Source organism: Pseudomonas sp. BE134 (assembly GCF_031456105.1).
Classification (GTDB): Bacteria; Pseudomonadota; Gammaproteobacteria; order Pseudomonadales; family Pseudomonadaceae; genus Aquipseudomonas.
In genome coordinates this window covers 1-167,382 of sequence record NZ_JAVDUA010000013.1, presented here as the reverse complement: position 1 = coordinate 167,382, position 167,382 = coordinate 1, and the positions used below count along the sequence as shown (strand labels likewise).

128 protein-coding genes, 2 rRNA genes and 5 pseudogenes are annotated in these 167,382 nt (G+C 60.5%); 65 read left to right on the top strand and 70 right to left on the bottom strand.

Annotated elements, in window-relative coordinates:
- Positions 1-118: 118 nt before the first annotated feature.
- From J2Y56_RS13375 to J2Y56_RS13365, 3 genes are all read right to left on the bottom strand, one after another.
- Complete coding sequence (locus J2Y56_RS13375) at positions 119-1,075, bottom strand: zinc-binding alcohol dehydrogenase family protein (protein WP_007945300.1); 957 nt, start codon at positions 1,073-1,075, stop codon at positions 119-121.
- A gap of 28 nt (positions 1,076-1,103) precedes the next feature.
- On the bottom strand, positions 1,104-1,277 hold the full coding sequence (locus J2Y56_RS13370; RefSeq protein ID WP_007945301.1) for a DUF1427 family protein: 174 nt from the start codon (positions 1,275-1,277) through the stop codon (positions 1,104-1,106).
- A gap of 96 nt (positions 1,278-1,373) precedes the next feature.
- Positions 1,374-2,153 (bottom strand): helix-turn-helix domain-containing protein, encoded by a 780-nt coding sequence (locus J2Y56_RS13365; RefSeq protein ID WP_007945303.1) that lies wholly within the window; start codon positions 2,151-2,153, stop codon positions 1,374-1,376.
- A gap of 146 nt (positions 2,154-2,299) precedes the next feature.
- On the opposite strand from J2Y56_RS13365, the gene J2Y56_RS13360 reads away from it, so the two are divergent.
- Positions 2,300-2,527: a DUF6555 family protein gene (locus J2Y56_RS13360; RefSeq protein ID WP_007945304.1), complete on the top strand. Its 228-nt coding sequence runs from the start codon at positions 2,300-2,302 to the stop codon at positions 2,525-2,527.
- A gap of 185 nt (positions 2,528-2,712) precedes the next feature.
- On the opposite strand, the gene J2Y56_RS13355 is transcribed toward J2Y56_RS13360, so the two are convergent.
- The 3 genes from J2Y56_RS13355 to J2Y56_RS13345 all read right to left on the bottom strand — a co-directional run bounded on the left by J2Y56_RS13355 (position 2,713) and on the right by J2Y56_RS13345 (position 3,893).
- Complete coding sequence (locus tag J2Y56_RS13355) at positions 2,713-2,880, bottom strand: metallothionein (RefSeq protein ID WP_007945305.1); 168 nt, start codon at positions 2,878-2,880, stop codon at positions 2,713-2,715.
- Positions 2,881-2,952: 72 nt separating this feature from the next.
- Positions 2,953-3,405 carry a DMT family transporter gene (locus J2Y56_RS13350; RefSeq protein ID WP_007945306.1) on the bottom strand — a complete coding sequence of 151 codons (453 nt, stop codon included), beginning with the start codon at positions 3,403-3,405 and terminating at the stop codon, positions 2,953-2,955.
- 2 nt (positions 3,406-3,407) lie between these two features.
- Positions 3,408-3,893, bottom strand: coding sequence for a DMT family transporter (locus J2Y56_RS13345; RefSeq protein WP_007945307.1), 486 nt, complete (start codon positions 3,891-3,893; stop codon positions 3,408-3,410).
- A 112-nt stretch (positions 3,894-4,005) separates the two neighbouring features.
- Between J2Y56_RS13345 and J2Y56_RS13340 the strand changes: the two genes are divergently transcribed.
- Complete coding sequence (locus J2Y56_RS13340; protein WP_007945308.1) at positions 4,006-4,941, top strand: LysR family transcriptional regulator; 936 nt, start codon at positions 4,006-4,008, stop codon at positions 4,939-4,941.
- 72 nt (positions 4,942-5,013) lie between these two features.
- On the opposite strand, the gene J2Y56_RS13335 is transcribed toward J2Y56_RS13340, so the two are convergent.
- Positions 5,014-6,330, bottom strand: coding sequence for a Na+/H+ antiporter family protein (locus tag J2Y56_RS13335; RefSeq protein ID WP_162131642.1), 1,317 nt, complete (start codon positions 6,328-6,330; stop codon positions 5,014-5,016).
- A gap of 273 nt (positions 6,331-6,603) precedes the next feature.
- Here J2Y56_RS13335 and J2Y56_RS28465 point away from each other — a divergent pair.
- Both J2Y56_RS28465 and J2Y56_RS28460 read left to right on the top strand, forming a co-directional pair.
- Positions 6,604-7,893, top strand: a pseudogene (locus J2Y56_RS28465) (HAMP domain-containing protein); the annotation flags it as partial.
- A 102-nt stretch (positions 7,894-7,995) separates the two neighbouring features.
- Positions 7,996-8,751 carry a methyl-accepting chemotaxis protein gene (locus J2Y56_RS28460; protein ID WP_405046856.1) on the top strand — a complete coding sequence of 252 codons (756 nt, stop codon included), beginning with the start codon at positions 7,996-7,998 and terminating at the stop codon, positions 8,749-8,751.
- Positions 8,752-8,791: 40 nt separating this feature from the next.
- On the opposite strand, the gene J2Y56_RS13325 is transcribed toward J2Y56_RS28460, so the two are convergent.
- Genes J2Y56_RS13325 through J2Y56_RS13315 form a run of 3 tightly spaced genes read right to left on the bottom strand, consistent with a single transcriptional unit; the run spans position 8,792 to position 11,079 of the window.
- Positions 8,792-10,105: a sensor histidine kinase gene (locus J2Y56_RS13325; protein WP_007945312.1), complete on the bottom strand. Its 1,314-nt coding sequence runs from the start codon at positions 10,103-10,105 to the stop codon at positions 8,792-8,794.
- Complete coding sequence (locus tag J2Y56_RS13320; protein WP_007945315.1) at positions 10,102-10,770, bottom strand: response regulator transcription factor; 669 nt, start codon at positions 10,768-10,770, stop codon at positions 10,102-10,104. The genes J2Y56_RS13325 and J2Y56_RS13320 overlap by 4 nt, the downstream gene beginning before the upstream one ends.
- Before the next feature lie 3 nt (positions 10,771-10,773).
- The gene (locus J2Y56_RS13315; RefSeq protein ID WP_007945316.1) at positions 10,774-11,079 is read right to left on the bottom strand and encodes a PepSY domain-containing protein; all 306 of its coding nucleotides are present in this window, start codon (positions 11,077-11,079) and stop codon (positions 10,774-10,776) included.
- A gap of 302 nt (positions 11,080-11,381) precedes the next feature.
- Here J2Y56_RS13315 and J2Y56_RS13310 point away from each other — a divergent pair, with 302 nt between their 5' ends.
- From J2Y56_RS13310 to codA, 4 genes are all read left to right on the top strand, one after another.
- The gene (locus J2Y56_RS13310; RefSeq protein ID WP_033049183.1) at positions 11,382-12,461 is read left to right on the top strand and encodes a patatin-like phospholipase family protein; all 1,080 of its coding nucleotides are present in this window, start codon (positions 11,382-11,384) and stop codon (positions 12,459-12,461) included.
- 85 nt (positions 12,462-12,546) lie between these two features.
- On the top strand, positions 12,547-12,903 hold the full coding sequence (gene queD / locus J2Y56_RS13305; protein WP_007945318.1) for a 6-carboxytetrahydropterin synthase QueD: 357 nt from the start codon (positions 12,547-12,549) through the stop codon (positions 12,901-12,903).
- A 230-nt stretch (positions 12,904-13,133) separates the two neighbouring features.
- The gene (codB, locus tag J2Y56_RS13300) at positions 13,134-14,405 is read left to right on the top strand and encodes a cytosine permease (RefSeq protein WP_007945319.1); all 1,272 of its coding nucleotides are present in this window, start codon (positions 13,134-13,136) and stop codon (positions 14,403-14,405) included.
- Positions 14,406-14,418: 13 nt separating this feature from the next.
- Positions 14,419-15,663, top strand: a complete 1,245-nt coding sequence (codA, locus tag J2Y56_RS13295; RefSeq protein ID WP_007945320.1) for a cytosine deaminase — start codon at positions 14,419-14,421, stop codon at positions 15,661-15,663.
- Positions 15,664-15,775: 112 nt separating this feature from the next.
- Here codA and J2Y56_RS13290 read toward each other — a convergent pair whose 3' ends face one another.
- Entirely contained in the window at positions 15,776-16,768 is a 993-nt protein-coding gene (locus tag J2Y56_RS13290; RefSeq protein WP_007945321.1) for a diaminopimelate epimerase, read from the bottom strand.
- Positions 16,769-16,932: 164 nt separating this feature from the next.
- Between J2Y56_RS13290 and J2Y56_RS13285 the strand changes: the two genes are divergently transcribed.
- On the top strand, positions 16,933-18,084 hold the full coding sequence (locus tag J2Y56_RS13285; protein ID WP_007945323.1) for an MFS transporter: 1,152 nt from the start codon (positions 16,933-16,935) through the stop codon (positions 18,082-18,084).
- A gap of 97 nt (positions 18,085-18,181) precedes the next feature.
- Here J2Y56_RS13285 and J2Y56_RS13280 read toward each other — a convergent pair whose 3' ends face one another.
- The 5 genes from J2Y56_RS13280 to J2Y56_RS13260 form a co-directional block, all read right to left on the bottom strand.
- Positions 18,182-20,605, bottom strand: a complete 2,424-nt coding sequence (locus tag J2Y56_RS13280; RefSeq protein WP_007945324.1) for a TonB-dependent receptor — start codon at positions 20,603-20,605, stop codon at positions 18,182-18,184.
- A 97-nt stretch (positions 20,606-20,702) separates the two neighbouring features.
- On the bottom strand, positions 20,703-21,677 hold the full coding sequence (locus J2Y56_RS13275; protein ID WP_007945326.1) for a FecR family protein: 975 nt from the start codon (positions 21,675-21,677) through the stop codon (positions 20,703-20,705).
- A gap of 40 nt (positions 21,678-21,717) precedes the next feature.
- Positions 21,718-22,218, bottom strand: coding sequence for a sigma-70 family RNA polymerase sigma factor (locus tag J2Y56_RS13270; RefSeq protein ID WP_007945327.1), 501 nt, complete (start codon positions 22,216-22,218; stop codon positions 21,718-21,720).
- Between the two features lie 137 nt (positions 22,219-22,355).
- Positions 22,356-23,846 (bottom strand): aldehyde dehydrogenase family protein, encoded by a 1,491-nt coding sequence (locus tag J2Y56_RS13265; RefSeq protein WP_007945328.1) that lies wholly within the window; start codon positions 23,844-23,846, stop codon positions 22,356-22,358.
- Between the two features lie 48 nt (positions 23,847-23,894).
- Positions 23,895-24,284, bottom strand: a complete 390-nt coding sequence (locus J2Y56_RS13260; RefSeq protein ID WP_007945329.1) for a cytochrome c family protein — start codon at positions 24,282-24,284, stop codon at positions 23,895-23,897.
- A gap of 242 nt (positions 24,285-24,526) precedes the next feature.
- Between J2Y56_RS13260 and J2Y56_RS13255 the strand changes: the two genes are divergently transcribed.
- The 3 genes and pseudogenes from J2Y56_RS13255 to J2Y56_RS28450 all read left to right on the top strand — a co-directional run bounded on the left by J2Y56_RS13255 (position 24,527) and on the right by J2Y56_RS28450 (position 28,179).
- A complete protein-coding gene (locus tag J2Y56_RS13255) occupies positions 24,527-25,849 on the top strand; it encodes a hypothetical protein (protein WP_007945330.1) in 1,323 nt (440 codons plus the stop codon).
- A 203-nt stretch (positions 25,850-26,052) separates the two neighbouring features.
- Positions 26,053-27,321: pseudogene (locus J2Y56_RS28455) on the top strand (HAMP domain-containing protein); the annotation flags it as partial.
- A gap of 93 nt (positions 27,322-27,414) precedes the next feature.
- Positions 27,415-28,179, top strand: a complete 765-nt coding sequence (locus tag J2Y56_RS28450) for a methyl-accepting chemotaxis protein (RefSeq protein WP_405046855.1) — start codon at positions 27,415-27,417, stop codon at positions 28,177-28,179.
- 131 nt (positions 28,180-28,310) lie between these two features.
- Here the strand turns inward: J2Y56_RS28450 and J2Y56_RS13245 are convergent.
- Positions 28,311-28,672 (bottom strand): annotated as a pseudogene (locus tag J2Y56_RS13245) (DUF6124 family protein).
- A gap of 372 nt (positions 28,673-29,044) precedes the next feature.
- Complete coding sequence (gene hpaC / locus J2Y56_RS13240; protein ID WP_007945335.1) at positions 29,045-29,557, bottom strand: 4-hydroxyphenylacetate 3-monooxygenase, reductase component; 513 nt, start codon at positions 29,555-29,557, stop codon at positions 29,045-29,047.
- Between the two features lie 258 nt (positions 29,558-29,815).
- Here hpaC and J2Y56_RS13235 point away from each other — a divergent pair, with 258 nt between their 5' ends.
- The gene (locus J2Y56_RS13235; protein ID WP_007945336.1) at positions 29,816-30,445 is read left to right on the top strand and encodes a response regulator transcription factor; all 630 of its coding nucleotides are present in this window, start codon (positions 29,816-29,818) and stop codon (positions 30,443-30,445) included.
- A gap of 116 nt (positions 30,446-30,561) precedes the next feature.
- Here the strand turns inward: J2Y56_RS13235 and feaR (J2Y56_RS13230) are convergent, their stop codons facing one another.
- From feaR (J2Y56_RS13230) to J2Y56_RS13190, 9 genes are all read right to left on the bottom strand, one after another.
- Entirely contained in the window at positions 30,562-31,479 is a 918-nt protein-coding gene (feaR, locus tag J2Y56_RS13230; protein WP_007945337.1) for a transcriptional regulator FeaR, read from the bottom strand.
- A gap of 152 nt (positions 31,480-31,631) precedes the next feature.
- Entirely contained in the window at positions 31,632-32,582 is a 951-nt protein-coding gene (locus J2Y56_RS13225) for a PDR/VanB family oxidoreductase (RefSeq protein WP_007945339.1), read from the bottom strand.
- Between the two features lie 214 nt (positions 32,583-32,796).
- On the bottom strand, positions 32,797-33,537 hold the full coding sequence (locus J2Y56_RS13220; RefSeq protein ID WP_310335076.1) for an SDR family oxidoreductase: 741 nt from the start codon (positions 33,535-33,537) through the stop codon (positions 32,797-32,799).
- Between the two features lie 11 nt (positions 33,538-33,548).
- A complete protein-coding gene (locus tag J2Y56_RS13215; protein ID WP_007945341.1) occupies positions 33,549-34,049 on the bottom strand; it encodes an aromatic-ring-hydroxylating dioxygenase subunit beta in 501 nt (166 codons plus the stop codon).
- Positions 34,046-35,329 carry a Rieske 2Fe-2S domain-containing protein gene (locus J2Y56_RS13210; protein WP_007945343.1) on the bottom strand — a complete coding sequence of 428 codons (1,284 nt, stop codon included), beginning with the start codon at positions 35,327-35,329 and terminating at the stop codon, positions 34,046-34,048. Before J2Y56_RS13210 ends, J2Y56_RS13215 begins: the two co-directional genes overlap by 4 nt.
- Before the next feature lie 20 nt (positions 35,330-35,349).
- Positions 35,350-36,498, bottom strand: coding sequence for an amidase (locus tag J2Y56_RS13205; RefSeq protein ID WP_007945346.1), 1,149 nt, complete (start codon positions 36,496-36,498; stop codon positions 35,350-35,352).
- Positions 36,495-36,965, bottom strand: a complete 471-nt coding sequence (locus J2Y56_RS13200; RefSeq protein WP_007945347.1) for a nuclear transport factor 2 family protein — start codon at positions 36,963-36,965, stop codon at positions 36,495-36,497. Before J2Y56_RS13200 ends, J2Y56_RS13205 begins: the two co-directional genes overlap by 4 nt.
- 3 nt (positions 36,966-36,968) lie before the next feature.
- Complete coding sequence (locus J2Y56_RS13195) at positions 36,969-37,340, bottom strand: hypothetical protein (protein WP_007945348.1); 372 nt, start codon at positions 37,338-37,340, stop codon at positions 36,969-36,971.
- A 26-nt stretch (positions 37,341-37,366) separates the two neighbouring features.
- Positions 37,367-38,530, bottom strand: coding sequence for an acyl-CoA dehydrogenase family protein (locus J2Y56_RS13190; protein ID WP_007945349.1), 1,164 nt, complete (start codon positions 38,528-38,530; stop codon positions 37,367-37,369).
- Positions 38,531-38,771: 241 nt separating this feature from the next.
- Between J2Y56_RS13190 and J2Y56_RS13185 the strand changes: the two genes are divergently transcribed.
- A complete protein-coding gene (locus tag J2Y56_RS13185; protein WP_007945351.1) occupies positions 38,772-40,253 on the top strand; it encodes an ATP-binding protein in 1,482 nt (493 codons plus the stop codon).
- Positions 40,254-40,615: 362 nt separating this feature from the next.
- Here J2Y56_RS13185 and J2Y56_RS13180 read toward each other — a convergent pair whose 3' ends face one another.
- Positions 40,616-41,380, bottom strand: a complete 765-nt coding sequence (locus J2Y56_RS13180) for a hypothetical protein (RefSeq protein ID WP_238543947.1) — start codon at positions 41,378-41,380, stop codon at positions 40,616-40,618.
- Positions 41,381-41,430: 50 nt separating this feature from the next.
- The gene (locus tag J2Y56_RS13175; RefSeq protein WP_007945353.1) at positions 41,431-41,853 is read right to left on the bottom strand and encodes a hypothetical protein; all 423 of its coding nucleotides are present in this window, start codon (positions 41,851-41,853) and stop codon (positions 41,431-41,433) included.
- Positions 41,854-42,510: 657 nt separating this feature from the next.
- Here J2Y56_RS13175 and J2Y56_RS13170 point away from each other — a divergent pair.
- From J2Y56_RS13170 to J2Y56_RS13130, 9 genes and pseudogenes are all read left to right on the top strand, one after another.
- Positions 42,511-42,873: a DUF6124 family protein gene (locus tag J2Y56_RS13170; RefSeq protein ID WP_007945354.1), complete on the top strand. Its 363-nt coding sequence runs from the start codon at positions 42,511-42,513 to the stop codon at positions 42,871-42,873.
- Positions 42,874-42,923: 50 nt separating this feature from the next.
- A pseudogene (locus J2Y56_RS13165) lies at positions 42,924-43,079 on the top strand (two-component sensor histidine kinase); the annotation flags it as partial.
- Between the two features lie 365 nt (positions 43,080-43,444).
- A complete protein-coding gene (locus J2Y56_RS13160; RefSeq protein ID WP_007945356.1) occupies positions 43,445-44,593 on the top strand; it encodes an amine dehydrogenase large subunit in 1,149 nt (382 codons plus the stop codon).
- 13 nt (positions 44,594-44,606) lie between these two features.
- Positions 44,607-45,146: a MauE/DoxX family redox-associated membrane protein gene (locus tag J2Y56_RS13155; RefSeq protein ID WP_007945357.1), complete on the top strand. Its 540-nt coding sequence runs from the start codon at positions 44,607-44,609 to the stop codon at positions 45,144-45,146.
- 3 nt (positions 45,147-45,149) lie between these two features.
- Positions 45,150-45,770: a methylamine dehydrogenase accessory protein MauD gene (gene mauD / locus J2Y56_RS13150; protein ID WP_007945358.1), complete on the top strand. Its 621-nt coding sequence runs from the start codon at positions 45,150-45,152 to the stop codon at positions 45,768-45,770.
- Between the two features lie 19 nt (positions 45,771-45,789).
- On the top strand, positions 45,790-46,311 hold the full coding sequence (locus J2Y56_RS13145; RefSeq protein ID WP_007945359.1) for a methylamine dehydrogenase light chain: 522 nt from the start codon (positions 45,790-45,792) through the stop codon (positions 46,309-46,311).
- 226 nt (positions 46,312-46,537) lie between these two features.
- Positions 46,538-47,059, top strand: a complete 522-nt coding sequence (locus J2Y56_RS13140; RefSeq protein WP_007945360.1) for a hypothetical protein — start codon at positions 46,538-46,540, stop codon at positions 47,057-47,059.
- 176 nt (positions 47,060-47,235) lie between these two features.
- Positions 47,236-47,817 carry a hypothetical protein gene (locus J2Y56_RS13135; protein WP_007945361.1) on the top strand — a complete coding sequence of 194 codons (582 nt, stop codon included), beginning with the start codon at positions 47,236-47,238 and terminating at the stop codon, positions 47,815-47,817.
- 279 nt (positions 47,818-48,096) lie between these two features.
- Positions 48,097-49,767, top strand: a complete 1,671-nt coding sequence (locus J2Y56_RS13130; RefSeq protein ID WP_007945362.1) for an MFS transporter — start codon at positions 48,097-48,099, stop codon at positions 49,765-49,767.
- Between the two features lie 194 nt (positions 49,768-49,961).
- On the opposite strand, the gene J2Y56_RS13125 is transcribed toward J2Y56_RS13130, so the two are convergent.
- Positions 49,962-50,975: a GlxA family transcriptional regulator gene (locus tag J2Y56_RS13125; protein ID WP_007945363.1), complete on the bottom strand. Its 1,014-nt coding sequence runs from the start codon at positions 50,973-50,975 to the stop codon at positions 49,962-49,964.
- A 233-nt stretch (positions 50,976-51,208) separates the two neighbouring features.
- Between J2Y56_RS13125 and tynA the strand changes: the two genes are divergently transcribed.
- Positions 51,209-53,497, top strand: a complete 2,289-nt coding sequence (gene tynA, locus J2Y56_RS13120) for a primary-amine oxidase (RefSeq protein WP_007945364.1) — start codon at positions 51,209-51,211, stop codon at positions 53,495-53,497.
- A gap of 143 nt (positions 53,498-53,640) precedes the next feature.
- On the opposite strand, the gene feaR (J2Y56_RS13115) is transcribed toward tynA, so the two are convergent.
- The 3 genes from feaR (J2Y56_RS13115) to paaY all read right to left on the bottom strand — a co-directional run bounded on the left by feaR (J2Y56_RS13115) (position 53,641) and on the right by paaY (position 56,368).
- Entirely contained in the window at positions 53,641-54,555 is a 915-nt protein-coding gene (feaR, locus tag J2Y56_RS13115; protein ID WP_007945365.1) for a transcriptional regulator FeaR, read from the bottom strand.
- Positions 54,556-54,640: 85 nt separating this feature from the next.
- Complete coding sequence (paaX, locus tag J2Y56_RS13110; protein WP_007945366.1) at positions 54,641-55,564, bottom strand: phenylacetic acid degradation operon negative regulatory protein PaaX; 924 nt, start codon at positions 55,562-55,564, stop codon at positions 54,641-54,643.
- A gap of 207 nt (positions 55,565-55,771) precedes the next feature.
- Positions 55,772-56,368, bottom strand: coding sequence for a phenylacetic acid degradation protein PaaY (paaY, locus tag J2Y56_RS13105; RefSeq protein ID WP_007945367.1), 597 nt, complete (start codon positions 56,366-56,368; stop codon positions 55,772-55,774).
- Between the two features lie 372 nt (positions 56,369-56,740).
- Here paaY and paaF point away from each other — a divergent pair, with 372 nt between their 5' ends.
- From paaF to paaK, 6 genes are all read left to right on the top strand, one after another.
- A complete protein-coding gene (gene paaF / locus J2Y56_RS13100) occupies positions 56,741-57,514 on the top strand; it encodes a 2,3-dehydroadipyl-CoA hydratase PaaF (RefSeq protein ID WP_007945368.1) in 774 nt (257 codons plus the stop codon).
- 52 nt (positions 57,515-57,566) lie between these two features.
- The gene (gene paaG / locus J2Y56_RS13095) at positions 57,567-58,358 is read left to right on the top strand and encodes a 2-(1,2-epoxy-1,2-dihydrophenyl)acetyl-CoA isomerase PaaG (RefSeq protein ID WP_033049192.1); all 792 of its coding nucleotides are present in this window, start codon (positions 57,567-57,569) and stop codon (positions 58,356-58,358) included.
- Positions 58,359-58,361: 3 nt separating this feature from the next.
- Complete coding sequence (gene paaH / locus J2Y56_RS13090; RefSeq protein WP_007945371.1) at positions 58,362-59,879, top strand: 3-hydroxyacyl-CoA dehydrogenase PaaH; 1,518 nt, start codon at positions 58,362-58,364, stop codon at positions 59,877-59,879.
- The gene (paaI, locus tag J2Y56_RS13085; RefSeq protein WP_310350569.1) at positions 59,872-60,321 is read left to right on the top strand and encodes a hydroxyphenylacetyl-CoA thioesterase PaaI; all 450 of its coding nucleotides are present in this window, start codon (positions 59,872-59,874) and stop codon (positions 60,319-60,321) included. The genes paaH and paaI overlap by 8 nt, the downstream gene beginning before the upstream one ends.
- The gene (gene pcaF, locus J2Y56_RS13080; protein WP_007945378.1) at positions 60,314-61,525 is read left to right on the top strand and encodes a 3-oxoadipyl-CoA thiolase; all 1,212 of its coding nucleotides are present in this window, start codon (positions 60,314-60,316) and stop codon (positions 61,523-61,525) included. Before paaI ends, pcaF begins: the two co-directional genes overlap by 8 nt.
- A 98-nt stretch (positions 61,526-61,623) precedes the next feature.
- Positions 61,624-62,949, top strand: a complete 1,326-nt coding sequence (gene paaK / locus J2Y56_RS13075; protein WP_033049189.1) for a phenylacetate--CoA ligase PaaK — start codon at positions 61,624-61,626, stop codon at positions 62,947-62,949.
- Between the two features lie 177 nt (positions 62,950-63,126).
- Here the strand turns inward: paaK and J2Y56_RS13070 are convergent, their stop codons facing one another.
- Entirely contained in the window at positions 63,127-63,570 is a 444-nt protein-coding gene (locus J2Y56_RS13070; protein WP_310350565.1) for a hypothetical protein, read from the bottom strand.
- Between the two features lie 511 nt (positions 63,571-64,081).
- Here J2Y56_RS13070 and paaA point away from each other — a divergent pair.
- The 9 genes from paaA (at position 64,082) to paaZ (ending at position 73,378) form a co-directional block, all read left to right on the top strand.
- Entirely contained in the window at positions 64,082-65,071 is a 990-nt protein-coding gene (gene paaA, locus J2Y56_RS13065) for a 1,2-phenylacetyl-CoA epoxidase subunit PaaA (protein ID WP_007943392.1), read from the top strand.
- 27 nt (positions 65,072-65,098) lie between these two features.
- Entirely contained in the window at positions 65,099-65,380 is a 282-nt protein-coding gene (gene paaB / locus J2Y56_RS13060; protein ID WP_007943393.1) for a 1,2-phenylacetyl-CoA epoxidase subunit PaaB, read from the top strand.
- Between the two features lie 8 nt (positions 65,381-65,388).
- Positions 65,389-66,150, top strand: a complete 762-nt coding sequence (gene paaC, locus J2Y56_RS13055) for a 1,2-phenylacetyl-CoA epoxidase subunit PaaC (RefSeq protein WP_007943394.1) — start codon at positions 65,389-65,391, stop codon at positions 66,148-66,150.
- Positions 66,137-66,670, top strand: coding sequence for a 1,2-phenylacetyl-CoA epoxidase subunit PaaD (gene paaD / locus J2Y56_RS13050; protein ID WP_007943395.1), 534 nt, complete (start codon positions 66,137-66,139; stop codon positions 66,668-66,670). The genes paaC and paaD overlap by 14 nt, the downstream gene beginning before the upstream one ends.
- Positions 66,671-66,703: 33 nt before the next feature.
- Positions 66,704-67,780 carry a 1,2-phenylacetyl-CoA epoxidase subunit PaaE gene (gene paaE / locus J2Y56_RS13045; protein WP_007943396.1) on the top strand — a complete coding sequence of 359 codons (1,077 nt, stop codon included), beginning with the start codon at positions 66,704-66,706 and terminating at the stop codon, positions 67,778-67,780.
- Positions 67,781-68,010: 230 nt separating this feature from the next.
- Positions 68,011-68,319, top strand: coding sequence for a DUF485 domain-containing protein (locus J2Y56_RS13040; protein WP_007943397.1), 309 nt, complete (start codon positions 68,011-68,013; stop codon positions 68,317-68,319).
- Positions 68,316-69,962: a cation acetate symporter gene (locus J2Y56_RS13035; RefSeq protein WP_007943398.1), complete on the top strand. Its 1,647-nt coding sequence runs from the start codon at positions 68,316-68,318 to the stop codon at positions 69,960-69,962. The genes J2Y56_RS13040 and J2Y56_RS13035 overlap by 4 nt, the downstream gene beginning before the upstream one ends.
- A gap of 34 nt (positions 69,963-69,996) precedes the next feature.
- Complete coding sequence (locus J2Y56_RS13030) at positions 69,997-71,250, top strand: OprD family porin (protein ID WP_007943399.1); 1,254 nt, start codon at positions 69,997-69,999, stop codon at positions 71,248-71,250.
- A gap of 73 nt (positions 71,251-71,323) precedes the next feature.
- Positions 71,324-73,378, top strand: a complete 2,055-nt coding sequence (gene paaZ / locus J2Y56_RS13025) for a phenylacetic acid degradation bifunctional protein PaaZ (protein ID WP_007943400.1) — start codon at positions 71,324-71,326, stop codon at positions 73,376-73,378.
- A gap of 125 nt (positions 73,379-73,503) precedes the next feature.
- On the opposite strand, the gene J2Y56_RS13020 is transcribed toward paaZ, so the two are convergent.
- The 3 genes from J2Y56_RS13020 to J2Y56_RS13010 are packed head-to-tail and all read right to left on the bottom strand — an operon-like array spanning position 73,504 to position 76,944.
- Complete coding sequence (locus J2Y56_RS13020; RefSeq protein WP_007943401.1) at positions 73,504-74,391, bottom strand: LuxR C-terminal-related transcriptional regulator; 888 nt, start codon at positions 74,389-74,391, stop codon at positions 73,504-73,506.
- Entirely contained in the window at positions 74,388-75,806 is a 1,419-nt protein-coding gene (locus J2Y56_RS13015) for an aminotransferase (protein ID WP_007943402.1), read from the bottom strand. The genes J2Y56_RS13020 and J2Y56_RS13015 overlap by 4 nt, the downstream gene beginning before the upstream one ends.
- 31 nt (positions 75,807-75,837) lie before the next feature.
- Positions 75,838-76,944 carry a polyamine ABC transporter substrate-binding protein gene (locus tag J2Y56_RS13010; RefSeq protein ID WP_007943403.1) on the bottom strand — a complete coding sequence of 369 codons (1,107 nt, stop codon included), beginning with the start codon at positions 76,942-76,944 and terminating at the stop codon, positions 75,838-75,840.
- A 228-nt stretch (positions 76,945-77,172) separates the two neighbouring features.
- On the opposite strand from J2Y56_RS13010, the gene J2Y56_RS13005 reads away from it, so the two are divergent.
- The 5 genes from J2Y56_RS13005 to J2Y56_RS12985 all read left to right on the top strand — a co-directional run bounded on the left by J2Y56_RS13005 (position 77,173) and on the right by J2Y56_RS12985 (position 83,377).
- Positions 77,173-77,952, top strand: coding sequence for an enoyl-CoA hydratase-related protein (locus J2Y56_RS13005; protein ID WP_007943404.1), 780 nt, complete (start codon positions 77,173-77,175; stop codon positions 77,950-77,952).
- A complete protein-coding gene (locus tag J2Y56_RS13000; RefSeq protein ID WP_007943405.1) occupies positions 77,952-79,133 on the top strand; it encodes an acetyl-CoA C-acyltransferase family protein in 1,182 nt (393 codons plus the stop codon). Before J2Y56_RS13005 ends, J2Y56_RS13000 begins: the two co-directional genes overlap by 1 nt.
- Positions 79,134-79,295: 162 nt before the next feature.
- A complete protein-coding gene (locus tag J2Y56_RS12995; RefSeq protein WP_007943406.1) occupies positions 79,296-80,465 on the top strand; it encodes an aromatic ring-hydroxylating dioxygenase subunit alpha in 1,170 nt (389 codons plus the stop codon).
- Between the two features lie 154 nt (positions 80,466-80,619).
- Positions 80,620-82,281 carry a choline dehydrogenase gene (locus J2Y56_RS12990; protein ID WP_310350555.1) on the top strand — a complete coding sequence of 554 codons (1,662 nt, stop codon included), beginning with the start codon at positions 80,620-80,622 and terminating at the stop codon, positions 82,279-82,281.
- 22 nt (positions 82,282-82,303) lie between these two features.
- Positions 82,304-83,377, top strand: coding sequence for a GlxA family transcriptional regulator (locus J2Y56_RS12985; protein WP_007943408.1), 1,074 nt, complete (start codon positions 82,304-82,306; stop codon positions 83,375-83,377).
- Between the two features lie 2 nt (positions 83,378-83,379).
- On the opposite strand, the gene J2Y56_RS12980 is transcribed toward J2Y56_RS12985, so the two are convergent.
- The gene (locus J2Y56_RS12980) at positions 83,380-84,108 is read right to left on the bottom strand and encodes a class II aldolase and adducin N-terminal domain-containing protein (protein WP_007943409.1); all 729 of its coding nucleotides are present in this window, start codon (positions 84,106-84,108) and stop codon (positions 83,380-83,382) included.
- A 203-nt stretch (positions 84,109-84,311) separates the two neighbouring features.
- On the opposite strand from J2Y56_RS12980, the gene J2Y56_RS12975 reads away from it, so the two are divergent.
- From J2Y56_RS12975 to J2Y56_RS12960, 4 genes are all read left to right on the top strand, one after another.
- The gene (locus J2Y56_RS12975; RefSeq protein WP_007943410.1) at positions 84,312-85,778 is read left to right on the top strand and encodes an aldehyde dehydrogenase family protein; all 1,467 of its coding nucleotides are present in this window, start codon (positions 84,312-84,314) and stop codon (positions 85,776-85,778) included.
- Between the two features lie 25 nt (positions 85,779-85,803).
- Positions 85,804-86,736 carry a choline ABC transporter substrate-binding protein gene (locus tag J2Y56_RS12970; RefSeq protein ID WP_007943411.1) on the top strand — a complete coding sequence of 311 codons (933 nt, stop codon included), beginning with the start codon at positions 85,804-85,806 and terminating at the stop codon, positions 86,734-86,736.
- A 227-nt stretch (positions 86,737-86,963) separates the two neighbouring features.
- Positions 86,964-88,085 (top strand): HlyD family secretion protein, encoded by a 1,122-nt coding sequence (locus tag J2Y56_RS12965; protein ID WP_007943412.1) that lies wholly within the window; start codon positions 86,964-86,966, stop codon positions 88,083-88,085.
- On the top strand, positions 88,082-89,674 hold the full coding sequence (locus J2Y56_RS12960; protein WP_007943413.1) for a DHA2 family efflux MFS transporter permease subunit: 1,593 nt from the start codon (positions 88,082-88,084) through the stop codon (positions 89,672-89,674). The genes J2Y56_RS12965 and J2Y56_RS12960 overlap by 4 nt, the downstream gene beginning before the upstream one ends.
- Here the strand turns inward: J2Y56_RS12960 and J2Y56_RS12955 are convergent, their stop codons facing one another.
- From J2Y56_RS12955 to J2Y56_RS12935, 5 genes are all read right to left on the bottom strand, one after another.
- Positions 89,675-90,115 carry a carboxymuconolactone decarboxylase family protein gene (locus J2Y56_RS12955; RefSeq protein WP_007943414.1) on the bottom strand — a complete coding sequence of 147 codons (441 nt, stop codon included), beginning with the start codon at positions 90,113-90,115 and terminating at the stop codon, positions 89,675-89,677. It lies immediately after the preceding gene.
- 99 nt (positions 90,116-90,214) lie between these two features.
- Positions 90,215-91,657 (bottom strand): mechanosensitive ion channel family protein, encoded by a 1,443-nt coding sequence (locus J2Y56_RS12950; protein ID WP_007943415.1) that lies wholly within the window; start codon positions 91,655-91,657, stop codon positions 90,215-90,217.
- Positions 91,658-91,846: 189 nt separating this feature from the next.
- Complete coding sequence (gene ycaC, locus J2Y56_RS12945) at positions 91,847-92,473, bottom strand: isochorismate family cysteine hydrolase YcaC (protein WP_007943416.1); 627 nt, start codon at positions 92,471-92,473, stop codon at positions 91,847-91,849.
- Positions 92,474-92,529: 56 nt separating this feature from the next.
- Positions 92,530-93,213 carry an isochorismatase family protein gene (locus J2Y56_RS12940; RefSeq protein WP_007943417.1) on the bottom strand — a complete coding sequence of 228 codons (684 nt, stop codon included), beginning with the start codon at positions 93,211-93,213 and terminating at the stop codon, positions 92,530-92,532.
- 93 nt (positions 93,214-93,306) lie between these two features.
- Positions 93,307-94,173, bottom strand: a complete 867-nt coding sequence (locus tag J2Y56_RS12935) for a pirin family protein (RefSeq protein WP_007943418.1) — start codon at positions 94,171-94,173, stop codon at positions 93,307-93,309.
- 107 nt (positions 94,174-94,280) lie between these two features.
- Between J2Y56_RS12935 and J2Y56_RS12930 the strand changes: the two genes are divergently transcribed.
- Positions 94,281-95,186 carry a LysR substrate-binding domain-containing protein gene (locus J2Y56_RS12930; RefSeq protein ID WP_007943419.1) on the top strand — a complete coding sequence of 302 codons (906 nt, stop codon included), beginning with the start codon at positions 94,281-94,283 and terminating at the stop codon, positions 95,184-95,186.
- Positions 95,187-95,282: 96 nt separating this feature from the next.
- Positions 95,283-95,822: a PaaI family thioesterase gene (locus tag J2Y56_RS12925; RefSeq protein ID WP_007943420.1), complete on the top strand. Its 540-nt coding sequence runs from the start codon at positions 95,283-95,285 to the stop codon at positions 95,820-95,822.
- A gap of 13 nt (positions 95,823-95,835) precedes the next feature.
- On the opposite strand, the gene J2Y56_RS12920 is transcribed toward J2Y56_RS12925, so the two are convergent.
- From J2Y56_RS12920 to J2Y56_RS12900, 5 genes are all read right to left on the bottom strand, one after another.
- A complete protein-coding gene (locus J2Y56_RS12920; protein ID WP_310350552.1) occupies positions 95,836-99,054 on the bottom strand; it encodes a transporter substrate-binding domain-containing protein in 3,219 nt (1,072 codons plus the stop codon).
- 12 nt (positions 99,055-99,066) lie between these two features.
- The gene (locus tag J2Y56_RS12915) at positions 99,067-99,687 is read right to left on the bottom strand and encodes a response regulator transcription factor (RefSeq protein ID WP_007943425.1); all 621 of its coding nucleotides are present in this window, start codon (positions 99,685-99,687) and stop codon (positions 99,067-99,069) included.
- 154 nt (positions 99,688-99,841) lie between these two features.
- Positions 99,842-100,258 (bottom strand): hypothetical protein, encoded by a 417-nt coding sequence (locus J2Y56_RS12910; protein ID WP_033048835.1) that lies wholly within the window; start codon positions 100,256-100,258, stop codon positions 99,842-99,844.
- Positions 100,259-100,597: 339 nt separating this feature from the next.
- A complete protein-coding gene (locus J2Y56_RS12905) occupies positions 100,598-101,935 on the bottom strand; it encodes a lysine N(6)-hydroxylase/L-ornithine N(5)-oxygenase family protein (RefSeq protein ID WP_007943428.1) in 1,338 nt (445 codons plus the stop codon).
- A 132-nt stretch (positions 101,936-102,067) separates the two neighbouring features.
- Positions 102,068-102,550: a sigma-70 family RNA polymerase sigma factor gene (locus tag J2Y56_RS12900; RefSeq protein WP_033048830.1), complete on the bottom strand. Its 483-nt coding sequence runs from the start codon at positions 102,548-102,550 to the stop codon at positions 102,068-102,070.
- Positions 102,551-102,864: 314 nt separating this feature from the next.
- On the opposite strand from J2Y56_RS12900, the gene J2Y56_RS12895 reads away from it, so the two are divergent.
- From J2Y56_RS12895 to J2Y56_RS12885, 3 genes are read left to right on the top strand one after another with little or no spacing between them, the layout of a single operon-like run.
- A complete protein-coding gene (locus J2Y56_RS12895; RefSeq protein WP_007943430.1) occupies positions 102,865-104,037 on the top strand; it encodes an efflux RND transporter periplasmic adaptor subunit in 1,173 nt (390 codons plus the stop codon).
- Positions 104,038-106,011, top strand: coding sequence for a MacB family efflux pump subunit (locus J2Y56_RS12890; RefSeq protein WP_007943431.1), 1,974 nt, complete (start codon positions 104,038-104,040; stop codon positions 106,009-106,011).
- 7 nt (positions 106,012-106,018) lie between these two features.
- Positions 106,019-107,413, top strand: a complete 1,395-nt coding sequence (locus J2Y56_RS12885) for an efflux transporter outer membrane subunit (protein WP_007943432.1) — start codon at positions 106,019-106,021, stop codon at positions 107,411-107,413.
- A 143-nt stretch (positions 107,414-107,556) separates the two neighbouring features.
- On the opposite strand, the gene J2Y56_RS12880 is transcribed toward J2Y56_RS12885, so the two are convergent.
- On the bottom strand, positions 107,557-109,185 hold the full coding sequence (locus J2Y56_RS12880; RefSeq protein WP_033048831.1) for a hypothetical protein: 1,629 nt from the start codon (positions 109,183-109,185) through the stop codon (positions 107,557-107,559).
- Between the two features lie 363 nt (positions 109,186-109,548).
- Between J2Y56_RS12880 and pvdM the strand changes: the two genes are divergently transcribed.
- From pvdM to J2Y56_RS12855, 5 genes are all read left to right on the top strand, one after another.
- Positions 109,549-110,898, top strand: a complete 1,350-nt coding sequence (pvdM, locus tag J2Y56_RS12875) for a pyoverdine-tailoring dipeptidase-like protein PvdM (RefSeq protein WP_007943434.1) — start codon at positions 109,549-109,551, stop codon at positions 110,896-110,898.
- 28 nt (positions 110,899-110,926) lie between these two features.
- Complete coding sequence (locus tag J2Y56_RS12870) at positions 110,927-112,207, top strand: aminotransferase class V-fold PLP-dependent enzyme (protein ID WP_007943435.1); 1,281 nt, start codon at positions 110,927-110,929, stop codon at positions 112,205-112,207.
- Between the two features lie 22 nt (positions 112,208-112,229).
- Complete coding sequence (locus J2Y56_RS12865; RefSeq protein WP_310350541.1) at positions 112,230-113,108, top strand: formylglycine-generating enzyme family protein; 879 nt, start codon at positions 112,230-112,232, stop codon at positions 113,106-113,108.
- 226 nt (positions 113,109-113,334) lie between these two features.
- A complete protein-coding gene (locus J2Y56_RS12860; protein WP_007943437.1) occupies positions 113,335-114,984 on the top strand; it encodes a cyclic peptide export ABC transporter in 1,650 nt (549 codons plus the stop codon).
- 321 nt (positions 114,985-115,305) lie between these two features.
- Positions 115,306-117,768 (top strand): TonB-dependent siderophore receptor, encoded by a 2,463-nt coding sequence (locus J2Y56_RS12855; protein WP_007943438.1) that lies wholly within the window; start codon positions 115,306-115,308, stop codon positions 117,766-117,768.
- A gap of 252 nt (positions 117,769-118,020) precedes the next feature.
- On the opposite strand, the gene J2Y56_RS12850 is transcribed toward J2Y56_RS12855, so the two are convergent.
- The 5 genes from J2Y56_RS12850 to J2Y56_RS12830 all read right to left on the bottom strand — a co-directional run bounded on the left by J2Y56_RS12850 (position 118,021) and on the right by J2Y56_RS12830 (position 144,106).
- Positions 118,021-118,977 (bottom strand): alpha/beta hydrolase, encoded by a 957-nt coding sequence (locus J2Y56_RS12850; protein WP_310350539.1) that lies wholly within the window; start codon positions 118,975-118,977, stop codon positions 118,021-118,023.
- Between the two features lie 166 nt (positions 118,978-119,143).
- Complete coding sequence (locus tag J2Y56_RS12845; protein WP_310350537.1) at positions 119,144-130,906, bottom strand: non-ribosomal peptide synthetase; 11,763 nt, start codon at positions 130,904-130,906, stop codon at positions 119,144-119,146.
- Complete coding sequence (locus J2Y56_RS12840) at positions 130,906-141,873, bottom strand: non-ribosomal peptide synthetase (RefSeq protein WP_310350536.1); 10,968 nt, start codon at positions 141,871-141,873, stop codon at positions 130,906-130,908. The genes J2Y56_RS12845 and J2Y56_RS12840 overlap by 1 nt, the downstream gene beginning before the upstream one ends.
- 239 nt (positions 141,874-142,112) lie before the next feature.
- Entirely contained in the window at positions 142,113-142,847 is a 735-nt protein-coding gene (locus J2Y56_RS12835) for an alpha/beta fold hydrolase (protein ID WP_310350534.1), read from the bottom strand.
- A gap of 86 nt (positions 142,848-142,933) precedes the next feature.
- Positions 142,934-144,106, bottom strand: coding sequence for an MFS transporter (locus J2Y56_RS12830; protein ID WP_007943443.1), 1,173 nt, complete (start codon positions 144,104-144,106; stop codon positions 142,934-142,936).
- A gap of 247 nt (positions 144,107-144,353) precedes the next feature.
- Here J2Y56_RS12830 and J2Y56_RS12825 point away from each other — a divergent pair, with 247 nt between their 5' ends.
- Positions 144,354-146,192, top strand: a complete 1,839-nt coding sequence (locus J2Y56_RS12825; protein ID WP_310350532.1) for a glycoside hydrolase family 15 protein — start codon at positions 144,354-144,356, stop codon at positions 146,190-146,192.
- Between the two features lie 431 nt (positions 146,193-146,623).
- Positions 146,624-147,013 carry a hypothetical protein gene (locus J2Y56_RS12820; protein ID WP_310350530.1) on the top strand — a complete coding sequence of 130 codons (390 nt, stop codon included), beginning with the start codon at positions 146,624-146,626 and terminating at the stop codon, positions 147,011-147,013.
- Positions 147,014-147,023: 10 nt separating this feature from the next.
- Here the strand turns inward: J2Y56_RS12820 and J2Y56_RS12815 are convergent, their stop codons facing one another.
- Entirely contained in the window at positions 147,024-148,064 is a 1,041-nt protein-coding gene (locus J2Y56_RS12815; protein ID WP_310350528.1) for an alpha/beta hydrolase, read from the bottom strand.
- A 111-nt stretch (positions 148,065-148,175) separates the two neighbouring features.
- Between J2Y56_RS12815 and J2Y56_RS12810 the strand changes: the two genes are divergently transcribed.
- A complete protein-coding gene (locus J2Y56_RS12810; protein ID WP_310350526.1) occupies positions 148,176-149,147 on the top strand; it encodes a helix-turn-helix domain-containing protein in 972 nt (323 codons plus the stop codon).
- Between the two features lie 145 nt (positions 149,148-149,292).
- Here the strand turns inward: J2Y56_RS12810 and J2Y56_RS12805 are convergent, their stop codons facing one another.
- Positions 149,293-149,754, bottom strand: coding sequence for a cupin domain-containing protein (locus tag J2Y56_RS12805; protein ID WP_007943448.1), 462 nt, complete (start codon positions 149,752-149,754; stop codon positions 149,293-149,295).
- Positions 149,755-150,186: 432 nt separating this feature from the next.
- Positions 150,187-151,170, bottom strand: a complete 984-nt coding sequence (locus tag J2Y56_RS12795; RefSeq protein WP_310350524.1) for a GlxA family transcriptional regulator — start codon at positions 151,168-151,170, stop codon at positions 150,187-150,189.
- Positions 151,171-151,260: 90 nt separating this feature from the next.
- On the opposite strand from J2Y56_RS12795, the gene inhA reads away from it, so the two are divergent.
- On the top strand, positions 151,261-151,938 hold the full coding sequence (gene inhA / locus J2Y56_RS12790; protein WP_007943450.1) for an isonitrile hydratase: 678 nt from the start codon (positions 151,261-151,263) through the stop codon (positions 151,936-151,938).
- 289 nt (positions 151,939-152,227) lie between these two features.
- Here the strand turns inward: inhA and J2Y56_RS12785 are convergent, their stop codons facing one another.
- The gene (locus tag J2Y56_RS12785; RefSeq protein ID WP_007943451.1) at positions 152,228-152,716 is read right to left on the bottom strand and encodes an SRPBCC family protein; all 489 of its coding nucleotides are present in this window, start codon (positions 152,714-152,716) and stop codon (positions 152,228-152,230) included.
- 234 nt (positions 152,717-152,950) lie between these two features.
- Between J2Y56_RS12785 and J2Y56_RS12780 the strand changes: the two genes are divergently transcribed.
- Complete coding sequence (locus tag J2Y56_RS12780) at positions 152,951-153,352, top strand: lysozyme inhibitor LprI family protein (protein ID WP_310338034.1); 402 nt, start codon at positions 152,951-152,953, stop codon at positions 153,350-153,352.
- A gap of 137 nt (positions 153,353-153,489) precedes the next feature.
- Here the strand turns inward: J2Y56_RS12780 and peaD are convergent, their stop codons facing one another.
- The 4 genes from peaD to peaA form a co-directional block, all read right to left on the bottom strand.
- Positions 153,490-154,608 (bottom strand): quinohemoprotein amine dehydrogenase subunit beta, encoded by a 1,119-nt coding sequence (peaD, locus tag J2Y56_RS12775; RefSeq protein ID WP_007943454.1) that lies wholly within the window; start codon positions 154,606-154,608, stop codon positions 153,490-153,492.
- Positions 154,609-154,632: 24 nt separating this feature from the next.
- Positions 154,633-154,956 carry a quinohemoprotein amine dehydrogenase subunit gamma gene (gene qhpC / locus J2Y56_RS12770; protein ID WP_007943455.1) on the bottom strand — a complete coding sequence of 108 codons (324 nt, stop codon included), beginning with the start codon at positions 154,954-154,956 and terminating at the stop codon, positions 154,633-154,635.
- Position 154,957: 1 nt separating this feature from the next.
- Entirely contained in the window at positions 154,958-156,388 is a 1,431-nt protein-coding gene (peaB, locus tag J2Y56_RS12765; protein WP_007943457.1) for a quinohemoprotein amine dehydrogenase maturation protein, read from the bottom strand.
- An 81-nt stretch (positions 156,389-156,469) separates the two neighbouring features.
- Positions 156,470-158,050 (bottom strand): quinohemoprotein amine dehydrogenase subunit alpha, encoded by a 1,581-nt coding sequence (peaA, locus tag J2Y56_RS12760; protein WP_007943459.1) that lies wholly within the window; start codon positions 158,048-158,050, stop codon positions 156,470-156,472.
- A gap of 342 nt (positions 158,051-158,392) precedes the next feature.
- Between peaA and J2Y56_RS12755 the strand changes: the two genes are divergently transcribed.
- A complete protein-coding gene (locus J2Y56_RS12755) occupies positions 158,393-158,749 on the top strand; it encodes a hypothetical protein (protein ID WP_310350597.1) in 357 nt (118 codons plus the stop codon).
- Between the two features lie 49 nt (positions 158,750-158,798).
- Here the strand turns inward: J2Y56_RS12755 and J2Y56_RS12750 are convergent, their stop codons facing one another.
- Complete coding sequence (locus tag J2Y56_RS12750; RefSeq protein ID WP_310338039.1) at positions 158,799-159,053, bottom strand: DUF1652 domain-containing protein; 255 nt, start codon at positions 159,051-159,053, stop codon at positions 158,799-158,801.
- A gap of 274 nt (positions 159,054-159,327) precedes the next feature.
- On the opposite strand from J2Y56_RS12750, the gene J2Y56_RS12745 reads away from it, so the two are divergent.
- Complete coding sequence (locus J2Y56_RS12745) at positions 159,328-160,818, top strand: aldehyde dehydrogenase family protein (protein ID WP_310350521.1); 1,491 nt, start codon at positions 159,328-159,330, stop codon at positions 160,816-160,818.
- A gap of 118 nt (positions 160,819-160,936) precedes the next feature.
- On the opposite strand, the gene J2Y56_RS12740 is transcribed toward J2Y56_RS12745, so the two are convergent.
- From J2Y56_RS12740 to J2Y56_RS12710, 7 genes and pseudogenes are all read right to left on the bottom strand, one after another.
- The gene (locus J2Y56_RS12740) at positions 160,937-162,226 is read right to left on the bottom strand and encodes an FAD-dependent monooxygenase (protein ID WP_007943463.1); all 1,290 of its coding nucleotides are present in this window, start codon (positions 162,224-162,226) and stop codon (positions 160,937-160,939) included.
- Entirely contained in the window at positions 162,223-162,900 is a 678-nt protein-coding gene (locus J2Y56_RS12735; RefSeq protein WP_007943464.1) for a S8 family serine peptidase, read from the bottom strand. Before J2Y56_RS12735 ends, J2Y56_RS12740 begins: the two co-directional genes overlap by 4 nt.
- The gene (locus J2Y56_RS12730) at positions 162,890-164,608 is read right to left on the bottom strand and encodes an ABC transporter ATP-binding protein (protein ID WP_007943465.1); all 1,719 of its coding nucleotides are present in this window, start codon (positions 164,606-164,608) and stop codon (positions 162,890-162,892) included. The genes J2Y56_RS12735 and J2Y56_RS12730 overlap by 11 nt, the downstream gene beginning before the upstream one ends.
- Positions 164,608-166,512: a sigma-54-dependent Fis family transcriptional regulator gene (locus tag J2Y56_RS12725; protein ID WP_310350519.1), complete on the bottom strand. Its 1,905-nt coding sequence runs from the start codon at positions 166,510-166,512 to the stop codon at positions 164,608-164,610. Before J2Y56_RS12725 ends, J2Y56_RS12730 begins: the two co-directional genes overlap by 1 nt.
- Positions 166,513-166,630: 118 nt before the next feature.
- Positions 166,631-166,918: pseudogene (locus J2Y56_RS12720) on the bottom strand (penicillin-binding transpeptidase domain-containing protein); the annotation flags it as partial.
- 116 nt (positions 166,919-167,034) lie between these two features.
- Positions 167,035-167,150, bottom strand: a 5S ribosomal RNA gene (gene rrf, locus J2Y56_RS12715).
- A gap of 153 nt (positions 167,151-167,303) precedes the next feature.
- A 23S ribosomal RNA gene (locus J2Y56_RS12710) occupies positions 167,304-167,382 on the bottom strand; the annotation flags it as partial.

Genomic DNA, 167,382 nt, shown 5'->3' with positions numbered 1-167,382 from the left:
GATAGATGAAAGCAAGCCAAACACGGCATCAAAAACAGTATTGCAGAAAAGGGGGTAACCATAGATGTGGGAGCCAGCCTGCTGGCGATGGGGCCGACACAAGCAACATCAGTGTCAGCTATGGCAACAGAATCACCTTGTCACCGGCCCCCTGGTTCACTTCCGCATACCGCTCCAGCCCTTCCGCCAACGGCGACTCAACCAAGCCCTCGGGCAATGGCAGCAACCCCTGATCAAAGAACTGGCCAAACTGATCGAGCATCGCCGCGCACGCTTGAACGCCATATAGCAGCGAGTTGATCCCCACCACCGAGCCACCCTTGCGATACAACGCCAGTGCCGGCAGTTGCACCATGCCGTCCACCGGCGCGGCGATGATGGCGATGCGGCCGAAGATCGCCAGTGCCGGGACCGAGGCCGGCAGCCAGAACCCGGTGGTGTCGAAGATCACGTCGGCGCCGCCGGCATACACCGCGTTTACCTGGACGCCCAATTCCTCGGGCTTATCCAGCTGCAACGTCTGATAACCCTGAGCTCGCAATTGTTGGACCTGCTCAGGTCGCCGTGCCGCCGCCAACACTTGGGCTCCGCGTACCTTGGCCAGCGCCAGCGCCGCACTGCCCACCGCCCCGCCGCCAATCACCAACAGACGCGTTTGCGCCGTCACCAGGCTGCGCTCCAACGCATCCCACGCCGTGGTATAGGGCACGCCGAGACTGGCGGCCTGGGCAAAACTCAAATGGGTCGGTTTAATCGCTACACCGTTGGCCGGCAGCTTGACGAATTGCGCGTGGGAGCCATCGGCAAAGAACCCCAACTCACGCCCGGTGCCCCAGACTTCCTGTCCGATCAACGCCTGCGGGCCTTCAACCACAAGACCGGCAAAATCCCGACCGGGGATGCGTGGCAACGTGGTGTAGGGAAAACGTCCCAGCACGTTCTTCACATCGCTGGGGTTGAGCCCGGCGGCCTTGATCTGCACCAGCACTTCATCGACGCCGGCAACCGGGGTGGGCACGTCAACGTAGCGCAAGGCCGAAAGGTCGCCGGTTTTGTCGAACTGCAATGCTTTCATGAGCGTTTCCATTGAGTAAATAAACGGTTCAGGAGGTCCAGCCAGCCACCAGTTGCCGGCCCATCGGCCACAACTGTTCGCCGGCCAGCATGCCGAGCAGCCCGACCAGCGCGATGGCCGGTGGTGCGGGGGAACGGAAATCCAGTGCGCCGTAGAGCAAACCGACGCCCAGACCGATGACCAGCGAAATGAGGTAGCTCATGGCGGACTCTGTGGGCAATTGAGGTAAGCCCAGAGTCTAGTGGGAGGTCGCGCCGGGTATCGGCCAAGTGCTTCGGCTTTTCGGCCAAGCCGTCTTTCAGCTTTGGGAAGGGCTCGCGGTGAACTGCGAAGGTGCGACGCCCAGTTCCCGGCGAAACATGTCACTGAAGCTGCTCGGCGTATAACCCAACTCGCGGGCGATCGCGCTGACCGGCACACCTTGAATCAACTCGGCCACCGCCGTCGCCAATTGCACCTGTCGCCGCCATTCGGCGAAGCCCATCCCCAGACCGTCCTTGAACAACCGCGCCAGGGTGCGCACGCTGGCACCGGCGTTTTCGGCGTGTTGTTCGAAGGGAATGTCCAGTGAAGGCGCGGCCATGACCGCCTGACAGAGGTTCATCAGGCGTCGGTCGGAATCATCCGGTAGCGGAATTTTCAGCTCGGAGCGCTTGGCACGTCGCAGTTCCAGCAATGCCAGGCCGACCAGCGCTTCGTAATACTCGGGCGCGCCGTCGTCGCCCTGCGCCACCAACCCGACAATCAACTCGCGCAGCAAACCGCCGACTTCGATGACCTGGACCCTGTCGTCCAGTGTCGCTGCCAGGGAGGGCCTCAGGTAGATATTGCGCATCTGCAAGTCCGAGACCACACGAATCCCATGCGGCACGCCCGGTGGCAGCCACACCGCCCGTTGCGGCGGCACCACCAGCGCCTCATGGGGCGTTTCGACCCACATCACCCCGCTCATCGCATACAGCAACTGGCCCCAGACATGCTCGTGCGGCTCGATAAACAGGCCGCGCGGATAGGTGCGCGCCAGCGGCTGCACGGGCACATCGGTGTCACTCAGGTCTGGAGGCGCGGCAAGGGCCATGGGGCAGCAATCATTGAGGTTTTCAGGCCTTGCATGGTAACCAGCCGGAGGCCTTGTCGCTACTGGTCGCCACCGCCTGACAATCCGAGTGAATTTTCCGTGACCCCGACGATCCCTCTATTACCACAGGGAGGAATACGGGCTTTATGAACAGCGCAAAACTTTTCGTCATTGATTACACCCTCCATGGTGTCCCCAAGTCGTTCATCATTCGCTTGGAGAAGATGGACAACGCGGAAGCCTGGCATTGGGCGAGCTGCGATGCCGGCGTGGGGAGGATTCCCCGATTCGGCCGAGAGAAGGTGCAAAAGACCAGCAAACCGATGGCGGAAAAGTTCGGCGTCGAAAATGTCACGTGGCGGCCGGCGAGTTAAGAAACAATACGATCGGTAGCAGCTGGCGCAGCCTGCGTCCGGCTGCGCAGCAGTCGTAAGTCCAGTACACACGGTTTTCCTGAATCACCGCATAGTCTGATTTTACGACTGCTGCGCAGCCGGACGCAGGCTGCGCCAGCTGCTACAAAGTGCGTGCCCATCAGGCTGCACTTGGTCGCGCTGCACTACTTGGCATCAGCACACTTGCAACCTTTGCTCGAGCATTCTTCGCCGTGTTCATGGTGCTTGGCGCAGGCTTCGCAGCAATAGTGTTTGCCGTGGCGCGCGATGGGATGCTCGCCCAGTTTGCACGAGCATTTTGGACAATCGCAGATACTGTCACTGCTGATCATGAGTCGGACTCCATGGGTGTGGTCGTCGGGGTGCCGCAAACGCGGCCCGTCTTACCAGTGTAGGAGTTTGTGTCAGGCCTGCCGCGTACTGCTGCGATACATAAACACCAGCGCCAACCCAAGGCACACCATCGCCACCATCCGGTTGTTCGACAAGTCGATGGCCGGGTTGCCCAGCCAGCCGAAATTGTCGATCAGCATGCCCATGCCCAGTTGCCCGACGATCACGGCCACGGTCGCCACCGCCGTCCCCACCCTTGGCACCGCGCCGACCATGACCATCATGTAGACCACGCCGAACAGCGCGCCACTGAGCTGCCATTTCGGCACGTCCAGCAAGCTCATGGCCTGCGCCGGCTCGAAAAACAGGATCAGCAGCCCGGTGACCACCGCCCCCACCACAAAGGTCAGCAAACTGCTGCGTAAAACACCGACCGTTTCGCCCAGACGGCCATTGATCGCTGCCTGCACACTCAACACTGCACCGGCCGCGACAATCACGGCCAACAAAATAATCAGATTCATCTTCAACCCCGAGCGATCAGAACAAGTGCCACGACAATCAGCAGCAGGGCCAGCCAACGTTCACCGTTGACCTTTTTACGGCTGGCGCCGAACCAGCCGAAGTGGTCGATCAGCACACTTTTGCCGACCTGCCCGCAGAGGATCGCAATCATGGTCATCGCAATACCGATGTGCGGCGTGGCCAGGGTCAGCACCACCACGTAGATCGGCCCGAGAAAGCCGCCGATCAACTGCCAGCGCGGCAACGTGTTCAACGCCGGGCCTTGTTGCGGGCCGCTGAACAACAGCAGCAAAAACAGGATCGCCGAGCCGACCCCGAATATGCTCAACGTCGCCCACAGATGCCCGACCTGAACCCCGAGCGGCCCGAGCAGACCGGCCTCCACGGAAAGGCCCATGCCAGCCAGGATGACCAGCGGTAGCAGCAATAGCCGCAGGCCTGGTTTGGTCGCGGGTGTGACCGCTGTGTCGATTGAAGACGCTTGCATTAAAGAAACCTGCCTGTAGGAACAATGGCCGACATTATCCGCTGGCGATGCTTTGCGATAAATGGGAGCATCCTGACAACACTTTTGCGCAACTCGCACAGCAGGACAGCCCATGCACGGCTTCAACGAACTCGGATTCAAGGCACTTCGACTGTTTGTCGCCGTACTCGACCACGGCAGTTTTTCCGAAGTGGCACGGCGCGAAGGTCTGGCGCCCTCTTCGATTTCCCGGCAGATCCAGTTGATGGAACAGGCCCTGAGCCAGCAATTGCTCTACCGCCACACCCGCGCAGTTACCCCAACCGAAGCCGGGCGCATGCTCGGTCATCATGCGCGACTGGTGCTGGTGCAATTGGAAGAAGCCGAGCAAGCCTTGCAGGAACAGCAAAGCGAGCCCAGCGGACTGGTGCGGATCAACGCCCCGGTGGTGTTCGGCCAACGGCATCTGACGCCGTGGCTGGGGCTATTGTGCGAGCGTTACCCCAAGTTGCAGCTGGATATCCAGCAAACCGACCACTACATCGACCCACTGCAAGAAGGCGCCGACCTGCTGTTTCGCATCGGGCCGCTGCACGACTCCAGCATGCAAGCGCGGATCCTCGCGCCGCACCGGTTTCAAGTCGCCGCCAGCCCGGCCTACCTCAAACGCTACGGCACGCCGCTACGTCCTCAAGACCTGGCGACGCATCAATGTCTGGCCTACAAAGGCGCGACCGGCCTGCAACGCTGGTTTTTCCGCAAGGATCAGCAAGACTGGACGCCCTGTTCGGTCAAAGGACCGATCACCGGCAACCACGCCGACACCCTGGTTCAAGCCGCCGAACAAGGTTTGGGGCTGGTGATGTTTCCGTCGTGGCTGATTGGTGAGGCGGTGCGCGAAGGCACGCTGGTGCCGGTGCTTGGCGACTTTCAGGTATCCAACAGCCTTGAACCGCAGCAGATCGCCGTGCTGTGGCCGGGCAGCCGACGCTTGTCGGTGAAAGTGCGTACGGTGATTGATTTCTTTGTCGAATGCTTTGGCGCAGTGCCGTATTGGGACAGGCCGTAGCGGCAGGTGATCCCTGTGGGAGCGAGCCTGCTCGCTCCCACAAAGGGTCCTGTGTGACCAGAAAGATTGTTTTTACAGCACCATTGCCGCCACCCAACCAAACGCCAGCAGCGGCAGGTTGTAGTGCAGGAAAGTCGGGACCACGGTGTCCCAGATGTGGTGATGCTGGCCGTCGATGTTCAAACCCGAGGTCGGGCCCAGGGTAGAGTCGGAGGCTGGCGAACCGGCGTCACCCAAGGCGCCGGCGGTGCCGACGATGCACACGATGGCCAGCGGGCTGAACCCCAACTGCACGCACAGCGGCACGAAAATCGCCGCCAGGATCGGCACGGTGGAGAAGGACGATCCAATACCCATGGTCACCAGCAACCCCACCAGCAACATCAACAATGCGCCGATGCCTTTGCTGTGGTTGATCCACGAGGCCGAGGACTCCACCAGGGTCTGCACCTGACCGGTGGCTTTCATCACTTCGGCAAAACCGGATGCGGCGATCATGATGAAACCGATCATCGCCATCATCTTCATGCCTTCGGTGAACAGGTCGTCGGTATCACGCCATTTCACGATGCCCGACACCGAAAAAATCAGGAATCCGACCAAGGCGCCGATGATCATCGAGTCCAGCAGCAACTGAATCATGAAGGCCGCCACGATGGCCACGCCAGCCACCATCAGGCTCAGCGGGTTGTACTGCACCGCGACCTGTTCGACTTGCTCGATTTTTTCCAGGTCGTAGACGCGTTTCTTGCGATAGCTGAAAAACGCCACTGCCAGACCGAACACCATGCCCAGCGCCGGGATGCCCATGGCGTGGGTGACGTTGATGCCGCTGATGTCCACGCCGCTGCGGGCAACGTTGGCCAGCAGAATCTCGTTGAGGAAGATGTTGCCGAACCCCACCGGCAGGAACATGTACGGGGTGATCAGACCGAACGTCATGACGCAGGCGATTAACCGGCGATCCAGTTGCAGCTTGGTCAGCACGTATAAAAGCGGCGGCACCAGCAACGGGATGAACGCGATATGTATCGGCAGAATGTTCTGCGAGGCGATGGCCACCGTGCCAAGCAAACCGATCAACAGCCACTTGACCTGACCGCCACCGCTGGCATGTTGCCGATCAACCATCGCCAACGCCTTGTCCGCCAGGGCATGGGCCATGCCGGACTTGGCAATCGCCACCGCGAACGCTCCGAGCAAGGCATAGGACAACGCCACCGTCGCCCCGCCGCCGAGCCCGCTGTTGAAGGCTTTAAGCGTGGCGTCGATGCCCAGGCCACCGGTCAGGCCGCCCACCAGCGCACCGATAATCAGCGCGATCACTACGTGCACGCGGGACAGACTGAGGATCAGCATGATGCCGACCGCAGCAATTACAGCATTAATCATCGTTACCTCTAGGCACGCGAAATGAGCTCAGCCGGCAGTCTGCGAAACACCGCCAGCGGATTGGAGAATAGGTTTTATTAGAGGGCGCGCACTGTGCCGCAGCATCATGGCCTTGTCAAAGCCAACGCGGACTCCGTAGCAGCTGCCGAAGGCTGCGCCAGCTGCTACACGTTGTGTTTCGTTTCTTATTTGAGCGCGCGGATAAAGAAAGCCGAATCACGGCCGCTACAGTGCAAAGTCTCAGATATTTATCGAATAAAGGACGTCTCCATGTCACTCAGACAACTTTCCATTCAATGGAAAATCACCCTGCTGGCCGGGCTTTGCCTGGCTGGCATCGTGACCCTGCTGGTAGGTCTTTCGCTGTATCGCATGGAGCACAGCTCCGCGATGGTGAAAGCCTCAAGCATGGAGATGCTCACCGAAGCCGCCCAGGCGCGGATCGAATCCCAGGGCGAAAACCAGGCGCTGCTGATTCGTCAGCAATTCATGGACGCCTATCAGTACGGACATGGCTTTTCGCGCCAGGTGTTGTTCCTGCGCGAGCAGGCGGAAAAGCGCTTTCTGGATGCCTTCGACCTGCGTGAAGACCTGACCCGTCAGGTCAAGTCTGCGCTGCAAGCCAACCCGGAACTGCTCGGCCTGTCGCTGGTATTCGAAGCCAATGCGCTGGACGGCAAGGACGAACTGTTCACCGGCCAGGCGGAGCTGGGCAGCAACGACAAGGGCCGTTTCGCGCTGTACTGGTCGCAGGCGACACCGGGCAAGGTCACGTCCATGGCGTTGCCGGAAAGTGACATGGCCGACACCCGCACCGGCCCGAGCGGTGAACCGGCCAACGCCTGGTTCACCTGCCCGCGCACCTCGCTCAAGCCGTGCGTGATCGAACCGTACTTCTATGTGATCGATGGCCAGAACGTGCTGATGACCAGCATCGTGTTCCCGCTGATGGTCAACGGCAAGGTCATCGCCTCGTTGTCGGTGGACCTCAACCTCAACAGCCTGCAAGCGATGAGCCAAAGCGCGAGCAAAAAGCTGTATGACGGCCAGACCCATGTCAGCATCCTCAGCCCGGCCGGGCTGCTTGCTGGCTACAGCGTCGACGCCAGTAAACTCAGCCAGCGCCTGGATGTTGTGGACACGGCCAACGGTGCCGAGCTGATCCGCATGCTCGCCAGCAGCAGCAACACCGAAAGCCTGCACAACGAACAACAAATGAAAGTGTTGGCACCGTTCCAGCCGATTCCCGGGGGAAAATCCTGGGGTGTGCTGCTCGACGTGCCGCAGAACGTCCTGGTCAGCCGGGCCGAGATGCTGAAAAAACAACTCGATGACAGCAACCGCAGCGGCACCCTGGTCGAACTCGGCCTCGGCGTGCTGGCCGCGTTGATCGGTCTGATGCTGGTGTGGCTGATGGCCCGCAGCGTGACCAGGCCGATCCTCGGCGTGGCGCAGATGCTCGAAGACATCGCCAGCGGCGAAGGTGACCTGACCCGGCGCCTGGCCTATGACAAAAAGGACGAGCTGGGCCAGTTGGCGGGCTGGTTCAACCGCTTCCTCGACAAGCTGCAACCGATCATCGCCGAGGTCAAACGCTCGGTGCAGGACGCGCGCAACACGGCGGATCAGTCATCCGCCATCGCCACCCAGACCAGCGCCGGCATGGAGCAGCAGTACCGTCAGGTCGATCAGGTGGCCACCGCGTCCCACGAAATGAGCGCCACCGCCCAGGATGTCGCTCGCAGTGCCGCGCAAGCGGCTCACGCGGCCAAGGATGCCGATCAGGCGACGCGTCGCGGGCTAACCGTGATCGACCAGACCACCACCAGCATCGACAACCTCGCCGCCGACATGAGCGCGGCCATGGTGCAAGTTGAAGGGCTGGCGGTGAACAGCGAGAAAATCGGTTCGGTACTGGAAGTGATCCGCGCCATTGCCGAACAGACCAACCTGCTCGCACTCAACGCCGCCATCGAAGCGGCCCGTGCCGGTGAAGCCGGACGCGGTTTTGCCGTGGTCGCCGATGAAGTGCGCAACCTGGCGCGCCGCACACAGGAGTCGGTCGAGGAAACCCGTCTGGTGATCGAGCAGTTGCAAAGTGGCACCCAGGACGTGGTCGGTTCGATGAACAACAGCCATCGGCAGGCTCAGGGCAGTGTCGAGCAGGTCAGCCAGGCCGTGACCGCGCTGCGCCAGATCGGCGATGCGGTGACGGTGATCAGTGACATGAACCTGCAGATTGCTTCAGCAGCGGAAGAACAGAGCGCGGTGGCCGAGGAGATCAACAACAACGTCGCGACGATTCGGGATGTGACGGAGTCGTTGTCGGGACAGGCGAACGAATCGGCGCGGGTCAGCCAGTCGCTGAACAGCCTGGCGAATCAGCAGCAGAGTCTGATGGATCAGTTCCGGGTCTGACCCCACACACTGATCGTTCCCACGCTCCGCGTGGGAACGATCATCGACGAGGTAACTCGATCACAACCTTCAACCCGCCCCACTCGCTCTCTTCCAACCGCAATACCCCACCCCACGTGTCGACGATGTCGCGCACAATCCCCAGCCCCAACCCATGCCCATCCGTCTGTTCATCCAGGCGCGTACCGCGGCTGAACACCTGGGCCCGCTGGTCTCGGGGGATCCCCGGGCCATCGTCTTCGACGCTCAACTCAAACCCGCCCGACGTCTCGACCACGCTCAAGCGAACCTCGGCATCCGCCCATTTACAGGCGTTGTCCAGCAGGTTGCCAAGCAGTTCAAGCAAGTCCTCGCGGTCCCACGGCAACTGCAAACCGGGCCGTGCGCGGTAGCTGAGCGCCAGGTGCTCGCCATGAATCATGTTCAGCGTCGCCAACAACCCCGGCAGTTCTTCATCACAATCAAACAACGCGCCCGGCAGCGCGTCGCCGGACAATCGGGCGCGGTTGAGTTCGCGATTGAGCCGTTGCTGGACCTGCTCCAGTTGCGCTTGAAGCACCTTGCGCAACTCGGGGTGAGCGTCGAGTTTTTCGCTGGACGCCAGGCTCAACAACACCGCCAGCGGGGTTTTCAACGCGTGGCCGAGGTCGCCCAAGGCATTGCGCGAACGCTTGAGGCTGTCTTCGGTGTGCGCGAGCAAATGGTTGATCTGCGCCACCAGCGGCTCAAGCTCGATCGGCACCTGATCATCCAGTTGCGAGCGCTGGCCTTGCTGTAACTGAGCGATCTGTTCGCGAGCCTTCTCCAGTGGACGCAAGGCACGCCGCACAGTGATCCGTTGCAGCAGCAATATCAGCAGCAGCCCGGCCAGTCCCAACCCCAGCCCCACTTGCTGCATGCGTTTGAAGCTTTCACGCACCGGGGTGTAGTCCTGCGCGACGCTGATGGAAATCGACTGGCCGAGGCGTCGATAGTCTGAACGCAACACCAGCAATTGCTGCCCTTCCGGCCCCAGTTGCAGGTTGCTGTGCAGGCCTGGATGTTCAAGCTTGGGCAGTTCCTGATCCCATAGCGAACGGGAGCGCCAATGGTGATCGTCGAAGTCGATGCGAAAGTAGTGCCCGGAAAACGGTCGCTGGTAAGCCGGCGACAGGTGCCGTTCCTCCAGCTGCAACCCTTGCGGCCCGCGCACCATGGCGACCAGCAGGTTTTCGCTGTCGTCGCGCAAACCGGCTTCGAGGTAGCGCTGCAAGCCCATTTCGAACAACCACAAGCTGGTTTGCGCCAGCACCAGGCCGACGACAACCATGACGCTGATCAGGCCCAGGCTCAAGCGACGCTGGATCGACTTCACTGACCGGCCCCGCCGAACAGGTAACCCTGACCGCGACGGGTTTCGATCACGCTGCGCCCCAGTTTGCGTCGCAGGTGGTTGACGTGAACTTCCAGCACGTTGGAATCGCGCTCGGTTTCTCCGTCGTAGAGGTGTTCGGCAAGGTGGCTTTTGGAGAGGATCTGTTCGGGGTGCAGCATGAAATAGCGCAGCAGGCGAAATTCGGCGGCGGTCAGCTGAATGTCGGCGCCGTCGCGGGTCACGCACTGACGACCTTCGTCCAGGTGCAGCCCGGCAGCCTTGAGTGTCGGTTGATTTGCCTGGCCGTGGGAGCGACGCAGCAGCGCCTGAACCCGCAGGTGCAACTCCTCCGGATGGAAAGGCTTGGTCAGGTAATCGTCGGCCCCGGCCTTGAGGCCTTCAATGCGCTCGGCCCAGGAACCGCGCGCGGTGAGGATCAGCACGGGCGTCATCAGGCCATCGGCGCGCCATTGCGCCAACACTTCAAGCCCCGGCAAACCGGGCAGGCCGAGGTCGAGGATGATCAGGTCATAGGGTTCGCTGCTGCCCTGGTACACCGCGTCGCGACCGTCGGCCAGCCAGTCCACGGCGTAACCCTGCCGGTTGAGGCCGGCCATCAGTTCGTCGGCCAGCGGCACGTGGTCTTCCACCAGCAACAATCGCATCGGTCAATCTTCCTTGTCTTTCAGTAAACGGCCCGTGGTGGCCTCGATGTCCAGCTCACGGACCACGCCTTCGGGGGTCAGCAGTTCGACTTCATAAATGTAGACGTCGTGCTTTTCTTCAAGCTCGGCTTCCAGCAGTTTGGCGCCGGGGTAGCGATCCAGCGCCTGTTGGAGCAGTTGCTCCAGCGGCAGGATTACTCCCTGTTGGCGCAGGCGCAGGGCTTCGTCCTGGTCCAGGTCGCGGGCCAGGACCGCCGAGCAAAACCCCAGAAGCACCCACGCCATGCGGAAAAATGAACGCACCTTCATTACGTATCCTGATGATCCTTGAGAACCTGGCCGCTGACAGCGTCTAATTTGTTCATGGGTGTCTCCGTCTTTCGTGTTGCTTACGGGTAGCACCTTAGCGATCTGATCTTAATTGAAACTGAATTGCCATCATTGGAACACCACAAAAACCCTGTGGGAGCGAGCCTGCTCGCGATGAGGCCATTACATTCAACATTGATGTCGGATGTTACGCCGCCATCGCGAGCAGGCTCGCCCACAGTGGATTGGTGGTGTTGCCTGAACTGCTTATAATTCCCCGCTTGCCAAACATCGAGACCGGTATGACCGCCATCCACATCAAGTTCCCTTCCCTGACCCTCAAGGCCGGCCCGCGTGCCTTCGCGCGCATCCGTAAAGATGGCCTGAGCGCCGCCGACGTCGGCACGCTGCCGGGTGCCGCCGGCGGTCCGAAGGCCCTGGGGATTCAAGGTCTGGACCTGGCATTGTTTGGCGAATGGCTGTCGGCCGCACCGCGCGAGCGTTCACTGATTGGCGCCTCGGTCGGTTCCTGGCGCTTCGCCAGTGCCTGTCTGCCGGACGCCGCCGAAGGCATCCGGCGCCTCGGTCATTTGTACACCGAGCAGAACTTCGCCAAGGGCGTGACCATGGCGCAGATCAGCCAGAGTTCGCAGCGCATGCTCGATGAACTGCTGGACGGTCGCGATGCCTCGATCTTGAGCAACGCGCATTACCGACTGAACATCATGGTGGTCAAAAGTCACGGCCCGTTGGCCCACGACCATCGCGGCCGCCTCGGGCTGGCGCTGGGATCCGTGATCGCCGACAACCTGCGCGGGCGCGCACGGTTGTCGCGACATTTCGAGCGGCTGATCATCCACGACCCGCGTCTGGCACCGCCGGTCAATGCACTGAACGACTTCCCCTCGCGCTTCGTCGCGCTCAACACCGGTAACCTGCGCCAGGCGCTGCTGGCATCGGGCTCGATCCCGATGGTGATGGAAGGCGTGCGCGACCTGCCCGGCGCCGGTGCGGGAACGTTCCGCGATGGCGGTTTACTCGACTATCACCTCGACCTGCCCTACAGCGGCGACGACATCGTGCTGTATCCGCATTTCACCGACCGGGTGATTCCCGGCTGGTTCGACAAGACCCTGCCGTGGCGCCGAGCCTGCCCTGCGCGTTTGCAGGATGTTCTGCTGCTGGCGCCGTCGAAGGAGTATCTGGCGCGCTTGCCCTACGGCAAACTGCCGGACCGTAACGATTTCAAGCGCTTCATGGGGGACGCGCCGGCCCGGCAGAAATACTGGCGCGCCACCATGGATGAAAGCCGTCGCCTCGGTGACGAGTTCCTCGAACTGGCCGCCAATGGTCGCCTCGGCGAGCGCTTGCTGACCCTTTAGTCAGTGTTTCGCCCGCAGCTCTGGTAAACTCGCCACCTGCCCGCATCGCCGTGGCGATCGCCACCTGACAGAGCTGAAATCACCTGTGGAAATTTTCAAAGAGTTTACGTTCGAATCCGCCCACCGCCTGCCCCACGTACCGGAAGGCCACAAGTGCGGCCGCCTGCACGGGCACTCGTTCAAAGTGGCGATCCACTTGAGTGGTGAGCTCGACCCGCACACCGGCTGGATCCGCGACTTCTCGGAAATCAAGGCAATCTTCAAGCCGCTCTACGAGCGTCTGGACCACAACTACCTGAACGACATTCCCGGTCTGGAAAACCCGACCAGTGAAGTGCTGGCCAAATTCATCTGGAATGAATTGAAGCCCCTGCTGCCGGAACTCAGCGCGATCCGTATCCACGAGACGTGCACCAGCGGCTGCATCTATCACGGCGAGTAACCCGCCCGAATAGACAATGTCATCCCTGTGGGAGCGAGCCGGCTCCCACATTGGGAATGTGTTTCGTCAGTGAGCACTCGAACAGCCTTCAGGGGCTGTTTTTTATGCCTATGCTTTTTGTTTCCCGCCCCGCGCGCCCCTCAGGCTCGACTATAAATAACTACACCCCTCACCCTTGGCACGACCACTGCTCTCCCTAACGCGTCCTCCCCATTCGTAAGGAACGCCACATGACGCAGAACAACCCGGGCAACGACTACCCCCTCAGCGAAGTCCCGATGAATGCCCGCAAGGGGCTCGGCTCCACCGCGATGGTGCTGCTGGGTTTCACTTTCTTCACCGCCACCATGTTTGCCGGCGGCAAACTCGGTGTGGCGTTCGACTTTGCCGAGATGATGGCGGTGATCATCGTCGGCAATCTGCTGCTGGGGATCTACGCCGCCGCATTGGGTTTTATTGCGTTCAAGAGCGGACTCAACTCGGTGCTGATGGGCCGTTTCTGTTTTGGTGAAGTCGGCAGCAAGCTCAGCGACCTGATCCTCGGTTTTACCCAAATCGGCTGGTACGCCTGGGGCACGGCTACTGCCGCCGTGGTGTTGGGCAAGTATTTCGAGTTGAGCGAGGGCACGGTCCTCGGGCTGATGGTGCTGTTCGGGATGATATTTTGTGCGACCGCCTATGTCGGTTATCGCGGGCTGGAGATTCTCTCCTACATCGCTGTTCCGGCCATGATGGTGCTGCTGACGCTGTCGATGTGGGTGGCGACGGTCAAGGTCGGCGGGCTCGATGGTTTGCTCGCCGTCGTGCCGACGGGAACGATGGATTGGTCGACCGCCGTGACCCTGGTGTTCGGTACGTTTGTCAGCGGTGCGACCCAGGCCACCAACTGGACGCGCTTCTCACGCTCGGCAAAAGTTGCCGTGTTGGCGAGCCTGATCGGGTTCTTCTTCGGCAACGGCCTTATGGTGGTGATCGGCGCCTACGGGGCCATCGTCTATCAGCAACCGGACGTGGTCGAAGTGCTGCTGTTGCAAGGTTTCGCCATGGCCGCGATGGCGATGTTGCTGATCAACATCTGGAGCACCCAGGACAACACCATCTATAACTTCGCCGTCGCCGGCTGCAACCTGCTGCGCACCGGCCGACGCAAAACCGTGACCCTGGGCGGCGCACTCATCGGCACACTGCTGGCACTGCTGGGCATGTACGACATGCTGGTGCCGTACCTGATTCTGCTGGGCACGGTGATTCCGCCGATTGGTGGTGTGATCATGGCCGACTTTTTCTATCGCTATCGCGGTCACTACCCCAAGTTGGCCGACGCACGGTTGCCCGCCTTTAACTGGTCGGGTTTGACGGCCTATGCCGTCGGCACCGTGGCCGCTTTCAGTTCGCCGTGGGTCGCGCCGCTGGTAGGGATTGCCGCTGCCGCGCTAACGTATATGTTATTGACCGCCGTGCTCGGTGCCCGAACCGTCGCTGCACCCCAGCAAGATTTATAAAAGGATTCGCCTGATGCACATCATCAACGCCCGCCTGCGCAACCAAGAAGGCCTGCATGAGTTGCACCTGGAAAACGGCCTGATCCGTACCATCGCCCGACAGACCGAAGCCCCGACCCTGGGCCCTGAAGATCTGGATGCCGGCGGCAACCTGGTGGTGCCACCCTTTGTCGAGCCGCACATTCATCTCGACGCCACCCTGACCGCCGGTGAGCCGCGCTGGAACATGAGTGGCACGCTGTTCGAAGGCATCGAGTGCTGGGGCGAGCGCAAGGTGACGATTACCGAGGAAGACACCAAGACCCGCGCCAAGAAGACCATCCAGACCCTCGCCGCCCACGGCATCCAGCATGTGCGCACCCACGTCGACGTCACCGACCCGCAGCTCACCGCGCTCAAGGCGATGCTGGAGGTGCGCGAGGAAAGCCGTCACCTGATCGACCTGCAAATCGTCGCGTTCCCCCAGGAAGGCATCGAGTCGTACCGCAATGGCCGCGAGCTGATGGAAGAAGCGATCCGCATGGGCGCCGATGTGGTCGGTGGCATTCCGCACTTCGAGTACACCCGCGATCAGGGGGTGAGTTCAGTGAAGTTCCTGATGGACCTGGCCGAGCGCACCGGTTGCCTGGTGGACGTGCACTGCGACGAAACCGACGACCCGCATTCACGCTTCCTTGAAGTGCTGGCCGAAGAGGCCCGCAGCCGCGACATGGGTTCGCGGGTCACCGCCAGCCACACCACCGCGATGGGTTCTTACGACAACGCTTACTGCGCCAAACTCTTTCGCTTGCTCGGGCATTCGGGGATCAGTTTTGTCTCCTGCCCCACTGAAAGCATTCACCTGCAAGGGCGCTTCGACAACTTCCCGAAACGCCGTGGCGTGACTCGGGTCAACGAGTTGCTCGAAGCGGGGATGAACGTGTGTTTCGGCCAGGACTCGATCGTTGACCCGTGGTATCCGCTGGGCAACGGCAACATCCTGCGTGTGCTTGAAGCGGGTTTGCACATCTGCCACATGCTCGGTTACCGCAACCTGCAAAGCGCGCTGGACCTGGTGACGGACAACAGCGCCAAGGCGATGAACCTCGGCGAGCGTTATGGCCTGGAAGCGGGACGGCCAGCGAACTTGCTAGTGCTGTCGGCGGACAGTGACTATGAGGTGATTCGCAGCCAGGGCTTGCCGCTGTATTCGGTTCGCGAGGGCAAGTTACTGATGAAGCGGACGATGCCAGTGGTGGAATGGCCAAATCAGTTCTGAATTTTCGCTGACTTTCAGGGCCCCATCGCCAGCAGGCTGGCTCCCACATTGGATCGGTGTCGTTCACACATCCCCTGTGGGAGCCAGCCTGCTGGCGATAGCTTTCCTGAATTCAACCCATCAACCGAGCCGTGCCAAACAACTTGACCCGACTCAATTCCCCGTCCACTTCCTCCAGCAAAATCGGCGCCGTTCCGCCCGGCATCACCACTTTCACCTCACCCGCCGTGACCCAACCCACCCGCCACGCCGCACACGCCACCGCACTGGCGCTGGTGCCCGACGACGCGGTCGGCCCTTCCCCGCGTTCAAACACCCGCGCGATGACTTGCTGTGCAGATTCAAGCATCGCCCACTGCACATTCACCCCCGCCGGACACGGTTCGCCGGCGCCGGTCGGCATGGCATACGCAATGCGCATCAATCCTTCAGCCAACGGTGGTTCACGCATTTGCTCATTGCTCGGTAATGCAGCGACGCTCGCCACCAAGGTCACGCAATGCGGATTGCCGATCCGCACAAACTGGCTGCGGTCCCAGGCAGGCTCAAGCGCGGACAATGGTTGCACATGGCTGACGTCTCGCCCATTCAACTGCACGCTTTCAACCCCGTGCGCACCCACGGCTTGCGGTCCTAACGAAGGCTTGCCCAAATCCAGCCAGAATCCTTGCACGCCATCGACCTCCGCCGGTTTGACTGTCGTCTCCCCCGGCGAAACCGCATCCGTCTTGTCGTGATGAACCCGCAACAGGCACCCGGTTTCCTTCGGCATCAATCCTTGCTCGCTGAGCGACTGAGAAAAGATCGTCAGGCCATTGCCACTGCGTTCGGCGAATGTGCCGTCGGTGTTGACGATCAGCAGGTCATACGGCGGCGCCGATTGAAACGGCCCGACCAGCAAACCGTCGCTACGATGGTCCTTGCTGCCCGGTGGCTGAGTGCCGGGGACCCAACCACAAAACGCCTCGATGGCGGCTAGCGTCCAGTTTTCTCGGGTTTGTGCGGCAAGTTCGGCCTGTTCAGGCAAATTGATGCCGCTATCGCGCACGGCATCAGGCGCCACGACGATATAAATATTGCCCCGTGCATCGTAGATCTGCGTCATGTCGCCTCCTGTCTGAACAATCAATCTATCGACGATATCGCGAAACCGCGACGGGCTGTGCAAGGATGTGGACCTGTCTGACCGCGAACGGCTGCGGACACTGATGAACCCGCGGGATCAGTCAGTGTCCCTTGGGTACGCGACGTTTTTTGCCAAGGATTGATATGACCCATTTCCACACCCAAACCCCATTGATCCCCGGCCGCCTGGAGCAGATGTCCACCCGCGTCGCGTTTTTCATTGCCGGTCTGGGCATCGCCGCCTGGGCGCCGCTGGTGCCTTACGCCAAGGCGCGGGCCGGGCTGGGTGAAGGGACGCTTGGTTTGCTGTTGTTATGCCTGGGGGTGGGGTCGATTCTGGCGATGCCGTTGGCCGGGTTGCTGGCCGCGCGCTTCGGTTGCCGGCGCGTGACGGCGGGCGGGACGTTGCTGATCTGTGCGGCCTTGCCGTTGCTGGCGACGGTGTCGACCGTGCCGGCGCTGATCGCCACGCTGTTCATGTTTGGCGCCGGGCTGGGCACGGTGGACTCGACGGTCAACCTGCAAGCGGTAATCGTCGAACGGGCCAGCGGCAAGCACATGATGTCGGGGTTTCACGGGATGTTCAGCCTGGGCGGGATCGTCGGTGCGGCGGGTGTCAGCGGTTTGCTTGGGCTTGGAATGTCTCCGCTGGGCGCCATGTGGGGAGTGGTTGCGGTGCTGGTGCTGGCACTGCTGAAAGCGGCGCCGCACCTGTTGCCCTATGGCAGCGAAAGCGCCGGGCCAGCGTTTGCCTTGCCCCATGGCATCGTGCTGTTTATTGGAGGGATGTGCTTCATCGTGTTCCTGGCCGAAGGTGCCGCGCTGGACTGGAGCGCGGTGTTCCTGGCGCAGGAGCGCGGCATCGATACGGCGTATGCGGGGCTGGGGTATGCGGCCTTTGCGCTGACCATGACAGCCGGCCGCTTGACCGGTGACCGGATTGTCCGGCGTCTGGGTTCGACGCGGGTGATTGTGTTCGGCGGGCTGATAGCCTCCGCAGGCCTGGCATTAGCGACGTTCGCACCAGCCTGGGAGGCGGCGCTGGTGGGTTATGCGTTACTGGGCGCGGGCTGTTCGAACATCGTGCCGGTTCTGTATACCGCCGTCGGCAAACAGACGGTCATGCCCGAGCACATTGCCGTGCCGGCCATCACCACGCTGGGTTATGCGGGCATCCTCGCGGGACCTGCGTTGATCGGGTTTATCGCCCACGGCAGCAGTTTGAGTTTTGCCTTTGGCTTGATGGCGTTGCTGCTGGTGGCGGTGGCCATTGGCGGGAAGGTGTTGAGAGTCTGATATAGCTATCGCCAGCAGGCTGGCTCCCACATTGGTTTTGTGTCGTTCACAAATCCTGTGGGAGCCAGCCTGCTGGCGATGGGGTCACCTCGGTCTATCAGAACCCCACACTGGCCTGCACAAAGAACGTACGCGGCGCTCCCACATACATCCCCGAGTTGTTGTCGCTTGATCGGGTGAAGTACTGCTTGTCGAAGATGTTTTTCACCCCGGCGCCGAGCTTCAGGTTCGACAGCTGCGAACCGAAGTCATACCCGCCGCGCACGTTCCAGGTCATGTAGCCCGGAATGTCACCAAACTGGCCGTCCGCTGTACCTTCAGTGATGTAGTTGCCGTTGAAGCTGCCATCGGCGTTCACTCCCGTGCCCGGCGAACGCTGCTTGGACTGGGCATAGGCATCGAGGTTGTAGGTCCAGCGATTGATGTCGTAACGCAGCCCGGCGGTGGCCACCTGACGCGAATAGAACGGCAGGTCACGGCCCTTGAAGCCCGGAATATCGCCTTCATAGGTGGCACGGGTGTAGGTGAAACCGCTGTAGGCGGTCAGGCCGTCGAGCATCGGGTTAAGCGCCGACAGGTCGTAATGCACCGACGCCTCCAGCCCCTGGTGCTTGGTCGCGCCGAGGTTGGTCCAGCCCACGTCGTTGCTGATGTATTGCAGCTCGTCATCGAAGTCGATGTAGAACAGCGTCACTTCCCCGCCCCACGCCTCATTGTTATAGCGGGTGCCGACCTCGTAGGTCTTGGCTTTTTCCGGCTCCAGGCCATTGGCGGTGTTGTCACCGATGCCGCCCTGACCGAGCTGGAAATATTGCAGGCTGCCGAACGAGGTTTCGTAGTTGGCGAACAGCTTCCACTCTTCGGACAGGTGATACATCACGCTCAGGGCCGGCAGCGGTTCGTTGCTTTCGATGCTGCGCTTCTTCTCCGGCACGCGCTTGCCGGCGGTGTCGAGCACCGGGCGGTCATGCCAGTCGGTACTGATGTGTTCGAAGCGAATGCCCGGGGTCACAGTCCAGTTGCCGACATCGACTTTGTTGTCGAGGTACACCGCGTTGGCTTCGGTGCCGCCGGTACGGTCCTGGAATACGTGGCCGTCAGAGCTCGGGGTCAGCACCGGTTGATTGTTCACCAGCGCGACACGGCTCGACTCTTCGTGCATGGCTTCTTTGAGGTAGCGATAGCCGACGCTGACTTCTTGAGTGGTCGGGCCCGCTTCAAACACATGGGACACCCGTGGCTCGATGCCGAAGGTGTAATACGTGCGCGGGTAAGCACTGAGGGTTTTCTGGTCGCGAGCGGCGATGTTGCTGCCACGAAAACTGTCGGTGTAGTACGTCAGCACTTCGGCCTGTGTCCGGTCATCGATCTGCCTTGCCCAGCGGAACGACACGTCCTTGCGGCGGCCGGTGAAGTTGTCGTAGTCGCGCACGGACTGGAACGGATCAGCGTCGTACTGCTGTTGCGTCAGGCCGCCGGGCATGTCGGCGTTGGCGTCGTAGTAGTGAAAGTTGAGGCTGAAATAGTCGACATCGGTCGGTGCCCACTGGGTCTTGAGGAGCACATCGGAGATGTCGTTGCCGTTATTGCTTTCGCGGTACCCGTTGCCGTTCACCCCGGAATACAACAGCGCTACACCGATGCCGTTGTCTGCGGTGCCGCCGAGGAACGCGCTGTCGAGGTGTTTCCAGCCACCGTACTGCGAAGTTTCCAGGGTGGTGCCGATTTCCCCGGTGGCTTCTTGCGGGATTGCGCGCGTCACGAAGTTGATCACGCCACCAACGTTTTGTGGCCCGTAACGCACGGAACCGCCACCGCGTACCACGTCAATGCTGTCGAGGTTGCCCGAGGAAATCGGCGCCATCGACAGCTGCGGTTGACCATACGGCGCCACCGCGGCCGGCACGCCGTCGATCAATACCGTGGAGCGTGGCGACAGGCGCGAGGTCAGCCCGCGCACGCCGACGTTCAGGGAAATATCGCTGCCACCGGTGCCGTTGGCGTCCTGCACTTGCACGCCGGGGACGCGCTTGAGCACTTCGCCAACGTTCATCGCCGCTTGCTCGACCATCGCTTCGCGGCGAACCACCGTCCGCGCGCCGGGATGGTTCTGCACCAAGGCCACGTCGGCATCGCCGAGCCAGTCGCCGACCACTTTGATATCGGTCGCGTCCAGCTCCAACGGCCCGTTCGTAGCCGCCGTCGGCACGGGCGTCAACGTGACCGAGCCTTGATCGATCTGGTACTGCAGACCGCTGCCTTGCAGCAACTGGCGCAAGGCCTGTTCCGGCGAGATGTCGCCGTCGACAGCCGGGGCTTGCTTGCCGGCGACCAGTTCAGGATTGAAAAAAACCTGCAACGACGTTTGCTGGCCCAACTGGCTCAGGGCCTGGCCCAACGGCTGCGCCGGAATATGGATGCCAGCGGCGGCGAACGCCTGGGGCAGCGCAGCATTGATCGCCAAGGCGAGCGTCAGTGGTAACCAATGGGATTTTTTGTTGTTGGCAGAGGTGTTTTTCACGTCGAACAGTATCCTGTAAATCGCAAGCGCATGCGTTTGTTAATGCAAACCAGTTGCAGATGGACAGGAAGACGATGAACTCGAAAAAAACCTGAATTTATTTTGAAATTATTTCCTGACTGCCGTCATCGAGGGTGCGCACGGCCACCGGCAGGATGCTCGGCAAGGCCTTGAGCAATGCGTCGGTGTTATCGGAATTGAACACACTGGTCAGCCGCAGATTGCCGACGGTGTCGTTGTCGACGGTGAGGGGTTTCTCGCGATAACGCGACACTTCGGCAGCCACCTCGCTGAGGCTGGCGTTGTTGAACACCAGTTTGCCGCTGCGCCACGCGGTCAGCTCGGCCGGGTTGACCGCATAAGCCGCCGCGACAACCCCTTGGGCATCGATTTGAGTACCGAGGCCGGCAGTCAGGCTGATGACATCGGCGCCCTGTCCCTGAACCTTGACCGTGCCCTGCTCCACCGCCACCCGGGTTTGCAAAGGGTCGCGGCGCACATCGAAGCGCGTGCCGGTGACCGTCACCTGGCCGTTGCCCGCTTCGACCACGAACGGTCGGCTGGTGTCGTGCTCGACGCTGAACATCGCTTCGCCCTCAGTCAGCTCGATGCCACGCCGGTCTTTATCAAAACGCACCTGAATACGGCTACGGCTGTTCATGTCCATCAACGAACCGTCCGGCAAGACCACATGGCGACGTTCACCCAACGCCGTGGAATATTCAGCGGTAAAAGGTTCCGGGTGATGCAAACCACTGAACAACCCCACGCCCAGCGCCACGGCCACCACACTGGCCGCCACCGCATACCGCAGCCACGGTTGACGCGTGCGGCGAGCCGGCGCGGTTTCACACATGGCTTGCAGACGCTCGACCGGCACCAGGTCAGCCGCCATCCACAAGCCCTGAAGCATTTCGAATTCGTCTTGATGTTGCGGATGTTCGTGCAGCCAGGCCTCGAAGCGCCGATACTCCACAACGTCCACGGCCGGCTCCTGCAAACGCACGAACCATCGCGCCGCATCATCGCGAACCGTTGTTTGCCCGCACGCACAATCACGAGTATCCATCATGGAAGTTCCTGCTTGGCTGGGGGTGAGAAGGCGCGGCCGATCATGCTTGCGATCCGTCGAGGCGGTCACGCAGATGCCGCAAGGTGCGGATCATATACTTTTCCACCATGTTCTTGGACAAACCCAGGCGTTCGGCGATTTCAGCCTGGGTCAGGCCTTCGATTTTTTGCCACACAAATACTTTGCGGCAATTGACCGGCAACTCGGTGAGCGCCCGTTCGATGCAATCAGCCAACTGGATCGCCTGCATGTACTGCTCCGGGTCGCCGGACGACGACACACTCAGATCAATCGCCTCCGACTCCATGGCGCCCCGCCGATCCTCACGCCGATAACCGTCCACCGCGATGTTGCGCGCGGTCTGGTGCAGATACGCCCGAGGTTGTTCCACCGCCGCCGAATTCGACTCAAGCACCCGCACAAAGGTGTCGTGGGCCAGGTCCTCGGCCTGCTGACGATTTCTCAGGCGACGGGTCCAGGTGCCAACCAACTCTTCGTAATAGTCGAAAAAGCCATGTCTGCGGGGCAGCTTGGGGGTCATTGCGGTGTGCTGTGGAGACGGGGCGTGAATAGTAATGCTTCCTATTAACCGGAAGCAATGGATTCAACGTCGCCAGGGCCGCCGTTAGTCAGCCAAGCCAACGGCCCCCGTTGCAGGGGCCGTTTTGATTCATCCAATCAGTGCGCGATGCACACCGATTTCAGCTCGGTGTACGCCTCGATCACTGCGCGACCGAACTCACGGCCCATGCCCGATTGCTTGACGCCACCAAACGGCATCGCCGGGTCGAGCAGCACGTGAGCGTTGACCCACACCGTACCGGCCTCGATGCGCGGCACCAGGTTCATGGCTTTGCCCAGGTCATTGGTCCACAGGCTGGCGGCCAGGCCGTAGCGGTTGTCGTTGGCCAGCGCGATCACAGCGTCTTCGTCATCGAACGGCATCACGCCCAGCACCGGGCCGAACACTTCTTCACGGGCCACGGCCATGCTGTGGTCGATGTCGGCCAGAATGGTCGGCTGCACGTAGAAGCCCTCGCCTTCCACCAACTCACCGCCCGACACCACACGCGCGCCTTCGCGGCGAGCCAGTTCGATGTGCTTGAGCACGCTTTGCTGTTGCTTGCGTGACACCAGCGGGTTGATCGCGGCATTGCAGTTCATCCCGGCACCGATTGGCATGGCGGAGACCGCAGCGGCGAGTGCTTCGACGAATTGATCGTGGATCGAGCGATGCACATAGAAGCGCGAAGCCGCCGCGCAGACCTGGCCGTTGTTCAGCAGGCCGCCGAGGATCGCACCTTGAACGGCTTTTTCGATGTCAGCATCGGCGAGCACGATCATCGGGTTTTTGCCGCCCAGTTCCAGCGAGAAGCGCGTCATGTTTTCCATGCACGCCACGCCGACACTTTTGCCCACGGCAGTGGAGCCGGTGAACGACACTTTGCTTACCAACGGGTGCGCTGTCAGCACGCCACCGACCGAGGCGCCGCCACCGGTGACGACGTTAAACACGCCAGCCGGAATGCCCGCTTCCAGCGCCAGCTCAGCCAGACGCATGGCGGTCAGCGGGGTTTCCATCGCCGGTTTGATGATCACGGTGCAGCCGGTGGCCAGTGCCGGCATCAGTTTCCAGGCAGCGATCAGCAGCGGGAAATTCCACGGCACAATCCCGACCACCACGCCCACCGGCTCACGCTTGGTGAAGGCGGTGAACTTGGCGCCCGGCGGCAGCGGGATCGACACGTCGAAGGTCTGGCCTTCGATCTTGGTCGCCCAGCCGGACATGTAGCGCATGAATTCCACGGTGGCGTTCAAGTCCAGAGCGCGGGCCATGTTGATCGACTTGCCCTGGCTCAGGGTTTCCAGCTGCGCCAGTTCTTCGGCGTGCGCCTCAACCAGTGCAGTGAAGTTCAGCAGAATGCGTTCGCGGTCGGCCGGACGCAAACCGGACCACACACCGGATTTGAACGCGGCATGGGACGACTGCACGGCGCGCTCGACCACGTCCAGCGGCGCGTCCAGGGTTTCGCAAAGGGTTTGCCCGGTGGCCGGGTTGACCACGGAAATGGTCGGACCATCCGCCAACACCCATTGACCATCGATAAAGCAGCCATGGCGGCGCTCAAGGAAGGCAGCAACCTGCGGCAGAATTTCAACGTTGCTCATAATTCACCTGTCATTCAAACGTGGGGTTCAACCTGGAAGTCCGGCTGATTAGCGTTGTTCTTTGAGATAGCAAACGACCGCTTGGCGGTCATCGGCGGAGGCCAGCCCCATGTAGGGCATGTAGGTCCCGGGCACATAGGCCTGGGGTTGGGTGATCAGTTGGCTGATGGTTTCAGCTTGCCAGGTCACGTCTTTGCTGCGCATCGCCTGGGAGTAGCTGAAGCCTTCGAGCGAGCCGGACTTGCGCCCGACCACGCCCGCAAGGCTCGGCCCCATCATGCCGGCCATGTCTTTGCTCACCGAGTGACACACCCCGCATTCATTGGCGAACACCTGGGCGCCGTGGCCCTGGTCCGGTGTGCATTCGGCGGCGACTACGGTTTGTGCCAGCGCCAAGGTCAGCAAACCAAAGAGGGAGAACTTCTGTGAAGTGAACATAAGCAGGCGACCTTGAGAATCCGTGAAGGGAAGCAACAGCAGGGTTGAGACGGATTGTCAGCGGTCAGTGATGCGCAGGTTTTGCCCTGCGTGCCAGTCGTGTTGGCTGGGCTGCCAAACCGGACATTTTGGCAAGCACAGGCAACTCTTTGGCAACCACACAAAAGGGCGAAAAAGTTCCGGGCCTTAGTATCGAGAAAGACCTCAACCCTGTGGTCATGAACAAGAATGGATGCCACACCATGCTCAAGTCCCCCTTGCTTCGTCTCTCGACGCTCGCGCTGCTGATCAGTGCCGCCCAGGCCAATGCCTACGAACTCTATGCCAATGACGACACTCACCTGAACGCCACGCTGGAAGCGGTCTTCGGCATGTTCCACAGCCAGGAAAACTACGCGTTGTCCGGCCGTCTCGACGAAGGTTCCTCGTCGTGGCGCGAGGGTTACATCAAATACGGCCTGAGCTTCGACACAGGCCTGGCCGGCTTCGGCACCGCTTACGGCGCCGGCAATATGCTCAGCTCCGGCACTTGGGGCGACGGCGATGCCGCCGGTTTCACCGACGGTACGGAACGCACCACCAAGTTCGAAGACGCTTACCTGGGCTGGCGCTCGGGCAAGCTGTTTGAAGCGATGGGTGAGGACGGTGTCGACCTGTCCTTCGGTCGCCAGAACATCGTGGTCGGCGACGGTTTCCTGATCGATGGCGATGCGCTGAACCTGGGCAAAGGCCTGGCCGACGGCGAGTTCAATCGTGGCGGCGCCTACTACCTCGCCGCCCGTAAAGCCTTCGACGAAACCGCCGTGTTGCGCCTCGGTGGCAAGCAAGGCTGGCGCAGCGACCTGATGTGGCTGAAGTCGGATAACCGCGCCCAGGCCAAAACCGAAATGTACGTCGGCACCCTGGAACACGTCGCCGACGCCGGCACAGTCGGTCTGACCTACATCGACACCAACGAGGTCGACGAGCAGTACGCCTCACCGTTGCAGCTTGAACGCGATGGCATGAAGACCTACAGCTTGCGCGCCACGGGCAACGCCGGGGTGAAAGACCTGTTCCTGTCCGGTGAATACGCCAAAGAAGATAAACCGAACACCAGCAGCGAAGACGCCTGGTACCTGGAAGCCGGCTGGACCTTCTCCGAGTCGATCTGGACACCTTATGTCGGCTACCGCTACAGCCGTTTCTCGGAAAATTACGACACGTTGTTCTACGGCTTCAGTCGCGGTTATGGCACCTGGTTCCAGGGTGAAGTCGCCGGTAACTACGCCGGCCCGTTCAACACCAACTCACGTATCCAGAACGTCTCGCTGAAAGTCTCGCCACTGGAAAACCTCAATGTCGGCGTGTTGTATTTCAACTTCGACACCATCGACCGCAACCTGGGCAACACCGATGGCCAAGAGGTTGACTTGTACGCCGAATGGCACGTCAACGATCACCTGACCATCATGCCGCTGCTCGGTCTGTACAGCCCGGACAAGAGCGCCGCCCAGGGTGGCACCCAGTTAGGCAACAACGACAACAACCTCTACAGCCAAGTGGTGTTTGCCACCACGTTCTAAGTCCGTAAGCCGACGCAGCCCCTGTAGCAGCTGGCGAAGCCTGCGTCCGGCTGCGAAGCAGTCGTAAAACCTGAATACGCGGTCTTCCTGATTTACCGCGTGTACTGATTTCACGACTGCTTCGCAGCCGGACGCAGGCTTCGCCAGCTGCTACAGGGACCCGGTTGAGGCGTCTTCTGCCTTCAACGGAAACGGAGTTTCCAATGCATTCAAAATCTCTGTCGATTCAGAGCAAGATCGCCCTGCTCGCCGGTCTCTGCCTGCTGTTGGTGGTGAGCTTGCTGATGGGGTTGTCGCTGTATCAAACCCATCAAAGCAGCCAACAAGTCGCCCAAGCCAGCAGCGACATGCTCGCCAACGCCGCCAAGGAACACATGCAAGCGCTGGGCACCGTGCAGGCGATGCAGGTGCAACGCACCTTCATGCAGACTCACGAATACGGCCAAGGGTTGTCGCGGTATTTGCTTTACCTGCGCCAGCTGCAACAGCAGGGTCATCTGACCCGCCCGCAATTGCGCCAAGAGCTGAGCACCCAGCTTCACCAGGCCCTGATCGACAAGCCCGACCTGCTCGGGCTTTATGTCATTTTCGAACCCGACGCCCTCGATGGTGCCGACAGCGGTTTCGCTAACCAGGCAGCCATGGGCAGCAACGAGACCGGCCGCTTTTCCCTGTACTGGGTGCAAAGCAAACCCGGCGAACTGCAAGCAGTGATCGGCGACGAAGCACTGCTCGCCAACACCTCCCCCGGCCCCAGCGGCGCGCCGTACAACGCCTTCTACACCTGCGCTCGCGATACCCGGCAAGCTTGCGTGCTGGAGCCCTATTTCGATGAGGCCTCGGGCAGTCGAAAACTGGTGACCAGCATCGCGTTCCCGTTGATGGACAACGGCAAAGTCATCGCCGTGGTCGGCCTCGACATCAACCTCGCCGCCCTGCAACACAACAGCGAAACCAGCGCCCATCAGCTGTTCGATGGCCATGGGCAGATCAGCATCGTCAGCCCGCGCGGGGTGATCTCCGCTAACAGCCAGGACGTTAGCCGCCTCGGGCAGGCACTGGAAAATGCTGCGGTCATGGACGCCTTGCGCCAGGGCCAAGCGAAGGTGTTTGTCGATCAGCAGCAGATCAACGTCCTCGAACCACTGGCACCGATTGCCGGTTCTGCACCGTGGGGCGTACTGGTCGGCGTGCCGCAAGACGTGCTGCTGGCACCGGTGACCACGCTGCAAAACGAACTCAATGCACAAGGGGTTAAAAGCACCGCGCTAGAGTTGCTATTGGGTGGTGGCTCGGCCCTGCTCGGGTTGATGCTGATCTGGTACGCGGCATTTCGCATTACCCGGCCGCTGCAAATGCTCACGCGGGTGATGGAGGATATTTCACTAGGCGAAGGCGATTTGACCCGACGCCTGGCGGTGCAGTCGCGGGATGAAATCGGCCAATTGGCGACCGCGTTCAACCGTTTTGTCGAGCGCATTCATCATTCGATCCGCGAAGTGTCTTCAGCGGCGCTCGGCGTCAACGAAGGTGCCAAGCGCGTGTTGCTCGCCTCCAATTCGTCGATGAGCAACTTCGGCGAACAATCGACCCGCACCCACAGCGTCGCCGCCGCGATCAACCAACTGGGCGCCGCCGCCCAGGAAATCGCGCATAACGCTTGCGATGCTTCACAACAGGCTACGGCCGCGCGGCAACAAGCGGAGGATGGTCGCCAAGTGGTGGAGCGCACGATCCAGGTGATGAACGAACTGTCCGGCAAAATCAGCACCTCGTGCGCCAACATCGAAGTGCTCAACGGCAAAACCGTCAACATCGGGCACATCCTCGAAGTGATCAAGGGCATCTCGCAGCAGACCAACCTGCTGGCGCTCAACGCCGCCATCGAAGCCGCCCGCGCCGGTGAAGCAGGCCGTGGGTTTGCAGTGGTCGCCGATGAAGTACGCAGCCTCGCCGGACGCACGCAAACGTCGGCGGCGGAGATTCAGCAGATGATCGAAGAACTGCAAATCGGCGCGCGCGAATCGGTGACCACCATGACCGAAAGCCAGCAACACAGCGAAGAAAGCGTGAGCATAGCCAATCTGGCCGGTAAACGCCTAAGCAGCGTGACCCAGCGGATTGGCGAGATCGACAACGTGAATCAGTCGGTGGCTGCGGCAACTGAAGAGCAGACGTCGGTGGTTGAGGCGTTGAATGTCGACATCACCGAGATCAACACCCTGAATCAGCAGGGGGTGGAGAATCTGCAATCGACGTTGCGGGCTTGTACTGAGCTGGAGCGGCAGGCGGATCGGTTGAATCGGCTTGTCGGTAGTTTTCGGATCTGAAACTAGTGTTGCTTGAAATTCCGCTTTCGCGAGCAGGCTCGCTCCCACAGTTTGACCGGGTTGTCTGGACGAACGCGGTCCAATGTGGGAGTGAGCCTGCTCGCGATGAACGATGACGCGGTGCTTCGGTATTACTTCGGCACCTCAACGTTATCCAGCATCCGGTTCGCCGCCAGTTCCGCGAGCATGATGATCTGCTGGATCGCCATGGCCGTATGCCGATGCGGCCCTTCCAGATACCCCGCAAAATCACTGGCCATGACAGTGGCCTGGGCCAGGACTCACAGGTGTGGGCCAAGAGGTCTTCGTCCCGGATATCCGGTGCGAGCATGAACATCGTGCTGGGCTTGCGGGTAGCCGGGGATTTGATGACGCCGGGGTTTAGGTAATGATCGAGGGCGCGCTCGGCGGCGTCGTGGAGTTTTTTTGAATCGAGTGATTCGTAGGGGGATGCCGGATCTGTGTCTGGCGGATTTGGCGTTACTTTGAACATATTCATTCGTTCCTGAATGGGCAGCCACGCCTCGCTACTAATACGAGGGGTGGCGGCTGTACGCAGGTTAGTAGACCGGGGAACGAAGGCAAAGCCGGCGCGTCCGAGGACGCCCTGCGCACAGCCACCATCAGATACAGGCATTGGAATACCTGTTTGACAGACACTTGTGCAGCCTTCAAACCCTCGGGCTACTAAACCCGATCACTGGGAATCAGTGACGGGAATCAAGTTACCGAGGGCATCCAAAGCGCACAAGCCGGCGGATTCTGGCGTAGTCGTAGGTAATGGCGCAAGGCGTTGTAGCTTTCAGGAAGCATCCTTAAACACCTTTAAACATGTGCTCGAATTTGAGACCGCCATCGCGGTGCTTCAGCAATGCGCACCCGCATGCTCAAGCCGATGAAACAACCGGTTGAAATACACCAGGCTATCCCTCTCCGCGCGCACACCGACATTCGACAACTCAACGAACATCACCGAATGCGACCCGACTTCCTTGCACTCGGTGATCCGCCCTTCCAGCTGCACCAGTGCATCGCGCAGCAACGGCACGCCGGTGTCGCCTTCGTCCCACAGGTCCCAGGCAAAACGTTCGGCCATCGACACTTTGGTCATGCCGGCGAAGTGGCGGGCCAGGTCTTCTTGTTCGCCGCACAGAACGTTCACGCACAGATGGCCGTTGGTGCGGAACACATCGTGGGTGGCGCTGTTGCGGTTTACACAGACCAGCACGGTGGGTGGCGAGTCGGTGACCGAGCACACGGCGCTGGCGGTGATGCCGCATTGTCCGCCGGGGCCGTTGGTGGTGATGATGTTCACCGCGGCAGGCAGCTGCGCCATGGCGTTGCGAAAGTCGATTTGCTGCTGGCTCAGGTCGGCCATTTCGATGCCCCTTCCTTCAGGAGGACCGTCGTTGCGCGGCCCTTGGTGATGGAACAAGACTAAGGCCCGGCGCGGCGCGCAGCCATTCTGACGATCCCCATGCCGAGGTGGGCTTTCCGCTAGTCGACTAGGTGGTTTCTTTATCGTCAGGGCCCTTCGCAGTGGGTATCCTGCATTGAGGCGCCACCAAAGGCGCAAGTCCGCCGCAGCGTGCACGCGTGCGATAACAATAAATAGAATTTCTCGTGGCAGTCCCTGATGGAAACGCGCAAACCGATTGTTTATATCGTTGATGACGACAAAGACCTGCGCACCTCGCTCGCCTGGTTGCTGGAGTCGGTCAGTGTGCAGGCGCAATGCTTTGCCGGTGCTGAAGAGTTCCTGAGCCAGTACGACCCCAAGCAGCCGGCGTGTCTGGTGCTGGACGTGCGCATGCCGGAAACCAGCGGCTTTCAGTTGCAGGAAATCCTCAACCAGCGCGGCAGCACCCTGCCGACGATTTTCGTCTCGGCCCATGGCGACATTCCGATGTCGGTGACGGCGATGAAGAACGGTGCGCTGGATTTCGTCGAGAAGCCCTACAACCCACAGCAGATGATCGACCGCATTCAGGCCGCGCTGAAGACCGCCGTGCATGCCCAGGCCGATCAGCAGCAACGCCAGAACCTGCAAGGCAAGCTCGCGCTGCTGACCAGCCGGGAACGGGAAGTGTTGATGCTGGTGATCGATGGCAAGGCCAGCAAGGTCATTGCTCGCGAGCTGAACATCAGCGTGAAAACCGTTGATGTGCACCGGACCAAGATCAAGGAAAAGATGGGCGTGAGCAGCATTGCCATGCTGGTGCGCGAGGTGTTGCATTTGCCGGTGGATGAGCCGGCGCGGCACTGAACCTTAATCTTCGGCGGTCATCAGGCCGCCTTCGCGAGCAGGCTCGCTCCCACACTGGAACTGTGTACGCAGGACTAATGTGGGAGCGAGCCTGCTCGCGAAGAACGATGACTCGGTCAGTGGCTATAGCGCTTGCGGTACTCACCCGGCGACACGCCGAAGCGTGATTTGAACGCCGAGGAAAAGTAGCTGGAATCCGAGAACCCCCAGGCGTAGCACAGGGCCGAGAGCTTCTGCTCGACGTCGCAGCGGCGCAGGTTTTCGGCGCAGAAGTCCAGGCGACGATGCTTGATGTATTGCGCCACCACCAGGCCACGCTTGGAAAACATCCGGTACAGACCGCGCACCGACATGCCCACCTCTCGGGCAATCAGCTCGGGGCACAGCTCTTCGTCACTGATGTGCTCGTCGATGTAGGCGATGGTTTTGCGAAATTGCCGCTCGTGGGCATCCACCCCGGCATCGCGCGCGCTGATCCCCGGCAACAACAGACTGACCAAGGCGTCGAGCACGGCTTCGCTTTCCTGCATCTCCAGCCCTTCCTGACGCTGGGTCTCCAGCACCATGTGGTTGGCGAGGGTGGCCAACGGTGTGCTGGCCGCAATGCGCGTGGCGCAGTTGACGGCGTTGAAGTGCGAACCGCGCTGTACCACCTGACGCGGCAGGATCAGCGACAACTGGCGGGAATCTTCGTTATAGGTCATGTCACTGGGACGGCAGGCGTCGATCAGCGCGATGTCACCACAGCCCAGCTGGGCGCGGTTGTCGCCCTGTTCGAGTTGCGAACTGCCGCGCAGTTGAAACACCGCGTAGTAGTGGCCGTCGCTGCTGGTGCTGACGTCTTTGCTGGTGCGATACAGATGCACATGGGCCATGTCGACCACACTGAGGTTGATCGCGCCGTTGCGAAATTCTGCCAGTTCACCGTAAAAATTCGCGTCCAATGCGCGGGCATCGAAGCGCCCACAGGCCTGATTGACCTGGCTTAACCAACTTTCGAATGCAGTGTTGCGCACCGTCGAAGTAGTACTCATGACCGCAGGGCCTCACGTCAGTTTTATTGTTATTTTTCGACCGCTTCGCCGAGCGGTTCGATGAATAGCGGGTAGTGACCGTCGCCTCCTTAGACGGTCGTGGGGCGCCGATTTAATCGACTCCCACGCAATGTTTCCAGGGGTTTTACCAGTTAAAGGTCCAATACCAGACGAGCGGAAAGCGCTCGCGAAACGCAGGCGCAAATTTGCTTGTTGCCCGCCTTCTCTTTGTTCGACAAACAGTTGTCGCGGTGTTCCGGAACCCCGTCCAGTACGTCGACGATGCAGGTGCCGCAGATGCCTTCACGGCATTCAGTGTCGATGTCGCAGCCGTGGGCCTGTAGCACGTCGACCAGACTGGTATTGGCCGGGACCTGAAGCACCACGCCGGAGCTGGACAGTTCCACTTCAAAACCACCACTCGGGCCAGCATTGGCGGCGGGATCGGCCTGGAAATGCTCCAGGTGAATCGCGTCTTCACTGCGGCTGCGGGCGGCCACTTCGACCACTTTGTTCATGAACGGCGCGGGACCGCAGGTGTAGACGTGGGCGGCGCTGCCGGCCTGATCCAGGCTTTGGGTCAATGCCGCGTCCATGTCAGCCGGCTCGACACCGTAATGGAACTGCACATGATCGGCAAAGGTCGTCGCCAACAGTTCGGAAAAAGCCGCGTACTCCGGCGAACGAGCGAAGTAATGCAAGCGATACGGCTGGCCACTTTCCGCCAGTCGATAGGCCATGCTCAGCAGCGGCGTGACGCCGATGCCGGCGGCGAACAGCACATGTTCGCTGGCGCTCGGGTCGAGGCGAAACAGGTTGCGCGGGGCACCCATCTCCAGCTCCATGCCCTCTTCCACCTGCTCATGCAGTGCCAGCGAACCACCGCGCGACTGCGCTTCTTTCTTCACCGCCACCAGATAGGCGCGGCGATCCTGCGGCGGACTGCACAGCGAATACTGGCGGGTCACGCCGGTCGGCCCGGTCAGGTCGACATGCGCTCCCGGTTCATAACTGTCGAGCGGCTGACCGTCACTGCGCACGAGGCGAAAGGAACGGATATCCAGCGCTTCGTCGACGATCCTTTCGATCCTCACTTTCATCATTGCATCACCTGAAATACGGTTGATTTTGTTAAATGAGCAGCCTGTAGCAGCTGTCGAGCAGCGCGAGGCTGCGTTCGGCTGCGTAGCAGCCGTCAATCCTGAATACGCGGTCCTCCTGGAGGACCGCAGTGTCTGATTTCACGACTGCTTTGCATTCGAACGCAGCCTCGCGCTGCTCGACAGCTGCTACATGAGCTGCGTTGAACGCTTTTTTTCAGCGCATGAACAACCCGCCGTTGATGTCCCAGCACGCGCCCGTCACCGAGGCGGCGTGTTCGGCGATCAGCAGCAACACGCTGTCGGCGATGTACTCCGGGGCGCCGAGGGTGCCGGCCGGGATCATCTTCAGAATCTGCTCCAGACGCTCCGGGGCCACGGTTTCGCGCACGATCGGCAAGTCCAGCGGACCCGGCGAGATGCTGTTGACCGTCACGCCTTGCGGCGCCAGTTCACGGGCGAAGACCTTGGTCAGCGTCGCCACGCCGCCCTTGGCCGCCGCGTAGTGCGCGCCGGTGGCCGTGCCGCCGTTCTGGCCGGCGAGCGAGGCGATGTTGACGATGCGACCAAAGCCGCGCTCGGCAAAGTGCGCGCCGAACACCTGGCAGGCGACGAACGTGCCGCGCAGGTTGATCGCCATCGACTCGTCGAACTCCTCGGGCGTGATGTCCATCAGCGCCGCCACTTTCGATTGGCCGGCATTGTTCACCAGAATGTCGGTACCGCCCCAACGCTCGGCGAGCAGGTCGCGGGCCCGGACAAAATCGGCCTTGTTACGCACATCCAGCTCGATGGCGACGGCAGTCGCGCCGCTGCCATCGAGTTCCGCCGCCAACTGTTGCACGCCATCGAGGCGCACATCAGCGAGAGCGACGCGATAGCCCGCCGCGTGCAAGCGACGGGCGATGCATTCGCCGAGACCACGCGAAGCGCCGGTTACAAGAGCTACTCGGTTCATGGTGGTGGCCCTCACAGCAGGAAGCCGAGCGCGTTCAGGCAGTCGGTGGAGTTGATCAGGCGCACAACCTTGCGTTCCAGCTTCGCCACACCGTCGACAAAGCGAATGCGGTGGTTGAGGTCGGCCACGAATGGCGTGTGCACGCCGCGCTTGTAGGCATATAGCACTTGCGCGGAATTGACTTCAACGAGGTCGCCGGCAGCTTCCACCAGACTGAAACGCGAGACCGTGCGGACGGTTTTTGCCGCGTCCACCGCCGACGGCGCGAAGCCGGCGGACAGGCGTTCAATGCGCAAGTCACGCATGCGCGCATCGTCGTAGGCGTAGTTGAGCGTGGCTTCAAAGTCTTCGGTGTCCGGGTCGATCGGCACGATGTACTTGCCGTTCTCGCTCCACAAGGTCGCCCATTCGGCATAGTTCTTGTGGTCGAGCAGTTCGGCTTCGCGCCAGATGAATTCGATGGCCTGAGCCAACGGACCGGAAAAACCGTTCAGGGTGTCTTGATTGCTCATTGGCTCATCATCCTCTTCCACATGTCATAGGCACCGCGCATGCCGCCCTCGTCGGTGGCGTGGGACACCTTGTCGCCGTTCTCGGCGGTGATTTCGCGATTAAGGCCGCGATTGACCAGGATTGGCGCGTCGACGCCGGCGTACGAGCCGCGCTGCACACGGTCCCACGCCTCGGCATCATCCGGGGTGCCGAAACCGAACGGGCCCTGGAAGTGTTCGTGAACGCGCATGCGTTCGCGGTTGGCGATTTCCGGGCCGCCGTCCATGCCGAGGGCGACATGGCGGATCTCGGTTTCGGTGACCGAGACCGGGCGCAGCACGCGGAAGAACGACATCGACATCGCCACGTTCGGGAACAGGTTCAGGTTGAACCCGGCGCCGTGCAGCGAACGTACGATGCGGCGCACTTGATCCGCCGGCATGGTTTTCGACAGTTCTTCGGTGACGTGGGCGAAGCGCTCTTGCAGCTGTTCAGTGCCGTCGTCGTGATCGAGATCGACGTGCTCCGGCACCATCACCATCACGCTGTGGCCATTGCCCAGGGAGTGGGTGACCGCTTGTTCGTCGGTCATGAACGAGAGCATTTCCGAGGTTTCTTCATCCACCGACGACATGAACGACTTGTGCACGATCGGGAAGTGATAACCGTCGGTGGTGTTTTCCAGCTGGATCTTCCAGTTGCCCTTGAAGCTGAACTTGTGCTCGCCCTGGGTCTTGATCGGGTAACCGGCGCCCTGCTTCATGAACAGGTCCATCCAGTGCTTGGCACCGCCGAGGAAGTCTTCCAGCGGTTCAATCTCGTCGTTGTAGCTGGCGAAGACCATGCCGGCGTAGCTTTCCACGCGCAGGCTGGTCAGCGGCAATTCAGACTTTTCCAGAATGCCTTCGTAGCCGTCCGGGTATGGCAGCGCACGCAGTTTGCCGTCCAGGCCATACGACCAGCTGTGGTACGGGCAGGTGAAACCGGTGGCGTTGCCTTTGTGCTTCTCGCACACGGTGGCGCCACGGTGGCGGCAGCGGTTTTCCAGGACGTTGATGTTGTTCTTCTTGTCGCGAACAACGATCACCGGACGACGGCCGATGGTGGCGGTCTTGAAGTCGCCGCTATTGCGCACTTCGCTTTCGTGGGCCACCCACACCCAGGTGCGGTAGAAAATCTTGTCCAGCTCGGCTTCGAACAGGGCTGGATCGTTGTACAGCGAGACGTCGACGCGGTCGTGACTGACCAGTTCGTCGGGGCTTTTCGATGATGCGATCAGCCGGTATTCATGAGTGCTCATGCGGTTCTCCTCATGGCTTTTTATGACTTGTTTTTAGGGGTAGGCCGTTCACCGGCCATGCTCTGTTGCAGCTGCGCACCAAAGGCGCAAACCAATTCGTCCTGATCTTTACGGCCGACAATCTGCAGGCCGACCTTCAGCCCGCCGCAATCCAGTTCCACCGGCACCGTCAGCGCCGGATGGCCGCTGAGGTTGAAAGGGCGTACCAGCGGGGTCATGCCGGCCACGGCTTTGCTCGCGCTGCGGGCTTCGATCAGCGTTGGCGGCAGGCTCGGCATCGTCGGCAACAGCAGCACGGCGAACTGCTCCAGCGCCGCGTCCACTTGCTGACTGAAGCGCTCGCGGACTTTCTCCGCTTGCGCCAGGTCGGCGGCGCTGGTGCGGCTGGCGGCCAGCAGGCGTTGCTCGACATCCGCACCGATCAAGCCTTTGCCGGTGAGGTGGCCGAACGCCGCCCAGTTTTCAAAATTGATCACGGTCAAACCGGCAGCGAACGCCGCTTCAAATTCGCTCAGGCGTAGAGTGCTGCGACGCCAGCCGGCGCGGTCGGCGGCAGCGCCGAGGCTCGCTTGCAAATGCGGATCGCAGTCGACTTCGAGGAAGCCGACAGAGGCATTGCTTGACGGCAAACCTTGAACCTGAAAACCAGGGCAGATCACTTGCATCGCGGCGATCAGGTCCGCCATGTCGGCGGCGAACGGTCCGACGCAATCGAGGCTGGACTCCGCCGGATGCGCACCGACCCGGCTGACGCGGCCGTAAGTCGGTTTCAACCCGGCAATGCCGCAGCACGCCGCCGGCACCCGCACCGAGCCACCGGTGTCAGTGCCAATGGCGATGTCCGCCAAACCGCCCGCAACTGCAGCGGCCGAACCGCTGGAGGAACCGCCCGGAACGCGATCCGGCGCTTGCGGGTTGATCGGTGTGCCGGTCCAGTCGTTGATGCCGGTAACGCCAAACGCCAACTCGTGCATGTTGGTCTTGCCAACTATCTGCCAGCCAGCGTCGAGGATTGCGTCAACGACATCGGCGTTGCGGGTAGCCGGCGCCGCATCGGCAAACGCGCGGCTGCCGGAACGGGTCGCATGCCCGGCAATGTCGATGGAGTCTTTGATCGCGACCCGTTTGCCGCTGCCACCGATCAAGAATTCGCTGATAAACGTGCTCATGCGCCCAACCCCGTGTTGAACAAGCGTTGCGTGCGGAAATGCTCGATCAGCCAGACGCCGTCGACACAGCGGAAATCGATGTTCAGGCGAGTGCCAAACAGTTCGCTGTGGCCATCGGCGTAGGTGGAAATCTGCTGCATGATCCACTGCCCCTGGGCCTTGCTGCCGTCGACCGTGATCGACTCGCTGGTGAGGAAATGCAGGTTCAGGCGAAAGTGCTCCGAGGGCGGCAAGTAGCCGCCAACAAACGCCGCCACCGCATCACGTCCGTGATGCTGGCCGAAGGTCTGTGCAGTCTGAGTGCCGATACCTTCCCAGATGGCATCGACGCAGAACAGCTCAGCCAATTCGCGGACATAAGTCGGCGCCCTCGGCACATCACACAGGTCCATGTAGCGCGCCATCAAGCGGCGCACCTGGCTCTCCCCTTCCAGCGTTTCAAGCCGCTGCAGCAAGGCCTCGTTCATGGCTTAAACCTTGGCTGCATCAGGAATGGTCAGTGGGCGACCGATACGCGCTTCGACCTTGGCGTAGCGCCACAGGCTGTATTCGTTCACCGGCGTGGTGCGGAACAGGTTGCAGGCGTCGATCACCGATTGGTGGCAGTCGACGTCGGCCATGATGTAAACGGTCCACGGCGAAGTGGTGGACGGGCCGACCATCAGGCGGTCATCGTCCATCGCGCCGAGCACGGTGATGCCGGGCATGGCACCGAGCGAGCCCATCATCTGGCTGAAGCCTTTCCACACGCTCAGGCCTTCGCCGGTCGGCAGGTCGAAAAAGTTCTGGGTGATGCCGATGCAGAAGACGACGCGCAATGGCTCTTGAGTGGTCTGGGTCATGGGGTTTGATCCTTGAAAGAGTGGGTTCAGATGTAGCCAGGGAATGGCGGTACGCCGAGGAACACCGAACCGGCGCCGTCGTACAGGCCTTCGCTGAGGAATGCGTGCTGGGTGACCACCAGCGAATCGCGCAGGTAGCGTTGCAGCGGGTGGCGCAGGTAGATCGCGGTGGTGCCGGCGAGGCTGTAAGCGCTCTGCACCACGGCCGCACCGGCCTGGGACACGTGAATCGCAGACAGACGCAACAGGCTGGTTTGCTCAGGCGTGACCGGGTTGCCGGCCAGGATCGAGTTCCACACCTGCTCGGTCGCGTTGTAGAAGAAGCCACGGGCGGCGGCCAGTTGCGCTTCGGCCTTGGCGATTTCGATGCGCACGTAAGCGCGGTCGGCCATTTTCGGTGCGCCGGTAATGCCGCTGCCGGCGGCCATGCGGCTCACTTCATCAAGCGCAGCGCGAGCCAGACCGAGGTTGACCACGGCCAGCACTTGCGCGGCGTAGGCAATCGACGGGTAGCGGAACAGCGGCTCATCGATGGTCGCGGCACCGCCACGGATGAACGTCCAGCGCTCTTCGACGTGTTTGTCGGTGACGCGCAGGTCGTGGCTGCCAGTGCCTTTGAGGCCGACCACGTCCCAGTTTTCAATAATGTCGACCTGATCCGCGCGGAACACGGCGGTACGAGGCTTGCCACCGGCCGCGCCGATGCCGACACCGAGCAGGTCCGCACCTTTGCAGCCGCTGGCGAATTTCCAGGTGCCGTTGACCTGCCAGCCACCATCGACCGCTTCAGCAGGCTGCAACGGGAACAGGCCACCGGCGAATACCAGATCAGGGCTGTCGGCGTAAATTTCAGCCAGGGTTTCTGGCGGCAAAGCGGCGAGGTAAACGCCGGCACTGCCGAAGCTGGCAACCCAACCGGCGGAACCGTCGGCTTCGGAGATACGTTCGATCATCTGCAGGAATAGCGCTGGCGCCAGTGCATCACCACCGAAGCATTTCGGCGTGGCGGCGCGGTAGATGCCCACCTGCTTGAAGCGTTCGATCATGTCCCGTGGCACGTGGGACCCGGCGTCGAATTCTTCGCGACGTTGGCGCACTTCATCCAGCACCCGCTGAAATTCCTGGCTATGGACGCTGGTGTCGTCGACGCTTGGCAGAGGGTCTTTCTGCGCGGTAGCTGAACGCAGCATGGGCGTGTTCTCCGTTGAATTGTTATTAGACGGAGCCTGCCTCGGGGCGGGACGACCGTTGATGGGTTCAGTGTAAAAACCGTATCCGCTCGCCACTATTGGGGCGTGTAGCCCCCCGACTAAAGAAAACCCCTAGCCCGCCCCCGGTTACCTCTGAGCGCATCGCCAGGCGCAAGCCGGTATAAAACGCCATACTTCGACTTCATCTGTAGTCGACCCCTCTGCCGCCAAGGGCTGCGCGATGTATCTGCCAAAACCGAACGACTTCTACGCCCTGATCGAAGCCATGCCGTTGTGCATCATTCTTCACGACGCCCACAGCAAAGAAATCCTGTGGGCCAACGCCGCCGCCCTGACGGCGCTGGGCTTTACCCTGGAAGAACTGACGCCGCTCAAGGCCCCGGACATGACCCGCAATGCGCCGCAGTACCGACGCTCGGTCGGCCTGCGTTGGCTGGAAGGCGCGGCGCGCACCGGCCAGCGCGCCATCGAGTGGTGTTATCGCTCCAAGCAAGGCGTGGAAATCCTCTCGGAAGCGGTGGCGACACTGGTGCACCTGGACGGTCGCGATGTATTGATGGTGCAGTTCCGCGACATCTCCAAAGAAGACAAGGTCAAGCGCGACCTCAAGCGCTTCGAAAGCCGCCTCAAAGCCTTTATGCAGGACCTGGCCGAAGGCGTTGCGGTGCTCGGGCCCCAGGGCGATATCCGCTTTATCAGCTCATCCGCCGCGCAACTGCTCAACAGCGAAGATCAGCCGCTGATTGGCGAAAACTTCCTCGACTGGTGCGACGAAACTTCACGCCTGCGCCTGCTGCAACAGATGTCCTGCGAGCAGCCAGAACACGCACCGTTCAGCGTGCACTACCACCTGCAACGGCGTGACGGTGAATGGCGCTGGCACCATGCGACGTGCCGCTACATCGAGATTGAAGACGACCTGGTCGGCTACTTACTGCTGTTCCGCGATGTCACCGAACAGGTGCGCGCCGAAAAAGCCCGACGGGTCAGCGAGCAAAAACTGGAATACCTGGCCCGCTACAACGCCATGGGCGAAATGGCCGTGGCCATTGCCCATGAGCTGAGTCAGCCGCTGGCGGCCACGCGTAATTTCATTGAAGGCGCGGTGATTCGTTTGGGCAAGGATCAGGGCACTGATCAAGGCGTGGCCTGGGGTTTACAGAACGCTGTGCGGCAAATCGAGCACGCGTCGGTGATTATCAAAAGCGTGCGTGAATACGTGGTCAAGCTGGAGCAATCCGAAGAGCTGATCGACCTCAACGAGCTGCTGCGTGAAACCCGATACTTCATCAGCCTGCGGGCCGACCCGAGCCGGATCGAGGTCGAGATCATCACCAGCCCCGAACCGTTGCTGATCAGTTGCGAGAAAGTACTGATTGGCCAGGTCATCCTCAACCTGGCGTTTAATGCCATCGAAGAGATGGCCGATTTACCGCCAGATCGACGTGTGCTGCGTATACACGCGAGCCGTGATGATCAGGTTGCCTTGGTGCGGGTTGAAGATCGCGGACGCGGTATTCAGGCGCTGGAGCAGGACAAACTGTTCGACGGGTTTTTCTCGTCCAAGGTCAGCGGCAACGGCATCGGCCTGGCGCTGTGCAAAAACATCATCGGCCGCCATCGCGGGGATATCTGGGCGCAGAACCTGGAGCCTTGTGGGGCTGTTTTTACCTTCTCTCTTCCTCTCGCAAATCCCGTCTGACGCTCGAAGTCCTCCGATTCTTTAGACGACACAAAACCTATGTTGAGGATCAGTTGGCCAGGTACAACAAACAATCTTGGGATTGCTTAAGTCTTAAAGGAAGCGGAGCAAGGGCTAATGTGTACGGGATTTGCTCGTAACCATGCGCAATGATAGAATCGCCCCGTCATCTACGCTCCAGGCCGTCCGGTTCGCTGAATCCAACACGTTGGACACCGATCTGGCAAGTGTGGTCCCAGTAGCTAGGAAAGCTCCGAAACAAGTGTTTCAGTGCAGTGATCCTTTCTATTGACGCAGCGGGTGGAAGATTGCGATAGGTGCATAAAAGCGGAAATCAATTAATTGGTTTCCGCTTTTTTTTGCTAGTAATAATCGTTCATGAACATGTTCAAATGTGTCGTTTTCGTCACATCCTTCCACTCGCAATGGCAATTGGGGAACGAGCCTTTGATTGATGGGTGTTTTCCCGGACCTCGCGTGACGTTGAAGTGCCGCTGAATATCAGCAACTCTTCGACCAAATCGAAATGTGAAATTCAGTTCGCAAGAGAGCGCGTGCGGAGCTCCGGTGGCAGGAAGACTGTGATGCTCTGTACCATATTCGAAGTGTTTGTCATCATCGTCGATGAAGTAGCGCGTCGAGTAGCTAGACTTGCGCCTAGGTTTTCGCCGTTGCTTAAGCAGTACAAACAACGCCTTGGTCTCTTCAACGAAGGTCGGAGCTTGGGTGCGTAAACGCACGAGCTCAACCAAATCACGCCACTCCGTGGCATCGAAATTTCGTTCCGGCAACAATGACGCCTGCTGATTTTGACCGTTCAATACTTCAATGCAAAACGCTGAGAATGTGCTGAGCAGGCTATTAACCTTCTGGACCAGATAGCTCTCGGCATTTTCTACTCGAGACGGTATTCCCACACGATGTATAAAGAGCGCTGTGCGGGTAAATTCCAGGCATGCGCCGCAACGGTCATCTCCTATCACAAGCAGCGCATCACTCGTGCTGGATTTACTGTGAAAATAGCGTTCTAGGTTTGGCTCCCGGTTGAGATCAGGCGCTCCCAAGTCCAAGGTCAAAATCCCTCCTGGAAAATTCGAAGGCGCAGTGATCTTATTACGAAGCTTCACGAACTCACGTCGCAGAAATTCATTCGCTGTGGCTAGTCCGATAAACACTCTCATCGTTGTTTGAAAAGCTTCGCAAGCACAGACACAGGAATGGTGATCTTCTCCAGATCCTCTGCATCCAGCTTGCTCAGGATATTCAACAAAGCGATTGCGTCATTTGGCACAGGGGCGATGTCTGAAAGTGCGGTTTCCTGTGCTGGCTCAGAATCAGCTTCAAATTCGTAGTTGACGTCTGGTGGCACCAAGCCAATTTTTGCTCGATGAACCGGATGCGTAATCACTTTATAGCTAGCGGCATCGGACGTTCGCTCCACAAAAGATTTCAGGGTCTCCTTACCCAGCACTGCCCGGTAATCCACCTGTTGATTAGCAAGGATTGCAGGTAGGTTGCTTAACAATAGCGGCCGTTGATTGGCAACCCAGTATTCTCGGGTAACGCCCAGCAGAGTTGTTACAAACGGTGTGAGTTCCATGTCTTCTTCCTTAAAAAATCAGTCGTCCAAGATACAGCCGATTACCCGGGAGTTGCACCCCATTCAGGTCGCCTGTACTCCAAAACCAAGAAACCGCAACGCCTTAGCATGGGACCATGGATAGGCTGCACGTGTCGGATCAGCCCGATGCGCGCTGCCGCTGGTAACCGATCCGGCATCCTTCTGCAAAACTTCTATTAAAAAACACCACGTCACCTCGCTCACCCAGAAGTGTTTCAAGCGGACAAGGGTGCAGCCGCGCCCGCAAAACACACTGAATAATGTCGGACGTTTCATCTATTTTTTTGAAATCTTTCACGAGTTTAACTGTGCATGTTTAAAGACACTCGGTGTTACGCCCCGAAGGCTACAAGACCTTGCGCCGTTACCTACGGTTCAGACAGAATCCGCCGGCTTGTACGCCTGTGGTCCGGGCCTTATCGTTGCCCTGTCACTGAATATCAGTGATCGGGTTTGGTAGCCCGGTTTCGTATCACGGCGTATTGCGTCACCTTTTATGGTGGTCATGCGTGGGGTCCTTTCGAGGGCGCCGGGAACTGATACGACCGGTCTACCAACCCGCGTATGGCCGCCACCTTTCGTTTGGTAGCGAGTGTGATGGCTCCTTTCAAATAAACTCGTATCAGGAGTTTGATTATGTTCAAAGTGACACCCAACCCACCGGACACCGATCCGGCCTCCCCATCCGAATCCATCGATTCAAAAAAACTCCACGACGACGCCGAGCGCGCGCTCAATTTCTATCTCAACCCGGCGGCGCTCATGAACAACACCCCTCGTAAACCCAGCACCATTTTTATGATTGCCCCAGACGTCGACCATGAAACCTTGCTGGTTCAAACCTGTGAAAACCTGGCATCAGCCAGTGTCATGGCCAGCAACGTGGCGGCGTTGGTAGAGGGCACCCATCGAAGTACCGTGCTGGCGCTGCAGCAGGTCATCATGCTGGGGGAGCTGGCGGTGAATCGAATGCTGGATAACTTCGTTCCACCAAGGTAATCAGCGCAAGACGTTGGCGGTGGAGCTTGCTCCTTCGCCAACGGTTGAACGGTAAATTTTTCTCCTCCACGGTCAGCGGCAACGGTATCAGCCTGGCACTGTGCAAAAACTTCATCGGCCGCCATCGCGGGGATATCCGGGCGCAAAACCTGGAACCTTGTGGTGCTGTGTTCAGCTTCTCCCTTCCCCCCGAAAATCCCACCTGACAGTCCCCCACTGACCTGTAGCAGCTGCCGAAGGCTCGGGCCGCGTTCGGACGTCCGGCTGCGCAGCAGTCGTAAACCCTGCTGACACGGTCCTTCTGACACACCGCGCGTACTGGTTTTACGTCTGCTTCGCAGCGGACGCAGCCTTCGGCAGCTGCTACCTGAGCGCGTTCTCCGAGGTTGATCGATCGGGTTTTGAATTGCGCTTTGCAGTGTTTCAGCCCATCTCCCACGACTGGCACAGACACACAAACACTTGGCAGCCACAGCAATTCTCTGCGTTTCCCGGCGAGGCAGAATCGAACTGTAAAAATCTGCCCAAGCACCCGCGATCTGCGTGAATAACAATTCAGGGAGTTCCCCTAATGCGAACCAACAGGATCAACGTACAGTCAGCGCTAGGTCTGAGCCTGCTTGTACTCGGCTTGAACAGCGCCCGTGCGGACCTGCCGGCTGACACCATCGGCCAGACCGTTTTGGCCTTTCCACCGGAAGCCCATCGGGCGTATATCGTCGACGTCGAATTCGATAGTTTCGTGGTGGGCCGTGTCACCGTGGTCGACCCCGACAACAAACGCATCCTTGGCATGATGCCGACCGGTTTTGCCGCGCCGTCAACGCTGAGCCGCGATAAAAAGACCCTCTACAGCGCCGACATTTACTACTCGCGTGGCACTCGCGGCACGGTTACCGATGTGCTGACCGCGTGGGACACCTCTACTCTGGCGCCGGCCTGGGAAGTCGTGATTCCACCCAAGCGTGCCGAGTCGCTGACCCAACGCTATGGCTTGAATACCAGTGGCGATGACCGCTTCGTCTACGTTTACAACTTCACGCCGTCGACCTCGGTGACCGTGGTCGACACGCAAGCCAAGTCCGTCGCCGCCGAACTGGCGATTCCGGGTTGCGTGCTCAACTACCCGATCGGCAACCGCCGCTTCGCCTCGCTGTGTGGCGATGGCAGCTTGCAGGTGATCACCCTGAACGACCAGGGCCAGGAAACTGCGCGCAGCCGCACGCCGTTCTTCGACCCGAACGCCGAGAAGCTCGTAGAGCGCGCGGTGAACGTCGGCGATACCTACTACTTCACCACCACGACCGGCACCGTTCGTGCGGTGGATTTCTCTGGCGATGCGCCGAAGATCCTGCCGTCGTGGTCGTTGACCACCGACGAGGAAAAGAAAGCCGGCTGGGCACCGGGTGGCTGGCAGTTGATGGCCGTGGCGCCGAAGCTCGACCGCTTGTACGTGCTGATGCACGACGGGCATGAAGCGATGAAGTGGGAAGACCCGAGCCCGCTGATCTGGGCGTACGACCTCAAGACCCACAAGAAAGTGGCGACACTGGAAGCGCCGGCGCCGGTGTGGAGCCTGCAAGCGACGAGCGACGACAAACCGCTGTTGCTGGGCGCCGATGTCGAGGGCGGCTTGCAGATTTTCGATCTGAAAACCAACAAGCACACGGGCAGCATGCCGAAAGTCGCCAAAACCGCGACTCAGGTCATGAGCCACTAAACGAGGTTCGGCCATGCACTTAGATCCGATCTTCATCATCGCCAGCGCCCTCACCATTGCGGTGTTGCTGGCCAGTGCCGCGACGCACAAGGTGCGCGCGCCGGCACGGTTTGCCAAGCAATTGGCGGACTACCAACTGTTGCCTGACGTATTGGTGCGCCCGGTCGCTCGTGTGATTCCAGTGGTAGAGCTGGTGATCGCGTTTGCGCTGCTGGTGCCGGTCAGCCGGTATTGGGCAGCCTTGACGGCGGCCAGCCTGATCGCGCTCTACGCCGCAGCCATTGGCATCAACCTGTGGCGCGGTCGTCGCGACATCGACTGCGGCTGTGCCGGCCCGGACCAGGCGCAACCGCTGCGTCCGGTCCTGCTGTTGCGTAACAGCGTGCTGGTGGGCGTGGCGCTGTTGGCCAGCGTGCTGCCGATGGCCCGCGACCTGGTTTTTTTTGATGGCTTCGTCACCGTTGCCGCCAGCGCCGTTGCGCTGCTTTTGTACGCCGCAGCCGATGGCTTGCTGGCGAACTCCCCTCTTCTGCTCAAACTGATTGGTAGGTGATCAATGGAAGGCTTAATCGTTTCCAACGTGTTGCTCTGGATTCTGCTCGCGGCCGTGGCGTTTGCCGTCATGGGCCTGGTACGTCAGATTGGTGTTTTGCATGGTCGCCTGGCTCCGGCCGGGGCGCTGATGATGGACAAAGGCGTGGCGGTCAACGAAGCCGCACCGCAAGTCACCGCATCCGACCGTAACGGTCGCCCGGTGAACTTCGGTTATGCCGGCGAAAAGAACCAGCTGCTGTTCTTCCTCTCGCCGACCTGCCCGATCTGCAAATCGCTGTTGCCGGCGATCAAGTCCATCGCCAAGGAACAGGCTGATCGCCTGGACGTGGTGTTCATCAGCGACGGCGACATGGACGCCCAACAAAAGCTGATCCGCGAACACAAACTCGAAGACGCCACCTACGTGGTCGGGCCGGAAGTCGGCATGACCTACCAGATCGGCAAGCTGCCCTACGCCGCGCTGATCGACAAAACCGGCACCTTGCGCGCCAAAGGCCTGGTCAATTCCCGCGAGCACCTGGACAGCCTGTTCGAAGTCGAGCACCTGAAAAAGGCCACGTTGCAGGAATACCTCAACAGCCAGCCGCATGCACATGACCACAGCCACGGCCATAGCCACTGATTAAGGCAGGGAGACTTTTATGAAACTGCTGGATCTGTTGTTCGAGCGCTCGACCCGTCGAGTGGCCGACACCACCTCACGCCGCAAACTGCTGTCGCGCATGGGTTCCTTGATGGTCGCCGGTGCCGCTTTGCCGCTGCTGTTGCCACTGGACCGCACCAGCAAAGCCCTGGCCGCGGACAACCCGAAGGCCGGTGACCCGGGTGATCCGAACACCTGCGACTACTGGCGCTACTGCTCCATCGACGGCTTTCTGTGCAGCTGCTGCGGCGGGTCGGTGACGTCGTGCCCACCGGGCACCGAAAGTTCGCAAGTCACCTGGATCGGCACTTGCCGCAACCCGGCCGACGGCAAGGACTACATCATTTCCTATAACGACTGCTGCGGTAAGCAAAGCTGTGCCCAGTGCGCCTGCACCCGTAACGACAGTGAAGAACCGGCTTATCGCCCGTTCAACAACAACGATGTGAATTGGTGCCTGGCCGCCAAATCGCACATCTATCACTGCACCGTTTCGGTTATCCGAGGCGTCGCCATTTAACGCGCATTGCCGCCGGTTGCTCATGCAATCGGCGGATTTTTTTTGCCCCAAACGCGATCCCCGTAGCAGCTGGCGAAGCCTGCGTCCGGCTGCAAAGCAGTCGTAAAACCAGTACACGCGGTGTATCAGAAAGACCGTGTAAGCCGGGTTTACGACTGCTGCGCAGCCGGACGCAGGCTTCGCCAGCTGCTACACACAGCGTGTTTTTACCGTGGAGGTGCTTGTCATGCGTAGGTTGCTATTGCTCGGCCTGGTTTGCGTCTTTGCCGCCCCGCTCGCCTATGCCCGGGCCATTCCCGACCCGGCGCAGCGGCATGCGCCGGGCAATGAAGAACTGCAAAAACCCATCGATCAGGCCGGTTACAGCGTTGGCGTGAATTACCAGCTGCAATGCGCCGGCTGCCATCTGGGCAACGGCATGGGCTCGGCCGCCAATGACACGCCCCGGCTCACCGGGTTTGTCGGTAACTTCCTCAAGGTCCCTGGCGGTCGCGAATTTCTGGTGCGTGTGCCCGGCATGTCGCAATCGGCGCTGAACAACGCGCAGCTGGCTGACCTGCTTAACTGGTTGATACGCAAAGACGGCCTGGCGGGTAAAAGCACCCCTGTCGATTACCAGCCTTACAGCGCTGAAGAAGTGGCTGAATTGCGACACGTGACTATGCTCAATTTGCCGGGTACCCGGGCAGCGTTGATCAAGGCAATGCGTGCACAAGGCATCGCGATTGAAGATGGCATGAGTGACTGATCAGACAAGCGCCGCAAGGGGACACCACTGCAAATACGTGTCATTTTCAACATTATCTACATTTTTTTTCGCGGTCGGACCTCAGACGGCTACCAATCTTCTAGACTCACCGAAACAGGGGGAACCACGCTCCACGCGTTTTTCCATACGCTGATAAAAAACAAGGAAAAAATACCTTGAAAGCTTCGATCATCATCGTTGCGGGCAGCGTGCTGTTTTCAATGGCGGCTTCAGCCACCGGGGTTATTCCGGTCTTCGACCTGGATTTCACAAGGTCAGCGGATCAAACGCTGAAAAAACTCAACATCACTGACGGTTGCATTGTTGATGCTCCGGACCCCGTCTCGTTCACTTATTGCCGGGAAGGCTCGACAACGCTCTGGAAGTATCAGGTGCTGGAACTGCAACAACAGCCAGCGATCCACACGGCTACACCGCAGTCCCAGATGGGCCATGGACAAATCAGCGTTGTGGAACTCAATAGCCCGGCCTGTGCTGACGAAACCGAGCATCATGCAAAACCTGCCATTTCCTGCATGGCCGTACTCAGTCTGCTCGCGCTGTTTCTGCTGATGGGTTTGCGATACACCTACACGGTCGTCCGCCAACACCAAAGCAAACGTTCGGCGTCTTCGATTCCTCCATGGCAGCCAACGACCGAGCATGTGCCTGAACACCATGCCATGGCAAAGGCGTTGGGCGCGTTTTTTGGCGCCGCTGTGATGATGATGGTGTATTGCAGCGTCTGCGTTTTTTAATCCCGACTTTCCACTGAACATGCAAGTTTCCGGTTTTTTTAGCGCACTTATGTGTCCGGTCGACCGCTGCATTTCATCGGCTAGAGTTTGAAGCGTGATGGCGAGTGGATATCTGCGCGAAGGTGATTATGCTTCATCTATCCCAGCACACCTGCGAGGCCGCCCGCTGCGTCCCTGATTCGTGCAATTTGCAATCCGATGGCATCAGCCCCATGGCCTGGGTGCGGCAACTGATGAGAGGTACTCCGGCCTATAACAAGAGCAAAACGGAGAACACTCATGGCCGTAATCGACAGTACAACCACGGGTAGCACGCCCAAACGCGGGATCACCAAGGAAGAGCGCAAGGTCATTTTCGCCTCGTCCCTGGGCACCGTATTCGAATGGTACGACTTCTACCTTTACGGCTCCCTGGCCGCCATCATCGCCAAGCACTTCTTCGCGGGCGTCAACGAGACCACGGCGTTCATCTTCGCCCTGCTCGCCTTCGCCGCAGGCTTCGCCGTACGGCCGTTCGGCGCCATCGTATTTGGCCGGTTGGGCGACATGATCGGGCGCAAGCACACCTTCCTCATCACCATTGTCATCATGGGTATTTCCACCGCCATCGTCGGCTTTCTACCCGGCTATGCCACCATCGGCGTGGCGGCACCGGTCATCCTGATCAGCCTGCGCCTGCTGCAAGGCCTGGCCCTGGGAGGTGAATACGGCGGCGCGGCGACGTACGTGGCCGAACACGCCCCACCCGGCAAGCGTGGTTACTTCACCTCGTGGATCCAGACCACCGCGACCCTCGGTCTGTTTATGTCGCTGTTGGTGATTCTTGCCTGCCGCACCTTGCTCGGCACCGAAGCGTTCGAGGCGTGGGGCTGGCGGATTCCGTTCCTGCTGTCGATCCTGTTGCTGATCGTCTCGGTGTACATCCGCCTGCAACTCAGCGAGTCGCCGGTGTTCAAGAAAATGAAGGAAGAAGGCAAGGCGTCCAAGGCACCGCTGACCGAATCCTTCGCCCGCTGGGACAACCTGAAAATCGTGATCATGGCGTTGCTTGGCGGTACGGCGGGTCAGGCCGTGGTCTGGTACACCGGGCAGTTTTATGCGCTGTTTTTCCTCCTGCAAATGCTCAAGATCGACGCGCAAACCGCCAACCTGTTGATTGCCGGTTCGCTGCTGATCGGCACGCCATTCTTCGTCATCTTCGGCAGCCTGTCTGACCGCATTGGCCGCAAGGGCATCATCATGGCCGGCTGCATCCTCGCGGCGCTGACCTACTTCCCGATCTTCCATGCGTTGACCCAGTACGGTAACCCCGACGTGTTCGTGGCACAGGAGAAAAACCCGGTCACCGTAATCGCCGATCCGGCCCAGTGCTCGTTCCAGTTCGACCCGGTGGGCAAGGCCCGATTCACCAGCTCCTGCGACCTGGCCAAGAGCGTGCTGGCGAAGAAAGCGATTCCTTACAAAAACGAGAAGGCCGAACCGGGCACCGTCGCGCAGGTTCGCATCGGTGACAAAGTGATCCAGAGCTTCGAGGGCACCAGCCTGCCGGCCGCTGAATTCAAGACCACCAACGACGCCTTCGTCGCCACCCTCGGCACCGCCCTCAAGGAGGCCGGCTACCCCGAGAAGGCCGACCCGGCGAAGACCAACTACCCGATGGTGTTGCTGTTGCTGACCATCCTGGTGATCTACGTGACCATGGTCTACGGCCCCATCGCCGCGTGGCTGGTGGAACTGTTCCCGGCGCGCATCCGCTACACCTCGATGTCGCTGCCGTATCACATCGGCAATGGCTGGTTCGGCGGGTTCCTGCCGACAGTGGCCTTCGCCATGGTCGCGGCCACGGGGGATATCTATTACGGGCTGTGGTACCCGATCGTGATCGCGGTGATGACGGCGATTCTTGGCACGTTCTTCCTGCCGGAAACCAAGGATCGGCAGATCGCCTGAGACGGACAGCGGCCCTCTCCTGCCGAGGGAGAGGGCGGTGTTGAACACCGCAATCCCTGTGGGAGCGAGCCTGCTCGCGATGGCGGATTGTCAGGCAGCGCAAGTGTTGACTGTGCCACCGCCATCGCGAGCAGGCTCGCTCCCACAGGTTTTGCGTCTTGACTAATCGGCATTAGGGAGAGGGCATGCCTGTTTTATTTGACCAGCCGGGTTTCCTTGGACGGCCGGTAGCCGAAATACGAGCTATAGCATTTGCTGAAATGGCTCGGTGAAACAAAACCGCAGGCCACCAGCACGTCCACCTGGGACAATTCGGTATGCTGCAGGAGTCGACGCGCCTCGGTGATTCGCAGTTCCAGGTAATAGCGTTGTGGCGTGGTGCCCAGTTGTTCCTTGAACAGGCGTTCGAGCTGCCGACGTGAACGGCCGGCGTAGACCGCCAGTTGCTCCAGCTCCAGCGGTTCTTCAAGGTTGGCGTGCATCAGCTTGACCACCTCGCGCAATGGCGCGCTGACACAGATGTTTTCCGCCGGTTTGATGCGCCGGTAGCGTGACTCTTCAAACGCCAGGATGTCCTCGATCCCCTCGACGAGGGCTTTACCGTGCAGTTCTTTGATCCAGTCCAGTGCCATGTGAAAGGCCCCCGAAGGACTGGACGCGGTGAGCCGGTCGCGGTCAATCACATAGGGCTCGCTGGTGACATGCGCCGCTTTGGAAACCTCCGCCAGTGCGGGACGATGCTCCGGGTGAATGGCGCATCGATAGCCATCCAGCACGCCAGCGCTGCCCAAAAACCACGCGCCATTCCACAGTCCGGCCAGGGTGACGCCCCGCTCTGCCGCCGTTCTCAACAGGTGGATGAACTCATCGGCGGCCTTCAGCTCTGTGCGATAGCCGCCACACACGACCAACAGGTCCAGTTGCTGAATCGCCAACGTATCGAACCGTGCATCCGGCCGGATTACCAGGCCCAGGTCACTGACCACCTCGCCGTCGTTCAAGCCCAACGTTCGGGAAGCGAACAAACCGGGTCGCAGCAGATTTGCGGTAACAATCGTGTCCAGTGCCTGCGTGAATGCAGGCAGCGAGAAGTGCTCCAGCAGCAAAAAACCCGTGCGCGTTACCGGCGCAGGCTTGTCAGCAGGCTCGTTTAAATAGCGGAGGTTTTTACCCTTCATCCCACCGCTGAATTGCCGTCGTTCGATCAATGTCCGACCCACTCGATTACGTTAACTACAAAAGCCAAAACCAGCGGGTTCATTATGCGTCAGATCAGGCGCGCCGGACGCTGGCCGACGCCAAGTTGTTTATTTTTGGATTAACCTTGGTCAACGATCATTTAGGCACGCAGCAACAGGAATCTGGCAGGATTTCACAAGAAGCCATTTGTTGGCTGTTGCACAGTGTGGTGTGCTGTCACCGGTTTCCAAGGAACTCAGAAATGTTCACGTCCATTGCCTCGTTAAAAAGAAAACCTCTCGCCCGACTCGCGCTGGCCATCACCCTGGGCACCTTCGGTTTGCCAGGCTGGATGTCCACCGCACAGGCCCATGGCGGGGCCGCCGAAATGGTGCCTTTGCAGTCGACCCTTGAGGAATTCGGGGCCACGGTCAAATGGGACAGTTACGCCAACCTGTTCGTCATTGCCAAGGACGGGGTTTACCTCAAGGTCAAACCGGACAGCAAAGTCGCCATGCTCAATGGCAAGCCCATGCAGCTGGCGGTCCCGGTGGTGTTCAAACACAAAACCGCCTACATGCCCAAGGACTTCATCAATCAGGTGTTCCAGTCCGGCCTGGACAAAACCTTCGTCGTCGAAACCCGCCCTAACCCGCTCAACCCGTTGAGCGCGGACGAAATCAAGGCGGCGGTGGATGTCGTCAAGCAGTCTGAACACTACCAACCCGGTTTTCGATTCACCGAAGTCTCGGTCAATGCGCCGCCCAAGGATCAGGTCTGGAATTTCGCCTTGACCGGTCAGAACGTCACCCAGCCGCGCCAGGCCAACATCGTGGTGCTGGATGGCAAGCATGTGATTGAAGCCCTGGTCGATCTCGACACCAAGGCGCTCAAGTCCTGGAAACCGGTCGAAGGTGCGCATGGCATGCTGCTGCTGGACGATTTCGCCACCGTGCAATCGGCCGTGGAAACCAGCTCCGAGTATGCGCAGGCCCTGGCCAAGCGCGGCATCACCGATGTAAAAAAGGTGGTGGCCACGCCGCTGACCGTCGGCTACTTCGACGGCAAGGACGGACTGGCGCAGGACAAACGGCTGCTGAAAATCGTCAGTTACCTCAATACCGGTGACGGCAACTACTGGGCGCACCCGATCGAGGGCCTGGTGGCGATTGTCGACCTTGAGCAAAAGAAGCTGATCAAGATCGAAGACGCAGCCCTGATCCCGGTGCCGATGAAGCCGACGCCGTATGACGGCCGTGACCGCAAGGGCGTGCAGGTCAAGCCGCTGGAAATCATCGAGCCGGAGGGGAAAAACTACACCATCACCGGCAACAGCATTCACTGGCAGAACTGGGACTTCCATGTTCGCCTCGATTCGCGGGTCGGCCCGATCCTGTCCACCGTCACCTATGACGACAAGGGCAAGAAACGCAAAATCATGTACGAAGGCTCGCTGGGCGGGATGATCGTGCCTTACGGCGACCCGGATGCCGGCTGGTACTTCAAGGCTTACCTGGATTCAGGCGAATACGGCATGGGCACCCTGACGTCGCCGATTGCCCGCGGCAAAGACGCCCCGGAAAACGCCGTGCTGCTCGACGCCACGATTGCCGACTACACCGGCGCGCCGACGTCGATTCCTCGTGCCATGGCGGTGTTCGAACGCTACGCCGGCCCGGAATACAAACACCAGGAAATGGGCCAGCCCAACCTCAGCACCGAGCGCCGTGAGCTCGTGGTGCGGTGGATCAGCACCGTCGGCAACTACGACTACATCGTCGATTGGGTCTTCCAGCAAAACGGCACCATCGGCATCGATGCCGGCGCCACCGGTATCGAAGCGGTCAAGGGCGTGCAGTCCAAAACCATGCACGAAGCCACGGCCAAGGAAGACACGCGCTACGGCACCCTGCTGGACCACAACATCGTCGGCACCACGCACCAGCACATCTACAACTTCCGCCTGGACATGGACGTGGACGGTGAAACCAACTCGCTGGTTGAAGTGAACCCGGTTGTACTGCCGAACGACCGAGGCGGCCCGCGTACCAGCACGATGCAGACCGAGCACAACGTGGTCACCACCGAGCAGCAGGGCGCACAGAAATTCGACCCTTCGACCGTTCGCCTTTTGACCAACTTCAGCAAGGAAAACAAAGTCGGCAACCCGGTTTCCTATCAGCTGATTCCGTATGCCGGCGGCACGCATCCGGTGGCCAAGGGCGCGAACTTCGGCAAGGATGAATGGCTCTTTCACCGCCTCAGCTTCATGGACAAGCAGCTGTGGGTGACGCGCTATAACCCGGAAGAAAAGTACCCGGAAGGCAAATTCCCGAACCGTTCGGACAAAGACACCGGGCTTGGGCAGTTCACTGCGGATAACCAGTCGATTGAAAATGCCGACGACGTGGTCTGGCTGACCACCGGCACCACGCACATCGCGCGCGCCGAGGAGTGGCCGATCATGCCGACCGAATGGGTGCATGTGCTGTTGAAGCCGTGGAATTTCTTTGATGAAACACCGACGTTGAACCTCAGCGTCACGCAATAACCACACAAAACCTGCGGAAGAACCTGTGGGAGCGAGCCTGCTCGCGATGGCGGAGTGTCAGACAACATCAATTTATCTGACCCACCGCCATCGCGAGCAGGCTCGCTCCCACAGTAGTGAATTACGGTGTATTCAGGGGATGATCAGGCGCGAGTCTTTCGGTATTCACCGGGGGAAATGCCGAACCGCGATTTGAACGCGGTGGAGAAGTAGCTCGAATCGGAGAAACCCCAGGAGTAACCCAGCACCGACAGCTTCTCTTCGGTGTGCGATTGGCGCAGGGATTGGGCGCACAGATCCAGTCGGCGATTCTTGATGTATTTCGCCACCACCAACCCCTTCTTGGCAAAGATCCGGTACAGCCCCCGCACCGACATGCCGACTTCCCGCGCCAGCCATTCCGGGCACAGGTCCTCTGAACGAATGTTTTCGTCGATGCATTCCAGCGTTTTGCGAAAGATGCGCTCGTGCAAATCGTTGCCGTCTTCGGTTTGACTGATGGCCGGGCGCAGCAGGCTGACAATCGCTTCCAGCGTCGCCTCGCTTTCCGGCAGGCTGAGGGTATCTTGCTGCGCAGCGTCGAGAATCAAACGGTGAGAGAGCATCGCCATCGGCGACGTCGCGGCGATGCGGTGACCGCACCTCACCTGGTTGAAGCGCAAGGATTGCTCAATCAGCGGCGAGGGCAGAATCAGCGACAACTGCCGGGAGTTTTCACTGTAGGTAAATTCACTGGGGCGCGAGGCGTCGATCAGGGTGATGTCGCCGGCGCGGAGCAACACTTTGTTGTCGTCCTGGGCCATGCCCGCCGTGCCGTCGAGCTGGAACACCGCAAAGTATTTGCCGCCCTCGCCCGCCGCGACTTGCGCAGGCGTTCGGTACAGCCGCGCCTGGCAAGCGTCGACAAAACTCAGTTTCAGCGCACCGCTGCGGTGTTCCCGGATCTGCCCGGAAAACCCGGCACCCAGGGTTTGCCCATTGAAGGCGCCACAAATCTGGTTGATCTGATGGATCCACTGATCAAATCCATCACGGCGCTGTGCAGTTGCAGAAATCATGTCAGGCCTCACGCAGGCTTGTTTTTATTGTCTACGCCAATCCTCATGTTTTCCCTAACCACCTTGCTCCCACTGCAATGACGGGCTACTTCAGCCCGCCAAACCGTCGATAGAAACTTTCACCCACGTCCGGCAACGGGCCATCGGCGGTTTCCAGTGCACTGTTCAACCATTCCTCGGCTTTGGCGTAGATCAACCGGTAAATGTTGCGGCACAACTGGCGCGCGGCCCGACCTTCCCAATCGCCAGGCAGTAACTCGTCCGGCAGTTGCGGGTCGCGCAGCAGCAATTTGCGGTATTCATGAATAAGCAGGACCCGTGCCAGGAAGCAGTCGCACGGTTGCAGGTTCTCCTGCTCGCGAAGCGCTTGCCAGAGCGGTCGGAACAGCTGGATGAACTCGCTGTAATGGGTCGCCAGTTCTTCGATGTTCCAGCTTTCCTTCACCTGCAGGCGCAGCGCCTTGGACGCCAGGACGTCCTGCGCCGTGGTTTCGAAAACGATGGTCTCTTCCTGGGCGCCGAGGTCGAGCAAGGTCGCGTTGAGATCGCTGCGGTCGATGCGCGGGCACGCCAGCACCGCCGGCGAAATCGCACCAAAACCTTGCCATTCCAGTTCTTCGCGCACTTGTTTGCGCTTGTCCTGCGTCAGCTGCGTGAGCATCACCAGGCACCAGGAACCGTCCCACGCAGGCACAGTGGAGCTGTAAACGCGCTTGAATGCCTTGTCGAAACGCCGCCGACCGGTGCCCGTCAGGCTGTAATAGCTGCGACGCCCGACTTTCTCGGCGGTCAGCCAGCCTTCCTTGGTCAGGCGGAAGATCGACGTGCGGATCAGCCGCTCGTTGATGCCGATGGGCTCGAGCAATTGAATCAGGCTGCCCAGCCAGACTGTCCCGCCATGGGGTTCGATGGCGTCGCCATACAGCGTAATGATCAAGGAGCTGGCGCGGATCGGCGTCTGCTCCTGGAAGCGGGTAATCAGTTGGTTCAAAGGTGTCAGGGACGACATGGGCGTACCGGGCTGGAAAAAGAAAAGGAATATACCGGTTTCATACGACTCACAAGTACCCGTGTAGCAGCTGCCGAAGGCTGCGTCCGGCTGCGAAGCAGTCGTAGATCCTGAGCATGCGGTGTTTCAGAAAAATCGTATCGGCCCGATGGCGACTGCTTCGCAGCCGGACGCAGCCTTCGGCAGCTGCTACAGGGGCCACATCGTTCACTGGGTGCTGCCTTTGGGGCGAAAGCCGCTGTCACTGATGCGTGGTCGGTCGGGTTCCGGCTCGGTCAGCGGTTCGCACACTTGCATCTGTTCCAGGCAACGCTTGGCCAGTTGCTGATACTCGCGGGTCCCCGCCTGTTTCCACGACACCTCTTCATCGCTGAGACCGCGCTTGATGCTGGCCGGCGCGCCCATGACCAGTGACTGTTCGGGGCATTCGAAACCGGCCTTGACGAACGCCGCCGCCGACACGAACGAGCGCGGGCCAATGCGTGCGTTGTCCATCACCACGGCATTCATGCCCACCAACGCGTCGGCACCGATCCGGCAACCGTGCAACACCGCACCATGCCCGATGTGGCCATTGCGCTCGATCACCGTGTCACTGTCCGGGAAACCGTGCATCACGCAGGTGTCCTGCAGGTTTGCGCCCTCCTCCAGCACGATCCGCCCGAAGTCCCCGCGCAAACTCGCCAGCGGCCCCACGTAACAATGCGGGCCGACGATCACGTCGCCGATCAGCACCGCGGACGGATGAACATAAGCAGTGGGATCAACCACCGGGGTCAAGCCATCGAGGCTGTAGCAGGTCATGGGACATTCCTTCAAGCGCGGTGCCGGGCGTATTCGCAAAGCGATGCCGATAGTGACTCATTTTGTATCACATCACTTTTGCCAGCACAAAGACTAAAACTCCGTATCACTTAAACACGCCCTCAATGAATGTCGGTTGAACCCGTCTATATTTGCCGTATCGCCCAATAAAACCGGCAATTGCCCGCTAGTCTGCCTACTCTGAACGCGAACCTACAGCCGCTTACCATTCGTCATTAAGACACATTTAATGCAACACACTATTGTATTTGCGTATCACGTTATAGGTATACTCCGGCAAAACCGGCCTACCGCGCCGATCCAATAATGAGCCGGCATTGCAGCCGAGCACCCACCGTGAGGGCATCTGCCATGCCTCTAACCCTTGCTGTCGAGATCATCGAGCCGGGCGTCCGCCTGATTACCCTGCAACGCCCGCAGGCGCTGAATGCCCTGACCACCGAGCTGCTCGGTGAGCTGGCCGATGAACTGAACGCCGCACAAGCCGATCCCGAGACCCGTGTCGTGGTCCTGACTGGCAGCCGCAAAGCCTTTGCAGCCGGTGCCGACATCAAGGAAATGGCCGAGCGCAATCTGGTCGGCATCCTCGACGACCCGCGCCAGGCGTCGTGGCAAACCATCACCCGCTTCAACAAACCGCTGATCGCCGCCGTCAACGGCTTCGCCCTCGGCGGTGGCTGCGAACTGGCGATGCACGCCGACATCATTGTTGCCGGTGAAGAGGCTCGTTTTGGTCAGCCGGAAATCAATCTCGGGATCATGCCCGGCGCTGGCGGCACCCAACGCCTGCTGCGTGCCGTCGGTAAATCCATGGCTATGCAAATGGTCCTGACCGGTGAGCCGATCGACGCCCGCCAGGCGCAACGCGCCGGCCTGGTCAGCGAAGTGACCCAGCCGGAATTCACCGTCGAACGCGCCTTGCAGATCGCCCGCAGCATTGCCGACAAAGCACCGCTTGCGGTTCGTCTGGCCAAGGAAGCACTGCTCAAGGCCATGGACACCGACCTCGCCAGCGGCCTGCGTTTCGAGCGCCACGCCTTCACCGTGCTGGCCGGCACCCGCGACCGCGATGAAGGCATCCGAGCCTTCCAGGAAAAACGCACGCCGACCTTCACTGGCCAGTAATCACCCGCCCTTTAATAAAAAAGCGAACGACCTCCCAGAGAGCGCCATGACCATGAATTTCGAACATATCCTGTTTTCCATCGAAGCCGGTGTCGCCCTGCTCAGCCTCAATCGTCCGGATCAGCTCAACAGCTTCAACGCGCAGATGCACGGTGAAGTGAAGGAAGCCCTGAAACAGGTCCGGCTGAACCCGGACGTGCGAGTGTTGCTGCTGACCGGTGAAGGTCGCGGCTTCTGCGCCGGGCAAGACCTCAGCGACCGCAATGTGGCGCCAGGGAGCGCCGTGCCGGACCTGGGCGAGTCCATCGAGAAGTTCTACAACCCACTGATCCGCCAATTGCGCGACCTGCCGCTGCCGGTGATCTGCGCGGTCAACGGCGTGGCCGCCGGCGCTGGCGCCAACATTCCGCTGGCCTGCGACCTGGTGCTGGCAGCGCGTTCAGCGAGCTTCATTCAAGCCTTCTGCAAAATCGGCCTGATCCCCGATTCCGGTGGCACCTGGACCTTGCCGCGCCTGGTCGGCATGGCCCGCGCCAAGGCATTGGCATTGCTCGGCAACCGTTTGACCGCTGAACAAGCCGAGCAATGGGGCTTGATCTATCGCTGCGTGGAAGACGCCGAACTGCGCGATGAAGCGCTGAAACTCGCCCGACACCTGGCCACACAACCGACCTACGGCCTGGCACTGATCAAGCGCAGCCTGAACGCCAGCCTGAGCAACACCTTTGACGAACAGTTGGAACTGGAAAAAGACCTGCAACGCCTGGCCGGGCGCAGCGAGGATTACCGTGAAGGCGTCGGCGCCTTCATGGAAAAACGCAGCCCAAGCTTCAAGGGGCGCTGAGTCATGACCGCACTGAACATTAATGCGCGCATCGCGGTGATCGGCGCCGGGGCCATGGGCGCCGGGATTGCGCAGGTCGCGGCACAGGCCGGGCACACCGTGCTGCTGCTGGACAACCGCCCCGGCGCGGCGGCGCAAGCCATCGAAGGCATTGGTCGACAACTGGGCAAACGTGTCGACAACGGCAAACTTTCGGCAGAATCACGCTCGGCCACCCTCGCCCGTTTGGTGGCGGTGGAAGCCATCGAAGCGCTGGCCGATTGCGCGCTGGTCATCGAAGCCATCGTCGAGAACCTTGAGGTCAAGCGCGCCCTCTTCCGCCAACTGGAAGAGATCTGCGGTGAGCGCTGCATTCTGGCCAGCAACACCTCGTCGCTGTCGATCACCAGCATCGCCGCGCAACTGAATCACCCGCAACGCGTGCTCGGCCTGCACTTCTTCAACCCGGCGCCGGTCATGGCGCTGGTGGAAATCGTCTCGGGCCTGGCCAGCGATCCGGCCTTGGCCGCCTGCCTGTACGACACCGCCAAGGCCTGGGGCAAAAAACCGGTGCACACCCGTTCGACACCGGGTTTCATCGTCAACCGCGTGGCTCGGCCGTATTACGCCGAGAGCTTGCGCCTGCTTCAGGAAGGCGCTGCGGACTGCCCGACCCTGGATGCGCTGATGCGCGATGCCGGTGGCTTTGCGATGGGCGCTTTCGAACTGACCGATTTGATCGGTCATGACGTGAACTATGCCGTGACCTGTTCGGTGTTCGACGCCTATTACGGCGACACACGCTTCTTGCCTTCGTTGATCCAGAAAGAACTGGTGGACGCCGGGCGTCTGGGACGCAAAAGCGGCCATGGCTTCTATAGCTACGCCGAAGGTGCCGTGCGGCCGCAACCGATCACCTTCAACAGCGAACAACCCGTTGAAACCTGTGTGATCGAAGGTGATCTCGGGATCGCCAACGCGTTGATCCCACGCTTGCGTGAATACCAGATGGAAGTCATTCAGCGCGACGGCCAGGGCCTGCTGCGAGTCGGTGACACGGTATTGGCGCTGAGCGACGGGCGCACGGCCTGTCAGCGCGCCAAGGAAGACGGGGTGCGCAATCTGATCCTGCTCGACCTCGCATTCGATTACAGCAAGGCCAGCCGCATCGCCATCAGCTACGCGGCCGGCATCGAGCCCTCCGCGCTCGAACAGGGTGTCGCGCTGCTGCAGCGGGCCGGCTTCACCGTCAGCGTACTCAGCGACAGCCCGGCCCTCGCCGTGTTGCGCACCGTTGCCATGCTCGCCAACGAAGCCGCCGACGCCGTGCTGCAAGGCGTGGCCTCGGCTGCCGACATCGATCTGGCCATGCGCGCCGGGGTCAACTATCCCCAAGGTCCACTGGCCTGGGCGGATGCCATCGGCCTTGAGCATGTGCTCAAGGTGCTGGAAAACCTGCAAGCCAGTTACGGCGAAGAACGCTATCGGCCGTCGCTGCTGTTGCGCCAACGCGTCGCCGAAGGGAGAACTTTTCATGACTAATCACGAAGCGCTGAGCATGGCCAGCGACTGCGCACAATCGCTGTTCAACCGCGACACCGCCAGTCAGGCGATGGGCATGCGCCTGCTCTCGGCGGCCCCCGGCAGCGCCTGCGTCGGCATGAGCGTGCGCGCCGACATGATCCAGGGCCAAGGCACCTGCCACGGCGGCTACCTGTTTGCTCTCGCCGACTCGGCGTTTGCCTTTGCCTGCAACAGCTACAACGAAGCCACGGTGGCCATCGGTTGCAGCATCGACTACATCGCCCCGGCACACCTGGGCGACACCTTGACCGCCGATTGCACCGAGCAAAGCCGCTCCGGGCGCACCGGCAACTACGACGTTCGTATCGAAAACCAACTGGGCCGGCTGATTGCGCTGTTCCATGGCAAATCCTACAAAGTGCGCGGCGCAGTACTGCCGCAGGAGAACCCGAATGAATGACGCCTTGATCATCGACGCGGTGCGGACCCCGATCGGTCGCTATGCCGGTGCCTTGAGCAGCGTGCGCGCCGACGACCTCGGCGCGGTGCCGCTGCGCGAATTGCTGCGCCGCCACCCACAGGTCGACTGGACGTCCGTTGATGATGTGATCTACGGCTGCGCCAACCAGGCCGGCGAAGACAACCGCAACGTCGCCCGCATGTCGGCGCTGCTGGCAGGCTTGCCAGTCAGCGTGCCCGGCACCACGCTCAACCGTTTGTGCGGTTCCGGGCTCGACGCCATCGGCACCGCAGCGCGAGCGATTCGCTGTGGCGAGGCCGGGCTGATGCTGGTCGGCGGCGTCGAATCGATGTCCCGTGCGCCACTGGTGATGGGCAAGGCCGAGCAGGCGTTTTCCCGTGACGCGCAGATCTACGACACCACCATTGGCTGGCGTTTCGTCAATCCGCTGATGAAGAAAACTTTCGGCATCGACTCCATGCCGGAAACCGCCGAGAACGTCGCTGAGCAGTTCAACATTTCCCGTGCCGACCAAGACGCCTTCGCCCTGCGCAGCCAGCAACGCGCCGGCGCGGCCCAGGCCAGCGGGCGCTTGGCCAAAGAAATCGTCGCGGTAGAAATTCCCCAGCGCAAAGGCCCGGCCAAAGTCGTCGAACACGATGAGCACCCGCGCGGCGACACCACGCTGGAGCAATTGCAAAAACTCGGCACACCGTTCCGCGAAGGCGGCAGCATCACTGCCGGCAACGCCTCCGGGGTCAACGACGGCGCCTGCGCGCTGCTGCTGGCCAGCCCGGAAGTTGCCAAACGCCACGGCCTGAAGGCTCGCGGCCGGGTGGTCGCCATGGCCACCGCCGGTGTCGAGCCGCGCATCATGGGCATCGGCCCGGTGCCGGCAACGCGCAAAGTGCTGGAACTGGCCAACCTGAGCCTGGCCGACATGGACGTGATCGAACTCAACGAAGCCTTCGCCGCACAAGGTCTGGCGGTGCTGCGCGAGTTGGGCCTGGGCGATACCGACCCTCGCGTCAACCCGAACGGCGGCGCGATTGCCCTGGGTCATCCGCTGGGCATGAGTGGCGCGCGACTGGTGACCACCGCCCTGCATGAGCTTGAGGAACGGAATGGCCGCTATGCCCTGTGCACCATGTGCATCGGCGTTGGCCAAGGCATCGCGCTGATCATCGAGCGCTTATCCGACTAAAGAATCGCGATTCCCAAGGAGCCGAGAGGTATCCTTGGGGCATGCACTCAAGCCCTGCCATGGCGGGGTCGGAACACAACAATAATTCGAGTGAAGTTATGAACATGCCAATTGCCAAAGCCGTGCTTGATCCCGTGCTGGACCCGCTGGAAACCGCCAGCATCGACGAATTGCGTCAACACCAGCTGGATCGACTGCGCTGGAGCCTGAACCACGCCTACAACAATGTGCCGCTGTACCGTCAGCGCTTCGATGCCCTGGGCGTGCACCCGGACGACATCAAATCGCTGGAAGACCTGGCAAAGTTTCCGTTCACCACCAAAAACGACCTGCGCGATAACTACCCCTACGGCATGTTTGCCGTGCCGATGAACGAAGTCGTGCGCCTGCACGCCTCCAGCGGCACCACCGGCAAACCGACTGTCGTCGGCTACACCCAGAACGACATCGATACCTGGGCCAACGTCGTTGCCCGTTCGATTCGCGCAGCCGGCGGTCGTCGTGGCGACAAGGTGCATATTTCCTATGGCTACGGCCTGTTCACCGGCGGCCTCGGCGCCCACTACGGTGCTGAACGCCTGGGTTGCACGGTGATTCCGATGTCCGGTGGCCAAACCGAGAAACAGGTGCAACTGATCAAGGATTTCCAGCCGGACATCATCATGGTCACGCCGTCCTACATGCTCAACATCGCCGATGAAATCGAGCGCCAGGGCATCGACCCGCACAAACTGGCCCTGCGCCTGGGCATCTTTGGCGCCGAGCCGTGGACCGGCGAACTGCGCAGCGCCATCGAGAACCGCCTGGGCATCACCGCGCTAGACATCTACGGCCTGTCGGAAATCATGGGCCCGGGCGTCGCCATGGAATGCGCCGAAACCAAGGACGGGCCGACGATCTGGGAAGACCACTTCTACCCGGAAATCATCGACCCGATCACCGGCGAAGTGCTGCCGGACGGGCAGATGGGCGAACTGGTGTTCACCTCCCTGAGCAAAGAAGCCTTGCCGATGATCCGCTACCGCACCCGCGACCTGACGCGCCTGCTGCCAGGCACCGCGCGGCCGATGCGTCGGATCGACAAAATCACCGGGCGCAGCGATGACATGCTGATCATCCGTGGGGTCAATGTGTTCCCGACGCAGATCGAGGAGCAGGTGCTGAAAATAAAACAGCTTTCAGAATCCTATGAGATCCATCTGTATCGCAATGGCAACCTGGACAGTGTGGATGTGCATGTGGAGCTCAAGGCTGAACATCAACACCTGAGCGATGAACAGCAAAAGGCTGTTTGTGGCGAGTTGAGTCGGCATATCAAGACGTATATCGGGATCAGTTCGCGGATTGTTTTGCAGCCAATGCATTCGATCAAGCGCTCTGAGGGCAAGGCTTGTCACGTGATGGACAAACGCCCGAAAGCATGACTGCTGCACCTTTATGACCCCGCTTATGCGGGGTTTTTTTGTCTGATCGCACGCCTTTCTGTGGGAGCGAGCCTGCTCGCGAAGACGGCCTGACAGCCAACCTCACTTCTACGGATGTACCCGGTTCCTGTAGGAGCTGGCTTGCCAGCGAAGACGGCCTGGCAGCCGACCATTTTCTCACTGGTGTACATATCCATTTCTGCGGTTACGGCGGCTGACGGTTTCGCTCTTACAGCGACTCACTTTTCCAAACGCCGAAAAGTAAGCAAAAGGCTTTGCCCCTCCATTCGGTGCCTCGCCCAGGCTCGGCATGCCCTCACTCCGGCATTGCTCCGGGGGCCCGCCGCCATCGGCCATCCATGGCCGGGGGCGGCTACCGCGGCATCCTTGCCGCGGTGCCCCCTGCGCAACGCCTGCGTTCGGCCTCTGGGAAAGGGGCAAAAGATCAAAATCAAGATCAAAAGCAAAAGCAAAGGCAGAGGCAGAGGCAGAGGCAGAGGCAGAGGCAAAGGCAAAGGCAAAGGCAAAGGCAAAGGCAAAGGCAAAGGCAAAAGCAAAGGCAAAGGCAAAGGCAAAGGCAAAGGCAAGATCAACAGCTTCGCAGGATTGGTCGGCTGCCAAGCCGCCTTCGCTGGCAAGCCAGCTCCTACAGTAGATCGGCGTACAGCCCTGCTTCTCACCACTCAATAGGCCGAGCGTTAGCTCGCCTGCAGCTTTTGATTTTGACGCACCGCCCCCTCGAGAGGCCGAGTGGAGGTTCTGCGCAGTGGGCAACCCGGCATGGATGCCGGGTTAGCCGCCCCCGGCCATGGATGGCCGATGGCGGCGGGCCCACGGAGCAGGACCGGAGCGAGGGCATGCCGAGCCTCGGCGAGGCACCGAACGAAAGGGGCAAGAGCCCTTGGTTACTTGGGGCTTTTCCAAGTGACTCGCTGTAAGAGCGAAACCGCCAGTCGCCGTTACCGCAAAAACGGATATGCCCCCCCATAACAATTTCACCCCCAAAAACGACCACTCATCCCAAAGCGATACAAAAACACATGCGACACGATATTTTGTGTTTGATATTAAATTCTGTATCGCTTATAAAGTTCTCCATGCCTTCAAACAGAATAAAGGCGGGAGACCCCCCATGTACGCACAGCTCGTAGAAACCGGCGTAAAGCGCATCAAAGACCTGTCGGAGATGTCCGAACAGGAACGCGCCTTCCAGGAAAAAATCGATTCAGAAATCAAGATCGAAGCCAAAAACTGGATGCCTGATGCCTATCGCCAGACCCTGATCCGGCAGATCTCCCAGCACGCCCACTCGGAAATCGTCGGCATGCTGCCCGAAGGCAACTGGGTCACCCGCGCACCAACGCTCAAACGCAAACTGCAATTGATGGCCAAGATTCAGGACGAAGCCGGCCACGGCCTGTACCTCTACAGCGCCATGGAAACCCTGGGCGCCGACCGCGATGAAGAAATCGCCAAGCTGCACAGCGGCAAGGCCAAGTATTCGAGCATTTTCAATTACCCGACGCTGAACTGGGCCGACATGGGCGCGGTGGGCTGGCTGGTGGACGGTGCTGCCATCGTCAACCAGGTGGTATTGCAGCGCACGTCCTACGGCCCCTACTCCCGGGCCATGGTGCGCATCTGCAAGGAAGAAAGTTTCCACCAGCGCCAGGGCTACGAAATCCTCCTGACCATGATGCGTCACGGTAATCAGGCGCAAAAAGACATGGTCCAGGACGCGATCAACCGCCTGTGGTGGCCGTCGCTGATGATGTTCGGCCCAAGCGACGAACACTCGCCGAACAGCGCCCAGTCCATGGCCTGGAAAATCAAGCGCCAGAGCAACGACGAACTGCGCCAGCGCTTCATAGACCAAACCATCCCGCAGCTGGAACTGCTGGGCTGCACCTGCCCTGACCCGGACTTGAAGTGGAACGCCGAAACCGGTCACTACGACTTCGGCGAGATCCAATGGAGCGAATTCTACGAAGTGCTCAAGGGCAATGGCCCGTGCAACCAGGAACGCGTCACCACTCGCCGCAAGGCGATTGAAGACGGTGCCTGGGTTCGTGAAGCCGCCGTCGCCCACGCCCGCAAACAACAGAACAAGAACGCCGCCTGATCGGCCACCTGATGTGGAGTCATTGAAATGTCTGAATGGACCCTTTTTGAAGTCTTCGTGCGCAGCAAGCACGGCCTCAACCACAAGCACGTTGGCAGTGTCCACGCCGCCGACACCACCATGGCCATCGAAAACGCCCGCGAGTTGTATACCCGTCGCAGCGAAGGCGTGAGCCTGTGGGTTGTGCCGTCGGCACTGATTACCGCTTCGTCGCCGGATGAAAAAGACCCGCTGTTCGATCCGTCGGACGACAAGGTCTACCGCCACGCCAGCTTCTACGAGCTGCCGGCCGAAGTCGGGCACATGTGAGGTCGACCATGAATAACCAGACTGATCTGATCGAATACCTGCTGCGCCTCGGCGACAGCGCCCTGATCCAGGGCCAGCGCCTGTGCCAATGGTGCGGCAAGGCCCCGGCACTGGAAGAAGAACTGGCGTTGATGAACGTCGGCCTCGACCTGGTGGGCCAGGCGCGCAACTGGCTGGATTACGCCGCCGAACTGCTGAACGACGGCCGCGATGCCGATGACCTGGCGTTCCGCCGAGATGAGCGTGCCTATCGCAACCTGTTGCTGGTCGAACAACCGAACGGCGATTACGCGGTGACCATCCTCAAGCAATTCCTGTATGACGCCTGGCACCTGTCAGTACTCAGCGGCCTGAGCCAGTCCAGCGACGAACGCATCGCCGGGATTGCCGCCAAAGCCGTCAAGGAAGTCACCTATCACCTGCGCCGCTCCGGCGAGTGGGTCGAGCGCTTGGGCGACGGTACAGAAGAAAGCCATCGCAGGATGCTCGACGCAATCCCTGAGGTTTGGCGTTTCACTGTCGAACTGACCAGCGCTGATGACAGCGAACAACGCCTGTGCGACGCCGGCATCACCCCGGACACCGCGCAAGTCGCCGCTGCCTGGCAAGCCAAGGTCAACCAGATTTTTGCCAGCGCCACCCTGCCCGTACCGGCCGCGCCGAGCTATTTCTACCTGAATGCACGCAAGGGCCTGCACACCGAGCACCTGGGCATTCTGCTGGCCGAAATGCAGTTTTTGCCACGAGCGTACCCCGATGCGACCTGGTGAGCTGATCGCCAGCGACCTCGGCGCCCGGCCGGCACAACCGACCGACCTGGCGGCCGCGTGGGCGACCCTGGCGCAGGTCATGGACCCGGAAGTGCCGGTGGTCAGCGTAGTCGACCTCGGTATCGTGCGCGATCTCGACTGGCAGGCCGGGCACTTGCACGTGGTGGTCACACCGACCTACTCCGGCTGCCCCGCTACTGAAGTGATCGAAAGCGATATCCGCGAGGCTCTGGAGCTGGCCGGGTTCAAGGCGCCGCAACTGGAACGCAAATTGACCCCGGCGTGGACCACCGACTGGATCAGCGCCAGTGGTCGTGAACGCCTGCGCGCCTACGGCATCGCACCGCCCGAGGGCAGCACCAGCAAGCGCAGCCTGCTCGGCGAAAGCCCGGTGATCCTCTGTCCGCAGTGCGGCAGCGCCCACACCGAAGTGCTCAGCGAGTTCGGTTCCACCGCGTGCAAGGCGCTGTACCGCTGCGTCGATTGCCGGGAACCGTTCGACTATTTCAAGTGCATCTGAGCGGCAATCGGCCGTCCCAGCTGGAGAACAATAATGAGTAAATTTCACAGCCTGACCATCAAGGACGTGCGCACCGAGACCCGTGACGCGGTGTCCATCGCCTTCGAGATTCCGCAGCACCTGCAAGACAGTTTTCACTTTACCCAGGGCCAGCACCTGGTGATGCGCACTCAGCTGGATGGCGAAGAAGTACGCCGTTCCTACTCGATTTGCACCGGGGTCAACGACGGTGAACTGCGCGTCGCTATCAAGCGTGTGTCAGGCGGGCGGTTTTCGGCGTTTGCCAATGAGCAATTGAAAGCCGGGCATAGCCTGGAAGTCATGCCGCCCGCCGGGCATTTCTGCGTCGAGCTCGATCCGGCTCGCCATGGCAATTACCTGGCCGTCGCGGCCGGCAGCGGCATCACACCGATCCTGTCGATCATCAAGACCACCCTGGAAACCGAACCGCACAGCCGCGTCACGCTGCTGTACGGCAACCGTTCCAGTTCCGGTGCCTTGTTCCGCGAACAACTGGAAGACCTGAAAAACCGCTACTTGCAGCGCCTGAACCTGATCTTCGTGTTCAGCCGCGAGCAGCAGGACGTTGACCTGTACAACGGCCGGATCAACGCCGAGAAATGCGAGCAACTGTTCTCCCGCTGGCTCGACGTCAAAACCCTTGATGCGGCGTTCATTTGCGGCCCGCAGGAAATGACTGAAACCGTGCGTGACAGCCTCAAGGCCAAGGGCATGGCGTCGGAACGCATCCACTTCGAATTGTTTGCAGTCGCCGGCAGCCAGCAAAAACGTGAAGCCCGCGAGGCCGCCCGGCAATTCGATGCGGCGGTCAGCCAGATCACCGTTATCAGCGACGGTCGCGCCCTGGCTTTCGACCTGCCGCGCAACAGCCAGAGCATCCTCGACGCCGGCAACGCCCAGGGCGCCGAACTGCCCTACTCGTGCAAGGCCGGCGTGTGCTCGACCTGCAAGTGCAAGGTCATCGAAGGCGAAGTGGAAATGGACAGCAACCACGCCCTGGAAGACTACGAAGTGGCCGCCGGCTACGTGCTGTCGTGCCAGGCGTTCCCGATCAGCGACAAAGTGGTGCTGGATTTCGACCAGCTCTGAGCACTTGGCACCACGAGCCCCCGTAGCAGCTGTCGAGCCCCAGCGAGGCTGCGTTCGGCTGCGAAGCCGTCGTAAACCCTGGGTGCCCGGTTTTCCTGATGCACCGCAGTGCCTGACTTCACGACTGCTTCGCAGCCGAACGCAGCCTCGCTGGGGCTCGACAGCTGCTACGGGGTTCAAACGAAAAATCTGTTCCACCCCACAACAAAAACAACAAAAGAGAACGCGCCATGACACCCCAAGACGTAGAACTCATCCGCCAGAACCCGGATTTCATCCAGCTGGTACGCCGCAAACAGAACCTCTACTGGTCGCTGTCGCTGATCATGCTGGTGATCTATTTCGGCTTCGTTTTGCTGGTGGCGTTTTCCCCCGCCACCCTCGGCCAATCCCTGAGCGGCGGCGTAACCACCGTGGGCATGCTGGTGGGTGTGGTGATGGTGGTGCTGGCCTTCGCACTGACCGGTTTCTACGTCTATCGCGCCAACCACGTGATCGATCCGCTCAACGAAAAACTGAAGCAGGAGTGCGCCCAATGAGCCGTTTTCACGCGTTATTCCTGCTGCCACTGGCCTTTGTCGCTGACTTTGCGGCAGCGGCCGACGGCGCGACCCGTCCGCTGAACTGGAACGCGATCGGCATGTTCCTGGTGTTTGTGCTGTTCACCCTCGGTGTGACGCGCTGGGCCGCGTTGCGCACTCGTTCCGCCAGCGATTTCTACACCGCGGGCGGTGGCATGACCGGTTTTCAGAACGGCCTGGCGATTGCCGGCGACATGATTTCCGCGGCGTCCTTCCTCGGCATTTCCGCGATGATGTTCCTCAATGGTTATGACGGTCTGCTGTACGCACTGGGCGTGTTGGCGGGCTGGCCGATCATTCTGTTTTTGATTGCCGAACGTTTGCGCAATCTGGGCAAATACACCTTCGCCGACGTGGTCTCCTATCGCCTGGAACAAACCCCGGTGCGCCTGACCTCGGCCTTCGGCACCCTGACCGTGGCCCTGATGTACCTCGTGGCGCAGATGGTCGGCGCCGGCAAGCTGATTGAGCTGTTGTTCGGCATCGATTACCTCTACGCGGTAATGCTGGTGGGCGTGTTGATGGTGTTTTACGTGACCTTCGGCGGCATGCTCGCCACCACGTGGGTGCAGATCATCAAGGCCGTCATGCTGCTGTTCGGCACCACCTTCATGGCCTTCATGGTGCTCAAGCATTTCGGCTTCAGCACTGAAGCGATGTTTGCCGGTGCCACGGCCGTGCACGCCAAGGGCAACGCGATCATGGCCCCCGGCGGCTTGTTGTCGAACCCCATCGATGCGATCTCGCTGGGACTGGGCATGATGTTCGGCACCGCCGGCCTGCCGCATATCCTCATGCGCTTCTTCACCGTCAGCGATGCCAAGGAAGCGCGCAAAAGCGTGTTCTACGCCACGGGTTTCATCGGCTACTTCTACTTGCTGCTGATCATCGTCGGCTTCGGCGCAATCGTCATGGTCGGCACCGATCCGGCGTTCCGCGATGCCAGCGGCGCGATCATCGGCGGCGGCAACATGATTGCCGTGCACCTGGCTCAGGCCGTGGGTGGCAACCTGTTCCTCGGCTTCATCTCGGCGGTCGCCTTCGCCACCATTCTGGCAGTGGTTGCGGGATTGGCCTTGTCCGGCGCTTCGGCGGTGTCCCACGATTTGTATGCCTGTGTGATGCGCAAAGGTCAGGCCACTGAGCAGCAGGAAATCCGTGTCTCGCGAATCGCGACGCTGTGCATCGGTGTCCTGGCCATCATCCTTGGCTTGTTGTTCGAATCGCAGAACATTGCCTTCCTTTCCGGCCTGGTGCTGGCCATCGCCGCGTCGGTGAATTTCCCGGTGCTATTCCTCTCGATGTACTGGAAAGGCCTGACCACCCGTGGCGCGGTCACCGGCAGCCTGACGGGGTTGATCTCTGCGATTGTCCTGCTGGTGCTGAGCCCGGCGGTGTGGGTCAACGTGATGCATCACGACAAGGCGCTGTTCCCTTATTCCAACCCGGCGTTGTTCTCCATGAGCCTGGCATTTGTAAGCGCCTGGGTGTTTTCCGTCACCGACACCTCACCCCGAGCAACCCTTGAGCGTGGCCGGTATCTGGCGCAGTTCATCCGTTCCATGACCGGCATCGGTGCCTCTGGCGCCAGCAAGCACTAATTAACGATCGATCTGATGTCAGGGAACAAAAATAATGAAGCCCGCGTTTACAGCATCCCGAGAAACACTGTTTTCGTTAGCCGCCGCATTGAGCCTGCCCATGGTTGCCCCCAGCGCCATGGCTGACTTCATCGACGACAGCAAGGCCCGTATTGAAATGCGCAACTTCTACATCAATCGCGATTTCCGTCAGGACAACGCGCCGCAATCCAAGGGCGAGGAGTGGGCGCAGGGCTTCACCGGGCGCATCGAGTCCGGGTATACCGACGGAACCTTCGGCTTCGGTCTGGATGCGCTCGGCGAGCTGGGGTTGAAACTCGACGCCAGCCCGGATACCCGTGGCACCGGGCTGCTGCCCTTTGGCCCGAACAGCCATGAGCCTGCGGACGAATACAGCGAACTAGGGCTGACCGGCAAGCTGCGTGTGTCCAAAAGCGTGTTGAAGCTCGGCACCCTGCAACCCTTGCTGCCCGTGGTGAGTTACAACGACACCCGCCTGCTGGGTTCGACCTTTGCCGGCGGCTTGCTGACCAGCCAGGAAATCAATGGCCTGACCGTCAATACCGGGCGCCTGACCAAGGTCAATCTGCGGGACTCCTCCAACAACCAAGACGTCGGCTACGCGGCCGCCAGCAGTGATTACTTCAACTTCGCCGGTGGCAGCTACGCCTTCACCCCCCAACTGAGCCTGAGCTATTACTACGGCGAACTCGATCAGATTTATCGCCAGCAATTCGCCGGCCTGGTGCATACCCAGCCCTTGGGCAACGGTTTCAACCTGCGCAGTGACATTCGCTACTTTGACAGCCGCGGCGATGGCGCCGAGCGTGCCGGGCGAATCGACAACCGTAACTTCAACAGCATGTTCAGCGTGTCCCATGGCGCCCACAAGGTCAGTGCCGCCTACCAGCAGTTGTCCGGCGACAGCGCCTTTCCGTTCCTCAACGGCGGCGATCCGTACGTGGTCAACCTGGTGACCTTCAACACCTTCACCCGTGCCGAGGAAGATTCCTGGCAGCTGCGTTACGACTATGACTTCGTGGCCCTGGGCGTTCCCGGCCTGACCTTCATGACCCGCTACACCGACGGCGACCACGTCAAAGCCGGCAACGTCGACAACGGCCGCGAATGGGAACGCGACACCGATATCAGTTACGTCATCCAGAGCGGCGTACTCAAGAACGTCAACATTCGCTGGCGCAACGTGACCTTCCGCTCCGGCAATGGCTTGACCACCGACCTCGATGAGAATCGGCTGATTGTCGGTTACACCTTGGCGCTTTGGTAATGCCTGACTCGCGCGGTTGCGGCCGCACCCACTTTTTCATCCCCCACTTTTCACACCCTGAGGAGCAATCGTGATGCCTCACGCCCCTACCCTGCAAAGTTTCATCGCCGGTCGCTGGATCGGTCAACAAGGTGCCCAGGTACTGCGTAGCGCCATCGACGGCCATGAGATTGCGCGTACCCACGAAGAGCGTCCGGACTTCGCCGAAGCCGTCGAACACGGTCGCCGTCAAGGCATCAGTGGTTTGATGGCGCTGGACTTCCAGCAACGCGCCCAGCGTCTCAAGGCCCTGGCCTTGTACCTGAGCGAACGCAAAGAACAGCTCTACGCGATCTCCCACCACAGCGGCGCGACCCGTGCCGACAGCTGGATCGACATCGAAGGCGGTAACAGCACCCTCTTCACTTACGCCAGCCTCGGTTCGCGGGAATTGCCGTCGGGCAACATCGTCCACGAAGGCCCGGCGATGCAGTTGAGCAAGCTCGGCACCTTCGCCGGTACGCACATCCTGGTGCCACGCGGCGGCCTGGCCGTGCACATCAACGCCTTCAACTTCCCGATCTGGGGCATGTTGGAAAAATTCGCACCGAGCTTCCTCGCCGGCATGCCGTGCATCGTCAAACCGGCCAGCGCCACCAGCTACCTGACCGAAGCCGTGGTGCGCCTGATGGACGAATCCGGCTTGCTGCCCGCGGGCAGCTTGCAGTTGATCATTGGCAGCACCGGTGATTTGCTCGACCGTCTGCAAGGCCAGGACGTGGTGACTTTCACCGGTTCCGCCGACACCGCCGCCAAACTGCGGGTCAACCCGAACCTGATCCGCAACTCGGTGCCGTTCAACGCTGAAGCCGACTCGCTGAACTGCGCGATCCTCGCCCCGGACGTGACCCCGGATGACGAAGAGTTCGAGCTGTTCATCAAGGAAGTCGCTCGGGAGATGACCACCAAGGCCGGGCAGAAATGCACCGCCATCCGCCGCGCGATCGTGCCGGCCAAACACATCGACGCGGTCGCTACCCGCCTGCGTGATCGCCTGAAGAAAGTCGTGGTCGGCGACCCGTCGGTGGAAGGCGTGCGCATGGGCGCACTGGCCTCCCACGATCAGCAAAAAGACGTCGCCGAGCGTCTGGAAAGCCTGTTGCAGAGCAGCGATCTGCTGTTCGGCGCCCGCGACGGTTTCGAACCGCGCGGTGAAAACGTCAGCCAGGGTGCGTTCTTTGCGCCGACCCTGCTGCAAGCCCGCGACCCGCATGCCGAAGGCGGCGCACACGACATCGAGGCGTTCGGCCCGGTCAGCACCCTGATGGCCTACTACGATCTGGACGAAGCACTGGCTCTGGCCGCGCGCGGTAAAGGCAGCCTGGTGGCGAGCTTGATCACCAAAGATCCACAGATCGCCGCCAAAGCGATCCCGGTGGCAGCAGCCTGGCACGGCCGTTTGCTGGTGCTGGACCGCGAGTCCGCAGCCGAATCCACCGGCCATGGTTCGCCATTGCCGCAACTCAAGCACGGCGGCCCGGGGCGTGCCGGCGGCGGCGAAGAACTCGGCGGCTTGCGTGCGGTGAAACACTACCTGCAACGTGCGGCGGTGCAAGGTTCGCCGACCATGTTGGCGGCAGTGACCGGTGAACACGTGCGTGGCGCCAAGGTTATCGAAACCGAAGTGCATCCGTTTCGCCGGTTCTTCCAGGATTTGCAGATCGGTGAATCGCTGCTGACACATCGTCGCACCGTGACCGAAGCCGATCTGGTGAACTTCGGCTGCCTGTCCGGCGATCACTTCTACATGCACTTCGACGACATCGCCGCCAAGGAATCGCAATTCGGCAAACGTATTGCCCACGGGTACTTCGTGCTGTCGGCGGCGGCTGGTTTGTTCGTGTCGCCTGCGCCTGGGCCGGTGCTGGCCAACTATGGTCTGGATACGTTGCGCTTCATCAATCCGGTAGGGATTGGCGACACGATTCAAGCGCGGTTGACGTGCAAACGCAAAATCGACCAAGGGAAGAAGAGCCCGCAAGGCATTCCGCAAGGGGTGGTGGCGTGGGATGTGGAAGTCACTAACCAACTGGGGGAACTGGTGGCCAGTTACGACATTTTGACCCTGGTCGTGAAACGCGAGGATTGATTTTCCATTGATCGTTCCCACGCTCTGCGTGGGAATGCAGCCCGTGACGCTCCGCGTCACAGCGGACGCAGAGCGTCCATAGAGGCATTCCCACGCAGAGCGTGGGAACGATCACTGAGTAACGATCAGTGCTGGCGCAACCACTCGATAAACAGTGCAAACAGTTCTGACTGCGACCCGACTTCCAGCTTCAAATACAGGTTCTTGCGGTGCATGCGCACCGTCTCCGGCGAGATGCTCATCTGGCTGGCCGTGGACTTCACCGAATGCCCCCTGAGCACCATGTGCGCCACCTCCCGCTCACGCTCGGTCAGCACGTCGCAGCCAAAGTTTTCGAAGGCGGACTGCACCCGTTGCTTGAGATTGTCACTTTCAATGACTGCGCTATGTGCCAGGCCGCGACGGCCAAACTCGCTGATAAATTCCCGAACCAATGGCTCAACCGCCCGCAACAGATTCAGCTGTTCCGCCCGCAGACTTTCCCCGCCAAAACCCTGAAACAGACTGACCGAAACCTGGCTGTCCGGGCCGGTATCGATCAGGTAAAAACTGTCCTCGGAACACCCGGCCTTCAAGTAATAAGTCTTGTAGTACTCCGTATCGAAGAAGTTGTCCGGGGCGATTTCCTCCAGGTGATAAAACCCTTCGGCCAGCCCCTGCTCCACCGCCAGGCAAAACGGGTCGAGCAAGTAGCCACCGGAAAAATAGCGGTCGATGATCGAGTCCCGATACTGCTCCGGGATACCGCGCTGGTACAGCAACTGCGGCGCCCGGTCCTTGTGCTCCAGGCTGATCATCACCGATTCGATGGATACCAGATGCCCGAACGCCGACGCCAGGTAGTGCAGCGCATCAGGCGCGTCGACATGGGCGAATGCCTCGCGCATGTCGCCGTGCCATTTATGCAAGGCCCCGAAGGGCAGTGCGATTAGCGTATCGTCGTCGGGTTTGCTCATGCCCCGCAGTCTAGCGGGAGAACCGACGCCGGGTAACCGCCGATTGAGCGAACTCATTGCCCGAAGTACTGGCCGCTTTTTTCCAGCTCGGCGGCCACTTCAAGAATGCACACCCGCAGGATCTCGACGATTTCATCGACCTGGGCACACGTCAGGATCAGCGGTGGCGACATCACATTGAGGTGCATGATCGGCCGCACCAGCAAGCCTCGGGCCTGGGCCCGGGAGTGGATCATCTCGCCAATGTTGATCTCATCGGCGAACAACGCCTTGGTGCGCTTGTCGGCGACGAACTCCACGCAGGCCATGAGCTTCTGGCAGCGCACATCGCCCACCAGCGGCAAGTCGCTGAGGGTCGCCAGTCGCTCTTCCAGGTAAGCGCCGACCACGTCGACATGCTCCAGCAGCTGTTCCCGTTCAATGATCTCGATATTTTTCAGCGCCGCCGTGCAGCACACCGGGTGGCCGCTGTAGGTGAAACCGTGGGTAAAGCAGCGGCCCTTGCCCGGCTCGGCGATGACTTTCCAGATGCGGTCGGAAAAGATGCACGCACCCAGCGGCAGATAAGCGGACGTCAGCCCTTTGGCCGTGGTGATGATGTCGGGCTGCACATCAAACAGGTCATAGGAGGCGAAGAACTTGCCCAGGCGCCCGAACGAGGTCACGACTTCATCGGCGACAAACAGAATGTCGTAGCGCTGGCAGACTTCCCACATGCGCTTCAGGTAGCCCTTGGGCGGAATGATCACCCCGCCCGAGCCCATGATCGGTTCGGCGAAGAAGCCTGCGACCTTGTCCGCTCCGATGGCGAGGATCTTGTCTTCAAACTCTTGGACCAGAAATTCGAGAAAATTTGCCTCGTCCATCCCGTCCGGCGCGCGGTACGGGTTGGGGTTGGAGACATGGTGAATCCGGTCATTGGCGTAATCGAATTCCGGCACGCGGTCTGCAGCCTTGTTGCCGATCGACATCGTCAAAGTGGTGGAGCCGTGATACGCGTTAAACCGGGCGATAACGTGCTTCTTTTCCGGTTTGCCACGGCAGTTCTGGTAGTACTGGATCAGCCGGTACGCGGTGTCCACGGCGGTCGAGCCGCCCGTGGTCAGGAACACGTGATCGAGATCGCCGGGGGCCAGGCTGGCGAGCTTTTCGCACAACTGGATGGCGACGTTGTTGGACATGTCGGAGAACGGATTCGAATACGCCAGTTGCCGCACCTGATCAGCAATCGCCAGCGCCATTTCTTCGCGGCCCAAACCGATGTTGGTGCACCACATGCCGCCGACTGCGTCGAGAAAACGGTTGCCCTGCGCGTCGTAAATGTAGGCGCCGTCACCGGACACGATGTTCAGCGCGCCCTGCTCGGCGTGCTCGTCGAACATGTGATAGCCGTGCATGTAGTGAGCCTTGTCGGCCTTGATCAAACGAGCATCATCAACCGCTGGCAGTACTTTCAACGTTGGAGTAGCCATACAAAAACCTCGAACCGAAGGGGTTATACGTTCAGATCCCGCTCTTCACCGTGCTCCAGACGCGGGTAATGGCGCGCATCTCTTTGGCGTCCTGAGTCTTTTGCGGAAACAGCCGCTGGCGGGTTTCGTCATCGGGGTAAATCGCCGGATTGCTGCGCACATCGGCATTCAACAAAGGCGTGGCCGCCTCGTTGCTGTTGGCGTAATGGATGTAGTCGGTCACGTCCGCCATCACTTGTGGCTGCATCAAGTACTCAAGGAATTTGTGCGCATTGGCCACGTGGGGCGCATCGGCTGGGATATACATGTTGTCAAACCAGATCAGTGAACCTTCCTTGGGAATGAAATAGGCCAGGTTGATATTCAGCTTGGCTTCTTCGGCGCGGGCCATGGCCGTTGCGTAGTCGCCTGACCAGGTCATGGCCATGCACACATCGCCATTGGGCAGGCTGGTCAGGTAGTTGACCGAGTCGAATTTTTTAATGTACGGCCGAACCGACAGCAGCAGTTCCTGCGCGGCTTTCAAGTCTTCCGGCGCGGCACTTCGCGGGTCGCGTCCCAGGTACTTCAAGGCCAGTGGAATCACTTCGGTGGGCGCATCGACCAGGGTCACCCCGCAATCGGCGAAGCGCGAGACGATTTTCGGGTCGAAAATCATCGCCAGCGAACCAATCGGCGCGTCCGGCATGCGTTCCTTGATCTTGTCGACGTTGTAAGTGATGCCGTTGCTGCCCCAGGTGTAAGGCGCGGAATACAGGGTTCCGGCATCAAAGCCCTGCAAGTCCTGCAAGACTTTCGGATCCAGATTGGCCCAGCCCGGCAGCAACTTCTTGTCCAGCGGCTGGAACACTTTGGCTTTGATCAACGGCGGCGCAAGGGAGGCGTTCAACACCACCAGATCGTAACCGGAGTGCCCGGTCAGCAACTTCGCCTGGACGGTTTCGTACGCATCAAAGGTGTCGTAAATCACCTTGATCCCGGAGGCTTTCTCAAAGTCGGCCAGGGTTTTTTCGCCAATGTAGTCCGCCCAGTTATACAACCTGAGCGTATTGTTTTCGTTCACGTCGGTGGCGGCGTGAGCATTGAGTGTCAGCGGAACAAGCAACAGACTGGAAATCACCAGGAGGGCCTTGCGCATAGCAAATTCACCTTATCAAGCGAAGTCGGTTCTGGATGACCGGTTGCCCCCACTATTGAGCGATTGGGCCAACGGCACCATACCCCGAATGGGTGTGTGAGCCGTTTGCCAGCAATCGCGGCGGCCAAACATGGCAAAAAGCAGCAGTTTCGTTGACTCGTTTTGTCATAGCTCCCAAGCCGGCCGGGCGCTTAGAGTGGCTGCCGGACAAAACAGGCGGGGCATTCCATGAGTGAGCTGATCAAACAGGATCAAAACGAAGGCGTTTTGACGCTCACGCTTGACCGCCCCGACAAGCTCAACGCACTGAATAACAGCCTGTATACGCAGTTGGCTGATCTGCTGCTGGCCGCGGACGAAGACGACGGCATCGGCGTGATCGTCCTCACGGGCGGCACCACCTGCTTTACCAGCGGCAATGATCTGGCAGATTTTCTCGAACATCCGCCGACGCATCTGGACAGCCCGGCGTTTCGCCTGATGAACGTTGCCATCCACCTGCAAACACCGTTGATCGCGGCCGTTTGCGGAGCAGCCATCGGCATTGGCACTACCCTGCTGCTGCATTGTGATCAGGTTCTGGTGACGCGAAACGCCAAACTGCGCGTGCCGTTTGTGAACCTGGGCCTGTGCCCGGAGTTCGGTGCGAGCCTGTTGTTGCCGCGCCTGCTCGGCCACGCCCGCGCCGCTCGTCTGCTGCTGTGGGGCGACAGCCTCGACGGCGCCGCGGCGGTTGCCTGTGGACTGGCCAACGAACTGTTCGACGACGGGCAACAATGCCTCGACGCCGCACAGCACCTGGCTCGCCGGTTGTTGGCGTTGCCGCAGGATTCGGTACGCCAGACCCGGCAACTGCTCAAACAGGCATCGTTGCCGGAGTTAAAAGCCACCATTCGTCAGGAAAACCTGTTGTTCATTGAGCGTCTCAAGACACCTGAAGCGCAAACAGCGTTGACCGCCCTCCTTATTCGCAGTACAGAAAAGCATTCACCAAGAGGAAAGCCGTAATGAACACCCCGGATATTTTTGTTGTCAGCGCCGCACGTACCGCCATTGGCACCTTTGGTGGTTCGCTCAAAGACGTTCCGCTGGTCGACCTGGCGACCACGGCTGTCAAAGCCGCCCTGCAACGCTCCGGCGTAGATCCGGCGCAAGTTGGCCATCTGGTGATGGGCAGCGTGATCCCGACCGAAACCCGCGATGCGTACATCTCCCGGGTCGCCGCGATGAACGCCGGCATCCCGAAAGAGACCCCGGCCTACAACGTCAACCGCCTGTGCGGTTCCGGCCTGCAAGCGATCATCAATGCCGCGCAAACCCTGATGCTGGGCGATGCCGACATCGCCATCGGCGCCGGTGCCGAATCCATGAGCAGTGGCCCGTACCTGATGCCTGCCGCCCGTTGGGGTGCGCGCATGGGCAACGTCCAGGCCATCGACTACATGCTGGGCATCCTGCATGACCCGTTCCATGGCATCCACATGGGCATCACCGCCGAGAACGTCGCCGCACGCAACGGCATCACCCGTGAGATGCAAGACGCCCTGGCCCTGGAAGACCAGAAGCGCGCCGCGTTCGCCATCGCCAATGGCTACTTCAGCGAGCAAATCGCCGCAGTAGAAATTCGTGATCGCAAGGAAACCAAGCTGTTCAGCGTCGACGAGCACCCACGCGCCACCTCCCTGGAACAACTGGCCGGCATGAAGCCAGCGTTCAAGAAAGACGGTACGGTGACTGCAGGCAACGCCTCCGGCCTGAACGATGGCGCCGCTGCGCTGGTCATGGCCACCGGCGCCGCCGTGCAAGCCAACAACCTGCGCCCGATGGCCCGTCTGGTCAGCTATGCCCACGCCGGTGTTGAACCGGAACTGATGGGTCTTGGCCCGATCCCTGCCACACGCCTGGCACTCAAGCGTGCCGGCCTGACCGTCGCCGACATGGACGTGATCGAAGCCAACATCGCCTTCGCCGCCCAAGCCTGTGCCGTCAGCCAGGAACTGGACCTCGACCCGGCCAAGGTCAACCCGAACGGTTCGGGTATCTCCCTGGGTCACCCGGTCGGCGCGACTGGCGCGATCATCGCCACCAAAGCCATCCACGAACTGCATCGCACCAACGGCCGTTATGCGCTGGTGACCATGTGCATCGGTGGTGGTCAGGGGATTGCAGCGATTTTCGAACGCGCTTAAGTGTCAACGCGATGCCCGGTGCTATGCCGGGCATCGCAGCCGCTTGATGATTTCTTTCATCAACTGGTCGCAATCCATCAATACCGCCCCTTCCTCGCGCCCTAGATTAACTCCCAGAGCCAGTTGCCGTGCCGTGCGGCCAGCCCCTGTGGAGATCGCCCCATGCAAAACTTCCAAGCCCGCAAACAGCAAAGCCCCGTCGAGGGTTGGGATCATCAGGACCCGGAAGAAGCCTTCACCCTGCCCTCCCGTTATTTCTACGACGAGACCTTGTTCAAGGCCGAGCGCGACAACATTTTCATGCACGCCTGGCACGTCGCCGGGCACGTGAGTGAATTCGCCGAGCCGGGCCAGTACGTGGTGACGGATCTGTTTGATCAGAGTGTGGTGGTGGCGAAGAACCGTCAGGGGCAGATCCATGCGTTCCACAACGTTTGCCAGCATCGTGGCAACCGCTTGCTCGAAGACCGTCGCGGCACCACCGGCGGCGTGGTGCGCTGCGCTTACCACTCGTGGTGCTATGAAATGGACGGCACCCTGCGCAGCGCCCCGCGTTGCGAAAAAATGAAGAACTTCGAGTTGCAGCAGTTCAACATCCCGCAGATCCGCACCGAAGAAATGGGCGGCTTCATTTACTTCAACCTCGACCCGGCGGCACCGTCGTTGCGCGACTTGTTCCCCGGTGCCGATGAGGAAATGCACCGGGTATTTCCAGACCTCGCCAACATGCGCCTGATCGAGGAGCAGGACGTGATCGTGCCAGCCAACTGGAAGGTGATCATGGACAACTCCATCGAGGGCTATCACTTCAAGTTATCGGGACCGTGCCACATCGACCTCGCCAGGTTGATCGATTTCAAAGGCTATCAGTTGACCAAACGCGACAACTGGTGGACCTACATCGCCCCGGCCAACCTCTCGGTGACCGAAGCCTATGGCGTGCCGCTCAAACCCGACGTTAACCCGGACGAATGCTTCTTCAACATCGGCATGTGGCCGAACAACACCTTCTACACCTTCCCGTTTTCTGAGTTTCTGGGCTCCTTCATCATGATCCCGCTGGACGCCGAGCGCTCGCTGCTGCGTTTTGGCTACTACACCAACAATGCAGAAACGGCGGCGGTCAGTGAATCCTGCATGAAATGGATGAACGAAGACCTGGGACCGGAAGACATCGCGCTAAACATCTCGGTGCAAAAGGGCTTGCGTTCACTTGGCTACGACCAGGGCCGCTACATGATCGATGCCCAGCGCAGTAATGAAAGCGAGCATTTGGTGCATCACTTTCACCGGCTGGTGTTCAACGGCATACACGGACCGTCGTCGATCTGAGCCAGTCGGTTCAACACAGTCCTTGTGGGAGCGGGCTTGCCCGCGAATGCGGTGTATCAGACAAACAAATGTCGACTGACACTCCTTCATCGCGGGCAAGCCCGCTCCCACAGGTTTTGTGTAGCGATCTTTCATTTATGGAGCACACCAAACCATGGCCGATCATGCGTTTGATTACCTGATTGTGGGCGCCGGATCTGCGGGCTGCGTGTTGGCCAACCGCTTGGGCGAAGACCCCAGCGTGCGGATTCTGTTGCTGGAAGCCGGCCCGGCGGACAAGAGCTGGACCATCGACATGCCCTCGGCCGTCGGCATTGTGGTCGGCGGTACGCGCTACAACTGGAGCTATACCTCCGAGCCAGAACCGTATCTGGACGGTCGTCAAATTGGCACGCCGCGAGGCCGAACGCTGGGCGGTTCGTCCTCGATCAACGGCATGGTCTACATCCGCGGCCATGCCCGGGATTACGACGGTTGGGCCGAACAAGGCTGTGACGGCTGGAGCTACCGGCAGGTGTTGCCGTACTTCAAACGCGCGCAAACCCATGCCGATGGCGCGGACGATTACCGAGGCGCTTCGGGGCATCTGCATGTCACGCCGGGCGATACCGAAACGCCGTTGTGCGCGGCATTTCTCGCAGCGGGCGCCGAGGCCGGATATGGCTTGAGCTGTGATTTGAATGGCTATCGACAGGAAGCATTCGGGCCGGTGGATCGCACCACGCGCAACGGAAGACGCTGGACCACGTCGCGGGGGTATCTACGCGAGGCACTGGCGCGCGGCAATGTGCGGGTGATCACTGACGCGCTGGCATTGCGCATTGTGTTCGAGGGCAAGCGCGCCGTCGGCATCGAGTATGAACAGAGCGGCAAGACTCATCAGGCCCACGCCCAGCGCGAAGTGGTGCTGACGGCTGGCGCGATCAATTCGCCACAGCTGTTGTTGTTATCGGGCATCGGCCCGGCGGCTGAATTGCGCGACCTGGGAATCACCGTGAAGCATGATCTGTCCGGCGTCGGCAAACGACTCAACGACCACCCCGACACGGTCGTGCAATACCTGTGCAAGCGGCCGGTATCGCTTTATCCGTGGACCACCGCGCCAGGCAAGTGGTGGATCGGCGCGCGCTGGTTCGCCACCCATGACGGGCTGGCGGCGAGCAACCATTTCGAGGCCGGTGCGTTTATCCGCTCGCGAGCCGGTGTCGAACACCCCGATTTGCAGCTGACCTTTATGCCACTGGCGGTCAAACCCGGTAGCGTTGATCTGGTGCCAGGGCATGCGTTTCAAGTACACATCGACTTGATGCGCCCCACCAGCCTGGGCAGCGTAACCCTGAACAGCGCCGACCCTCGACAGCCGCCGCGCATCCTGTTCAATTACCTGAAAACCGAGCAGGATCGAACCGACATGCGTGCCGGGGCGCGACTGGTACGCGAGATTATCGGGCAACCGGCAATGGCCGCGTTCAAAGGTGAAGAACTGGTCCCCGGCCCCGCCGCACAAAGTGACGAAGCGCTGGACGCCTGGGCCAGACAGGTTACGGAAACCGGCTACCATGCCAGCGGCACCTGCAAGATGGGCCCGGCTGGCGACCCACAAGCTGTGGTCGACCCGCAACTGCGTGTGCACGGTCTCGATGGACTGCGCGTGGTGGATGCGTCGATCATGCCGGTGATCGTCAGCGGCAATACCAACGCGCCGACGGTGATGATCGCGGAAAAGGCCAGCGATATGATTCGCGGACTGCAACCGCTACCGCCCATGGACGCGCCGGTATGGATTCATCCGCAATGGCAAACACGGCAACGATGATGTTTGAACCCAGAGATCACTCATGAGCAATCAACCGTCCGACAGTACAACGCCCCCCGAAACCCGTTTCACCTGGCGGCGCGGCGACAGTGCGCCGTTGCGGGTCGCGGTGTTGCTGTTGCCGTCGTTTTCCAATTTCGGCCTGGCCGCGGTGCTGGAGCCCCTGGCCATCGCCAATTGGCTGAGCCAACGGCCGATTTTCGAATGGACGCTGTTGTCGCTGGACGGCGAACCGGTGCAGGCCAGCAATGGCTTGATCACCGTGGCGAACCACGGCCTGCGGGCCGATCAGGGGTTTGATGTGTGCCTGGTGATCGCCAGTTTTGATGTGCACAAACACAGCCGCAACCTGGCGTTGAAGAGTTGGCTGCGCAAACAGGCACTGTTCGGCGCGGTGTTGATGGGGGTGGAAACCGGCACTGAACTGCTCGCCGCCGCCGGCGTGCTCGATGGCTATGAAGCCGCGGTGCATTGGGACAATCTTCAAGGCTTTCAGGAAAGTTATCCGCGGGTGCTCGCCAAGCCTCAGCTCTACACCCTGGAGCGTCAGCGCATGACATGCGCCGGCGCGACCACCACGCTGGACATGCTGCTGAGCTGGATCGGGCAAAGCGTCGACAGCGATCTGGCGCGGGAGATCGGCATGCATCTGCTGATGGGCCAGGTGCGTGCACCGGCGGACAATCAACTCGACAGCGGCCTGACTAACTCCGGGATGCAAGGCAGCAAGATTCGTCGCGCGGTGCAGTTGATGGAAAAGGCGCTGGAAGAACCGCTGGACTGCGAGGCCATTGCCAATCAGGTCGGCCTTTCGCGCCGGCAACTGGAGCGCCAGTTCAAACATCAGACCGGGCTCTCGCCGCTCAAATACTACATCACCTTGCGCCTGGCCAAGGCCCACAGCCTGTTGCAACAAACCCGCTTGAGCGTGGCGCAAGTGGCGGCGTGTTCCGGGTTCGGTTCGCTGGAGCATTTTTCGCGTACCTATCGCGCCCGTTTCGGCTGCCCGCCCAGCGAAGACCGCAGCCAGGTCTGGACCGCCCCGGTGATGCGCCAGCCGTTAAGCAAGGCGCATCGTCCGGTCGAGGCCGACTGAATTCACGTCCGATACCCGGCCTCCTCTTCGTCCAGAATTCCCATCAATGCGCTGAAATGCTTGTCGGCAAAGCCTGGATAGTCGAGCCACTGCTGGCAGGTCTTGCGCGCTATTTCATCGCTGGCAATGCGCAATTCGCGGCCGGTTGAAAGCGCGGTGATGTAGGTCTCGCAAGCGCGTTCGAAGTAATACAGATCATCGAACGCTTGAGCAATGGTCGGCGCCGCGACCAGCACGCCATGGTTGCCCATCAACAAAATCGGTTTGTCCCCCAGCAGATGGCTCACGCGCTCGGCCTCATCTCCAAGGCCCATGCCGTCGAAGCCGTCGTCGATGGCCACCCGTTCGAAGAAACGCATCGAATTTTGCTCAATCGGCGGCAACCGTGAATCCGCCAGGCACGCCAGCGCCGTCGCGTACTTCGAATGGGTGTGCAAGATGCAACGGGCGTGCGGCTGGTTGCGATGCAAGGCGCTGTGCAAGGCCCAGGCGGTGATGTCCGGCGCGTCCGGACGGTCGAGGCTGGCTGGGTCGTCGGCGTTCACCAGCAGCAGGTCGCTGGCCTTGATCGTGGAAAAATGCTTGCCGTAGGGGTTGATCAAGAACTCGCGACCGCCCCCCGACACCGCCACGCTGAAGTGATTGGCGATGGATTCGTGCAGGTTCAAACGCGCGGTCCAGCGAAACGCGCAGGCCAGGCGGATTCTCAGTTGCTCGACAGCTTGATTCATCGCATCCCCTCTCGGCTCGTTTGTCGGTTGCTGGCAGTGTAGAGAACCGGGTTGCGTGCACTTGACGGGAAGCGACACGGGTTGCCGTTCTGACACGAACGCACAACCGTCGAAAAACGGCACGCTTATGCCGCGTTTGATCAAGAGCAGCACCAGCGGCACCGCCATAGTGACGGCCACGACCCACTGGGCTGGAGACGCAAATGCAGCAGATTCCGTTGTTTATCGCCGGTGTTTGGCAAGCGCCGCAGGCGGCGCGATACCGCGATGTGATCAACCCGGCCACCGAGGACGTACTGGCGCAGGTGGCCTCGGCCGGCCCCGTAGATGCGCAACAGGCAATCAGCGCCGCGCGCGTTGCTTTCGACAGCGGGCCGTGGCCGACGATGGCGGTTACTGAACGGGCGCAACTGATGCAACGGATCGCCAGCTTGATCGAACAGGACGCCTCGAATCTGGCACGCCTGGAAACCCTCAACGCTGGCAAGACCCTGAGTGAAAGCCTCGGCGACATCGGCAATGTGGTCGCCACGTTTCGCTACTACGCGGCCTTGCTTGAAACCGAAAGCGCCAGCGTCAACAACCACGCCCCGGCGCATGTCATCAGCTTCAACCAGCGCGAACCGGTGGGCGTGTGCGCCTTGATCGCGCCGTGGAATTACCCGTTGCTGCAAGCGGTCTGGAAAATCGCCCCGGCCCTGGCCGCCGGCAACACCGTGGTGTTCAAACCCAGCAGCCTGACGCCGCTGACGGCGCATCGGCTGACTGAATTATTGATTGAAGCAGGTCTGCCGCACGGCGTGTTCAATTTACTCTGCGGCCCCGGTGACGTCGGTGAACTGCTCGCCGCCAGCCCTGACGTGGACCTGGTATCGCTGACCGGCGGCGCGGGTGCTGGCGGCAAGGTCATGCGCGCGGCCACGGGCAATTTCAAGCGTGTGGCGCTGGAGTTGGGCGGCAAGAACCCGAACATCGTGTTCGCCGACGCCGACTTCGAAGTGGCGCTGGATCAAGCGCTCAACGCGGTGTTTTTCAATGCCGGGCAGATCTGTTCCGCCGGTTCCCGGTTGCTGGTGGAGGACAGTATTCACGAGCGCTTTGTCGACGCCTTGCAGCAACGCATCGAGAAAATCCGCCTGGGCGACGGCCTTGATCCGCTGACGCAAATGGGCCCGCTGATTTCCGCCAGCCAGCGTGATCAGATCCTGACGATGATTGCCGGTGCCGTCGAGCAAGGCGCGAGGTTGCGCGCTGGCGGCACGATTCCCGAGCAGTTCGAACGCGGCTTCTGGTTGCGCCCGACCTTGCTCGATGACGTGACGTGCGAAATGCAGATCGCCCGGGAGGAAATCTTCGGTCCGGTGATCACTGTCGAGCGTTTCAGCGGCGAGGCACAGGCGCTGAAATTGGCCAACGACACGCCTTATGGCCTGGCAGCCGGCGTATGGACCCGGGATATCGGCAAGGCCTACCGCATGGCCAAACGGCTGCGGGTCGGCACCTTGTGGATCAACGACTACAACGCCGCATTCCCACAGGCGCCGTGGGGTGGCTTCAAGTCCAGCGGCATCGGGCGCGAACTGTCCCGGGCCGGGCTGGATGAATTCACCGAACTCAAGCACATCTACCTCAACACCGAACCGGCGCCGCTGAACTGGTTCGGTGTCTGACGTTTACCTCCAAGGAGTCGTCCCTATGAAAGCCTTGCTCTTGCTTGCGTCGATCACTCTGCCGCTACTGGCCCAGGCAGCGGAACCGGAGTCCTGCGCCACGGTACGTTTTTCCGATGTCGGCTGGACCGACATCAGCGTCACCACCGCGATCGCCAGCGAAGTTCTGGAATCGCTGGGCTATAAAACCAAAACCACCCTGCTGTCGATTCCCGTGACCTATCGCGCCCTGTCCTCTGGTAAAGAACTGGACGTATTCCTGGGCAACTGGATGCCCACCACCGAAAACGACATCAAGCCCTTCCGCGACGCCGGCACCGTGGAAACCGTGCGCGCCAACTTGCACGGTGCCAAATACACCTTGGCCGTGCCCGACTACGTCTACGACGCCGGGCTGCATGATTTCGCCGACATCGCCAAATTCAAGGACAAACTCAAAGGCCAACTCTACGGCATCGAACCCGGCAACGACGGCAATCGCCTGATCCAGAGCATGATCGACAAAGACGCTTTCGGGCTGAAGGATTTCAAAGTCGTGGAATCCAGCGAAGCGGCAATGCTCTCGCAACTCAAACGCTCTACGCGCAAGAACGAGTGGATGGTGTTCCTCGGCTGGGAACCGCACCCGATGAACACCCGCAACAAGATGAAGTACCTCAGCGGCGGCGACGAGTACTTCGGCCCGAACTACGGCCAGGCCACGGTCTACACCAACGTGCGCAAGGACTACCTGAAGGAATGCAGCAACGTCGGCAAACTGCTGCAAAACATGGAGTTCACACTGGCCATGGAGAATCAGTTGATGGACGCGGTATTGAATCAGAATCAGAAACCAAGGGCGGCGGCGAAGGCGTGGTTGAAGGCTAATCCGGCGGTGCTGGAGGCTTGGTTGACGGGGGTGAGCAGTCGGGACGGACAGGATGGGATTAAGGTTGCCAGTGCGCGGTTGGCTCCTTAACAAGCCATAACACTATCTGTAGCGGCAGGCGGTGCCTGCTGCTACAAAAATTGCGTTACCGCAGAAATGCAAGACGCATCCTGGTACCCACATTTCTTAAACAATTGATCAGCCTTTCTTTCTGCCGGAGTGACCTGACGACCGGCATAAAAAATCAATTGCCAGTAAATATTACCTGCGTCATATTACATGCGTAATAAACACCCGTTTTTCACAGGTAACCCCCCATGACCAGCATGCCCAGCCTCGAACCCGACCTTGCTGTCCCGGTGAGCGCACCCAAGCCTCCCCTGCTCAAACGGTTGATCCTGCTGACGGCCGTCATCGCAGCCCTGGCGTCTGCCGGGCTGTATGCGAGTCACTGGTGGACGGCCGGTCGTTTCATTGAAGAAACCGACGATGCCTACATCGGCGGCGACGTCACGGTCATCGGCCCGAAAGTCGCCGGGTATATCGAGGAAGTACTGGTCACCGACAACCAGGCAGTGAAGGCCGGCGATGTGCTGATTCGCCTCGACGCCCGCGACTACCGCGCGAATCTCGCCAAGGCCGAAGGCGCGGTCGCCGCCGAAGAAGCTTTGCTGGCCAATCTCGACGCCACCGAACAATTGCAGTACGCGGTGATCGGCCAGGCCCGCGCCGGGATCGATGCCGCTGGCGCGGAAACCGCCCGCTCTCGGGATGACAATGCCCGCTACAAAAAACTGGTGAACAGCAACGCTGTCTCGGTGGAAAGCGCACAACGGGCCGATGCCACGTTCAAGACCGCTCAGGCGCACAGTTCGCGGGCCCAGGCTGAACTACTGGCGGCGCAACGTCAGCTGAACGTGATCGACACCCAGAAACAGCAAGCCCGCGCCGCGCTGATGCAGGCTCGGGCCGAACGGGATCTGGCGCAGTTGAATGTGGGTTACACCGAACTCAAGGCCCCGGTGGATGGCGTGATCGGCAATCGTCGGGCGCGAACCGGCGCCTATGCGCAGGCCGGTTCGCAGTTGTTGTCGGTGGTGCCGTCCAGTGGTTTGTGGGTCGATGCCAACTTCAAGGAAGATCAGCTGGCGCGGATGATTCCGGGCCAACGGGTGATCATCCATGCGGACGTGCTCTCGGGGCAGGAATTCCATGGTCATCTGGGCAGCCTCGCACCGGCCAGTGGCTCGCAGTTCAGCGTGCTGCCACCGGAAAACGCCACCGGCAACTTCACCAAGATCGTCCAGCGAGTGCCGGTGCGCATCATCCTCGATCCGGCCGACGGTGTGCTCGGCCACCTGCGTCCCGGCCTGTCGGTGACGGCTGAAATCGACACCCGCAAAGACGCTGAAACCCCAGTTGTGGCCAGCACACCATGAGCCGCGTCCTCGCCGTCCCCGCGCAACCGTTCAATGCCGCCGACATGGCGACGGCGACGAAGGTGTTCGCCTTCGCCAGCATGTGTATCGGTATGTTCATTGCGCTGCTGGATATTCAGATCGTTTCGGCCTCGTTGCGAGACATCGGCGGCGGGCTCTCGGCTGGTACCGACGAAACGGCGTGGGTGCAGACCAGTTACCTGATCGCCGAAATCATCGTGATTCCACTCTCGGGCTGGCTGTCGCGGGTGTTTTCGACCCGCTGGTTGTTCTGCGCGTCGGCGGTCGGTTTCACCTTGGCCAGCCTGTTGTGTGGCATCGCCTGGAACATTCAGAGCATGATCGCCTTTCGGGCGCTGCAAGGTTTTCTCGGCGGTTCGATGATCCCGCTGGTGTTCACCACCGCGTTCTTTTTCTTCACCGGCAAACAACGGGTCATTGCAGCCGCAACCATCGGTGCCGTGGCCTCGCTGGCACCGACCTTGGGACCGGTGATCGGCGGTTTTATCACCGACATTTCGTCCTGGCACTGGCTGTTCTATATCAACCTGGTGCCGGGGATTTTCGTCGCCGTGGCCGTGCCGATGCTGGTGAAAATTGACCAGCCGGACTTGTCGCTACTCAAGGGCGCGGACTATCTGAGCATGGTGTTCATGGCGCTGTTTCTCGGCTGCCTGCAATACACCCTCGAAGAAGGCCCGCGCTGGAACTGGTTCAGCGACAGCACCATTCTCACCACCGCCTGGATCAGCGGCCTCGCCGGTCTGGCCTTCATCGGCCGGACCTTGCACGTGGCCAATCCGATCGTCGATTTACGCGCCTTGAAGGACCGTAACTTCGCCCTCGGCTGTTTCTTCTCGTTCGTCACCGGGATCGGCCTGTTCGCCACCATTTACCTGACACCGCTGTTTCTCGGCCGGGTACGTGGCTACAGCGCACTGGACATTGGTCTGGCGGTTTTCTCCACCGGGGTGTTCCAGATCATGGCGATTCCGCTGTACGCCTTTCTGGCCAATCGCGTCGATCTGCGCTGGATCATGATGGCTGGCCTTGGCCTGTTCGCCTTGTCGATGTGGGATTTCAGCCCGATCACCCACGACTGGGGCGCCAGGGAATTGATGTTGCCGCAAGCGTTGCGCGGAATTGCCCAGCAACTCGCGGTGCCACCAGCGGTGACCTTGACCTTGGGTGGCCTCGCACCGGCGCGGCTCAAACATGCGTCAGGTTTGTTCAATCTGATGCGCAACCTGGGGGGCGCCATCGGCATCGCCGCCTGCGCGACCATCCTCAACGACCGCACCAACCTGCATTTCACCCGGCTGGCGGAACACCTCAACAGCACCAACGAAGCGCTGAATCAGTGGATGTCGCAGGTCGGCAACAACTTCACCGCCCTCGGCCTCAGCGGTGACACGGGCGTCACCGCGAGCCTGCATCAGCTCTGGCTGTTGACCTACCGCGAAGCCCAGACCCAAACCTATGGCGACGCTTTTTTGATGATCATGGTTTGTTTCATTATTGCCACGGCGATGGTGCCCCTTATGCGCAAGGTGCAACCACCGGCCGCGCCGTCAGCGGATGCTCATTGATCATGCCTGAGGCATTTTGCGGAACCCAATCGCCAGGCGGTTCCAGGCGTTGATGGTGGTAATGGCCACGGTCAGGTCGACCAGTTCTTTCGGGTTGAACTCGGACGTTGCCAGTTCGTAGTCCTCGTCCGGCACATGGGTCTGGCTCACCAGCGTCAAGGATTCGGTCCAGGCCAGTGCCGCGCGTTCACGTGGGGTGAAGAACAGCGTTTCGCGCCAGGCCGACAGCGTGTACAGACGGCGCTCGTCTTCACCGCCCTTGCGGGCATCGGCGCTGTGCATGTCGAGGCAGAAGGCGCAGCCGTTGATTTGCGAGGTGCGCAGCTTGACCAGTTCGATCAGGTTCTTTTCCAGCGGCAGTTTCGAAACAGCGGTTTCCAGGGCGATCATGGCTTTGAGCGCATCCGGGGAAGCGGTGTAGAAATCGATACGAGGTTTCATGGCGGACTCCGATTACAAGTGGTGGTGGAGTCACGTTAATCCCGCCTGCCCTTCTGACAAATAGCCAATCTTCCAGAAGTCGAGGAGGCCATTGGATCGCTAGGCCTTTTTGCGCAACCACTGCAAAAACCCCTTCCTCTCCACCACCTTCGGCACTTCCTGAGTCAGTGTCTGCGCCTTGTTCAAGCGGAAATCCAGCAGCGCCTTCATCGACTCGCCAATGTCATGCCGCGCATCCAGGCAGGGTTTGAGGTAGTCCTTCTCGATCCGGTACAAGCTGCAGGCGGTCTTGGCGATGAAGTCGGCCGGCAGCGCGGAGTCCGACAGGATCCCGCCTTCGCCGATCACCTCGCCCGGGCCCATGCGCCCGGACTCGAACTTGACGCCGCCGCGGCTCAACTCCACCGAAACCACCCCGGATTCGATGATGAACAAATGGTCGCTGACTTCCCCTGCCGGCAGGACCATGTCCCCGGTACGGAAGTTTTGCAGGGTCATGTGCTGGCTGAAGGTCTCTTTCTCTTCCTGACGCAAGGTTGAGAAGATCGCCGAACCTTCCAGCAATGCCCGAGGCCGTGACAAGCCGCCCGGCGCATTCGGTTCTACGGTCGACAACAGGCTGACGCCCGCCGCCTGCAAATGCCGGTACGACAGATCGAACAACAGATTGCGCACCATGCGTTTCTGGTCCATCGAAACCACAAAGCCACTGATTTCGTATTCCACGCCGGCGGCGCTTGAGCCCTTGAGTGCGACGCACGGTGCCGGTTTGTTCAACAAAAAGCGGCAGCCCTGCATCGCCCGTTCCAGCGCATCGATCACCGTTTGCGGGCGCGCGTGCGGGCTCAGTTGCAGGCTGATCGATACGCCAAAAATGTCGCTCGGCCGGCTGAAGTTGATGATCTTGGCCTTGGCTGCCAGCGAATTGGGGATCACTGCCATGCTGCCTTGGGCGGTTTGCAGGCGCGTGGCACGCCAGTCGATGTCGATGACCCGGCCCTCAGTGCCATCGATGGAGATCCAGTCATCGAGTTGATAGGGCTTGGTGGTGTTGAGGACGATCCCGGAGAACACGTCGCTGAGGGTACTTTGCAAGGCCAGGCCGACGATGATCGCCAAGGCGCCGGAGGTGGCCAGTACGCCTTTGACCGGCAGATCGAGCACGTACGCCAGCGCCGCGATGATCGCGATCAGGAAGATCACCGCGCCCAGCAGATCCTGAAGCAAGCGCCCGGTGTGCCCGACCCGCTGCATCATCACCGCGCCGATCAGCACTGTCAGGGTCCGCGCGCCGAACAGCCACCAACCAATCTGCAAACCGGTGGCCGCCAGGTGCAATGGCACGTTGTCGGCCCAAGGCGCTACCTCCAACGGGTTCAAGCCCTCGTTGAACAACAGGACGCTGAACAACGAGAAAATCACCAGTCTGACCAGCAGTTTCCAGTTGCTGCCACTGGCACTGATCAAGCGCCACAGCCCAAGATCGACCACGATCAGGACCAGGGCGCAGACCAACGGATGATCGGTGAAAAAAGACAGCATTGAACAACTCCAACGAAGGCCAATGGCGTGAAGATCTCACACATTGGGCACAGTGTAGGAGGGTTTCATGCAAAACCAATGTGGGAGCGAGGCTGCTCGCGATGGCGGTGTGACAGTCACTGCACAGGTGTCTGTTATACCGCTTTCGCGAGTAGCCTCGCTTCCACCGGGGATTTAGGTTGCCAGCCGTTATTTGCTGTTGGTCAGTGTGTTGAAGCTGGTCATCAGGTTGCGATAGTCCGGAATGTGGTTGGAGAACAAGGTGCCCAGCCCTTCCACGTCGTTACGCCAGTCGCGATGCAGTTCACAAGCCAGGCCGAACCAGGTCATCAACTGCGCGCCGGAGGCCGACATGCGGTCCCAGGCCGATTGTCGGGTCAGCTCGTTGAAGGTGCCGGAAGCGTCAGTCACCACGAACACCTCGAAGCCTTCGGCGAGCGCCGAGAGTGCCGGGAACGCCACACAGACTTCCGTCACCACGCCAGCGATGATCAGCTGTTTCTTGCCAGTCGCCTTGATCGCCTTGACGAAATCTTCATTGTCCCAGGCATTGATCTGGCCAGGACGGGCGATGTAAGGCGCATCCGGAAACAGCGCTTTGAGCTCTGGCACCAGCGGGCCGTTGGGGCCGTTTTCGAAACTGGTGGTGAGGATGGTCGGCAACTTGAAATACTTGGCCAGGTCGGCCAGGGCCAGCACATTGTTCTTGAAACGGTCCGGTTCGATGTCGCGCACCAGAGACAGCAGACCCGCCTGGTGATCAACCATCAAAACCGCAGCGTTGTCCTTGTCGAGACGTTTGTAAGAAGTAGTCATTGCAGCAGTCCTCGCGTGTTGTCGATGCCGAATGGATGTCGGCGTGGGGTAGTCGTTTAGCGCTGGGAGTCCAGCACTTCGTGTTCATTCGCCACTTGCTGAGCCTTGAGGTAACTTTCGATCAACAATTGATAATGCGGCATGGCCTGGGCGTAGACAGCGGCCCACTGCTCGGCATCCGGACGGTTCCACGAGCCTTGCAATTCAGAGAGCGTGGCCATGATGTCGATCGGCACGACTCCGGCCTGTGCCAAACGGGCGATGGTCAGATCAGTGGCCAGTTTTGAGTGGTTGCCGGAGGCGTCGACTACCGCAAACACTTTGTAGCCCTCATGCACCGCTGCGATGGACGGAAACGCCAGGCATACGCTGGTCAGCGTGCCGGCGATGACCAGGGTTTTTTTGCCGGTGGCTTTTACTGCCGCGTGAAACTCGGCGTTGTCCCAGGCATTGATTTCGCCCTTGCGTGCCACGTATTGGGCATGCGGAGCGGCTTCGTGAATCTCGGGAATCAACGGCCCATTGGGGCCTTGCGGGACGGAAGCGGTGGTAATCACCGGCATGTTCAGCAGGGTCGCGGCTTTGGCCAGGGCAATGGCGTTGGCGCGCAGTTGTGGCACGTCCATGTCCTTGACGATCTGGAACAGCCCACTTTGGTGATCGATCAACAGCATGGCGCTGTCGTTAGGGTCGATGATCGGTTTCAGGCCGTTGAAGTTGGCCGCGTTGACGGTATTCATGTGCGTTTCCTCTTTCGTTTGGGCAACAGCCATCCCTGGCCTGAGAACCGGCCTACGCATCCTGTGTAGAGCGGGTGGTTGAAGCGCGACGGGTTAACCGTGCATCTGGCCGAAGCGGCCAGACTGGAAGTCGGCGAAAGCCTGGTGAATTTCTTGCTCGGTGTTCATCACGAACGGGCCGTGCCCGACAATCGGTTCGTCGATCGGCTCACCACTGAGCAACAGCACTACGGCGTCCTGGCTGGCTTCCAGGGTCAACTGATCGCCGTCGCGATCAAACAACACCAACTGGCCTTCGCCCACCGACTCCTGACCATTGACCAGAACCGTGCCGTGCAACACCACCAATGCCGTGTTGCGACCTTCGTGCAGGTCCAGGGTCAACAACTTGCCGTCCTTGAGACGCAAATCCCAGACGTCAATCGGCGTGAATGTGCGCGCCGGACCGGTGTGGCCGTCGAACTCACCGGCGACCAAGCGCAGGTTGCCGGCCTGGTTCTTGAGCGGGATGTTCGGGATGTCGCCATCGAGGATGGTCTGGTAACCGGCGTCGGCCATTTTGTCCCTGGCCGGCAGATTGACCCATAGCTGCACCATTTCCAGAGTGCCGCCGGATTTGGCGAAACTCTCGGAGTGAAACTCCTCATGCAAGATCCCCGAAGCAGCGGTCATCCACTGAACATCGCCAGGGCCGATCGTGCCGCCGCTGCCGGTGGAGTCACGGTGTTCCAGTTCACCCTTGTAAACGATAGTCACGGTTTCGAACCCACGGTGCGGATGCTGACCAACGCCACGTCGTTCGGTGGTCGGGGTGAATTCGGCAGGAGCTGCATGATCCAGCAGCAGGAACGGGCTGATGTGCTTGCCCAGGTGGTCGTAGGAAAACAGCGTACGAACCGGAAAACCGTCGCCGACCCAATGGGTGCGTGGACTGGTGTAGATACCGATGATGTTTTTCATGGTGTCTCCTGATGAGGTGCGTGAAGCCATGGACACAGCTTAAAACTCGAACCTTTGGTGCGCTAGACTGCAAAAATCAGTCTTTGCGTTCTATTTGGGGAACGATAATGGAAGACCTCAACACCCTTTACTACTTCACTCAAGTGGTGGAACACGGCGGTTTCGCTCCGGCTGGTCGGGCGTTGGACATGCCTAAATCGAAGCTCAGCCGACGCATCGCCGAGCTTGAAGAGCGCCTCGGTGTCCGCCTGTTGCATCGCACCAGCCGCCATTGTTCGTTGACGGAAATCGGCCAGGCTTACTACCAGCGTTGCCTGGCCATGCGCGTCGAAGCAGAAAGTGCCGCCGAACTGATCGAACGCAATCGCTCCGAGCCTCAAGGCCTGGTGCGCATCAGTTGCCCGACGGCGCTGCTCAACTCCTGGGTCGGGCCCATGCTGACGCGCTACATGCTCAAATACCCGTTGGTGGAATTATTTATCGAGAGCACCAATCGCCGGGTCGACCTGATCCACGAAGGGTTCGATATAGCCCTGCGTGTGCGCTTTCCGCCACTGGAAAACACCGACATGGTGATGAAGGTTCTGGGCAACAGTACCCAGTGCGTGGTGGGCAGCCCAGCCTGGGCCGAACGCCTGTCGTCCCCCGCCTCCCCTGCCGACCTGAGCGGTTTGCCGAGCCTGCATTGGGGAGCTGCCCAGCGTGAATATCAGTGGGAATTGTTCGGCGCCGAAGGCGCCAGCGCACTGATTCGACATACGCCACGCTTGGTCACCGATGATTTGCTCGCATTGCGTCATGCAGTGGTTGCGGGTATTGGCATTGCGCACCTGCCGAGCGTAGTGGTGCGCGATGACATGGCGGCCGGTCGGTTGGTCAACCTGGTGCCGGGTTGGGAACCAAAATGCGGAATCATCCATGCAATCTTTCCTTCTCGCCGTGGACTGCTGCCGTCGGTGCGCACGTTGATCGACTTTCTGGGAGAGGAGTTCAACCACGCTGACATCGCCTGATGTGATGCGACACGCGGGGCTGGTGGATTTTTTATTTCGGACATAATATCGATCGGGATTACAACCATAATATCCGTTCCGCCCGAGGACATATCTATGCAAAGCCCCACCCGCGAAGCCACGCTTGCTCAATGGATCGCCCAGGAACACGCCATGCGCGGCCGCCTCGCCGGCCCTGGCAGCCTGTCCATGGCCGACGTCAGCGCGCTGTCGCCCGCCGAGTTCTTCGACGGCATCGGCAACGGTGAACTGCCCTCGCCGCCGATTGGCGCGCTGATGGATTTCATCCCCATCGAATGGTCAGCCGGGCTGTTTATCTTTCAGGGCACCCCTGACGCACGGCATTACAACCCGCTGGGCAGTGTGCATGGCGGGTATGCAGCGACGTTGCTGGACTCGTGCATGGGCTGCGCGATTCATTCACAACTGAAGAAGGGTCAGGGCTATACGACGCTGGATCTGCGAATCAGCTATGTGCGTGCGCTGACGGGCGCCAGCGGGCCGGTACGCGCCGAGGGCAAGATCGTTCACTTGGGGCGTTCAACCGCGCTGGCCGAGGGGCGGATTTATGATGTGGATGGGCGGTTGTATGCGACGGGGTCGACGACTTGCATGATTCTTGAGGCGCGCACGTAAGCATCGCACCGGGCTAGTCACGCGTGAGGTGCTGCCCGAGACTTTTCATGGCGCGCTGCAGCTGATCAACGGCTTCATCGATGAGTGCGGCGCGCCCCTCGGCGCAGGCTCGCTCCAGATCCTCGCAACACTCGATCAAGCGCTCTGCGCGGACAATCCGCGCACTGCCCTTGATGCGGTGCGCCAGTTCCTGAAGACGCGGACGGTTGTCGCCAACATGCGCTTGCAGCAAATGAATACGGTCATCGTGGTTGGACTGGGCCAATTCACGCAACAATCGATTGATCAGGGTCCGGTCTTCACCGACGTAACGCTCCAGCCCCGTCAAGTCGATCCCGGTCGCTGAATGATCTTCAATCGGCGCGGGCAAATCGGCCGCGAATCGAGCCCCCAGCCACCCCCTCAAATCCGCCAGCAGGATTGGCTTGAACAAGCAGTCGTCCATGCCCGCTTCCAGGCATCGAATCTTTTCCTCAGGCTGCGCATTGGCGGTAAACCCCAGAATCATGGTGGGCGGCAATCCATAGGCACGCTCTTCATCACGAATCGCGCTCGCCAATTCATAACCGCTGAGCCCTGGCATATTGCAGTCGCTGATGACAACATCGAACTCATGGGCGCGCCATTGTTCGAGACCTTGTTCGCCATCCTCGGCCTCTATGACACAGTGCCCCAGATAGCTCAGCTGACGGGTCAGCAACAAGCGATTAACCAGAAAGTCATCGACCACCAAAACTGTCAGCGCTCGGGTGGATAGCGCTATTCCACTGTCCACCGCATCACAGGGGGACAACGCTTTCAAAGCCACCAGCGACAGACTGATGTCGGCCTGAGTGCCCTGCCCAAGGACGCTGCCGAGCACCAGCCGCCCCCCCATCATTTCGCACAGGGTGCGACTGATCACCAGCCCCAGACCGGAACCTTTGCGGCCCGACTGTTGGCTGTTGCCGACCTGGACGAACGGGCTGAACAAGCGCTGCTGATCTAGTGCGCTGATGCCAATGCCGGTGTCTTCGATATGAACGTTCACCGCCAGATGACCCGAAATTCCCGGCACAACCCGCAGTGTCAGGCTCACCCCACCTGTCTGGGTAAACTTGATCGCATTGCTCAACAGATTGGACAGCACCTGCTTGAAACGCGTTGGGTCGATCAGCACGTCACGGTCACTGCGCGCCTCCAGTTCAACTCGCCATGTCAGACCTTTCTGCCGAGCCAGGCCTTCGAACACCCGGCATACCGATGTCACCAGCGCATGCAAATTGACACGCTCGGGTGTCAGGGACAAATGGCCGGATTCGATGCGGGCAATGTCCAGGATATCGCCAATCAATGCCAGTAACTGCTGCGCGGCAGTGGACGCTACCTCCAGGGCGTCACGGTCGGCGACGCCCTCTTCTGCCCGCATCCCGGCCAATTCGAGCATGCCGATCAGGGCATTCATCGGCGTACGGATTTCGTGGCTCATGGTCGCCAGAAATGTTGTTTTCGCGCGATTGGCGTCGTCGGCGGCGTCCTTGGCGTCCTGCAATTGCTGCAACCACCGTTGACGTTGGCGGATCTGTCGGCGCTGCCAGGCGATCCAGCCGAAGGCCAGCAGGAGTAACACGGCGGCAGCGGCAAACGCCTGCAAGATGGCTGGGCGATGACGCAACCAATAGCTGTCATCCACCACCACATCATTGCCCCAGCGGGCGATCAGTGCGTCCATTTCTTCGGGCGAGATGCTCAGCAATGCCTTGTTCAAGATCGATTGCAACTCCAAAGCTTCGCGATCCGTCGCCAGCGCAATACGTGCCGGTTCATCACCCACGGTACTGCTGATCCGCAAACGGCCCTGGTAATAGCGGGCTATCAGGTAACGGGTCATGAACAATGAACTGAGTGCCGCGTCGGCCTCCGTTTTCATGACCAATTCCAGGCCTTGCGCCGGACTTTCAACATCCACCATCCGCACGCCCGGCACCCGCGCCTGAATGAGCGTGCGTATCGGGTGGCTGTGATGAATCGCCAGTCGTTTACTGGCCAGGTCCTCCAGCGTCTTTGGACTACCCGGCGTGTTGGCACTGACCAGCGTGTACGGATTGGTCAGATAGGGCCTGGTGAAATGCAGGTCTGCTTCACCTTCTGTGGTAGGGATAATCGCGGGTATGACATCGATTTCGCCCACCTTGAGTTGCTGAATCTGCTGGTCAACGGATTGGCCCCTTAGCACGTTGAAGTGCAAACCGCTGCGCTGGCTGATCAGCGTCAGCAACTGTGCCGTCAACCCATTGAATTGCCCCTCGGCATTGAAGAATGTCAGGGGCGCAAAGTTCTCGGCCACCCCGACAGTCACCGTCGGATGACGGTCCAGCCAGCGCTGCTCACTGGCGCTGAGGTTGACGCGCTGCTGTCCCAGCCGGTTGACCTTGCCGGCGCTCCAGCGCTGATCGATGGCTGCGCGTTGATCCAAGGGAATCGCCGCCAACGCCTTGTCGATGATGTGCTTCAGCGGCAGGTTGTCCCGAGCCAGAGCAAAGCCGAAGGGGTTGGCGTCGAGCCCGGACGGCCCCACTAACTGAACATCATTGGGGTAGTTATTGTTGATCAGGTAACTGGCGCTGATGAGGTCCCCCAGGTACACGTCATCTTGCCCATACGCCACCGCCCCGAGCGCATCGAGCGCTGATGGATAACGTTGCAGACTCGCCTCGGGATAAAACGTTTCTACCGCTCGCGCAGGCAAATAGTCTTCGACCATGGCGATGCGTTTACCCGCCAGGTCCTCGGGCATGCGCTCGTCCCATCGGGTGACCAGCATCGGCAGATCTTCCGCATAGGGGATGGACAGGACTAATTCGGGGTCGGCCGCTTCGAAATTGTTCGAGGTCCCAAGCAAATCAAGCGCATCGAATTTCAAAGCCTCCATGGCCGCTTCCCGCGTGCCATAACGCTGAACCTCAATGGGAATGTTCAGCAGTTGCGCAATCAATCGGGCGTAATCGGCGGTGATGCCTTCCAGCTCATTGTGTTTGCCTGTGACTTCGAAGGGTGGGTAGTCCGGCCCGCTCACCCCGAGGCGCAGAACACGCTTGCTGCGCAACCATTGCCGGTCCTTTTTATCCAACCGGACCTCATAACCCGCCACAATCGAACGCCCCAGCAGCTGCAAGGACTTCGGCTGATCATCCTGGGCGACCAGCGTCGGCGGCACCAGGCATAACATCAAGGCGCACAGCAGAATACGCACGTTAAGGCGCCCTCAGATCAAGTGATTGCGTATGGCGAAATCACGTAGATGAACAGCCGCCTTCACGCCGAGTTTTTCGATCAATCGGGTCTTGTAGGTACTGACCGTCTTGTGGCTCAGGTGCATCGCCTCGGCGATGGCCTTGTTGGTGGTACCCCGGGCGAGATACTGGAGGATGGTCAGCTCGCGGTTGGAGAGTTTATCGATCATTTGTTTTTCGCTTTGCGAAAGCGCGTCCATTGATGCGCTGGGCAGCTGCGCGAAATAGGTGTACCCGGCGATCAACGCATGTATGGCCTTGTGTAATTGACTGAGGTCGTTGGTCTTGGCGACATAGGCCAAGGCCCCGGCGCGCATGCAACGCTCCTGAAAAAACAGCGGGTCAAGAGACGTGAATACCAGCACCCTACACGCCAAATTGCTGACTTTGATTCGCTCCAGAACATCCAGCCCGTTACCGCCGGGCATCACCAGGTCCAGAATCACCAGATCAACGTTGTGCTCACGGAGTATCACCAACGCCTCACCGACGCTGGCGGCTTCATAAATCAGTTTGAAACCTTCTCGCTCAAGTACCATTTTGACTGCGGCGCAAACCACCGGATGATCGTCCACAATCAGCACTGACGTCATGGCAACTCCCTGTGCAAAAAATCGACGATGCGGCCACGTCTGCCCGCCGGAAAAGTCCGGAATAGACGCAGCAGCGGCGCGAGAACTCTTACATTGTCGGGTGGCCAAATCTACCTGTCAGAAATGACAGTCCAGACGAACGGTCACCTCGGTTTCAATCCACCATTGGCCCCTCGGGTAATGGTGCGCGCGCATCAACATCGACGCTGGACATCAAACGCTGGATGCACATCGGGTCAGGAAGCGATATTGGACTCACATGAATCGTCTGTTTTACGCAGAGAGGCATAGACGCCAATCGAGAAGGCTGGTCGTTGAAAATCAGGGCATGCCGCACCTGGCAGTTGTCGAGGAAGAACTCGTACAGGTCCAATGATCCAGCGGTTAGTGCAGCATTGATGACCACCAGGTCAAACGGTTCACAACCGTACTCGACCAGGGTCAACAGTTCTTCAAGATTTTGAACCGGTGCCACCCGGTAGTAACCCAAATGGTTGAACAGGCGCTCGACCTTCATCCGATGAAAGTGTTGCTCGTCGGCGATCAGGATTCGTAATGCTGGGTTCGTCAAAGCGAAGTCCACAAGGTATCAATGTGGGGCGCTAGGCTACGGAAGACTGATGTCGGCCTATGTAGGACTTTTCCTAATTACTCGGTCATATTTCTGAAGCAAACGAGGGAACGAGGCCGTCAGCATGAAGGCGCGATAGCTTTTCTTCGGTGATCAGGATTCGCCCGCAAGCCGTGCCGGGTGGCATTCGCACTCATGAAAAACCAGAGCCAATACCAGCCGAATTTAAGATTGCAGGGTTGCCCTGCAACATGGAATCTCCCACATTGGGCCTGTATACACAGGTCTAGTGTGGGAGCGAGCCTGCTCGCGATGGCAGCCACAGAGGCGCCGAAAATCTCAGCTGGCAGTGGCCAACAACAAGTCCACCATCGAGCGGCTGTGTCCACGGCTTTTGCCATGCTCATACAACGAACCGGCAATCTCATCCGCCCGAATCGGCAGGATTGACAGCAAAGTGTCGCTCAACCCATGGCTTGCCTGGCAGAAGCCCTGCATATAAATGCCGGCCTTGCAGCGTTCATCAGTGATCAGCTTGTAGTTGCGATCAACTTCAAAATCCCCCAGGTACTGCTCCATCGGCGCCAGCAATTTGCGGTGCATCTGCCGCTCATAACCGGTGGCCAGCACCACGGCGTCGTAATGACGCACCGTGACTTCACCCGTGGCGTTGTTGCGCACCGCCAGCTCGATCCCGCGCTCGGTGGCGGTGGCTTTTTCGATCGTGGTCAAGGTGCGGAACGCATGGCGTGCGATACCCGAGACTTTCTGGCGATAGAAGATGCCGTAGATGCGTTCGATCAGGTCGATGTCCACCACCGAATAGTTGGTGTTGTGGTACTCGTTGACCAGGCGTTCGCGCTCGCTGTGGGCTTGCTGGAACACCAGGTCGGTGAACTCCGGCGAGAACACTTCGTTGACGAACGGGCTGTCATCCGCCGGCTTCAGCGCCGAACCGCGCAGGATCATGTCGACTTGCACCGAGGGGAAGCTGTCGTTCAAATCGATGAACGCTTCCGCGGCGCTCTGCCCGCCACCGATGATGGCGATACTCATCGGCTGGTTGTTCACACACGGTTGTTTGGCCATTTGCGCCAGATACTGCGAGTGGTGAAACACACGGCTGTCATCCTTGAGCGACTTGAACGCTGGCGGAATGCGCGGTGTACCGCCAGCACTGACCACCACTGAACGCGTGGTGCGAACATGCTGATGACCCTGTGCATCGCGCGAGATCACCCGCAATGCTTCAACCTGCTGGCTGTGCAGCACCGGCTCGATGGTCAGTACCTCTTCGCCGTAACGGCTCTGCGTTTCAAATTGCGCGGCGACCCAGCGCAGGTAGTCGTTGTATTCCATGCGGCACGGATAGAAGGTGCCGAGGTTGATGAAGTCCACCAGACGACCGTGATGCTTGAGGTAGTTGACGAAGGAATACGGGCTGGTCGGATTGCGCAGCGTCACCAGGTCCTTGAGGAAGGAGATCTGCAATTCACTCTGGGTCACCAGGGTGTTGCCGTGCCAGCGATAGTCCGCCTGCTTGTCGAGAAACAGAACATCCAGCTCGCCCTGGCTCGGCCCGCGCTCTTGCAGAGCGATGGCCAGCGCCAGGTTCGAAGGGCCGAAACCGACGCCGATCAGGTCGTGAACGATGGGCGATGCAATTGCCTGTGTCATTTCCAGTGTCCTCTGGATGAACCCCTCAACCGATGGGGAGTAAGCCTAAGTGACCTGACCGGCCTTGGCAGGTCAGCAGGTCGTCTGTTGAGTAGGAACGAGGACAGTGAAATAAAATTTAACCGGCAGGGATCAATGGGCGTCCCACTGGCGCATCCGCACCCGACAATGCTTCATCGCATTGACGATGTGCTTTTCCACCAGCGCCCGGGAAATGCCCAGGTGTTCGGCAATTTCCGGATGGGACAGCCCCTCGATCTTGCGCAGTAGAAAACTGTCGCGACACAGGGGTGACAGTTCCGCCAAGGCACGCTGGAGCATTTGCAGGCGCTGGCCGTGATCGAGGCTATTGTGCGGGGATGGCGTGAAGTAACGTTCCTCGGTGTCGAGTACTTCCAGCGATTCAACCTGACGCAGGGCATTGCGCCGATGGTCGTCGATCACCAGATTGAGGGCGGTGCGATACAGAAACGCCCGGGGTTGCTCGATGGGCGTGTCGCTGGAACGCTCCAGGACCCGCACATAGGCGTCATGCACCACATCTTCGGCCACCTGGCGGTTGCCTAGCTTGGCGTTCAGGAAACACACCAGCTCGCGATAGTAGTTTTCCAACATGACTCCCGGCCGCACGGATGCGGTTTCTGTCCTTGAGCCCCATCGTCGACCGCCCAAATGGGCAGTGGCACGATAGTGGCAGTTCGAGTTGCGTAATTTATAGTAATTCTCATGTAGATTTAAAGTATTGGTTTGCCTTACACGATAAATAGCTACAGGTGTAACCCTATGTGTCAAAACCTAAATTCCACGCCCCGCTCCTCGTTTACAGGACAGCTCCCCGTCTCTGTCAACTTCCCCGACAGCGTTCGGCTGTCGCCACTCTCTGCGCGCAGGTTGAACGACGGGCCGACACCCATTGGCCGGAACCCTGCATGAAACGTCCCCGACAGACCCGACGCGCCCTGCTTGTAGCACTTGGCATGATCCCCGTTATTGCTGTCGCCGCCTGGCAGATCATCCCGCCTGGCCGGGATACATTCGCCACCGTGCCCGTCAGTCGTGGCGACATTGAAAGCAGCGTCACCGCATTGGGCACGCTGCAACCTCGGCGTTATGTCGATGTCGGCGCTCAGGCGTCCGGGCAAATCCACAGGATTCATGTGGAGGTCGGCGACGTGGTCAAGGAGGGTCAGTTGCTGGTGGAAATCGACCCGTCCACGCAACAGGCCAAACTCGACGCCGGGCGCTTCTCCATTGAAAACCTCAAGGCGCAGCTCCAGGAGCAACGGGCTCTGCACGAACTCGCGCGGCAGAAATACCAGCGCCAGCAGAACCTCAAGGCCGGCGGCGCCACCCGCGAAGAAGACGTGCAAACCGCCCAGGCCGAACTGCGCGCCACCCAGGCTCGCATCGACATGTTCCAGGCGCAGATCCGCCAGGCGCAAGCCAGCCTGCGCAGCGATCAGGCCGAGCTCGGTTACACGCGGATCTACGCGCCCATGTCCGGAACGGTCGTCGCTCTCGACGCCCGTGAAGGCCAGACGCTCAATGCCCAGCAGCAAACTCCGCTGATTCTGCGCATCGCCAAGCTGTCGCCGATGACGGTCTGGGCCGAGGTTTCCGAAGCCGACATCGGCCACGTCAAACCCGGCATGAACGCCTGGTTCACCACCCTCAGCGGTGGCAATCGTCGCTGGAGCAGCACCGTACGGCAGATTCTGCCCGTACCGCCCAAGCCACTGGACCAGACCAGTCAGGGCGGCGGCAGCCCGGCCAGTTCGAGCAAAAGCGGCAGCGCGCGCGTGGTGCTGTACACCGTGTTGCTCGACGTCGAGAACGCCGACAACGCGCTCATGGCAGAAATGACGACACAGGTGTTTTTCGTGTCCGACCAGGCCAAAAATGTACTCACCGCGCCCATTGCCGCGCTGCAAAGCGGCGTGGAACCGGGCAACCAGACCGCGCAAGTCGTGGCCAAGAACGGCAGCATCGAGCAGCGCGAAGTTCGCACCGGTATCAGTGATCGCCTGCGGGTGCAGATCCTCGATGGCTTGCAGGAAGGCGATCACTTGCTGATCGGCCCGGCCGACGGGAGTGGCGGCTGAATGCAGACGCCCCTGATCGACCTGCAAGACATCCGCAAAGCCTACGGCGGCGGCGACTCTCCCGAAGTGCATGTGCTGCGCGGTATCGACCTGTCGATCCATGCCGGGGAGTTTGTGGCGATTGTCGGCGCCTCCGGGTCCGGCAAGTCGACGCTGATGAACATCCTCGGCTGCCTCGACCGCCCCACTTGCGGCGAATACCGTTTCGCCGGGGAAAACGTCGCCGGGCTCGACAGTGACGAACTGGCCTGGCTGCGCCGTGAAGCCTTTGGTTTTGTGTTTCAGGGGTATCACCTGATTCCGTCCGGCTCGGCCCAGGAAAACGTCGAGATGCCAGCCATCTACGCCGGCACCCCGGCGGCCGAACGCCATGCCCGCGCCGCCGCCCTGCTCGACCGCCTTGGCCTGGCTTCGCGCACTGGCAACCGCCCGCACCAGCTCTCTGGCGGCCAGCAGCAACGTGTCTCCATCGCCCGCGCCTTGATGAACGGCGGGCACATCATCCTCGCCGACGAACCCACCGGCGCCCTCGACAGCCACAGCGGCGCCGAGGTGATGACGTTGCTCGATGAACTGGCGAGCCAGGGCCATGTGGTGATCCTGATCACCCACGACCGTGAAGTCGCGGCACGGGCCAAACGCATCATCGAAATCCGCGACGGCCTGATCATCAGCGACAGCGCCCGCGACAACCCCGACGTGCAGGCCTCCGCCAATCCCGGTGCGTTGCAAGCCGTGGACTTGCGCAAGCGTCTGAGCGAAGGCGCCGAAGCCACTGGTGCGTGGAAAGGCGAACTGGTCGATGCGGTGCAAGCGGCGTGGCGAGTGATGTGGGTCAACCGCTTCCGCACTGCGCTGACGCTGCTGGGGATCATCATCGGCGTGGCGTCGGTGGTGGTCATGCTCGCCGTCGGCGAAGGCAGCAAGCGCCAGGTGATGGCACAGATGGGCGCCTTCGGCTCGAACATCATTTACCTCAGCGGTTCGGCCCCCAACCCGCGTACCGCGCCGGGCATCGTCACCCTCGATGACGTCGCGGCGGTGGCCAGCCTGCCGCAAGTGATGCGGATCATGCCGGTCAATGGCCAGGAAGCCGGGGTGCGTTTCGGTAACCTCGACCACTTGAGTTACGTCGGCGGAAACGACACCAATTTTCCGGCGATCTTCAACTGGCCGGTGGTCGAAGGCAGCTACTTCACCGAGGCCGACGAACAAAACGCCGCAGCGGTCGCGGTGATCGGCCACAAGGTGCGGACCAAACTGCTCAAGGACGTGGCCAACCCGATTGGCCAATACATCCTCATCGAAAACGTGCCATTCCAGGTGGTCGGCGTGCTCGCGGAAAAAGGCGCCAGCTCCGGTGACTCGGACAGCGACGACCGCATCGCCATCCCCTACTCCGCCGCCAGCGTCCGGTTGTTTGGCACGCATAATCCCGAATACATCGCCATCGCCGCCGCCGATGCGCGCAAGGTCAAAGAGACCGAAAAAGCCATCGAGCAACTGATGCTGCGACTGCACAACGGCAAGAAGGACTTCGAATTGACCAACAACGCCGCGATGATTCAGGCCGAAGCGCGCACGCAAAATACCCTGTCGCTGATGCTCGGTTCGATTGCCGCGATTTCGCTGCTGGTCGGCGGGATTGGCGTGATGAACATCATGTTGATGACGGTGCGCGAACGCACCCGCGAGATCGGTATCCGCATGGCCACTGGTGCACGGCAACGCGACATCCTGCGGCAATTTCTGACCGAAGCGGTGATGCTTTCGGTGGTCGGTGGGCTGGCCGGTATCGCCCTCGCGCTAATGGTCGGCGGTGTGCTGATTCTGAGCGAAGTCGCTGTCGCGTTCTCTTTGATAGCGGTGCTCGGCGCCTTCGGCTGCGCCCTGGTCACCGGTGTTGTCTTCGGCTTCATGCCGGCCCGCAAAGCTGCCCGACTCGACCCGGTCACGGCCCTTACCAGTGAATGATCTTTCCATGAAGCCGCCCCTCACTCTGTTGACGCTCTGCCTGTTGCTCGGCGCTTGCGGCTCTCCCGCCCAGCGCCCGGACAGCGGCCTCCAGCCGCCGGCCGCGTGGCAATCTCCACACAATGAAAGCGCCACCCGCAGCAACCAGCAATGGTGGACGCAGTTCGGCAGCCCGCAGCTGGATCAACTGATCGAACAGGCGCGCGTCGGCAGTTTCGATCTGGCCGCCGCCATCGCCCGGGTGCATCAGGCCCAAGCGGAAACAGTGGTGGCCGGCGGCTCGCAACTGCCGACGGTCACGGCGGGGTTGAATGCCAACCGGCAAAAACTGCTGCGCGGCAATGGCTATAGCCAACTCGATGCCGACAGTGACAACAGCGCCGTGGATTACTTCAATGCCAACCTCAGCGCCAGCTACGAAATTGATTTCTGGGGCGGCCAACGCGCTTCCCGAGACAGCGCACAGTTTGCCTTGCAAGCCAGCCAGTTCGATCAGGCCACAGTGGAACTGACCCTGCTCAGCAGCGTGGCCAGCGGCTATGCACAAACCCTGTCGCTGCGCGAACAGAGCCGCATTGCCGAGTTGAACCTGGCAAATGCGCAGAACGTTTTGAAACTGGTGCAGACCCGCTTCGACTCAGGCTCGGCGACCGCACTGGAACTGGCGCAGCAAAAAAGTCTGGTCGCGGCGCAACAACGGCAACTGCCACTGGTGCAGCAACAGGCTCAGGATGCTTCGATCAGCCTCGCGGCCCTGCTCGGTCGGCCGGTGCAGCAATTACCGCTGAGCGTGGAACACTTTGATCAACTGTCATGGCCGACCATTGATGCGGGCGTGCCCAGCGAACTGATCAAACGTCGCCCGGACATTGCCCGCGCCGAAGCGCAGTTGGCGGCGGCACAGGCGAATGTCACCGTGGCCCGCGCCGCGATGCTGCCGACCGTGACCTTGAGCGCTGAAATCGGCTCCGGCGCTGACCGCGCCGCTGATATGTTGCGCAACCCGTTTTACAACCTGACTGCGGGCCTGGTCGCACCGATCTTCAACAATGGTCGCCTCGGCGCCCAGCGCGACAAGGCCACGGCCCGCCAGGAAGAACTGCTGGAGACCTATCGCAGCGCGATCATCAATGGTTTCGCCGACGTCGAAAAAGCGCTGAACAGCATTCGCGGGCTGGATGAACAGCGGCAGTGGCAAGGTGAAGAACTGAAACAGGCGCAGACCGCGTTCGACATCGCTCAGAGCCGCTACCAGGCTGGGGCCGAGGATTTGCTGACGGTGCTGGAGACGCAACGCACGCTGTATGCGGCGCAGGATTTGAATGTGCAGCTGCGGTTGTCGAGGTTGCAGGCGAGTATTGCGCTGTACAAGGCGCTGGGTGGGGGGTGGCAGGTTTTGTGATTTGTGTCGCCAATGAGTCCGCCATCGCGGGCAAGCCCGGCTCCCACAGGATTTATGTCGCACCCAATTCATGCGGCACACCTAAAACCCTGTGGGAGCGGGCTTGCCCCGGGCGGCGTTCCGACGATGAACGATAACGCGGTTTAACTGATAACCGGCTTAGCCTTCAAATGCCGCGCATACCAAGGCCGCTGCGGCACCTTGCGGAACAAGTCCGCCAACTTCTTCTCATCCTCGCCAAACGTTATCCGCAACGCCAGCTTCATGGTTTCCGGGTCCATCTCCACTGATTTTCCCGCCTGCAACCCCGGCGTGGTGCTGCAACCGTGAGTGCTCGGCCCCAACCACGGATCAGCGACTTCCACCCAGCGCCCCGGCGCAAACCACGGCACGCCGTTAATCTCCAGCCGATTCACTTCCCCCGGATGAAAGCGTTCATGCGCGCGAAACCAGTCGTCCAGGCGATCATCGATCCAGCCGTGGAAATGCCAGAACACAGGGTTCACATGGGACGAAAACGGATCGCCAAGGAAGTCGTTTTCCGGCGCAAACCAGCGTGGGGAGAAGTCCGCCGGATCCCGGGCGAACGGCACCGGCTGGCCGTTGGACGGGTCACGTGGCACCGAGGCCCAGCGCATGTGCAGCCAGTCGTGCAGACCCAATTCCACCTCTGAACCGAACTGGCCCAGGGTCAGCTTCGACAGATAACGTGGGTCGCGATAGCGCGATTCCCACACCTGGAAATTACTGTAATACGTCTCGGCGGTCTTGATGTCGCTGACCCATTTCGAATATTCGGCATCGTCGTCGGCCAGCCAGGTCGGCGGCAGTGCGGTGCCGTCGTGGTTGTCGCAGTATTGAGCGAAGCCGAGACGATCACGAGCCAGCTCCGGCTGTGGCAGCGGGAAGTGAGGCCATGACGGCAAGTCCTGCATCGACCGCGCCGTGCCGAGCATGTGCCGGTGCATGAAGAAAAAATCCACGCCTGAGCCGTTGCGATCCTTGCGCGCACCGCGAGCATCGCGCTCCTGATCACGCGGCCCAGGCTGCCAGCCGAGGCCACGCAGGGCATTGCGTTTGTCTTCGGCCAAGGTGTGCCATTTGTCCCGAGTGGCATGCCAGAGCTGGTGAAACAGTCGATGCTCGGGTGAAATCAGCCAGGCCAACAGCGGCGCATTAAGTCCGGTGCGCTCGCGGGCTTCGGGGAAGACCCGTTTGATGGCGATAAAGCGATTGTCCTGCGCGGTCATCATCAGCGGTCGATCGAGGTTCAACACCCGACCGCTGAGCGTGCCGCTACCGGCATTGCCGAAACCGGCCCAGACCTCGTCCAGCGCCATGCTGAATTCGTAATCGGGGGTACCTTTCGCCGAATTGGCATCGACCAGCCGCCAGCTCAATTGCGCCACCTTGGCATCGGCCAGATCGCCAAGCACTCGATAGCGCGGTGCTTCGCTGGAACGCAAACGCTCGGCGGTGTCGAGAAAGCCGATCAGGCCGTGCCCTTTGTGGCCGACATCCAGAAACAGCTCCAGACCGTCGCGCGGCAAACCTTCAATACCCGCATCACGCCCCTCAAAACGAATCTGCCAGACACCGCGCAGCGTGTCCGCCAGCTGTTGGCCGGCGGAATCCGCCACATCAAAAGAAGCTTCGCCGGGGGTGATCGTCGGGTCCGGTTTCGTCCATTCGCGATGCCCATAAAAAGCCACGGGCACGACGGCACCGGTCAGCGCCAGGCCTGCCATGAACCCTCGTCGAGAAATCGTCATTGCCCTACCTGTGTCAGCCTTGAAGCAGGCTTTATCCAAGCTAGAACGTTCACCCCCTCCGAAAATTTAAAAGCATTGCGGCTCCAACGATCGTTCCCACGCTCTGCGTGGGAATGCCTCAACGGACGCTCCGCGTTCGGCTCTTCAAGGGACGCGGAGCGTGGGAACGATCAAAAATTTAAAAGCATCGCCAGCAGGCTGGCTCCCACAAGGATGGTGTGAACACCGCAGATCCCCTGTGGGAGCGAGCCTGCTCGCGATGAGGCCATCAGCCTCACTAAATTTCCAATGGCATGACTCGTTCCTCCCAGATAGCAAAGCCCCCACGTCCACACCGGGGCAACGAACCTGACTGAGGTGAACATGACAAACCCACGTTCAAAAAAGGCGCTTTACCTCGGCCTGCCCCTGGCGCTCGCGATCAGCGCCGGTGCCGGCTACGCGGTCTGGGATCACTGGTTCAAGGGCAACCCCGGTTACCCGGTCAAGGTGATGCAACAGGCCGACGAGCTGCAAACGCGCATCCTCTCCTTCGACAGCCACATCACCGTACCGCTGGACTTCGGCACCGCCGGCAACGAAGCCGACAAGGACGGCAGCGGCCAGTTCGACCTGGTCAAGACCGGGCGCGGACGCCTGTCCGGCGCCGCCCTGACCATCTTCGGCTGGCCGGAAATCTGGAATGGCGCCAACGCACCACACCGCCCCACCGAAGGCTTTGTCGACGAAGCCCGATTCGAGCAGGAAACCCGCTACAAAATCATCAACGCCATGGTTCGCGATTTTCCCAATCAAGTTGCCATCGCCTACACCCCGGACGATTTCCGCCGGTTGCACGGCGAAGGCAAGTTCGCGGTGTTCATCAGCATGCTCAACGCCTACCCCCTGGGCAACGACCTGAACGCGCTGGATAAATGGGCCGCACGGGGCATGCGCATGTTCGGCTTCAGCTACGTGGGCAACAACACCTGGGCTGACTCATCGCGGCCACTGCCGTTCTTCAATGACTCGCGCGATGCCCTCGGCGGTCTGTCGGACATTGGCAAACAAGCCGTGCATCGCCTGAATGATCTCGGCGTGATCATCGATGTGTCGCAGATGTCGACCAAGGCGCTGGAGCAAGTCGCGCAGCTGAGCCGCACACCGATGGTCGCCTCGCACTCGGCACCGCGTGCGCTGGTGGACATTGCGCGCAACCTCAGCGACCAGGAAATGCAGTTGATCAAGAACAGCGGCGGCGTGGTGCAGATTGTCGGCTTCCCGACCTACATCCGCCCCTTGAGCAAAACCACCCAGGACAAGCTGAACGCCCTGCGCGCCCGCTTCGACCTGCAACCGTTGCAAGGCCTGGAAATGGCGCTGATGCCCGGCGACCCGGTGATCACCGTCTGGTCCGAGCAACGCTTCGGCGAGTACGCCAGCCAGCTCTACGCGATTGTCGACGAAGAGCCGAAAGCCACGCTCAAGGACTACGGCGACGCGATTGACTATGCGGTGAAAAAAATCGGCATCGACCACGTCGGCATCAGCTCCGATTTCAACGACGGCGGCGGCCTGGATGGCTGGAAGGATGTCAGCGAAGCCCGCAACGTCACGGCCGAGCTGATCAGTCGCGGCTACAGCGAGGCCGATATCGCCAAGCTGTGGGGCGGCAATTTCCTGCGGGTCTGGGACCAGGTGCAGCAGTCTTCCAGGCCGGTGGCGAAAAACTGAATCCCCTTTGCAAAAGCGAACCTTGCTGATGACCAACCGTCGTACATTCCTCAAGCAGGCCGGGATTCTCGCGGCCGGCCTGCCCCTGAGCAGCGCTGTGATGTTGCCGGCACGGGCTGCCAATCCGCAGCCGCAGCCCAAGGACAAATGGGCGCAACTGCGCCAACTGTTCGATCAGGATCCGGACTATTTGCACTTCGCCAACTTCCTGGTGACCTCGCACCCGCGACCGGTGCGCGAGGCCATCGAATGGCACCGCGCCAACCTCGACCGTAACCCCGGTCGGGCGATGGATTGGGACTTGGGTGAAACGGAAAAACGCGAGCAGGAAGTACGCGTCTGGGCCGGACGTTACCTCAAGGCCGAGCCTGAGCAAATTGCCCTCACCGGCAGTACCACCGAGGGATTGTCCCTGATCTATGGCGGCATTCATGTACGCCCGGATCAGGAAATCCTCACCACCGAACACGAACACTACGCCACGAACTACGCGCTGGATTACCGGCAGCAAAAGGACGGGGTCAAGGTGCGCAAGCTCAAGCTGTTCGAGAACAGCCGCGACATCTCCGTCGATGAAGTGCTCACGTCGATCAGCAAAGGCATCCGCCCGCACACCCGCGTACTCGGCATGACTTGGGTGCAATCCGGCAGCGGTGTGAAACTGCCGATCGGCGAGATCGGCAAACTGGTCGAAGAACAGAACCGCAATCGCGACGAAAAGGACCGCATTCTGTATGTGGTCGACGGCGTGCACGGCTTCGGTGTCGAGGACCTCGACTTCCCCGACATGCACTGTGATTTCTTCATCGCCGGCACCCACAAATGGATGTTCGGCCCACGCGGCACCGGGATCATTTGCGCCTGCTCCACCGAGCTCAAGGACGTCACGCCGACCATTCCGACGTTCTCCGAAGCCACCACCTTCTCAACCATCATGACCCCTGGCGGCTATCACAGCTTCGAACACCGCTGGGCGCTGGACGAGGCGTTCAAGCTGCACCTGGAACTGGGCAAGGCCGAGGTGCAGGCGCGTATTCATGCGCTCAACACCTATGCAAAAAGCCGCTTGCTGGAACACCCGCAGATCGAACTAGTCACGCCAAAGAGCCCGGACTTGTCCGCCGGCTTCACCTTCTTCCGCATCAAGGACCGCGACTGCGAAAAAGTCGCAGCCCAATTGATGGAGAACCGCGTGGTCTGCGACGCGGTGGAGCGCGACGCCGGCCCGGTGATCCGTATTGCGCCTGGCCTGCTCAACACTGAAGACCATATCGACCGCTTCATGGCGATGCTGGCCAAGAGCCTGTGATTTCCTCTGATCGAGATGACTCATGACCCCTGATTTACTGAACCTGCCCCTCAAGGCAATCGCCCTCACCGCGCTCATGGCCAGCCTGTTGCCCGCCACCGCCCAGGCCGCCGCCCCACCGCAACCGGGCAAGGTCTTCAAGGACTGCCGCGACTGCCCGGAAATGGTGGTGCTGCCCGCCGGTACCTTCACCATGGGCACGCCGGACGATGAAGTCGGCCGCGAGCCCGACGAGGGGCCGATGCATGACGTGACCTTCGCCAAGCCGTTCGCCATGAGTCGCTTCCAGTTCACCGCCGGCGAGTGGGACAGCTACGTGCGCGAGAGCGGCGTGACCATTGCCAACGGTGACACCCGACCGGGCCGCGAATGCGTCGCCAGCAAACCGCGTTATCCTCAGACGCCCCGCCAGCCAGCGGTGTGCATGAACTTCGATGACGTCAAAAACTACGTCGCCTGGCTGTCGAAAAAAACCGGGCAGACGTACCGCATGGTCAGCGAAGCCCAACGCGAATACGCCGCGCGCGGTGGCACCAAAGGCCCGTTCCCCTTCCCGTTCGATGAAGGCAAGGAATACAGTATCGCCAAACATGCCAACACCTATGGCCCGGCGGACGGTTTCAGCTACAGCTCGCCGGTGGGCAGCTACGCGCCGAACGCTTTCGGCATGTACGACATGCACGGCAACGTTTACGAATGGGTCGAAGACTGCGAACACCCGAACTACGTCGGTGCGCCCACCGATGGCAGCGCGTGGCTGGAAGCCAACTGCGAAGCCGTGCGGATTCGCGGCAATGATTGGGGTGAAGCGCCGGTGTTCTCCCGCTCCGGCAACCGCAATAGCCAGTACCCGCAAGAGCGTGGGGACTGGATAGGCTTTCGCGTTGTGCGCGAGCTCTAAGCCTCGCGCCTCATTGATCGTTCCCACGCTCCGCGTGGGAATGCCGCCAGGGACGCTCCGCGTTCCGCTGGTGAATGTGACGCAGAGCGTCACCGAATGCATTCCCACGCGGAGCGGGGGAACGATCAACCATCCCGCCCCACCGCCAGTCGGCACCCAGCTAAATTAAGCCTTCCACCAGACGTTCTACTGGGTATCTGCCTTTCCACCCAAGGAACTGTCCTCCATGCCCCAGCCAACCCGTGGCGCCCTCGGCGAATTGTTCGCCCTGTTGAAACCCTTTCGGCTGATCGTCGCCGCGTCCATTTTCCTGGGCATGGTCGGAGGCTTGAGCGTCACGGTGTTGCTGGCGACCATCAACAACGCCCTGCATTCGGACACCGGCCTGACCCAAGGCGTTGTCGCGCTGTTCGCTGGGCTGTGCCTGCTGGCGCTGCTGAGTTCGATCTGTTCCGACATCGGCACCAACTACGTCGGCCAGCACATCATTGCCAAGCTACGGAAAGAGCTGGGCGAAAAAGTCCTGTCGGCACCCATCGAACAGATCGAGCGCTACCGCAGCCACCGACTGATTCCGGTGCTGACCCACGACGTCGACACCATCAGCGACTTCGCCTTCGCCTTCGCACCGCTGGCGATTTCAGTGACGGTGACCTTGGGTTGCATGGGTTATCTGGCCATTTTGTCGTGGCCGATGTTCCTGATCATGGTCGCGGCGATCCTGATCGGCACGGCGATTCAGGCCTACGCCCAGAGCAAAGGCGTGCTGGGTTTCATGGCCGCGCGCGAGGCCGAAGACGAACTGCAAAAGCACTACAACGCGATTGCCGAAGGTGCCAAGGAGTTGCGCATCCATCGCCCGCGCCGCCAGCGCATGTTTGTCTCGGGCATCAAGGCCACCGCCGAATTCATCTGCAATACACAAGTGCGTTCGATCAACACCTTCGTGATCGCCAAGACCTTTGGCTCGATGCTGTTCTTCGTGGTGATCGGCCTGGCGCTGGCCCTGCAAACCTTCTGGCCGAGTGCCGATAAAACCGTGATGAGCGGCTTTGTGCTGGTGCTGCTGTACATGAAAGGCCCGCTGGAACACTTGATCAGCACCCTGCCCATCGTCAGCCGTGCGCAGATTGCCTTCCGCCGCATCGCCGAACTGTCCGAGCAGTTTTCCACCCCCGAACCGCATCTGCTGCTGAGCGATCAAGGGCCGATCAAACAAGCCGTGCACGAACTGAAACTGGCCGATGTGCGTTTCACCTTCCCGGCCGTTGAAGGTGTGGCGCCGTTCCAGCTCGGGCCGGTCAACCTGACGATCAAGCAAGGCGACATCACCTTTATCGTCGGCGAGAACGGTTGCGGCAAGACCACGTTGATCAAGTTGCTGCTGGGTTTGTACACGCCACAGCAGGGTGAAATCCGCGTTAATGGCCAGACCATCGACGCACAGAATCGCGATGACTATCGCCAGTTGTTCACCACGATATTCGCCGACTACTACCTGTTCGATGACGTGGTCCAGGGCGACACGCACATTCCCGAAGACGCGAACACATACCTGCAACGGCTGGAGATCGCACACAAGGTCAGCGTCAAGGACGGCAGCTTCACCACCACCGATCTGTCCACCGGCCAGCGCAAACGCCTGGCGCTGGTCAACGCGTGGCTGGAGGAGCGTCCGGTGCTGGTGTTCGATGAATGGGCGGCCGACCAGGATCCGACCTTCCGCCGGATCTTCTACACCGAGCTGCTGCCGGACCTCAAACGCCTGGGCAAGACCATCATCGTGATTTCCCACGATGACCGTTATTTCGATGTTGCCGATCAGTTGGTGCGTATGGAAAGCGGTCGGGTGGTCACCGAGTTCGCGCCTGCCTGAAAAAAACTCTCTAGTCCAACGCACGCTTTGTAGCAGCTGGCGAAGCCTGCGTCCGGCTGCGTAGCAGTCGTCAATCCGTCTCGCGAGGTCTGGCTGATGCACCGTGAATTCTGATTTCACGACTGCTACGCAGCCGGACGCAGGCTTCGCCAGCTGCTACGGACCGCGTTGCAGCATCGCGGACTGGCACTTCCCTCCAATTCAATTTTTTTAAATTTATTTCCCAGGTTTCTTTCCGGTTTTGCCTCCGCGCCCCGTCTTAATAATCATTCTTATTAACAATAACTCTACACAACATTTTTTCAGGAGCTCAGGTAAGTAATGCGACCTCTACCACGCCGCACACCTCTCGCGTTGGCCGTACAGCGCCCGTCTTTGCATCGCACCCTGTTCACCAGCGTTCTGCTGACCGCCACCTTGCTGGGGAGCTCGATGGCCACTGCTGCACCTGTAAAAGTGAATGTTGCCGTCCAGCCGCTTTCCAACGCGCTGACCGAACTGGGCATGCAGACCAACCTGCAAATCCTCTACAGCCCGGATCAGGTGGCGGGCATCAAGTCTCACGCGGTATCCGGTTCACTGGAGCCGTCCGACGCCTTGAAAGCGCTGTTGCAAGGCACTGGCATTTCGTTCCAGATCAATGGCAATACCGTGACCCTCGTGTCTGGCGGCGGCTCGGGTCTGCAACTGGGTGCAACCACCATTTCCGGACAGGCCCTGGGCCTGACCACTGAAGACACCGGTTCATACACCACCGGCGCCACCACCACCGCGACCGGGCTGCCGCTGACCATTCGCGAAACCCCGCAAACGGTGACCGTGGTCACGCGTCAAATGATGGACGACCGTGGTGTGCAAAGCGTTGCCGACGCGTTACGCAACACGCCGGGTGTCACAACGCAGAAGTACGACAGTGACCGTACCGAGTTTTCCGCCCGCGGCTTTGCCATCACCAACTTTCAGTACGATGGCGTCAACATTCCCTACGACGGTGTCTACGGCGAAAACCCGAACAACGGCGACGACGCGGCCAGCCTCGACCACATCGAAGTCATCAAGGGCGCTACCGGCCTGATGACCGGCGCTGGCGACCCGTCCGCCACGGTCAACCTGATCCGCAAGAAGCCGACCAAGGACTTCAAGGCCTCGGTCAGCGCCACGGCCGGTTCCTGGGATAACTACCGTACAGAAGGCGACATTTCTGGCTCGCTGACCGATTCGGGCAACGTACGCGGTCGCTTTGTCGGCGCGTACCAGGACAAAGATTCGTATATGGATCACTACAGCCAGAAAAAAGACATCTACTACGGCATCCTCGAAGCCGATTTGACGGACGACACCTTGCTGACGTTCGGCGTCGACAAGTCCAGCATCACCCCGCGTGGCAGTTCCTGGACCGGTAATGCGCCGTACTTCACCGACGGCAGCCGTACCGACTTCTCGCGCAGTTTCAACCCGGGTGCCGACTGGAGCCGTCGTGATTTCGACAGCGTCACCTATTTCGCGTCGCTGGAACAAGCACTGGCCAACGGCTGGAAATTCAAGGCCAGCTTCGACCAGAAAACCACCGATCACGACACCCAACTGGCGTCGGCCAGCGGTGGCTCCGCCGACCCCGTTACCGGCGAGGGCAATTTCCTGTACTGGGGTCGCTGGGAAGGTCATCGCGTACAGAACTCCGGGGACGTCAACATCTCCGGGCCGTTTTCCCTGGGCGGTCGCGAGCATGAACTGGTGGCCGGCTTCATGGCTTCCCACTCGCGCCAGACGGGTGCAACCTACGACTCCAGCGCGTTTGAACTGGTGCCGGGCAGCATCTTTGACTGGGAAGGTCACCTGCCAAAACAGGAATTCCCGAAAAACGGCAAATACGAGCGCACCCAGAGCCAGAACGGACTTTACATGGCCACCCGCCTGCGTCCGACCGACGACCTGTCGTTCATCCTCGGCGGCCGCCTGAGCACCTTCAAGTACAACGAAGACTACACCTACTATCCGGATGCAAACCTGACCGACACCCACGCCAGCTATAAGGAACATGGCGTCGTCACGCCCTACGCCGGGGTGGTCTATGACCTGAACGATGTTTACTCGGTCTATGCCAGCTACACCAAGATCTACCAGCCGCAAATTTACCAGGACATCACTGGCAAGACCCTCGACCCGGTTGAAGGCGACAGCTACGAAACCGGCATCAAGGCGGCTTATTTCGAAGGCAAACTGAACGCCAGCCTTGCCCTGTTCCAGATTGACCAGGACAACGTTGCCCAGTACGTCACCACCGACGTCAACACCGGCCGGGACGTTTATGAAGCCATCTCTGGCGCCACCACCAAGGGTGTGGAACTGGAACTGGCCGGCGAACTGGCGAAGGACTGGAACGTATCGGCCGGCTACACCTACGCCCGCACCCGCGACAAGGATGAACAACGTATCTACGGTTTCCCGCTGGCCTCCAGCAAACCGGAACACGTGGTGCGTACGTTCACCACCTATCGCCTGCCTGGCACGCTGGACCAGTTCACCATCGGTGGTGGCGTCAGCTGGCAGAGCGCGTTTTACGGCCAGAGCTTCAGCCCGACCGCCGGCAACACCCTGCTCAAGCAAGGCGGCTACACCCTCGTGGACCTGATGACGCGCTACCAGTACGACGAGCACCTGAGCTTCACCGCCAATGCCAACAACGTCTTCGACAAGAAGTACATGTCGGGCCTGGGCAACTTCGGCACGACCTTCTACGGCGAGCCGCGTAATCTGCAGATCATGGCGAAGTACGATTTCTGAGGTGTAAGCTGAAATAAAAAAATGCCCGCGTCGTGAGGTGCGGGCATTTTTTTTGCCTGGCAGATGTGTGTTGGATGTCAGGCCGCCATCGCGAGCAGGCTCGCTCCCACAGGGGATCTGCGGTGTTCACGCGACCCTTGTGGGAGCGAGCCTGCTCGCGATAGCAATAGTGGCCGCACCAGAAAGTCCCCATGCCTGGCACAAAAAAAACGCCATCCCTAAACCAAGGAATGGCGGTTTTTTCAGTTCGGTTCAAACCCGAGAACGCACCCACCCCGCCACTTCCGAGTGAATCCCCGCAACCTCCGCCAACAACCCCGCCATGCGCATAAAGTCATGGGTCATGCCCGGTTGTTCCAGCAACGTCAGCTCATTCCCCGCCATACGCAGTCGATCGGCATACGCCAACCCTTCGTCATGCAACGGATCATGCCCCGCCAGGTATACCAACGCCGGGGCCAAACCCGACAGGTCCGCCGCCAGCAATGGCGAGCAGCGCCAGTCTGCGAGGTCCTGCGGCGTGCGCCCGTAGTGCGCGTAAAACCAGTCCAAAGTTGGTGTTTCCAGCAAATACCCCTCGGCGAAATCCCGATGCGAGGCGCGTTGGGTCGTCGCATCCGTCACCGGGTACAGCAACACCTGCGCCTTGGGTTTCAACGCCAGTTCCTCAGGCTCACGCACCGCCATGATCGACAACACCGTGGCCAGGGTCGCGCCCACGCTGTCGCCGACCAACGCCACCCGATTCGCGTCCAGCCCCCGCGTGACGCCTTCACGCACCAGCCAGTTGCCGGCATCGCAAGCATCCTGCACCGGCGTCGGGAAACGCCACTCAGGCGCCAAACGATAATCCACCGTCAACAGGGCAAAACCACCCTGCGAGGCCAATCGCCGACACAGCGCATCATGGGAATCAAGGCTGCCGACGACATAACCGCCGCCATGGAAATACAACACCACCGGCTGCAATCCCTCGACCGCTTGCCCGTCGCGATACAAGCGCGCCGGCAGGCTATGACCGTCGCGCGCAACAAGGGTGAAGTGTTCGCAGGAAACACTGTCTAGCGGCACATCGAGAAACCCCGACGATGCTTCGAAATCGATCCGCGCCTGTTGCGGCGACTGTTCATGCATCGCGCGACTTTTGCCGGTCATCCGGCCGAACTCGGCGAGTTCGAGAAATGCTTCCAGTTCTGGCAATACGGCCATGGGAAAATCCTTCTACTCAAATAGATCGATACAAAATCTTGAAACGAGCGGAGATTTTGTGGGAGCTGTCGAGTGAAACGAGGCTGCGATCTTTTGATGTTGATCTTAAAAAGATCGCAGCCTCGTTTCACTCGACAGCTCCTACAGGGGACCGTGGCGCTCCCGTTTAAGCGATGGCCAAACGGCGCTCCAGCAGATCTTCAAGCTCATCCAGCAACTCGTCACCGCGCAGCAGTTCGTAGTGCCCGCCCGCCAGCAAACGATCTACGCCGTGACGGCCGACCTGTGTTTCAAACACCCGGCGTTCATCGTCGCGCCCGGCCACCCACCAGCGATGCGCCGTGGCCTGAATCGCCGGCAGTTGTCGATGAGCCAGTGCCAGTTGCTTGAGGCGTGAACCGGAGGCGAAGATCTGCGTCAGCTCCCCCGCCCCCAACGCGGCATGCCCGTTGGAACCGTGCATGGCCGCCTCGATTACTGCGGTGGAGCCATCGCGCTCGTTCAAATCAGTCGCTTTCAGGGCGATCAACGCGTGAGCCTCATCGGCAGGCAACCCGAGCACAAATCTCAGGAAGTCGCCCAAATCTTCGCGCCAGTCCCCCGCTTCTGCGGTGCCCGCCACGTAACTGTCGACCAGCCCGGCAAACGCAACGGTTTCACCCTGGAATTCCAGTTCGTGAGCGACCAGTTGCGTCAGCGCTCCGCCCAACGACCAGCCCAGCAAGTAATACGGTCCATTCGCTTGCTGATGGCGGATCCGCTGCGCATAGGCTTGCGCCATGGCCACCAGCGACTCGTCCTGCCACTGCGGATCAAGCAACATGCGGCATTGCACGCCGTACACCGTGCGCCGGCCTTCCAGTCGCCGCGCCAGCGGTTCGTAGTCGAACACCGTACCGAAACCGGCGTGCAGGCAGAATAGCGCCGGCACATTCGGGATTCGCGCGTTCAGTGCCAGCAACGGCTCCGGCGCAGACACCGGTTCAGCCACCTGATAACCACTGAGTTCGGCAATGCAGGGTTTCTGCATCAAATCCCGCAGCTTCAATTCAAAGCCCGATTGCGGCTGGCTGCGTACCCGCGAGATGACTTTGAGCACCTGCAACGAGTCGCCACCCAGTTCAAAGAAATTGTCGTCGATGCCCACCTGCGGTACGCCGAGCACCTCTTGCCAGATCACGGTCAGCGCCGTTTCCAGTGCGTTGCGCGGCGCGCGATATCCACCGAGCGCCCACTCAGGCGAAGGCAGTGCGCGACGGTCGAGCTTGCCGTTGGCCGATAGCGGGAAACGCTCCAGCACCATGATCCGCGCCGGCACCATGTATTCCGGCAGTTGCGCTTGCAGTTCAGACTTCAAGCGACGATCCAGCCCGACAGCGCTGGCCGCCACCACATAACCGACCAATTGCTTGCCGGTCGGTGTCTCATGGACCACCACGGCGGCGTCCTGCACAGCCGCGCACTCACGCAAACGCGCTTCGATTTCGCCCAATTCGATACGGAAACCACGGATTTTCACCTGTTGGTCAAGCCGCCCGAGATAGTCGATCAACCCGCACTCGCGCTGGCGCACCAGATCGCCGGTGCGGTACATGCGGCCACCGGCCTCGAACGGATCAGGGATGAAGCGCTCGGCGCTCATGTCGGGACGCTGGTGGTAACCCCGCGCCAGACATTCACCACCCAGGTACAACTCACCGCTGACTCCGACCGGCAAGGGATTGAGGTCGGCATCCAGCACATACACCCCACGCCCGGCCACGCCTAGACCAATCGGCGCATAGGCCGCCTCGCAGGTTTCGCTGGCCTCGGCACGCCACAACAGCGGCGTGACCACGGTTTCGGTCGGGCCGTAACCATTGACCAGACGCTGCGGACGCAAGGTGCGCTTGACCTGTTCGAAACTCGCGTCCGGCACCGCGTCACCGCCAAAGCAATACACCTCGACCGCCGGCGGATTACCCATACGCTCGGCCACTTCGGCCATCTGTTGCAGGTACGCCGGCGGAAAGCAGGCCACGGTGATGGCATGACGATGGAGCATCTCCAAGGTGTGTTCCGGGGTCCACAAACTGTCCCCGCGGATCACCAGACTGCCGCCGGCCAACAGCACACTCAGCCAGCGCTCCTGAGCGCCGTCGAAGGCAAACGACATAAAGTGAAGCTCGCGACTGCGTGGAGCCAGTTCGTAGAGGTCAATAATGCCTCGGCAATGCCGGGCAATCGGCCCGCGTTCCACGGCCACGCCTTTCGGTTGGCCGGTGGAGCCGGAGGTGTAAATCAGGTACGCCAGATGCCCTGGCAACGGGGTGGAAACCGGGCACGCGTACTTATCGGCAAAGCTCAACTGATCGAGCAGCAGGCGTGGCGGGTGATCAGCCAGGGTCAACCGCTCGCCGAGATCGCTGTCGCAAAGCAGCAGGCTGGCGCTCGAATCGCTCAACATGTAGGCCAGTCGCTCGGCCGGGTACGCCAGGTCCAAAGGCAAGAAAGCCGCCCCTGCTTTCAGCACCGCGAGGAACGCGACAATCGTGCGTTCGGAACGCGGCAGCGCCACGGCTACCAGACTTTCCGGGCCGATGCCGCGAGCGATCAATTGCAGTGCCAGTCCATTAGCCAACGCCTCAAGTTCGGCGTAGCTGACTTCGCGATCCTCACAGAACAAGGCGATTTTCTGCGGCTGCGTGAGTACATGCTGATTAAAGGCGTGCAGCAAGTCGGCGCTGTCGGCCGGCGCTTGCGCCAGGCTGATGCGCGACTCAGGCAGGCCAATATTGCCGAGCAGACACGTCGCGTCCTCCGGTAACGCACGCAACAACCCTTCGAGCTGCGCACGAATTCGTTCTACTTCTACCTCATTGAAGCGATCCCGCAGGAACAGATACTCGACTTCCAGGCCTTCTTCGTTGGCACTGACCATCAAGTCCATCGGGAAGTTGGTGACCCCGCCGCTGCCGACTTCGGCAAAGCGCAACTCGCCCTCTTCGCCACCGCGCAACGCACGGTCCACCGGATGGTTTTCGAACACGATGATGCTGTCGAACAAGCCCTGGCCACCCTGCCCGGCCCACCGCTGAATGTCCGACAACGGCGTGTGCTCGTAGTCGCGGACCATCAGGTTGTAATCCTGCAACTCGCGCAACCACTCGCCCAACGGCTGTTGCGGGTCAAGGGTCTGGATCACCGGCAAGGTGTTGATGAACAGGCCGAGCATGTCCTGTGCCCCTGCAAGTCCCGTCGGGCGCCCCGCTACCGTGGCACCGAATGCGACACTGCGTTGACCGCTGTGGCGTTGCAGCAACAGCAGCCACGCGCCTTGCACCAGCGTGTTCAGGGTCACGCGTTGACGCTTGGCGAAGGTGTGAAGTTTGCGTGTCGCATCGGCGTCGAGGTTGCTGTACATCACGCCGTGGCCGGAGCCTGCGGCACCCGAGGCCTTGGCCAGAATGGTCGGTTCTTCGAGCAACGCCAGGCGCTCGCGCCAGAAGCCTTCGGCCTGTGCCCCGTCCTGACATTGCAGCCAGGCGATGTAATCGGCGTAGCGACCGGTCAGGGTCGGCAACGTGTCGTTGTGGTACAGGCGCAGCATATCGGCCAACAACCGCGAAGCACTCCAGCCGTCCAGCAACAAGTGATGGTAAATCCAGATCATTTGGTGGCGATCATCACCGAGGCGAACCAGGATAAAGCGCATCAGCGGCGGGCAGCTCAGGTCGAAACCCTTGGCTTGTTCCGCTGCTGCCAGTTCGCTCAGTGCCTGTTCGGTGTCAGACCGCTCACGCCAGTCAAGCTCTTCGATCGGCAACTCGACGTCGGCGAACACCGCTTGCAGCGGGTCGGCCAACCCATCGCGCCAGCGGAACGCGGCGCGCAGCACTTCGTGACGCTCAACCAACGCCTGCCAGGCCGCACGGAAACGCGGCACCTGCAAACCGTCCACCGCCACGCTCAACTGGTTGACGTAGGGGTTGAGTTCCGGCGAATCGAGGCAATGGAACAGCATGCCCTGCTGCATCGGCGATAGCGGATACAAGTCTTGCAGACCTTCACGGGCGGCGAGGTCGATGTGTGGCACCAACGAGAAAGCGTCGACTTTCGGCGCCTCAACCAACGCTGCATCACGACTGCCAGCCACGGCGGCGAGTGCACGGATCGTCTGCTGCTCGAACAATTGCTTGGGACTGAACACCAACCCGCGCTGGCCGGCGCGGCTCACCGCTTGCAGCGAGATAATCGAATCACCGCCCAGTTCAAAGTAGTTTTCGGTGACACCCACCGAGTCCAGCCCCAGCAGCTCTTGCCAAATCTCCACCAGTAACGCTTCGGCGGGTGACGCGGCGGTCACGTGATCGTGGTGTGGTCGAGTGGCTTCCGGGGCTGGCAGCCCTTGACGATCAAGCTTGCCGTTCGGCGTCAGTGGCAATGCCGCCAGGCACATCAAATGCGCCGGCAGCATGTGCGCCGGCAAGCGGCTGCGTAGATGAACCGTCAGCTTTTCACGCAACGCCTGCTCATCGGCGAGCGGATCGCGCGGCACCACGTAACCGGCCAATTGGCGACTGACCGGGCCCTCGCGGTCGATCACGAAGGCTTCACGCACGCCTTCGTGTTCGAGCAGGCAGGCTTCGATTTCGCCGAGCTCAATCCGGAACCCGCGAATCTTCACTTGCTGATCGATCCGCCCGAGGTATTCAACCACACCGTCGACACGGAACCGTGCGAGGTCGCCACTGCGATACAAACGTGCGCCCGGTACAAACGGATCCGGCACGAAGCGCTCCGCCGTCAAATCGGGACGCTGATGGTAACCCCGCGCGACGCCCTCGCCGCCCAGGTACAACTCACCCGCCACACCCACCGGTAGCGGCTGCAAGCCACCGTCCAGAATATAGGCGCTGCGATTGCCCACCGGCCGGCCAATCGGCATGAACGCCGAATCGAATTCAGTATCCGGATAGGCCAGCCAGATCAGCGGCGTGATCACTGTCTCGGTCGGGCCATAGCCATTGATCAGGCGCTTGGGTTGCAGCACCTGCTGGACTTCGTCGAACGCATGTTTGGCCATGCCTTCGCCGCATGGGGTATAGGAACGGATCGGCAGATCACGCCCCGCTTCGCCCATGAAATCGGCGATCTGGCCAAGATAACTCGGGGTGAAGCAGGCGATGGTGATGCCGTGTTTTTCGATTTCCGCGCAGGTGCGCTCAACGCTCCACAACTCATCGTCGCGCGGCATCACCGCCGACCCGAACACCAGCGGCGTCAACCAGCGCTCGTGGGCGCCGTCGAAGCTGATCGAGGAAAATTGCAGCTCGCGGTCGTCCGGGGTCATGCCGTACAACTCGCCGATCGACAGACAATGCATGGCCAGCGGACCGTGAGTGACGCTCACGCCTTTAGGCCGCCCGGTGGAGCCTGAGGTGTAAATCAGGTACGCGAGGTTTTCACTGCAAGTCAGGTTGATCGGGTTGGTTTCAGCCGTCGGCGCCAGCGGTTCGAGGTCGACTTCGAGCACCGGCAATCCTTGCGGCAACGGCAGTTTTTCCCGCAGCCACGATTGGCTGATCAGCAGCGAAATGCCGCTGTCTTCCATCAGGTAGCGCAGACGTTCGGCCGGGTACGCCGGGTCCAGCGGTACGTAAGCGCCGCCGGCCTTGAGAACCGCCAACAGCCCGATGATCATTTCCGGCGAGCGCTGCATGGCCAGGCCGACTCGCACTTCCGGGCCGATGCCCAGTGCGCGCAGGCGGTGGGCCAGTTGATTGGCGCGACGATTGAGTTGGTCGAAGCTCAATTGCAGGTCATTGAAGATCAGTGCCGTGGCATCCGGGCGGACAACAGCCTGGGCTTCGATCAACTGATGTACGCATAGCGGGTTTTGCGTTGCGGTGAACGGCGGGTTCCACTCCAGCAACTGTTGCGCACGCTCCGGCGCGGTCAGCAAGTCCAGCTCACTCAATGCCGCATTGGGCGCGGCGACCATCGCCGCCAGCAGCGCGGCCAGATGCTCGCTCATGCGTACCATCGCGTCGCTGCTGAAGTGGCTGCACTGGTAGCTCCAGTTAAGGCTGAGCTGGCTTTCGGCGGTGGCCGCCAAGGTCAACGGGAAGTTGGTGCGTTCGTGGTTGTGCGGGATGGAGAAGCTCAAACCGGCTGGCGCACCTTGTTGCAGTGCCTCGGCGACCGGGAAGTTTTCGAACACCAGCAGGCTGTCGAACAACGACTCGCCTGCGCGTCCGGCCCAGCGTTGAATGTCACCCAACGCGGTGAATTCATGTTCCCGCAATTCGAGGTTCTGCGCCTGCAAACGGCTCAGCCAGTGGCCGACGCTTTCAACCGCGTCCGGCGTGCTGATCACCGGCAAGGTATTGATGAACAGCCCGAGCTGGCTTTCGGCGCCTGGCAAGTCCACTGGCCGGCCGGCCACGGTCGCGCCGAACGCGACGCTGCGTTGGCCGCTGTAGCGCTGCAACAGCAGCGCCCACGCACCTTGCACCAAGGTGTTGAGCGTGACTTTTTGCTGGCGGGCGAAATCGCTGAAGCGTTGGCTGGTGGCGACGTCGAAAGTCTGGCGATGATCGGCAAACGCTGTCGTCGACAGGTTGTTACGGTCGCCATGGGCCAGGCTCTGCGCCAACAACGTCGGGTTGTCGAGGGTCGACAGTTGCTCGCGCCAGAACAGTTCATCCGCCTGCGCATCCTGACGTTGCAGCCAGCCAATGTAATCGGCAAAACGCCCGGTTGGCGCCGGTACTGCCTGCCCTGCATACCGCTGCAACACTTCGCTCAGCAGCAGCGAATTACTCCAGCCATCCAGTAACAGGTGATGGTGTGTGTAGATCAGTTGCTGGCGTTCATCGTCGAGTCGCACCAGAGTCAAGCGCATCAATGGCGCCCGAAGCGGATCGAGTTGCAGGCGTTCACTGTCGATCAACTGTGCGAGTGCTTCGACCTGATCGCTGCGACCGCGCCAGTCGAGGCAGGTCATCGGCAATTGCAAATGACGATGGACCAGTTGCACCGGCGCTTCGAAGCCATCGGGAAAGTGAAAACTGCTGCGCAGGATCGGATGGGTGTCGAGCACCGCCTGCCAGGCGCGGCCCAGTCGTTCGGCATCGAGGCCACGGGCTTCGACGTTCAGCTGGTTCACGTACGCGCCAGACGCTGACTCATACAAGCTGTGGAACAACAAACCGGCCTGCATCGGCGACAGCGGATAGACGTCTTCGATCTGCGCCGGCGGCACCGGCAGGCCATCGAGTTGTGCCTGAGTCAGGCGCGCCAACGGGAAGTCCGCCGGGGTCACGCCGCCCGCGCCATCGCTCAGGCAATGGGCGATCAACGCCAGCAATTCGCGCTGGTAATCCGCGGCCAGCGCTTCGATCTCGCGCTGAGCAAAGCACTCGCGGCTGAAGGTCCAGTCGAGTTTCAGCTCACCGCCATAGATCTGACCGTCCACCGACAGCCAGTTCGGCAACGGGGCCTGCGCCGATTGCGCGGCTCCGCTGGATTCGCGCGCCGGGGTAAACAACGCGTCCTCGGCGAAACTCTGGTCGAACTGGCCGAGGTAGTTGAACGTCACCCGCGCTTGCGGCAATGCAGCCAATGCGGCTTGGGTCGACGCATCGCCCATGTAGCGCAACAGGCCGTAACCCAGTCCTTTGCCGGGGATCTCGCGCAGTTGCTGCTTGATCGCCTTGATCGAACCAGCAAGGTCGGTGGTTGGCGTAAGGCAAACCGGGAACAGGCTGGAGAACCAGCCAACGGTGCGGGTCAGATCGATGTCGTCGAACAGTTCTTCGCGGCCATGGCCTTCGAGTTGAATCAGAGACGATTCGAGACCGGTCCAGCGGCTGAGGGTGCGGGCCAATGCAGTCAGCAGCAGATCGTTGACCTGTGTGCGGTAAATCGCTGGCGCTTGTTGCAACAATTTCCGGGTTTGTTCGCGGTCCAGGCCGATGCTGACGCCTTGGCGCAGATGCCCGGCCTGACTGGCCCCGACATTGGCCGCTGGTAGTGAATCATTCGCCACGCTGAGCTGCGCCTGCCACCAGCTCAGTTCGTCGGTGGCGGCTTCGGAGCGTGCATAGGCGTCGAGTTTTTCGGCCCAGGCCTGGAAAGCGCTGGTCTTGGGCGGCAGATCCTGCCCAAGGTAGGCAGCCTGCAAGTCTTCCAGCAATACCCGCCAGGACACACCATCCACCGCCAGGTGGTGAACCACCAACAGCAACCGCTGGGAGCCATCGGCCTGGGCAATCAATGCCACCCGCAGCAACGGCCCGTCTTGCAGGCTGAGGCTACGTTGCGCTTCGTCGCACACCGATTCCAACGAGGCCTCGTTGGCGACGCGGGCGGTCCAGAGCATGTCGATCACGTCAGCGCTGTCAGCCCCGACATAACGTGCCGACCATTGACCATCGACCTGACTGAAGCGCAACCGCAGCGCATCGTGCTGCTTGAGCAGGCGTTGCAGTGCAGCTTGCAGGCGCGGTAATTCGAGGGTTTCGCGCGGCGTCAGCAGCACGGCCTGGTTCCAGTGCGCGCGTTGCGGGATTGGTTCGTCGAAGAACCAGCGCTGGATCGGCGTGAGTGTTTGCACGCCTTCCACCGGCCCTTGTTGCGCCTGTGGTGCCGCTTGTTCTTTGACCACTGCCGCGAGGGCTTGCAGGGTCTGCTGCTGGAACAGGTCTCGGGGTTGCAGGCTCAGACCGGCGCGACGCGCGCGACTGACCACCTGAATCGAGATGATTGAGTCGCCGCCCAGTTCAAAGAAGTTGTCCTGACGCCCGACCGGTTCCACGCCCAGCACGTCTTGCCAGATCTTTGCCAGAACCTGTTCGTGTTCGCTGCGCGGCGGTTCGAAGGCGCGTTGGCTGATCTGCGCGGTCGGTGCTGGCAGGCGTTTTCGGTCGAGTTTGCCGTTGGGGCTGAGCGGCATTTGTTCGACCAGCACGGTCTGCACCGGCACCATGTAATCCGGCAGGCTGGCGAGCAGATGGCTTTTCAGGTTTTCGCGCCACGTGTTTTGCTGTTCGTTATCGGCGCCCACTAATGCGCGATCCTGCGGCACGACGTACGCAACCAGTTGCTTGCCGCTTGGGCCGTCGAGGGCCAGCACCACGGCTTCCTGCACGTCGGCATGTTCTTGCAGGCGCGCTTCGATTTCCCCCAGTTCGATGCGCAAGCCGCGAATCTTCACCTGGTGGTCGATACGCCCGCAGTAATCAATTGCACCGTCGGCGCGATAACGCGCCAAGTCACCGGTGCGGTACAAACGCTCGCCGCTACCAAACGGATCGACCACGAAACGCTCGGCGGTCAGCGCACCCCGTAGGTGATACCCGCGCGCCAGACCGACGCCACCGAGGTACAACTCGCCCACCGCACCCAGCGGCAACGGTTGCAGTTCGCTGTCGAGGATGCAGGTGCGCAGGTTGGCAATCGGACGGCCAATCGGCACGCTGTCGCGGCCCTCTTCCACGCAGGTCCAGTGCGTCACGTCGATGGCCGCTTCCGTCGGGCCATAGAGGTTGTAGAGGTTGGCTTGCGGCAAACTGCGCAGGGCTTGGCGTTGCAGCTCCATCGACAGCGCTTCACCGCTGCAAATGATCCGTTGCAGCGAGGTGCAGGCCAGCGCCTCGTCGGCAGCGATAAACGCCGAAAGCATCGACGGCACGAAGTGCAGCGTGGTGACTGCCTGTTCGACGATCAACCCGGCGAGGCGTTGTGGATCGCGATGTTCACCCGGTGAGGCGATCACCAGCGTGGCGCCCTTCATCAGCGGCCAGAAAAACTCCCACACAGACACGTCGAAACTGAACGGGGTTTTTTGCAACACGCGGTCCGAGGGCAGCAAGTTGTAAGCTTGCTGCATCCATTCCAGACGATTGTGCAGCGCCACATGGCGGTTGCCCGCGCCCTTGGGTTTGCCGGTGGAACCGGAGGTGTAAATCACGTAGGCGAGGTTTTCGCCGACGGCAAGGTTCGGTAGATCGTTGCCCGGCAGTTCGCTCAGCCAATCGGCCTCGGCGCGCAGGCACAAGGTCCGCACGTTATCGGGCGTCGGCAATTGCGCCAGCAAATGTTCCTGGGTCAACAACAGCGAAATGCCGCTGTCTTCGATCATGTAACTCAACCGATCCAGCGGGTATTCCGGGTCCAGCGGCACATAAGCGCCGCCCGCCTTGAGAATCGCCAGCAGGCCGACGACCATTTCAAACGAACGGTCGCAGGCAATCCCCACCAGCACTTCCGGGCCGACGCCCTGAGTGCGCAAGTGATGGGCCAAACGGTTGGCGCACCGGTTCAATTGGGCGTAACTCATGGCCTGGTCCTTAAATACCAGCGCCGTCGCCTCCCCGTTTTCGACTACGCGTTCTTCGAAATGCCGCTGCACGCACACTTCACCCGGATAGGTCTGAGCGGTGGCGTTGAGGTCATCGAGAATGCGCAGGCGCTCGTCGGCGTCCAGTAGCGGTAACTCGGCGAGCGGGCATTGCGGATTCGCCAGCACGCCGACCAACAGGTTGCGCCAATGACGGGCCAAATCCTCGATACGCTCGGCGTCGAACAAATCGGTGGCATACGTCAGGCTGGCGAACAATTTGTCGCCCTCCTCCTGCGTATCCAGTTGCAGGTCGAATTGCGTGGTGTGCGCCGTGGCGTTCAGCGCTTCTACGCGCAGGCCGGCGAGCAAGCCGCTGACCGCCGCCGGTTTGGCTTGCTGGTGGTTGAACATCACCTGGAACAGCGGGCTGTGGCTCAGGCTGCGTTCACCTTGCAGCGCCTGCACCAGCCGCTCGAACGGTAAGTCCTGATAATCCTGGGCATCCAGCGACGCGGTACGGGTCTGGTCGAGTAATTGGCTGAATGGCAGACGTCCATCCAGTTCCGCACGCATGACCTGGGTGTTGACGAAGAAGCCGATCAGGCCCCGGGTTTCAGTGCGGTTGCGGTTGGCGATCGGCACGCCAACGCGCACGTCGGACTGACCACTGTAGCGATAGATCAACGCCTGGAAGCTTGCCAGCAACAGCATGAACGGCGTGACGCCGCGTTGTTTGGCCAAGTTCATCAACCCGCTGGCCAGGTTCGCATCGAGGGCGAGATCCAGGCGCGCACCGCGCTGGCTCGGTTGCGCCGGACGTGGGCGGTCGGTGGGCAATTCCAGCAGCGGTTGTTCGCTGCCCAGACGCTCGCGCCACCAGTTGAGCTGACGATCCAGTTCGCCCGCTTCCATCCAGCGGCGTTGCCACAGGGCGTAATCGCAATACTGGATTGGCAGCGGTTCCAGTGCCGCATTCTGCCCTTGGCAATGCGCGGCGTAGAGCCGGGAGAATTCCTCCACCAGCACTCCCATCGACCAGCCATCGGTGACGATGTGATGCAACGTCAACAACAGCACATGATCTTCGTCGTCCAGTTGCAAAAGACTGACTCGCAACAGCGGACCGTGTTGTAGATCGAACGGCCGCGCAATCTCCTGTTCGACGCTTTTCATTGCGAAATCCAGGCGATTTTCCTGAGGTTCGCCGCGCATGTCGATTGTCTCAATCGGCAGCGAGGTGAACTCGGCCAGCGTCTGCACCACCTGACCGTCATCCTCGACGAACCGGCTGCGCAGGCTCAGATGCCGCTCCAGCAACACGTCAAAGCTCTGCTGCAACGCCGCGACATTCAACGGCCCGTGCAAGCGCAACGCCGCCGGAATGTTGTACGCCGAACTCTGCGGATCAAGCTGCCAGAGGAACCATTGGCGCTGCTGCGCGTACGACAGTTCGAAGCTATTTTGCGGTTCTCTGGCCGGCGGAATCGGCAGTTGGCCGAAGCTCACGCCCTGCTCCTGCATACGGCTCAGAAACTCACGGCGTTTGTCGGCAGGCAGGCCGGCGAAGCGGCTGGCGATGCGCTGGGCAGTGGTGTGTTCCATCAGTTGATCTCCATCTCGTCGAGAAGCGACTCAAGCGCATCCAGACGTGCATCGTGGTCAGCCGGAGCGTGTTGCCCGGCCATGGCGGCATAAGCCTGCAGGTCGGTGGATTCGAACAGCGCACGCAGCGGCAGCTCGATGCCCAGCTCCAGTTCCACACGGGCACTGGCCTGGGCGGCGAGCAGCGAGTGCCCGCCCAATTCAAAGAAGTTATCGCGCCGGCCGATCTGCGCCACGCCCAGCACCTCGGCCCAGATCGCCGCCAGTTGCGGTTCGAGGTCGCCTTCGGGGGCTTCGAACGGACGTTGCCAGTCCTCGGCATCTGGCACTGACAAGGCCTTGCGGTCGAGCTTGCCGTTGCCGGTCAGTGGCAAGGCATCGAGCAGCAGCCAGTGGCTCGGCACCATGTAGTCCGGCAGATCGACCTTGAGCGCAGTGCGCAGGTGATCACGCCAGGCGATCGGGTCATGCGGGGTGTGCTCGGCCACGACGTAGGCGCACAACTGCGGTCCGCCGTCGCCGTTGTGAACGTTTAATACCGCTTGGCGCACGCCCGGCTGGGCCAGCAGCGCGGCCTCGATTTCGCCGAGTTCGATGCGGAACCCGCGAATCTTCACTTGCTGGTCGATGCGCCCGAGGTAATCGATGCTGCCGTCGCCACGCTGGCGCGCCAGATCGCCGCTGCGATACAGGCGTTGAGAAGCCTCGAACGGGCTCGGCACAAAACGCTCGGCGGTCAGGCCGAAACGCCCGTGATAACCACGCGCCAGACCGGCGCCGGCAATGTACAACTCACCCGCCACACCCACCGGCACCGGCTGCAACTGGCTGTCGAGCAAGTACCAGCGCAGGTCGCGGATCGGCAGGCCAATCGGGCTCTGGGCCTTGCCGTCGAGGTCGGTCAGACGAATCGCGCGGTAGGTCACGTGCACCGTGGTTTCGGTAATGCCGTACATGTTGACCAGGGTTGGCTGCTGATCGCCGAAGCGTTCGAACCAAGGGCGCAGGCTGGCGACTTCCAGCGCTTCACCGCCGAAAATCACCTGACGCAGCGCCAGGCTTCGTTCGCTGGCGCAAGCCACCGGCAACAGCTGGCGGAAAGCACTCGGGGTCTGGTTCAACACCGTCACGCCCTCATCGCAGAGCAAACGGTGAAACGCTTGCGGCTCGCGGCTGATGTCATATGGCACGATCACCAGACGCCCGCCGGTGCACAGCGAACCAAACAGCTCCCACACCGAGAAGTCGAAGGCATAGGAATGGAACAGCGTCCAGACATCGTCAGGGCCGAAGTTGAACTCGTCCGCGGTGGCTGTCAGCAGGCGCCCGACGTTGGCATGGCTGAGCAATGCACCTTTCGGCCGGCCGGTAGAGCCGGAGGTGTAAATCACATAGGCCAGGTTGTCCGGGGTCGCAAGCGCAGGCAGGTTTTCATCGCTGCAGGCCTCCAGCTCCAACGATTCGAGGCTCAATACCTGCACGCCATCGCGAGCCGACAAACCGTCAATCAAATGCTGTTGAGTCAGCAGCAGTGTGATGCCGCTGTCCTCGATCATGTAGCTCAGACGCTCGGCCGGGTATTGCGGGTCGAGCGGCACATAAGCCCCGCCTGCCTTGAGAATCGCCAGCAAGCCCACCACCAGCGGCATCGCCCGCTCGGTGGCGATGCCGACACGGACCTCGGGGCCGACGCCCTGCTTGCGCAGTTTGAGCGCCAGTCGGTTCGACTTTGCGTTGAGCGCGGCGTAGCTCAGTTGCTCACCCTCGTAGACCAGTGCTATTGCGTTCGGTCGTTGCGCAGCCTGAGCTTCGAATAATTGGTGCAAGGTCGGCGACGATGGTTGCGCCTCGAATACCGGGTTCCAGTGCTGGACCAACGCCTCGTATTGCGGAGCTTGCAGCAACGGCAGTTCGGCAACGCGTTGCTGTGGGTCGTTGACCACCGCACGCAGCAGATTGAGCCACTGCTCGGCGAGACGCTGCATCGACGCCTCGTCGTACACCTGCGTGGCGTAAGTCAGGCTGGCATCCAGCGCTTCGTCGTGCTCCTGAGTATCGAGTACCAGATCGAATTGCGTCGTGTGTTGCTGCCAGTGCAGACGCTCGACCTGCAAGTCGGCCACCTTACGTTCGACGCGCGACCCCATTTGCTGCTGATGGTTGTAGAGCACTTGGAACAACGGGCTGTGATTGAGGCTGCGGTCCGGTTGCAAGGCGTCGACCAATTGCTCGAACGGCACGTCCTGGTTGGCCTGCGCGCCCAATGCAACCTGTTTGACCTGTTGCAGCAACGCACTGAATGGCTGCTGCCCGTCGATCTCGGCACGCAGCACCTGGGTGTTGATGAAGAAGCCGATCAGGCCTTCGGTTTCGAGGCGCGAACGTCCCGCGCTCGGTACACCAACGCTGATGCTCGACTGCCCGCTCTGGCGATGCAGCAAGGTCTGGAAACTCGCCAGCAGCAGCATGAACAGCGTGACTTGCTGCTCCTGGGCACGGTGACGCAAACCGGCGAGCAACTCGCGATCAACATTGAGCATCAGGCTGGCTCCGCGCTCGCTGCGTCGGGCGGGGCGGGTCAGTTCACTGGGCAATTGCAGCGGTGTCTGGCTGCCGGCCAGTTGCTCGCTCCACCACCCCAGTTGCCGCGCGCCCTCGCCGGCCTCCAGCCAGTCGCGCTGCCAGCGGGCGTAGTCGCTGTAGTTCACCGGCAGGCTGTTCAGGTTGGCAGCGTTGCCGTCGACGGCGGCCTGATACAACGCACTGAACTCATCAACCATGACCTGCATCGACCAGCCATCGGCGGCGATGTGGTGCACGGTCAGCACCAGCACGTGTTCGTCGGTGTTCACTTGCAGCAGCAACACGCGCCACAGCGGACCGTTACGCAAGTCGAATGGCCGGGCGATTTCTTCCGCCACCGCGCTGTCGACCGACAATTGATCGAGCGTGCGCTGTTCCAGTTGCAGCGCCAGCGTGTCATGCAGCGCCGGACGGGCCTGCTGACCATCCTGTTCGAATGTCGTGCGCAGTGTTTGGTGACGGGCCTGCAATTGAGCGAAGGCTTCGCGCAAGGCACCGAGGTTGAGCGAGCCCTTGAGGCGCAGCGCGGCGGGAATGTTGTAGGCCGGGCTTTGCGGGTCCAGCTGCCAGAGAATCCATTGGCGCTGCTGGGCGTACGACAGCATCGGCGGTTGATCGACAGGCGCAGGTTGCAGGATCGGTTGGCCGCTGACGCTAGCCAGCGCCGCACGCTCGGCAAATTCCGCCAGAGTCGCCGCCGAGAACAGGCTGTTCACCGACAGTTCGAGGTGCAAGTGCTGACGCACCCGCGAGATCACCTGAAGCACCAGCAACGAGTGACCGCCCAGTTCGAAGAAGTTGTCGTTGCGCCCTACTCGCTCGACCTGCAACACGTCCTGCCAAATCAGCGCCAGTTGCGTTTCCAGCCCTTGGACCGGGGCTACAAAATCACGTTGTGCGTCGCTGGTTTCAACGCGGGGCAAGGCCCTGCGATCCAGTTTGCCATTATTGTTGAGCGGCAGTCTGGCCAGCAGGATCAGGTGGCTTGGCACCATGTATTCCGGCAATGACTGACGCAGAACAGCCTTGAGGCCTTCCAGATAGTCAGCTTCAGAAACCACCGCATCGCTGACTACGATGTACGCCACCAGCCGCGTGCCGTCCTGAGCGATGACCGCCGCTTCGCGCACGTCCTCGCAGGCTTGCAGACACGCTTCGATCTCGCCCATTTCAATGCGCAAACCGCGAATCTTCACTTGTTGATCGATACGGCCGACGTATTCCAGATGTCCGGCAGCGTTGTAGCGCGCCAGATCGCCACTGCGGTACAGCCGCGCACCCGGCTCACGGGCGAACGGGTCCGGCAGGAAGCGTTCGGCGGTCAGCGCCGGACGATCGAAGTAGCTTTGCGCGAGGCAGGCCGGTGCACCGATGCACAGCTCGCCAACGCCACCGTTGGGCAGCAATTGGCCGGACGCGTCCAGCACATACAACGCACGACCGGCAATGGCACGACCAATCGGGATGCCAAATGCGTCACTGGCATCGTCGAGTCGGCATTCATGCACGCTGGACACCACGGTCGCTTCGGTCGGACCGTAAGTGTTAAGCAGTCGCACGTGGCTCAATCCGGCCTGATGCCACAAGCGCAAACCTTCGACCGACATCGCTTCGCCGCCGACATGCACCTGACGCAAATTACCGAGATTGCGCACCACACCGCTCGCGCACTCGCGGGCCAGCAGGTACCAGTAAGCGGCGGGCAAGTCCGCTACGGTCACGCCCTGCTCGACGATTTCAGAAGCCAGTCGCCCGGCATCCCACAACTCATCACCGCGCATGATCAACGCAGCGCCGACGCACAGCGCCGGGAAGCACTGTTCGACGAATCCGTCGAAACTGAAGGTTGCGAACTGCAACACACGGTCGGCCACCGACAGCATCGAATAGTCGGCGGCGCTCTGGCAGAACTCGCGCAACGCAGCATGGGCGATGGCCACGCCTTTGGGTTGGCCGGTGGAGCCGGAGGTGTAGATGACGTAGGCCAGGTCTTCGCCGACCGCGTTATTGGCCGGATTGCTGTCGGAGTAACCGGCGTTGTCGTCGAGGTTGAGACGACGCACGCCGGGCACATCTTCCAGCAGACCGGATTCGCACAGCAGCACGTCGAGCCGGCTGTCATCGATCATGTAGGCCAACCGTTCCGCTGGGTAGCTCGGGTCCAGCGGCACATACGCAGCGCCACTTTTCAGCACCGCCAGCAAGCTGACGATCAGTTGCGGGCCACGGTGCAGCGCCAGCCCGACGCGTTGGCCGGGGCCGGCGCCGTTTTCAATCAGGCGATGGGCCAGACGGTTAGCCTGTGTATTCAACTGCACGTAGCTGAGGGACTGACCGTCGACCTGCAACGCCAGCGCGTCAGGGGTGGCGACGGCCTGAGCGGCGATTTGCTCGTGGACCAATAAGGCTGTGGACAACTGAACCGGCGCCGTTTGGCAGATCGCAAGCAGCGCCTGTTTTCCATCGACATCGAGCAGTTCCAACGCGCCCAATGCTGCCTCCGGCTGTGCTACCAAACGCATCAACAAATGCTGCAGGTTGGCTGACAACTCAGCGACCTGCGCTGCACTGAACCGCGCCGTGTCGTAGCTGAATTCCAGGCTCAAGCTTTCGCCCAGTTCGATGCCCAACGTCAGCGGATAATGCGTGCGTTCGTGGTTGTGCAGGTTGCCGAACGACAGCCCGGCCGGTGCGCCCTGTTTCAGCGCCTCGGCCACCGGGAAGTTTTCGAACACCAACAGGCTGTCGAACAGCGCCGAACCCTGCTGTCCCGCCCACCCCTGAATGTCATAAAGCGGCACATGCTCGAACTCGCGCATGGCCAGATTCAGCCCTTGCAGTTCGCTCAGCCATTGGCTGATGGTGCAATCCGGCCTCATCACGCACACCAGTGGCAGCGTGTTGATGAACAATCCAAGTTGTTCTTCAATTCCCGGCAGCGGCGCCGAACGACCGGCGACGGTGGCACCGAACACCACGCAATCCTGACCGGTGTAGCGATGCAACAACACGCTCCACGCTGCTTGCAGGACGGTGTTGAGGGTGACTTTCTCTTGGCGAGCGAAATCGGCCAGACGCTGGGTTGCGCGGCAGTCCAGGGCAATGCGGTATTCCCCGCAGCCCTCGACACCCACCGGCGGGCGCAAGGCTTCGGCGAGCAACGTCGGTGCCTCCAGTGGTGCCAGCGCAGCTTTCCAGAACTGCTCGCCCGCAACAGCCGACTGCTGCTGCAACCAGCCCAGGTAATCACGGTATTGCCCGGTCGGCGCGGGCAGGGATTGCCCGGTGGCGTAATGCTGAATGACTTCGGCCAGCAACTGCGCGTTGCTCCAGCCGTCCATCAAAATGTGGTGGCTGGTGTAGATCAGGTGCCAATCGTGGGAACCGGTGCGGACGAGTTTCAAGCGGAACAGCGGCGCGCTGCCCAATTCGAAGCCTTGGGCGCGCTCGGCATCGGCCAGTGCGTCAGGGTCGCTCGCTTCCAGCACTTCAAGTGGCAACGGGACTTCGCGGACAATCGCCTGATGCGCGGTGTCGAGGCCTTGCCAGTGGAAGCTGCTGCGCAGGATGTCGTGGCGTTCCAGCGCGATCTGCCAGGCGTGGGCAAAGCGCTGCGGATCGAGGCCGTGAATGTCCAGGCATAACTGGCTGATGTAGGCACCGACTTCCGGTTCGTAGAGCGTGTGGAACAGCATGCCCTGCTGCATTGGCGACAGTGGATACACATCTTCAAGCGTCGCGACCGGCAATGCGTCGAGTTGCGCCTGACTGATGCGCGCCAACGGGAAGTCCGACGGCGTAGCGTGGGGCATTTCAACGGCACAGCCATGATCGATCAGCGCCTTGAGCTCCTGGGCGTAATCGTCTGCCAGGCGCTGGATAGTCACGGTGTCGAACATCTCGCGGCTGAAACCCCAGCTCAGCGACAACTCACCACCGTAGACCTGGCCTTCGACCATCAGCCAGTTGCCCAACGGCGCCGAAGGATCCTGCGCCACGCCGTTGCCTTCGGTGGACGGCACGAACATCGCGCCATCGTCGAACTGACGATCAAACTGCCCCAGATAGTTGAAGGTGATGCGCGGTTGCGGCAACGCGGCCAGTTCGTCACGAATCGCCGGGCTGCCCAGGTAACGCAGCGCGCCATAGCCGAGGCCCTTGTCCGGCACGCCACGCAGTTGTTCCTTGATGGTTTTGATCGATGTACCGAGATCGCTCGACGGCACCAGATTGACCGGGAACAGGCTGGTGAACCATCCCACGGTGCGGGTCAGATCGATGTCGTCGAACAGGTCTTCGCGGCCATGGCCTTCAAGCTGAATCAGCGCGCTGCCCTGCCCGCTCCAGCGGCACACTACGCGTGTCAGTGCGGTCAGCAGCAAGTCGTTGACTTGGGTGCGATAGGCCGCCGGGGCGTGTTGCAGCAATTTACGGGTGTGTTCGGCGTCGAGCTTGAGCTCGATTTTGTGTTCGAAGCGGTTTTCCAGCGCGCCACTGGGGCGCTCGCACGGCAGCGCATTCGGTGCGTTGTTCAGTTGGGTCAGCCAATAACCGAGGCTTTTCTCAATGGCTGGAACGTGCGCTTGCAGGCGTTCTACCCAACGCTGATACGTGCTGGTTTTCGCCAACGACATGCTGCCGTCGCTGTAGAACTGCTGAAGATCTTCCAGCAGCACCCGCCAGGAAACGCCGTCCACCGCCAGGTGATGAATCACCAGCAGCAGGCGTTGTGTACCGTCGGCCATGGCCACCAGCAGCGCACGCATTAGCGGCCCATTGTGCAGATCAAGACTGCGTTGGGCTTCGTCGCACAGGGCATTGAGTTCTTCGAGCGACCGGGCCTGACGCTGCCACAACACCGACTCCGTGGTCGGCGCGTCGTAGATCTGCTGCCAGCCTTCGACGGTCTGCTCATAGCGCAAGCGCAAACTGTCGTGATGGGTCAGCAAATGCTCGATGGCGCGGTCCAGCGTCTCGGCGTTCAACACCTCACGCGGCACCAGCAGCAACGACTGGTTCCAGTGTTGACGCTCAGGGATCGCTTGCTCGAAAAACCACTGCTGCACCGGCGCCAACGCCACCGCGCCCATTGCCGGGCCCTGGTCGATCAACGGCTGCTCGCCGCTGCGGGCCGCTTGAGCGAGGCTGCGGATGGTCTGGTGCTGGAACAGGTCTTTGGGGCTCAACACGATCCCGGCCTGACGCGCGCGGCTGACCACTTGCATGGACACGATGGAATCGCCGCCCAGTTCGAAGAAGTTGTCCTCCAGACCGACGTTGTCGATGGCCAGTACGTCTTGCCAGATCGCGGCGAGGGATTTTTCCAGAACGCTGCGCGGCGCGACGTGTTCGCGTTGTTGCTGCGAACCATCGACTGTAGGCAAGGCTTTGCGGTCGAGTTTGCCGTTGGGGGTCAGCGGCAGATGATCGAGGAACAACAGAAACGCGGGGACCATGTAGTCCGGCAGATGCTGGCGCAGCGCGGCTCTGAAGGTTTCACGCTGAGTCGTTTGAGCGTCGACATCGTCCAGTAACGCTGGATCGCTAGGCACAATGTAGGCGACCAATTGCTGGCCGTTGACGCCATCCTGCGCCAGCACCGCCAGTTCGCGAACGGCGTCCTGCTGCAACAGCCGCGCTTCGATTTCACCCAGTTCGATACGAAAGCCACGGACCTTGACCTGATGGTCGATGCGCCCGACGTATTGCAGTGCGCCGTCGGCCTGATAGCGAGTCAGGTCGCCGGTGCGGTACAGACGTTCGCCATTATCGGCGAAAGGGTTCGGCACATACTTTTCAGCAGTCATGCCTGGGCGTGCCAGGTAACCACGGGTGATGCCCGCGCCGCTCAGGTAAAGCTCGGCGCAAACGCCTTGCGGGACCGGTTGCAGCTCGGCATCCAGCAAATAACTGGCAGTGTGTTTGAGCGGTCGACCGATGTTCGCGCATCCGCCGGCCTCGCGACGGGTCCAGGTCGAATACGTGGTGTCTTCCGACGGGCCATACAGGTCGTAGACATGTTCGACGGTCGGCTGCTGATACAGCGCCTCCACCAGACTCTGCTTCAGCGGCTCGCCGGCCAGGTTGATGATGCGCACGCTTGGCGGAATCTGCCCGTCGCGTTGCAACGCATTGATCGCCGACGGCACTGTGTTGATCAGGCGCACCTGATCCCGCGCCGGCAGTTGCGGCAATTCCAGGGCGTTGCGGGCGATGATCACCGAGCCACCGTTGGCCAACGTGACGAAGAGTTCCCACACCGACAGGTCAAAGCACACCGAGGTCGAGGCCAGCACGCCTTGAATGTCTTCGCGGTTGTAGACCGATGCCGACCAGTCGATCAGCGCCAGCACATTGCGATGGGCGATGGCCACGCCTTTGGGTTTGCCGGTGGAGCCGGAGGTGTAGATGACGTAGGCGAGGTTGTCTGGCGTGACGCGGGTTTGCGGGGCATTTGCCGGGTATTCGGCCCATACCTTGTCGTCCAGCAACAACACTTGGGTATCGGCGGTCACTATCAGTGTCGCGGCGATGGATTGTTCAGTCAGCAATACCAAGGCGCGACTGTCTTCGAGCATGTAGGCGACGCGCTCGACCGGGTAATCCGGATCCAGCGGCACGTAGGCGCCACCGGCCTTGAGTACCGCGAGCAACGCCACCAGCAGGTTTTGCGAACGCTGCATCGCTACGCCGACGCGGACTTCCGGGCCGACGCCCATTTCGATCAGTTTGTGCGCCAGGCGATTGGCCTGGATGTCGAGTTCAGCGTAAGTCAGCCGCTGGGTGCCGAAGGTCACCGCCCATGTATTCGGACTGTCCGCGGCTTGTTGGCTGATCAGTTCATGAATGCACAGGTCTTGCGGGTAGTTTTCGTCAGCTCGGTTCCAGTCATGCACGATGCGCTGGTATTCCGCGCTTTCCAGCAGCGGCAAATCGCTGATGCGCTGCGTCGGATCGCTGACCATGCCTTGCAGCAGGCGGGTCCAGTGCTGCGCCATGCGCGTGATGGTGTCGGCGTCGAACAGGTCGTTGGCGTAGGTCAGCGCGGTGTGCAGCTTGCCGCCCTTTTCGTAGGTGTCGAGGGTAAGGTCGAACTGCGTGGTGCGCCCTTCCCACTCAATTGCTCCGAGTGTCAGGCCAGAGGCGGTGCTGACGGTGGCAATGTCCGCAACCTGCGGCTGGTGGTTGTACATCACCTGGAACAGCGGCGTGTGGCTGAGGCTGCGTTCCAGTTTCAGCGCCTCGACCAAGCGCTCGAACGGCAAGTCCTGATGGGCCTGGGCACCAAGGGCGGTTTCCTTGATGGCGCGCAGCAAGTCGTCGACGCGGGTCTGGCCGTCGAGTTGCGTGCGCAGCACCTGGGTGTTGACGAAGAAGCCGATCAGGCCTTCGATTTCGGCGCGGTTACGGTTAGCGATGGGCACGCCGACGCGGATGTCAGTCTGCCCTGTGTAACGATGCAGCAGCGCGTTGAAGGCGCCGAGCAACAGCATGAACAAGGTGATGTTGTGTTTCTGCGCGGTGGCGCGCAGTTGTTCGGCCAGTTGCGCATCGACGGCAAATTCGTAACGCGTGCCGCGATAGCTCGGAATTGCCGGGCGCGGGTGGTCAGTGGGCAGCTCCAGCACCGGGTGTTCGTCGCCCAATTGCGCTTTCCAGTAATCGAGTTGGCGTGCCTGCTCCCCCGCTTCCAGCCATCGTCGCTGCCACAGTGCATAGTCGCTGTATTGGATCGGCAATGGCGCGAGTAGCGGTTGGGCGCCCGCGTCGAACGCGTCGTAGCAACGGATGAATTCGTCGATCAGCACGTTCATCGACCAGCCATCGGACACGATGTGGTGCAGGGTCAGCAGCAACACGTGTTCCTGATCGGCGAGTTTGAGCAAGGTAACGCGTAGCAAAGGGCCGACTGAAAGATCGAATGGCAGCACCGACTGCTGCCCGGCTGCTTGTGCGACCGCGAGTTCGCGCTCTGGTGCCGGTAACGCGCTGAAATCCACATGATCGATCACCAGCGGCGCGCCGGCTGGTACTTGCAGCAACGTGTCGTCAGCTTGGCGCTGGAACACCGTGCGCAGGGTTTCGTGACGCTCGACGAGGCTGGCGAACGCCTGCTCCAGGGCGCGCAGATTCAGCCGCCCGCTCAGGCGCACCGCCCCCGGCAGGTTGTAGGCGCCGCTGTGCGGATCCAGTTGCCAAAGAAACCACATGCGTTGCTGGGCGTACGACAACGCCTGGCGATCCTCGGCTTCGACGCCGGCAGGAATGGGGAAACGGGCGAAATCAACGCCTTCCTTTTGCAAGGCCGCAAGGAACATCTGGCGCTTTTCCAGGGGCAACCCGATAAACCGGCGAGCAAGTTTCAAGGAGTCTTCAGCATTCATTTCTAAGCATCCGGATCAGTGGCGGGAAGCACAAAGGCACGTCGTCCCTATAAAACGAATGCACACCGGAAAAATTAACGAATGAGAATAAGTATCAGGAAGGAGGTAGAACGCGGAGTGTCATTGTGGGAGCGAGCCTGCTCGCGATGGCGGCGGCACATTCAACATCGATGTGACTGATCTACCTCTATCGCGAGCAGGCTCACTCCCACAGGGGTTCGCGGGGATATGAGAATGTGTCAGGCGCTGGCGGCCATGGCATGTCGGCGATGGTGAACGTCGAGCTGATCCTTGATCACCCGCAACACCTTGGCCTCGTGCTCATGGATAAAGAAGTGACCACCGCTGAGCATGTCCACGGAAAAACTGCCGTGGGTTTCCTTGCTCCAGCCGATCAATTGTTCAGGGGTGGCGCGATCAGCCTTGCCACCGAGCACGTGCACCGGGCATTGGAGCAAGGGGCGTTGCTGCGGTTCGAAACGCCCACACAACAGAAAGTCCGCACGCAGGACTGGCAGCGTCAAGCTCATCAGCTCTGCGTTGGCCAGCACTTCTTCGCTGGTGCCGTTGAGGGTGCGCAGTTGCTCGATCAATTCGGCATCGGTTTTCGGCTCGGCGAAACCGCGATCATAATCTGCGCGCATCGTCGGCGCGGCAGTGCCAGAAGCGAACAGCGCCACCGGCTCCGGGCTGCCCAGCGAACGCAACGCATGGGCCATTTCACAGGCAAGCAATGCGCCCAGGCTATGGCCGAATATCGCGTACGGCGTCTTGAGCGTGACGATGTGTTCCTGCGCGAGTTGCAGCGCCAGGCGCCGCATGTCGGTGTGCAACGGCTCGCCAAACCGCGCGCCACGGCCGGGCAACTCGACCGGTTTCAGCGTGAGCCACTCCGGCAACTTGCGCCGCCAGCGGCTGTAAACCATGGCGCTCGCGCCTGAATAGGGCAGGCACAGCAATGTCAGCTGGGTCACCGGGCTTACCTCGAAAAGTCGTCTGTATAAGAGAACGGATGAGCGCCGCGAGGAATTAGTCGTACACATCCCCCCTGTAGGGTTCTTTATTTCAAGTGGCGGAAGCTTTGAATCGCGGAAACAAGCACTACGGCCCCTGCGGCTATTGCCAGCCAAAACCCGCTGCGCGCTCCAAATGCATCGATCAGCCACCCCGAACCGGCCGCGCCAATCGCCACCCCGATGCTCAATCCGGTGACCAGCCAGGTCAGGCCTTCAGTCAACCTGGCCGGTGGCACGATGCGCTCCACCAGGGCCATGGCGACGATCAAGGTCGGCGCAAAAAACAGCCCGGCAACGAACACCGCCAACGATAATCCAGGAATATTGCTCGCCAGCAGCAATGGCAGCGTCGTCACCGCCGTCGCCACTCCGCCGTACAAGAACAAGCGCGGCAACGGCACTTTAGAGCGCAACGCCCCAAACGCCAGCCCGGCCATGCATGAACCCATCGCGTACACCGACAACACAATACTCGCCGCCGCCGGTTGGCCCTGCTGCTGGGCGAACGCCACGCTGACCACATCGACTACGCCAACGATGATGCCCATGGCGACCATCAACACCATGAGCAACTGAATCTCGCCCGAACGAATAATCGAGCCTTGATGGTGTTCTTCATGCGGATGAATCGCTGGCTCGGTGTCGCGTTGCAGGACGAACGCTGTGACGCCGATTGCCAGCATCAACAAGGCCGCCAGCGGCCCGGCCTCGGGGAACGCCACCACGCACAAGCCCACCGACAATGGCGGCCCGACAATAAAGCAGACCTCGTCCAGCACGGACTCCAGCGCATACGCGGTTTGCAATTCAGGCTCACCGCGATAGACCTCGGTCCAGCGCGCCCGCACCATCGCCGACATGCTCGGCATGCAACCGGCGAGCGCTGCGAACACAAACAACGTCCACTGCGGCGCCTGCAAACGGGTGCAGAGCAACACCATCAACAACGCCCCGCCACCGATCAATGCTGACACAGGCAAGATCCGACGCTGCCCAAAACGGTCCACCAGCCGCGAGACCTGCGGCGCACAAAACGCCGTGGACAGGGCAAACGTCGCGGCCACCGCACCGGCCAGTCCGTAGCCACCTTGCAGTTGCGAGAGCATGGTGATCAGGCCGATGCCGGTCATGGAAATCGGCATGCGCGCGATCATCCCGGCCAGCACGAAGGCGCTGCTGCCGGGGGCTTTGAACAGGTCGCGGTAAGGATTGGCCATGGTTCGAGGTCTCGACAAGGGTGTGCAAGTTGCCATAAACGCTGGACAAGGGGAAAGCCGCCAATTGTTGGTTGAATGTGAAGGCCCCACCGCGAGCAGGTTCGCTCCCACATTGGATCTATGTCTTACCCTGGATCCCTTGTGCGAGCGAGCCTGCTGGCGATGGAGCGAGAACAGTCACCCAATGAACTCCAGGCCACTCAAACCAGTCAGCTAGTTAGGCCCTCAACAAAAGGCGCTAATCTTCATGCCGATCTCCCTCGACCCGCTTCTTGCCGAACGACAAAGCGACATCGACGCCCACGGCATCATCGGCGACATGCGCAGCGCGGCACTGGTCAACGACAAGGGCAGCGTGGATTTTTTCTGCTGGCCGGAATTCGACAGCCCGTCGATTTTCTGCTCGCTGCTGGATACGCCCGAGGCAGGCATCTTCCAACTTTCCCCGGACCTGCCCGACGCCCGCCGTGAGCAGATTTACCTGCCGGACACCAACGTGCTGCAAACCCGCTGGCTGAGTGAACGCGCGGTGGTCGAGGTGACTGACCTGCTGCCCACCGGCGACAGCGAGGACTGTTTGCCGCTATTGATGCGAAGGGTTCGCGTGGTCAGTGGTGAAGCGACGTTTCATATGCGTTGCGCCGTGCGTCATGACTACGCTCGCGCAAAGACTCGCGCGCAGATGGATAAAGAAGACGTGACGTTCGTGGCCGCCGATCAGTTGCCGATGCGCCTGTCGTCGGATCAGGTTTTGCGGGTTGATGGCAACGCTGCAATCGCCGAATTCACCCTCAAACAGGATCAGAGCGCACAATTCCTGCTCGGTGGTCTCGACGACCCGCGCTTCAAGGAGGGTGCCGCTGCCATTTGCCTGCAGCGAACCTTGAAGTTCTGGCGCGACTGGATCGGGCAGTCCAACTATCGCGGTCGCTGGCGGGAAATGGTCAACCGCTCGGCCCTCGCCCTGAAGCTGCTGACCTCACGCAAACACGGCGCGATTCTCGCGGCCGCCACGTTCGGTCTCCCGGAAACACCGGGCGGCGAACGCAATTGGGATTACCGCTACACGTGGATCCGCGATGCCTCGTTCACCGTCTACGCGTTCATGCGCCTGGGATTCGTGCAGGAAGCCAACGATTACATGCGCTGGCTGCGTGGGCGAGTCAGTGACTGCCATGGCAAATCGATGAAACTCAACATCCTCTACGCCATTGACGGTCGCCAGGAATTGCCGGAAACCGAACTGCCGCATCTGTCCGGCCATGGCGGCGCCACACCGGTGCGCATCGGCAACGGCGCCTACGATCAGGTCCAGCTCGACATCTTCGGCGAGCTGATGGACGCGATCTACCTGGTCAACAAATATGGTGACGCCATCTCCCATGAAGGCTGGAAACACACCGTGGAAGTGGTCGATCAAGTGTGCGAAACCTGGCAGCAGAAAGACGTGGGCATCTGGGAAATGCGCGGCGAGCAGCACCACTTCCTGCATTCACGGCTGATGTGCTGGGTCGCCCTGGACCGCGCCATTCGTCTCGCGTCCAAACGTTCACTCCCCGCCCCGTTCGCCCGTTGGGACCAGATGCGCCAGGCCATCTACGCCGACATCTGGGACAACTTCTGGAACGAAGAACGCGGCCATTTCGTCCAGCACATCGGTGGCACCGCCCTCGACGGCTCGATGCTGTTGATGCCGCTGGTGCGCTTCGTCAGCGCCAAAGACCCGCGCTGGCTCGCCACCCTCCAGGCCATCGAGAAAGCCCTGGTGCGCGACGGCATGGTCTACCGCTATCGCAACGACGACACCCGGATTGATGGCCTCGACGGCACCGAAGGCGCCTTCGCCGCGTGCTCGTTCTGGTACATCGAATGCCTGGCCCGGGCCGGTCAGGTGGAAAAGGCTCATCTGGAGTTTGAACAGTTGCTGAGGTATGCCAACCCGCTGGGCCTGTATGCCGAAGAACTGGACAGTCATGCGCGGCATCTGGGCAATACGCCGCAAGCGCTGACGCATCTGGCGCTGATCAGCGCGGCGTGTTTTCTGGATCGCAAATTGAGTGGGGAGAAGAGCTTCTGGCAGCCGTGAGACCGTGGTGCCCCTTCGTCGGAACGCCGCCCGGAGCAAGCCCGCTCCCACAGGAGTCTGCGATATCTCGGCAAACGGTGGTCCATTGTCGGAGCGAGCCTGCTCGCGAAGAAGCCATCAGCCACAACACCATGTGCCGACAGAGCCTGTCGGAAATTTCCCGTTTTGCACTGCCGCTTGTAGGACCGAGGCTTGCCCTCAAAGCACTTAAACACACCCACCGAGACATAACAGCCCCGCTCTGGCGAGACTTGGCGGGCGCTACCGCCCTAAAACCTACAAAAGCCAAACAACCATTCCCCCTTCACCCCACCACGGCACATTCCTACGCCCTGAAATACCTTGTTGCCAGTCGTTACATCCCCCCCTAACATCCAACGTCAACGGGTACAGCGGAGCTGTCCAATAAAACCCGAATTCAAGGAACCAGAATGAACCAGCACATCCACCGCAGCATCGACTCCCCCTTCCGGTCAGGCCTGAACCGCGAGGAATTATGGGAAGGCCCGGACAAAGGATTGATCAAATGCTGGGAAATCGGCCGCCAACGCGCCACCCGCTTTCCCGAACTCGCCAAACGAAGCCTTGCCGGGGAACTGCCGGTGCTCGGTTGGAAAGGGGGTGTCAGTCGCAGCCTGAAAAAACTCGAAAAATACGGTTCGCTCAAATACCTGGCGCAGTGGCAAGGTTTGCGCGGGGAGGATCTGGATATTGATTTGGGTGCAGAGCGGGCGTTGGCCTGTTCCCGAACCGGCATGGTGGTGACTTTTACGCCGGATCGGTGCAAGTACTTTAATCAGGTGGCGGAAGTGGAAGTGTAGGGGGAACCACTCATGGTCGATTTACTCCGGCAAGGGCCTGATCAAGAAACCTTTTGATCAGGCCACTCATTTTGATCGGCTGTTCATTGAGCGCGAAGTGCCCGGCATCGAGCATGTGCAACTCGGCATCGGGACGGTCGTTCTTTATGGATTTGGCGCCATCCTCTGAGAATATAAGATCGTGGACGCCCCAAAGCACCAGTAAAGGCAACTTGGAATCCTTCAAATACGCTTGCCATCGCGGGTACTCGCGGACGTTGTTCTGGTAGTCATACGCGAGCTCCAGCTGTACCGACGCAACCCCCGGCTTTTGCAGAAAAGCGATCTCGTCGGACCACAGGTCAGGATTGAAAGACTCCCGGTTTTTGCGTGCCCCCACATACCGCGCCACACCGGATGAAGGCGCCGGCATACCATCGAGGATCTTCTGCTCATAAGCAGCGCGGTCCTGCCAGAACGCACGCCGCAGCTTCCATAAATCACTCAGCCCCGCCTCATGGATCACTGCGTTCTGTACGATCAGTGCCTGAACTCGTTGGGGGTGAGCAAGCGCAAGGTGGAATCCAATCGGACCACCATAGTCTTGCATGTAAAGGCTATACCGATTGAGCGCCAACGCCTCGGTAAATGCGGCTATGGTCTTGGCCAGATGCTCAAACGTGTACTGGTAAAGGTGGCGATCAGGCATCTGCGAATGACCGAACCCTGGATAGTCCGGCGCGATACATCTGTAAGACTTGGCCAACAGTGGCAGCAACGGATCGAACATGCGTGAAGATGATGGGTAGCCATGCAGCAAGAGCAGGATCGGTGCATCCTTGGGGCCTGCTTCACGATAGAAAATTTCCACACCATCCACCTGGACTGTTCGATAGCGAACACTCTGATCGCTCTCGCCGAACAGGTCCTCAGGCGGGAGTTGTCCCTCTCCATTGACGCCGGTTGACCGATTGATTGCCAGTGCAATGGCTGGAGCCGACGCGGCGACCACGCCTGCCATGGCCAATCCAGACAACACGCTGCGTCTACCCAGGCTGTAATTTCTGCTCATGAAAACGCTCTTATTGAGGGAACGCTTCCATTGTCTGCTTCTGAAGCAGCTCGAAAGAGCCACAAACTTGCCAAGTTTGGATAGGTTCTTGCCAAACGCTTAGAGGTTGACATGCACGCACAGAAAATCGCCGTTGTCGCTTTCGATGGAATCAGTCCGTATCACCTGTCCTTACCTTGTCTGGTGTTCGGCAATCATCGCGCGGACCTGGGTGTGCCACCCTACGAGTTCATGGTCTGTTCAGCCGAGGGCGGCAAACTACGCACCAGTGGCGGCTTTACCATTGAAACGGTGCACGACCTTGGCGTGCTGTCATCGGCGGACATCGTGATCGTACCGTCGTGGCGCAACCCGCACGAGCCCGCGCCAATATCTTTGATAGAAGCGCTGCGAGCCGCACACGCGCGCGGCGCACAGGTGGTCGGCCTGTGCCTCGGTGTTTTCGTGGTTGCTGAGACAGGTTTGCTGGATGGTCGTCGAGCGACAACTCATTGGTTGTGGACAAGGCTGTTCACGGAGCGGTTCTCCAACGTGCGGCTTGAAGTTGATAAGTTATATATAGACGAAGGCGATGTTTTGACGTCGGCAGGTAATGCCGCCGGAATGGATTGTTGCTTGCACCTGTTCCGCAAGCATCATGGAGCAGATGTTGCCAACCGTCTTGCCCGGCGCCTGGTCGTACAACCGCATCGCCCGGGCGGGCAAGCGCAATTTATCGAGCGTCCGTTGCAACACGATGGAGCAGGTGATCGCATATCCATCACCCTGGCTTGGGTGCGCGCCAATCTCAATACACCGCACACCATTCGCTCGCTCGCTGACCATGCTCGACTTGGCGAACGAACGTTTTCGCGTCGTTTCCAACAACTTACCGGGACGTCGGTAAAACGATGGCTGACGGAAGAACGGTTGTTGCTCGCGCAATGCCTGCTCGAGTCCAGTAACAAACCTATCAACGATATCGCGCACACCGTGGGCTTTACCGATAGCCTTTCAATGCGTCAACAATTTGCTGCAAAACTGCATACCACTCCTTCGATGTATCGAAAGGTATTCCGCATGAGTGAGGGCAATCGGGTCTGAATGCAGTGGTCAACTAATTCCGGACCCGACGTTAGTTTTTTCTCGGCCTGAGTTAGCGCCAGACTACCGTTAAACCGATGGAGCTGAATCCAGTTCTTCTAATGCATAAAAAAAGACGTTATGTTACAGCCTGTACAAATTTCGATTAGTCAGGCTCGGACTTCACCGTTAGTGGAACGGTCGGGGTTCCCGCATAGAACACAATCAGCTCAACCGGTTCATCCCCACTCTCTCCGCGATGAAAGGCGCCGACTAACTCAGGCAATACGTCTCCAGGACCGATGACCAATGTCTTTCCGTTGTCCTTGCGGATGACCGTCAGGTGACCGGAGAGAACATAGGCGACATTGACTACCGGATGGGTGTGCCACGGTAGCGAGCTATGTGCCGGGATTTTATAGCGCAGGACCGATACTTCCGGCTGGCCTTCTGGATACTTGCGATATTGAACGCCGTCCCACGACTGCGTTGTTTTCAGTAGCTGCATTACCTCGACTTGAGGCTCGGCCGCCACAGCCGTCGAGGCATGCAAGGCGCCAGCAAGCAAGGATAACGTAGCCATGAAAACAGTTGTAAAGACTGTTTTTACAGGCGGATGGCTGGACATAAAATGTTTCCTTAGTTGGACAATAAAGCAGCTGCGGGGCAGTTTAGTGGTGAGCAATATCAGTAACTTTTTTGACAAGTCATACGATTAAGCTTCACGGTTTTCCATCTCACACCAGTAGTGAGCCAATCTCTGCCTTCCTCTTTCAATGCCTGACAATCTTATTGGACAAACGGGAGCAGGCAAGCTGAATAGGTGTACGGATGTTTCGACGGACGATCAACTTGCGAAAACAACATTCATTTATGTTGTAAATAGTTTTTTCACAAACATATATTTACACACGCTGAAAGACCGTAGCTTTCTAAAAACACCCCAGGTGTAGTGCAATACGTCTTGATAATGACATCGCGCATTTCATTGGCCCTTACGAGCGGCGCGTGCCGGCAGGCATCGGTCATAACAATCCCGAGAAATCCCCCGAGATGCTGCTCAAAACGTTACTGGATCTACTGCACCACGGACAGAAAACCGTTCGCGATAAGCCTGCGGTGTCACCCCCATTGCCCGCAAAAAACTGCGCCGCAGCGTCTCTTCACTGCCAAACCCGCATTGCACCGCCACCCTTTTAATCGGCACGCCGGTATCGATGAGTAACCGTCGCGCCGTTTCGACCCGAATCAATTCAATCGCTCGCGCCGGGGTTTGCCCGGTATCGGCGCGATAGTGGCGGACGAAGCTGCGTTCGCTCATGCCCGCCTGCAAGGCCAGGGTGGGGATGCCGAGGTCCTTGGTCAGATTTTCACTGATCCAGGCATTGAGTTCGTCGAAACGGTCGCCTTCTTTCTGCAAGGACAAGGTCACACTGAACTGAGACTGGCCGCCCGGACGCTTGAGGAACACCACCAGTTGCTGGGCGACTTCCAGGGCCATGTTGCGGCCAAGGTCTTCTTCGACCATGGCCAAGGCGAGGTCAATGCCAGCCGTGACCCCCGCCGAGGTCCAGACCGGGCCGTCGTTGATGAAGATCGGATTGGGTTCGACGTGAAGACGTGGATGTTGCTGCGCCAGTTGCTCGCAACGCGTCCAGTGCGTGACCACACGACGGCCATCGAGCCAACCACTGGCTGCCAGTAAAAATGCCCCGGTGCACACTGATGAAACCCGCCGACAAGCCGCCGCGTGTTCACGCACCCATGCCACCAGCGCCTGATCTTCTGAGGCCGCATAAACGCCCCAGCCACCGGCAATGATCACCGTGTCACTGCCGCTCTCTGGCAACGGCTCGGCCAACAGCGCCAGGCCCGCCGACGACATCACCGCCCCGCCACCGCTGGCAATCACCGAGGGTGCATAGGGCGCCGGCAGCCCTTTCTGGCGAGCAATGTCGTTGGCCGAGGCGAACACCTGCAAGGGCCCGGTGACGTCGAGCAGTTGCACATTGGCAAACGCGAGCACGTGAATGGTTTTGGGCATGATTGGCGTAATTCGTGGGGTGATTGGCGGATACGCCAAATGCTACGAGCCTAGAGTGAAGACGTCCACCCACTTCAGGAGAAATAAGCCATGACCTTGCAGATCGGTTTTCTGTTGTTTCCTCAGGTTCAGCAACTCGACCTGACAGGCCCTTACGACGTATTGGCCTCATTGCCGGACGTAAAGGTGCATTTGATCTGGAAGGACCTGATGCCCGTCACTGCGAGCACCGGCTTGGTGCTGAAACCGACCATGACGTTCGACGACTGCCCGGCGCTGGATGTGATCTGCATTCCGGGCGGCGGTGGCGTCGGGCCGTTGATGGAAGATGAAGTAACGCTGGCCTTTATCAAGGCTCAAGCCGCCAACGCGCGGTATGTCACCTCGGTGTGCACCGGTGCGCTGGTGCTCGGCGCCGCGGGTTTACTTAAAGGCAAACGGGCAACGACCCACTGGGCCTATCACGAGTTGCTCAAGCCACTGGGGGCGATCCCGGTGAAGGACAGGGTGGTACGCGATGGCAATCTGCTGACCGGTGGCGGGATTACCGCCGGGATCGATTTTGCCCTGACCCTGGCGGCAGAATTGTTCGATAACGACACGGCGCAACTGGTGCAGTTGCAGCTGGAATATGCTCCCGCACCACCCTTCCAGTCGGGCAGTCCTGACACAGCCCCGCAGAGTGTTCTGGCCGAGGCGCATCGCCGTGCAGCCGCGTCACTTGAGCTACGGGCGCAGATCACCGAACGGGCAGCGGCCAGGCTCTAAGCAGCGCCAGACTTTTCGACAGACGAAAAAAAACCCGCCGAAGCGGGTTTTCCCAAGACCATTGTCGACTCCCTGTCGGTAGCCAATCCCTGCTGATGGTCGATCATCCGTGATCCTGAAGCGCTTCCTGTGCTTCAGTTGATGGGGCTAGATTACGTGTCGGATCCAATCTGGAACAGACGACATAGCTACCATCGCGTGTAAGACATTCGCTATACCTACCCCTCCGAAAACCCTTAGACGCCTCAGGGGTCCAGCCTGCAGGCCACGAATTTAGCGGCCTGCAGCCTTAACCGCCCTCGCGCTCGTGGGCTTTGGCACTTTCGGTCAGAAACTGTTCGATATTGTTCATCTGCTCTTCCCAACCACGGCTGTCCATACGGAACGCCTTCTCGCGACGGGACTGGGGAATGTGATCGAAACCGGATTCGGACACCCGGAGCAGCGTGCCATCGTCCATGTCTTCGAGTTCAAATTTCACCAGCGTGGTCGGCTCCTGGGAGTAGTCGACTTCCGGGTGGATGGCGTAAGGGTGCCAGCGAAACGAAAACAGTCGCTCCGGCTCGACCCGCTCCACCAGCACATTCCACAGCAAGTGCTCATACCCGGGATAGGTTATCTGCCCCTGGGTCCACTCACCGGCGACGAAACGCTTGCCTTCCAGTGCAACGCCAAACCATTGCCCGAACGCTTCGGCATTGGCCAGCACGCGCCAGACATGCGAACGCTTGACCTTGAGCAGGATTTTCCTTTCGATGCGATCTGATGCTGGGTTCATAAGACACCTCCTGTACTGAACAGTAGGTCAGTAACAACCACAAGACCAACCCTAAAATTGTACCAATCGCTTGCTGCGATCAACCATGCCCGCAATATTCGGCCGCATTTGCGCGCATAAGTTCGGGTTTGGGGTCGAGACAGTTGGCGGGTAGCGCCTCTCTGACAGGTCATCCTCGGTGGTCGATTCGCTAAACTCCCCCCCAATTCACTCTTATCACAGCGAGTTTCCTCCATGTACTCACGCTTTTTCCTGGCGCTGGCGCCTGTGATGTTTACCTCGATGGCTGTCGCGGTGGACTGCGACAACGCCAACGACCAGGCCACGATGAACCAATGTGCAGCGCAGCAGCATGCGGCGGCCGACACGGAGCTGAATGCGTTGTATCAGCAGATCAGTACGCGTCTGAAAGGTCAGCCCGACCGCAAGAAATTGTTGGTGGAGACACAGCGGGCGTGGATTGCGTTTCGGGATGCCGAGTGCACGTTTTCGGCGTCGGGAGTGGAAGGGGGCAGCCTGTTTCCGTTGGTCTACAGCAACTGCACCACGGACTTGACCAAGGCCCGGGTGCAGACGTTCAAGAATTATCTGAAGTGCCAGGAGGGGGATGTAGGTTGTCCGGTGCCTGGGGTTTGAGTGTGTGGTGTTTTTGAGGGCCTCATCGTCGGAACGCCGCCCGGAGCCGGCTCACTCCTACACTGGATCTATGTTGCACCGCAGATCCAATGTGGGAGCGAGCCTGCTCGCGATGGCGTCAGTTCAGGCGCTGCTGTTTACCGGACAAACACCTGCGCCGTGGTAATCGCCATATCCCCTCCTGGCAATTTGATGCTGCCTGTCTGCTTCAAGCTGTCGGCATCAAAAACCGCCACGTCGTTAAACGTCCCGGCCAGGTAGATCTTGCTGCCGTCCTTGTTGAAGGAAATGCAGTAGTAGGAATGATCCAGCGTCGCCGCCTGGAGCATTTTCTTTTCCTTGATGTCGTACTTGGCCAGCCGGTTCAGCACGCCGAACATCAGGTTCGGGTCCTTTGGCGAGCGCATGCCGCTGAAGTAGATTTCCGTCAGGGGTCCGAAGTCGGTGGTTTCGGTCTTGCCGGTTTTCAGGTCAATGCTGAATAGTCCATAGAGGTACTCTGCGGTGGCGGGATCCTGCTTCTTGTCCTTGAATTTCGCGGCGGTGTAGAGCAGCGAGAAATCATGGCGATACGTCTGCTGGTTCCACACGTAGAGCACGTCCGGCGCGCTGTAGTTCGGGCGTTTCCAGTGACGGCTGGGGATCAGCACGTCGAACTTGCCGGTTTTCACATTGACCTTGTAGACGTCTGCCCCGGCCACGTACAGCGTACCGTCGTCACCACTCTGCATGATGGTCAGCTGCCGCGGCGCCGGGAAGCTGCGCACAGGCTTGGCGTCCATGCCGGCGTCGGTCGCATAGACATCGAGCCGCGGTTGTTGCACTTCGTAGCGGTCATTGAGCATCAGCGTCGGATTGGCGACAGTGAACAGTTCCTTGCCGTCGTGACTGAGGGTGAAAGCGAACATCGACTTCGCCTTCTCCCCTTGCTTCTGCGTGATGCTGGCGTGGAACACCTGCTTGCAGTTATCGAGTTCAACGCCGTAGACATCGGCGTAGTGGTTGTTCAACACATAGGCAATCTTGCGGTCCGGCGAGAGTTGCACGGTGCCGGGGCCGAAGGCATCGGGCATCTTGCAGGTCTTGAGCAGTGTGTCGGTAGCCAGGTCGATCACGTGCAGATTGTTCGGGTAATTGGTGGTCACCATGTACTCGTGACCGTCTTGCAGTGCAGTATTTTCATCGGCCAGAACATTGAACGAACAAGTGCTCAGGACGGCGAATGCGGCCAGGCCGCAGGCTTTGATGCTAGGCATGCTGGAATCCTTATGTCTGACCGATCATTTGTCTTTTGGAAAGACAGTCCCGAGGTTGCGCCAGTTTTCGTTGGACGCCTGGGCATCCTTGTTCCAGTCCGGGTAGGTGCTCATCATGTCGGGCACCTGGGCCGGCCACCAGCACGGGTCGGAGCAGCCATACAGGTCAGCTTCCATCGGCTGGCACAGCGACGACACCCCGCCAAACGCATCGATTTCCCAACCCGGGTCGGTGGTTGAGGCGCAGCCCGCAACGGAGCTCATCGCCACCACTTCTTCGATACGGTTCTCGGCCGCGGCCTCGTCCATTTTCTTCGCTTTATTGTTGATTGCCTTGAGATGTTTCATATCAGTGAGCCTTGCGCGGAGTGATGTAGCTGCTGATAAACGCAGGGTTATTGGCCATGATCCGGGTGTAGACCTCGATGCCGAAGTCGACCCAGTCACGCATCAGTTCGCAGTAGTGATAGGTCGGGTGGGTCGGATCGCCGTAACGGGCGTAGCTTTCGTGGTAGCAGCCGCCGGAGCACAGGTTGCGTATCTGGCAGTCTTCGCAACCGGTGTTGGTGCGGTCGAGGCGCTGGGACAGGAAGTCGTTCAACTCGACCTGTTTGACGCCGCTGTGGACATTGCCGAAGGTCGGCAGCGACGAACCGGTGAAGCGATGGCACAGGTTCAATTCGCCCTTGTGGTCCACCGCCAGCATCTTCAGGCCCGCGCCGCACGGCAGGGCTTTTTTGTGGCCTTCGTGAATGTCGGTGATCAACTGGTGCAGGTTGGAAAAACCGATGTTGCGGTGTTCCAGCGCCGCGTCCAGATAACGCCGCCCGAGCTTCTTCATATTGGCGAAGACTTCGACCAGTTCGTCGCTGCTCAGGTTGAAGCTGCTGATGTCGCCGGAGGTCACCGGGGCAAACCCGACTTCGGCAAACCCCAGTTCGTTGAACAGGTGATCCCAGATGGTTTCGACGTCGGTAACGCCGGTGGTCAAGGTCACCCGCGCGCCAACCGGGCGGCTGTTGTAGCGTGACAGCAGCATCTCGGCCTTGCGCCGCACCACGTCGTACGTGCCCTGCCCGCCCACCGTGATGCGGTTGCGGTCGTGCACGGTTTTTGGCCCGTCGATACTGACCGAGAGCCCGAAACGGTGGGCATTGAGGTAGTCCACGGTGTCTTCAGTGAGCAGGGTGGCGTTGGTGGTCATCACGAATTCGACGAACTTGCCGGCCTCGGCAAACCGCTTTTCACAATAGTCGACCATGTACTCGATCAGCTTGCGATTACTCAGCGGCTCGCCGCCGAAGAACACCACAGTGAAGCGCTCTTCGTCCGGGGATTCGCGCAGCAGCATCTCGACCGAGGCGACAGCGGTTTCAACGTCCATTTTCTTGCCCGCCGACGGCTTGTCGAGGTCTTCCTTGTAGCAATAGGTGCAGCTCAGATTGCAGCCAGTGTTGACGTTGAGCACCACGGTATTGATCGCCGTGCGTTCGACCCGTTTGGTGCCGATGTCCGGGGTCAGCGGCGAACCGTCGCTGACCAGTTCCAGCGAAATCAATTCACGCAGGGTCTCGGTGATTTCTTCACCGTTGAACCGCGCCGCCAGACGCTGGATCAGGTCATCGGACGAACAGCCGGGACCGCGCAACGTATCGATAATGGTGCCGGTCAGCTCATCGCTGGCGAACAGCGAACTGCTGGGGATGTGAAACAGCATGCGGTCGGCGTCGACATGCACTTCGTGCAGGTTCCGTTCAACCAGATTCAAAATAGCGCCCATTGCAACCTCCTGTGCAAACCCCTTCTGACGGGGCCTGCGGTCATTCCGAAAAAGTGTCTGAAGCCGTATGGATCAGCCAACTTATGGAATGGGTGGATTGTTCCAGCGTTGCACGGTGACGATCATGTGGCCTTCGCCGGTCAGGGATTTCCCTGCATCGTCGACAGCGGCGATCACCTTGAGGTTGCCGGCATTGTTGGTGGACATCTTGCGTTGCGGGTTCGGACCGGCATCGCCCGGAGTGAACACGCCGGTGTCAGCCTGCATAGTGCCGGCGAACTTGACGTCTTCGTCTTCCTTGGCACGGTCATCGAAGGCTTCCACCTTCCACTGCGCCGGGAATACGCCAATGCGATACGGCTTGCCATCAGCGCCCTTGCCCCAGGCTTCGGCGTCGAAACGGCCCTGGACTTTCGGCGTGGAACCACCGCCTTCGCCGATCCGCGAGACCGAGAACTCTGGCACGACTTTGACTTCGGCGATGGTGCTGTAGACCGACAGGGTCGGACCTTTCAGCGAGCCGACGGAAACGTTGCGCAGACCCGGTTGAGCATTGGCAGCCGCCTTGAGTTTGACCTTCATCTGCTCAGGGCTTTGCGAGACGATTTCGACCACTTCCACACCTTTGCCGAAATCCGGTTTGCCGGTGAGGCCGCTGCCGATGAGAGTGACTTCGGTTTCGCTACCGGCCTTCAAATAACCCGGCTGCACCGCCAGCAGACGGTTGGAACCCTGCTTGGCGGCAACGAAGTCCAGCCCGCGCTCATCATGCTCGGCCTCGAACATCCGGCCCTGCATCGCATTGCCTTGAACGGCGAACACCTGGCGCATGGTCACGCCGTCGATGGTCACGTTGCCGCGCCATTCGTAGCCGGTGTACAAAATCGCGCTGCCGTCGCCGTTGAACGGGGTGCCATCGGCGTACTGGCCTTTGACGGCGACCTTGAAGGTGTCGCTGCCGTCAGCGCTGACGGTCATCATGCCGGCCAGTTCGCCCTTGCCCGGCAAGTGGCCGCTGAAACTCCAGTCACCGACCAGCGCCTCGGCTTTCGGCGCGACGCTTTGCCATTTTTTCCAGGCCGGGTTGTCCAGCGGATAACGCTTGGCCAGCAGCGGCACCATCTCTTTGCGAGCGAGGTCGAACCAGTCGCGGTCCCGGGACAAGGCCTGGTATTCGAGGGACGGCCATTGGCCGAGGTGGAAATTCACCAGGTGCTCCCATTCCTGAGCCGGACGCCGTTGCAGGGCGACCCGCGCACCGGAGTGGCAGCGACTACACATCTGGCTGGTCTGGTCGTCGAACTTCTCGACAGTATTGAGCCGGCGTTCCAGCGCATACCGCACGCCATCGGTCTCGCTCGGCGCCAGACCCTGGCTGTCGGCCAGGTACTTGACCAGTGTGCGACGGTCGTCATCGCTGATCTGCAAACCGTGCATGGTTTGCATCCGGGCGATGGTCATCAGCCAGCCTTCCGGCGTCTTGCGCTGGTGGCTGATGCGACTGAGGGCGTTATTGGCTTCAGGGGTGTGACACCCCTGACAGGTTTCCTTGAGGATGGTCTGGGCGTCGCGGGCTGCCAGGCTGTCGGGCGAATGCAGCGCCACACAAGCGGCAATGGCCAGCAGGCTGGCGCTCAGGCCTGATCGGAGTTTTCTCTTCATCAACGTCGAACCTCGCACGGTGCGTTCTTATTGTTGTGGCTTATCGTTTTTATGGTTTCTGCCGTCGGCGGCGCACCGCTGACGGAGGCAAGAGAAACGTCTGCGATGAGCAATACACGGAGCGTGCCAGCTTGCCGATATCCTTCTTTATCAATCAGTTGCGTGAAAATAACGGTGCTCTGATCGCTTTTGACGAGATCGCCTGCGTCTAATATCGCGACAGGTGTTGCAATCTGAGACAAGCATAGATGCCCGATTGGAACTGCTCATCGCCCGATGATTGACGGCACGGGGATGCTGGCGCGAAATGGTTATTCACCGATTGCCAGCAAGGGGATAAAAATGGCAAACATCACTGTTCTGGCGGGGGATTTTCTGCAGGGTGATGGAGAGTACAGGGACGGCGTTTTTTTCCTCAGGACGTCGCTTCACCCATGGCCCGGCCTAACCCTCCCGCTCTCATCGTTCAAGCGTGTGGAAGTCGCCAACGAGGAGTCGATCAGCAACTTCAAGGATGCCATCGGGTTCGGCGTGGCGGGCGCCATGCTACTGGGCCCCATCGGCGCGATTGCCGGGTTCATGTTGGCCGGCAAAGAGACGGAAGTGACGTTTCTGGCCACGCTCAAAGATGACAGGAGGCTATTGGCGGCCGTCGATAGCAGCACGTTCGAGGAGATTTCCCGAAGAATCCCCTCATAACTACATCAACAAGGGCCGCACCACACACGGTGGTGCGGCTGACGACAGTTCAACTTGAAAACGTTGGAAGGACGCCTTTGTGTGCGTTGATCTCTTGCTGCATCTGCGCCACTAGCGTGGCAATTGCATAAGCAGAGTCCAGTTCCCAGACAGGAACATGGCTCGCCACCAGGTCCACTTTGCCGGTCATGCAATCGCAGACCCGAATCGTCAGTGACTGATCCGGGGCCATGCTGCAGGTGCATATCGAGGGCAGAAAACTCTGCTCGATGATGCTTTGGATCTCCAGGGTTGAAAGGTTCATCACAACCTCCCTTGCGCGAGATGTGTGGCCGGGGAAATGTTCCGTCATTTCACCCACCGAGCGAGAAAATTCTAGACCCCATCACAGGGGCGCTCAAGGTCGCAGCCGAGTTGCTCGTCGTCTCAGCGGCTGTCGCAATATGCGAAAAAATGGCTACTGTCGCCTTCCTTTACGCCCTGTGAACCCTCGTCAATCAAAGGTTCGCCTGACCTTGCGGCGACTTGGCACAGCCATTGCGAAAGCCCTGTTCTCACGAACAATAAGAGGCTTCGCCATGTCGCTCCCTAATGTGCTTCCCGCTACGTCCGCCTTTATCCAGCGCGCCCCGCGCATGCTGATCGGCGGTAGCTGGGTCGAGGCCGCTGATGGCCAGACCATGCCCTTGCACAACCCGGCCACCGGCGAAGTGTTGTGTGTGGTGCCAAGGGCCACGCCCTCGGATGTCGACCGCGCGGTGATGGCCGCGCGTCAGGCATTCGATGATTCGGCCTGGACCCACACCCGCCCGCGCGAGCGGCAGAACCTGCTGTGGAAACTCGCCGACCTGATGCAACGGGACGCCGAACTGCTGGCGCAACTGGAATGCCTGAACAACGGTAAAAGCGCCGCTGTCGCCCAGGTCATGGACGTGCAACTGGCCATCGATTTCCTGCGCTACATGGCCGGTTGGGCAACCAAAATCGAAGGTTCCAGCGTCGAAGTATCGTTGCCATTGATGCCCAACGATCAATTCCACAGCTTCATCCGTCGCGAAGCGGTCGGCGTGGTCGGCGCCATCGTTGCCTGGAACTTCCCGCTGCTGCTGGCCTGCTGGAAACTCGGTCCGGCCCTCGCCACCGGCTGTACCGTGGTGCTCAAACCGGCCGATGAAACCCCGTTGACCGCGCTGAAACTCGCCGAACTTGTCCTGGAGGCTGGCTACCCCGAAGGCGTGTTCAACGTGGTCACCGGCACCGGCATCACCGCAGGCTCTGCCCTGACGCACAACCCGCTAGTGGACAAGCTGACCTTTACCGGTTCCACCGCCGTGGGCAAGCAGATCGGCAAAATCGCCATGGATTCCATGACCCGCGTGACCCTGGAACTGGGCGGAAAATCACCGACCATTGTCATGGCCGACGCCGACCTGTCGAGCGCCTCCGCCGGTGCCGCCAGCGCGATTTTCTTCAACCAGGGGCAGGTGTGCTGTGCAGGCTCGCGGCTGTATGTGCAGCGCAAACACTTCGACAACGTGGTCGCGGACATTGCTGGCATCGCTAACAGCATGAAGCTCGGCAACGGCCTGGACCCGAGTGTCGAGATGGGGCCGTTGATTTCGGCGCGGCAGCAGGAGCGCGTGTTTGGGTATATCGAAAAGGGCCGGGAAAGTGGCGCGACCATCGCCTGTGGTGGTGAGCAATTCGGCCCGGGATTTTTCGTCAAACCGACAGTGATTGTCGACGTCGATCAGAAGCATTCGCTGGTACAGGAAGAGATTTTCGGCCCGGTACTGGTGGCGATTCCTTTTGACGATGAAGCCGATGCGTTGCGCATGGCCAATGACAGTCCTTATGGGCTCGGGGCGAGCATTTGGTCGAATGACCTGGCGGCGGTGCACCGGATGATTCCGCGGATCAAATCGGGCTCGGTGTGGGTCAACTGCCACAGCGCCCTGGACCCGGCGCTGCCGTTTGGCGGGTACAAGATGTCGGGGGTCGGGCGTGAAATGGGGTATGCGGCGATTGAGCATTACACCGAGTTGAAGTCGGTGTTGATCAAGCTTTGACTCACTGATCGTTCCCACGCTGCGCGGGAATGCCACCAGGGACGCTCCGCGTTCCGCTTTTGGAGGTGACGCAGAGCGCCACGGGATGCATTCCCACGCAGAGCGTGGGAACGATCGATTAGGGTTTGAAGCCTTGGGCCAACAACCACCCCCGAACCACCCGCCCCTGCTCCACCGTCAACCCCGCCAGTACCTGTTCAGCCGGCTCAGTGCGCAACCGCCGCACCAACGGCGCCACCTCGATCCCGTGCACATGCCAGATCCCCAACGGCTGATCCGCAGTGATCACCACCTCGGCCTCATCCACAAAACCATCTCGCAGCACCGGTGCCCGCTCGATCCTCAGCGCGTTGAAATCCGCCCCAGCATGAGCAGCCTCCGCATCCGGCCAGCACCGCCTTGCCTGCCAGAATGGATGATCCGCCCAACGCTGTTCATCGGCATAAAAATCCCGCCCGATCCGCGCAAACCGTAAAAACAGCTGTTCCACCCGCTGCTGATGAAAGCGCTTGGCCAGAGCCGTACGCTCGGGTTTTCGCAACAGCGTGTTGATCACGACCGGCGCCTGGAGCGCCGATGAAAGAGATTGAAAAATCCCGTTGCCCGACAGCGGATCCACCGCCATCGCCGCATCCCCGACCCGAATCCAGTGTTGCCCGCACACCTGCGGGCACAGAATCGCAGTGCTGCTGCGGGCATGCAGCTGCAGGTCGATTTCAGGTGTGGTGCCGAAAAACGCCTGAGCCAATGCCGAGCCTTGGCGCCGCTTGCGACAATAGTCGAGCAACTGCGCCTTGCCCGGCAGTTCGGCGCTGGCCACGTCCACCGTCCACTGCCAATAACACTGGCCGTCAGCCTGTCGCGCCATCCAGCCCCAGCCATCTTCAAGGCTTTCTACCGCACTGGCGGTGCTGCCGGGCGTGCCTTGCCAGCGATTGAGCAGACTGACCGTCTCCGGCCCTCTCAGGCCTTTGCCGAGCGCCGGTGCCTGACGCCCTCGGGCCTCCACCAGAAAATCCGCAACCAGCGTTTCGCGCCCTTCGATCTCGATACGATGCCCCGCCGCGTCAGTCTGAACCGTCAGCACCCGCCCCTCTATCACCTCGACGCCAGCCAGGCGCAGGTCTTCGCGCAAGCCTCGGTCGAAGCCCGGACGGTCCAACAGGAACTCAATGTTCTGTGCATGCTGCTGACCGTTCCACGACACCTGTCGCTGCGAAGGCAACGCCGCCTCCGCCAGCGCCTGATGCAGGCCCGCGCCGCGCAAGGCCTCCAGCACACGCACCGAAACACCTTCCAACGCGGCAAACCGGCGCCACTCGCTGATCAGCGTCACGGAATAACCGCACCGGCGCAACCCTAAGGCCACCGCCGCTCCCGCCGGCCCGGCGCCGAGAATCGTAATCATGGCCCGATGCGCCGTTCAGGACCGCGATAACGCGCGTGCTCGCGCAGCCACTCGACCACCTGTTCGTTGCTCGCCTCCGGGTGTGCGACCAGAAAAGCGGCGATGTGCCCACTCAATGCGGCACACCCCAGACTGGCGCCGGACTGCCCCGGATAAGTCCCATGCACACATGCCGCGAAATCCGCTTGGGCACTGTTGAGCCACGACCATTCCTGTTCGGCGCATCGCGCGTCGCCAGTGACACGCAACACCTGCGGATAATTCGCCGGAAACACACCTTCACCCTGCGCCGGGCTCGATGCACAAAGTAGAACGCCTCGTGCCACTGCTGCCGCGCAGGCTTCGCGCAACAGGCTGCGATCCTGGCGCAGACCGAGGCTTAAATTGATCAACCGAACATCCTGCGCCACCAGCCAGTCGATGGCGCTGGCGATCTGCAAGGCGCTGGTGACGCCGCGCTGGTCAAACACCTGCCCCACGCAAAACACCGCTGAAGGTGCCCGCCGCCCGATGGCTTCGATCACCGCGCTGCCGTGGCCCAGCGGATCATCGCGCAAGTCGCTTTCGGCCAACCCGTCCTCCAGCAACGAGAAGCGTCGCCCAGCAACGACCTGAACCCGTTGTGCCGCCGAATGGCCGCTGTCGACGACGCCGATTCGCAATTCAGGCTTCATGCAGCACCGTTTTTGAGGTGAGGACGCCGTCGAGCAATTCAAACCGCAGATCGGCATCGGCCAGGGTTGAGGGACGGTGGCTGATCAGGATTCGTGTACGCCCCGCAAATAGTCGGTCGATGGCCTCGATGACTTCGCGTTCGGTGGCTTCATCCACCGCCGAGGTGGCTTCGTCGAGTACCAGAATCAGCGGGTCCTGCAGCAGTGCCCGAGCAATGGCGATGCGCTGTTTCTGCCCGCCGGACAGTTGCTGACCGCGTTCGCCCAACGGACTGTCGAGACCTTCGGGCAACGACTCGATCAGGCTGTCAAGTTGCGCCAGCCGTGCGACTTCAGCAATCGCCTCGCGACTGGCATGCGGCACCGCGTAAGCGAGGTTATCGGCGAGACTGCCGCGAAACAGCACGATGTCCTGGCTGACCACGGCAATCCGCCGACGCAACTGGAACAGATCCAGATCACGCAAATCGACCTCCCCCAGCAACACCCGGCCCGATTGTGGGTCATGGTGACGCTGCAGCAGATCGATGAGAGTTGATTTGCCAACCCCGGAGCCGCCGCTGAGGGCCACTTTCAAGCCGTAGGGAATGCGCGCTTCGATACCGCGCAAGGTCGTCGGACGGCCGGGATGGCTGAAGTGCACATCGTCGAATCGCAGGTCACCGCAGGCAGGTATCGGTTGCGGCTGGAGCGGCGTCAAAACGGTCGGCTCTTCGCCGCGCAACTCCATCACGCGCCCGAGGCTGACTGTCATCCGTTGAATGGCGACGTAGAGCCCGAGCAGGCTCTGAACCGGTCCGACCGCCATGCCCAAATAGGTAGAAAACGCGATCAATGCACCCAACTGCCAGGTCCCCTGCACTACCCAGTAACCGCCAATCAAAAACGCACAGGCCCGGGACAATGACGTCAGTGTGCCCGGTACGGCCTGGGTAAAAAATTCGGTGACTTGCAGGCGCAGCAACTGACTCATGTAACCGTGCCCCAGCGTCTCCAGCCGCCGCGCTTCGCGTTGTTGTTGGCCGGCAGACTGGATGAACTTCATCACCGGCAAGGTCTCGACCATGAACGAGGACATGTCCGCCGAGCGCTCGCGCAGTTGCCGCACATCCCGCTCGACCTTGCGCCGCATCCAGCGCAGCCAGAGCACATCAAGGGGAATCAGCACCAACGCGAGCAACGAAAGTTTCCATGACAGAGTCAACAACATCGCCACCGCGCAGACCAGACCGATCACACTCGATACTGCCGAGAACAACGAGTCCACGGCAAAGCGCTGAATTTCCGCGACGTCGCCATCCAGGCGCGACATCAGGTCACCGATCCGTCGCTGACCGTAAAAACTCGGTGAGAGTGTCTGCAAATGCCGATAGAGATCATCACGCAAGGCAAACAGAATCCGACCGGACAACCGCGTGTGCAGGTAGCGATTGATGCCCGACAGCGCCGTGCCGAGCAGCCCGGCAACAATCATCAACCCGGCAATCATCACCAGCATAGGAAAGTTGCGCGCCAGCAGACCATCGTCGATCAGGAGCTTGGTCAGCCACGGCTGCACCAACACCAGCAACGAGGCGCACACCGACAATCCAAGCAGCCCGGCGATGGCCAGACGGTGCGGTCGCACGAAGCTGTAGAGCCAGCGCAATGCCGCTTGCAGGGCTTCGGGGTTCTGGCTGTCGATCAGCCGAACGATCAGGCGCTGCATCACGAACGCAACTGTTTGAGCTTGCGATACAAGGTCGCGCGACTGATGCCCAACGCGTCGGCGGCGGCCGAAACGCTACCCTGATGAGTGTCCAGGGACTGACGAATCAGCTCCAGTTCATTTTCACGGATGCTGCCGGCTTGAGGCCGTTCGGTCGCGGTCAGTTCGTCGAGCATGCTGTCGGGCAAGTGGTCGAGGGTGAGGACCGTCTCCCCCGGTTCGCGCATGGCCAGCGCAGTGCGTAACACCATCTCCAGCTGACGGATGTTGCCGGGCCAGTGATAACCGCCAAGCAAGCGGCTCAAATCGTCATGCAGGACGACGACGGGTGCGTTGAGCCTGGCCAGCAATCGCCCGACCAGCGCACTGAAATCTTCACGCTCACGCAGCGCCGGGAGCATCACGCTGATGCCGTTGACCCGGTAGAACAGGTCTTCACGGAAGTGCTTTTCTTCCACCAGACGCTTGAGGTCGCGGTGCGTGGCGCAGATCAACGCGACGTCAATATCCTGTTCTTCGCCTGCGCCCAGCGGTGCAACTTTGCGGTCTTGCAGCACCCGCAGCAAACGCGCTTGCAAGGCCAGCGGCATGTCGCCGATTTCATCGAGAAACAAGGTGCCGCCGTGAGCCTGTTGCAGACGACCGATCATGCCGCCACGGCGGGAGCCGGTGAAGGCGCCTTCTCGGTAGCCAAACAGTTCCGACTCGATCAGACCTTCGGGAATCGCCGCGCAGTTCACCGCGATGAAGGGTTTGTCGCAACGGGTTCCAGCCATGTGCAGGGCGCGAGCGATGACTTCTTTACCGGTGCCGGTTTCACCGAGCAGCAACACCGGCAATTCATTGGCCAGACCTTGTCGGGCCATGCGCAAGGCTCGGGCGTAGCGCACATTACTGCCGGCAAGGGATTCAAGATCTGGTTGTGGCTTGATTGTTTTGGCGGCAGTGCGTGGCGGGGTGCTGACGTTGATTGACCGTTGCGGCGCGCGCAGGGTTTTGTAGAAGAATTCGCCTTTGGCGGTTTGCAGGCTACCGACACCGCCCTGATGCAGACGAGATAATAATTGCAAGCCGTCGACTCCCAGAAATTCTTCGCACCGTCGACCGACCAGCGCCGAGCGCTCGGCATGGAGCAACTGACAGGCCTGGGCGCTGACCGCGAGGATCTGACCGCCGAGGCTGACCGCCAGCAAACCTTGCCACGGGGATTCGAGGTATTGGCGACGGCTGTGGAAGGCCAGCACGATTTCGTCGGGATAACTGGCATTGAAGACACGGCTTTCAATCTGGCTGACGGCCATCGCCAGCAACGCGGTGCTGTCGTGAACGCGACCGAGCGGGCCTTCGCGGGTCAGGTCGAGCACGCCGAGCATGCCGCCCTGCGGACAATGGATCGGTACCGAGGTGCAGGAAAAATCAGTCAGGCGATCCAGATAATGTTCACCGCAATCGATCATCGTAGGCCGGGCTTCGACCAGCGCGGTGCCCAGTGCGTTGGTGCCGCGAGCAGCTTCGCTCCAGCAGGCGCCCAAGGTGATGTCTTGCAGGCCACTGCCCTTGAGGCGATCGGCGCGCCCTTCGACGGCGAGAATGGTGGCGTCGGAGTTGGCGAGAATAATCAGCCCTTCCTTGCCTTGGCGTTCGGCCAGGTAATCAATCGCCGGCAATGCTGCGTCGATCAGCAGCCGGTTGCTGGCCAGCAGCACGTCGAGGCTGGCGCTCGATTCCAGTGCCAGTTCGTGTTTGCCATTGAAATGCACGCCATGACTGAGGCTGCGCCGCCACGACGCATCGATTTCCGCGCGCAATACGCCATCGGGGACTTCGCCCTCGAGATGGAGCTTTTCCCGAGCCAGCCGGGCTTCGCGGTGCAGTTTGGGTGGTGTTGTTTTTATTGGCGTCATCAAGCGCTCCGAATCGGTCGCCCTGCGCTTTTTTAAGTTCAGCGCCCTGCCGCAATCTTTACGTTAACGTCAGGGGGATGGCAAGTGCCTTATGGCACTGTGTTTTCAGAGTAGCTATTTATACGTGAGGGTCACCTGGGACTTTGCTCGGGGCGGCGTATTGCGGTTTCAGGTGACCGTCCTGATCAAGCAGCCAGGCGCCCATGATCTGTCGGACCACTGGACCGGCACCGCGACCACCGGCCTCGCCGTTTTAGATCATCACCGAGATGACAATTTTCGGGTGCTCAACCGGAGCGAATCCGACGAACAAGGCGTTATCGCGGTTACGCTCCAGGGGTTTCGCGCGGTTGTAGCGTTCGCCCTGCTTGATCGCAACGACTTGCGCGGTGCCACTCTTGCCGGCAGTCACCTGCTCTTTTTTCAGTCGGATTAGTTTGCTGTATGCGGTGTATACAGCACTTTCCTGCGGGCAAAACAAAACCCCTGTCTGCGTTAGCAAACAGGGGTTTCGGAATTTAATCTTGACGATGACCTACTCTCACATGGGGAAACCCCACACTACCATCGGCGATGCATCGTTTCACTGCTGAGTTCGGGATGGGATCAGGTGGTTCCAATGCTCTATGGTCGTCAAGAAATTCGGTAGCCGGGTCGTTGTCTCTTGCGAGATCACGCTCCAGCGAATGGGTATGCGATAGATTTGTGTGTTTGTTCGAATTTTCGACTTGTATCGTCTTCACACACCGCAATCTGGCCTCTTTCGAGTTCACAGATTGCTTGGGTGTTATATGGTCAAGCCTCACGGGCAATTAGTATTGGTTAGCTCAACGCCTCACAGCGCTTACACACCCAACCTATCAACGTCGT

Excerpts from the sequence above, each read along its gene's own strand:
- J2Y56_RS12810 (WP_310350526.1), top strand. The coding sequence starts at position 148,176 with ATGCACGCACAGAAAATCGCCGTTGTCGCTTTCGATGGAATCAGTCCG.
- paaE (WP_007943396.1), top strand. The coding sequence starts at position 66,704 with ATGAGTAAATTTCACAGCCTGACCATCAAGGACGTGCGCACCGAGACC.
- J2Y56_RS13030 (WP_007943399.1), top strand. The coding sequence starts at position 69,997 with ATGAAGCCCGCGTTTACAGCATCCCGAGAAACACTGTTTTCGTTAGCC.
- paaC (WP_007943394.1), top strand. The coding sequence starts at position 65,389 with ATGAATAACCAGACTGATCTGATCGAATACCTGCTGCGCCTCGGCGAC.
- J2Y56_RS13265 (WP_007945328.1), bottom strand. The coding sequence starts at position 23,846 with ATGAGCAACGTTGAAATTCTGCCGCAGGTTGCTGCCTTCCTTGAGCGC.
- J2Y56_RS13205 (WP_007945346.1), bottom strand. The coding sequence starts at position 36,498 with ATGAGCACGTTTATCAGCGAATTCTTGATCGGTGGCAGCGGCAAACGG.
- pcaF (WP_007945378.1), top strand. The coding sequence starts at position 60,314 with ATGAATGACGCCTTGATCATCGACGCGGTGCGGACCCCGATCGGTCGC.
- J2Y56_RS12750 (WP_310338039.1), bottom strand. The coding sequence starts at position 159,053 with ATGAACCTTTCAACCCTGGAGATCCAAAGCATCATCGAGCAGAGTTTT.
- J2Y56_RS13355 (WP_007945305.1), bottom strand. The coding sequence starts at position 2,880 with ATGATCAGCAGTGACAGTATCTGCGATTGTCCAAAATGCTCGTGCAAA.
- paaA (WP_007943392.1), top strand. The coding sequence starts at position 64,082 with ATGTACGCACAGCTCGTAGAAACCGGCGTAAAGCGCATCAAAGACCTG.
- hpaC (WP_007945335.1), bottom strand. The coding sequence starts at position 29,557 with ATGGCCGACCTGAGCCAGCAGCAAATCGACTTTCGCAACGCCATGGCG.
- J2Y56_RS12820 (WP_310350530.1), top strand. The coding sequence starts at position 146,624 with ATGAACCAGCACATCCACCGCAGCATCGACTCCCCCTTCCGGTCAGGC.
- J2Y56_RS12970 (WP_007943411.1), top strand. The coding sequence starts at position 85,804 with ATGAAAGCCTTGCTCTTGCTTGCGTCGATCACTCTGCCGCTACTGGCC.
- J2Y56_RS13340 (WP_007945308.1), top strand. The coding sequence starts at position 4,006 with ATGCACGGCTTCAACGAACTCGGATTCAAGGCACTTCGACTGTTTGTC.
- J2Y56_RS12755 (WP_310350597.1), top strand. The coding sequence starts at position 158,393 with ATGGCAAACATCACTGTTCTGGCGGGGGATTTTCTGCAGGGTGATGGA.
- J2Y56_RS13275 (WP_007945326.1), bottom strand. The coding sequence starts at position 21,677 with ATGATGGATACTCGTGATTGTGCGTGCGGGCAAACAACGGTTCGCGAT.
- J2Y56_RS12805 (WP_007943448.1), bottom strand. The coding sequence starts at position 149,754 with ATGTCCAGCCATCCGCCTGTAAAAACAGTCTTTACAACTGTTTTCATG.
- J2Y56_RS12815 (WP_310350528.1), bottom strand. The coding sequence starts at position 148,064 with ATGAGCAGAAATTACAGCCTGGGTAGACGCAGCGTGTTGTCTGGATTG.
- ycaC (WP_007943416.1), bottom strand. The coding sequence starts at position 92,473 with ATGACTACTTCTTACAAACGTCTCGACAAGGACAACGCTGCGGTTTTG.
- J2Y56_RS13020 (WP_007943401.1), bottom strand. The coding sequence starts at position 74,391 with ATGAGTTCGCTCAATCGGCGGTTACCCGGCGTCGGTTCTCCCGCTAGA.
- J2Y56_RS12950 (WP_007943415.1), bottom strand. The coding sequence starts at position 91,657 with ATGCTGTCTTTTTTCACCGATCATCCGTTGGTCTGCGCCCTGGTCCTG.
- J2Y56_RS12900 (WP_033048830.1), bottom strand. The coding sequence starts at position 102,550 with ATGTTGGAAAACTACTATCGCGAGCTGGTGTGTTTCCTGAACGCCAAG.
- J2Y56_RS13175 (WP_007945353.1), bottom strand. The coding sequence starts at position 41,853 with ATGGAACTCACACCGTTTGTAACAACTCTGCTGGGCGTTACCCGAGAA.
- paaF (WP_007945368.1), top strand. The coding sequence starts at position 56,741 with ATGCCTCTAACCCTTGCTGTCGAGATCATCGAGCCGGGCGTCCGCCTG.
- paaB (WP_007943393.1), top strand. The coding sequence starts at position 65,099 with ATGTCTGAATGGACCCTTTTTGAAGTCTTCGTGCGCAGCAAGCACGGC.
- J2Y56_RS13370 (WP_007945301.1), bottom strand. The coding sequence starts at position 1,277 with ATGAGCTACCTCATTTCGCTGGTCATCGGTCTGGGCGTCGGTTTGCTC.
- J2Y56_RS12740 (WP_007943463.1), bottom strand. The coding sequence starts at position 162,226 with ATGATTACGATTCTCGGCGCCGGGCCGGCGGGAGCGGCGGTGGCCTTA.
- paaX (WP_007945366.1), bottom strand. The coding sequence starts at position 55,564 with ATGTCGTCCCTGACACCTTTGAACCAACTGATTACCCGCTTCCAGGAG.
- J2Y56_RS12955 (WP_007943414.1), bottom strand. The coding sequence starts at position 90,115 with ATGAAACCTCGTATCGATTTCTACACCGCTTCCCCGGATGCGCTCAAA.
- J2Y56_RS12965 (WP_007943412.1), top strand. The coding sequence starts at position 86,964 with ATGACCAGCATGCCCAGCCTCGAACCCGACCTTGCTGTCCCGGTGAGC.
- J2Y56_RS12925 (WP_007943420.1), top strand. The coding sequence starts at position 95,283 with ATGCAAAGCCCCACCCGCGAAGCCACGCTTGCTCAATGGATCGCCCAG.
- paaH (WP_007945371.1), top strand. The coding sequence starts at position 58,362 with ATGACCGCACTGAACATTAATGCGCGCATCGCGGTGATCGGCGCCGGG.
- J2Y56_RS13215 (WP_007945341.1), bottom strand. The coding sequence starts at position 34,049 with ATGAGCAATCAAGACACCCTGAACGGTTTTTCCGGTCCGTTGGCTCAG.
- J2Y56_RS12930 (WP_007943419.1), top strand. The coding sequence starts at position 94,281 with ATGGAAGACCTCAACACCCTTTACTACTTCACTCAAGTGGTGGAACAC.
- J2Y56_RS13170 (WP_007945354.1), top strand. The coding sequence starts at position 42,511 with ATGTTCAAAGTGACACCCAACCCACCGGACACCGATCCGGCCTCCCCA.
- peaA (WP_007943459.1), bottom strand. The coding sequence starts at position 158,050 with ATGAAGAGAAAACTCCGATCAGGCCTGAGCGCCAGCCTGCTGGCCATT.
- J2Y56_RS12895 (WP_007943430.1), top strand. The coding sequence starts at position 102,865 with ATGAAACGTCCCCGACAGACCCGACGCGCCCTGCTTGTAGCACTTGGC.
- J2Y56_RS12830 (WP_007943443.1), bottom strand. The coding sequence starts at position 144,106 with ATGGCCAATCCTTACCGCGACCTGTTCAAAGCCCCCGGCAGCAGCGCC.
- pvdM (WP_007943434.1), top strand. The coding sequence starts at position 109,549 with ATGACAAACCCACGTTCAAAAAAGGCGCTTTACCTCGGCCTGCCCCTG.
- J2Y56_RS12915 (WP_007943425.1), bottom strand. The coding sequence starts at position 99,687 with ATGACGTCAGTGCTGATTGTGGACGATCATCCGGTGGTTTGCGCCGCA.
- J2Y56_RS13225 (WP_007945339.1), bottom strand. The coding sequence starts at position 32,582 with ATGATGAAAGTGAGGATCGAAAGGATCGTCGACGAAGCGCTGGATATC.
- J2Y56_RS12870 (WP_007943435.1), top strand. The coding sequence starts at position 110,927 with ATGACCAACCGTCGTACATTCCTCAAGCAGGCCGGGATTCTCGCGGCC.
- J2Y56_RS13155 (WP_007945357.1), top strand. The coding sequence starts at position 44,607 with ATGCACTTAGATCCGATCTTCATCATCGCCAGCGCCCTCACCATTGCG.
- J2Y56_RS13285 (WP_007945323.1), top strand. The coding sequence starts at position 16,933 with ATGACCCATTTCCACACCCAAACCCCATTGATCCCCGGCCGCCTGGAG.
- J2Y56_RS13140 (WP_007945360.1), top strand. The coding sequence starts at position 46,538 with ATGCGTAGGTTGCTATTGCTCGGCCTGGTTTGCGTCTTTGCCGCCCCG.
- J2Y56_RS13235 (WP_007945336.1), top strand. The coding sequence starts at position 29,816 with ATGGAAACGCGCAAACCGATTGTTTATATCGTTGATGACGACAAAGAC.
- J2Y56_RS13015 (WP_007943402.1), bottom strand. The coding sequence starts at position 75,806 with ATGGCTACTCCAACGTTGAAAGTACTGCCAGCGGTTGATGATGCTCGT.
- J2Y56_RS12845 (WP_310350537.1), bottom strand. The coding sequence starts at position 130,906 with ATGGAACACACCACTGCCCAGCGCATCGCCAGCCGCTTCGCCGGCCTG.
- J2Y56_RS12850 (WP_310350539.1), bottom strand. The coding sequence starts at position 118,977 with ATGGCCGTATTGCCAGAACTGGAAGCATTTCTCGAACTCGCCGAGTTC.
- J2Y56_RS13145 (WP_007945359.1), top strand. The coding sequence starts at position 45,790 with ATGAAACTGCTGGATCTGTTGTTCGAGCGCTCGACCCGTCGAGTGGCC.
- J2Y56_RS12865 (WP_310350541.1), top strand. The coding sequence starts at position 112,230 with ATGACCCCTGATTTACTGAACCTGCCCCTCAAGGCAATCGCCCTCACC.
- J2Y56_RS12840 (WP_310350536.1), bottom strand. The coding sequence starts at position 141,873 with ATGAATGCTGAAGACTCCTTGAAACTTGCTCGCCGGTTTATCGGGTTG.
- paaI (WP_310350569.1), top strand. The coding sequence starts at position 59,872 with ATGACTAATCACGAAGCGCTGAGCATGGCCAGCGACTGCGCACAATCG.
- J2Y56_RS12855 (WP_007943438.1), top strand. The coding sequence starts at position 115,306 with ATGCGACCTCTACCACGCCGCACACCTCTCGCGTTGGCCGTACAGCGC.
- J2Y56_RS13005 (WP_007943404.1), top strand. The coding sequence starts at position 77,173 with ATGAGTGAGCTGATCAAACAGGATCAAAACGAAGGCGTTTTGACGCTC.
- J2Y56_RS12960 (WP_007943413.1), top strand. The coding sequence starts at position 88,082 with ATGAGCCGCGTCCTCGCCGTCCCCGCGCAACCGTTCAATGCCGCCGAC.
- feaR (WP_007945365.1), bottom strand. The coding sequence starts at position 54,555 with ATGATTTCTGCAACTGCACAGCGCCGTGATGGATTTGATCAGTGGATC.
- J2Y56_RS13320 (WP_007945315.1), bottom strand. The coding sequence starts at position 10,770 with ATGCGATTGTTGCTGGTGGAAGACCACGTGCCGCTGGCCGACGAACTG.
- J2Y56_RS12735 (WP_007943464.1), bottom strand. The coding sequence starts at position 162,900 with ATGAAGCCTGAATTGCGAATCGGCGTCGTCGACAGCGGCCATTCGGCG.
- J2Y56_RS13185 (WP_007945351.1), top strand. The coding sequence starts at position 38,772 with ATGTATCTGCCAAAACCGAACGACTTCTACGCCCTGATCGAAGCCATG.
- J2Y56_RS13375 (WP_007945300.1), bottom strand. The coding sequence starts at position 1,075 with ATGAAAGCATTGCAGTTCGACAAAACCGGCGACCTTTCGGCCTTGCGC.
- J2Y56_RS13310 (WP_033049183.1), top strand. The coding sequence starts at position 11,382 with ATGACCGCCATCCACATCAAGTTCCCTTCCCTGACCCTCAAGGCCGGC.
- J2Y56_RS13160 (WP_007945356.1), top strand. The coding sequence starts at position 43,445 with ATGCGAACCAACAGGATCAACGTACAGTCAGCGCTAGGTCTGAGCCTG.
- J2Y56_RS12880 (WP_033048831.1), bottom strand. The coding sequence starts at position 109,185 with ATGACGATTTCTCGACGAGGGTTCATGGCAGGCCTGGCGCTGACCGGT.
- J2Y56_RS28450 (WP_405046855.1), top strand. The coding sequence starts at position 27,415 with ATGAGCAACTTCGGCGAACAATCGACCCGCACCCACAGCGTCGCCGCC.
- codB (WP_007945319.1), top strand. The coding sequence starts at position 13,134 with ATGACGCAGAACAACCCGGGCAACGACTACCCCCTCAGCGAAGTCCCG.
- J2Y56_RS12995 (WP_007943406.1), top strand. The coding sequence starts at position 79,296 with ATGCAAAACTTCCAAGCCCGCAAACAGCAAAGCCCCGTCGAGGGTTGG.
- J2Y56_RS12795 (WP_310350524.1), bottom strand. The coding sequence starts at position 151,170 with ATGCCCAAAACCATTCACGTGCTCGCGTTTGCCAATGTGCAACTGCTC.
- J2Y56_RS12885 (WP_007943432.1), top strand. The coding sequence starts at position 106,019 with ATGAAGCCGCCCCTCACTCTGTTGACGCTCTGCCTGTTGCTCGGCGCT.
- mauD (WP_007945358.1), top strand. The coding sequence starts at position 45,150 with ATGGAAGGCTTAATCGTTTCCAACGTGTTGCTCTGGATTCTGCTCGCG.
- J2Y56_RS13365 (WP_007945303.1), bottom strand. The coding sequence starts at position 2,153 with ATGGCCCTTGCCGCGCCTCCAGACCTGAGTGACACCGATGTGCCCGTG.
- paaY (WP_007945367.1), bottom strand. The coding sequence starts at position 56,368 with ATGACCTGCTACAGCCTCGATGGCTTGACCCCGGTGGTTGATCCCACT.
- J2Y56_RS13360 (WP_007945304.1), top strand. The coding sequence starts at position 2,300 with ATGAACAGCGCAAAACTTTTCGTCATTGATTACACCCTCCATGGTGTC.
- J2Y56_RS12890 (WP_007943431.1), top strand. The coding sequence starts at position 104,038 with ATGCAGACGCCCCTGATCGACCTGCAAGACATCCGCAAAGCCTACGGC.
- J2Y56_RS13220 (WP_310335076.1), bottom strand. The coding sequence starts at position 33,537 with ATGAACCGAGTAGCTCTTGTAACCGGCGCTTCGCGTGGTCTCGGCGAA.
- J2Y56_RS13345 (WP_007945307.1), bottom strand. The coding sequence starts at position 3,893 with ATGCAAGCGTCTTCAATCGACACAGCGGTCACACCCGCGACCAAACCA.
- inhA (WP_007943450.1), top strand. The coding sequence starts at position 151,261 with ATGACCTTGCAGATCGGTTTTCTGTTGTTTCCTCAGGTTCAGCAACTC.
- J2Y56_RS13210 (WP_007945343.1), bottom strand. The coding sequence starts at position 35,329 with ATGAGCACTCATGAATACCGGCTGATCGCATCATCGAAAAGCCCCGAC.
- J2Y56_RS12990 (WP_310350555.1), top strand. The coding sequence starts at position 80,620 with ATGGCCGATCATGCGTTTGATTACCTGATTGTGGGCGCCGGATCTGCG.
- tynA (WP_007945364.1), top strand. The coding sequence starts at position 51,209 with ATGTTCACGTCCATTGCCTCGTTAAAAAGAAAACCTCTCGCCCGACTC.
- J2Y56_RS12745 (WP_310350521.1), top strand. The coding sequence starts at position 159,328 with ATGTCGCTCCCTAATGTGCTTCCCGCTACGTCCGCCTTTATCCAGCGC.
- J2Y56_RS13040 (WP_007943397.1), top strand. The coding sequence starts at position 68,011 with ATGACACCCCAAGACGTAGAACTCATCCGCCAGAACCCGGATTTCATC.
- J2Y56_RS28460 (WP_405046856.1), top strand. The coding sequence starts at position 7,996 with ATGGAGCAGCAGTACCGTCAGGTCGATCAGGTGGCCACCGCGTCCCAC.
- paaG (WP_033049192.1), top strand. The coding sequence starts at position 57,567 with ATGAATTTCGAACATATCCTGTTTTCCATCGAAGCCGGTGTCGCCCTG.
- J2Y56_RS12785 (WP_007943451.1), bottom strand. The coding sequence starts at position 152,716 with ATGAACCCAGCATCAGATCGCATCGAAAGGAAAATCCTGCTCAAGGTC.
- J2Y56_RS12780 (WP_310338034.1), top strand. The coding sequence starts at position 152,951 with ATGTACTCACGCTTTTTCCTGGCGCTGGCGCCTGTGATGTTTACCTCG.
- J2Y56_RS12825 (WP_310350532.1), top strand. The coding sequence starts at position 144,354 with ATGCCGATCTCCCTCGACCCGCTTCTTGCCGAACGACAAAGCGACATC.
- paaZ (WP_007943400.1), top strand. The coding sequence starts at position 71,324 with ATGCCTCACGCCCCTACCCTGCAAAGTTTCATCGCCGGTCGCTGGATC.
- peaD (WP_007943454.1), bottom strand. The coding sequence starts at position 154,608 with ATGCCTAGCATCAAAGCCTGCGGCCTGGCCGCATTCGCCGTCCTGAGC.
- J2Y56_RS13190 (WP_007945349.1), bottom strand. The coding sequence starts at position 38,530 with ATGCTGCGTTCAGCTACCGCGCAGAAAGACCCTCTGCCAAGCGTCGAC.
- J2Y56_RS13035 (WP_007943398.1), top strand. The coding sequence starts at position 68,316 with ATGAGCCGTTTTCACGCGTTATTCCTGCTGCCACTGGCCTTTGTCGCT.
- qhpC (WP_007943455.1), bottom strand. The coding sequence starts at position 154,956 with ATGAAACATCTCAAGGCAATCAACAATAAAGCGAAGAAAATGGACGAG.
- J2Y56_RS13195 (WP_007945348.1), bottom strand. The coding sequence starts at position 37,340 with ATGACCCAGACCACTCAAGAGCCATTGCGCGTCGTCTTCTGCATCGGC.
- J2Y56_RS12940 (WP_007943417.1), bottom strand. The coding sequence starts at position 93,213 with ATGAATACCGTCAACGCGGCCAACTTCAACGGCCTGAAACCGATCATC.
- J2Y56_RS13000 (WP_007943405.1), top strand. The coding sequence starts at position 77,952 with ATGAACACCCCGGATATTTTTGTTGTCAGCGCCGCACGTACCGCCATT.
- J2Y56_RS13200 (WP_007945347.1), bottom strand. The coding sequence starts at position 36,965 with ATGAACGAGGCCTTGCTGCAGCGGCTTGAAACGCTGGAAGGGGAGAGC.
- peaB (WP_007943457.1), bottom strand. The coding sequence starts at position 156,388 with ATGGGCGCTATTTTGAATCTGGTTGAACGGAACCTGCACGAAGTGCAT.
- paaD (WP_007943395.1), top strand. The coding sequence starts at position 66,137 with ATGCGACCTGGTGAGCTGATCGCCAGCGACCTCGGCGCCCGGCCGGCA.
- J2Y56_RS12860 (WP_007943437.1), top strand. The coding sequence starts at position 113,335 with ATGCCCCAGCCAACCCGTGGCGCCCTCGGCGAATTGTTCGCCCTGTTG.
- J2Y56_RS12730 (WP_007943465.1), bottom strand. The coding sequence starts at position 164,608 with ATGCAGCGCCTGATCGTTCGGCTGATCGACAGCCAGAACCCCGAAGCC.
- feaR (WP_007945337.1), bottom strand. The coding sequence starts at position 31,479 with ATGAGTACTACTTCGACGGTGCGCAACACTGCATTCGAAAGTTGGTTA.
- J2Y56_RS12975 (WP_007943410.1), top strand. The coding sequence starts at position 84,312 with ATGCAGCAGATTCCGTTGTTTATCGCCGGTGTTTGGCAAGCGCCGCAG.
- J2Y56_RS13350 (WP_007945306.1), bottom strand. The coding sequence starts at position 3,405 with ATGAATCTGATTATTTTGTTGGCCGTGATTGTCGCGGCCGGTGCAGTG.
- J2Y56_RS12935 (WP_007943418.1), bottom strand. The coding sequence starts at position 94,173 with ATGAAAAACATCATCGGTATCTACACCAGTCCACGCACCCATTGGGTC.
- codA (WP_007945320.1), top strand. The coding sequence starts at position 14,419 with ATGCACATCATCAACGCCCGCCTGCGCAACCAAGAAGGCCTGCATGAG.
- J2Y56_RS13315 (WP_007945316.1), bottom strand. The coding sequence starts at position 11,079 with ATGAAGGTGCGTTCATTTTTCCGCATGGCGTGGGTGCTTCTGGGGTTT.
- J2Y56_RS12985 (WP_007943408.1), top strand. The coding sequence starts at position 82,304 with ATGAGCAATCAACCGTCCGACAGTACAACGCCCCCCGAAACCCGTTTC.
- J2Y56_RS12725 (WP_310350519.1), bottom strand. The coding sequence starts at position 166,512 with ATGACGCCAATAAAAACAACACCACCCAAACTGCACCGCGAAGCCCGG.
- paaK (WP_033049189.1), top strand. The coding sequence starts at position 61,624 with ATGAACATGCCAATTGCCAAAGCCGTGCTTGATCCCGTGCTGGACCCG.
- J2Y56_RS12980 (WP_007943409.1), bottom strand. The coding sequence starts at position 84,108 with ATGAATCAAGCTGTCGAGCAACTGAGAATCCGCCTGGCCTGCGCGTTT.
- J2Y56_RS13130 (WP_007945362.1), top strand. The coding sequence starts at position 48,097 with ATGGCCGTAATCGACAGTACAACCACGGGTAGCACGCCCAAACGCGGG.
- J2Y56_RS13010 (WP_007943403.1), bottom strand. The coding sequence starts at position 76,944 with ATGCGCAAGGCCCTCCTGGTGATTTCCAGTCTGTTGCTTGTTCCGCTG.
- J2Y56_RS12905 (WP_007943428.1), bottom strand. The coding sequence starts at position 101,935 with ATGACACAGGCAATTGCATCGCCCATCGTTCACGACCTGATCGGCGTC.
- J2Y56_RS13260 (WP_007945329.1), bottom strand. The coding sequence starts at position 24,284 with ATGTTCACTTCACAGAAGTTCTCCCTCTTTGGTTTGCTGACCTTGGCG.
- J2Y56_RS13270 (WP_007945327.1), bottom strand. The coding sequence starts at position 22,218 with ATGACCCCCAAGCTGCCCCGCAGACATGGCTTTTTCGACTATTACGAA.
- J2Y56_RS13290 (WP_007945321.1), bottom strand. The coding sequence starts at position 16,768 with ATGACGCAGATCTACGATGCACGGGGCAATATTTATATCGTCGTGGCG.
- J2Y56_RS13255 (WP_007945330.1), top strand. The coding sequence starts at position 24,527 with ATGCTCAAGTCCCCCTTGCTTCGTCTCTCGACGCTCGCGCTGCTGATC.